Annotated in this window: 173 protein-coding genes and 1 tRNA gene; 108 read left to right on the top strand and 66 right to left on the bottom strand. The window is 72.8% G+C overall.

The window, feature by feature from the left end; genetic code table 11:
- The first annotated feature begins 65 nt into the window (after positions 1-65).
- The 13 genes from L332_RS17280 to L332_RS17220 all read left to right on the top strand — a co-directional run bounded on the left by L332_RS17280 (position 66) and on the right by L332_RS17220 (position 15,342).
- Positions 66-830, top strand: coding sequence for a LamB/YcsF family protein (locus L332_RS17280; protein ID WP_021009487.1), 765 nt, complete (start codon positions 66-68; stop codon positions 828-830).
- Positions 831-839: 9 nt separating this feature from the next.
- Positions 840-2,444: a 5-oxoprolinase subunit B/C family protein gene (locus L332_RS17275; protein WP_021009486.1), complete on the top strand. Its 1,605-nt coding sequence runs from the start codon at positions 840-842 to the stop codon at positions 2,442-2,444.
- Positions 2,429-4,147 carry an acetyl/propionyl/methylcrotonyl-CoA carboxylase subunit alpha gene (locus L332_RS17270; protein WP_021009485.1) on the top strand — a complete coding sequence of 573 codons (1,719 nt, stop codon included), beginning with the start codon at positions 2,429-2,431 and terminating at the stop codon, positions 4,145-4,147. The genes L332_RS17275 and L332_RS17270 overlap by 16 nt, the downstream gene beginning before the upstream one ends.
- Before the next feature lie 53 nt (positions 4,148-4,200).
- Entirely contained in the window at positions 4,201-7,077 is a 2,877-nt protein-coding gene (gene uvrA / locus L332_RS17265) for an excinuclease ABC subunit UvrA (protein WP_021009484.1), read from the top strand.
- Positions 7,074-8,972: an excinuclease ABC subunit UvrC gene (gene uvrC, locus L332_RS17260; RefSeq protein ID WP_021009483.1), complete on the top strand. Its 1,899-nt coding sequence runs from the start codon at positions 7,074-7,076 to the stop codon at positions 8,970-8,972. The genes uvrA and uvrC overlap by 4 nt, the downstream gene beginning before the upstream one ends.
- 13 nt (positions 8,973-8,985) lie before the next feature.
- Complete coding sequence (gene rapZ, locus L332_RS17255; protein WP_021009482.1) at positions 8,986-9,849, top strand: RNase adapter RapZ; 864 nt, start codon at positions 8,986-8,988, stop codon at positions 9,847-9,849.
- 14 nt (positions 9,850-9,863) lie between these two features.
- Positions 9,864-10,844 (top strand): DNA-binding protein WhiA, encoded by a 981-nt coding sequence (gene whiA, locus L332_RS17250; protein ID WP_021009481.1) that lies wholly within the window; start codon positions 9,864-9,866, stop codon positions 10,842-10,844.
- Between the two features lie 92 nt (positions 10,845-10,936).
- Positions 10,937-11,560: a superoxide dismutase gene (locus tag L332_RS17245; RefSeq protein WP_021009480.1), complete on the top strand. Its 624-nt coding sequence runs from the start codon at positions 10,937-10,939 to the stop codon at positions 11,558-11,560.
- A gap of 75 nt (positions 11,561-11,635) precedes the next feature.
- Positions 11,636-12,643, top strand: a complete 1,008-nt coding sequence (gap, locus tag L332_RS17240; RefSeq protein WP_021009479.1) for a type I glyceraldehyde-3-phosphate dehydrogenase — start codon at positions 11,636-11,638, stop codon at positions 12,641-12,643.
- Positions 12,643-13,854: a phosphoglycerate kinase gene (locus L332_RS17235; RefSeq protein ID WP_021009478.1), complete on the top strand. Its 1,212-nt coding sequence runs from the start codon at positions 12,643-12,645 to the stop codon at positions 13,852-13,854. The genes gap and L332_RS17235 overlap by 1 nt, the downstream gene beginning before the upstream one ends.
- Complete coding sequence (tpiA, locus tag L332_RS17230) at positions 13,848-14,633, top strand: triose-phosphate isomerase (RefSeq protein ID WP_021009477.1); 786 nt, start codon at positions 13,848-13,850, stop codon at positions 14,631-14,633. The genes L332_RS17235 and tpiA overlap by 7 nt, the downstream gene beginning before the upstream one ends.
- Positions 14,634-14,737: 104 nt before the next feature.
- Positions 14,738-14,986, top strand: coding sequence for a preprotein translocase subunit SecG (gene secG, locus L332_RS17225; protein ID WP_021009476.1), 249 nt, complete (start codon positions 14,738-14,740; stop codon positions 14,984-14,986).
- Positions 14,986-15,342: an RNA polymerase-binding protein RbpA gene (locus L332_RS17220; protein WP_031223206.1), complete on the top strand. Its 357-nt coding sequence runs from the start codon at positions 14,986-14,988 to the stop codon at positions 15,340-15,342. The genes secG and L332_RS17220 overlap by 1 nt, the downstream gene beginning before the upstream one ends.
- Before the next feature lie 171 nt (positions 15,343-15,513).
- Here L332_RS17220 and pgl read toward each other — a convergent pair whose 3' ends face one another.
- The 6 genes from pgl to tkt are packed head-to-tail and all read right to left on the bottom strand — an operon-like array spanning position 15,514 to position 23,542.
- Positions 15,514-16,209 carry a 6-phosphogluconolactonase gene (pgl, locus tag L332_RS17215; protein ID WP_021009474.1) on the bottom strand — a complete coding sequence of 232 codons (696 nt, stop codon included), beginning with the start codon at positions 16,207-16,209 and terminating at the stop codon, positions 15,514-15,516.
- Entirely contained in the window at positions 16,206-17,144 is a 939-nt protein-coding gene (locus L332_RS17210) for a glucose-6-phosphate dehydrogenase assembly protein OpcA (protein ID WP_021009473.1), read from the bottom strand. Before L332_RS17210 ends, pgl begins: the two co-directional genes overlap by 4 nt.
- Positions 17,141-18,700: a glucose-6-phosphate dehydrogenase gene (gene zwf, locus L332_RS17205; protein ID WP_021009472.1), complete on the bottom strand. Its 1,560-nt coding sequence runs from the start codon at positions 18,698-18,700 to the stop codon at positions 17,141-17,143. Before zwf ends, L332_RS17210 begins: the two co-directional genes overlap by 4 nt.
- Positions 18,697-20,292, bottom strand: coding sequence for a hypothetical protein (locus tag L332_RS17200; RefSeq protein WP_021009471.1), 1,596 nt, complete (start codon positions 20,290-20,292; stop codon positions 18,697-18,699). The genes zwf and L332_RS17200 overlap by 4 nt, the downstream gene beginning before the upstream one ends.
- The gene (gene tal, locus L332_RS17195) at positions 20,289-21,404 is read right to left on the bottom strand and encodes a transaldolase (RefSeq protein WP_021009470.1); all 1,116 of its coding nucleotides are present in this window, start codon (positions 21,402-21,404) and stop codon (positions 20,289-20,291) included. The genes L332_RS17200 and tal overlap by 4 nt, the downstream gene beginning before the upstream one ends.
- 23 nt (positions 21,405-21,427) lie before the next feature.
- Positions 21,428-23,542: a transketolase gene (gene tkt / locus L332_RS17190; protein ID WP_021009469.1), complete on the bottom strand. Its 2,115-nt coding sequence runs from the start codon at positions 23,540-23,542 to the stop codon at positions 21,428-21,430.
- A gap of 176 nt (positions 23,543-23,718) precedes the next feature.
- Here tkt and L332_RS17185 point away from each other — a divergent pair, with 176 nt between their 5' ends.
- Positions 23,719-24,663, top strand: a complete 945-nt coding sequence (locus tag L332_RS17185; RefSeq protein ID WP_021009468.1) for a heme o synthase — start codon at positions 23,719-23,721, stop codon at positions 24,661-24,663.
- A 232-nt stretch (positions 24,664-24,895) separates the two neighbouring features.
- The gene (locus tag L332_RS17180; protein ID WP_021009467.1) at positions 24,896-25,342 is read left to right on the top strand and encodes a hypothetical protein; all 447 of its coding nucleotides are present in this window, start codon (positions 24,896-24,898) and stop codon (positions 25,340-25,342) included.
- A 3-nt stretch (positions 25,343-25,345) separates the two neighbouring features.
- Here the strand turns inward: L332_RS17180 and L332_RS17175 are convergent, their stop codons facing one another.
- Both L332_RS17175 and L332_RS17170 read right to left on the bottom strand, forming a co-directional pair.
- Positions 25,346-26,317: a Ppx/GppA phosphatase family protein gene (locus L332_RS17175; RefSeq protein WP_021009466.1), complete on the bottom strand. Its 972-nt coding sequence runs from the start codon at positions 26,315-26,317 to the stop codon at positions 25,346-25,348.
- Entirely contained in the window at positions 26,314-27,204 is an 891-nt protein-coding gene (locus L332_RS17170; RefSeq protein WP_021009465.1) for a COX15/CtaA family protein, read from the bottom strand. Before L332_RS17170 ends, L332_RS17175 begins: the two co-directional genes overlap by 4 nt.
- Before the next feature lie 208 nt (positions 27,205-27,412).
- On the opposite strand from L332_RS17170, the gene sufB reads away from it, so the two are divergent.
- Genes sufB through L332_RS17145 form a run of 5 tightly spaced genes read left to right on the top strand, consistent with a single transcriptional unit; the run spans position 27,413 to position 31,492 of the window.
- On the top strand, positions 27,413-28,831 hold the full coding sequence (sufB, locus tag L332_RS17165; protein ID WP_021009464.1) for a Fe-S cluster assembly protein SufB: 1,419 nt from the start codon (positions 27,413-27,415) through the stop codon (positions 28,829-28,831).
- 1 nt (position 28,832) lies between these two features.
- Entirely contained in the window at positions 28,833-30,047 is a 1,215-nt protein-coding gene (gene sufD, locus L332_RS17160; RefSeq protein ID WP_021009463.1) for a Fe-S cluster assembly protein SufD, read from the top strand.
- The gene (locus tag L332_RS17155; RefSeq protein ID WP_021009462.1) at positions 30,044-30,370 is read left to right on the top strand and encodes a non-heme iron oxygenase ferredoxin subunit; all 327 of its coding nucleotides are present in this window, start codon (positions 30,044-30,046) and stop codon (positions 30,368-30,370) included. The genes sufD and L332_RS17155 overlap by 4 nt, the downstream gene beginning before the upstream one ends.
- Before the next feature lie 31 nt (positions 30,371-30,401).
- Positions 30,402-31,160, top strand: a complete 759-nt coding sequence (gene sufC / locus L332_RS17150; protein WP_021009461.1) for a Fe-S cluster assembly ATPase SufC — start codon at positions 30,402-30,404, stop codon at positions 31,158-31,160.
- Positions 31,160-31,492 (top strand): metal-sulfur cluster assembly factor, encoded by a 333-nt coding sequence (locus L332_RS17145; RefSeq protein ID WP_021009460.1) that lies wholly within the window; start codon positions 31,160-31,162, stop codon positions 31,490-31,492. The genes sufC and L332_RS17145 overlap by 1 nt, the downstream gene beginning before the upstream one ends.
- Before the next feature lie 270 nt (positions 31,493-31,762).
- On the opposite strand, the gene L332_RS17140 is transcribed toward L332_RS17145, so the two are convergent.
- Together L332_RS17140 and L332_RS17135 are read right to left on the bottom strand one after the other, a co-directional pair.
- A complete protein-coding gene (locus tag L332_RS17140; protein ID WP_021009459.1) occupies positions 31,763-32,119 on the bottom strand; it encodes a hypothetical protein in 357 nt (118 codons plus the stop codon).
- Positions 32,116-33,912 carry a DEAD/DEAH box helicase gene (locus L332_RS17135; protein WP_021009458.1) on the bottom strand — a complete coding sequence of 599 codons (1,797 nt, stop codon included), beginning with the start codon at positions 33,910-33,912 and terminating at the stop codon, positions 32,116-32,118. Before L332_RS17135 ends, L332_RS17140 begins: the two co-directional genes overlap by 4 nt.
- Positions 33,913-33,963: 51 nt before the next feature.
- Here L332_RS17135 and pnuC point away from each other — a divergent pair, with 51 nt between their 5' ends.
- Positions 33,964-34,662 (top strand): nicotinamide riboside transporter PnuC, encoded by a 699-nt coding sequence (gene pnuC, locus L332_RS17130; protein ID WP_021009457.1) that lies wholly within the window; start codon positions 33,964-33,966, stop codon positions 34,660-34,662.
- A gap of 30 nt (positions 34,663-34,692) precedes the next feature.
- On the opposite strand, the gene L332_RS17125 is transcribed toward pnuC, so the two are convergent.
- Complete coding sequence (locus L332_RS17125) at positions 34,693-35,313, bottom strand: biotin transporter BioY (RefSeq protein ID WP_021009456.1); 621 nt, start codon at positions 35,311-35,313, stop codon at positions 34,693-34,695.
- 37 nt (positions 35,314-35,350) lie between these two features.
- Here L332_RS17125 and L332_RS17120 point away from each other — a divergent pair, with 37 nt between their 5' ends.
- The 3 genes from L332_RS17120 (at position 35,351) to L332_RS17110 (ending at position 38,497) form a co-directional block, all read left to right on the top strand.
- The gene (locus tag L332_RS17120; protein ID WP_021009455.1) at positions 35,351-36,106 is read left to right on the top strand and encodes an isocitrate lyase/PEP mutase family protein; all 756 of its coding nucleotides are present in this window, start codon (positions 35,351-35,353) and stop codon (positions 36,104-36,106) included.
- Between the two features lie 88 nt (positions 36,107-36,194).
- Entirely contained in the window at positions 36,195-37,805 is a 1,611-nt protein-coding gene (locus tag L332_RS17115; RefSeq protein WP_021009454.1) for an ABC-F family ATP-binding cassette domain-containing protein, read from the top strand.
- 29 nt (positions 37,806-37,834) lie between these two features.
- Positions 37,835-38,497, top strand: a complete 663-nt coding sequence (locus tag L332_RS17110; protein ID WP_021009453.1) for a trimeric intracellular cation channel family protein — start codon at positions 37,835-37,837, stop codon at positions 38,495-38,497.
- 21 nt (positions 38,498-38,518) lie between these two features.
- Here L332_RS17110 and L332_RS17105 read toward each other — a convergent pair whose 3' ends face one another.
- Genes L332_RS17105 through L332_RS17095 form a run of 3 tightly spaced genes read right to left on the bottom strand, consistent with a single transcriptional unit; the run spans position 38,519 to position 39,935 of the window.
- A complete protein-coding gene (locus tag L332_RS17105; RefSeq protein ID WP_021009452.1) occupies positions 38,519-39,316 on the bottom strand; it encodes an SURF1 family cytochrome oxidase biogenesis protein in 798 nt (265 codons plus the stop codon).
- The gene (locus L332_RS17100) at positions 39,316-39,567 is read right to left on the bottom strand and encodes a hypothetical protein (protein WP_021009451.1); all 252 of its coding nucleotides are present in this window, start codon (positions 39,565-39,567) and stop codon (positions 39,316-39,318) included. Before L332_RS17100 ends, L332_RS17105 begins: the two co-directional genes overlap by 1 nt.
- Entirely contained in the window at positions 39,564-39,935 is a 372-nt protein-coding gene (locus L332_RS17095) for a DUF3099 domain-containing protein (protein ID WP_021009450.1), read from the bottom strand. The genes L332_RS17100 and L332_RS17095 overlap by 4 nt, the downstream gene beginning before the upstream one ends.
- Positions 39,936-40,031: 96 nt before the next feature.
- Between L332_RS17095 and fabG the strand changes: the two genes are divergently transcribed.
- Positions 40,032-40,739 (top strand): 3-oxoacyl-ACP reductase FabG, encoded by a 708-nt coding sequence (gene fabG, locus L332_RS17090; RefSeq protein WP_021009449.1) that lies wholly within the window; start codon positions 40,032-40,034, stop codon positions 40,737-40,739.
- Between the two features lie 16 nt (positions 40,740-40,755).
- Here the strand turns inward: fabG and L332_RS17085 are convergent, their stop codons facing one another.
- The 3 genes from L332_RS17085 to glgC are packed head-to-tail and all read right to left on the bottom strand — an operon-like array spanning position 40,756 to position 43,377.
- The gene (locus L332_RS17085; RefSeq protein WP_021009448.1) at positions 40,756-41,493 is read right to left on the bottom strand and encodes a metallophosphoesterase family protein; all 738 of its coding nucleotides are present in this window, start codon (positions 41,491-41,493) and stop codon (positions 40,756-40,758) included.
- 7 nt (positions 41,494-41,500) lie between these two features.
- Complete coding sequence (serB, locus tag L332_RS17080; protein ID WP_021064844.1) at positions 41,501-42,145, bottom strand: phosphoserine phosphatase SerB; 645 nt, start codon at positions 42,143-42,145, stop codon at positions 41,501-41,503.
- Positions 42,142-43,377, bottom strand: a complete 1,236-nt coding sequence (glgC, locus tag L332_RS17075; protein WP_021009446.1) for a glucose-1-phosphate adenylyltransferase — start codon at positions 43,375-43,377, stop codon at positions 42,142-42,144. Before glgC ends, serB begins: the two co-directional genes overlap by 4 nt.
- An 80-nt stretch (positions 43,378-43,457) precedes the next feature.
- On the opposite strand from glgC, the gene glgA reads away from it, so the two are divergent.
- From glgA to L332_RS17060, 3 genes are all read left to right on the top strand, one after another.
- Positions 43,458-44,657, top strand: a complete 1,200-nt coding sequence (gene glgA, locus L332_RS17070) for a glycogen synthase (protein WP_031223199.1) — start codon at positions 43,458-43,460, stop codon at positions 44,655-44,657.
- 10 nt (positions 44,658-44,667) lie between these two features.
- Entirely contained in the window at positions 44,668-45,453 is a 786-nt protein-coding gene (locus L332_RS17065) for an ABC transporter ATP-binding protein (protein WP_021009444.1), read from the top strand.
- Positions 45,454-45,543: 90 nt separating this feature from the next.
- On the top strand, positions 45,544-45,792 hold the full coding sequence (locus tag L332_RS17060; RefSeq protein WP_021009443.1) for a type B 50S ribosomal protein L31: 249 nt from the start codon (positions 45,544-45,546) through the stop codon (positions 45,790-45,792).
- 261 nt (positions 45,793-46,053) lie between these two features.
- On the opposite strand, the gene L332_RS17055 is transcribed toward L332_RS17060, so the two are convergent.
- Positions 46,054-46,800, bottom strand: a complete 747-nt coding sequence (locus tag L332_RS17055; protein WP_021009442.1) for an exonuclease domain-containing protein — start codon at positions 46,798-46,800, stop codon at positions 46,054-46,056.
- 48 nt (positions 46,801-46,848) lie between these two features.
- Here L332_RS17055 and L332_RS17050 point away from each other — a divergent pair, with 48 nt between their 5' ends.
- Both L332_RS17050 and L332_RS17045 read left to right on the top strand, forming a co-directional pair.
- Positions 46,849-47,745 (top strand): alpha/beta fold hydrolase, encoded by an 897-nt coding sequence (locus tag L332_RS17050; protein ID WP_235045050.1) that lies wholly within the window; start codon positions 46,849-46,851, stop codon positions 47,743-47,745.
- Positions 47,745-48,824 (top strand): glycosyltransferase family 4 protein, encoded by a 1,080-nt coding sequence (locus tag L332_RS17045; protein WP_021009440.1) that lies wholly within the window; start codon positions 47,745-47,747, stop codon positions 48,822-48,824. The genes L332_RS17050 and L332_RS17045 overlap by 1 nt, the downstream gene beginning before the upstream one ends.
- 15 nt (positions 48,825-48,839) lie before the next feature.
- Here L332_RS17045 and L332_RS17040 read toward each other — a convergent pair whose 3' ends face one another.
- Positions 48,840-49,709, bottom strand: coding sequence for a Sir2 family NAD-dependent protein deacetylase (locus L332_RS17040; protein WP_052588556.1), 870 nt, complete (start codon positions 49,707-49,709; stop codon positions 48,840-48,842).
- Here L332_RS17040 and L332_RS17035 point away from each other — a divergent pair.
- Positions 49,708-50,505 (top strand): TrmH family RNA methyltransferase, encoded by a 798-nt coding sequence (locus L332_RS17035; RefSeq protein ID WP_021009438.1) that lies wholly within the window; start codon positions 49,708-49,710, stop codon positions 50,503-50,505. The genes L332_RS17040 and L332_RS17035 overlap by 2 nt on opposite strands.
- Complete coding sequence (locus tag L332_RS17030) at positions 50,502-51,761, top strand: D-alanyl-D-alanine carboxypeptidase family protein (protein ID WP_144060975.1); 1,260 nt, start codon at positions 50,502-50,504, stop codon at positions 51,759-51,761. The genes L332_RS17035 and L332_RS17030 overlap by 4 nt, the downstream gene beginning before the upstream one ends.
- Here the strand turns inward: L332_RS17030 and L332_RS17025 are convergent.
- The gene (locus L332_RS17025) at positions 51,758-52,570 is read right to left on the bottom strand and encodes an SGNH/GDSL hydrolase family protein (protein WP_021009436.1); all 813 of its coding nucleotides are present in this window, start codon (positions 52,568-52,570) and stop codon (positions 51,758-51,760) included. The genes L332_RS17030 and L332_RS17025 overlap by 4 nt on opposite strands.
- Before the next feature lie 83 nt (positions 52,571-52,653).
- On the opposite strand from L332_RS17025, the gene dinB reads away from it, so the two are divergent.
- Entirely contained in the window at positions 52,654-53,898 is a 1,245-nt protein-coding gene (gene dinB / locus L332_RS17020) for a DNA polymerase IV (RefSeq protein WP_021009435.1), read from the top strand.
- Positions 53,899-53,925: 27 nt separating this feature from the next.
- Here dinB and L332_RS17015 read toward each other — a convergent pair whose 3' ends face one another.
- The gene (locus tag L332_RS17015) at positions 53,926-54,168 is read right to left on the bottom strand and encodes a PspC domain-containing protein (RefSeq protein WP_021009434.1); all 243 of its coding nucleotides are present in this window, start codon (positions 54,166-54,168) and stop codon (positions 53,926-53,928) included.
- Positions 54,169-54,262: 94 nt separating this feature from the next.
- Positions 54,263-54,348: transfer RNA gene (locus tag L332_RS17010), tRNA-Leu, on the bottom strand.
- A 113-nt stretch (positions 54,349-54,461) separates the two neighbouring features.
- On the opposite strand from L332_RS17010, the gene L332_RS17005 reads away from it, so the two are divergent.
- Genes L332_RS17005 through L332_RS16995 form a run of 3 tightly spaced genes read left to right on the top strand, consistent with a single transcriptional unit; the run spans position 54,462 to position 57,869 of the window.
- Entirely contained in the window at positions 54,462-55,754 is a 1,293-nt protein-coding gene (locus L332_RS17005; RefSeq protein ID WP_021009433.1) for a M20/M25/M40 family metallo-hydrolase, read from the top strand.
- A gap of 22 nt (positions 55,755-55,776) precedes the next feature.
- Positions 55,777-56,610, top strand: a complete 834-nt coding sequence (locus L332_RS17000; protein ID WP_021009432.1) for an undecaprenyl-diphosphate phosphatase — start codon at positions 55,777-55,779, stop codon at positions 56,608-56,610.
- Positions 56,610-57,869 carry a hypothetical protein gene (locus L332_RS16995; protein ID WP_031223197.1) on the top strand — a complete coding sequence of 420 codons (1,260 nt, stop codon included), beginning with the start codon at positions 56,610-56,612 and terminating at the stop codon, positions 57,867-57,869. The genes L332_RS17000 and L332_RS16995 overlap by 1 nt, the downstream gene beginning before the upstream one ends.
- Positions 57,870-57,872: 3 nt before the next feature.
- Here L332_RS16995 and L332_RS16990 read toward each other — a convergent pair whose 3' ends face one another.
- Positions 57,873-58,808, bottom strand: coding sequence for a PAC2 family protein (locus tag L332_RS16990; protein ID WP_021009430.1), 936 nt, complete (start codon positions 58,806-58,808; stop codon positions 57,873-57,875).
- Between the two features lie 57 nt (positions 58,809-58,865).
- Between L332_RS16990 and L332_RS16985 the strand changes: the two genes are divergently transcribed.
- Genes L332_RS16985 through L332_RS16950 form a run of 10 tightly spaced genes read left to right on the top strand, consistent with a single transcriptional unit; the run spans position 58,866 to position 69,276 of the window.
- Positions 58,866-59,552: an HAD family hydrolase gene (locus tag L332_RS16985; RefSeq protein WP_031223196.1), complete on the top strand. Its 687-nt coding sequence runs from the start codon at positions 58,866-58,868 to the stop codon at positions 59,550-59,552.
- A complete protein-coding gene (locus L332_RS16980; RefSeq protein WP_021009429.1) occupies positions 59,552-60,547 on the top strand; it encodes a tRNA (adenine-N1)-methyltransferase in 996 nt (331 codons plus the stop codon). Before L332_RS16985 ends, L332_RS16980 begins: the two co-directional genes overlap by 1 nt.
- A gap of 36 nt (positions 60,548-60,583) precedes the next feature.
- Positions 60,584-61,558, top strand: coding sequence for an FKBP-type peptidyl-prolyl cis-trans isomerase (locus L332_RS29190; RefSeq protein WP_021009428.1), 975 nt, complete (start codon positions 60,584-60,586; stop codon positions 61,556-61,558).
- A 13-nt stretch (positions 61,559-61,571) separates the two neighbouring features.
- Complete coding sequence (locus tag L332_RS16975; protein ID WP_021009427.1) at positions 61,572-62,594, top strand: helix-turn-helix transcriptional regulator; 1,023 nt, start codon at positions 61,572-61,574, stop codon at positions 62,592-62,594.
- A complete protein-coding gene (locus tag L332_RS0114585) occupies positions 62,591-63,529 on the top strand; it encodes a helix-turn-helix transcriptional regulator (RefSeq protein ID WP_021009426.1) in 939 nt (312 codons plus the stop codon). The genes L332_RS16975 and L332_RS0114585 overlap by 4 nt, the downstream gene beginning before the upstream one ends.
- A gap of 33 nt (positions 63,530-63,562) precedes the next feature.
- A complete protein-coding gene (gene tatA / locus L332_RS16970) occupies positions 63,563-63,772 on the top strand; it encodes a twin-arginine translocase TatA/TatE family subunit (protein WP_021064842.1) in 210 nt (69 codons plus the stop codon).
- 3 nt (positions 63,773-63,775) lie between these two features.
- A complete protein-coding gene (gene tatC, locus L332_RS16965; protein ID WP_021064841.1) occupies positions 63,776-64,567 on the top strand; it encodes a twin-arginine translocase subunit TatC in 792 nt (263 codons plus the stop codon).
- A gap of 29 nt (positions 64,568-64,596) precedes the next feature.
- On the top strand, positions 64,597-66,978 hold the full coding sequence (locus L332_RS16960; protein ID WP_081645965.1) for a DEAD/DEAH box helicase: 2,382 nt from the start codon (positions 64,597-64,599) through the stop codon (positions 66,976-66,978).
- Positions 66,975-68,555 carry an apolipoprotein N-acyltransferase gene (gene lnt / locus L332_RS16955; protein WP_021009423.1) on the top strand — a complete coding sequence of 527 codons (1,581 nt, stop codon included), beginning with the start codon at positions 66,975-66,977 and terminating at the stop codon, positions 68,553-68,555. The genes L332_RS16960 and lnt overlap by 4 nt, the downstream gene beginning before the upstream one ends.
- Complete coding sequence (locus tag L332_RS16950) at positions 68,548-69,276, top strand: glycosyltransferase (protein WP_021009422.1); 729 nt, start codon at positions 68,548-68,550, stop codon at positions 69,274-69,276. Before lnt ends, L332_RS16950 begins: the two co-directional genes overlap by 8 nt.
- A 15-nt stretch (positions 69,277-69,291) precedes the next feature.
- On the opposite strand, the gene L332_RS16945 is transcribed toward L332_RS16950, so the two are convergent.
- The 3 genes from L332_RS16945 to L332_RS16940 are packed head-to-tail and all read right to left on the bottom strand — an operon-like array spanning position 69,292 to position 71,794.
- A complete protein-coding gene (locus L332_RS16945) occupies positions 69,292-70,038 on the bottom strand; it encodes a glycerophosphodiester phosphodiesterase (protein ID WP_021009421.1) in 747 nt (248 codons plus the stop codon).
- Positions 70,039-70,051: 13 nt separating this feature from the next.
- A complete protein-coding gene (locus L332_RS0114580; protein WP_021009420.1) occupies positions 70,052-71,311 on the bottom strand; it encodes an SPFH domain-containing protein in 1,260 nt (419 codons plus the stop codon).
- 24 nt (positions 71,312-71,335) lie between these two features.
- Positions 71,336-71,794: an NfeD family protein gene (locus L332_RS16940; protein ID WP_021064840.1), complete on the bottom strand. Its 459-nt coding sequence runs from the start codon at positions 71,792-71,794 to the stop codon at positions 71,336-71,338.
- Positions 71,795-71,889: 95 nt separating this feature from the next.
- Between L332_RS16940 and L332_RS16935 the strand changes: the two genes are divergently transcribed.
- From L332_RS16935 to L332_RS16925, 3 genes are read left to right on the top strand one after another with little or no spacing between them, the layout of a single operon-like run.
- Entirely contained in the window at positions 71,890-72,711 is an 822-nt protein-coding gene (locus L332_RS16935) for an SDR family oxidoreductase (protein ID WP_021009419.1), read from the top strand.
- A complete protein-coding gene (locus L332_RS16930) occupies positions 72,711-74,720 on the top strand; it encodes a S9 family peptidase (RefSeq protein WP_021009418.1) in 2,010 nt (669 codons plus the stop codon). The genes L332_RS16935 and L332_RS16930 overlap by 1 nt, the downstream gene beginning before the upstream one ends.
- A 1-nt stretch (position 74,721) precedes the next feature.
- Positions 74,722-75,102, top strand: a complete 381-nt coding sequence (locus L332_RS16925; protein ID WP_021009417.1) for a VOC family protein — start codon at positions 74,722-74,724, stop codon at positions 75,100-75,102.
- 34 nt (positions 75,103-75,136) lie between these two features.
- Here L332_RS16925 and L332_RS16920 read toward each other — a convergent pair whose 3' ends face one another.
- From L332_RS16920 to L332_RS16910, 3 genes are read right to left on the bottom strand one after another with little or no spacing between them, the layout of a single operon-like run.
- Complete coding sequence (locus L332_RS16920; protein WP_021009416.1) at positions 75,137-76,192, bottom strand: hypothetical protein; 1,056 nt, start codon at positions 76,190-76,192, stop codon at positions 75,137-75,139.
- Positions 76,189-77,103 (bottom strand): diacylglycerol/lipid kinase family protein, encoded by a 915-nt coding sequence (locus L332_RS16915; RefSeq protein WP_021009415.1) that lies wholly within the window; start codon positions 77,101-77,103, stop codon positions 76,189-76,191. Before L332_RS16915 ends, L332_RS16920 begins: the two co-directional genes overlap by 4 nt.
- A 9-nt stretch (positions 77,104-77,112) precedes the next feature.
- Positions 77,113-78,240: a DNA glycosylase AlkZ-like family protein gene (locus L332_RS16910; protein ID WP_021009414.1), complete on the bottom strand. Its 1,128-nt coding sequence runs from the start codon at positions 78,238-78,240 to the stop codon at positions 77,113-77,115.
- 78 nt (positions 78,241-78,318) lie between these two features.
- Here L332_RS16910 and L332_RS16905 point away from each other — a divergent pair, with 78 nt between their 5' ends.
- Positions 78,319-79,389, top strand: a complete 1,071-nt coding sequence (locus L332_RS16905) for a trans-sulfuration enzyme family protein (protein ID WP_021009413.1) — start codon at positions 78,319-78,321, stop codon at positions 79,387-79,389.
- Positions 79,390-79,398: 9 nt separating this feature from the next.
- Positions 79,399-79,578 carry a hypothetical protein gene (locus L332_RS16900; protein ID WP_021009412.1) on the top strand — a complete coding sequence of 60 codons (180 nt, stop codon included), beginning with the start codon at positions 79,399-79,401 and terminating at the stop codon, positions 79,576-79,578.
- A 39-nt stretch (positions 79,579-79,617) separates the two neighbouring features.
- Here the strand turns inward: L332_RS16900 and L332_RS16895 are convergent, their stop codons facing one another.
- The 3 genes from L332_RS16895 to L332_RS16885 all read right to left on the bottom strand — a co-directional run bounded on the left by L332_RS16895 (position 79,618) and on the right by L332_RS16885 (position 81,422).
- Positions 79,618-80,154: a COG4315 family predicted lipoprotein gene (locus L332_RS16895; protein WP_021009411.1), complete on the bottom strand. Its 537-nt coding sequence runs from the start codon at positions 80,152-80,154 to the stop codon at positions 79,618-79,620.
- Positions 80,155-80,220: 66 nt separating this feature from the next.
- On the bottom strand, positions 80,221-80,922 hold the full coding sequence (locus tag L332_RS16890; protein WP_021009410.1) for a zf-HC2 domain-containing protein: 702 nt from the start codon (positions 80,920-80,922) through the stop codon (positions 80,221-80,223).
- Positions 80,919-81,422 (bottom strand): sigma-70 family RNA polymerase sigma factor, encoded by a 504-nt coding sequence (locus L332_RS16885; protein WP_021009409.1) that lies wholly within the window; start codon positions 81,420-81,422, stop codon positions 80,919-80,921. Before L332_RS16885 ends, L332_RS16890 begins: the two co-directional genes overlap by 4 nt.
- 74 nt (positions 81,423-81,496) lie before the next feature.
- Here L332_RS16885 and L332_RS16880 point away from each other — a divergent pair, with 74 nt between their 5' ends.
- Positions 81,497-82,009: a DUF2231 domain-containing protein gene (locus tag L332_RS16880; RefSeq protein ID WP_235045048.1), complete on the top strand. Its 513-nt coding sequence runs from the start codon at positions 81,497-81,499 to the stop codon at positions 82,007-82,009.
- A gap of 6 nt (positions 82,010-82,015) precedes the next feature.
- On the opposite strand, the gene L332_RS16875 is transcribed toward L332_RS16880, so the two are convergent.
- The gene (locus tag L332_RS16875; protein ID WP_021009407.1) at positions 82,016-82,381 is read right to left on the bottom strand and encodes a hypothetical protein; all 366 of its coding nucleotides are present in this window, start codon (positions 82,379-82,381) and stop codon (positions 82,016-82,018) included.
- 100 nt (positions 82,382-82,481) lie between these two features.
- On the opposite strand from L332_RS16875, the gene L332_RS16870 reads away from it, so the two are divergent.
- Together L332_RS16870 and L332_RS16865 are read left to right on the top strand one after the other, a co-directional pair.
- On the top strand, positions 82,482-83,006 hold the full coding sequence (locus tag L332_RS16870; RefSeq protein WP_021009406.1) for a MarR family winged helix-turn-helix transcriptional regulator: 525 nt from the start codon (positions 82,482-82,484) through the stop codon (positions 83,004-83,006).
- A 127-nt stretch (positions 83,007-83,133) separates the two neighbouring features.
- Entirely contained in the window at positions 83,134-83,559 is a 426-nt protein-coding gene (locus tag L332_RS16865) for a GNAT family N-acetyltransferase (RefSeq protein ID WP_052588561.1), read from the top strand.
- 195 nt (positions 83,560-83,754) lie between these two features.
- Here the strand turns inward: L332_RS16865 and L332_RS29185 are convergent, their stop codons facing one another.
- Positions 83,755-84,186, bottom strand: a complete 432-nt coding sequence (locus tag L332_RS29185) for a type II toxin-antitoxin system Phd/YefM family antitoxin (RefSeq protein ID WP_021064839.1) — start codon at positions 84,184-84,186, stop codon at positions 83,755-83,757.
- Between the two features lie 139 nt (positions 84,187-84,325).
- On the opposite strand from L332_RS29185, the gene L332_RS16860 reads away from it, so the two are divergent.
- A complete protein-coding gene (locus tag L332_RS16860) occupies positions 84,326-86,020 on the top strand; it encodes an HNH endonuclease signature motif containing protein (RefSeq protein WP_021009403.1) in 1,695 nt (564 codons plus the stop codon).
- Between the two features lie 58 nt (positions 86,021-86,078).
- Here L332_RS16860 and L332_RS16855 read toward each other — a convergent pair whose 3' ends face one another.
- The 3 genes from L332_RS16855 to L332_RS16845 form a co-directional block, all read right to left on the bottom strand.
- Entirely contained in the window at positions 86,079-86,279 is a 201-nt protein-coding gene (locus L332_RS16855) for a hypothetical protein (protein ID WP_021009402.1), read from the bottom strand.
- A gap of 83 nt (positions 86,280-86,362) precedes the next feature.
- Complete coding sequence (locus tag L332_RS16850; RefSeq protein ID WP_021009401.1) at positions 86,363-86,767, bottom strand: type II toxin-antitoxin system VapC family toxin; 405 nt, start codon at positions 86,765-86,767, stop codon at positions 86,363-86,365.
- Positions 86,764-87,003 carry a type II toxin-antitoxin system Phd/YefM family antitoxin gene (locus L332_RS16845; protein ID WP_021009400.1) on the bottom strand — a complete coding sequence of 80 codons (240 nt, stop codon included), beginning with the start codon at positions 87,001-87,003 and terminating at the stop codon, positions 86,764-86,766. The genes L332_RS16850 and L332_RS16845 overlap by 4 nt, the downstream gene beginning before the upstream one ends.
- A 65-nt stretch (positions 87,004-87,068) precedes the next feature.
- Here L332_RS16845 and L332_RS30260 point away from each other — a divergent pair, with 65 nt between their 5' ends.
- The 7 genes from L332_RS30260 (at position 87,069) to L332_RS16825 (ending at position 92,020) form a co-directional block, all read left to right on the top strand.
- Positions 87,069-87,230: a hypothetical protein gene (locus L332_RS30260; protein ID WP_021009399.1), complete on the top strand. Its 162-nt coding sequence runs from the start codon at positions 87,069-87,071 to the stop codon at positions 87,228-87,230.
- 46 nt (positions 87,231-87,276) lie between these two features.
- The gene (locus L332_RS16840; RefSeq protein WP_021009398.1) at positions 87,277-88,194 is read left to right on the top strand and encodes an oxygenase MpaB family protein; all 918 of its coding nucleotides are present in this window, start codon (positions 87,277-87,279) and stop codon (positions 88,192-88,194) included.
- Positions 88,191-88,523: a hypothetical protein gene (locus tag L332_RS0114570; protein WP_021009397.1), complete on the top strand. Its 333-nt coding sequence runs from the start codon at positions 88,191-88,193 to the stop codon at positions 88,521-88,523. The genes L332_RS16840 and L332_RS0114570 overlap by 4 nt, the downstream gene beginning before the upstream one ends.
- 7 nt (positions 88,524-88,530) lie before the next feature.
- On the top strand, positions 88,531-89,349 hold the full coding sequence (locus L332_RS16835) for a nitroreductase family protein (RefSeq protein WP_021009396.1): 819 nt from the start codon (positions 88,531-88,533) through the stop codon (positions 89,347-89,349).
- 72 nt (positions 89,350-89,421) lie between these two features.
- Positions 89,422-89,925 carry a cupredoxin domain-containing protein gene (locus tag L332_RS30520; RefSeq protein WP_021009395.1) on the top strand — a complete coding sequence of 168 codons (504 nt, stop codon included), beginning with the start codon at positions 89,422-89,424 and terminating at the stop codon, positions 89,923-89,925.
- 35 nt (positions 89,926-89,960) lie between these two features.
- Complete coding sequence (locus L332_RS16830; RefSeq protein WP_021009394.1) at positions 89,961-90,479, top strand: metallophosphoesterase family protein; 519 nt, start codon at positions 89,961-89,963, stop codon at positions 90,477-90,479.
- 56 nt (positions 90,480-90,535) lie between these two features.
- Positions 90,536-92,020, top strand: a complete 1,485-nt coding sequence (locus L332_RS16825; RefSeq protein WP_021009393.1) for a serine/threonine-protein kinase — start codon at positions 90,536-90,538, stop codon at positions 92,018-92,020.
- Between the two features lie 53 nt (positions 92,021-92,073).
- Here the strand turns inward: L332_RS16825 and L332_RS16820 are convergent, their stop codons facing one another.
- Positions 92,074-92,823, bottom strand: coding sequence for an alpha/beta fold hydrolase (locus tag L332_RS16820; RefSeq protein ID WP_021009392.1), 750 nt, complete (start codon positions 92,821-92,823; stop codon positions 92,074-92,076).
- A complete protein-coding gene (locus tag L332_RS16815) occupies positions 92,820-93,242 on the bottom strand; it encodes a GNAT family N-acetyltransferase (RefSeq protein ID WP_021009391.1) in 423 nt (140 codons plus the stop codon). The genes L332_RS16820 and L332_RS16815 overlap by 4 nt, the downstream gene beginning before the upstream one ends.
- A gap of 66 nt (positions 93,243-93,308) precedes the next feature.
- Between L332_RS16815 and L332_RS16810 the strand changes: the two genes are divergently transcribed.
- Positions 93,309-93,791: a pyridoxamine 5'-phosphate oxidase family protein gene (locus L332_RS16810; protein WP_021009390.1), complete on the top strand. Its 483-nt coding sequence runs from the start codon at positions 93,309-93,311 to the stop codon at positions 93,789-93,791.
- 77 nt (positions 93,792-93,868) lie between these two features.
- Here the strand turns inward: L332_RS16810 and L332_RS16805 are convergent, their stop codons facing one another.
- Complete coding sequence (locus tag L332_RS16805) at positions 93,869-94,438, bottom strand: ASCH domain-containing protein (RefSeq protein ID WP_021009389.1); 570 nt, start codon at positions 94,436-94,438, stop codon at positions 93,869-93,871.
- A 40-nt stretch (positions 94,439-94,478) separates the two neighbouring features.
- Between L332_RS16805 and L332_RS16800 the strand changes: the two genes are divergently transcribed.
- The 3 genes from L332_RS16800 (at position 94,479) to L332_RS16790 (ending at position 97,385) form a co-directional block, all read left to right on the top strand.
- The gene (locus tag L332_RS16800) at positions 94,479-94,997 is read left to right on the top strand and encodes a hypothetical protein (protein WP_021009388.1); all 519 of its coding nucleotides are present in this window, start codon (positions 94,479-94,481) and stop codon (positions 94,995-94,997) included.
- 17 nt (positions 94,998-95,014) lie between these two features.
- A complete protein-coding gene (locus L332_RS16795) occupies positions 95,015-95,809 on the top strand; it encodes a thioesterase family protein (protein WP_021009387.1) in 795 nt (264 codons plus the stop codon).
- A 79-nt stretch (positions 95,810-95,888) separates the two neighbouring features.
- Positions 95,889-97,385: an alanine/glycine:cation symporter family protein gene (locus tag L332_RS16790; protein WP_021009386.1), complete on the top strand. Its 1,497-nt coding sequence runs from the start codon at positions 95,889-95,891 to the stop codon at positions 97,383-97,385.
- Between the two features lie 12 nt (positions 97,386-97,397).
- Here L332_RS16790 and L332_RS16785 read toward each other — a convergent pair whose 3' ends face one another.
- Positions 97,398-98,267 carry a hypothetical protein gene (locus L332_RS16785; protein WP_021009385.1) on the bottom strand — a complete coding sequence of 290 codons (870 nt, stop codon included), beginning with the start codon at positions 98,265-98,267 and terminating at the stop codon, positions 97,398-97,400.
- 34 nt (positions 98,268-98,301) lie between these two features.
- On the opposite strand from L332_RS16785, the gene L332_RS0114560 reads away from it, so the two are divergent.
- Positions 98,302-98,670 carry a DUF2255 family protein gene (locus tag L332_RS0114560; RefSeq protein WP_031223179.1) on the top strand — a complete coding sequence of 123 codons (369 nt, stop codon included), beginning with the start codon at positions 98,302-98,304 and terminating at the stop codon, positions 98,668-98,670.
- Positions 98,671-98,682: 12 nt separating this feature from the next.
- Here L332_RS0114560 and L332_RS16780 read toward each other — a convergent pair whose 3' ends face one another.
- Positions 98,683-99,351 carry a DsbA family protein gene (locus tag L332_RS16780; RefSeq protein WP_021009383.1) on the bottom strand — a complete coding sequence of 223 codons (669 nt, stop codon included), beginning with the start codon at positions 99,349-99,351 and terminating at the stop codon, positions 98,683-98,685.
- 65 nt (positions 99,352-99,416) lie between these two features.
- Between L332_RS16780 and L332_RS16775 the strand changes: the two genes are divergently transcribed.
- Positions 99,417-99,704, top strand: a complete 288-nt coding sequence (locus L332_RS16775) for a DUF1905 domain-containing protein (RefSeq protein ID WP_021009382.1) — start codon at positions 99,417-99,419, stop codon at positions 99,702-99,704.
- A gap of 71 nt (positions 99,705-99,775) precedes the next feature.
- A complete protein-coding gene (locus L332_RS29690; protein ID WP_021009381.1) occupies positions 99,776-101,953 on the top strand; it encodes a protealysin inhibitor emfourin in 2,178 nt (725 codons plus the stop codon).
- 2 nt (positions 101,954-101,955) lie between these two features.
- Here L332_RS29690 and L332_RS16770 read toward each other — a convergent pair whose 3' ends face one another.
- Positions 101,956-103,671, bottom strand: a complete 1,716-nt coding sequence (locus L332_RS16770) for a thiamine pyrophosphate-binding protein (protein WP_021009380.1) — start codon at positions 103,669-103,671, stop codon at positions 101,956-101,958.
- 198 nt (positions 103,672-103,869) lie between these two features.
- Between L332_RS16770 and L332_RS16765 the strand changes: the two genes are divergently transcribed.
- On the top strand, positions 103,870-104,568 hold the full coding sequence (locus tag L332_RS16765) for a lysoplasmalogenase family protein (protein WP_021009379.1): 699 nt from the start codon (positions 103,870-103,872) through the stop codon (positions 104,566-104,568).
- Positions 104,569-104,571: 3 nt separating this feature from the next.
- Here L332_RS16765 and L332_RS16760 read toward each other — a convergent pair whose 3' ends face one another.
- Positions 104,572-105,465 carry a LysR family transcriptional regulator gene (locus L332_RS16760; protein WP_021009378.1) on the bottom strand — a complete coding sequence of 298 codons (894 nt, stop codon included), beginning with the start codon at positions 105,463-105,465 and terminating at the stop codon, positions 104,572-104,574.
- A 64-nt stretch (positions 105,466-105,529) separates the two neighbouring features.
- On the opposite strand from L332_RS16760, the gene L332_RS16755 reads away from it, so the two are divergent.
- A complete protein-coding gene (locus L332_RS16755; RefSeq protein WP_021064837.1) occupies positions 105,530-105,811 on the top strand; it encodes a GNAT family N-acetyltransferase in 282 nt (93 codons plus the stop codon).
- A gap of 3 nt (positions 105,812-105,814) precedes the next feature.
- Here L332_RS16755 and dhaM read toward each other — a convergent pair whose 3' ends face one another.
- From dhaM to dhaK, 3 genes are read right to left on the bottom strand one after another with little or no spacing between them, the layout of a single operon-like run.
- Positions 105,815-106,501 carry a dihydroxyacetone kinase phosphoryl donor subunit DhaM gene (dhaM, locus tag L332_RS16750; protein ID WP_021009376.1) on the bottom strand — a complete coding sequence of 229 codons (687 nt, stop codon included), beginning with the start codon at positions 106,499-106,501 and terminating at the stop codon, positions 105,815-105,817.
- Entirely contained in the window at positions 106,498-107,118 is a 621-nt protein-coding gene (gene dhaL / locus L332_RS16745) for a dihydroxyacetone kinase subunit DhaL (protein ID WP_021064836.1), read from the bottom strand. Before dhaL ends, dhaM begins: the two co-directional genes overlap by 4 nt.
- A complete protein-coding gene (dhaK, locus tag L332_RS16740) occupies positions 107,115-108,119 on the bottom strand; it encodes a dihydroxyacetone kinase subunit DhaK (RefSeq protein ID WP_021009374.1) in 1,005 nt (334 codons plus the stop codon). Before dhaK ends, dhaL begins: the two co-directional genes overlap by 4 nt.
- A gap of 235 nt (positions 108,120-108,354) precedes the next feature.
- Here dhaK and L332_RS16735 point away from each other — a divergent pair, with 235 nt between their 5' ends.
- Together L332_RS16735 and glpK are read left to right on the top strand one after the other, a co-directional pair.
- Complete coding sequence (locus L332_RS16735) at positions 108,355-109,086, top strand: MIP/aquaporin family protein (RefSeq protein ID WP_374222113.1); 732 nt, start codon at positions 108,355-108,357, stop codon at positions 109,084-109,086.
- Between the two features lie 74 nt (positions 109,087-109,160).
- On the top strand, positions 109,161-110,672 hold the full coding sequence (glpK, locus tag L332_RS16730; RefSeq protein WP_021009372.1) for a glycerol kinase GlpK: 1,512 nt from the start codon (positions 109,161-109,163) through the stop codon (positions 110,670-110,672).
- A 57-nt stretch (positions 110,673-110,729) separates the two neighbouring features.
- Here glpK and L332_RS16725 read toward each other — a convergent pair whose 3' ends face one another.
- Positions 110,730-111,674 (bottom strand): hypothetical protein, encoded by a 945-nt coding sequence (locus L332_RS16725; RefSeq protein ID WP_144060974.1) that lies wholly within the window; start codon positions 111,672-111,674, stop codon positions 110,730-110,732.
- A 7-nt stretch (positions 111,675-111,681) separates the two neighbouring features.
- Positions 111,682-112,737, bottom strand: coding sequence for an anthranilate phosphoribosyltransferase (gene trpD / locus L332_RS16720; RefSeq protein WP_021009370.1), 1,056 nt, complete (start codon positions 112,735-112,737; stop codon positions 111,682-111,684).
- A gap of 69 nt (positions 112,738-112,806) precedes the next feature.
- Between trpD and ctaE the strand changes: the two genes are divergently transcribed.
- The 5 genes from ctaE to L332_RS16695 all read left to right on the top strand — a co-directional run bounded on the left by ctaE (position 112,807) and on the right by L332_RS16695 (position 118,103).
- Positions 112,807-113,451, top strand: a complete 645-nt coding sequence (ctaE, locus tag L332_RS16715) for an aa3-type cytochrome oxidase subunit III (RefSeq protein WP_031223175.1) — start codon at positions 112,807-112,809, stop codon at positions 113,449-113,451.
- Between the two features lie 7 nt (positions 113,452-113,458).
- A complete protein-coding gene (qcrC, locus tag L332_RS16710) occupies positions 113,459-114,274 on the top strand; it encodes a cytochrome bc1 complex diheme cytochrome c subunit (protein WP_031223174.1) in 816 nt (271 codons plus the stop codon).
- 27 nt (positions 114,275-114,301) lie between these two features.
- Positions 114,302-115,414 carry a cytochrome bc1 complex Rieske iron-sulfur subunit gene (qcrA, locus tag L332_RS16705; RefSeq protein WP_081645962.1) on the top strand — a complete coding sequence of 371 codons (1,113 nt, stop codon included), beginning with the start codon at positions 114,302-114,304 and terminating at the stop codon, positions 115,412-115,414.
- Complete coding sequence (gene qcrB, locus L332_RS16700) at positions 115,411-117,003, top strand: cytochrome bc1 complex cytochrome b subunit (RefSeq protein WP_021009366.1); 1,593 nt, start codon at positions 115,411-115,413, stop codon at positions 117,001-117,003. Before qcrA ends, qcrB begins: the two co-directional genes overlap by 4 nt.
- A 62-nt stretch (positions 117,004-117,065) precedes the next feature.
- Positions 117,066-118,103, top strand: coding sequence for an LLM class flavin-dependent oxidoreductase (locus L332_RS16695; RefSeq protein WP_021009365.1), 1,038 nt, complete (start codon positions 117,066-117,068; stop codon positions 118,101-118,103).
- On the opposite strand, the gene L332_RS16690 is transcribed toward L332_RS16695, so the two are convergent.
- Entirely contained in the window at positions 118,100-119,281 is a 1,182-nt protein-coding gene (locus L332_RS16690) for a phosphotransferase family protein (protein WP_021009364.1), read from the bottom strand. The genes L332_RS16695 and L332_RS16690 overlap by 4 nt on opposite strands.
- A gap of 59 nt (positions 119,282-119,340) precedes the next feature.
- Here L332_RS16690 and L332_RS16685 point away from each other — a divergent pair, with 59 nt between their 5' ends.
- Positions 119,341-120,393: an FUSC family protein gene (locus L332_RS16685; protein ID WP_021009363.1), complete on the top strand. Its 1,053-nt coding sequence runs from the start codon at positions 119,341-119,343 to the stop codon at positions 120,391-120,393.
- On the opposite strand, the gene L332_RS16680 is transcribed toward L332_RS16685, so the two are convergent.
- Entirely contained in the window at positions 120,351-120,866 is a 516-nt protein-coding gene (locus L332_RS16680; RefSeq protein WP_021009362.1) for a hypothetical protein, read from the bottom strand. The two genes, L332_RS16685 and L332_RS16680, sit on opposite strands and share 43 nt — an antisense overlap.
- Positions 120,867-120,900: 34 nt before the next feature.
- Here L332_RS16680 and L332_RS16675 point away from each other — a divergent pair, with 34 nt between their 5' ends.
- Positions 120,901-121,365, top strand: coding sequence for an HD domain-containing protein (locus L332_RS16675; protein WP_021009361.1), 465 nt, complete (start codon positions 120,901-120,903; stop codon positions 121,363-121,365).
- Positions 121,366-121,380: 15 nt separating this feature from the next.
- On the opposite strand, the gene L332_RS16670 is transcribed toward L332_RS16675, so the two are convergent.
- From L332_RS16670 to L332_RS16655, 4 genes are read right to left on the bottom strand one after another with little or no spacing between them, the layout of a single operon-like run.
- Positions 121,381-122,448, bottom strand: coding sequence for a lipid II:glycine glycyltransferase FemX (locus L332_RS16670; protein WP_235045052.1), 1,068 nt, complete (start codon positions 122,446-122,448; stop codon positions 121,381-121,383).
- A 28-nt stretch (positions 122,449-122,476) separates the two neighbouring features.
- Positions 122,477-123,529 carry a lipid II:glycine glycyltransferase FemX gene (locus tag L332_RS16665; RefSeq protein WP_021009359.1) on the bottom strand — a complete coding sequence of 351 codons (1,053 nt, stop codon included), beginning with the start codon at positions 123,527-123,529 and terminating at the stop codon, positions 122,477-122,479.
- Positions 123,526-124,614 (bottom strand): lipid II:glycine glycyltransferase FemX, encoded by a 1,089-nt coding sequence (locus L332_RS16660; RefSeq protein ID WP_021064833.1) that lies wholly within the window; start codon positions 124,612-124,614, stop codon positions 123,526-123,528. Before L332_RS16660 ends, L332_RS16665 begins: the two co-directional genes overlap by 4 nt.
- 29 nt (positions 124,615-124,643) lie before the next feature.
- Positions 124,644-125,420, bottom strand: coding sequence for an EI24 domain-containing protein (locus L332_RS16655; RefSeq protein ID WP_021009357.1), 777 nt, complete (start codon positions 125,418-125,420; stop codon positions 124,644-124,646).
- Positions 125,421-125,467: 47 nt separating this feature from the next.
- On the opposite strand from L332_RS16655, the gene L332_RS16650 reads away from it, so the two are divergent.
- The 13 genes from L332_RS16650 (at position 125,468) to L332_RS16590 (ending at position 138,383) form a co-directional block, all read left to right on the top strand.
- Positions 125,468-126,406 carry a DMT family transporter gene (locus L332_RS16650; RefSeq protein WP_021009356.1) on the top strand — a complete coding sequence of 313 codons (939 nt, stop codon included), beginning with the start codon at positions 125,468-125,470 and terminating at the stop codon, positions 126,404-126,406.
- A gap of 55 nt (positions 126,407-126,461) precedes the next feature.
- Positions 126,462-126,719, top strand: coding sequence for a DUF7218 family protein (locus L332_RS16645; protein WP_021009355.1), 258 nt, complete (start codon positions 126,462-126,464; stop codon positions 126,717-126,719).
- Positions 126,720-126,746: 27 nt separating this feature from the next.
- A complete protein-coding gene (locus L332_RS16640; RefSeq protein WP_021009354.1) occupies positions 126,747-127,277 on the top strand; it encodes a DUF6328 family protein in 531 nt (176 codons plus the stop codon).
- A gap of 424 nt (positions 127,278-127,701) precedes the next feature.
- A complete protein-coding gene (locus L332_RS16635) occupies positions 127,702-128,883 on the top strand; it encodes a MalY/PatB family protein (RefSeq protein WP_021009352.1) in 1,182 nt (393 codons plus the stop codon).
- Positions 128,880-130,163 (top strand): O-acetylhomoserine aminocarboxypropyltransferase/cysteine synthase family protein, encoded by a 1,284-nt coding sequence (locus L332_RS16630; RefSeq protein ID WP_021009351.1) that lies wholly within the window; start codon positions 128,880-128,882, stop codon positions 130,161-130,163. The genes L332_RS16635 and L332_RS16630 overlap by 4 nt, the downstream gene beginning before the upstream one ends.
- A gap of 93 nt (positions 130,164-130,256) precedes the next feature.
- On the top strand, positions 130,257-131,906 hold the full coding sequence (locus L332_RS16625) for a TIGR04028 family ABC transporter substrate-binding protein (RefSeq protein ID WP_031223168.1): 1,650 nt from the start codon (positions 130,257-130,259) through the stop codon (positions 131,904-131,906).
- Between the two features lie 4 nt (positions 131,907-131,910).
- Entirely contained in the window at positions 131,911-132,846 is a 936-nt protein-coding gene (locus L332_RS16620) for an ABC transporter permease (protein ID WP_021009349.1), read from the top strand.
- Positions 132,843-133,688 (top strand): ABC transporter permease, encoded by an 846-nt coding sequence (locus L332_RS16615; protein WP_031223167.1) that lies wholly within the window; start codon positions 132,843-132,845, stop codon positions 133,686-133,688. Before L332_RS16620 ends, L332_RS16615 begins: the two co-directional genes overlap by 4 nt.
- Entirely contained in the window at positions 133,685-135,346 is a 1,662-nt protein-coding gene (locus tag L332_RS16610) for a dipeptide ABC transporter ATP-binding protein (RefSeq protein WP_021009347.1), read from the top strand. The genes L332_RS16615 and L332_RS16610 overlap by 4 nt, the downstream gene beginning before the upstream one ends.
- Entirely contained in the window at positions 135,346-136,416 is a 1,071-nt protein-coding gene (locus L332_RS16605) for an LLM class flavin-dependent oxidoreductase (protein WP_021009346.1), read from the top strand. The genes L332_RS16610 and L332_RS16605 overlap by 1 nt, the downstream gene beginning before the upstream one ends.
- Positions 136,406-137,065, top strand: a complete 660-nt coding sequence (locus L332_RS16600; protein WP_021064832.1) for a CMD domain protein — start codon at positions 136,406-136,408, stop codon at positions 137,063-137,065. Before L332_RS16605 ends, L332_RS16600 begins: the two co-directional genes overlap by 11 nt.
- Positions 137,062-137,724, top strand: a complete 663-nt coding sequence (locus L332_RS16595) for an alkylhydroperoxidase domain protein (RefSeq protein WP_021064831.1) — start codon at positions 137,062-137,064, stop codon at positions 137,722-137,724. Before L332_RS16600 ends, L332_RS16595 begins: the two co-directional genes overlap by 4 nt.
- Positions 137,724-138,383, top strand: a complete 660-nt coding sequence (locus L332_RS16590; RefSeq protein WP_021009345.1) for a VOC family protein — start codon at positions 137,724-137,726, stop codon at positions 138,381-138,383. Before L332_RS16595 ends, L332_RS16590 begins: the two co-directional genes overlap by 1 nt.
- A gap of 94 nt (positions 138,384-138,477) precedes the next feature.
- Here the strand turns inward: L332_RS16590 and L332_RS16585 are convergent, their stop codons facing one another.
- The 3 genes from L332_RS16585 to L332_RS16575 form a co-directional block, all read right to left on the bottom strand.
- Positions 138,478-139,707 carry a cobalamin-independent methionine synthase II family protein gene (locus tag L332_RS16585; RefSeq protein WP_021009344.1) on the bottom strand — a complete coding sequence of 410 codons (1,230 nt, stop codon included), beginning with the start codon at positions 139,705-139,707 and terminating at the stop codon, positions 138,478-138,480.
- Between the two features lie 80 nt (positions 139,708-139,787).
- Positions 139,788-141,488 (bottom strand): ABC1 kinase family protein, encoded by a 1,701-nt coding sequence (locus L332_RS16580; protein WP_021009343.1) that lies wholly within the window; start codon positions 141,486-141,488, stop codon positions 139,788-139,790.
- A gap of 35 nt (positions 141,489-141,523) precedes the next feature.
- Entirely contained in the window at positions 141,524-142,018 is a 495-nt protein-coding gene (locus L332_RS16575) for a PadR family transcriptional regulator (protein WP_021064830.1), read from the bottom strand.
- A 255-nt stretch (positions 142,019-142,273) separates the two neighbouring features.
- On the opposite strand from L332_RS16575, the gene putP reads away from it, so the two are divergent.
- Positions 142,274-143,833, top strand: coding sequence for a sodium/proline symporter PutP (gene putP / locus L332_RS16570; RefSeq protein ID WP_021009341.1), 1,560 nt, complete (start codon positions 142,274-142,276; stop codon positions 143,831-143,833).
- Positions 143,834-143,984: 151 nt separating this feature from the next.
- Here putP and L332_RS16565 read toward each other — a convergent pair whose 3' ends face one another.
- Positions 143,985-144,560, bottom strand: coding sequence for an NADPH-dependent FMN reductase (locus L332_RS16565; RefSeq protein WP_021009340.1), 576 nt, complete (start codon positions 144,558-144,560; stop codon positions 143,985-143,987).
- Here L332_RS16565 and L332_RS29975 point away from each other — a divergent pair.
- From L332_RS29975 to L332_RS16545, 5 genes are all read left to right on the top strand, one after another.
- A complete protein-coding gene (locus L332_RS29975; protein ID WP_144060971.1) occupies positions 144,544-144,741 on the top strand; it encodes a hypothetical protein in 198 nt (65 codons plus the stop codon). The two genes, L332_RS16565 and L332_RS29975, sit on opposite strands and share 17 nt — an antisense overlap.
- 244 nt (positions 144,742-144,985) lie before the next feature.
- Positions 144,986-145,381 (top strand): methyltransferase domain-containing protein, encoded by a 396-nt coding sequence (locus tag L332_RS16560; RefSeq protein ID WP_021064828.1) that lies wholly within the window; start codon positions 144,986-144,988, stop codon positions 145,379-145,381.
- Positions 145,382-145,453: 72 nt separating this feature from the next.
- Positions 145,454-146,299: an SMP-30/gluconolactonase/LRE family protein gene (locus tag L332_RS16555; RefSeq protein WP_021064827.1), complete on the top strand. Its 846-nt coding sequence runs from the start codon at positions 145,454-145,456 to the stop codon at positions 146,297-146,299.
- 40 nt (positions 146,300-146,339) lie between these two features.
- The gene (locus tag L332_RS16550; protein WP_021009339.1) at positions 146,340-147,053 is read left to right on the top strand and encodes a ZIP family metal transporter; all 714 of its coding nucleotides are present in this window, start codon (positions 146,340-146,342) and stop codon (positions 147,051-147,053) included.
- Between the two features lie 80 nt (positions 147,054-147,133).
- Positions 147,134-148,432 carry an alpha-amylase family protein gene (locus tag L332_RS16545; RefSeq protein ID WP_031223163.1) on the top strand — a complete coding sequence of 433 codons (1,299 nt, stop codon included), beginning with the start codon at positions 147,134-147,136 and terminating at the stop codon, positions 148,430-148,432.
- 8 nt (positions 148,433-148,440) lie between these two features.
- Here L332_RS16545 and L332_RS16540 read toward each other — a convergent pair whose 3' ends face one another.
- Positions 148,441-149,478 carry a zinc-dependent alcohol dehydrogenase family protein gene (locus L332_RS16540; RefSeq protein WP_021009337.1) on the bottom strand — a complete coding sequence of 346 codons (1,038 nt, stop codon included), beginning with the start codon at positions 149,476-149,478 and terminating at the stop codon, positions 148,441-148,443.
- Between the two features lie 53 nt (positions 149,479-149,531).
- Here L332_RS16540 and treS point away from each other — a divergent pair, with 53 nt between their 5' ends.
- On the top strand, positions 149,532-151,754 hold the full coding sequence (treS, locus tag L332_RS16535; protein WP_021009336.1) for a maltose alpha-D-glucosyltransferase: 2,223 nt from the start codon (positions 149,532-149,534) through the stop codon (positions 151,752-151,754).
- Positions 151,755-151,847: 93 nt separating this feature from the next.
- Positions 151,848-152,018: a hypothetical protein gene (locus L332_RS30255; protein ID WP_021009335.1), complete on the top strand. Its 171-nt coding sequence runs from the start codon at positions 151,848-151,850 to the stop codon at positions 152,016-152,018.
- A gap of 14 nt (positions 152,019-152,032) precedes the next feature.
- Here the strand turns inward: L332_RS30255 and L332_RS16530 are convergent, their stop codons facing one another.
- Genes L332_RS16530 through L332_RS16525 form a run of 3 tightly spaced genes read right to left on the bottom strand, consistent with a single transcriptional unit; the run spans position 152,033 to position 154,030 of the window.
- Positions 152,033-152,497, bottom strand: a complete 465-nt coding sequence (locus L332_RS16530) for a MarR family winged helix-turn-helix transcriptional regulator (protein WP_021009334.1) — start codon at positions 152,495-152,497, stop codon at positions 152,033-152,035.
- A 55-nt stretch (positions 152,498-152,552) separates the two neighbouring features.
- Positions 152,553-153,398 (bottom strand): hypothetical protein, encoded by an 846-nt coding sequence (locus L332_RS29175; protein ID WP_021009333.1) that lies wholly within the window; start codon positions 153,396-153,398, stop codon positions 152,553-152,555.
- Positions 153,395-154,030, bottom strand: a complete 636-nt coding sequence (locus L332_RS16525; RefSeq protein WP_031223161.1) for a SatD family protein — start codon at positions 154,028-154,030, stop codon at positions 153,395-153,397. The genes L332_RS29175 and L332_RS16525 overlap by 4 nt, the downstream gene beginning before the upstream one ends.
- Before the next feature lie 160 nt (positions 154,031-154,190).
- Between L332_RS16525 and L332_RS16520 the strand changes: the two genes are divergently transcribed.
- From L332_RS16520 to L332_RS29170, 3 genes are all read left to right on the top strand, one after another.
- A complete protein-coding gene (locus tag L332_RS16520) occupies positions 154,191-155,036 on the top strand; it encodes an alpha/beta fold hydrolase (protein WP_021009331.1) in 846 nt (281 codons plus the stop codon).
- 18 nt (positions 155,037-155,054) lie between these two features.
- Positions 155,055-156,872, top strand: a complete 1,818-nt coding sequence (locus L332_RS16515) for a glycoside hydrolase family 15 protein (RefSeq protein ID WP_021009330.1) — start codon at positions 155,055-155,057, stop codon at positions 156,870-156,872.
- A gap of 101 nt (positions 156,873-156,973) precedes the next feature.
- On the top strand, positions 156,974-157,861 hold the full coding sequence (locus tag L332_RS29170) for a universal stress protein (RefSeq protein ID WP_021009329.1): 888 nt from the start codon (positions 156,974-156,976) through the stop codon (positions 157,859-157,861).
- Positions 157,862-157,941: 80 nt separating this feature from the next.
- On the opposite strand, the gene L332_RS16510 is transcribed toward L332_RS29170, so the two are convergent.
- Positions 157,942-159,117: an adenosylhomocysteinase gene (locus L332_RS16510; protein ID WP_021009328.1), complete on the bottom strand. Its 1,176-nt coding sequence runs from the start codon at positions 159,115-159,117 to the stop codon at positions 157,942-157,944.
- 445 nt (positions 159,118-159,562) lie between these two features.
- On the opposite strand from L332_RS16510, the gene L332_RS30855 reads away from it, so the two are divergent.
- Positions 159,563-159,694 carry a hypothetical protein gene (locus L332_RS30855; RefSeq protein WP_021009327.1) on the top strand — a complete coding sequence of 44 codons (132 nt, stop codon included), beginning with the start codon at positions 159,563-159,565 and terminating at the stop codon, positions 159,692-159,694.
- 316 nt (positions 159,695-160,010) lie between these two features.
- On the opposite strand, the gene L332_RS16505 is transcribed toward L332_RS30855, so the two are convergent.
- Entirely contained in the window at positions 160,011-160,943 is a 933-nt protein-coding gene (locus tag L332_RS16505) for a hypothetical protein (protein WP_021009326.1), read from the bottom strand.
- A 17-nt stretch (positions 160,944-160,960) separates the two neighbouring features.
- Positions 160,961-161,503: a toll/interleukin-1 receptor domain-containing protein gene (locus tag L332_RS16500; RefSeq protein ID WP_021009325.1), complete on the bottom strand. Its 543-nt coding sequence runs from the start codon at positions 161,501-161,503 to the stop codon at positions 160,961-160,963.
- A 574-nt stretch (positions 161,504-162,077) separates the two neighbouring features.
- Between L332_RS16500 and L332_RS16495 the strand changes: the two genes are divergently transcribed.
- The 3 genes from L332_RS16495 to L332_RS0114525 form a co-directional block, all read left to right on the top strand.
- Positions 162,078-163,259 (top strand): SIR2 family protein, encoded by a 1,182-nt coding sequence (locus tag L332_RS16495; RefSeq protein WP_021009324.1) that lies wholly within the window; start codon positions 162,078-162,080, stop codon positions 163,257-163,259.
- Between the two features lie 222 nt (positions 163,260-163,481).
- Positions 163,482-164,810 carry a hypothetical protein gene (locus L332_RS16490; RefSeq protein WP_021009323.1) on the top strand — a complete coding sequence of 443 codons (1,329 nt, stop codon included), beginning with the start codon at positions 163,482-163,484 and terminating at the stop codon, positions 164,808-164,810.
- A 681-nt stretch (positions 164,811-165,491) separates the two neighbouring features.
- On the top strand, positions 165,492-165,959 hold a 468-nt coding region (locus L332_RS0114525; RefSeq protein ID WP_031223158.1), incomplete at its 3' end, for a helix-turn-helix domain-containing protein.

Genomic DNA, 165,959 nt, shown 5'->3' with positions numbered 1-165,959 from the left:
GCTCAAAGAAGCTGAGGCACGTCGCCGAGTCGACGCCCACCCGCCCGATGCCCGAGGATGTCGCCATGCCCACGATCGACCTCAACAGCGACCTGGGGGAGAACGCGCCCGATCGCATCGTCGGGGACGACGCGGCGATGCTGCGCATCGTCTCGAGCGCGAACGTCTCGTGCGGCTTCCACGCCGGCACGCCCGAGGGCATCCGCGCGACCCTCGAGGCGGCCGTCGCGAACGGGGTCACGATCGGCGCGCACCCCGGCTACCGCGACTACGAGGGCTTCGGCCGGCGGCCCGTCGACGTCGAGTCGACGACGCTGCAGGCGCACGTCGAGTACCAGCTGGGCGCGCTGCAGGCGCTCGCGACCGCGGTCGGCGGCCGCGTCGCCTACGTCAAGCCGCACGGTGCGCTCTACAACGCGATCGCGCACGACGAGCGGCAGGCGCGGGACGTCGTCCGCGCCGTCCGAGCCGTCGACCCGTCGCTCGTGCTCCTGTGCCTCGCGGGCGGCGTCGCGCTCCGGGTCGCCGAGCGCGAGGGGCTGCCGACGGCGGCGGAGGCGTTCGCCGATCGCGCGTACGCGCCCGATGGGCTGCTCGTGCCGCGCACCGAGCCGGGCGCCGTCCTGCACGATCCCGCGGCCGTCGCCGCGCGGATGACCCGGCTCGCCCTCGAGGGCGTCGTGCGCGCCGTCGACGGCAGCGACGTCGCGGTCGCGGCCGACTCGATCTGCGTGCACGGCGACAGCGCGGGAGCGGTGGCGATGGCGAGGGCGACCCGATCGGCGCTCGAGGCGGCCGGCGTCGCGATCGCGCCGTTCGCCGGCGCGTGAGGTGACCGGGTGAGGGTGCTGCCCGCGGCCGACACCGCGCTGCTGCTCGAGTCCGCCGACCTCGACGAGTCGATGCGGCTGCTCCCGGCGATCGAGGCGGCGGCGCTCCCTGGCGTGCGCGAGCTCGTGCCCGGTGCGCGCACGATCCTCGTGCGCTTCGACCCGACGCTCATCGCTCCGGTGGTGCTCGCCGAGCGACTGCTCGCGATCGAGCCCACGGCCGCGATCGACGGCGGCGAGCGCTCGGTGACGATCCCGGTGCGCTACGACGGGGACGACCTCGACGAGGTCGCGCGCGTGCTCGGCGCCTCGCCCGAGGAGGTCATCGAGCGCCATCTCGCCGCCGCGTGGAGGGTGGCCTTCACCGGCTTCGCGCCGGGCTTCGGCTACCTCGTCGGGGACGATCCGCGCTTCGACGTGCCTCGCCGGTCCGCGCCGCGCACGCGCATCCCGGCCGGCTCCGTCGCGCTCGCAGGCCGCTACTCCGGCGTGTACCCGAAGGAGAGTCCGGGCGGCTGGCAGCTCATCGGCCGCACCGACGCCGTCCTGTGGGATCTCGAGCGCGAACCGCCGGCGCTGCTCGCGCCCGGCACGGCGGTGCGCTTCGCGCGCGCCGCCCGTGAGCTCGTCGAGGCCGCGCCGGTCGAGCGTCGCCCGCCTCGCGACGCGGAGCGCGCTCGCCATGCGCTCGAGGTCGTGCGGCCCGGGCTGCAGCTGCTCGTGCAGGACCTCGGTCGGCCCGGCCTGGCTGCGCAGGGCGTCTCCGCCTCCGGGGCCGCCGATCGGCGGGCGCTGCGCGAGGCGAACCGCGCGGTGGGCAATCCGCCGCACGACGCGGGCCTCGAGCTCGCGGGCGGCGGCGCGTCGCTGCGCTTCCGCGGTCCCGCGGTCGTGGCCCTCACGGGCGCGCTCGCCGACGCATCCGTCGTCGACACCGAGCGCCCGGATGCCTCCATCCCGGTCGAGCCGGGACGCCCGGTCGCGATCGACGACGGCGACGAGCTGCGCATCGGCGCGGTGCGGGACGGGCTGCGCGTCGTCATCGGCATCCGCGGCGGCATCGCGCTCGACCCGGTGCTCGAGAGCCGCTCGAGCGACACGCTCGCACAGCTCGGCCCCGCCCCGCTCGGGGCGGGCGACGAGCTGCCGCTCCACGGGCCCGCGGCGGGCGCGACGGCCGTCGCGCCGACGGGCGCCCCGCGCGCACCGCTCCCGCGCGCCGGGCAGACCGTCGAGCTGCGCGTCGTGCTCGGCCCGCGCGCCGAGTGGTTCACGGCCGCGGCGCTCGAGACGCTCGAGGCGCAGGAGTGGGAGGTCACGCCGCGCTCCGACCGCGTGGGCCTCCGCCTCGCGGGCGCGATCCCGCTCGAGCGGGCGCGGGACGGGGAGCTCGAGAGCGAGGGCTGCGTGACGGGCGCCATCCAGGTGCCGCCCGACGGCCAGCCGGTGCTCTTCCTGCCTGACCACCCGCTCACGGGCGGGTACCCCGTCATCGGCGCCGTCGTCGACGACGACCTCGACCTCGCGGGGCAGCTGCCGCCGGGCGCCTGCATCCGGTTCCGCGTCGAGCGGCCGCCCACCCACCTCGAGGAGTCGCCATGCAGAAAGTCCTGATCGCCAACCGCGGCGAGATCGCCGTGCGCATCGCGCGCGCGTGCGCCGAGGCGGGCTACCGGTCGGTCGCGGTGTACGCCGACGAGGACGTCGACGCGATGCACGTGCGGCACGCCGACGAGGCGGTCGCGCTCGGCGGCTCGACGGCGGCCGAGACCTACCTCGACGCAGACTCGCTGCTCGCGGCGGCGCGGGCGACCGGCGCCGACGCCGTGCACCCCGGCTACGGCTTCCTCTCCGAGAGCGCCGCGTTCGCCCGGGCCGTCGAGGGCGCGGGGCTCACGTGGATCGGCCCGACCCCCGAGAGCATCGACGCGCTCGGCGACAAGGTCACCGCGCGCTCGATCGCGCGGCGCGTCGGCGCGCCCCTCGTGCCGGGCTCGGACGGGCCGCTCGCCGACGCCGGCGAAGCGGTCGCCTTCGCGCGCGAGCACGGGCTGCCGATCGTGATCAAGGCGGCGTTCGGCGGCGGGGGACGGGGGCTGAGGGTCGCGCGCTCGATCGACGAGGTGGCGGATGCGTTCGAGACGGCCGCGCGGGAGGCCGCCGCGGCCTTCGGTCGCGCCGAGTGCTTCGTCGAGCGCTACCTCGAGCGCCCCCGCCACATCGAGGCGCAAGTGCTCGGCGATGGCCGCGGCGGCGTCGTGGTCGTCGGCGATCGGGACTGCTCGCTCCAGCGCCGCGGCCAGAAGCTCGTCGAGGAGGCGCCCGCGCCCCGCCTCGAGCGCGCGCAGCGCGAGCGCATCCACGAGGCGGCGCGCGCGATCTGCGCCGCGGTCGACTACCGCGGCGCCGGCACGGTCGAGTTCCTGCTCGGCGCCGACGGCACCGCGTCGTTCCTCGAGGTCAACACGAGGCTGCAGGTCGAGCATCCGGTCACCGAGGCCGTCACGGGCGTCGACCTCGTGCGCGAGCAGCTGCGCATCGCGGAGGGCCTCGGCCCCTCGATCGCCGCGACCCCCGAGCCGCTCGGCCACGCGATCGAGCTGCGCATCAACGCGGAGGACCCGGGCCGCGGGTTCCTGCCGAGCCCCGGTCGCATCGCGTCGCTGCGGGTGCCGGGAGGTCCCGGCGTCCACTGGGACGCGGGCGTCGAGGCCGGCGACGCGGTCGAGGCGGCCTTCGACTCGCTCGTCGCGAAGCTCGTCGTGCACGCGCAGGACCGCGACGCGGCGCTCGTGCGGCTCCGCCGCGCGCTCGGCGAGCTCGAGGTGCGGGGCGTCGCGACGATCGCGCCGCTCGCCGAGGCGCTGCTCGACGAGCCGGCCTTCTCGACCGAGGGCCTCGCCGTCTCGACGCAGTGGATCGAGGACGAGCTCATGCCGCGGCTCGAGCCGCAGCTGCGGGCCGCCATCGCGCCCCCGGGCGGGCTCACGCGCGTGCCGATCGAGGTCGACGGTCGCCGCGTCGTGCTCGGGCTCCCGGATGCGCTGCTCGCCGTCGCCGCGCGGGCCGAGCCGGCGTCCTCCCGCGCCGAGCAGCCCGAGGCGGACGGCGCCGTGCGCGCTCCCGTGCCGGGCACCCTCGCGCGCTGGCTCGTCGCCGACGGGGAGCGCGTCGAGGCCGGCCGGGAGGTCGCGGTGCTCGACGCCATGAAGCTCGAGACGCGCGTCGCCGCCGATCGCGCCGGCGCGCTCGAGCGGCTCGTCGCCGAGGGCGCGGTCGTCGCGCTCGACGACCCGATCGCGCGCATCTCCGAGTGAGCCGTCGGCGAACGCCCGGGGCGCGTGTGGGTGGCCGCTCGTAGACTCGTTGGGTGACATCCACCACCACGAGCACTTCAGAGCTGCACGTCCGCGGCGCGCGCGAGCACAACCTCAAGGACGTCGATCTGCGCATCCCGCGCGACTCGCTCGTGGTGTTCACGGGGCTCTCCGGATCGGGCAAGTCGTCGCTCGCGTTCGACACGATCTTCGCCGAGGGGCAGCGCCGCTACGTCGAGTCGCTGTCGGCCTACGCGCGGCAGTTCCTCGGGCAGGTCGACCGGCCCGACGTCGACTTCATCGAGGGCCTGAGCCCCGCCGTCTCGATCGACCAGAAGTCGACGAACCGCAACCCGCGCTCGACGGTCGGCACCATCACCGAGGTGCACGACTACATGCGACTGCTGTGGGCGCGCATCGGCGTGCCGCACTGCCCGATCTGCGGCGAGCGCATCCAGCGGCAGACGGTGCAGCAGATCGCCGACGAGCTCATGGAGCTGCCGGAGCGCACGCGCTTCCAGATCCTCGCGCCGGTCGTGCAGCAGAAGAAGGGCGAGTTCGCCGACCTGCTGCGCAACCTCGTGGCGACCGGCTACTCGCGCGCCGTCATCGACGGCGAGCTCGTGCAGCTCGCCGAGGCGCCCGCGCTCAAGAAGCAGAACAAGCACGACATCGCCGTCGTCGTCGACCGCATGGTCGCCGAGCCCGGCATGCTCTCGCGGCTCACCGACTCGCTCGAGACGGCGCTGCGGCTCGCCGACGGGCTCGCGACGATCGACTACGTCGACCTCGAGGCGAGCGACCCCGCGCGCACGCGCACGTTCAGCGAGAAGCTCTCGTGCCCCAACCGCCACCCCGTCTCGCTCACCGAGATCGAGCCGCGCACGTTCTCGTTCAACGCGCCGTTCGGCGCGTGCCCCGAGTGCACCGGCATCGGCACGAAGATGTCGGCCGACCCCGAGCTCGTGATCGCCGACGAGGCGCTCTCGATCCGCGAGGGCGCGATCCTGCCGTGGACGCAGTCGGGCAAGGGCCTCTACACCTACTTCGAGCGGCTGCTCGCGGGCCTCGCGCGCGAGATGGACTTCTCGCTCGACACCCCGTGGCGCGACCTCGAGCCTGAGGTGCGCCAGGTCGTGCTGCACGGCACCGAGGGCAACGTCATGGTGCAGTGGCGCAACCGCTACGGCCGGCAGCTGAAGTACGCGACGGGCTACGAGGGCGTCATGCCCTACATCCAGCGCAAGCACGAGGAGGCCGACAGCGACTGGGTGCGCGCGAAGCACGGCGAGTTCCTGCGCGAGGTCCCGTGCCCCGAGTGCGGCGGCGCGCGGCTCAAGCCCGAGGTGCTGAGCGTGCTCGTGCACGGCTCGTCGATCGCGACGGTCTCCGACATGAGCCTCGACGACGCCCACGCCTACATGGAGGGCCTCGACCTCGACGAGCGGGAGGCGACGATCGCCGCGGCGGTGCTGCGCGAGATCCGTGCGCGACTCGACTTCCTCATCCGGGTCGGGCTCGGCTACCTCTCGCTCTCGCGCGCGGCCGCGACCCTCTCGGGCGGCGAGGCCCAGCGCATCCGTCTCGCCACCCAGATCGGCGCGGGCCTCACGGGCGTGCTCTACGTGCTCGACGAGCCGTCGATCGGTCTCCACCAGCGCGACAACCGCAAGCTCATCGGCACGCTCGAGGCGCTCCGCGACCTCGGCAACACCCTCATCGTCGTCGAGCACGACGAGGACACCATCCGCACCGCCGACTGGATCGTCGACATCGGCCCCGGCGCGGGGGAGCGGGGCGGCGAGGTCGTGCACTCCGGCGGCTTCGAGGAGCTGCTCGAGCACCCGACGTCGCTCACCGGCAAGTACCTCTCGGGGCGCGAGTCGATCCCGACGCCGACCGAGCGCCGGCCCGTCGACCCCGAGCGGATGCTGCGGGTCGAGGGCGCGCGCGCCAACAACCTCAAGCACATCGACGTCGAGATCCCGCTCGGCGTGTTCGTCGCCGTCACCGGCGTCTCGGGCTCGGGCAAGTCGACGCTCGTGAACGACATCCTCCACAAGGTGCTCGCGAACGCGCTCAACGGCGCCCGGCAGGTGCCGGCGCGGCACACGCGCGTCACGGGCCTCCACCACCTCGACAAGGTCATCCACGTCGACCAGGGCCCGATCGGGCGCACGCCGCGCTCGAACCCCGCGACCTACACGGGCGTGTTCGACAAGATCCGCAACCTCTTCGCCGAGACGGCGGAGGCGAAGGCGCGCGGCTACCTCGCGGGCCGCTTCTCGTTCAACGTCAAGGGCGGCCGCTGCGAGGCGTGCATGGGCGACGGCACGCTCAAGATCGAGATGAACTTCCTGCCCGACGTCTACGTCGAGTGCGAGGTGTGCCACGGGGCGCGCTACAACCGCGACACGCTGTCGGTGCACTACAAGGGCAAGTCGATCGCCGACGTGCTGCAGATGCCGATCGAGGAGGCGGCCGAGTTCTTCGCGCCCATCTCGTCGATCCACCGCTACCTCAAGACGCTCGTCGACGTCGGCCTCGGCTACGTGCGGCTCGGGCAGTCGGCGACGACGCTCTCGGGCGGCGAGGCGCAGCGCGTCAAGCTCGCGACCGAGCTGCAGCGGCGCACGTCGGGCCGCGCGATCTACGTGCTCGACGAGCCGACGACCGGACTCCACTTCGACGACGTGCGCAAGCTCCTCGAGGTGCTCGACGGGCTCGTCGAGAAGGGCAACACCGTGCTGACGATCGAGCACTCGCTCGACGTCATCAAGAGCGCCGACTGGGTCATCGACCTCGGCCCGGAGGGCGGCTCGGGCGGCGGCACGATCGTCGCGACCGGCACGCCCGAGGAGGTCGCCGAGGTCGAGGCGAGCCACACGGGAGCGTTCCTCAAGGAGATCCTGGGCGCGGGAGTGCGATGACCGGGGCACGCGCGCCGCGCACCGTCCCCTACAAGCCGGCGCCCGGGACGATCCCGACCGCACCCGGCGTCTACCGGTTCCGCGACGAGCACGAGCGCGTGCTCTACGTCGGCAAGGCGAAGAACCTGCGCCAGCGGCTCTCGAACTACTTCCAGCCGCTCGAGGCGCTCCACGAGCGCACGCGCCGCATGGTGCTCACGGCCGTGCGCGTCGAGTGGACGATCGTGGCGAGCGAGTTCGAGGCGCTGCAGCTCGAGTTCACCTGGATCAAGGAGTACGAGCCGCCCTTCAACGTGCAGTTCCGGGACGACAAGTCGTACCCGTACCTCGCGGTGACGATGGGCGAGGACGTGCCGCGCGCGCTCATCACCCGCAACCGCGGCATGCGCGGCGCGCGCTACTTCGGCCCGTACACGAAGGTGTGGGCGATCCGCGAGACGCTCGATCTGCTGCTCAAGGCCTTCCCGATGCGCTCCTGCAGCCAGTCGGTGTACGACCGGGCCGAGCGCTCGGGGCGCCCGTGCCTGCTCGGCGACATCGGCAAGTGCTCGGCGCCGTGCGTCGGGCGCGTCACGCACGCCGAGCACCGCGACATCGCGCGCGACCTCGTCGCGTTCATGAACGGCGGCGACCAGGAGTTCGTCGATCGCGTGCGCGAGGAGATGCAGCGCGCGAGCGCGAGGCTCGAGTTCGAGCGCGCCGCGCGGCTGCGCGACCAGCTCGCCGCGCTCGAGTCGGTGCTCGAGCGCACGAGCGTCGTGCTCTCCGACCACGTCGACGCCGACGTGTTCGGCCTCGTGCACGACGAGCTGAGCGCCGCTGTGCACCTGTTCGCGGTGCGCGGCGGCCGCATCCGGGGCACGAAGTCGTGGGTCGTCGACACCGAGATCGACCTCGACGACAGCGAGCTCGCGACGCAGATCCTCCGGATCGCCTACGACGAGGGCGACCCGCCCGCGCGCGAGGTGCTGCTGCCCAAGCAGCCCGATGCCGTCGCCGAGGTCGAGGCGTGGCTCACCGACCGCCGCGTCGACCACGGCTTGAGCGGCCGCGTCGAGGTGCGGGTGCCGCAGCGCGGCGAGAAGCGCAAGCTCGCCGACTCGGCGACCGTCAACGCCGCGCACGCGCTGCAGGTCGCGCGCACGAAGCGCACGAGCGACTACGTCACGCGATCCCAGGCGCTCGCCGACCTGCAGGAGGCGCTCGGCATGGCCGAAGCGCCGCTGCGCATCGAGTGCTTCGACGTCTCGCACCTCGGCGGCCAGGGCGTCGTCGCCTCGATGGTCGTCTTCGAGGACGGCCTGCCGCGCAAGGACCAGTACCGCAGGTTCGCGATCGCCCAGACGACCGACGACACCGACTCGATCCACCAGGTCATCACCCGCCGCGCGAAGTACCTCGTCGAGGGCGACCCCGACGCGGCGTCGACCCGCTTCGCCTACGCCCCGCAGCTGCTGCTCGTCGACGGCGGCCGGCCGCAGGTGCAGGCGGCGAAGCGCGCGCTCGACGAGCAGGGCGTCACGGGCGTCGCGCTCGCCGGCATCGCGAAGCGGCTCGAGGAGCTGTGGCTGCCGGACGACGAGTTCCCGGTCATCCTGCCGCGCTCGAGCGAGGCGCTCTACCTCGTGCAGCGGCTGCGCGACGAGGCGCACCGGGTCGCGATCAGCTACCAGCGGCAGAAGCGCTCGAGCGCGATCCAGTCGCAGCTGAGCGGCATCCCCGGCCTCGGCCCCTCGCGCGTGCGCGCGCTGCTCAAGCACTTCGGCTCCGCGAAGCGCGTGCGCGCCGCGTCCCCCGACGAGCTGCGCGAGGTGCCGGGCGTCGGCCCCGCGCTCGCCGAGGCCATCGCTCGCGCTCTGCGCGCCGATACGATGGAGGCCGACACGCGAGGGTGAGGAACGGCAGGCTGTGAACGCGAGAGAGATCGTCATCATCACCGGCATGTCCGGTGCAGGACGCACGACGGTCGCGAACGCGCTCGAGGACCTCGGCTGGTTCGTCGTCGACAACCTGCCGCCGAGCATGCTGCGCACGCTCGTGCGCACGGCCGCGGCGGGCGACGCGACCGAGGCGAAGCTCGCCATCGTCGTCGACGTGCGCGGCGGCGTGCTCTTCGACGACGCGAAGCGCTTCGTCGAGATGCTGCGCAACGAGCACTCCGTGCGCGTGCTCTTCCTCGAGGCGAGCGACGCCGAGCTCGTGCGCCGCTACGAGCAGGTGCGCAGGCCGCACCCGCTGCAGGGCGACGGGACGATCCTCGACGGCATCCGCATGGAGCGCCACCGGCTCGAGCCGCTGCGCGGCATGGCCGACCAGCTGCTCGACACGACGGGCCTCAACCCGCACCAGCTCACGACGCGCGTGGGGGAGCGCTTCGCTCCCGGCGGCGAGCTCGAGGTCGTGCTCACCGTCATGAGCTTCGGCTTCAAGTACGGCCTTCCGGTCGACGCCGACCTGATCGCCGACATGCGCTTCCTGCCGAACCCCTTCTGGAACCCCGACCTGCGCGGCCACAACGGCACGGAGGAGGTCGTCTCCGACTTCGTGCTCGAGCAGGAGGGCGCGCGCGAGTTCGCCGATCGCTACGTCGAGGCGCTCGAGCCGGTGCTCGCGGGGTTCGCGCGCGAGAACAAGCTGCACGCCGTGCTCGGCGTCGGCTGCACGGGCGGCAAGCACCGCTCGGTCGCGATGGCGCAGTACCTCGCCTCGCGCCTGTCGGGACAGCCCGGCGTGCGCGTCGCGGTCAAGCACAGGGATCTGGGACGCGAATGACGAGAGGAACCGGCGTGACACTGACCGACGACGTCAAGGAGGAGCTCGCGCGCGTGCGCGTGACGCGACCCCAGACGAAGGCGGCGGAGGTCGCGACCCTGCTGCGCTTCGCGGGCGGGCTGCACGTGATCTCGAACCGCGTCGCGGTCGAGAGCGAGCTCGACTCCGCGGCCGCGGCGCGCAGGCTCGCGCGCAGCATCCTCGAGCTCTACGGCGTCAAGGCCGAGATCGCCCGCATCTCGTCGTCGTCGAGCCGCTCGAGCGGCGCGTACCTCGTGCGCGTCATCGCGGAGGGCGAGACGCTCGCGCGGCAGACGGGCCTCATGGATGCGCGGCGCAAGCCCGTCCGCGGGCTCCCGAACAAGGTCACGACCGGCTCGCTCGAGGACCTCGCGGGCGTGTGGCGCGGCGCGTTCCTCGCCCAGGGCTCGCTGTCGGACCCGGGCCGCTCGGCCGCGCTCGAGATCGCGTGCCCCGGCAACGAGGCCGCGATGGCCCTCGTCGGCGCGGCCGGCCGGCTCGGCGTACCGGCGAAGTCGCGCGAGGTGCGCGGCGCGCACCGCGTCGTGATCCGCGAGGGCGAGCCGATCTCGCGGATGCTCACGACCATGGGGGCGCTCGACACCGTGCAGGCGTGGGCGGAGCTGCGGCAGCGCCGCGAGGTGCGCGCGACCGCGAACCGGCTCGTCAACTTCGACGACGCGAACCTGCGCCGCAGCGCCCAGGCCGCCGTCGCCGCGTGCGCGCGCATCGAGCGGGCGCTCGACATCCTCGGCCCCGAGGTGCCCGAGCACCTCGCGTACGCCGGCCGGCTGCGGCTCGAGCACCGCGACGCGAGCCTCGACGAGCTCGGCCACCTCGCCCAGCCGACGATGACGAAGGACGCGGTCGCGGGGCGGATCCGGCGGCTGCTCGCGATGGCGGATCGAGCCGCGCAGGAGCGGGGCATCCCGAGCACCGAGGACGCGGTGCCGGACGACATCGACGACGTCTGAGCGGGTCGCGCGGGCCCTGCTCGCGATCAGGCCGCCGTGGATAGGATCGGGTCGACCCATCGGCGCGCGCAGCGCGCAGAGAGGAGCCAGCCATGGCCGTCTACACCCTGCCGGAGCTGCCGTACGACTACGCGGCGCTCGAGCCCCACATCTCGGCGAAGATCATGGAGCTGCACCACAGCAAGCACCACAAGACCTACGTCGACGGCGCGAACACCGCGCTCGAGAAGCTCGCCGAGGCGCGCGACTCGGGCGACCTCGCGAACGTCAACAAGCTCGAGAAGGACCTCGCCTTCAACCTCGGCGGGCACACGAACCACACCGTCTTCTGGAACAACCTCTCCGGCGACGGCGGCGGCGAGCCCGAGGGCGAGCTGCAGGCCGCGATCGCCGAGTTCTTCGGCGACTTCGCCAAGTTCCAGGCGCACTTCACCGCGAACGCGACGGGCATCCAGGGCTCGGGCTGGTCGGTGCTCGCGTGGGACTCGATCGGCGCGCGCCTCAACGTCTTCCAGCTCTTCGACCAGCAGGGCAACGTGCCGGTCGGCACGCACCCCGTGCTCATGCTCGACATGTGGGAGCACGCCTTCTACCTCGACTACCTCAACGTCAAGGCCGACTACGTCAAGGCGTTCTGGAACATCGTCAACTGGCAGGACGCGCAGGCGCGCTTCGAGGCCGCCCGCACGCAGACCTCCGGTCTGATCCTCCGCTAGCGAATCGTCACCCCGTGACGGGGACCCCGGGCACGCGCCCGGGGTCCTCCACCCGACAGGCAGGAACCCCAACCCATGACACTGAAGGTCGCCATCAACGGCTTCGGCCGGATCGGCCGCAACTTCGTCCGTGCAGCGCTTGCCCAGGGCGCTGACATCGACATCGTCGCGGTCAACGATCTCACCGACAACGAGACCCTCGCCCACCTCCTCAAGTACGACTCGGTCGCCGGACCGATCGACTCGACCGTCACCTTCGACGAGGGCACGATCACGGTCGGCGACGACCAGCTGCGCGTGCTCGAGGAGAAGGACCCGTCGAAGCTCCCGTGGGGCGAGCTCGACATCGACGTCGTCATCGAGTCGACCGGCCGCTTCACGAAGGTCGAGGACGCATCCGCCCACATCGCCGCCGGCGCGAAGAAGGTCATCCTCTCCGCGCCCGCGAAGGGCCCCGCCCCGACGTTCGTGATGGGCATCAACCACGAGGACTACAACCCCGAGACCGACCACGTCATCTCGAACGCCTCGTGCACGACGAACTGCCTCGCCCCGCTCGCGAAGGTCTTCCACGAGTCGTTCGGCATCGAGCGCGGGCTCATGACGACCGTGCACGCCTACACCGCCGACCAGAACCTGCAGGACGGGCCGCACAAGGACCTCCGCCGGGCGCGCGCGGCGGCGCTCTCGATCATCCCGACGAGCACGGGCGCGGCGAAGGCGATCGGCCTCGTCATCCCCGAGCTCAAGGGCATCCTCGACGGCTACGCGCTGCGCGTGCCGACGCCCACCGGCTCGATCACCGACCTCACGGTCACGACGCGCGACGGGCTCACGGTCGACGAGATCAACGCCGCCTACCGCGCGGCCGCCGAGTCGGGCCCGCTCAAGGGCTACCTGCAGTACACCGAGGACCCGATCGTGTCGGCCGACATCATCGGCAACTCGTTCTCGTCGATCTTCGACTCCGGCCTCACGCGCGTGATGGGCGACCAGGTCAAGATCTCCGCGTGGTACGACAACGAGTGGGGCTACTCCTGCCGCCTCGTCGACCTCGCCGAGCACGTGGGCTCGCAGCTCTGATGACCCTGCGCACGCTCGACTCGCTCGGCGACCTCGCCGGCAGGACCGTCCTCATCCGGTGCGACTTCAACGTGCCGCTCGCGGACGGCCGGATCGCCGACGAGGGCCGCATCGTCGCGTCGCTGCCCACCCTTCGCGCCCTGCTCGAGCAGGGCGCGAAGGTGGTGGCGATGTCGCACCTCGGCCGGCCGAAGGGCGAGCCCGACCCGCAGTACTCGCTCGCGCCCGTCGCGGAGCGGCTCGGCGAGCTGCTCGACGCGGAGGTCGCCTTCGCCGCCGACACGGTGGGGGAGGACGCGCAGCGCGTGCGCATCGGGCTCGAGGACGGGCAGCTCGCGCTGCTCGAGAACCTGCGCTTCGACCCGCGCGAGACGAGCAAGGACGCGACCGAGCGGGCGACCTTCGCGGCGGAGCTCGCCGCGGGCGCCGACGCCTTCATCTCGGACGGCTTCGGCGTCGTGCACCGCGAGCAGGCGAGCGTGTTCGAGGTGGCCCAGGCGCTCCCGAGCGCCGCGGGCCTGCTCGTGCAGCGCGAGCTCGAGGTGCTCTCGCGCCTCACCGAGTCGCCCGAGCGGCCGTACGCGGTCGTGCTCGGCGGCTCGAAGGTGAGCGACAAGCTCGGCGTCATCGAGCACCTGCTGCCGCGCGTCGACCGCCTGCTCATCGGCGGCGGCATGCTCTTCACCTTCCTCGCCGCGAAGGGGCTCGGCGTCGCGTCGAGCCTCCTCGAGGAGGACCAGGTCGAGCGCGTGCGCGGCTACATCGCCGACGCCGAGCAGCGGGGCGTCGAGCTGCTGCTGCCGACCGACGTGGTCGTCGCCGAGCGCTTCGCCGCCGACGCCGAGCACGAGACCGTCGCGGCCGACGCCATCGAGTCGTCGCGCTTCGGCGGCGCCGGCATCGGCCTCGACATCGGCCCCGAGACGGCGGCGGCGTTCGCCGAGGCCATCCGCGGCTCGCGCACCGTCTTCTGGAACGGGCCGATGGGCGTGTTCGAGATGGATGCGTTCGCGGCCGGCACGAAGGCGGTCGCGCAGGCGCTCACCGAGACCGACGGCCTCGCGGTCGTCGGCGGCGGCGACTCCGCCGCCGCCGTGCGGCAGCTCGGCTTCGACGACGACGCGTTCGGCCACATCTCCACAGGTGGCGGCGCGAGCCTCGAGTTCCTCGAGGGATCCCGACTGCCCGGACTGGAGGTCCTCGGATGGTGAACCGCACGCCGCTCATCGCTGGCAACTGGAAGCTGCACAACGATCACCTGCAGGCGATCGCGCTCGTGCAGAAGCTCGCGTGGACCCTGCAGGACGCGCGGCACGACCACGCGGCCGTCGAGGTCGCCGTCTTCCCGCCGTTCACCGACCTGCGCAGCGTGCAGACGCTCGTGTCGGCGGAGAAGTTCGAGCTGCGCTTCGGCGCCCAGGACGTCTCCGAGCACGACTCGGGTGCGCACACGGGCGAGGTCGCCGCATCCATGCTCGCGAAGCTCGAGTGCTCCTACGCCATCGTCGGGCACTCCGAGCGCCGGCAGGATCACGGCGAGAGCTCCGCGCTCGTGGGCCGCAAGGCCGCGGCGGCCGTGCGCCACGGCGTGACGCCGATCATCTGCGTCGGCGAGACCGAGGCTGACCTCGAGCAGCACGGCGCCTCGGCGGTGCCGGTCCAGCAGCTGCGCGAGGCGCTCGCCGAGCTGCCGGCCGCGGGCGAGATCGTCGTCGCGTACGAGCCGGTCTGGGCGATCGGCTCCGGCAAGGCTGCGACTGCCGAGCAGGCGCAGCAGGTCGCGCACGCGCTGCGGCAGACGATCGCCGAGGTGCGAGGCGACGAGGCGGCCGCGAGCACGCGCATCCTCTACGGCGGCAGCGTGAAGTCGGGCAACATCGCCGGCTTCATGCGCGAGCCCGACGTCGACGGCGCGCTCGTGGGCGGCGCGAGCCTCGACGCGGCGGAGTTCGCGGCGATCGCGCGCTTCCAGCACCACGTCGGCACCTGACGCCGACGCGTCGGCCGACCGCCGCGGGAATCCCTGCGGTAGGATGCTCGTTGGACTTCTCGTGGGCGGGCGTCGCCCGAGCCACGAAACCGGAAAGAGGGCTAGTGGAGATTCTCCAGATCATCATGCAGGTGATCCTCGGCGTCACATCCGTGCTGCTGACGCTGTTCATCCTGCTGCACAAGGGCCGCGGCGGCGGCCTGTCCGACATGTTCGGGGGCGGCGTCGGCTCGTCGCTCGGCTCGTCGGGCGTGGCGGAGCGCAACCTCAACACCATCACCGTCGCCGTCAGCCTGACGTGGGTCGCATCCATCGTCGTGCTCGGCCTCATCACCAAGTTCGCGGGGATCTGATGGCTTCCGGAGGCAGTGCGATCCGCGGCTCGCGCGTCGGCGCGGGCCCCATGGGCGAGCAGGACCGGGGCTTCCACGCCGAGCGCGTGGCGGTCTCCTACTGGGACGCGATGGGCAACGAGACGGTCCGCTACTTCGCGGCCGACCTGCCCGAGGACGAGATCCCCGAGGTCATCGACTCGCCGTCGACCGGGCTCCCGGCAGGCCGCGACAAGGACAACCCGCCGCAGGTCGCCAAGAACGAGCCGTACAAGACGCACCTCGCGTACGTGAAGGAGCGCCGCACGCCCGAGGAGGCGGCGGAGCTGCTCGAGGAGGCGCTGCAGAAGCTGCGCTCCGCCGAGGGCCGCGGCTGACGCCGAGCACGCACAGCGATCCAGCGGCCGTCCTGCTCAGGCAGGGCGGCCGCTCTCGCGTCTCCGCGCCCGTCTGCGCCGAGTGGCGCCTCCCGCACGTGAGCGCCTCCCGCATCTGAGTGGCGCCTCCCGCATCTGAGTGGCGCCCGCAGGCGCCACTCGGTGGCTGCGCTACAGCTGCGACGCCGCCTCGGCGTCGAGGTGCATGAGCGTCTCGCGCCGCCCCGCGACGCCCACCGCGGGCGCCTCGGCGACGTCGGCACCGCCGAGCACACGAGCCACGGCATCCGCCTTGTCCGCACCGGCGACGACGAGCCACACCCGGTCGGATGCGTTGATCGCGTCGAGCGTGAAGCTCAAGCGCTCGGGCGGGGGCTTGGGGGAGTCGCGCACCGCGATCACAGCCGACCCCGCGGCGTACACCCCGGGCAGTCCGGGGAAGAGCGAGGCGACGTGCGCGTCGGGCCCCATGCCGAGCAGCGTGAGGTCGATCGGGCCGAGCTCGCGCAGCATCGCTGTCGCCGCCTCGGCCGCTCCGTCGAGCGAGCGGCCGTCGGCCGCGGGCAGCTCGCGCACCTGACCGCCCGGGATCGCGATCCGGTCGATGAGCGCCGCGCGCGCCTGCGTCGCGTTGCGCTCGCTCGAGCCGGCCTCGACGAAGCGCTCGTCGCTCCACGTGAGCGTCACGCGCGCCCAGTCGACCGGTCGCTCGGCGAGGGCCCCGAGCAGCTCCGTGCCGACCGATCCGCCCGTGAGGGCGATCGTCGCGCGGCCCTGCCGCTCGACGAGCTCGGCGATGAGCGACTCGAGCGAGTCGGCGACGGCCGCGACGAGCCCTGCGCGGTCCTCGTGCACGACGGGCTTCATGCCGCCTCCTCGAGCGTCGAGGCGAGCACCTGGCGGTACATGTCGTCGGGCGCGAGCTTGCGCAGCTCCTCCGCGAGCTGGTCCTCGAGCCCGCGCGTCGACAGCGCGACGTGGTGCTCGGGCTGCCCGGGCTGGCGCAGGATGCCGACGGAGTCGCGCACGCGCGTGAGCGACGACTCTCCGCTCGAGCGGTGCAGCTCGACGGCGTGCAGGCCGCTCGAGCCGGTCGGCGTATCGCCGGCCTCGACCTTCTCGATCGGCACCCGCAGCCGCAGCTGCAGCCACGCCGCCATGAGGTGCACGCTCGGGTTGCCGAGGTCGCCCGAGACGACCCCGCCGTGCACCGGCTCGAACGGCGGCTGGTCGAGGAGCGCCGCGAGGTGGGCGCGCCAGTTCGTCAGCCGGGTCCACGCGAGGTCGGTGTCGCCGGGCCGGTAGCAGCCCGCGAGCGTGAGGATCGCCGCGTGCGGGTCTGCCTGCTTGCCCGAGTCGGTGATGCGGCGCTGCGAGATCTGCCCGAGCTGCGACGCCGAGGGCGTCTCGGGCATGAAGCTCGGCCACCACGCGACGACGGGGGCGTCGGGCAGCAGCAGCCCCTGCACGATGCCGAGCAGGTGCGAGCCGAGCTCGCCGTAGCACTGCAGCAGCACGACCTCGCTCGCGCCCGCGTCGGCGCCGACGCGCAGCTCGGCGTCGAGCCGCGGCTCCTCGTCGGCGTTCACGTGGTCGGGGTTGCGGGAGACGACGATGACGCGCATCGGGTGCTCGCGCGAGGCCTGGTTGGCGGCGCGGATCGCCTCCTCCTCGCCGCCGATCTGCGTGTGGATGACGAGCGTGAGCACGCGGCCGAGGGCGACGACGCCGCCCTCCTCGCGGATCTCGAGCATCCGCCGCTGCACCTCGGCGGTCGTCGTGCGGGAGAGTCGGATGATCACGGTCGCCTCCAGTGCCGTCCGTCGCGGGCGAGCAGCTCGTGCGCGCTCCGCGGTCCCCACGAGCCCGGCTCGTACTGGTCGACCGGGCCGCCCTGCGCCTCCCAGTGCTCCTCGATCGGGTCGAGGATCCTCCAGGAGAGCTCGACCTCCTCGTGCCGCGGGAAGAGCGGCGGGTCGCCGAGCAGCACGTCGAGGATGAGGCGCTCGTACGCCTCGGGGCTCTCCTCGGTGAAGGCGTGGCCGTAGCCGAAGTCCATCGTCACGTCGCGCACGTGCATCCCGGGCCCCGGCACCTTCGAGCCGAAGCGCATCGAGACGCCCTCGTCGGGCTGCACGCGGATGACGAGCGCGTTCTCGCTCATCGTGCGGATGTCCGACTCCTCGAAGAGGTACTGCGAGGCCCGCTTGAAGACGATCGCGATCTCGGTGACGCGGCGGCCCAGGCGCTTGCCGGCCCGGAGGTAGAACGGCACGCCCGACCAGCGGCGCGTGTCGACCTCGAGCTTGATCGCGGCGTAGGTCTCGGTCGCGGAGTCGGGCCGCATGCCGTCCTCCTCGAGGAAGCCCTTCACGAGCGTGCCGCCGTGCCAGCCGGCGTCGTACTGCCCGCGAGCGCTCGAGTGCTCGAGCGGGAGCGGCACCCGCGCCGCGCGCAGCACCTTCTCCTTCTCGACCCGCAGGTCGGCGGCGTCGAACGAGACCGGCTCCTCCATCGCGGTGAGCGCGAAGAGCTGCAGCAGGTGGTTCTGGATGACGTCGCGCGCCGCGCCGATGCCGTCGTAGTAGCCGGCCCGGCCGCCGACGCCGATGTCCTCCGCCATCGTGATCTGCACGTGGTCGATGTGGTTGGCGTTCCAGATCGGCTCCCACAGCGCGTTCGCGAAGCGCAGCGCGAGGATGTTCTGCACCGTCTCCTTGCCGAGGTAGTGGTCGATGCGGAAGACGCTGTCGGCGGGGAACACCGACTCGACGACCTGGTTGAGCTCGCGCGCCGACGCGAGGTCGTGCCCGAACGGCTTCTCGATCACGACGCGCCGCCAGCGGTCGCCCTCGGCCTCCGCGAGCCCGGAGCGCTTGAGCTGCTGCGTCACGAGCGGGAACGCGTTCGGCGGGATGGAGAGGTAGAAGGCGTGGTTGCCCATCGTGCCGCGCGTGCGATCGAGCTCGGCGAGCACCTCGGCGAGCCGGTCGAACGCCGCGTCGTCGTCGAAGTCGCCCTGCACGAAGCGGATGCCCTCGGCGAGCTGCCGCCACACCGACTCGCGGAAGGCGGTGCGGGCGTGCTGCTGCACCGACTCGCGCACCATGCGCGCGAAGCCCTCGTCGTCCCAGTCGCGACGGCCGAAGCCCACGAGGCCGAATCCCGGCGGCAGCAGGCCGCGGTTGGCGAGGTCGTAGACCGCCGGCAGCAGCTTCTTCCGCGCGAGGTCGCCCGTGACGCCGAAGAACGTCATGGCGTTCGGACCGGGGATGCGCGTGAGGCGCTGGTCGGACGGGTCGCGCAGCGGGTTCCGGCCCGCCGCGATCGTGACGGCGTCGGCCGTCGCGACGGTCATCGGCGAGCGGCGGCGAGGAGCCGGTCGAGCCCCTCGTCGAGGTCGTCGAGCGTGAGGGTCAGCACGGGCCGGCCGTGCTCGGCGAGCACGCTCGCGTCGCCCGAGGCCTGCGCCTGCAGCAGCTGCCCGAAGGTGAACGGGCGGCCGGGGATCTCGAGGTCCTCGTGCGGCTGCCCGAGCAGCTGCAGGAACACCCCGTTGGGCGTGCCGCCCTTGTGGTACTGCCCGGTCGAGTGCAGGAAGCGCGGGCCCCAGCCGAACGTCACCGGCCGGCCCGTGCGCGCCGCGAACGCCGCGCGCAGGCGCTCGAAGCGCGGCTGCCCGATGCGGTCGAGGTAGGCGTGGATCGCGAGGTAGCCCTCGCCCGTGAGCTGGGCGAGCAGGGCGTCGACGGATGCCTCGACCGAGTCGTGCACGACACCGGCGGTGCCGCGCAGCTCGATCCCCGCGTCGACGTGCTCGGCCGCCGCCGGCGGCTCGAGCGCGTCGAGCAGGCCGCGCGCGGCGACCTTCGCCGACTCGACGTCGGGCTGGTCGAACGGGTTGATGCCGAGCAGCCTGCCCGCGACGGCGGTCGCGAACTCCCAGACGAGCAGCTGCGCGCCGAGCGTGCCGGCCACCTCGATCTCGCCGGGCTCGACGTGCTGCGCCTCGCGCGCGGAGCCGACGAGGCGCACGACCTGCACGTCGGCGAGGCCCGCGGAGAGCTCGGGCGCGTCCTTCTCGAGCACGACCGGCAGGATGCCGACGCCGTCCTTGCCCGTCGACTCGGCGATGAGCTGCTCGGCCCAGTCGCCGAGCCCGACGATGTGGGTGCCGTCGGCGACGATCGCGAGCTTGTCGCGGAGCGGTCGCGTGCCGGCGATCGCCGCGGCGAGGCGGAGCCCCGGGTTGTCGTCGGCGTCCTCGCTGATCTCGGGCAGCGCCGCGATCGCCTCGTCGAGCAGCGAGCGCACGTCGACGCCCGCGAGGCCCGAGGGCACGATGCCGAAGGCGGTGAGCGCCGAGTAGCGCCCGCCGACGTTCGGGTCGGCGTTGAACACGCGGTAGCCGGCGCGACGCGCGTCCTGGTCGAGCGGCGAGCCCGGGTCGGTCACGACGATGATCCGCTCGACGGGATCGATCCCCGCGTCGCGGTAGGCCTGCTCGAACGCGCGCCGCTGGCTGTCGGTCTCGAGCGTCGAGCCCGACTTCGACGAGACGACGAGCGCCGTGCGCGCGAGGCCGTCGCGCAGCGCGCGCCGCACCTGGCCCGGCTCGGTCGAGTCGAGCACCGTGAGGTGCACGCCAGCGGTGCGGGTGATGACCTCGGGCGCGAGCGACGAGCCGCCCATGCCGGCGAGCGCGATGCGGTCGACGCCGCGCTGCCGCAGCTGCTTGCGCAGCGCCTCGATGTCGTCGACGAGGCCGGCGCTCGACGCCGCGGCGTCGACCCAGCCGAGCCGCACGGAGGCCTCGGCCTCGGCGGCCTCGCCCCACAGCGTCGCGTCGCCCGAGACGAGCCGGCCCGCGACGCCGTCGACGACGAGCTGCGGCACGACCCGCTCGATCGCCTCCTGCGCCGCGCCGGAGGCCGTGATGATGAAGGTCACGCTCCCGCTCCCGCCTGCTCGAGGTGGCCGCGCACGGTCTCGACGAGCTCGGCCCACGACGCGTCGAACTTCTCGAGGCCCTCGGTCTCGAGCAGCTCGACGACCTCGGTGTAGGAGACGCCGAGGCGCTCGAGCGCGTCGAGCACCGCATCCGCCTCGTCCCCGCGGCCCGAGACCCGGTCGCCCTCGATGCGCCCGTGGTCGGCGACCGCCTCGAGCGTCTTCTCCGGCATCGTGTTGACGGTGTGCGGCGCGACGAGCTCGGTGACGTAGAGCGTGTCGGGGAGCGACGGGTCCTTGACGCCCGTGGACGCCCACAGCGGCCGTTGCGTGTTCGCGCCGGCCTCGAGCAGCGCCTTCGCGCGCTCCGAGTCGAACGACTCCTGCCACACGCGGTAGGCGAGGTGCGCGTTCGCGAGCCCGGCCTTGCCCTTGAGCGCGCGCGCCTCCTCGGTGCCGATCGCGTCGAGCCGCTTGTCGATCTCGCTGTCGACGCGCGAGACGAAGAACGACGCGACGGAGTGGATCTTCGACAGGTCGAGCCCCGCCTGCTGCGCGCGCTCGAGGCCGGTCAGGTAGGCGTTGATGACGTCGCGGTAGCGCTCGAGCGAGAAGATGAGCGTGACGTTGACGCTGATGCCCGCCGCGATCGTCGCCGCGATCGCCTCGAGGCCCTGCTGCGTCGCGGGGATCTTGATGAGCACGTTCTCGCGGTCGACGAGGCGGTGCAGCTCGGCGGCCTGCGCGACGGTGGCCTCGGTGTCGCGCGCGTGGCCCGGGTCGACCTCGATCGACACGCGCCCGTCGAAGCCGTCGGTGGATGCGTAGAGGTCGGCGAAGAGGTCGCACGCGTCGGCGACGTCGCGCGTCGTGAGCGCCGTGATGACCTCGTCGACGCTCGCGCCGTCGGCCGCGAGCTCGTGGATCGCCGCCTCGTACGACTCGCCCTTCGCGATCGCGTTCGCGAAGATCGTCGGGTTGGTCGTGACGCCGACGACGTCGCGCTCGGTGATGAGCGCTGCGAGGGTGCCGCTGTCGATGCGCTCCCGGGAGAGGTCGTCGAGCCAGATGCTGACGCCCGCCTCGGAGAGCGCCCGGGTGTTCTCGTTCATGTCCTTGCCTCCTGCCGGCCCGCTCAGCGGGCCGCTTCGATGGATGCGCGAGCGGCCTCGACCACGGCCTCCGCCGTGATCCCGAACTCGCGGAACAGGGTCTTCCAGTCGGCGCTCGCGCCGAAGTGGTCGATCGCGACCGAGCGGCCGGCGTCGCCGACGATCGGGTGCCACGACAGCGGCGAGCCGGCCTCGACCGAGACGCGCGCGCGCACCGCGGCGGGCAGCACCGACTCGCGGTACTCGGCGGGCTGCTCGGCGAACCACTCGAGCGAGGGCGCCGCGACGACGCGCGCGGCGACGCCGTCGGCCTGCAGCTGCTCGCGCGCCTGGAGCGCGAGCTGCACCTCGGAGCCCGTCGCGATGAGGATGACGTCGGGGGAGCCGCCCGCCGCCTCCACGAGCACGTACGCGCCCTTCGCGACGTTCGAGGCGTGCGCAAGCACCTCCTCGGTCGCGTCGCCGTCGCCGCGCTCGAGCACGGGGATGTTCTGGCGCGTGAGGGCGATGCCGACCGGCTGGTCGCGCCGCTCGAGGATCGTCTTCCACGCCCACGCCGTCTCGTTCGCGTCGGAGGGGCGCACGATCTCGAAGCCCGGGATCGCGCGGAGCGTCGCGAGCTGCTCGATCGGCTGGTGGGTCGGTCCGTCCTCGCCGAGCGCGACGGAGTCGTGCGTCCAGACGTGGATGGGGTGCACGCCCATGAGCGCGGCGAGCCGCAGCGCAGGGCGCTGGTAGTCGCTGAAGATCAGGAACGTGCCGCCGTACGCGCGCGTCGGGCCGTGGAGCGCGATCCCGTTGAGGATCGCCGCCATCGCGTGCTCGCGGATGCCGAAGTGCATCGTGCGGCCGCGCGGCGAGGCCTCGGGCCACGACGTCGTCGACCGCTCGGCGGGCGCGAACGATCCCTTGCCCTCGAGCGTCGTGTTGTTCGACTCGGCGAGGTCGGCGGAGCCGCCCCACAGCTCGGGCAGCACGTCGGCGAGCGCGTTGAGCACCTTGCCCGACGCGGCGCGGGTCGAGACCTCGGTGCCCGCCTCGAACGTCGGGAGCGCATCCTCGACGCCCTCCGGGAGCGTGCCGGCGAGGAGCCGGTCGAGCAGCGCCTTGCGCTCGGGGTTGGCGCTCGCCCACAGGTCGAAGCGGCGCTGCCACGCGTCGCGCGCGTGCTCGGCGCGCTGCGCCGCGTGCTGGCGCGTGTACTCGAGCACCTCGTCGTCGACGTGGAAGGAGCGCTCGGGGTCGAATCCGAGCACCTCCTTGACCGCGGCGATCTCCTCCGCGCCGAGCTTCGCGCCGTGCGCCTTGCCCGTGCCCTGCTTCGTCGGCGCGGGCCAGCCGATGATCGTCTTGAGGATGATGAGCGAGGGCTTCGCGGTCTCGGCCTTCGCCTCCTCGATCGCGGCGTGCAGCGCCTCGACGTCCTCGACGTAGTCCTCCGCGATCGGCGCGTCGCCCTGCCGCCAGGCGACCTCGAGCACCTGCCAGCCGTAGGCCTCGTAGCGGGCCCGCACGTCCTCGCTGAAGGCGATGTCGACGTCGTCCTCGATCGAGATCGCGTTCGAGTCGTAGATCGCGATGAGGCGCCCGAGCTGCTGGTGGCCCGCGAGCGAGCCCGCCTCGCTCGTCACGCCCTCCTGCAGGTCGCCGTCGCCGGCGATGACGTAGGTGTAGTGGTCGAAGGGGCTCTCGCCGTCGGGCGTCTCGGGGTCGAGCAGCTCGCGCTCGAAGCGCTGCGCGTAGGCGAAGCCGACCGCCGAGGCGAGGCCCTGGCCGAGCGGGCCGGTCGTGATCTCGACGCCCTTCGTGTGCCGGTACTCCGGGTGCCCGGGCGTGAGCGAGCCCCACGTGCGGAGCGCCTCGAGGTCGCTCTTCTCGAGCCCCGAGCCCGTGAGGTAGAGCTGCACGTACTGCGTGAGGGAGGAGTGGCCCACCGAGAGGATGAAGCGGTCGCGACCGAGCCAGCGGTCGTCGGCCGGGTCCCGCTCCATGACGTGCTGGTACAGCAGGTGCGCGACCGGCGCGAGGCTCATCGCCGTGCCGGGGTGGCCGTTGCCGACCTTCTCGACGGCGTCGGCCGCCAGCAGGCGGGCGGTGTCGACGGCGCGCTGGTCGTCAGTGGTCCATTCGAATGCCAAAGCGGCTCCTTCTTCCGGCGGCGCGGAGCCGCGGCGATGCGGGCGGTGGGCGTCCTCCTCAGCATAGTGAGCGAGCGCATGCGCGTCCCGGGCGATCCCCCGAGGTGACGCCGCGAGTCAGATAGGATGGCGGTTGGCCATCGCCCGCTCCGATCACTCGAACAGGACCCCGCTGCATGTCGAACGCGACCTCGTCAGGCGTCTCGGCCCCCGCGGCGCCGGAGGCTCCCCGGCGGGCGACCCTGAAGGTCAAGGCGGGCGCCTACGTCGCGCTGACGAAGCCGCGCGTCATCGAGCTGCTGCTCGTGACGGCGCTGCCGACGATGTTCCTCGCCGCGGGCGGCGTGCCGCCGCTCGGCGCCCTCGTCGCGACGCTCGTCGGCGGCTTCCTGAGCGCGGGCAGCGCCAACGCGTTCAACATGATCCTCGATCGCGACATCGACCGCGTCATGCACCGCACGCAGCACCGCCCGCTCGTCACCGGCACGCTCTCGGTGCGCGAGGCGCGCGTCTTCGCGTGGACGCTCGCGGTCGTCTCGACGCTCGTGCTCGGCCTCTTCGCGACCTGGCTCGCCGCCGCGCTCTCGGTCGCCGCGATCGGCTTCTACGTGCTGATCTACACGATGCTGCTCAAGCGCCGGACCGAGCAGAACATCGTCTGGGGCGGCATCGCCGGCTGCTTCCCGGTCGTGATCGGCTGGGCCGGCGTGACGGGCTCGCTCGACTGGCCGGCGTGGATCCTGTTCACGCTCGTCTTCCTCTGGACGCCCGCGCACTACTGGCCGCTGTCGATGAAGTACCGCGACGACTACGAGGCGGCCGACGTGCCGATGCTCGCGGTCGTGCGCGGCCGGCCGATGGTCGGCATCCAGGTCATCCTCTACGCGTGGGCGTCGCTCGCGTGCACACTCCTGCTCATCCCGGTGGGTGGGATGGGCTGGCTCTACACGGGCGTCGCGGTCGTAGCGGGTGCGTGGTTCGTGGGGGAGTCGCACGGCCTCTACCAGCGCGCGATCAAGGGCGAGCGGGAGCTGCGCGCCATGCGCGTCTTCCACGCATCCAACACCTACCTGACGCTCATCTTCCTCGCGGTCGGCGTCGACCCGCTGCTGCCCTTCTGACCCGAGCGCCTCGCGGCGCAGCAGGTTCTGCTCAGTCCCTCCGAGCCGAGCGGAGGTGGCATGCTGCTGATCGTCGTGTGCGGCGCCCTGCTCGCCGCGGGCGCCGCGATCGCCGCCGCGTTGAGCGGCGAGCCGCTCGTCGAGCCCGCGCCGCCGCGCCGCGACGCCGAGCGCCCGCGGCGAGCGGCGCTGGCGCACGACGCCCGGTGGGCGGCGATCCTCACGATCGCGGGTGTCGCGACCGGGGTTCACCGAGGGGCAGGCGAGGGTGGGCGACATCACGCTCGAGGGCACCCTCGCGTACGCGACGTTCGGCGCGCTGCCGATCGCGCTCGTCTCCGCCACCCTCTACCTGCTCGCGGCGCCGTGGCTCCCGCGCGGTCGGCTCGCCGGCCCCGCGTTCGGCCTCGTGCTGCTCGTCGTCGGCTCGCCGTTCGTCGACCCGCTCCGCGCCGACAACGTCGACTTCGACCTGCTCGGCCCCGGTTGGCTCTCGGTCGCGGTGTTCGCGCTCCTCGCGCTGCTGCACGACACGGCGCTGCCGCGCGCCCTGCCCGCGCTCCTCGCCGCGCGGCGCTCGAGGCGCGGCGTGCTGATCGGCCGCGTGCTGCTGGGCGCGGCGACGATCGCGGCGGCGCCGGCCTTCATCGGCGCCGTCGTCTCGATCGCGACCCGCTGAGGGTCAGACGCGGTCGAGCATCTGCAGCAGGCGGCCCTCGCGGAGCGCCCAGGGGCTCACGTCGAGCTCCTTGACCCGGAACGCGCGCATCGCCTCCGACAGCACGATGCCGCCCGCGACGATCTGGAAGGTGCGGTCGCTCGTGATGCCCGGCAGCGCCGTGCGCGACGCCGCGTCCATGCGCGCGATGCGCGGCACCCAGTCGTCGAGCTGCCGGCGCGTCAGCACCGCCCGGTCGCCGTCGCCGATGCCGGGGAGCGCGTTGCCCGCGAGCCGGGCGAGCGAGCGGATCGTCTTCGACGAGCCGATGACGTGGTCGGGGCGGCCGAACGGCTGCACCTGCGCGACGGCGTCGTCGAGCACGGCCTTCGCGTACATGCGCAGCGCCCGCTGGTCGGCGAGCGACGGCGGGTCGGAGCGGAAGAAGCCGACCGTCGACCGGCCCGCGCCGAGCGGCACCGAGAGCGCGATCGCGGGCTCCTCGTCGTCGCCCATCGCGATCTCGAGCGAGCCGCCGCCGATGTCGAGCAGCAGGATGCGGCCGGCCGCCCAGCCGAACCAGCGGCGCACCGCGAGGAACGTGAGCCGCGCCTCATCCGGGCCGGAGAGGATGTCGAGCCGCACCTCGGCCTCGCGCTCGATGCGCGCGACGACCTCCTCGCCGTTCGCCGCTTCGCGCAGCGCGCTCGTCGCCATCACCACGAAGTCGTCGAGCGGCTCGCTGCGGGCGATCGCGACGCACTCGCGGATCGCGGCGAGCAGCGCGGCGACGCCCTCGTCGGTGATCGCGCCGTCCTCGTCGAGGTAGCGCATGAGCCGGAGCGTCAGCCGGTGCGAGCGCGTCGGCACGGGCCGGCCGCCGAGGCGCATGTCGACGAGCAGCAGGTGCACGGTGTTCGAGCCGATGTCGAGCACCCCGAGCCTCGCGCCGTGCGCGACCTCGCCGAGCGCCCCGTCGACCGGCCGGTCGGTCATGCGCGCACGGCCGCGGTCGCGTCCTCGCGCGCCGCCCGCGCGTCGGTCGGCTGCGGCGGCCGCAGCGAGAGCACGACCGCGGCGCCGATCGCGGCGGAGACGACGGAGAGCACCATGTGGATGCCGACGAGCATGATCGGCAGGCCGAGCCGCGACTGGACGATGCCGACCACGACCTGCACGAGGATGACGCCGAGCAGGGCGAGCGACCAGCGCAGGTGCAGCCGCGGCCCGCGCCGCCACGCGACGGCGACGACCGCGACGGTGAGGGCGAGCAGCGCGTAGCCCGGCCACGCGTGCACGTGCTGCATCACCGCGGGATCGAGGCCGTTCCGAGCGGCGCCGCCGTCGCCCGCGTGCGGGCCGGAGCCGGTCGTGAGCACCCCCACGACGACGACCACGACGAGCGCGAGCGTCATCGCGTGCACGAGCGCCGACTGCCAGCGGGGCGCGACGCGCGGGCCGGACGGGCCGACGACGACCTTCCAGACCAGCACTGCCGACAGGGCGACGAGGATGACCGAGAGGAAGAAGTGCACGCCGACCGTGTCGGGCCGCAGCTCCATCCACACCACGACGGCGCCGATGAGCGCTTGCGCGATGCTGAGGCCGAGCACGAGCCCGGCGAGCCAGGCGATCGTGCGGCCGGCCCGGCGCCGGATCGCCATCACGAGCATGACGACGGCGATGGCGACGACGACCGCGCCCCAGACCCGGTTCGTGAACTCGATGACCCCGTGGATGCCCTGCTCGGGCACGGGCACGAACGACTCCGGTTCGCAGTTGGGCCAGGTCGTGCATCCGAGCCCCGATCCCGTCAGGCGCACGGCACCACCCGTGCCGACGATGACGATCTGCGAGACCAGGGTGGCCCAGGCCGCGGCCATCAGGCCGCGTGAGCGCTCCAGCACAGTGCACCTCTCATGCCGTTCGCGGTAGGATCGTGGGGAGCCCATCGGCTCCGAACCCCTGCGCCGGTCTTCGGCGAGGCGTGTGCGACGGCCCTTCAAGTATGGCCGACCGCGGCGGTTCGCGAGTCGCGCGGAATGCCGAGGAGCACCGCTGGGTTGCAATCCGTGGATGGAAGGGGGAGCGATGTCCGATGTCCTGATCGACCGGCCCGAGCTCGAGAGCCTGGGTCAGTACGAGTTCGGCTGGCACGACTCCGACGAGGCTGGAGCCACGGCGAAGCGTGGTCTGAACGAGCAAGTCGTGCGCGAGATCTCCGCGCTCAAGAACGAGTCCGAGTGGATGCTCGAGCGCCGGCTCAAGGGCCTGCAGCTCTTCGAGCGCAAGCCGATGCCGACGTGGGGTGCCGACATCTCGGGCATCGACTTCGACAACATCAAGTACTTCGTGCGCTCGACCGAGCGCCAGGCGCAGACGTGGGAGGACCTCCCCGAGGAGATCCGCAACACCTACGACCGGCTCGGCATCCCCGAGGCCGAGCGCGCGCGGCTCGTCGCCGGCGTCGCGGCGCAGTACGAGTCGGAGGTCGTCTACCACCAGATCCAGGAGGACTTGGAGCGGCAGGGCGTCATCTTCATGGACACCGACACGGCGCTCAAGGAGCACCCGGAGTTCTTCGAGGAGTACTTCGGCACCGTGATCCCGACGGGCGACAACAAGTTCGCCGCGCTCAACACCGCGGTGTGGTCGGGCGGCTCGTTCGTCTACGTCCCGAAGGGCGTGCACGTCGAGATCCCCCTGCAGGCCTACTTCCGCATCAACACGGAGAACATGGGCCAGTTCGAGCGCACGCTCATCATCGCCGACGAGGGCTCGTACGTGCACTACATCGAGGGCTGCACGGCGCCGATCTACTCGAGCGACTCGCTGCACTCGGCGGTCGTCGAGATCATCGTGAAGAAGAACGCCCGCGTGCGCTACACGACGATCCAGAACTGGTCGAACAACGTCTACAACCTCGTGACGAAGCGCGCCATCGCCGAGGAGGGCGCGACGATGGAGTGGATCGACGGCAACATCGGCTCCAAGGTGACGATGAAGTACCCCTCGATCTACCTCGTGGGGGAGCGCGCGAAGGGCGAGACCCTCTCGGTCGCGTTCGCCGGCCCCGGCCAGCACCAGGACGCGGGCGCGAAGATGATCCACATGGCGCCGTACACGACGTCGTCGATCGTCTCGAAGTCGATCGCTCGAGGCGGCGGCCGCTCCGGCTACCGCGGCGAGGTGCGGGTCGACGCGAACGCCCACCACTCCGCGAACAGCGTCGTGTGCGACGCCCTGCTCGTCGACACCATCTCCCGCTCCGACACCTACCCGGCCATCGACATCCGCGTCGACGACGTCGTGCTCGGCCACGAGGCGACGGTGTCGAAGGTGAGCGAGGAGCAGCTGTTCTACCTGATGTCGCGCGGCCTCGAGGAGACCGAGGCGATGGCGATGATCGTGCGCGGCTTCATCGAGCCCATCTCGCGCGAGCTGCCGATGGAGTACGCGCTCGAGCTCAACAAGCTCATCGAGATGAGCATGGAAGGATCCGTCGGCTGACATGACCGCGACCGAGACCACCCCCGCACACCTCGCGACGGAGGACCGCTTCGTCCCGATCCAGACCCGCTCGGAGCGGCCGACGTCGTTCGACCCGGCCGACTTCGGCACGCCGACCGGCCGCGAGGTCAACTGGCGCCTCTCCGACCTGAAGCGGCTCGCGCCGCTGCTCGTCGACGAGGAGACCGAGACCGGTGCCGAGCCCGCGATCGAGTACGGCCTCGCCGAGCTCGAGGCGGCCGGCCTGCTCGTCGAGTCGACGGGCCACGACGCCGCCCCGCGCGGCGAGGTCTTCCGCCCCGAGGACGTCGTGAGCGCGATCGCGTGGAAGCGCTGCCAGAACGCCCTGCACATCCGCCTCCCGGAGGGGCAGGTGCAGGAGCAGCCCGTCATCGCACGCCTCCACGGCACGGGCGCCGACCGCCACGGGAACGCGCACATCGTCGTCGAGGCGATGCCCGGCTCGGTGGGCACGATCGTGCTGCACCACTCGGGCTCGGCGCGCTACGCGCAGAACCTCGAGATCATCGTGCGCGAGGGCGCGCGGCTGACGCTCGTCTCGGTGCAGGACTGGCAGGACGACGCGGTGCACGCCTCGGCCCACCAGGCGGTCGTCGGCGACGGCGCCTACCTCAAGCACATGGTCGTCTCCTTCGGCGGCGGTGTCGTGCGGGTCAACCCGTCGATGCGCCTCGCGGGCCACCGCGCCGAGGGCGAGATGTTCGGCCTGTCGTTCTCCGACAGCGGCCAGCACATCGAGAGCCAGGTCTTCATGTTCCACGAGGGGGTCGAGACCCGCGGCGACGTGCTCTACAAGGGCGCGCTGCAGGGCGAGGGCGCTCGCTCGGTGTGGATCGGCGACGTGCTCATCGGGCAGGACGCGACCGGCACCGACAGCTACGAGAAGAACCAGAACCTCGTGCTGACCGACGGCGCGCGCGCCGACAGCATCCCGAACCTCGAGATCAAGACCGGCGACATCGCCGGTGCCGGGCACGCCTCGGCGACCGGTCGCTTCGACGACGAGCAGCTGTTCTACCTGCAGTCGCGCGGCATCGAGGAGGAGGAGGCCCGCCGCCTCGTCGTGATCGGCTTCCTCATGGAGATCGTGCAGAAGATCGGCGTGCCCGAGATCGAGGAGCGGCTCGCCGAGGCGATCGAGGAGGAGCTGCGTCGCGGCGCCGGCCTCGCTCCCGCCTCGAAGGCGGGGGCATGACCGCCCAGCGGGCATGCGGCGTCGGCGACGTCGCCGTGAGCTCGGCCGTGCGCGTCGAGCTCGACGGCGTCGCGATCGCGATCGTGAAGGACTCCGCCGGCGACATCCACGCGATCGGCGACACCTGCACGCACGGCGAGATCTCGCTCTCCGAGGGCTTCGTCGAGGACGACGCCATCGAGTGCTGGGCGCACGGCTCGCAGTTCGAGCTGCGCACCGGCAAGCCGAAGAACCTGCCCGCCTATGAGCCGGTGCCGGTCTTCCCCGTGACCATCGACGGCGACGACGTGCTCGTCGACGTCCAGAATCCCGTGAAGCTGTAGCGCGGCGGCAGCCGCGAAGGAAGGAAGCGCGATGAGCGTCCTGGACATCAAGGACCTGCGTGTCTCGATCGAGACCGAGCAGGGCAGCAAGGAGATCCTCCGCGGAGTCGATCTCACCATCAACTCCGACGAGATCCACGCGATCATGGGGCCGAACGGCTCCGGCAAGTCGACCCTCGCGTACACGCTCGCGGGCCACCCCCGCTACACCGTCGACGGCGGCTCCATCACGCTCGACGGCGAGGACGTGCTCGAGATGAGCGTCGACGAGCGCGCTCGCGCGGGCCTGTTCCTCGCGATGCAGTACCCGGTCGAGATCCCCGGCGTGACCGTCTCGAACTTCCTCCGCACCGCGAAGACCGCCATCTCCGGCGAGGCCCCGCGCGTGCGCGAGTGGATCGGCGACGTGCGCGGCGCCATGGAGAAGCTGCGCATGGACCCGTCGTTCGGCGAGCGCAACGTCAACGAGGGCTTCTCGGGCGGCGAGAAGAAGCGCCACGAGATCCTCCAGATGGAGCTCCTCCGCCCGCGCTTCGCCGTGCTCGACGAGACCGACTCGGGCCTCGACGTCGACGCGCTGCGCATCGTCTCCGAGGGCGTCAACCGCATCAAGGGCGAGACGGGCCTCGGCGTGCTCCTCATCACGCACTACACGCGCATCCTCCGCTACATCCAGCCCGACCACGTGCACGTGTTCGTGAACGGCCGGATCGCCGAGCAGGGCGGCCGCGAGCTCGCCGACCGGCTCGAGGAGGAGGGCTACGACCGCTACCTCAAGGCTGGCGTCTGATGGCACTCGTCGAGATCGACGCGGCGAAGTTCGACGCGGTCACCGACGCGCTCAAGGACGTCGTCGACCCCGAGCTCGACGTCAACATCGTCGACCTGGGCCTCGTCTACGACCTCGCGTGGGACGACGAGCAGGACGCGCTCGTCATCTCGATGACCCTCACGTCGGCGGGCTGCCCGCTCACCGACGTCATCGAGTCGGAGATCGCCGAGAAGCTCGACGGCATCGTCGAGCAGTTCCGCATCAACTGGGTGTGGATGCCGCCGTGGGGCCCGGAGCGCATCACGGAGGACGGCCGCGAGATGATGAGGGCGCTAGGTTTCACGATCTAGCTCCCGCTGAGGTCGGCCGGAGGCCGAGGCAGCAGGACCCGGACGGTCCAGTGGACCGTCCGGCCTAGCGCCGTCGCGAGCGCGAGCGAGCGAGCTCGGCTTCACATCCGAGCGCCAGCGAGCAGCAGCACGAAGGGGACGACCACGACGGTCGTCCCCTCCGTCTCGCTCCGGGCAGTTGAGCGGTCTTCAACCGGATAGCCGGTAGGGCGAGCCGATATGTGTCGCGCCCGAGCGGCTATCCGGTTGAAGAATCCTCCGGAGGGGCGGTCAGGCGGCGTCGCGCCGCACGCGCGGAGTCCACGCCCGCTCCGGCTCGGCCGGCTCGAGCATCGACCAGACCGTCGGCGCGAGCTGCGGGTAGTCGTCGACGATGCGCCGGAGCACTCGGTCGCTCACCTCGTGATCGGGGCGCACAGCGTGCGGCGGGAGGATCCGCTCAGAACGCAGGAGCAGCACGACGATCTCGTCGACGCTCGGCAGCTGCGACATGAACTCCCACGGGTCCTCACCGGCGCGCAAGCGCTCCTCGACGAGCACCGAGCGCTCGTCCGCAGCCTCGGCGCGCAGCACCTCGAGGCTCGCCCGCCTGCGGGGCGAGGGGTCGGCGGTGGCCTCTCCGATCACCGATCCCGCCCGTGGCGCGGCTTGCGCGGCGTCCGCTCGTCGCGCTCCCGGCGGGGCGCCCGATCGTCGCGGTCGCGACGCGGACCGCGCTCGTCGCGCTCGCGGCGGCCGGTGTCGACGCGGATGTCGATCGGCACGCCGAGGATGCGCGTCTGCGAGAGCCGCTCGAGCTGGCCGGGGGAGAGCTCCGGCAGCTCGACGAGCGTGAAGTCGTAGCGGATCGTGATGCGCCCGAAGTCGTCGCGGCCGAGGCCGCCCTCGTTCGCGAGCGCGCCGACGATCTGCCGCGGCTCCACGCCGCGCTTGCTCCCGACGGCGAGCCGGTAGGTCGTCGCGTCCGACGGGCCGCGGCGGGAGCCGCGCTCGGGACGGTCCCCACCCGCGTCGCGATCGCGGTCGCGGGCGCGCTCCTTGGGTGCCTGGAGCGCGCGGTCCGCCTCCGCGTCGAGCAGCAGCGGCGTCTCGCCCTGCGCGACGACGGCGAGCGCGGCGGCGACGTCCTCCTGCTGCGCGTCGTGGTGCGCCACGTAGTGGGCGATGATCTCGCGGAAGCGCTCGATGCGCTCCGTCTCGCCGAGGGCGGCGGTGATGGCGTCGTCGAAGCGCGTGAGGCGCGTGGCGTTCACCTCGCCCGCGCTCGGCATCGGCATGATCTCGACCGTGCCGCGCGTCGCCTTCTCGATCGCGCTCAGCATCCGCCGCTCGCGCGGCGTGACGAAGCTGATCGCGTCGCCCGTGCGTCCCGCGCGGCCGGTGCGGCCGATCCGGTGCACGTACGACTCGGTGTCGATCGGCAGGTCGTAGTTGATGACGTGGCTGATGCGCTCGACGTCGAGGCCGCGCGCGGCGACGTCGGTCGCGACGAGCACGTCGAGGTCGCCCGAGCGGAGCTGCTCGATCGTCTTCTCGCGCTGCGGCTGGGCCACGTCGCCCGAGATGGCGGTCGCCGCGTAGCCACGCGCGCGCAGTCGCTCCGCGACCGTCTCGGTCTCGTTGCGCGTGCGCGTGAAGACGATCGCCGCCTCGAACGGCTCGACCTCGAGCACGCGCGTGAGCGCCTCGAGCTTCTGCTGGTACGAGACCATGAGCGCTCGCTGCGTGATGCTGGGGGCCGTCGTCGTGCTCGCGCGCACCGTGACCTCGGCGGGCTCGCGGAGGTGCTGCTGCGAGATCGCCCGGATCTGCCGCGGCATCGTCGCCGAGAAGAGCGCCACCTGCTTCTCCGCGGGCGTCTGCTGGAGGATCTCGTCCACGTCCTCGGCGAAGCCCATCCGGAGCATCTCGTCGGCCTCGTCGAGCACGACATGGGTGAGGCCCGAGAGGTCGAGGGTGCCCTTCGCGAGGTGGTCCATGATGCGGCCCGGGGTGCCGACGACCACGTGCACCCCGCGGCGGAGCGCGGAGAGCTGCACGCCGTAGCCCTGGCCGCCGTAGATCGGCAGCACGTGCACGCCGCCGAGATGCGCCGCGTAGCGCTCGAACGCCTCGCACACCTGCACCGCGAGCTCGCGCGTCGGGGTGAGCACGAGCGCCTGCGGCTCGCGCCGCGCGACGTCGATCGCCGAGAGCACCGGCAGCGCGAACGCGGCCGTCTTGCCCGTGCCCGTCTGGGCGAGGCCGATGATGTCGCGGCCCTCGAGCAGGAGCGGGATCGTCTCGGCCTGGATCGCGGAGGGCGTCTCGTAGCCGACGTCGTCGAGGGCGCGCAGGATCTCGGGCGGCAGGCCCAGTGCGGCGAAGGTCGCGCGATCGCCCTCGTCGTCGGTGGCGGGCGCGGTCTGCGTGTCGGTCATGCCTGCAACGCTACGCGCTGCGCGAGCCTCGCGCGGACCTACGCTGGTGGGATGGACCTCGACTGGCTCGCCGCGATCTACGGCGCGACCATCCCCGTCGGCGGAGGGCAGGAGCTGCTGCTGCGCGAGGTCGTGGGCAACGCCTTCGGGCTCGCGAGCGCGGTGGGCGGCATGCTGCGGCGCGTCTGGGCATGGCCCGTGGGCATCGTCGGCAACGTGCTGCTGCTCACGGTCTTCCTCGGCGCGATCCTCGACCCGGCCCACACGCTGCCGACGCTGCTCGGCCAGGCCGGCCGGCAGGTGATGTTCATCGCGGTCGCGGTCTACGGCTGGGTGCGCTGGCGGCAGGCGCGCGCCGCCGACGGGCAGATCGTGCCGCGCTGGGCCACGTGGCGGCAGCGCACGGGACTCGCCGTCGTGCTCGTCGTCGGCACGGTCGCCCTCACGCCGCTCTTCGCGGCGCTCGGCTCCTACGAGCCCGTGTGGGCCGACGCCTGGACCTTCGTCGGCTCTCTGCTCGCGACCTACGGGATGGCACGCGGCTGGACGGAGTTCTGGCTCATCTGGGTGCTCGTCGACCTCGTCGGCGTGCCGCTGCTGCTCTCGGCCGGCTACTGGGCGACCGCGGCGATGTACGCCTTCTACGGCGGGTTCACCGTGTGGGGCTTCGTCGTGTGGGCGCGGGCCCGCCGGAAGCCCTCGGTCGAGGTGCTGCTGCCGGATCCGCGGGTCGAGCGCGCCGACCGCTGACGCCGCGGCGTCGACGCGGGGCGGGCGCCCTCAGTCGATCGAGCGGTCGACGCGGCGCGCGCCGGCCCACGCGGCGGGCATGATCGCCGCGGCGAGCGCCCACTTCACGAGGCCGCCCACGATGAACGGCACGAAGCCGAGCTGCAGCGCGCCGGCGATCCCGACGGGCGTGCCCATCGCGGCGAGCACCGCGGCCATGTAGGGGATGCCGAAGGCGAAGGGGATGAGGCTCGCGAGGCCGAAGAGCGCGATCGCGAGCAGCGGGCGGCGGTCCCAGCGGCGCTCGGCGAGCCAGCCCACGACCGCGGCGGTCGCGATGAAGCCGATCACGAAGCCGAAGCTCGGCTTGCCGACCGCGAGCAGGCCGCCCGTGAAGCCCGCGAAGATCGGTGCGCCGGCGACGCCGAGCGCGAGGTAGCCGACCATCGCGGCGACGCCCCGGCGGAAGCCGAGCGACGCGGCGACGAGCATGACGCCGAGCGTCTGCCCCGTGACGGGCACGGGCCACATCGGGATCTCGACCTGCGCGAGCGCCGCGACGACGGTGATGCCGGCGGCGACGAGCAGGACGTCCTTGATGAGCGAGCGGTGCCCGACGAGCGCGTCGGCGAGCACGGTGCGGCGGGGGAGCGGGAGTGCGACAGCGGTCATGGAGCCACTGTAGGGCCGCTGCTCGTAGGATCCCGGCATGAGCGATCTCGCCGGCAAGGCCACCGCCCTCCTGACGATGCACGACGACTTCGTCGTGCTCCCGACCGCATGGGACGCGTGGTCCGCGCGCACGCTCGTCGACGCCGGCTTCGAGGCGCTCACGGTCGGCAGCCACCCGCTCGCCGAGTCGCGCGGGCAGGGCGACAACGAGGGCATGAGCCTCGACGACGCGCTCGAGGGCATCACGCGCATCACCGCATCCGTCGACGTCCCCGTGAGCGCCGACATGGAGTCGGGCTACGGCGCGGCGCCCGCCGAGCTCATCGAGCGGCTGCTCGAGGCCGGCGCGGTCGGCCTCAACGTCGAGGACACCGTGCACGCCGAGGGCCGCATGCGCGAGCCGCAGGAGCACGCCGACTACATCGCGGGCCTCCGCGCTGCCGCTGACGCGGCGGGCGTCGAGGTCGTCATCAACGCGCGCACGGATGCGTTCGCTCGCCCCCACCTGCACGGTCGCGACCCGCTCGAGGAGGCGATCGCGCGCTGCGAGCTCATGGAGCAGGCCGGCGCGCGCAGCCTCTACCCGGTCGTGCCGCCGAGCAGGGCGGCGATCGGCGCGATCCTCGAGCGCGTCTCGCTGCCCGTCAACGTGACCGCGCACCCCGTGCGCGGATCGATCTTCGGCGACCTCGCGGCGACTCGCGAGGGCGGCGCGCGCCGCGTCAGCTTCGGCCCGCTGCTGCAGGCGGCGCTCACCGACCTCATCGGGGAGCTCGCGCGCCCCTGGCGCTGAGGCCGGCCGCCGGCCGCTGGTAGGCTGGTGGGCTGGTCCGCTCGTCGGGCCGACCACCATCCCCCCATCCAGAGAGGCTCCCGCGCGCATGATCGCCGTGTCAGGCTTCGAGCTCTCGGTGGGCCCCCGCACCCTCATGAGCGACGTCTCGTTCCGCATCGACGCGGGCGACAAGATCGGCCTCGTGGGCCGCAACGGCGCCGGCAAGACCACCATGACGAAGGTGCTCGCGGGCGTGAGCGACGACCGCGACGGCCACACCTTCTCGGGCCGCATCGAGCGCTCGGGCGAGATCGGCTACCTGCCGCAGGACCCGCGCTCGGGCGACCCGAAGCAGACCGCGCGCCGACGCATCCTCGACGCCCGCGGCCTCGGCGAGCTCGTCGAGGGCATGCGCGTCGCGACCGAGCAGATGGGCGAGGGCGGCGCGGTCGCCGACGAGGCGATGCGCCGCTACGGCCGCCTCGAGGACCGCTTCCTCGCGCTCGGCGGCTACGCGGCCGAAGCCGAGGGCGCCGCGATCGCCTCGAACCTGCAGCTGCCCGACCGCATCCTCGACCAGCCGCTCGAGACGCTCTCGGGCGGCCAGCGCCGCCGCATCGAGCTCGCGCGCATCCTCTTCTCGGGCGCCGACACGATGCTGCTCGACGAGCCCACGAACCACCTCGACGCCGACTCGGTCGTGTGGCTCCGCGAGTTCCTCAAGGGCTACTCCGGCGGCCTCATGGTCATCAGCCACGACGTCGAGCTCGTCGAGGAGACCGTCAACCGCGTCTTCTACCTCGACGCGAACCGCCAGGTCATCGACATCTACAACATGTCGTGGAAGCTCTACCTGCGGCAGCGCGAAGCCGACGCCGAGCGCCGCAAGCGCGAGCGAGCGAACGTCGAGAAGCAGGCGAGCCAGCTCGAGCTGCAGGCGGCGAAGATGGGCGCGAAGGCGACGAAGGCCGTCGCGGCCAAGCAGATGGCGCGGCGGGCCGAGCGGATGCGCTCCGGGCTCGAGGAGGAGCGCGCGGTCGACAGGGTGGCGAAGCTGCGCTTCCCGAAGCCGGCCCCGGTGGGGAAGACGCCCATCATGGCGCGCGACCTGTCGAAGTCGTACGGCTCGCTCGAGATCTTCACCGCCGTCGACCTCGCCGTGGACCGCGGCTCGCGGGTTGTCATCCTCGGCCTCAACGGCGCGGGCAAGACGACGCTGCTGCGGATCCTGGCGGGCGTCTCCGAGAGCGACACGGGCGAGATCGAGCGCGGCCACGGCCTGCGCGTCGGCTACTACGCACAGGAGCACGAGACGCTGGACGTCGAGCGCTCCGTGCTGCAGAACATGCTCTCGGCGTCGCCCGACATCACCTCGACCGAGGCGCGCCGCGTGCTCGGCTCGTTCCTGTTCACGGGCGACGACGCCGACAAGCCCGCTCGCGTGCTCTCGGGCGGAGAGAAGACCCGCCTGTCGCTCGCGATGCTCGTGGTCTCGAGCGCCAACCTGCTGCTGCTCGACGAGCCGACGAACAACCTCGACCCCGCGAGCCGCGAGGAGATCCTCGGCGCGCTCAGCGCCTACGAGGGCGCCGTCATCCTCGTGAGCCACGACGAGGGAGCGGTCGAGGCGCTCGACCCCGAGCGAGTGCTCATCATGCCCGACGGCACGGAGGACCTCTGGAGCCCCGAGTACCTCGACCTCATCGGCCTGGCCTAGCCTGACGGCAGGTCGCGAGGGAGGTCCGCATGCTCGATGAGCCGGTCGGCTGGCTGTCGGCGGTCGGCGGCGCGCTCAACGCGATCGGCATCGTCGCGTTCGCGATCTCCGGCGCGCTGCTCGCGGTGCAGAAGCGCATGGACCTCGTCGGCATGGCGGGGCTCGCGGTCGTCACCGCCACCGGCGGCGGCATGCTGCGCGACCTGCTGATCGGCGCGACTCCCGTCGCGGTGCTGCGCGAGTGGTGGATGATCGGCGCCGCGCTGCTCGGCGCGCTCGCCGTCTTCCTGCTGCACCGGTGGATGGACAAGCTCGACCGGCCCGTGCTCATCTTCGACGCGATCGGCCTCGGCATCTTCGTCGTCGCGGGCGCGACGAAGGCCGTCCACCACGGCGTCGACCCGGTCGGCGCGGCGTTCGTCGGCATGCTGACGGGCATCGGCGGCGGCATCCTGCGCGACGCCCTCGCGAACGACATCCCCGCCGTGTTCCGGCGCGACTCGCGGCTCTACCTGCTGCCGGCGCTGCTCGGCTCGAGCGCCGCGGCGACCGCCGAGTGGATGGGCTGGGGGCACTGGGCCGTGCTCACGGGCATCGCGCTCGTCGTCTGCGCGCTGCGCATCGCGAGCGAGCTGCTCGACTGGCGCGTGCCGTCGCTCAAGACGCAGGCGATCCCGACGGTCCGCGACTGACGCGGCGACGATCCGGAGCGCTCAGGCGCGGTCGAGGATGTCGTCCTCGACGTCGGCGTCAGAGCGCCGCTCGCGCTTCGGCTTCGGCGGCGGCGCGTCGCCGCGCAGCTCCTCGCGCATGCCCCACGCGACCGCGGCGTAGCCGAAGAGCGCGAAGACGAACCATTGCAGCGTGTAGGAGAGGTGCGGTCCCTCGTCGAGCACGGGGCGCGTGGCGATCGCGACGTCGTCGGGCGCAGCGCCGTCCTCGCTCACGAGCAGCCCGTAGGCGCCGACGTAGGCATCGCCGTCGATGCCCTCGGCGATCGCAGGCAGGTTGACGGATGCGATCTGGCCCTCGGGAGCGCCCCGGCCGGGGATGTCGCCCTCGTTCGGGCGCAGCCGCGCGACGACGGTCGTCGGCCCAGCCGGCGTCGCGGGGTCGGTGACGGGCCGCTCGGCGCCGGGGGCCTGGTCGATCCAGCCCCGGTCGACGATGAAGACGGTGCCCTCGGTCGTGCGGAACGGCGCGATGACGTCGAAGCCGACCTCGCCGCCGCGCCAGCGGCCGCGCAGCAGCAGCTGCTCGTCGAGCAGGTACTCGCCCTCGAGCACGACAGGCGTCCACTGCTTGGCTGGATCGAACGCTGCTGGATCGGGGATGGCCTCGGCCACCGCGACCGGCGAGCGGTCGTAGTTCGACTCGAGCCGCTCGATCGCGGCGAGCGCCTCCTCCCGGCGGTTCCACTGCCAGACGCCGAAGAGGCAGCACGCGATCGCGAAGATCGTCGCCAGCGCGACGTAGCCGAGCCAGCGGGGCTGGCGGAGGAGGGTGAGCATCAGGCGACTCGCTCGACCGTCTCGCCGAACGCGGTCTCGACGACGGGGAAGCCGCGCGAGCGCAGCCACGCGGCGAGGCTCTCGCGGTGCTCGGCGCACGCCGCCCACGTCTTCACGCGGTCGGCGTCGTGGATGCGCGGGTTGCGCCAGTGCAGGGCGTGCGCAGCCTGGGCCGAGCACCCGGCCGACGAGCACATCGCCGACGGGCTCGGCGCGCCGGCGCCGCCGTCGAGCATGCCGAGGAGACTCATGGCGCCGCTCCGTCGCGACCGCGGTCGTCGCGCGCCGATCCGCCGCCGAGCGGATCGGGCGAGGCGCGCCACGTGCGCTCGTCCGCGGCGAAGCCGCCCGCGGCCGAGGGCCCGGCGGGCAGCGCGTTCTGCGCCTCCCGCACCTCGCCGACCGCGTGCGTCGAGACGTTCGCGACCACGACCGCGAAGTAGGGGATGAGCACGGCGACGAGCGCCGGCGCGAGCTTCCACCAGCCCGGCACGACGAAGAAGAGGCCGAGGCACCCGACCCGCACGAGCATCATGTACAGGTACATGCGGAAGCGCCTCTCACGATCCTCGTCTGGGGAGATCGGGAGGTCGGTGATCGACGCGGACCGTGCTCGCATGGCCCGACCACTCTACAGGCGCGCCCTTTGCGCCAGCCCTGTCTTTCGGGCTCGCCCCGGCCTTCCGGGATGGCCCGGTCTTCTAGGCTGGCTCGCATGACCTCTCGCACCGTGCTCGTCACCGGCGGCAACCGCGGCATCGGCCGCGCGATCGCCCAGTCCTTCCTCGACGCCGGCCACCGCGTCGCGATCACCTCGCGCGACGGCTCCGGCCCCGAGGGCGCGCTCGCGGTCGCGGCGGACGTCACGGACGCCGCCTCGATCGACGCGGCGTTCACTCGCATCGAGCAGGAGCTCGGCCCGGTCGAGGTCGTGGTCGCAAACGCGGGCATCACGCGCGACACGCTCCTCATGCGCATGAGCGAGGAGGACTTCGCCGCGGTCGTCGACACGAACCTCGGCGGCGCGTTCCGCGTCGCGCAGCGCGCCTCGAAGGGCATGCTGCGGGCCAAGTGGGGCCGCGTCATCCTCATCTCGAGCGTCGTCGGCCTCTACGGCGGCCCCGGCCAGGTCAACTACGCCGCCTCGAAGGCCGGCCTCGTCGGCATCGCCCGCTCGATCACGCGCGAGCTCGGCGCCCGCGGCATCACGGCGAACGTCGTCGCGCCGGGCTTCATCGCGACCGACATGACCGCCGAGCTCGACGAGAAGACGCAGGCGGAGTACAAGCAGGCGATCCCCGCGGCGCGCTACGGCAGCGCCGAGGAGGTCGCCGGGGTCGTGCGCTGGCTCGCCGGCGACGAGGCCGCCTACATCTCGGGCGCCGTCATCCCCGTCGACGGCGGCCTCGGCATGGGTCACTAGCCGACGAGGGCGGCGCTCAGGCGCGGCGCTGGTCGACGCCCGAGCGGAGCTCGGCGATCCAGTGCTCGAGGAACGGGATGCCGGCCGCGCGCGCGATCGCGATCTCGGCCTCGACGTCGTAGGGCACGCGCACGAACTGCACCGAGAGCTCGCCGGCGTCGCCCGCCTCGAGCAGCGCGTACGCCGCGGTCGGGTCGCCGTCGAGCTCGTTGCCGGCGCTGCCGACGTTCAGCAGCGACCGGCCCCGGCGGATGTCGAGCCACTGGTCGTGGAGGTCGCCGTACGCGACGACGTCGGCCCGCGCGACCGCACCCGTCGCATCCGTCGGCTCGAACATCGCGTCGAAGGTCGCATCGTCGGCGCCCGAGCGCACGCGGTGGTGGACGGAGTCGGCGGATGCGTGGAAGAGGCGCACGAGGCGGGAGCCGAGCACCGCGTCGTGGTGGAAGGGGATCGAGGCGAGCCACGCGAGCGCCTGGGCGCCGAGCTCGTCGCGGTACCACGCGGGCGCCGTCCACGGCGAGCGCTCGGGCGCCGCGACCGCCTCGTCCCAGTTGCCGCGCACCACGACGTCGCACGCCTCGCGCGCGAGCGCGACGACGGCCCGGCCCCGCGGCCCCTTGCCGACGAGGTCGCCACCGCACCACACCGCATCCGCCCCGCGCCGCCGCGCGTCGGCGAGCACCGCCTCGAGCGCCGTGAGGTTGCCGTGCATGTCGGAGACGATCGCGATGCGCTGCGAGGGAGCGGCCATCGGCGCCTCAGCCGGGCAGGATCGGGATGAGCTCGCGGAAGTCGGGCACGTCGATGGCGTTCGTCGCCGCCTCGCGCACGAGCGGCTTCGCGCAGAACGCGACCGAGATGCCCGCCGCCTCCATCATGAGGACGTCGTTCGCGCCGTCACCGACCGCCATGACGCGCTCGCGCGGCACGCCGAGGTTCAGCCGCAGCGACTCGAGCGTGTCGCGCTTGGCCGCGCCGTCGATGACGGGGCCGATCGAGCGGCCCGTGAGGCGCCCATCCGCGACCTCGAGCCGGTTCGCGCGCGCGTGGTCGATGCCGAGCTCGGCCGCGAGCGGGTCGAGCACCTCGTGGAAGCCGCCCGAGACCGCCGCGATGCGGCCGCCGCGCGCGTGCACCTCGGCGATGAGCTCGGGCACGCCGTCGGTGACCGTCACCTGCTCGCGGGCCGCGTCGAGCACCGAGACCGGCAGCCCCTCGAGCATGAGGAGGCGCTCGGCGAGCGAGGCGGCGAAGTCGAGCTCGCCGCGCATCGCGCGCTCGGTGACCGCCGCGACGTGCCGCTCGGCGTCGGGCCCGACGGCGCGTGCGAGCAGCTCGATGACCTCGTCGCGGATGAGCGTCGAGTCGACGTCGGTGACGACGAGGAGCGATGCCCCCGTCACAGGATCGTCGAGCCCTTCGGCACCGTGACGATGCCGGAGGCCGAGATGGAGAAGCCGCGCGCGAGGTCGGCCTCGTGGTCGACGCCGATCTGCACGCCGGGGCCGATCTCGACCGCCTTGTCGATGATCGCCCGCCGCACGACGGCGCCGGCGCCGACGTGCACCTGGTCGAAGAGGATCGCGTCGGAGACGGTCGCGCCCGCGTCGATCGTGCACCACGGGGAGACGACGCTGCGCACGACGCTCGCCCCCTGCACGACGGAGCCCGCGCCGACGATCGCCTCGTTGACGTCGGCCGCGCGACCCCACGCATCCCTCGTGAACTTCGCCGGGGGCGCGTTCACCGTCTGGGTGTAGATCGGCCACTCGCGGTTGTAGAGGTTGAAGATCGGCAGCGCCGAGATGAGGTCCATGTGCGCGTCGAAGAACGACTCGATCGTGCCGACGTCGCGCCAGTAGTACTTGTCGCGCTCGGTCGCGCCGGGGACGGTGTTGTTCTTGAGGTCGTACATCGCCGCCTCGCCGCGCTCGACGAACCAGGGGATGATGTCGCCGCCCATGTCGTGGTCGGAGTCCTCGAGCCGGTTGTCGGCGATCACGGCCTCGACGAGCGCGTCGGCGTCGAAGACGTAGTTGCCCATCGACGCGAGCACCTCGCCGGGCGCGACGGCGAAGCCGGATGCGTCGGCGGGCTTCTCGTGGAACGCGCGGATGTAGCCGGGCTTGTCGTCGTCCTCCTCGATGACGCCGAACTGGTGCGCGAGCTCGATCGGCTGGCGGATGCCCGCGACAGTCGCGCGCGCTCCCGAGGCGAGGTGGGCGTCGATCATGTCGCGGAAGTCCATCCGGTAGACGTGGTCGGCGCCCACCACGACGACGATGTCGGGCTTCTCGTCGGCGATGAGGTTGAGCGACTGGAAGATCGCGTCGGCGCTGCCGGCGAACCAGTGCTTGCCGGTGCGCTGCTGCGCCGGCACCGACGTGACGTAGGAGTTGAGCATCGACGACATGCGCCACACCTGCGAGATGTGGCGGTCGAGCGAGTGCGACTTGTACTGCGTGAGCACGACGATCTGCCGCAGGCTCGAGTTGATGAGGTTCGAGATCGCGAAGTCGATCAGTCGATAGGCGCCGCCGAACGGCACCGCCGGCTTCGCCCGATCGGCGGTGAGGGGCATGAGCCGCTTGCCCTCGCCGCCTGCGAGCACGATCCCGAAGACCTTCTTGTCCATGGGTTCACCCTACGGTTCTTGTCTGCACGCTGACCAGGAGCCGGACGGCGGGTGCGGATGCGCTGGCGTACTGTGTGGGCATGCGCGTCGACCTGCTGACGAAGGAGTATCCGCCGGAGATCTACGGGGGAGCGGGAGTGCACGTCACCGAGCTCGTGAAGGCGCTCCGCGACTCGACCGAGGTGCGGGTGCGGTGCTTCGGCGCCCCGCGCGACGAGCAGGGCGTGACCGCCTACGACGTGCCCGCCGAGCTCGCCGACGCGAACGGCGCGCTCCAGACGCTCGCGGTCGACCTGCAGATCGCCGACGCGGTCGCCGACGCCGATCTCGTGCACTCGCACACGTGGTACGCGAACGAGGCGGGCCGGCTGGCGCAGGAGCTGCACGGCATCCCGCACATCGTCACCGCGCACTCGCTCGAGCCGCTGCGCCCGTGGAAGGCCGAGCAGCTCGGCGGCGGCTACCGCATCTCGAGCGACATCGAGCGGCGCGCCTACGAGGCAGCCGACCGCGTGATCGCCGTGTCGGACGGCATGCGCGCCGACATCCTGCGCTCCTACCCGTCGCTCGACCCCGAGCGGGTCGTCACGATCCACAACGGCATCGACCTCGAGGCGTGGGCGCCGCTGCCCGACGCGGATCGCGCGCGCGAGCTCGGCATGGACCCCGACCGACCGGCCGTCGTCTTCGTCGGCCGCATCACGCGGCAGAAGGGCCTTCCGCACCTGCTGCGCGCCGCTCGCTCGCTCCCGGAGGACGTGCAGCTCGTGCTCGTCGCCGGGGCGCCCGACACGCCGGAGATCCTCGCGGAGGTCAAGGGCCTCGTCGACGAGCTCCGCTCCGCGCGCGGCGGCGTCGTCTGGATCGACGACGTGCTCGCCCGCGACGACGTGCGGGTGCTGCTGAGCCACGCGACGACGTTCGTGTGCCCGAGCGTCTACGAGCCGCTCGGCATCGTCAACCTCGAGGCGATGGCGTGCGGCGCGCCTGTCGTCGGGAGCGCGACCGGCGGCATCCCCGAGGTCATCGTCGACGGCGAGACGGGCTACATCGTGCCGATCGACCAGGTGCAGGACGGCACGGGCACGCCCACCGACCCCGACCGCTTCGTCGCCGACCTCGCCGACGCGCTCACGCGCATGGTCGCCGACCCCGCCGCCGCCAAGCGGATGGGCGAGGCCGGCCGGGCGCGCGCCGCCGAGCACTTCGACTGGCACCGCATCGCGGCCGAGACGCGCGAGGTCTACGAGCGCGTCATCGACGAGCGCGCCGGTCGATAGGCTCGCTGGCATGGCGAACGTGCTCGAGCTCCGCGATGTCTCCTTCGTCCGAAGCGGCAACCGGATCCTCGATCGTCTCTCCTGGAGCGTCGACGAGGCCGACCGCTGGGTCATCCTCGGCCCGAACGGGGCCGGCAAGTCGACGATCCTGCAGCTCGCGGCAGCCGCGACGCACCCGACGTCCGGCGAGGTGCACGTGCTCGGCGAGCGCATCGGCAAGGTCGACGTCTTCGAGCTGCGCACGCGCATCGGCCTCGCCGCGACGAACCTCGCGCGCCGCATCCCCGCGGCGGAGCGGGTCGGCGACGTCGTGCTCACCGCGGCCTACGCCGTCACCGGCCGGTGGAACGAGCGCTACGAGTCGCTCGACCTCGAGCGCGCCGCCGAGGTCATGGACGCGTGGGACCTCAGCGCCCTCGCGACCCGGCCGTTCGGCACGCTCTCCGACGGCGAGCGCAAGCGCGTGCAGATCGCCCGGGCCGTCATGACGGACCCCGAGCTCATGCTGCTCGACGAGCCGGCCGGGAGCCTCGACCTCGGCGCGCGCGAGTCGCTGCTCGCCTCGCTCGAGGAGTACGCGTCGAGCCCGCTCGCGCCGGCGATCGTCATGGTCACCCACCACGTCGAGGAGATCCCGCCGGGCTTCACGCACGCGATGCTGCTGCGCGAGGGCGGCATCGTCGCGGCTGGGCCGCTCGACGACGTGCTGACGGATGCGCACCTCACCGAGACCTTCGGCATCCCGCTCGCCATCGCCCGCGAGGGCGGCCGCTGGTCGGCGCGCGCGAAGCGCTGAGCCGCACCCGAGCCCTTCCCACCTGATACACTCGTCTGTCGGCCCGCACGCCGACCGAAGACTTCCGCGCCCGAGCGACCAAGGAAACCCATGAAGACCGAGATCCACCCCGACTACCGCCCGATCGTGTTCCGCGACCTCGCCTCGGGCGAGACGTTCCTCACGCGCTCGACGATCACGAGCGACAAGACGATCGAGCTCGACGGCGAGACCTACCCCGTCATCGACGTCGAGATCTCGTCGGCCTCGCACCCGTTCTACACGGGCAAGCAGCGCATCATGGACTCGGCCGGCCGCGTCGAGAAGTTCAAGAACCGCTACAAGGGCTTCGGCGGCTGATCGCAGCAGCACGCAGAGAGGGCGACGGGCTTCGGCTCGTCGCCCTCTCTCGTCACCCCGCGCGCAGAGTGCCGGAACTCTGCGCTGAGGGCAGCCGCGAACCGCAGAGTGCCGGAACTCTGCGCTGAAGGCGGCCGCGAACCGCAGAGTGTCGGCTCTCTGCGCTGAGGGCGCTCGCAGACCGCAGCGTGTCGGCACTCTGCCGCCGAGGCTCGAGACAGGCCTCGGCGCTGAGGTCGGCGACCCGGAGGGGTCTCCGCTCTAGCGCTCGACCGCGCGAAGCGGCCAGCCGCGGCCCGCGCTGAACGTCGGGTCGGAGCGGCGCTTGAACTCCTCGAAGCCCGCCGCCTGCTCGTCTGCCCAGCGCTCGGTGAGCTCGTGGAGCGAGATCGGGTCGATGCGCAGCTCGGGGTAGCGGGCCGTCATCACCTGAGCGAGCCGGCCCGCGGCGATCGCGTCGGCGCTCGCGTCGTGGGCGTCGACGAGCTCGATGCCGTAGACCTCGGCGGCGACCGTGAGGGTGCGCTTGCCGCGGCGGTAGCGGTCGACCTGGCGGTCGATGACCATCGGGTCGATGACCGGCCGCGCGTCGAGCGGCTCGATGCCGTAGCGGCGGCACTCGGCGGCGAGGAGCGAGAAGTCGTAGGCGGCGTTGAACGCGCAGACCGCGAGCCCGCCGGCGAAGTGGCGGGCGAGCTCGTCGCGGATCTCCTGCACCGCGATCGGCGCCTGCACGCCCTCGGCGCGCGCCCGCTCGGTCGTGACGCCGTGCACGGCGGTCGACGCGGCCGGGATCTCGACGCCGGGGTCGACGATCCAGTAGCGGCCCTCGATGACGGCGCCGCTCGCATCGAGCACCCCGACGAACGCGGTGACGATGCGCGACTGCGCGGGATCGATGCCCGTCGTCTCGAGGTCGAAGACGGCGAGCCGATCGATCCAGCGATCGGGCGCCTCGGGGCTCACCTCGAGGATCGGCCTCCGCAGCTGCACGCTCGTCTCCGTCATGCGCCCACGGTAGCCCGCACCTCCCACACCCGCGGGTAGGCTCGACCGGTGCCAGTGGAAAGCGGATCGCCGTCGCCCTACCGAGCGCTGCTCGACGCGCTCCCGCGGCGCGAGCGCACGATCGACGTCGACGGCACCGCCACGGCGGTGTTCGAGTACGGCGAGCCGGATGCGCGCCCGATCGTCTTCGTGCACGGCTTCCGCGGCGACCACCACGGGCTCGAGCCGATCGCCGCGCACCTGCCCGGCATGCGGGTCATCGTGCCCGACCTCCCGGGCTTCGGCGACTCCGAGGCCCTGCCCACCGCATCCATCGACGCCTACGCCGCGTGGCTGCGCGCGCTCGTCGCGAGCGAGGCGCCCGGCGCCGCCGTGCTCGGCCACTCGTTCGGCTCGATCGTCGTCGCGCACGCCGCCGCGAGCGGTCTCGACGCGAGCCGCATCGTGCTCGTCAACCCCATCGCGACGCCCGCCCTCTCGGGCCCCAACCGGCTCGGCTCGGCGCTCGCGCTCGGCTACTACCGCGCGGCGGCCGCCCTGCCCGAGCGCGCGGGCCTCGCGCTGCTCGGCGCGCCGCCGATCGTGCGCGGCATGAGCGCGTTCATGGCGAAGACGCGCGACCGGGGGCTGCGCGCCTGGATCCACGGCCAGCACGACGCCTACTTCTCGAGCTACGCCTCGCGCCGGTCGGTGCTCGAGGCGTTCGACGCCTCCATCCGCCACACGGTCGGCGAGGTCGCGGCCCGCATCGCGCAGCCCGTGCAGCTCATCGCCGCCGATCGCGACGACATCACGCCGCTGCGCGAGCAGCACCGGCTGCGCACTCGCTTCCCCGACGCGCGCCTCGCGGTGCTCCGCGGCACCGGCCACCTCGTGCACTACGAGCAGCCGCGCGAGGCCGCCGCGGTCATCCGGCGCTTCCTCGCCGAGGATGCCGCGCGCTGATGCGCATCCTGTTCGACTGCCGCTACGTGCGCCTCGAGCGGCACGACGGCATCTCGCGCTTCTCGGCCGAGCTCGTCGCCGAGCTCGCCCGCGACCACGACGTCACGATGCTCGTGAGCGACGAGCGGCAGCTCGCGATGCTCCCGCGCCTGCCGCACGTGCTCGGCCCCTCGCCGACCGGCCCGCTCGAGCCGCTCGCGTCGTGGCGGCTGCGGCGCGTGCGCGCCGACGTCGCGTTCTCGCCGATGCAGACGATCGGCTCGATCGGCCGCGCGTGGCCGCTCGTGACGACCGTGCACGACCTCATCTACTACCGCCACCCGACCCCGCCGCCGAGCCTGCCGGCCGCCGTGCGGCTCCTGTGGCGGCTCTACCACCGCTCCTTCGGGCCGCAGCGCATGCTGCTGAACGCCGTCGACGGCGTGGTGACGGTCTCGGAGACGACGCGCGGCCTCATCGAGCGGCACCGGCTCACGCGCCGCCCGGTCGCGGTCGTCCCGAACGCGTTCGCGCCGCTCGGCGAGCCCGTCGCGCACGCCGCCCCGCCCACTCGCCGGCTCGTCTACATGGGCTCGTTCATGCCCTACAAGGACGTCGAGACGCTCGTCGCCGCCGCGCGCCTGCTGCCCGAGCACGAGCTGCACCTGTGCAGCCGCGTCGATCCCGCGACGCGCGAGCGGCTCACGCGGCTCGCGGCAGGCGCATCCGTCGTCTTCCACGACGGCGTCACCGACGCCGAGTACGCCGAGCTGCTGCGGAGCGCGACGGCGCTCGTGCACGCGTCGCGCGACGAGGGCTTCGGCATCCCGCTGCTCGAGGCGATGAGCCTCGGCGTGCCGGCGATCGTCGCCGACACGGCGATCTTCCGCGAGGTCGGGGGCGACGCTGCGCGCTACTTCCCGGTGGGAGACGCGGATGCGCTCGCGCGCGCCGTGCGCGCCCTCGAGGGGGAGTGGGTGGCCGTCTCGCGCGCCTCCCGCGAGCAGGCCGCGCGGTTCAGCTGGCGCGCCTCAGCCGAGCGGCTCGGCGCCTTCCTCGCCCAGGTCGCCGCGGCGTCGCCGCGTCGCCGCGCGCGCTGACGCCGCAGTCGCGGCTCAGGCCGGCGCGCCGAGCGCGTCGGCGATCGCGGAGAGCGACTCGCTCGTGCCACCCTCGACGCGCGCCGCCGCGCGGCCGTCCCACTTCGTCGGCCCGCGGTTGACGATCACGATCGGCACGTCCTCGCGCCGCGCGACCTCGAGCAGCCGCGTGCCGGAGTTCACGACGAGCGAGGAGCCCGCGACGAGCACGACCTCGCCCGCCGCGACGATGTCGCGCGCCGCGGCGAAGACGTCGACGGGCACGAGCTCGCCGAAGAAGACGACGTCGGGCTTGAGGATGCCGCCGCACACCGGGCACGCGGGCACCTCGAAGCGCTGCGACGCGTCGATCTCGACGTCGCCGTCGGGCTGGAGCCGCACTCGCTCGGGCATGCGGATCCACGAGTTCAGCCGCTCGATCTCGTCGGCGATCCGGTGCCGGTCGAAGGTCGTGCCGCAGTCGAGGCACGAGACGGTGTGGAGCTGCCCGTGCACGTGCGTCACGTTCGTCGAGCCGGCGCGCTCGTGCAGGTCGTCGACGTTCTGCGTCGCGATGCCGGTCGTGAGCCCCGCGCGCTCGAGCCGCGCGAGCGCCCGGTGGCCCTCGTTGGGCTGCACGCCGGCGAAGCGCTGCCAGCCGAGGTGGCTGCCCGCCCAGTAGCGGCGTCGCGCGTCAGCGCTCGCGAGGAACGTCTCGAACAGCATGGGGTTGCGCGGCGGCGCGCCGGCACCCCGGTAGTCGGGGATGCCGGAGTCGGTCGAGATGCCCGCGCCGGTCACGACCGCGATGCGGCGACCGCGCAGCAGGTCGATGGCGGTGTCGAGCACGGTCACGACCCTAGCCCCGGTATCCTCGAGCCCGGCGGGGGAAGGCTGGGAGCGCATGCAGATCGTGTCGATCGACTCGCTCGCCGACCCCCGGCTCGAGGACTTCGTCGGGCTCACCGACGTCGCCCTCCGCCGCCGCACCGAGCCCGAGCGCGGCCTCTACATCGCCGAGTCGCAGACGGTGCTCGAGCGCGCGCTGCGCGCGGGCCACGAGCCGCGCTCGGTGCTCGTCGCCCCGCGCTGGCTGCCCGACGTCGAGCGGCTCGTCGGCGGCCTCGACGTACCGGTCTTCGTCGGCGACGAGGGCGTGCTCGAGCAGATCACGGGCTTCCACCTGCACCGAGGCGCGCTCGCCTCGATGCGCCGACCCGTGCTGCCGGATGCGTCGGCGCTGCTCGAGCGCGCCCGTCGCGTCGTCGTGCTCGACGGCCTCGTCGACCACACGAACGTCGGCGCGGCGTTCCGATCGGTCGCCGGCATCGGCGGCGACGCGGTGCTCGTGACCTCGACGTGCGCGGATCCGCTCTACCGGCGGAGCGTGCGCGTCTCGATGGGCACGGTGCTGCAGGTGCCGTGGGCGCGCATCGACTCGCTCGAGGCAGTCGTCCCCGTCTTCCACGACGCGGGCTTCGAGGTCGTCGCGATGGCGCTCCGCGACGACGCCGTCGACCTCGACGAGTACGCGGCGGCGCCCGCGGAGCGCGTCGCGCTCGTCTTCGGCTCGGAGGGACCTGGCCTCTCGGCGCGAGCGATCGCCGCCGCCGACAGCGTCGTGCGCATCCCCATGCACCACGGCGTCGACTCGCTCAACGTCGCGGCCTCGGCCGCCGTCGCGATGTGGGCGCTGCGATGACCGCACGCGCGCCCGCGGCCGCCCGCCGCACGCATCCGCTCGTCGTGCTGCTGCGCTCGCTCCTCGTCGTCGCGCTCGTCGCGGCCGTCGCGCTCGCCGCCGCCGTGCTCGTCGCTCCCGCTCCGGCGGTCGCGGGCGAGCCGGTGGAGGCCGCGCCGGCCGAGCTGCCGGCCGCGCAGGTCGCGTGGCCCGAGGCAGCGCGCGCCGCCGGCTACGGCGTCGTGGGCATCGACGGCGGCCCCGACGTGTGGGAGGCGTGGGGGAGCGAGGACGCGCACCCGATGGCGAGCGTCGCGAAGCTCGTCACCGTGCTCGTCGTGCTCGACGCGCACCCGATCGAGGGCGACTCGCGCGGCGCCGTCATCACGCTCGACGCGGACGACGTCGCGGCGCAAGCGCGAGCGGTGCGCGAGAACGCGCCCATCGCGCCGGTCTTCGACGGCATGCAGGTGACGCAGCGCGACCTCGTGGAGTGGTCGCTCGTCGACTCGGCCGGCAACGCGATCTGGTCGCTCGCCAATTGGGCGTTCGGCGACATGGACGGCTTCGCCGCGGCGGCCGCCGCCTGGACCGATCGGCACGGCTTCGACGACACGGTGCTCGCCGATCCCGCCGGACTCGACGCCCGCTCCGTCTCGAGCGCGCCCGACCTCACGCGCATCGCGCTCATGGCCGTCGCCGACCCCGTCGTGCTCGCGACGATCCAGCTCGAGTCGGTGCGCATCCCCGGCATCGGCATCGCACCCAACACGAACCGCATCCTCGGCCAGCACGACATCGACGGCGGCAAGACCGGCACGCTCAAGGTCTGGGGGCGGAACCTCTTCGTCACGGCCACGCGCGAGGTCGACGGGGAGCAGCGCCGGGTCGTGGGAATCGTGATGGGCACGATCGCGGCCGACGAGACCGACGCCGCGATGATCGGGCTGCTCGAGAGCCTGTGGCCGAGCTTCGCCACGCGCACGATCGTCGAGCCGGGCACCGTCGTCGCCGAGTACCGGGCGCCGTGGGGAGCGTCGACGCGAGCGGTCGCGACCGCCCCGCTCGACGCGCACGTCTTCGCCGACGACGCCCCCGGGTGGAGCGCGACGGTCGAACCGATCGAGGCGGGCGCCGTGCCGCAGCCGGTCGGCGAGGTGCGGCTCGAGCGCGGCGACACGGTCGCTCCCGTGCGCACCGCGAGCCTCCTGGCGCCCCCGGACGCGTGGTGGCGCATCACGAACGCACCGCAGGTGCTCGGCTGGTACTTCGACTAGCCGGCGGCGCCCTCGTCGTCGCGCGGCAGCACGACCGGCGCGGCGGTGGGCCGCTTCGGCGAGATCGTGTCGCCGGAGGACTGGCCGCGCAGCCGTCGCAGCACCCAGGGCGCGAGGTGCTCGCGCGCCCACTGCAGGTCGTCGCGCCGCATGCGCTGCCACGTGCGCACGGGCAGCGGCTCCGGCGCCATCGGCTCGAGCGCGTGGTGCACGCCGAGCGCGTCGAGCACGATGATCGCGATCGCGTGGTGGCCGAGCGCTGAGAAGTGCAGCCGGTCGGCGGCCCACATCTGCGGCTGCTGCAGCTGCCGCGCCGACCACATGTCGGCGATCACCGCGCCGTGCTTCGCCGCGACGCCGTGCAGGTTGGCGTTGTAGATGCCGACCTTCCCGCGGATCGCGCGCAGCACCGGCGTCATCGCGATGTCGGGGCCGTTGAAGAGCACGACCTCGGCGCCCGTCGCGCGCAGCCGCCCGACGACCTCGTCGAGCCGCGCCGCGAGCGCGTCGGGGTCGCCGCCGGGCCGGATGAGGTCGTTGCCGCCCGCCGAGATCGTCACGAGGTCTGGCTGGAGCGCGATCGCCGGCTCGAGCTGCTCGTCGACGATCTGCTGCAGCAGCCGGCCCCGGATCGCGAGGTTCGCGTACTCGAAGTCGGGCCGCGAGCGCGCGAGCTCCTCCGCGACCCGGTCGGCCCACCCGCGCACGCCGTTCGGCAGGTTCGGCTCCTCGTCGCCCACTCCTTCGGTGAAGCTGTCGCCGAGCGCGACGTAGCGGGTGAACGGGTGCTCGAGGCCTGGGTGCTGCATGCCTCCATCCTGCCGTGCGTTCCGCCGTCGTCGATCGAGCGGTGTCTCGGAGCCGTGTCGCCGGTGCGTGGGACGATGGATGCGTGAGCAAGCAGGATGGGTCGAACCGGCTCGTCTCGGGCCCCGACGTCGACGACTCGACCGCGACGATCCTGCACGTCGACCTCGACGCGTTCTTCGCCTCGGCGTCGCTGCTCGCGAGGCCCGACCTCGTCGGGCTCCCGGTCGTGATCGGCCACGACTCGACGCGCTCGGTCGTCACCGCCGCGACCTACGAGGCCCGCAAGTACGGCGTGCACTCCGCGATGCCGATGGGGCGAGCGCTGCGGCTGTGCCCGAACGCGATCGTGCTCGAGCCCGACTTCCACCTCTACTCGCGCCTCTCGAAGCACGTGATGGGCATCCTCGACGACGTCTCGCCCGACGTCGAGCGGCTCGGCATCGACGAGGCCTTCGTCGGCATCGCGGGCCTGCGTCGCCTCTCCGGCGGCGCGAACCGTATCGGACCGGGGCTCCGGCAGCGCATCCGGGCCGAGACGGGTCTCGTCGCCTCCGTCGGCGCGGCGAGCACGAAGCACGTCGCGAAGCTCGCCTCCGGTCGTGCGAAGCCCGACGGGCTGCTCGTCGTGCCCGACGAGCACGTGCTCGACTTCCTCCACCCGCAGCCCGCGAGCGCCATCTGGGGCGTGGGGCCGAAGCAGCAGGAGCGCCTCGCGCGCTACGGGCTCCACACCGTCGGCGACGTCGCCCGCACGTCCCTCGAGCGGCTCGAGGCGTGGTTCGGCGAGGCGACCGGCCGCCACCTGCACGAGCTCTCGTGGGGGCGGGATCCGCGCGAGGTGCGCGAGCGAGGTCACGAGAAGACCTTCGGCCACAACCACACGTTCTCGCACGACGTCGTCGATCGCACGGAGCTCCAGGGCGAGATCCTGCGGCTCGCGACGGGCGTCGGCCGGCGCCTCCGCGACGCAGGCGTGCAGGCGCGCACCGTGACGCTCACCGTGCGGTTCCACGACTTCCGCACCATCACGCGCTCGCGCACGCTGCCGGAGGCGACCGACGTCACGCGCGTGCTCGTCGAGACGGCGTGGTCGCTCCTCGACGCGCTCGGCGAGCCCCCGCCCGTGCGGCTCCTTGGCGTGCGAGCGAGCTCGGTGCAGGACGCTGCCGATCACGGGCTGCTGTGGGACGACACCGAGACGTGGGGGAGCGCGGAGCGCGCGATGGACGCGGTGCACGACCGCTTCGGCGCCGCCGCGGTCGCACCCGCGAGCATGCTGCGGCGCGAGCGGAAGCGCGACGACACGGGACCCTCCGGCGGCGACTGAGCCGCGAGCGATGCGGCGCCTGCCGCGTCAGCCGCGTCCGAGCCAGCGCTCGAGCGGGATCGAGCCGCGGTGGTTCGGCGTCAGCAACCACACGACCGCGTAGAGGCCCCAGCCGACGACCGGCAGCGCGAACAGCAGCAGCGTGACGAGGCGCACGAGCCACACGTTGATGCGCGTCTTCGCGGCGATGCCGCCGCAGATGCCGGCGAGGATCCGCTGCGGGCCGCGGCGGAAGCCCGCCCGGCGGATGGAGTCGAAGATGGAGGCCATGGGCTCACGCTAGCCGCGCCGGCTGGACGGCGGGAGGGGGACTTCCCCCAGGAACGGGAAGAGGCCCGGAGCGAATCGCTCCGGGCCTCTCTCGTGCGCGAGGGGGGACTTGAACCCCCACGCCCTAATACGGGCACTAGCACCTCAAGCTAGCGCGTCTGCCAATTCCGCCACCCGCGCAGAGTGTCGGTTTCCTTTGCAGGACCGAGAAATGACTCTAGCACGCTCCGGAGGGGGTCGATGACCACCCGGTGCGCACGGGGCCGGGAGTGCGGGGCGGCTAGCCTTGAGCGGTGACCGATGGCCTCTCCCGCACCGTGCAGCTCGCCCGGGACCTCATCCGCATCGACACGCAGAACTGGGGCGGTGGGCGATCGTCCGGCGAGGCGGATGCGGCGGCTTACGTGAGCGCGGTGCTCGCGTCGATGGGCGTCGAGAGCGAGACCTTCGAGTCGGCGCCCCGCCGCGCGAGCGTCGTCGCCCGCATCGACGGGGAGGACCCGAGCCTGCCGCGGCTCGTCGTGCACGGCCACCTCGACGTCGTGCCCGCCGACGCGAGCGAGTGGAGCGTCGATCCCTTCGCGGGCGAGATCCGCGACGGCCTGCTGTGGGGCCGCGGCGCGGTCGACATGAAGCAGATGGACGCGATGATCCTCGCGGCACTCGAGCGCATCCTCGCGAGCGGCCGCCGTCCCCGGCGCGGCCTCGTCGTCGCGTTCTTCGCCGACGAGGAGGCGGGCGGCGCCTACGGGGCGCAGTGGCTCGTGCGCAACCACCCGGAGCTCTTCGAGGGCGCGACCGAGGCGATCAGCGAGGTCGGCGGCTACTCGATCGAGGTCGGCGGCCGCCGCGCCTACCTCCTCCAGACGGGCGAGAAGGCGCTGCAGTGGATCCTGCTCCGCGCTCGCGGCACGGCCGCGCACGGCTCGCAGCACATGCGCGACAACGCGGTGACGAAGCTCGCCGCCGCGGTCGCCGCGGTCGGCGCGCACGAGTTCCCCGTCGAGCTCACCGACACGACGCGCGAGCTCATCGCGCGGGTCGCCTCGCTGCTCGGCGTCGACGACGACGACCCCGACGCGGTCGCCGAGCGCACCGGCACCGTCTCGCGCTTCCTGCGCTCGAGCCTCCGCCACACGGCGAACCCGACGATGCTCGACGCGGGCTACAAGCACAACGTCATCCCCTCGGTCGCCGAGGCGCGCATCGACGTGCGCCCGCTGCCCGGCCGCGAGCGGGAGGCGATCGACGCCATCCGAAACCTCATCGGCGAGGGCATCGAGATCGAGCTCGTGCACGGCGACATCGGCATCGAGCACCCGTTCGGCGGCGCGCTCGTCGACGCGATGGCCGCCTCGCTCGGCCGCTTCGACCCCGAGGCGCCCGTGCTGCCGTACATGCTCTCGGGCGGCACCGACAACAAGTCGCTCGCCGAGCTCGGCATCGCGGGCTACGGGTTCGCGCCCCTGCGGCTCACGCCCGACCTCGACTTCGCCGCGATGTTCCACGGCGTCGACGAGCGGGTGCCGCTCGACGCGCTCGACTTCGGCACCGACGTGCTCGAAGACCTGCTGCTGACCTACTGACCCACCTACAGACCAGGGGACCATGGACTGGCTGATCGCGATCGTGCTCGGGGTGCTGCAGGGCGCCACCGAGTTCCTGCCCATCTCGTCGAGCGCCCACCTGCGCATCGCGGGCGAGCTGCTGCCCGGCGCGGAGGACCCCGGTGCGACGTTCACGGCCATCACGCAGATCGGCACGGAGCTCGCGGTCGTCATCTTCTTCTGGCGCGACATCTCGCGCATCATCGCGAAGTGGTTCGGGTCCCTCCGCGGCACGGTCGCGAAGGACGACCCCGACGTCAAGATGGGCTGGCTCGTCATCATCGGCACCGTGCCGATCGTCATCGCCGGCGTGCTCTTCCAGGACCTCATCCGCGACCAGCTGCGCAGCCTCTGGATCACGGCGACGGTGCTCATCGTCTTCGGCGTCATTCTCGGCCTCGCCGACATGCTCGGCAAGCGCGTCAAGACGCTCGAGACGACGACCTACCGCGACGGCCTGCTCATCGGCGTCGCGCAGGTGCTCGCGCTCATCCCCGGCGTCTCGCGCTCGGGCGCGACCGTCACGATGGGCCGCGCGCTCGGCTACGAGCGGCCCGCCGCCGCGAAGTACGCGTTCTTCCTCGCGGTGCCCGCCGTCTTCGGCTCCGGGTTCTACGAGGCGTACCAGGCCTTCACCGAGCCCGCGTCGATCGGCCTCGGCTGGGGACCGACGATCCTCGCGACCGCCGTCGCCTTCCTCGTCGGCCTCGCCGTCATCCGCTGGCTCATGGCGTGGATCTCGCGCCGCAGCTTCGCCCCGTTCGTCATCTACCGCATCGCGCTCGGCGCGGTGCTGCTCGTCGCCCTCTCCGCCGGCTGGATCGAGGCCCTCTGATGCGCTCCTGGCAACGGCCCCCCGTGCCCTCGCTCGCCGAGCTCGGCCACGGCGAGGGAGATAGGCCGAGCGTGCACGACGTGCGGCGCGACGGGAGGGCGGTCGTCCCGGCCGGCCCCACCGCATCCATGTACACGTGCGGCATCACGCCCTACGACGCGACGCACCTCGGGCACGCCTTCACCTACCTCGCCTTCGACACCCTCACGCGCGTGTGGCTCGACGCAGGGCTCGAGGTGCGCACGGCGATGAACTCGACCGACGTCGACGACCCGCTGCTCGAGCGCGCGGCGCGCGACGGGGTCGACTGGCGCGAGCTCGCCGAGGCGCAGCAGCAGCTCTTCCGCGAGGACATGGCGGCCCTGCGCGTCCTGCCGCCCGACTCGTGGGTCGCGGTCACCGAGCGCATCGAGCCGATCGCCGAGGCGGTGCAGCGGATGCTCGAGACGGGCGACGCCTACACGCTCCCGGCGGGCGACGCCCCGGGCGTCGACGTGCTGTTCGACGCGAGCCGCCCGCGGCAGTTCCGCATGGGCGCGGGCAGTCGCACGAGCGAGGCCGAGATGCTCGAGCTCACGCGCGAGTTCGGCGGCGACCCCGACCGCCCGGGCAAGCGCTCGCCGCTCGACCCGCTGCTGTGGCGCGCCGAGCGGCCGGGGGAGCCGGCCTGGGACTCGCCGCTCGGCCGCGGCCGGCCCGGCTGGCACGTCGAGTGCACCGTCATCGCGATGGCCGAGCTCGGCGCGCCCTTCACCGTCGCGGCGGGCGGCCGCGACCTGCGCTTCCCGCACCAGGAGATGCAGGGCCACCACGCGCTCGCGCTCGGCGCCGACCTCTTCAGCGACGTGCGGCTGAGTGCCGGGCTCGTCGCGTTCGAGGGCGAGAAGATGTCGAAGTCGCGCGGCAACCTCGTGCTCGTCTCGCGGCTGCGCGAGCAGGGAGCGCGGCCCGCTGCGATCCGGCTCGCGCTGCTCGACCACCACTGGCGCTCCGACTGGGAGTGGATGCCGGGCGAGCTCGAGGCCGCCGAGGCCCGGCTCGACCGGTGGCTCGAGTGGGCGGCGATCCCTGCCGACGACCCCTCGCGCGACGACAGCGTCGTGCCGTGGCTGCGCGTGACGCTGCAGGACGACCTCAACACGCCGGCGGCGCTGCAGGCGGTCGACGCGTTCGCGCTGCGGGCGCCCGCCGACGAGGGCAGCCTCGCGGCGATCGACGCGCTGCTGGGCATCGACCTCCGCGCCGTCGAGCGGCGCTAGGGCTCAGACGGGCGGCGCGTCGTCCGGCCGGTCGCCGTCGCCCTGCGCGTCGGGCCGCGGGCGGCGGTTCTCGTCGCGCAGGAATCGCTCGAACTCGTGCGCGATCGCCTCGCCCGAGGCCTCGGGGCTCTCGACCGCGTCGCGCTGCTCCTCGAGCTTGCCGATGTAGGCGCGCATGTCGTCGTCGCGCTCGGTGATCTCGTCGATGCCGCGCTCCCACTCGCCCGACTGCTCGATGAGGTCGCCGAGCGGGATGGTCACGTCGATCATCTCGGAGAGCCGGTCGAGCAGCGCGATGACCGCCTTCGGGGCGGGGGCGTTGTGCACGTAGTGCGGCACGGATGCCCAGAGCGAGGCGGTCTGGATGCCCGCGTCCTGCGCGGCGAGCGAGAGCACCGTCATGATGCCCGTCGGCCCCTCGTACTCGCTCTGCAGCACGCCGAGCCGCGACTGCAGCTCGCGGCTGTCGCTCGAGATCGAGGTCGCGATGGGGCGCGTGTGCGGCACGTCGGCGAGCATCGCGCCGACGAAGACGATCGCCTCGACCTCGCAGCCGCGGGCGATCTCGAGGAACTCCGCCGCGTAGGCGGCCCAGTTGCGGCTCGGCTCGGCACCGACGAGCGCGAACACCTCGCCCTCGTTGCCGCTCGAGACGTCGAGGCCCGCGTCGGCGGCGAGCGCCTTCCGCGCCGAGGGGCGCGTGGGGGCGTACGCGATCGTCGAGGGCCACTGCAGCGCTCGCGTGCCGTCGTCGAGCGTGCGCACGACCGGCCGGTGCATCGCGAAGTCGACGTACTCGTCGGGCTCGATCTCGTCGAAGGGCTCGAGCTCGCACGCCTCGACGAGCCGCCGCACAGCGGTGCTCGCCGCATCGCCGGCATCGGTCCAGCCCTCGAACGCGACGACCATGATGCGGCCCTCGATGGGTCCTCGTGCCACGCCCGGCACCTCCTCACGTCGGACGCCCACTCTATGCCGCCCGGCTAGGCTGGCGCGGTGACCCCAGCCCCCTCCAGACCGATCGGTGCCGTGCTGTTCGACCTCGACGGCACGCTCGTCGACACCGAGCCCGCCTGGATGGCCGCCGAGGCGCGGCTCGCCGAGGAGCACGGCGTCGAGTGGACGCCCGCCGATGCCGAGGCGCTCGTCGGCTCCGACCTGTGGGACGGCGCCCGCTACTTCATCGAGCGCGGCGTGCCGATGGGGGAGCAGGAGATCGTCGACCGGCTCGTGGGCGAGGTGCTCGCGTGGATGGATGACGTGCTGCCCGCCCGACCAGGCGCCCTCGAGCTGCTGCGCGCGCTCCGCGACGAGGGCGTGCCGACCGCGCTCGTGACGATGTCGACGCGCTCGATCGTCGACCGCGTCGAAGCGGCGCTCGCCCGCTCGCTCGGCGGAGCGCCGTTCGACGCGACGGTCGCGGGCGACGAGTGCGAGCGCGGCAAGCCCGACCCGGAACCCTACCGGCGGGGGCTCGAGCTGCTCGGCGTCGGCGCGTCCGACGCGGTCGCGATCGAGGACTCGCGCACGGGCGCGGCGAGCGCGCTCGCCGCCGGGCTCGTGACGATCGGCGTGCCGCACGCCGTCGACCTGCAGGGCGTGCCCGGGATCGTGCACTGGCCCTCGCTCGCCGGTCGCACGCCCGCAGACCTCGCCGCCGCGATCGCGGAGGCCCGCTCGTGATGGGCAGGACCGGCCCCTTCCAGTGGGGCGACGTCGTGCAGCTGACCGGCCCGAAGCAGCGGCTCAACACGATCGTGCTCACCGAGGGCAAGCACTTCCACACGCAGCACGGCGCGCTCGCGCACGAGTCGTTCATCGGGCTCGACGACGGCTCGCTCGTGCACGTCGGCGAGGCGCCGTACCTCGCCATCCGGCCCCTCCTGCACGACTACGTCATGTCGATGCCGCGCGGCGCCGCGATCATCTACCCGAAGGACGCCGCCCACATCCTCGGCTTCGCCGACATCCACCCCGACCTCACGGTCGTCGAGGCGGGCGTCGGCTCGGGCGCCCTCTCGCTCTGGCTGCTGCGCGCGCTCCACGGCACGGGCCGGCTCGTCTCCTTCGAGCGCCGCGAGGAGTTCCGCGACGTCGCCGAGGCGAACGTCACCGGCTTCTTCGGCGAGCGGCCCGAGAACTGGACGACCGTGCTCGGCGACCTCGCCGAGGCGCTGCCCGAGCACGTCGCCGACGGCGAGGCCGACCGCGTGCTGCTCGACATGCTCGCGCCGTGGGAGTGCGTCGACGCGACCGCGCAGGCCCTGCGCCCCGGCGGGCTCGTGCTGGCGTACGTCGCGACCGTGACGCAGCTCTCGCGCACCGTCGAGGCGATCCGCGCCGACGGCCGCTTCACGGCACCCGTCTCCTCCGAGACGCTCGTGCGCGGCTGGCACGTCGAGGGCCTCGCCGTGCGGCCCGACCACCGCATGGTCGCGCACACCGGCTTCCTGATGACGGCACGACGCGTCGCGGACGGCGTCGAGCTGCCGTCGTTCCGCCGCCGAGCCGCGAAGGCCGACTTCGCTGAGGCCGACATCGAGGCGTGGACGCCGGGCGCGCTCGGCGATCGCACCCCGAGCGACAAGCGGATGCGTCGTGCCGTACGCGACGCGAAGCGGCAGGCTCAGGCGATCCTCGGCGAGGGCGAGGCCGGGGCGAGCGCCTGCCGCCGCTAGACTGAGCGCGATTCACCCACCTCGAAAGGCTTCGCCGTGCGCACTCGCCCCCTCTCGATCGCCGCGCTGCTCGTCGCAGCTGCCGGCCTCACCGCGTGCCAGGCGCCAGCCGGCGGCCTCGACGGCTGCGAGCCGCTGCTGCAGCCGGGCGCCGCGACCGGCGAGGTCTCGGTCGACACGTCGGGGGACGCTCCGGAGGCGAGCTTCCAGGTGCCGCTCGTGACCGACGGCAACCAGGCGCAGGTGCTCGGCGGCGAGGGCGAGCGCGCCGCCGACGGCGACACGGTCGACACGAACTACGTCGTCTACTCCGGCAAGACGGGCGAGCTCATCTCGACCTCGTACGCCGGCGGCTCCGGCGCCGCGGCGGCGAACCCGCTGCGGCTGAGCGTCGGCGGCGACTCGGTGCTCGCGCAGGCCGTCGCGTGCGCCGCCCCCGGCGGCCACGTCGTGCTCACGACCACGATCGCCGAGCTCTTCGGCCCGGGCGCGGCGTCCGAGTCGATGGACATCACCCCCGCCGACACCGCCGTCGTCGTGCTCGGCGTGAGCGACGTGCGGCCCGGCCGCGCCGAGGGCAACCCGCGCCCCGGCCAGCAGGGCATGCCCGCGATCGCGCTCGCGCCGAACGGGCAGCCCGGCGTGACCTTCCCGGGCTCGCCCCCGCCGGCCGAGCTCACCGTCATGCAGAGCATCGAGGGCACCGGCCCCGAGGTCGCCGAGGGCGACACCGTGCTGCTGCACTACACCGGCATCATCTGGGAGACCGAGGAGGTCTTCGACTCGTCGTGGGAGAAGGGCAGCCCCACCGAGATGACCATCTCCGACGCGAACCTCATCCCCGGCTTCGTCGACGCGGTCGTCGGCCAGCCGGTCGGCAGCCAGGTCGTCGTCTCGATCCCGCAGGAGCTCGGCTACGACGACCCGGCCACACGGCCCGCGTCGATCGGCGAGGGCGAGCACCTGCTGTTCGTCATCGACATCCTCGACCGGGTCGACCCCGCCGAGTGAGGCTCGCGCGCTGATGGCGAGGATCGAGGCTGAGGAGCGGCAGTTCTCCCTGCTGCTCGCGCTCGTCGACGCGCGCGCCGGCTTCACGAAGCACGAGCTCTTCGAGCGCGTCGCCGGCTACCAGGGCCAGGCGCCCGGCGACGCGCTCGAGCGCATGTTCGAACGCGACAAGGACGCGCTGCGCGAGCACGGCATCGTCATCGACGTCGTGCAGCCCCCGGGCGACGACAGCAACCAGCAGGCGCGCTACCGCGTGCTCGACGGCGTGCTCGGCGACCCCGCCGAGCTGCAGTTCGACGCCGACGAGCGCGAGCTGCTCGACCTCGCGCTGCGCGTGTGGCACGAGGGCGGGCTCACCGAGGAGGCGCAGCGCGCGGCCCTCAAGCTGCGCGCCGATCCGGAGTTCCGGGGCGGACTGCCGCTCGAGCGCACGCCCGGCCGCATCGAGGAGCCGGCGGTCGCCGAGGTGCTGCTGCCGCGGCAGCGCCCGCGCGAGCGCGCGTTCCAGGCGCTCAAGCGCGCCGCCGACCGCGGCCGCGAGGTCGTCTTCGACTACCTCAAGCCCGGCGAGCGCGCGCCGCGCACGCGCACGGTGCAGCCGTGGGCGACCGTGCTGTTCCGCGGGCGCTGGATGCTCGTGGGCTTCGACCTCGGCGCCGAGGACTCGCGCACGTTCCTCATGCAGCGCATCGTGTCGCCCGTGAAGGATCGCGCGGCGCGCACGCCGTTCGAGGTGCCGGCGGATGCGGCGAGCGGCGCGATCGCGAAGCTCGAGGAGATCTGGGCGGGGGCATCGGTGGGCGTGCTCGCCGTGCCGGGCAGCGATGCCGACATCCGGCTGCGCCACCGGCCCGGCACGACCGAGGAGGACGGGCTGCTCGTCGTGCACCACGCCGACCGCCACCTGCTCGCCGACGAGCTCGCGGCCTTCGGCGCCGACGTGCAGGTCGTGTGGCCCGAGGAGCAGCGCGCCCTCGTGCGCGCGAGGCTCGAGCGCGTGCGCGATGCGCACGCCGACCCGGAGGAGGCGGCATGAGCGCGTCGCGCGTCGAGCGCGGCATCGGACTGCTGCTCTCCCTCATCCAGTACGTCACCGCATCCGGCTCCGTCACGGTCGCGGAGGCCGCCGCGCACTTCGGCGTCGACGACGAGCGCATCCGCGAGGCCGTGCGGCGCGTGTTCATGTCGGGCGTCCCGGACGGCGCGGGCGACTTCATCCGCTTCGACATCGACTTCGACGCGTTCGAGGAGCAAGACGTCATCTCGGTGACGATGCGGCCAGCCTTCGAGGACGAGACCGTGCGGCTCTCGCCGCGAGAGGCGAGCGCCCTCATCGCGGGGCTCTCGCTCGTCGCCGGCTACACCGACGCGGCCCCCGAGCGCGTCGAGGCGCTGCAGGAGAAGCTGCGCGGCGCTGCCTCGCGCGGCGCCGACACCGTCGCCGTCGACCGGCTCGAGGTGCCGCGGGCCGCGCAGCTCGTGCGCGACGCGATCCGCGCCCGCACGGTGCTGTCGATCGACTACCGCAAGCCCGGCGAGGGATCGCGCCGTCGCACCGTCGCTCCCACGCGCCTCGAGCTGCGCGAGGGCCAGGTGTTCGTCCGCGGCTTCGACCTCGACCGGCAGGATGCGCGCACCTTCCGGCTCGACCGCATCGAGTCGATCGAGCGCACCGAGCTCCCGTGGCCGCATACGATGCCCGCGCTCGAGCGCCCCGTCACGGGCACGGCGCAGATCATCGCGACGCGCGCTGCGGCGGCCCTGCTCGCCGACTACGCCACGAGCGAGCCCGTCTCGGTCGACGGCGATCGCGTGCGGCTCGACATCGAGCTGTGGAGCGAGGCGAGCGTGCTGAGCGCGGTCGCCTCGTGCGGCGGAGACGCCGAGATCATCGCGCCCGCGAGCCTGCGTCGCGCGATGCACAGGTTCACGACGGCTGCGCTGGGGGACGGGCAGTCGACGGCCGGGTAGGATAGGGGAGTCGGACGAGCGCGGAGGACGATCATGCCCGGTTTCTTCAACAATGCGGCTTCGCATTGGTGGATCATCCTCATCATCGTCGTGCTCATCTTCGGCGCCTCGAAGCTCCCGGCGCTCGCGCGCAGCCTCGGCCAGTCGGTCAACATCCTGAAGAAGGAGGTCAAGGGCGACGGCACCGATGCGCCCGCGTCCTCCGAGACCGACGACCAGGCCTCCAGCTCCGACCGGAAGTAGCGCATGGCCCGCAAGGGGCGGCAGTCGAACCCTGAGGCGACCATGCGCCTCGCCGGTCACCTGCGCGAGTTCAAGCGGCGCTTCCTCATCTCGGGCGTCGCCTTCGTCGTCGCCGCGATCGGCGGCTTCTTCCTCGCCGCACCGCTCCTGCAGCTGCTGAGCGCACCGCTCGACGAGCTGCAGGCCTCGGGGCTCCCGGTCGAGCTCAACGTGACGAACATCACGCAGGCGCTCGACGTGCAGATGCGCATCGCCTTCTTCCTCGGCCTCATCCTCTCGAGCCCGATCTGGATCTGGCAGCTGCTCGCCTTCGTGGTGCCGGCGCTGCGCGGCATCGAGCGGCGCTACGTGCTCGGCTTCATCGCCGCGGCGGTGCCGCTCTTCGTCGCCGGCTGCGCGACCGGCTGGTTCGTCCTGCCGCGCATCATCCGGCTGTTCGTCGGCTTCACCCCCGACGGGTTCACCGCCTTCCTCGGCGCATCCGACTACTGGGACTTCTCGCTCAAGCTCGTCTTCGCCGTCGGCGTCTCCTACGTGCTGCCCGTCATCGTCGTCTTCCTCAACCTCGCGGGAGTGCTGAGCGGCGCGGCGATCATCAAGGGCTGGCGCTGGGCGGTGCTCGCCGCGACGCTCTTCGGCGCCTTCGTCACCCCGGCCGGGGAGGTGCTGAGCATGTTCATCATCGCCGTGCCGATGGTCGTGCTGTACTTCGCCGCCGCCGGCATCGCGCTGCTCGTCGACCGGCGGCGCGCGAAGCGCGAGAGCGCGCTCGAGTCGAGCGGAGCGGCCGCGTGAGCGTCGCGACCGAGGCGTTCGCGCGCGCGATGCCGTTCGGGCTCGACCCGTTCCAGCGGGAGGCGTGCGAGGCGATCGAGGCCGGCTCGAGCGTGCTCGTCGCCGCCCCGACCGGCGCGGGCAAGACGGTCGTCGCCGAGTTCGCCATCCGCATCACCATGGAGGCGCCCACCGGCCGCGTCTTCTACACGACGCCCATGAAGGCGCTGTCGAACCAGAAGCACCGAGAGCTCACCGAGGTCTACGGGCACGCATCCGTGGGTCTCCTCACCGGCGACACGTCGATCAACGGCGACGCCCGCATCGTCGTCATGACGACCGAGGTGCTGCGCAACATGCTCTACGAGGGGCGCGACCTCTCGGCGCTCGAGTACGTCGTGATGGATGAGGTGCACTACCTCGCGGACCGGTTCCGGGGGCCCGTGTGGGAAGAGGTCATCATCCACCTCCCGCGCCACGTGCGGCTCGTCTCGCTCTCGGCGACGGTCTCGAACGCCGAGGAGTTCGGCGCGTGGCTCGACGCCGTGCGCGGCGACACCCGCGTGATCGTGAGCGAGCACCGGCCGGTGCCGCTCGACGCGCACGTGCACATCCGCGGGCGCCTCGTCGACCTCTTCGACTCGAAGGCGGGCGAGGAGACGCACCGGCCCGGCCGCGAGCTCGTCGAGCTCGCCCGCGGCACCGACCTCGCCGACTCCGCGGCGCACGGCCATCGCGATCGCGGCGGCCACAACCGCTACCGCTCCCGCCGCCCGCCGAAGGGCGGCCGCCGCCCCGGCCAGGGCGGCGGCTTCCCGGCACGCGTCGACCGGGTCGCGCTCATCGCGATGCTCGACGACCGCGAGATGCTGCCGGCCATCGACTTCATCTTCTCGAGGGCCGGCTGCGACGCGGCGGTGCAGCAGGTCGTCTCGGGCGGCGTGCGGCTCACGACCCCGGAGGACCGCGCCGAGATCCGCGCGATCGTCGACGAGCGCACCCGCCTGCTCGACGACGCCGACCTCGCGGTGCTCGGCTATTGGGACTGGCTCGACGGCCTCGAGCGCGGCGTCGCGGCGCACCACGCGGGGCTGCTGCCGGTGTTCAAGGAGGTCGTCGAGGAGCTCTTCCGCGCCCGCTTGCTCAAGGTCGTCTTCGCCACCGAGACGCTCGCGCTCGGCATCAACATGCCGGCCCGCACCGTCGTGCTCGAGCAGCTCGAGAAGTTCAACGGCGAGGCACGCGTGCGCATCACGCCGGGGGAGTACACGCAGCTCACGGGCCGCGCCGGGCGGCGCGGCATCGACACCGAGGGCCACGCGGTCGTGATCTGGAACGGCAAGCTGCAGCCGGTCGAGGTCGCCTCGCTCGCCTCCCGTCGCACCTACCCGCTCCACTCGAGCTTCCGGCCGACGTACAACATGGCCGTCAACCTCGTCGACCGGCTCGGGGTCGCCGGCACGCGCGAGGTGCTCGAGACCTCGTTCGCGCAGTTCCAGGCCGACCGCTCGGTCGTGCAGCTCGCGCGCCGGGTCGTCGACCAGCGCGCGAGCCTCGCTGGCTACGAGGAGTCGATGCGGTGCCACCTCGGCGACTTCTCGGAGTACGCGGCGCTGCGGCGCGGGGTGAGCGACCTCGAGCGCGACGCCGCGCGCGCGGGGCTGAGCCACGGCGAGCACGAGCGGCTGCAGCGACAGCTGCAGGGCGTGCGGCGGCGGATGCGCGCGCACCCGTGCCACGCGTGCCCCGAGCGGGAGCAGCACGCGCGCTGGGGCGAGCGCTACTGGCGGCTCCGTCGCGACATCGAGAAGGCGGAGCGGCAGATCGACCGCCGCACCGGCCAGATCGCGCAGGCCTTCGACCGCATCACCGAGATCCTCCGCGAGCTCGGCTACATCGAGCACGCCGACGACGGCGAGCGCGTCACGCAGGCCGGCGAGGTGCTGCGCCGCATCTACGGCGAGCGCGACCTGCTGACCGCCGAGAGCCTGCGGCGCGGGCTCTGGGCGCAGCTCGACGCCCCGGCGCTCGCGGCAATGGCGAGCGCGCTCGTCTTCGAGGGCCGTCGCGACGAGGGGATGCTGCCCGAGCGGATGCTGCCGAAGGGTCCGTTCGTCGAGGCGCTCGACGCGACCCAGCGGCTCTGGGCGCAGCTCGACGACCTCGAGCAGTCGCACCGGTTGCCCGGCTCGCTGCCGCTGCAGACGGGGCTCACGCTCGCGATGCATCGCTGGGCGCGCGGCTACCCGCTCGAGGGCGTGCTGCGCGACACCGAGCTCGCGGCGGGCGACTTCGTGCGCTGGACGAAGCAGACGATCGACGTGCTCGAGCAGCTCGCGCAAGTGGCACCGAAGCGCTTGCGCCGCACGGCCGACGAGGCGGTCGACCGCATCCGCCGCGGCGTCGTCGAGGCCTCGGGGTCGGCGCTGTGACGGCGACGAGGGCGGCGACCGCAGCCGCGCGACGCTCGCGCTCGCGCGCGCCGCTGCCGCTCGCGTACGCGTGGGCGGCAGCGATCGCGGCCGGCGCGATCATGCCCTTCGCGTTCCAGCCGTTCGGCTGGTGGCCGCTCATCGTGCCGGCCGTCGGCCTCGCGATCGTCTCGCTGCGCGGGCGATCGCTCGGCGCCGCCTTCGGGCTCGGCTTCACGACCGGCGCGATCTTCTTCCTGCTCCACATCCAGTGGATCACCGTCTACCTCGGCCTCGTGCCGCTCGTCGCGCTCACCGCGTGGATGGCCGCGTGGTGGGGGCTCGGCGGCATGGCGCTCGCGCTCGCGTGGCGGTGGGGCGATCCGCGCATGCAGGGACCGCTCGGCGCGTTCGCCGGCATGCCGCTGCTCCTCGGTGCCGTCTGGACGGCGCGCGAGTCGCTCTCGTCGAGCGTGCCGTGGGGCGGCTTCGCGTGGGGCAGGCTCGCGCACTCCCAGGCCGCGAGCCCGCTCGCCGACACCACGAGCTGGGTGGGCTTCTCGGGCCTCACGTTCCTCCTCGCCGCCGTCTCGGCCCTGCTCGTGCAGCTCGTGCTGCACCACCGCACGATCCTCCGCCGGCGCCTGACGATCGGCGCGGCCGCGCTCATCCTGCTCGTCGCTATCCCGGGGTTCCCCGTCGAGGCGACCGGGAGCATCCGCGTCGGCGCCGTGCAGGGTGACAGCGAGGCGGGGCTGCTCGCGCCGCGCGTGCCCGGTCAGATCCTCGAGCAGCACCTCGAGGCGACGCGCGGGCTCGAGGGCGAGGAGCTCGACCTGCTCGTCTGGCCCGAGAACGCCGCGGAGTGGTACGCCGACGAGACGCCCGCGACCATGGCGGCGCTCGACCGCGTGGCCGAGCGCTTCGACGCGCCGCTCGTGACCGGCACGATCACGCGCGACGGCGACGACACCTACAACGCGCTCATCCAGGTCGAGCCCGGTCGGGGCGCGGTCGCCGAGTACCGCAAGCGCCACCCCGTGCCGTTCGCCGAGTACCTGCCGGCGCGCGGGTTCTTCGAGCCCATCCTCGAGGCGCTCGGGTTCCTGCAGTACATCCCGCGCGACTACTCGATCGACCCCTCGAGCGCGAACGCGTTCGAGGTCGCGGGCACGACCGCGGGCCTCGCGATCTGCTTCGACATCGTCGACGACCACCTCGCGCGCGAGATGGTGCTCGAGCACGGCGCCGAGATCATCCTCGCGCCGACGAACAACGCCGACTTCGGCGAGGGCTCGGCCGAGAACGTGCAGCAGCTCGCGATCGCGCAGCTGCGCGCCGCCGAGGCGGGCCGCGCGCTCGTCAACATCTCGACGGTCGGCACGAGCGCGATCATCGGCCCCGACGGCGCCGAGATCGACCGCTTGCCGCAGTACGAGCCCGGCACGATGGCCGAGGAGCTGCCGCTGTCGACGACCGTCACCCCCGGCATCCGTCTGGGAGCATGGATCGACCTCGCGCTCATCATCGGCGCGGCGCTCGCGCTCGCGGGCCTGGGGGTCGCGAACCGGACAGCAGCGAGGAGGCCGCATGCCTGACGTCATGATCGTCGTGCCCACCTACAACGAGATCGACGGCCTTGAGCGCACGGTCGGTCGCTTGCGGCAATCGGTGCCGCACGCCGAGCTCGTCATCGTCGACGACGGCAGCCCCGACGGCACCGGCGAGCTCGCCGAGAGCCTCTCGAAGCGAGACGCCGGCACGATGGTCGTGCACCGCACCGAGCGCGGCTACCGCTCCGCGGTGATCGAGGGGATGCGCTTCGCGATGTCGCGCGGAGCCACGCGCGTCGTCATCACCGACGCCGACGGCTCCTACGACGCCGACGACCTGCCGGAGCTGCTCGGCGTCTCGGCCGACGGCGTCGACCTCGTGATCGGCTCGCGCTTCGTCGAGGGCAGCGACGTGCGCAACATGGGGCTCCGGCGCCGCCTCGCGGCCCGCATCGGCAACGTCTACGCGCGCAGCATGCTCCAGACCGGCGTGCAGGACCTCACGAGCTCGCTGCGCGTCTACCGAACGCGCATCCTCGAGCGGATCGACCTCGACGCGATCCAGGTGGACGCGTACGCGTTCCAGGTGGCGATGGCGGTGCGCGTCGCGCAGGCCGGCGGCACGATCGCGGAGGTGCCGATCCACTTCATCGAGCGCGCGACCGGCAGCTCGAAGATGCGGCTCGGCGACGAGCTCGGCACGGTCGGCGCCGTCACGAAGTGGTCGCTCTCGGGCGTGCGGGCGCTGCCGAAGCCCCCGCGCTGACGCCCGAGCGCCCGATCAGCGGGGGAGCAGCGGCAGCGCGAGGTCGCAGCGGTCGGTGACGATGCCGTCGGCGCCGAGCTCGAGCAGCTCCCGCATCTCCGACTCGTCGTTGATCGTCCACACGTGCACCTCGACGCCCGCGGCCTGGAAGGCGCGCACGCTGCGCGCGGTGACCAGCTCGACGCCGCGATGCCGCCGCGGCACCTGCAGGGCGACGACGGGGGCGAGGATCCGGCGCAGCCGCCCCGCGAGCCCGAGCCGCTGCGCGACGATCGCCTTCGCGACCATCGACTGCGACGCGCTCGTCGCGACGCCCGGCACGAGCTCCGCCGCCTGGCGGCGCCGGCGCTCGGAGAACGACGTGAGCAGCACGCGATCCGTCGCCTTGGCCTCGACGACCGCGCGCACCGCGGGCACGACCGACGCATCCGTCTTCAGGTCGATGTTCCAGTGCGCGTCGGGCAGCGCGAGCAGCGCCTCGCGCAGTCCCGGCACGTGCTCGCCCTGGCCGAGGTCGATGCGCTGCAGGTCCCGGAACAGCGTCTGCTCGATCTCGACGTCGCGCCCGGCGACGCGGTCGAGCGAGGGGTCGTGCGCGATCACGGCGACCCCGTCGGCCGTCGCGTGCACATCCGTCTCGAGGAACCGCGCCCCCGCGTCGACCGCGGCGATGAACGCCGACATCGTGTTCTCGGGCGCCTCGAGCGCGAGGCCGCGGTGCGCGAGCACGCGCGGCGGTCGCGGGTCGAGGTAGCCGCTCACGGGTGTCGGCGCGTCACGCCTGCGGTGCCCTGCCGTCGTTCGCATCGGTGCCGCCGTGGGCACCGGGCTCCGCATCCGGCACCTCGTTGGCCGCCTGTCGGGCCGCCTCGACCGCCTCGCTGTAGTCGGTGCTCGGCGTCTCGTCGGCGAGCGACGTCGACGAGGAGACGGCATCGGTCGAGCCGGCGCCCTGCGGGTCGATGCCGCTCGCCTGCAGCGTCTCGGCGATCGAGGGGACTTCGACGTCGCTCACGGAGTCGGCCTGGAAGGTCTCGTCGAGGATCGACGGCTCTGCAGCCTCGCCGTCGTGCTTCGACGGGCCCTTCTGGAACGGCACCTGCGCTCGCCCCTCGAAGAATCCGCGCCCGACGCCCTGCAGCGCATCCGTCAGCTCCGACGGGATGATCCAGAGCTTGTTCGCGTCGCCCTCGGCCAGCTTCGGGAGCGTCTGGAGGTACTGGTAGGCGAGCAGCTTGTCGTCGGCGTCGCCCTCGTGGATGGCGGCGAAGACGCGCTCGATCGCCTCGGACTCACCCTTCGCGAGCAGCACCTGCGCCTCGGCGTCACCCTTGGCGCGCAGCACCTGGGCCTTCGCCTGGCCCTCGGCGCGCAGGATCTCGGACTGGCGGAGGCCCTCGGCCTCGAGGATCTGCGACTGCTTCGAGCCCTCGGCGGTGAGGATCGCGGCGCGGCGGTCGCGCTCGGCGCGCATCTGCTTCTCCATCGAGTCCTGGATCGAGTGGGGCGGGTCGATCGCCTTGAGCTCGACGCGGCCGACGCGCAGGCCCCACTTGCCGGTCGCCTGGTCGAGCACGTTGCGCAGCTGGCCGTTGATCGTGTCGCGGCTCGTGAGCGCCTCCTCGAGGTTCATGCCGCCGACGACGTTGCGGAGCGTCGTTGTCGTGAGCTGCTCGACGGCCGAGAGGTAGTCGGCGATCTCGTAGGTCGCGGCGCGCGCGTCGGTCACCTGGAAGTAGACGACGGTGTCGATCGAGACGACGAGGTTGTCCTCGGTGATCACGGGCTGCGGCGGGAAGGAGCGGACCTGCTCACGCATGTCGACCGAGTACGACACCCGGTCGATGAACGGCACGAGGAAGTTGAGGCCCGGCTGCAGCACGCGGTGGAAGCGGCCGAGCCGCTCGACCACGCCCGTGAAGCCCTGCTTGATGATGCGGATCGACCGGAAGAGCGTGACGAGCACGAACAGGACGATGAGCGCGACGAGCACGAGCAGGAAGGCGTTGAGGATGAATCCTCCGTCGATCGGCATGGGGGCTCCTTGGTTGTCGGGCGGTTATCGCTGGGCGGGGACGATGATGGCGGTCGCCCCCTCGATAGCGGTGACGACGATGCGCTCGCCGACGTCGGGATCCCGCGGCTGCACCGCGGGGGAGAGGCGCGCGGTCCACACGTCGCCGTTCGAGAGCGTGACCTCGCCGGCGCCGCGCACGAACGTGCGCGTGACCTCGCCGGCCATGCCCAGGAGGGCGTCGACGCCCTGCAGGTTGAGCTCGCCCGACTCGTGCAGGCGCTGCAGCAGCTTGGGCCGCACGAGCAGCAGCAGCAGCAGCGCCGCGGCGGCGGCGATGAGCACCTGCGCCCAGACGGGCAGCCCGGTGATGCTCGAGACGAGGCCCCCGATCGAGGCCATGCCGATCATGAGGAACGTGAACTCGAGCGTGACCATCTCGATGATGAAGCAGATGAGCGCGACGACGAGCCACACGATCCACGCGTACTGGGCAAGGTCCACGCGCCCAGCATATTGAGCGGGCGCTGGAACCGCTCGAGGCGCGCACGAGCGGGACGGAGTGCGCAGTAGTGTCGACTCGAACGAAGGAGATCCCTGTGCCGAATGCCGACGCGACGAATCCCGATCCCGCCGGAGAGGAGACCGCGCCGCTCGCGCCGGGCTCGCTCACCGGCCGCACGGCCCTCGTCACCGGATCGAGCCGCGGCATCGGCGCCTCGACCGTCCAGCTGCTCGCCGCCGCGGGTGCCGACGTCGTCGTGAACTACCGCGCGAAGGCGCCGCGCGCCGAGAAGGTCGCCGCCGCAGCCGAGGCGCACGGCGTCCAGGCGCTCGTCGTGCAAGCAGACCTCACCGACCCCGCGAGCGTCGCATCGATGTTCGAGGCCGCGCGCGAGCGCTTCGGGGGCCTCGACATCCTCGTCATGAACGCATCCGGGGGCATGGAGAGCGGCATGGGCGAGGACTACGCCATGCGGCTCAACCGCGACGCGCAGGTCGGCCTGCTCGAGGCGGCGCTCCCGGTGCTGCGCGACGGGGCCCGAGTGGTGTTCGTCACGAGCCACCAGGCGCACTTCATCCGCACGACCCCGACGATGCCCGAGTACGAGCCCGTCGCCCGCTCGAAGCGAGCGGGGGAGGACGCGCTGCGCGAGCGGATCCCGTCGCTCGCCGAGCGCGGCATCGAGCTCGTCGTCGTCTCGGGCGACATGATCGAGGGCACGATCACCGCGACGCTCCTCGAGCGCGCGAATCCCGGCGCGATCGCGAGCCGGCGCGAGGAGGCCGGTCGCCTCTACGACGTCGACGAGTTCGCGCGGGAGGTCGCGCTCGCCGCGGTCGAGCCCGTGGCCGCCGACAGCACGAGGCTCGTCGGCGACGTCTCCGGCTTCGGCGACGCCGAGGGGGTGCGGAGCTGATGCGCGCCGAGGACATCGAGCACCTCGTCTCGCTCTCGCGCCCGGCGGTGCACCCGAGCGGCGAGTGGGCGATCGTCGCCGCGAGCCGGCCGAGCGTGCGCGCGAACCGCAACGTCGGGCAGCTCTGGCGCGTCTCGCTCGCCGACGGCGCGCGGCGCCGGCTCACCGGCGGCGTCGCCGACCGCGAGCCGCAGCTGACGCCGGACGGCGCGACCGTGCTCTTCCTCCGCGATGACGCCAAGGACAAGCCGCAGGTCTGGGCGATGCGCGCGGACGGCGGCGAGCCCGTGCAGGCGACCGCGCAGCCGGGCGGCGTGCGGGAGTTCGCGGTCTCGCCGGACGGCGGCCGCATCGCCTTCACCGCGACGGTCGTCGAGCCCGGCCGCTACGGGAGTGTCGAGGGACTCGGCGCCGCGCAGGAGTCGCCGCGCCTCATCACGCGCAACCGCAACCTCGCGAACGGCGTCGGGAGCCTCATCGGCCGCCGCTCGCACGTCTTCGTCGCCGCGCTGCCCGACCTCGACGTCGAGCCGCGCTACGACCGCGCTCCGCACCCGCACGACACGGCCGAGACGCGCGACGACGCGCCGTTCGCGCCCGACGCGACCCAGCTGAGCCACGGCGACTTCGACCACTCGGCGCCGGTCTTCTCCGTCGACGGCGAGCGCGTGCTGTGCGTGACGGCGCGGCACGACTCGCGCGACGACGACCTCGTGAACGCCATCGTGGAGTTCGACGCAGCGACCGCGCACGGCGAGCCCCACACGATCCTCTCCTCGCGCGCCGGGCTCTCGGTCGGCGAGGTGCGCCCGACGCCCGACGGCGGGTTCGTGCTGCTCGCGCAGCACATGGGCGAGACGGGTCGTGACTTCGTCGCTCGCAGCACGCAGCTGTTCGTGCTCGAGCACCCCGGCGCGCACGCCGAGGAGGTCACGGACGGCGAGTCGGTCGACCTCGGCGAGCAGGGGAGCCACGCGACGGTCGTCGACGACGGCGTGCTCGTGCAGGAGCGCGCGCGCGGCCGCAACCGGCTCGTGCACGTCACGGGCGGCGGCTCGCGGGAGCTCATCGGCGGCGACCTCGAGGTCATCGGCCACGGCGTCGGCGACGGCGTCACTGTCGCGACCGTCGTGACGCCGACGTCGGCCGGCGAGGTCGCCGTGCTCGACGAGCACGGCGTGCGCGTCATCACCGACTTCGGCGCGCGGCTCGCCGAGGCGGGCGTCGTGCTGCCGACCGAGCACGACATCACCGGCCGCGACGGCCGCCCGGTGCACGGCTGGGTCTGGGTGCCCGAGGGCGAGGGACCGCATCCCGTGCTCCTCAACATCCACGGCGGGCCCTTCGCGCAGTACGGCGTCGGCGTCTTCGACGAGGCGCAGGTCGCGGTCGCCGCGGGCTACGCCGTCGTGCAGTGCAACCCGCGGGGTTCGGCCGGCTACGGCCGCGAGCACGGCGTCGCGATCAAGCAGGCGATGGGCACCGTCGACCTGACCGACGTGCTCGACTTCTTCGACGGCGCGCTCGACGCGCATCCCGAGCTCGACCGCGAGCGCCTCGGCATCATGGGCGGCTCGTACGGCGGCTACCTCACGGCGTGGACGATCGCGCACGACCACCGCTTCGCGGCGGCGATCGTCGAGCGGGGCTTCCTCGACCCCGAGTCGTTCATGGGCACGAGCGACATCGGCTGGTTCTTCGGCGGCGAGTACACCGGCACCGATCCGGATGCGATGCGTGCGCAGAGCCCGATGGCGCGCGTCGGCGACGTGCGCACCCCGACGCTCGTGGTCCACTCCGAGCAGGACTGGCGCTGCCCGCCCGAGCAGGCGCAGCGGTACTGGGCCGCGCTCAAGCGGCAGGGCGTCGAGACGGCGCTGCTGCTCTTCCCGGGCGAGAACCACGAGCTCACCCGCTCGGGCCAGCCGCGCCACCGCATCGAGCGCTTCGAGCACGTGCTGCGCTGGTGGGGCAAGCACCTGCCCACGGCCGAGAACCACGGCGGCTGACGTGATCGGCGACAGCCCGCTCGTGCAGGTGGCGCAGCGCGCCGTCGACCTCGAGCGGGCTGCCGAGTTCTACGCCGACCTGCTCGGCGTGCCCGTGGTGACGACCTTCGAGCCGTCAGGCCTCGCGTTCCTCGTGCTCGGCGACTCGCGGCTGCTGCTCGAGCGCGGTGCGCCCTCGGCGCTGCTCTACTTCGCCGTCGACGACCTCGACGAGCGGGTGGAGCGCCTCCGCGCAGCCGGGGTCGGCATCGTGAGCGAGCCGCACACGATCTTCGAGCACGACGACGACGCCCTCGGGCCGGCCGGCACGGTCGAGCGGATGGCGTTCGTGCTCGACAGCGAGGGCAACACGATCGCGCTCGTCGAGCACGGCGCGGGCTGAGCGCTCAGATGGTCAGCGCTCAGGTGGTCAGCGCTCAGGTCATCGGCGCGCCGTCGGCGGCGACGGCGAGCAGCACCCGGTCGCGCGAGGGCGCGTCGAGCAGCCCGAGGTCGTGCGCCACGCGCGCGGCCTCGTCGTAGTCGCGGAAGAAGCGGATCCCGCCGGCCTCGAGCTCGGCGCGCGCCTCGCCCTCGACCGGCACGACCTCGTGGATGAGCACCGCGACCCCGTGCACCCCGCCGAGCCGCAGCATCTCGGCCCCCACCTGCGGATCGGCCTGGCCGCTGTCGCCGATGAACATGAAGCGGCACTCGGGGAAGAGCGCGCGCTCGCGCACGAAGTTCTGCAGCTTGCGGGCCTGGATCGACTGCTTCGTGAACAGGTTGAGGAACGAGCCGCCGAGCACGGTGTGCGGCGGGAGGCCGAGGCCGGAGAGCCCGTTCCGCGTGTACTGCTCGATGAGCCCGCGGGGGCCCTCCGGTCGAGCCGTGACGAACGTGAGATCGCCCGGCCGCGAGGGCTGCGAGGCGTGGCCCTCGTCGAGCTCGATGAGCAGCTCGACGACGCCGGGGTAGACCGAGCCGCGCGGGAAGCGGGTCTCGTGCAGCATCGCGCGCACCGTGTCGTCGATGTCGCACAGGATGCGCAGGTCGGGCACGGGGGAGTCGGCGGCCTCAGCCGCGATGTGCGCGAGCACCGCCTCGCGATCGGCTGGCGTGAGTCGCTCGAAGACGACGTGCTCGAGGTCGTGCCGGTCGCCCGTCGAGTTGAGCAGGTACTTCATGTCGCGGAACGGCCCGCCCGTGAGCGAGAGGAGGCACGAGCGGATGCCGCGGGAGATGACCGCGCTCGGCGCGAGCTCGCGCAGCGCGTGCACGACTCGCGCGCGCATCCTCGGGCTCAGCTCGGCCACGCGCTCGACGCACAGGAGCTCGACGAGCTGCCGGCGCTCGGCGCGGCGGAACAGGCCGGTGATGCGGTTGCCGGCGATCGCCGCGACGGTGCGCTCGAGGTCGATCTGAGCGAGCATGGGCTCGAGCCGTCCTGCGGGAGCGCTGCGGAGCCGAGCGAGGGCCTGGTCGGGAGTCACGCCCTCGATCCTGGCATCCGCACGCTGAGCGCGGCGCGGTCGATGCGCGCGTCGAGCCGATCGACGGGCTTCGCCGCGTCGCCGTCGATCTGCACCGGCAGCGGGGCGTCGACCGCACCGAGCGTCACGCGCTCGACGGTGCGGTGGCGCAGCACGCCCTCGGCGCGCGCGATGCCGGCGCCGGCGGCCGCGATGCGCCCCCAGTGCGCGAGATGGCGAGGGCTCACGGTCGCGACGTGGAGCGAGCCGTCGTCGAGCCGCGTGCCCGGCAGCACCGAGAGGCCGGCGGGGATGCGCGCCGCGTTGTGCACGAGCACGCTCCACGCGCGCGTCGACTCGATCGCGCCGCCGTCGAAGCGCCCGCGCACGGCGAAGCTCGGGTGGCCGAGCCTGCCGAGGCCGGCCGCGATGTAGGAGGCCCAGCCGAGCCGCCGCTTCGCGAGCAGCGATGCCGCCTCGACGGCGAGCGCGTCGTGACCGACGCCGACGACGACGAGGAACGGCCGCTCCTCCTCGCGCGCGCCGGCCCGGCTGAGCACGACGCGGCCGAGGTCGACGCGCGAGGTCGGGCCCGAGACCGCCGCTCGCGCGGCCGACTCGACGTCGCGCAGCGGCAGGTCGAGGTTGCGCGCGAAGAGGTTGGCGGTGCCGGCGGGCACGATGCCGAGCGGCACGCCCGAGTGGGCGAGCACGGCCGCGACCTCGCGCACGGTGCCGTCCCCGCCGACCGCGACGACCGCATCCGCCCCCGACCGCAGCGCATCGCGCGCCTGCCGACCGCCGGTCGCATCCGGCTCTGTCGGCAGCACGCGCGCGTCGGCGCCCGATCGCGCCGCCTCGCGCAGCACCGCGTCGACGCCGCGCGCGAAGCCGCGAGCGGTCGGGTTGCCGATCACGGCGATGGCGGGCACCGCGCCAGGCTAGCGAGGCTCGGCCGCGCCGTCGGCGAGCGCGAGCCGGCCGCCGAGCCACGCGGCGAAGCGCTCGAGCTCGTCGAGCACGGCCGAGCGGAGCCGGCCGTCGGGCTCGACGTCCCAGTGGATGCGCGCGACCCGCAGCGCGCCGACGTCGCGGTCGGTGCGCGCGTCGACCTTGCCGACGAGCGCGCCGCCGTCCAGGATCGGCAGCGCGTGCACGCCCCAGCGGCGCTTGGCAGCCGGCGTGTACTGCTCGAGCGCGTACTCGAAGCCCCACAGCTCGCGCATGCGGCGGCGGTCGGCGATGAGGCGGTCGAGGGGCGAGAGCAGCACGACCCGGCCCGTGAAGCCGGCCGGGGTCGCGCCGTCGGCGAGCCGCCACTCGCCGCGTGTGCCCTCCACGCGGACGCGCTCGCCCGCGTCGCCGACGTGGGTGGGCCGCGCGACGCCGAGCGAGCGCAGCCAGCGGCGCTGCCACGTCTCGAGCGCGGCAGCGGCGTCGGGCGCCTCGACGGGCGGCAGCACGCGCTCGGCGAGGTCCCACACGCGCAGCTGCCCGAGCCGCTCGACCACGACGACCTCGCCCCGCACCTGCAGCAGCTCGAGCATCATCGCGACGTCGCGGCCGGTGTTCCACCCGCTCGAGCGGTAGGGCACGTCGGCGGTGTCGGGGATCTCGCCCTGGGGGAGCGGCCCGTCGGCGCGGAGCTGCTCGAGCACCCGCTCGCGGAAGCCGTCGTTCGCCTCGAGCCACGCGCGGCTCCCCTCGCCGATCGCCTCGGGCGCGCGGCCGAGCGCGCGCAGCCACGGCAGGTCGCGCATCGCGCGCAGCCCGATCGCCCATGCCTCCATCGGGTGCCGGTGCGGGCCGAGGTGCTCGAAGAGCGACTGCTCGACCTCGACAGCGCGCCGCACGCCGCCCGGGTCGATCTCGGGCAGCCGCGAGAGCGCGATGTGCTCGGCGGACGGGCACACGATGTCGGTCGGGTTGAGCGGCAGCAGCGTCAGCTGCGCGACGACCTCGGCGAGCTCCTCCGAGCCGTCGACGAGCGCGCGGTCGGCGTCGAGCAGCTGCGCGCGCACCGCGATGCGACGCGCCTCCTCGCGCGAGATGGAGCGGACCGTCGCCACGCGACGACGGTAGCCGAGGCTGCCGACACGAGGCGCCCGCGCGAGGCCGGCGGCCCCTTGCGATGGGAGGATGGCGCAATGCGAGATGAGCGCCTGCGCCCCGAGACCGTCGTCGTGAGCGCGGGCCGCCCGCCCCACGTGCCGGGCGCGCCGTTCAGCGAGCCGGTGACCTTCGCGAGCGCCTTCGTCGCGGGCGGCGACCCCGAGTACGCCCGCTACGGCAACCCGACCTGGACGGCGTTCGAGGATGCGCTCGGCGCGCTCGAGGGCGGGGAGTGCGTCTCGTTCGCGAGCGGCATGGCGGCGGTGAGCGCCGTCGCCGCGCTCGTGCCGCACGGCGGCGCCGTCGTCGTCCCGCGCCACGCCTATCAGCACACGCTCGCGCTGCTCGACGGCGGCGCCGCGGACGGGCGCTTCGAGGTGCGCCGCGTCGACATCGCCGACGTCGACGCGGTCGAGGCGGCGATGCCGGGCGCGGCGATGGTGTGGATCGAGTCGCCGACGAACCCCGCGCTCGAGGTCGCCGACGTCGAGCGGCTCGCCGCGTCCGCGCGCGCTGCGGGTGCGCTGAGCGTCGTCGACAGCACCTTCGCGACCCCACTCCTGCAGCGCCCGCTCGGCCAGGGCGCCGACGTCGTCGTGCACTCGGTCACGAAGCTCATCGCGGGGCACAGCGACATCGTGCTCGGCGCGGTCGTGGCCGACGATCCCGACCTCGCCGCGCGCATCCGCCACCACCGCGGGCTGCACGGCGCCATCCCCGGCCCGATGGAGTCGTTCCTCGCGCTCCGGGGGCTGCGCACGCTCTCGGTGCGACTCGAGCGGGCGGCGACGAACGCGCGCGATCTCGCCGCGCGGCTCGAGAACGTGCCCGGCGTCGTCGAGGTGCGCGACCCGGGCTTCGGCACCGTGCTCGCGATCGTGCTGCGCGACGCCGCGACCGCCGATCGCGCGGTCGATCGCGTGCGGCTCTGGATCCCCGCGACGAGCCTCGGCGGCGTCGAGTCGACGCTCGAGCGGCGGCGCCGCTGGGCGACGGAGGCGCCGACCATCCCCGAGGGCCTCATCCGCCTCTCGGTCGGCATCGAGCACATCGACGACCTCGCCGACGACCTGCTCGGCGCGCTCGCGGGCGACGACGTCGACTAGCCTCTGAGCATGAGCCGCACCGCATGGGCCGTCATCTGCGCCATCCTCGCCGTCATCATCGCGTGGATCGTGGTCGACGTCGTCTTCAGCCTCCTGTGGTTCATCGGCAAGCTCGCGATCGTCGCCGTCGTCGCGGTCGTCGTCTTCTTCGCGCTGCGCTCGCTCATCGGGCGCCGCGCGGAGCGCTGACCGCAGCCCTCGGCAGCGGCTCGGCCTGCTGCCCGGAGGTCACTCCGCCATGCGCTCGCCGGCGGGGGAGAGCACCCACCACACGTCGTTGACGCCCTGGCCCGCGACGTCGCCCGCCGCGGAGTCGCCCGCGAAGTAGTAGAGCGGCCAGCCGTTGAGCGTCACCTGGGTCGCGCCGTCGACGCCGACGATGGTGCCGAGCTCGCCCGTGACGCCCTCCGCATCCGGCACGCCGCCGTCGGTCGTGACCGCCGGCCAGTTCGTGGCGCACTGGCCCTCGCACGTGCTCACGCCGGCGCCCTGCGTGTCGCTGTCGAACATGTAGACCGTCATCCCCTCGCCGTCGACGACGATCTCGCCGAGCGGGCTCTCGGCGACCGCGAGCTCGAACGCCGTCGCGCTCGGCTCCGCCGATCCGGTCGTGTCGGGCTCCGTCGACGGCTCGCTCGACGGCTCGGCGGCCTGCGAGGTCGCGGCAGTCGTCGGCTCCGACTCGGAGGTCGCGCTCGTGCAGCCGGCGAGCGCGACGACGAGCACTCCGGCGGCGAGCGCCGCCGCGGTGGTCCTGGTGGTCATGGCAGTTCCCTCCTCGAGCGGCCGCGGTCGCGGCCGATGGGAACACGAGACGGAGCCCCGCGCGGTTCAGGGCTCGTCGAGCTCGGCGCGCATCAGCACTGCGTCGCCGTCGTCGAGGCGGATCTCGATCGAGGCGATCTCGTCGGCGGCGAGCGCGGTCGCCGCCGCGAGCCGCGCGGTCTGCCCGGGAGCGGCCCGCCAGCTCGACACCTCGCTGGGGCGCCCAGCTCGATCGGTGAGCACGAGCACGTAGGGGAGTCCGTCCGGGGCTGCCGGGTCGGCGTCGCCCTCGTAGCTGCACTCGAGCTCGAGCCGCGTGCCCCACGCGGCCGGCTCGAGCGAGACGCTCGCTTCGAGCGGCGCGTCGACGAGCGCCTCCAGCTCGACCGACAGCGCGCCGCGGTCGTCGAGCGCTCCCGAGAGCGGCACCGCGACGGCGGCTGCGACCGCCCCTGCGGCGACGACCGAGGCCGCCCAGGTCGCGCGGCGGCGTCGCCGCTCGCGGCGGGCGCGCTCGAGCAGCCGGGCCCTGCCTCGCGAGACGCCGGGGACCTCCGCCTCCTCGGGCTCGTCGGCGAGCAGCGCGGCGGCGCGCTCGGGCTCGACCTGCGCGAGCAGCCCGAGCGTCGGCGCGATCTCGGCGATCGCGCGCGCGCAGCGGTCGCAAGCGTCGAGGTGCTCCTCGAAGGCGCGGCGATCGGTGGGGCTCAGCGCCCCGAGCACGTAGGCGGCGTCCCATTCGGCGAACCGCGCGTGGTCCTCGCTCATCGCGTCACGCCCCTCTCCTGCAGCGCGAGCCGGAGGGCGCGCAGCCCGTAGTGCAGTCGCGACTTGACCGTGCCCTCCGGAACGCCGAGCTCCGCCGCGATCTCCGCGACCGAGCGGCCGCCGTAGTAGGCGCGGATGATGACCCCTCGGTGCTCGGCGCTCAGCTCGGCGAGCGCCTGGGCGATCACGAGCGCGTCGAATCGCGCGTCGATCGCATCGTCCGTGACGCGCTCGGGCAGCTCCGCGACCGCGAGCTCGTGCCGGCGGCGGGCGCTCCGCGACTCGTCGATCACGATGTGGCGCGCGACGGTGAGCATCCACGCGCGAGCGGTCTCCGGGTCGGCGAGGATCCTCGGCGTGCGCCACGCGCGCAGCAGTGTCTCCTGCACGACGTCGTCCGCGCCCGCCCGGTCGCCGGTCAGGTGCACGACGTAGCGCCACACCGGCGCGGCGTGCGAGTCGTAGAGCGCTGCCAGGCGCTCGTCGTCATCGATCGGCACGCTGCACCTCCTCGATGGAGACACGAGGCGGCGGCCCCGACGGTTCACCGTTGAACCCTCGCGAGCCTCGCTTCGTGTCACCGAGTATGGACCCGCTCACCCTCGCCGGCCCCCTCGAGGTCGCCGGCCTGCCGCTGCATCCGCTCGTCGTGCACGCCGTCGTCGTGCTCACGCCGCTCACGGCGCTCGCGCTCGTGCTCGGCAGCGTCTGGCCCGCCGCGCGGCGGCGCCTCGGCATCGTGACGCCGCTCGCGGCCCTGCTGCTCGCCGTGCTGGTGCCGGTCACGGTCGCCGCGGGCGAGGCGCTCGCCGTCGTCGTGGGCGCCCAGCCCGCGGTCGTCGCGCATGGCGACTACGGGCGGATGCTGCTGCCGTGGGTGCTCGGGATGCTCGCCGTCGCGACGGCGCAGTGGGCGTGGTTCCGCTGGGGCGAGCCACGCCTGGGTGCACGCTCCGCGGGGCGGGCGCGGCTCGTCTCGATCGTGCTCGCGGTGCTCGCAGTCGCGGTCGCCGCGGGATCGACCACGATGGTCGTGCTCATCGGCGACTCCGGCGCGCGCGCCGTGTGGGGCGGGATCCTCGGATGAAGCGGCTCAGCCGAACCGCAGGCTCGACGGCGCCACGACTCGGGCGCCCGCGTCGACCCAGCGGATCGGTCCCGTCGTCAGGGCGGGGGAGGGGCTGCCGGCCGCGAACGCGGCCTGCGCCTCACGGAGGGCGCTGAAGCGGCCGAACGAGCGACCCGCGCCGTCCACCGCGACGAACTCCTCGAGGGTCTCCTCGACGAAGCCGAGGAACGTCGTGCCCTCGGAGTCCGTCCGGCTGGCGACCCAGAGCCCGCTGCCGGGCGATGCCCACGTGATGCGGCCGGATGCGTCGTCACGACCACCGCCACGGCGCTCGTCGAGCGCGTGGAGACCGGGAGCAGAGACCTCGGGCCGAGTCATCGTGTCGGTCATGTCATGCTCCTTCGTGCGGATCGTTAGTTCGATGATCGAAATGTATCACGGTCGAACGGTAGGGTGTGCGCAGGACGGACAGACCCGATGGAGGAGCGGCATGACCCACATCGACGCGCGCGGCACGGCGAGCTCGGGCTACTGGTACCCGGGGCACGGTCGGCCGACCAGCGTCGACGTGCTGAACCTGCTGCGGCGCTACCGTGCCGCGGAGGCGCAGATGCGGGCACGCACCCGTGCGTCGATGGGCATGGGCGAGACCGATCTGCTCGCGCTGCGACTGCTGCTGCAGGCGGAGCGGCGCGGCGAGGTGCTGCGGCAGCGCGACCTCGCGTCGGCGCTCGGGCTCGCATCGCCCTCGGTGACCGCGCTCGTCGACCGGCTCGTCAAGAGCGGCCACGTGCGCCGCGAGCCGCACCCGGACGACCGGCGGGCGACGATCGTCGTGCCGACGAAGGACACCGATGACGAGGTCCGCGCGACGCTCGGCGCCATGCATCGGCGGATGATCGACGTGATCGACGCGATGGACGACGAGCAGACCGAGGCGGTGGCCGGCTTCCTCGATCGCATGGTCACCGCGGTCGAGCACGTCGACGAGCACCACGAGGCTTCCGGCGCGTAGCATCCGGGGCGCGCGGGAAGTGCCAGCGGCCAGGGCCGCGTAGGCTCGGCGAGTGACGACCAGCAGCCTCTCCGGCGGCGCGCAGCTGCGCCGCGCCCAGCCCGGCGACGAGCCGGGCATCCTCGCGATGATCCACGCGCTCGCGGTCTACGAGCGAGAGCCGGATGCGGTGGAGAACACCGCGGGGATGCTGACGGCGACGCTCTTCGGCGACGAGCCGCGAGCCTTCGCGCATGTCGTCGAGCGCGACGGCGCGATCGTCGGCATCGCGATCTGGTACCTGACGTACTCGACATGGACGGGCACGCACGGCATCTGGCTCGAGGACCTCTACGTCGACGAGGCGCAGCGCGGCCGCGGCTACGGCCGAGCGCTCATGGCGGCGCTCGCCGCGGAGTGCGTCGAGCGCGGCTACCGGCGCTTCGAGTGGACGGTGCTCGACTGGAACGAGCCGTCGATCGGCTTCTACCGCTCGATCGGCGCCGAGCCGCTCGACGAGTGGACGACGCAGCGCCTCACGGGCGATCGGCTCGAGGCGCTCGCGCAGCGCTGACGCGGTGACCCGCTCCTCCCGGCGCCTCCCGTGAAGCGCCGATAATGCACATTATGTCGGATTCGTTGGTTGCGGTAGCGCTGGCGTCTCCCCTCAGCACGCACCTCGAGAGCCGACTCGACTCACTCGCCTGCGCAGGGATCGAACGGCCCATCTCGGAAGCGACCTCGAGCATCCGGGCGTCATGCGAGACGATCACGAGGTCTTCGATGCCGGATCGCAGAGCGGTGCCGAGGTGGATCGCGTGAGCTCCGTCTTGAGCAGCCGGGACGAGACGAGCTCGTCCGACTCCGCCGCCTCCTCGAACCACGAGACCGCGCGGGCGAGAACCGCAGCATCGCGCGACCGGCGACGGACGTGTCGACGTAGAACGTCGTCATCACTCCCCCGCAGGTCGTCCAGCAGCTCGTCGATCGATGCGGCTGTCCGCAGCTCATGCCGAGGCAGGGATGCGAGGTTCGGGCGGCCCGTGCGCTTCGGTGGGATGAGCCGGGTCGACGACGCGACCGGCTCGACGCGGGCGATCGGTCGGTCGTAGGACGCGATCGTGCAGCGCTCCCCCGACTCGACGTCCCGCAGCATCTGCGCGGGATTCTGGCGGAGCTCTCGGACGGAGACGGTCTTCATGGCGCGATTGCAGGTCAATGATCGACAACTCGACCAGCAGGTCGCGGGGCATGTGGGTGGCCTCCCCTACTCTGCTCGCAAGCGAGGTCGGGAGTGGACGTGGGTGGCCCCATCTGCCCTCCTCGCGAGGGAGGCAGCGATGTCGAGCACCGAGCAGGCCAGAGCGGCAGTCGAGGCCGCTCGCGCGCTGCTCGCGGATGCTCCGTCCTTACCCTCCGCGCCGCGCGATGTCGTCATCGAGGTGCTCGGGAGGGTCGCCGAGCTCTCACGCATCGTCGACGCGCTGCAGGTGCGGCTCACGCACGAGGTCGAGGAGCGCTCGCAGGGCCCGACTGACGAGCCGCTGTGCCTCGTGCTGGGCGCGCGGCATCCGAAGGAGGCGGTCGGCAGGGCCTTCGGCGTCCGTCCCGGCCGCGCGCTCGACCTGCTGCTGATGGCGCGCGCGATATCCCCGTCAATCGGGATCACCGGCGCCACTATTCCGGCGAAGTACCCCGCGGTCGCGGGCGCGCTCGCCGAAGGCGAGATCTCGTTCGCGCAAGCGCAGGCGATCGTCACGGGCCTGGAGCCCGCGGCGCCGCGCGCGCACGTCGAGCAGCTCGCCGCCGCGGAGCAGTCGCTCGTCGGCCACGCGACCGATCCGGGCATGCCGCTGCCGCCGGAGCAGCTGACCGTGCTCGCGCGCCGCTGCGTCGCGCTGCTCGACCCCGACGGGGTGCTGCCCAACGATGAGCGGCAGCGGGCGATGCGGTACTTGCGCATCCGGCAGCAGCCCGACGGGTCGTGGCTGACGACCATGCGCTCGCCCGCCGAGGAGGGTTCGAAGCTCAAGGCGATGGCGGATGCGTGGGGCGGCCCGCGCGTGAAGGTCGCCTTCCACGACGACAAGTGCGCCAGCGGCGGCTGCGACGGCAAGGCCTGCGACGGCGAGGCCTCGCTCGACGACCGCACGCCCGAGCAGAAGATGCACGACGCGTTCATCGCCATGGTCACCGCGCACGCCGGCTCCGGCGACGCGCCGGTCGCCGGCGGCGAGCCGCCCGTGCTCACCTTCGTCGGCACCATCGACGCGTACGACGCCCACGTGCTGGGCCTGTCCCACCCCGAGCGGACCCTCACGATCGAGCACACCGGCTGCCCGGTCCCGATCGAGGGCGTCGACCAGCTCCTCTGCCACGCCGCGATCGAGCAGCTGATCGTCGACGAGCACGGCCACCCGCTGTGGCTCGGCCGCACCAAGCGCATCTTCAACCGCGCGCAGCGGCGCGCGCTCGCCAAGCGCGACAAGGGCTGCCGCGTGCCCGGCTGCGGCATGCCGGCCGCCTGGTGCGAAGCGCATCACATCGTGCCCTGGCAGCTCGGCGGCAAGACCGACATCGACAACGGCATCCTCGTCTGCAGCTTCCACCACCACGAGATCCACGCCGGCCGACTGCGAGTCGAGAAGGCCGGACCGGGGCCGGGCCAATGGCGGATCATCGCCGAGCTCCAGCCCGGCCGCACCCGCACCGCCGTCGCAGCATTCGCGGGCCTGCAGACACCGCCCGAGTTGCCGCAGAGCCTCGAAGCAGCCGCGCCGGCATCGCTCGCGGTGAAGCTGCCCGACCTTCCCGTGCGCGGCGGCGAGCCGCGCCACGCGCTCCCCGCCGAGCCTGCCGCCTCGGTCTCGGCAGGGCAGGTCGACCGATGCATCCGGCCACCGCGGCGTCAGCGGCGGTCGAGCATCGTGACCGAGCGGCGGCTCCGCGCACTGCTCGAGCGGCACGGCCGTGCTCGAGAGCACCGCGCCCGCGCCGACGTGCTGCCGAGACCGGGGATCGTGCTGCGCCGCTGATCGCCATCGCATCGCGCACGCGACTGCACGCTCTCCGCGCACCTCGCTCCCGATCCCTCTAGGGCCCGGCGACCTCGGCGGTCGGCTCGAACGGCGTCCAGCTCGGACGCCCGGCGTCGACGAGCGCGTCGCCGGACAGCCCGCGCTTGGCGAGCCCGCCTCCCATGGCGGCCATCTCGTCGATGTGCGATTCGACGAAGGCCCATCCGAAGGCGATCTGCAGGCCGACCGCGGCGACATGGCGGCTGCTGAACGTCACGGAGCACTCCCCGTCACGAGTCACGGCGGGTCTGTGGATGGAACAGCCTCGACGATCCGTGGTTGCCGACTTCGTCCGGCGCGTCACTCCTCGAGCGCTAGGGCGACGCCCGCAGTCGTCGCGGCACGACGCAGCGCCGCGCCCCGAGTCGCGAGCGGCACGGCGCGGACCATCGCCGCGTCCAAGTAGGCAGCGTCGTACGCCGTGAGCTCGAATCGACTCGCGAGGTCCATGAGCCGGTCGGCTGCTCCATCGACGACGTCGAGCGCGAGCCGGTCGAGCGTGCTCAGGAAGCGCTTCGAAGCGGCAGCGCTGATGCGGTCCCGGCGAGCGGCGAGCACCAGCACGTTCGCGACCTCGTAGCGCCAGAGCGTTGGGACCACGCCGCCCCATCGAACGACGCGCGCGAACACGTCGTCGCTCGCGTCGCTCGCCTCGTCCTCGAAGCACCACGACATCGTCACCGAGGCATCGATGACGACCGTCACCGGCGCCCCTCTTCGATCAGGTCTCGCACTCCCCCGCCGCCGAGCGTCCGCCCTGCCCTGGCCTCCCGCATCTCCTGCACCAGCTCTTCGACGCTCTGGGAACCGGCGTTGCTGACGGGGACGAGGCGCGCGACGGGGCGACCGTGCCGCGTGATGGTGACCGTGGCACCGCGCTCGACCTCCGCGAGGATACGCGGCAGATGCGTCTTCGCCTCGTACACGCCGATCGTCGTCATGCAGTCAGACTAGTCGCAGACCTGATCTGCGACCACCTCTCGGTCTGCACGGCTACGATGGCGCCATGCAGCTCCTCGTCGCCGCCTCCGCCGCCGCCCACGACGCGGGCATCCCGCTCGACGACCCGATGAACCTCTTCATCATCGCCTCGAGCCTCGTGACGGCGCTCGCGTTCGTCGGCATCGCGGGCGCGTTCGTCATGACCGCGCTCGGCCGAGCCGACTGAACCCAGAACGCGCGGCTCGCAGAGCGTCGGCTGGCATGCTGACGGCATGGCGATGAGGCTGCGCGCGCGACTGCTCGAAGCGCTCGCCGGCGACCCCGAGGGCTCCCCCGCGTGGATCCGCGAGCTCGCCGAAGGCGACGACGCGGGCCACTTCGCCGAGGACGGCGCAGCCTGGACCGTGCACGGCAGCATGGCGACGCTCGTCGCCGGCATCCGCGCGCTGCTGCTGCAGGCGCTGCACCCGGGCGCGATGGCGGGCGTCCACGACCACTCGACGTACCGGCAGGACCCGCTCGGCCGGCTCTCCGGCACGGTCCGCTGGGTCGTCTGCCTCACCTACGGCTCCACCGCGCAGGCCGAGCGCGAGACCGCGCGCGTCGGCCGCTTCCACTCCCGCGTGCAGGGTGCCTACGTCGATGGCCGCGGCGACGAGCGCTCCTACAGCGCCGCCGACCCCGTGCTCGCCGACTGGGTGCACCTCGCCTTCGCCGACGCCTTCCTCACGTGCCAGGAGACGTGGGGCGAGCGGATGCCTGACGGCGGCCGGATCCCGGGCGGCCCCGATGCGTACGTGGCCGAGTGGGCGACCGCCGGGCGGCTCATGAGCGTCGACGATCCGCCGAGCACGGCCGCCGAGCTGCGCCGCCGCATCGACGGCTACCTCGAGCGCGGCGAGCTCCGCAGCGACGAGCGCGTGCGCGAGGTCGTCTCGTTCCTGCGCCGCCCGCCTGTCGGCGGCATCGCCGGCCTCGGCTACCGGCTGCTGTTCGCCGGCGCGGTCGCGACCCTCCCCCGCCGCTACCGCCAGCTGCTCGGCGTCCGCCGCTCGCCGCTGCCCGTCGTCTCCCTCACGCGCGTCGTGCTCGCGATCGCGGGTCGCGCGCTCGCGAGCGGTGAGGGCCAGCGCGCGCAGGATTGGGCGCGCCTGCGCCTCCGCCGGCTCGAGCGAGAGCGCGCCGCGTGAGCGCCGCCCGCTCGCTCGCGACCGTCGCGGGCGCCGTCTACGGCTCGACCGCGATGCTCGGCGTCGGCCTAGCGACCGGCCTGTGGCGCAACGAGCAGAACCGCTGGGTCCACCACGTCGGCTACGTCGCCGCGGTCGCGCTCACGTCGGCGACCGTCGCGGTGAGCGCCCTGCGCGAGCACGACGGCACGCGCGCCGCGCTCGCGGCCGCGGCGCTCGTGCCGCTCACGGCGCTCCCCCGCGTCTCGACGCGCTCGCGGAGGCATCCGCTCGTCGCGCTCACCGCCGCCCCGTGGCTCATCGCCGCCATCGCCCGCCGACCCCGATAGGAGCATCGTGGAGCTCATCGACGCCATCCGCCGCCGCCGCACGACGAACGGCGCGTTCCTGCCCGAACCGGTGAAGGAGGAGCACCAGCGCCTGCTGATCGAGATGGCCGGCCGCGCGCCCTCGCAGCTCAACAGCCAGCCGTGGCGGTTCGTCATCACGGAGGACCGCGCGACGATCGAGCGCGTGGCTGCGATCAGCGGCGAGAGCATGACCGAGGCGATGTCGAACGGCACGTTCTTCGAGCGCTACAAGCGCTACTTCCGCTTCTCGCAGCGCGAGATGGACGAGCGCCGCGACGGCATGCTCTTCGACAGGCTGCCAGCGCCGCTGCGCCCCTTCACGAGCCAGGTGTTCACCTCCGGCGGTCAGCGGCTCATGAACGCGATGCGCGTGCCGCACACGCTCGGCGAGGAGAACCGCAAGCTCGTCGCCGGCTCCCCGCTCATGCTCGCCGTCATGCTCGACCGCGCCGAGCACCGCCCGGGCGAGCTCTCCTCCTTCTACTCGCTCTTCAGCATGGGCGCGGCGATGGAGAACCTCTGGCTCACGACGGTCGAGCTCGGGATGGGCATCCAGTTCGTCTCGTTCCCGATGGAGGTGCCCGGGCAGTGGGAGCGGCTCGTCGAGCTCTTCCGCGTGCCCGACCACCTCGAGCTCATGGCCGTCTACCGCCTCGGCTACGTGCCCGAGGAGCGCCGCCGCCCCCGCATCGACTGGACGAGCTCCGAGCGCCGCCTGCCCTCGCAGATCGTCTTCCGCGACACGTGCGACACCCCCCAGCTCGGCTGGGACGATGCGCAGGTCACCCCGCGCCACGACGACTGATCGGCCACTTGCCGCCGAGCCCAGGCAGTGCCAGGCTCCTCGCGAGAGAGCGTGCTCGAGGACGGAGATCGGATGCGTCATCCCCGCGGCGTCGTGATCGCACTCACGAGCGCGCTCGCGCTCGCGCTCGCCGGGTGCGCGGGCGGCTCTGCCGAGCCGACGGCCGAGAGCGCCGGCGCGCAGAGCCCCGGCGCGGAGGGCCCGGCCACTGAAGCGCCTGCCGCCTCGACGCCCGCGCCGGGGGCGGAGCCATCGCCCGGGAGCGGGGCGCCCGCGGAGGCGACGCCGCTCACCGGCGTCGTCGGCACCGACGACGACCCCGAGGCCTACGCGATCGCGCTGCTCGACGCATCCGGAGCCCCGGTCGAGTCGCTCCCGGCCGGCACCTACGCGCTCACGTTCGCCGACCGCTCGAGCATGCACAACTTCCGCTTGCGCGGACCCGGCGTCGACGTCGCGACCGAGGTCGCGGGCTCCGACGAGTCGACCGTCGAGGTGACGCTCGAGCCCGGCACCTACGAGATCGTGTGCGACCCGCACGCCGGCACGATGCGCGCCGAGATCGAGGTCACCTGAGCGCTTCCCGCGGGGCGGTGCGCGAGGATGGCGCGGTGACGACCCGCCTGCTGCTCCTCAGCGACACGCACCTGCCGAAGCGCGCGAAGGCGCTGCAGGAGCAGGTGTGGCGGCTCGTCGACGAGGCGGATGCGGTCGTCCACGCGGGCGACTGGGTCGCGGAGTCGTTCCTCGACGAGCTCGAGTCGCGCGCCCGGCGGCTGATCGGCGTCGCGGGCAACAACGACGGGCCGGCGCTGTGGGCGCGGCTCGGCGGCGAGGCGCGCGTGGAGCTCGACGGCGTCCGCATCGCGGTCGTGCACGAGACCGGGGCGGCCGCCGGGCGCGAGCGCCGCTGCGACGAGCGCTTCGGACCGGGTTCCGCCGAGCCGTGCGACGTGCTCGTCTTCGGCCACTCGCACATCCCGTGGGACTCGGTCACGCCCGGAGGCGTGCGGCTGCTCAACCCGGGCTCCCCGACCGACCGGCGCCGCCAGCCGGTCGGCACCGTCATGACCGCGACGGCCGACGACGGGCAGCTGCGCGATGTGCGGCTCGTCGAGACGCCGCGCTGACGTGGAGGGGATGCTCGGGTTGCCCGCGTAGCGTCCCTCGCGGACAGGGGGACGCGATGATCGCGACAGGAGCCGATCCGCTCGCGCCGGGGCGGCTGCTCGCCGAGCGCTACCGCATCGGACCGATGCTGGGCTCGGGCGGCACCGCGGCCGTGCACCGAGCGACCGACGAGCTGCTCGGGCGGACGGTCGCGGTCAAGGCCGTCGTGCGCCCGGTCGGCGACGACGCGGCCGAGCGCCGCGAACGGGCCGAGATCGAGCTGCTCGCCTCGCTGCACCACCGCTCGCTCGTGACGCTCTTCGACGCGGGCACGGCGCTCGTCGACGGGCTGCCTGTCTCGTTCCTCGTGATGGAGCTCGTCGAGGGGCCGAGCCTCGCGCAGCGGCTCGACGAGGGGCCGCTGCCGCCGGCCGACGTCGAGCGGCTCGCGCGCGACCTCGCAGAGGCGCTCGCGGTCGTGCACGCGCACGGCATCGTGCACCGCGACGTCAAGCCCGCGAACGTGCTCCTCTCCCCCGCTCCGCTGCATCGCGGCGCGTTCGACGCGAAGCTCGCCGACTTCGGCATCGCCGCGCTCGTCGGCGGCGAGCGGCTCACGGCGACGGGCACCGTGCTCGGCACCGCGGCGTACCTGAGCCCCGAGCAGGCGACCGGCACGCGCGTCGACGCCGCCTCCGACATCTACTCCCTCGGCCTCGTGCTGCTCGAGGCGCTCACCGGTCGGCGCGAGTACCCCGGCTCGCTCGTCGAGTCGCTCAGCGCGCGCCTCGCGCGCGACCCCGAGATCCCCGGCGAGCTCGGCTACCGCTGGAAGTCGCTGCTGACCGCGATGACGACGCGAGACCCGGCGCAGCGGCCGAGCGCGGCGGCCGTGCTCGAGCGGCTCTCCGCGCCGGAGGCGAGCGCCGACGCGACGGCAGCGACGACCGCTGCCGCGGCTGCCGCGCTCGGCGCGTCGGGCGCGATCGCAGCCGGGGCGACCGCCGCCTCGAGCGCCGCAGCTGCCGATGCGACGCAGCGCTTGACCGCGGAGGCGGCCGTGACGACCGCCCGCACCGCGGTGGCCCCGCCGCGACGACGCAGGCGCAAGCGCGGGCTCGTGCTCGCCGCGGGCCTCGTGGCCGCCGGAGCGCTCGTGGCGATCCCGGTGCTCTCGCAGCAGCCGAGCTCGACGGCGAAGTCCCCTGTCGAGATCGAGCTCGCCGACCTCCCCGGGCTCGTGCCCGATCCCGGCGTCGCCGAGCCCGCGCTCACCGAGCCCGAGCAGGTCGCGGAGCCTGCCCAGGAGCCGGTTGCGGAGCCGGAGCCGGCGGTCGTCGTGACGCCCGTGGACGATGCCCCCGGCAACGGCAACGGCAACGGCAACGGCAACGGCAATGGCAATGGCAATGGCAATGGCAATGGCAATGGGAACGCCGGCAACGGCAACGGCAACGGCAACCCCGGCAACGGCAACAGCGGCAACGGGAACGGGAACGGCAGCGGCGGCAACGGCAGCAGCGGCAACGGCAACGGCAACGGCAACGGCAACCGGCCGTAGCGCCGCGCCCGTCCGCGAGGTCGCGAGGAGCGGAGCGGACGCCCGGGCGCGCGTCAGGCCGTGTGCGCCAGGATCGCCGACGCGACCGCTCGAGGCGCGGTGTGCTGCACGGCATGCGGATGCCCGGGCACGTGCACGAGCCTGGCTCGCGGCGCGCGATCGCGCAGCTCGCGGCTCCAGCGCAGCCCCGCGATCGGGTCGCGCTCGCCTCGCACGACGAGCAGCGGCACCTCGAGCCGCTCGACCGCCCGCTCGAGCGGGTAGCCGATCATGTGCCGCAGCTGCACGAGGTACCACGCGGGCCCCGCGCGCACGTAGTCGCTCAGGATGACGGCGTTGCCGCTCGGCGGCTCGCGGAGCCCGTCGACGAGCAGCGCCCTCGCCTGCGCGGTCGGCGTGCGGTGCCGGTGATCGGCGACGGGGCCGATCGCCACGACGAGCGAGACGAGCTCGGGCCGCTGCAGCGCGAGCTCGACGACCCACTGCGCGCCCATCGAGTGGCCGACGAGCACGATCGGGCCGGTGCCGAGCGAGTCGAGCGCCTCGCCGAGCGCTCCGGCCATCGTCGGCACGTCGACGTCGCGATCGGGCTTCGGCATCCCGCCGAAGCCGGGCAGGTCGACCGACACGACGCGCGCGCGAGCGGCGAGCACGCCGTGCAGCCGCGCGAAGTAGCGCCGCGAGACGCCGATGCCGTGCACGAGCACGACCGTCGGCAGCGTCCGGTCGGGTGCCCACGCATCCGCCGTCAGCCGGAACGCGAGGTCGCCGACGTCGACGCGGTGCGCGCGCCGGCGCCTCACGCGGCGTCCGGGCCGGGCAGGTCGAGCGTCATCCCGAGCGGGTCGCCGGTCGCGGCGGCGAAGCCGAGCTCCTCGTAGACCGACACCGCCTCGGGGCTCGAGAACAGGCCGACGACCGCCTCGGCCGGCGCCTCGGCGCGCACGTGGTCGAGCAGCCGCTCGACGATCCGCGTGCCGATGCCCTGCTCCGACGCATCCGGATCGACCATGACGTCCTGCACGTACCAGTAGCGCACGCCGTCGCCCACGAGCCGGCCGACGCCGACCGGGCGGTCGCCGTCGCGCACGACGACGCCGTGGAGCGAGCGCTCGAGCGAGCGGTCGATCGTCGCCCAGTCGAAGTGGTCGAGCCAGCCGACCGCCTCGGCGACCGCGCGCTGCTCCGCCGCGGTCGGGATGCGGTCCTCGAACGTGATCATGCCGCGACCCTAGGCCACTCAGCCTGAGTCCAGGCCGCGTCCAGGGCCCGATGCGAGCGTGAGGGCATGACCGATCACACCGATGAGCTCAAGACCATCACCGACATCATGCGCTCGACGAAGGTCGCGTCGCTCGCGTACGTCTCGCAGCAGGGCGACCTCGTCTCCGTGCCGATGGGCACGCAGGACTTCGAGCACCCGCACACGGTCTGGTTCCTGACCGAGCGCTCGACCGAGAAGGTCGCCGCGATCGCCGCCGACCCGCGCGTCAACGTGCACTACGCGGGCAAGGGCGGCTGGGTGTCGCTCGCCGGCACGGCGCGCTTCGTCGACGACCGCGAGAAGCTGCGCCAGCTGTGGGATGCGTCGGCGGATGCGTTCATGAGCGGGAAGCCGGAGGACCCCGACAACGGCCTGCTCGAGATCACGGCGTCGAGCGCCGAGTACTGGGACTCCCCCGGCGCGGTCGCCGTCGCGGTGCAGCTCGTGAAGGGCATCGTGAGCGACGAGCAGCCCGACATGGGCGAGTCCGGCGTCGTGCGCCTCTGAGCCCGCCCCTGCTCATCGAGGAGGCCCGGAGGGCCGCATCGAGGTGATCGCTGGTCTCGATGCGCCGGCTGCGCCGGCTACTCGACCAACGGGTGGTGCGCGCGCTGCGCCGGCTGCTCGACCAACGGGGTGGCGTCGGCGAGCTCCGGCGGCCAGACGACCGCGAAGCGCTCGAAGACGATCTCGTCGTCCTCCGACCACGTCGCGCCGCGCGCGGCGGCGGTGCGCGTCCAGTATCGGCGGTGCTCGCGCTGCCACGACTCGAGCGAGCGGTCGTCCTCACCCTCGTCGGCCGCGAAGGCGGCGTCGGCGCTGCCGAACGGCCCGATGCGCAGCTCGACGCTCCGGAGAATCGCGCGTGGCCGGCCGGCACCGTCGCACGCGATCCAGTGGGAGCCGACGCGCGGCAGCTGCTCCCCCGCCGCGACGAACTCAGCGACGAGCTCGGAGGTCGCGCGCTTGCCGCCCTCGAGCACGAGCGCGAGGAGCGCGTCGGCGAGCTCGGCCGAGTCGCCGAAGCCCTCCACGGTGTGATCGGGCGTGCCCGCGACCGCCTCGGGGTACGCGTCGGCGTAGGCGGCCCACATCGCCGCGGCGGCGTCTCGGTCGGGGGCGGCGGCGGGCACCCGGGCGCTCTCGGCGGTCATGCGCTCCATCGTGCCAGACGAGAGCGCATACGATGCCCGCGTGCCGACCGATGCCGACCTCGCCGCCGTGGAGCGCGCTCGCGCGCTGCTGGGCGCGATGGCCGAGCGGCTCGCCGAGGCCGGCGCTCGAGACGAGGCGCTCGCGAAGCACGTCGAGCCGAAGCCGCTGCTCGGCATCCCGCGGCGGCCCACGATGCGCTCGCTCGGCCGCGCGTGGCGGCTCGGCGCGCTGCTCGTCGAGCGCGACGGCTCGGCGTGGCAGACCGGCATCTCGACGCGCGTGGCCGAGCCCGGCCGCCCGCAGTTCCACTCCGCCTCCGTCGAGCAGCGCCGCGCCTACCGCGCGGCCGCGCTCCAGGGCCGCTTCCCGATGGGCGAGACGGTGAACCACGGCGTCCGCCGCATCCCGATCGACGAGTCGCTCATCGGGGACCCCGGACCGCTCTTCGTCGAGGACGGCGAGGCGCTCGTGCGCTGGGGCGCCGACGCGCCCGTGCCGCTCGAGCGCTACCTCGACGACCTCGCCGACCTGCTGCTGCACCCGCCGCAGGGCGCGTAGCGGCTAGCGTCGGAGGCATGCAGCCCAGCGATGCCTACTTCGTCGCGCTCGGCGACGGCCGCTACCGACCCACCGAGCACGCGGTCGGCGCGTGGCAGGAGGGCGAGATCCACTTCGCGCCGCTCGCAGGCCTCCTCACCCACGCGGTCGAGCGCCACCGCGCCGACGTCGGGGCCGCGCCGTTGCGGCTCGGCCGCATCGCCTTCGACATCCTGGGCTTCCTCGCGCTCGAGGACGTCGCGGTGCGGGTCGAGACCCGCCGCCCGGGCCGCACGATCGAGCTCACCGAGGCCACCGCATCCATCGCCGGTCGCGACGTCGCGATCGCCCGCGCGTGGCACAGCGTCGAGGTCGACACGCGCGCGGTCGCGGGCGGCGAGGCCGAGCCGCTCCCCTCGCCCGAGGCGATGCGCCCGTCGGCGTTCGCGGCCGAGTGGGGCGGCGGCTACGTGCGCTCGGTCGAGCTGCGCGTCGCGGGCGACGGCGCGCCCGGCCGCAACCGCGCGTGGAAGCGCACGACGCATCCGCTCGTCGAGGGCGAGGAGGCGAGCGCCCTCGCGCGCTGGATCGGGCTCGTCGACGGCGCGAACGGCATCGCGGTGCGCGAGCGGCCCGACGCGTGGATGTTCCCCAACCTCGACCTGACGATCCACCTCCACCGCGAGCCGGAGGGCCCGTGGGTCGGCTTCGACACACGCGTCGCCTTCGGCCCGACCGGTCAGGGCGAGACGCACACCGCGCTGCACGACGAGCGCGGGCACGTCGGCCATGCGTCGCAGACGCTCACCGTGCGGCCGACCCCGACGCGCTGACGGATGCGCGGGGCACGTCGCGCGCGGCGGTAGGTTTGCACCCTACGCACGACGAGACCCGCGAGGAGACCGACCGACGATGGACCTGACGCCGCTGCAAGCCGTCCTCGACAGCCTGAGCGGCATCATCTGGGGGCCGTTCCTGCTCATCCCGCTGCTCGTCGGCACCGGCCTCTACCTCACGATCCGGCTCGGCGGGCTGCAGTTCCTCAAGCTCGGCGCGGGCCTGCGCCTCGGGCTCCTGCGCCGCAAGGACGACGGCGCCGAGGGCGACATCTCGCAGTTCCAGGCGCTCACGACCGCGCTCGCCGCGACCGTCGGCACCGGCAACATCGTCGGCGTCGCGACCGCGATCGGCATCGGCGGCCCCGGCGCCCTCTTCTGGATGTGGGTCACGGGCCTCGTCGGCATGGCCTCGAAGTACACCGAGGCCTACCTCGCGGTGCGCTTCCGCACGACCGACGAGGCGGGCGAGAAGTCGGGCGGCCCGCAGCACTACCTGCGGCGCGGCATCCCCGGCCCGCTCGGCCGCGTGCTCGCCGTCTCGTTCGCGATCTTCACCGTCGTCGCGTGCTTCGGCATCGGCAACATGACGCAGGGCAACTCGATCGCCTCGAACGTCGAGTTCAGCTGGGGCGTCCCGACGTGGGCGACGGGCATCGTGCTCGCGGCGCTCACGCTCGTCGTGCTCGTCGGCGGCATCAAGTCGATCGGCCGCGTCACGGCCGGCTTCGTGCCGGTCATGATCGTCTTCTACGTGCTCGGCGGCCTCTGGATCCTGGGCGCGAACGTCACGGCGCTGCCCGCCGCGCTCGCGCAGGTGTTCACGGATGCGTTCACCGGCACGGCCGCGATCGGCGGCTTCGCGGGCTCGGCGCTCATCATCGCGGTGCAGATGGGCGTCGCGCGCGGCCTGTTCTCGAACGAGTCGGGCCTCGGCTCGGCCGCGATCGCCGCCGCCGCGGCCCGCACGACGCACCCCGTGCGGCAGGGCCTCGTCTCGATGACGCAGACCTTCATCGACACGCTCATCGTCGTGAGCATCACGGGGCTCACGATCGTCGTGACCGGCGTGTGGGACGACGTCGACGAGGCGGGCGAGCAGATCAGCGCCGCGCTCATGACCGGCGAGGCGTTCTCGACCGGCCTCCCGGGCGACTGGGGCCACTGGGTCGTGACGATCGGGCTCGTGATGTTCGCCTATTCGACGATCCTCGGCTGGTCGTACTACGGCGAGCGCAACGTCGAGCGGCTCTTCGGCCGCCGGCTCGTCATGCCCTTCCGCGTGCTGTTCTCGCTCGTCGTCTTCGTCGGCTGCACGACCGAGCTCTCGCTCGTGTGGACCTTCTCCGACATCGCGAACGGCCTCATGGCGCTGCCCAACCTCATCGGCCTGCTCATCCTCTCGGGGCTCGTCGCGCGCGAGACTCGCCACTACTTGCGGCACGACCCGCGGCTCGAGGCGTCGAAGGACGAGATCGAGGCGTTCATGGCCGATCAGCCGGGCTGGGCCGACTGGAAGGCGGGCGACGAGATCGGCACCTCGCGCATCGACCTGCGCCGCGCGCCCCGCTGACGCGCGGCGGCGTCAGGGCTGCGCGCAGCGCGCGACGACCCACGCGAGCAGCGCGTCGCGCTGCGCGTCGGGGCTCGGCAGCAGCAGCTCGGCCGGCGCGCCGCCGATGCTCACCCGGACGCGGAAGATCGTGCCCTGCTTGTCCTCCGCGATCGCGTGCGCGTCGCAGCGCCCGGGCGTGAGCGGCACCTCGACGACCGACGCCCCGCCGCCCGGCTCGAGCGCGATGCCGACGGGGAGCGACTCGATGCGGTTCCCGGATGCGTCGACGGGCGCGAGCAGGACCGTCGGGCCGACCTCGACGACGGTGCCGCCCGCGGCGCCCTCCCCCGCCACGGGGTCGAGCTCGAGCCGCACGGTGGCCGGGCCCGACCCATCCGCCGGGATCACCGGATCGAGCCAGCGCACGCTCGCGACCTCGCGCTCGAACGCGCGCAGCGCGCACGCGGCGTCGTCGATCGACTCGAGCTGGCCGAGCGGGTCGCCGGGCGCGCCCTCGACCGCCCGGCCGTCGGCGAGCTCGAGCATCGCGCGGTGCTCGAGCGGCCCCTCGTCGCACGTCGGCTCGGGCAGCTGCAGCCGCAGGTTGCGCGAGGCGCCGGGCGGCACCGCGTCGCTCTCGGCGCGCTCCATCGGCGCGCTCCACCGGCTCGACTCGTAGACGGCGCGCGCGACCTCGAGCGCGGCCTCCCCCTCGTTCGTCACGCGCAGCTCGATGTGGCCGCTCGCGACGTCGCCGCGCAGCTGCACGACCTCGAGCACGACGCTCGCGTCGGCCGCCGGCACCGGGCTCGGCGCCGGCCCCGGCGTGCCCGCGCAGCCCGCGACCGCGACCAGCGCGACGAGGCCCGCGACCGCCGCTGCGCCTCGCCGCTCGAGCATGGCGCTCATCCTGCCACTGCGCGAGGATGGCGGCATGAGCGCGCCGTGGGACCCGGAGGACCTCGCCGCGATCGGCATGACCGAGGAGCTGCACCTCTCCTCCCGGCGCGCCGACGGCAGCCTGAGCCCCGCGATCACGATCTGGGCGGTCGCGATCGGCGGCGAGGTGGTCGTGCGCTCCGCCTACGGCGCGCAGAACGGCTGGTACCGCCGGGCGCTCGAGCGCGGCGCGGGCCGCATCCGCTGCGGCGACGTGGAGCAGGACGTCGAGATCGACGACGGCTCGGGCCTCGACCAGCGCGCGATCGACGACGAGTACCGGCGCAAGTACGCGCGCTTCGAGCCGCCGATCGTCGCGACGGTCGTGGGGCACGCGCACACCCTGCGGCTGCGGCCCGCCTGAGCCGCGGGCGGGCTACTCGGCGAGCGCCGCCTCGATCGCGGCCTCGAGGTCGCCGTAGTCGCGCAGCTGCAGCTGCTCGCCGTCGACGTAGAAGGTGGGCGTCGACGGCACGCCGAGCGCGATGCCGGCGTTCGCGTCGAGCGCGACGCGGTCGAGCGTCGCGTCGGCCGCGACCGCCTCGTCGAACGCCTCGAGGTCGAGTCCGAGCTCCTCCGCGTAGCCGCGGAACGTCGCCTCAGCGCCGTCGGCGCCCGCCCACTCCGACTGGCGCTCGAACAGCAGCGCGTGCATCTCGGCGAACGCGCCCTGCTGCGCGGCCGCCTCGGCGGCGACGGCCGCTGGGATCGCGTTCGGGTGGCTCGGGAGCGGGAAGTAGCGCACCGCGAACGTCACCTCGTCGCCGTGGCGCTCGACGAGGTCGTCGACGATCGGCGCGAACTGCCCGCACGCGGGGCACTCGTAGTCGAAGAACTCGACCACGACCGGCGCGCCCTCGCCCGCGTCCGAGAGCAGGTGGGTCGAGTCGTCGACGAGCTCGGCGGATGCGGCGCTCGAGCCGGGCGCGGGCGCGGGCGCGGCGGTCGGCGACTCCCACGGCCGCACGACGAGCAGGGCGACGCCGACGATGAGCACGAGGGCCCCGACGACGGCGGCGATGGAGACGGCGGCGCTTCTGGGCATGGGGTCCAGGCTACCGGCCGGGCTCGGCCCTCCCCCGCGTCGGCGTGCGGCGCTAGCGTGCCCGCATGGAGCTCGAGTTCTCGGCGACCGCGATCGAGTGGCGCGGTCCCGCGCCCTTCGTCTTCGTGCCCGTCCCGCCCGACGAGTCGGAGCTCATCCACGACAGCGCGCGCGAGCTCACCTACGGCTGGGGCGCGATCCCGGTCGAGGCCACGGTCGGCGGCACGACGTTCACGACCTCGCTCTTCCCGCGCGAGGGCCGCTACCTGCTGCCGCTCAAGGTCGCCGTGCAGCGGGCCGAGGGCGTCGGGCTCGGCGACGAGGTGGCGGTGCGGATGCGCTTGGGCCGCTAGGCGGGCGCGAAGCGGTCGGCGGGCCGGCGGTCAGCGGCCCGGAGTAGCATCGCCGCGATCGAGGGGGCGCCATGGGAATCGACGGACGGGGCTTCGCGGAGCGGGTCGGCGCGCTCGGCGCGACGACGGTCCGCCGCGCCGAGCGCGGCATCCACCGGCTCGCGCGGCCGGCGACCTTCGCGCTCGCGCCGCTGCTGCTGCGGCAGGCCAAGCAGCTGCAGTCGGCGCTCGTGTGGCTGCCGGAGCCGCAGGGCCGGCGCTGGGGCACGGTCGGCGAGGCGCGCGGCGGCGAGCCGCTGCGGCTGCTGCTCGTCGGCGACTCGACCGCGACCGGCGTCGGCGCCGGCCGGCTCGAGGACGCGCTCGCCGTGCGGCTCGCCGAGCAGCTCGCGGCACTCGCCGACCGCAGCGTCGAGTGGCGCATCGAGGGGCAGGAGGGCTCGACCTCCGCCGCGGTGCTCGAGCGGCACCTCGCCGTGCTCGACCGGCAGGCGCATGAGCCGTGGGACGTCATCCTCGTGCTCGTCGGCGCGAACGACGCGCTCCAGCTCGTGAGCCGTCGCGCCTTCACCGCGACCGTGCGCACGCTCCTCGAGGGGCTCCGCCGCCACCTCCGGCCCGGCGGGCTCATCGGCGTCGCCGGCGCCCCGCAGATCGACACCTTCGCGTGGCTCCCGCAGCCGATCCGCTCGCTGCTCGGCGGGCACGCGCGCAGCCTCGACGACGCGCTGCAGCGCCTCGCCGCCGCGGCGCCCGACGTCGTGCACCTCCCCACGCCCGCGATCCTCGAGCCGCAGTGGCACGCATCCGACGGCTTCCATCCCTCCGGGGCGGGCTACGCGCTGTGGGCGGGCCTCATCGCGCCGGGGCTACACGAGGCGCTCGGGGCGCGCTCGCCGTCGCCGCTCGCGGGCCGCCGCGGCATCGTGCCGCCCTACCTGCTCGAGCGCCTCGCGGCGGCCGACCTCCCCGCGGCGCGCGTCGCCGCGCAGACGCTCGGCGTCGACCGCGAGGTGCGCGTCGAGCGCGCCGTCGGTCCCCGGCGGCGGGGGCTCGGCGCTCCCGCGCCGGCGCGCGTCCCGGGCGAGCCCTCCCCCGACCGCATCATCAGCGACGCGCGCGGCACGACGACGCTGCCGGGCGACGAGGTGCGCACGGAGGGCGCGCCGCCGACGGGCGACGCGGCCGCCGACGAGGCCTACGACGGCCTCGGGGCGTCGTGGCGCTTGCTGCTCGAGGCCTTCGGCCGCGACTCGCTCGACGGGCGCGGCATGCCGCTGCGCGCGACCGTGCACTACGGCGAGCGCTACGACAACGCGTTCTGGGACGGCGAGCGCATGGTCTTCGGCGACGGCGACGGCGAGGTGTTCGCGGGCTTCACCGGCGCGATCGACGTCATCGGGCACGAGCTCGGGCACGGCGTCATCGCGGCGACCGCCGACCTCGTCTACCGCGACCAGCCGGGGGCGCTCAACGAGTCGATCGCCGACGTGCTCGGCTCGCTCGTCAAGCAGCACTCGCTCGGCCAGGACGCCGACGAGGCCGATTGGCTCATCGGCGCGGGCGTCTTCACCGACCGCGTGCAGGGCGTCGCGCTGCGCTCGATGGCGGCGCCCGGCACGGCCTTCGACGACCCCGTGCTCGGCGAGGACCCGCAGCCGGGTCACATGCGCGACTTCGTCGTCACGCGCGACGACCTCGGCGGGGTGCACATCAACTCCGGCATCCCCAACCGCGCCTTCCACCTCGTCGCGACGACGATCGGCGGACCGGCGTGGGAGGCGCCGGGGCAGATCTGGTTCGACGCCCTCACCGGCGGCCTCGACCGCGAGGCCGACTTCGCCGCCTTCGCGCGCGCGACGGAAGCGGCTGCCGAGGCGAGGTTCGGTGCGGATGCGCGCGAGACCGAGGCGGTGCGCTCGGCGTGGCGCGCGGTCGGCGTGACGGGCGACGCGGAGCCGGGCGCCCCCGTCGAGGACGCCGTGCGCGTCGCCCGCACGGGCGGCATGCTCGGCCGCACGCGCGCGGCGACGCTCGAGCTCGAGATCATCCCGGGCGACGACCGCGAGCGGCTCGACACGCTCGTCGCCTCGGGCGTGCTCGCCGAGCTCGACGGGCGAGTGCTGCCCGACGCGCCGCTGTGGCGCGTGACGATCGAGACGCGCTGCGACGTCACCGTCGCCGAGCCGCTGCTGCCCGACGAGGTGCTCGCGCTCTTCCGCCGGCTGCTCGAGCTCGACGAGCGCTGACGTCAGCCGCGCGACGCGCGCTTCGCGGCCTCGACGACCTCGAGCATGTAGGGCGCGACGACCTCCCGGCTCACGCGGCAGTCGGCGAGGAAGACGCCGTCGGCACCGCTCGCGAGCCACGCCTCGAGGTGGCGGAGGTCGTCGAGCGACTCGATGACCGCGCCCTCGGCGCCGAAGCCGCGCGCGACCGCGGCGAAGTCGACCTGCTCGATGAGCATGGGCTCCTCGGCGACGCCGCGCACCGCGTACTGGTGGATCTCGGCGCCGTAGGCGGCGTCGTTCACCAGCACGATCACGCCGTGGCGCACCGAGCGCACGACCGAGTCGAGGTCGGCGATCCCCATGAGCGCGCCGCCGTCGCCCGAGACGAGCACGATCGTCGACTCGGGCCGCGCGACGCCCGCGCCGACCGCGCTCGGGAAGCCGAGGCCGATCGTCTGGAACGCGGTGCCGACGAGCAGCAGCCGCTCGGGGTCGGCGACCGAGAGGTGGGTGGGCGCCCAGCCGATGAAGTGGCCGCCGTCCGAGACGATCACGCGGTCCTCGGGCAGGATGCGCTCGAGCGCGTGGAAGAGGCTGCGCGGGTCGAGCCGGCCGTCGGGCGCGATCGCGTCGCCGGGCTCCCGGTCCCGCTGCGCGCCCGTGACGTCGCCGAAGCCGGCCTCCGTCCAGCCCGCGTCGCCGTGCGCATCCGCGCCCTCCGTGCCGACGAGCGCGACGAGCGCGTCGGCGACGAGCCGCGCGTCGCCGCGCACGTGCTCGTCGACGCGCGGGTTCGTCGGGCCCTCGAGCACGTCGACCTGCACGATGCGCGCGTCGGGCGCGAAGGCGTCGCCGAAGCGCGTCTGGAACTGGTTGAGGCTCGCTCCCACGACGAGCACGACGTCGGCGCGCTCGATCGCCGCGGCCGCGCGCTCGGACGCGAAGCCGCCCGAGATGCCGAGGTGCCGGTGGTCGTCGGCGAAGATGCCGCTGCCGAGCACGCTCGAGGCGGTGCGGGCGCCGAGCGCCGCGGCGAGGGCGCGCAGCGGCTCGGCTGCGCCGGCGAGGTGGGCGCCGCGGCCCGCGAGCACGAGCGGCCGCCGCGCCTCGAGCAGCTGCTCGGCGACGCCCGCGAGCTGCTCGGCGTCGATCGAGAGGAAGGGCTCGGCTACGGCATCGGCGGCGGGCTCGAGCGCTGCCTCCTCGACCTCGAGGTGCGCGATGTCGTACGGGATGGCGAGCACGACCGGGCGCCGCTCGACGAGCGCGGTCTCGACCGCCCGGCGCGCGGCACCGGCGGCGTCGGCGCGCGTCGCGACGATCGTCGGCGCGCCGACCGCGGTCGCGACCGCGCGCTGGTCGATGTCCCACGGCCGCGGCCCGGCCGTCGGCTGGTCGCCCACGACGAGCACGAGCGGCACGCGCGCGATCGCCGCCTCGGCGAGCGGCGTGATGGCGTTCGTGTAGCCGGGGCCGTAGGTCGTCGTCGCGATCGCGAGCGCGCCGCTCGCCCGGTGGTGCGCGTCGGCCGCGGCCACGGTCGCCGCCTCGTGGCGCACGGTCGTGACGGCCATCGCGCCGCGGCGCACGACGGCGTCGAGGAACCAGGCGTTGCCGTTGCCCATGAGCGCGAACACGACGGATGCGTGGCGCTCGAGCTCGGCGGCGATGGCGGCGGAGACGGTGGTCACCGCGGTCGCGGCGCGGTCGGCGGTCGAGGGGGCGGTGTCGGGCACGGTGCACTCCAGGGGGTCCGGAGGCTCTCGCGGCACGCACGGAGCCTCGAGTCGAGGATCCATGTGTGTCGCGCGCGGAGCGCGTGGTCGCCTTTGTCGTGACCGGCGCCGGGGCGCCTGACGAGTCGATGCTAGCCGAGTCCCCGACACGCGCTCGCGGGCGCGGCCGAGCGCGAGGCCCGTGGTTGCATGGCTGGCATGCCGCAGCTGCCCCGAGCCCTCCGCGCGGGGTTCGCGGTCTCCGGCACGGCGCTCGCGATCAACCTCGTGGCGGCGCTGCTGCTCGACCTCGAGGTCGGCGAGCCGGCGCTGCTGACGCTCGCTCGCGACCTGACCATGTGGCTGCTCGCGCTGCCGATCGCGGTCGCGCTGCTCGTGCTCGGCGCGTGGCGGAGCGCTCCCGGCGCCTGCCACGTCGCGGCCGTGCTGCTGTGCTGGCTCGGCGACGGGCTCGGCTCCGTCACCGGTGAGACGGTCGTGCTGCTCGGCATGTTCCTGCTCGCCGCCGTCGCCTTCCTCGCGGCCCTGTGGCCCTCGCGCCGACGCTCGCTCGCGTGGGGCTGGGCGGCGATCGGCTACGGCCTCGTCGGCGCGATCTCCGGCGGCGTCATCGCGCTCGGCGCCGGCCCGCTCGCGGTCCCGGTGCTGCTCTACGCGCTCCTCATCGCCGCCGTCGCCGCCTTCGCGGCGATCGACACCGCGGGCCTGCTCGGCGGCCTGCTGCTGCTCTCGAGCGTGCTCGTGCTCGGCATCGGCCTCTTCCTCATCGAGATCCCGGATGCGCTCCGCGCCTTCGCGGTGCTCGTCATGTACGTGCTCGGCCAGGCCCTGCTCGCCGTGAGCCTGCAGCAGCGGCTCGGCCTGGGCCGGGCGGTCGCGGCGCCCGACCGCGCCTGACGCTCAGCGGCCCTCGGCCCAGAGCCGCTGCATCGCCTCGAGCACCGTCAGCACCGCCGGCACCCGCTCGGCGCCGTGCCGGTGCCGCAGCGACACCGTGCGGCCCGAGCCGTCGGAGAGCGGCGCGACGACCACGTCGTCGCGAGTGAGCACGCGCAGCGCCATGTCGGGCAGCAGGGTGACGGAGCCCGTCGCGGCGACGAACGACTGCGCGGCGACGAAGTCGTCGGTCTCGAAGTGGATGCGCGGGGCGAAGCCCGCCTCGGTCGCGAGCGCCTCGAGGTGGGAGCGGCACCGCTCGCAGCCGCCGACCCACTCGGCGCCGGCGAGCGACGCGATGTCGACCGGGGCGCCGCTCGCGAGCTCGTGCGATGCGGGCAGCACGATGCGCGAGGGATCGGGCCCGAGCTCGATGCGCGCGAGCTGCACGTCGTCGTGGAGCTCGTCGTACTCGAAGGCGACCGCGACGTCGGCGTCGCCTGCGAGCACCGCGTCGATCGCCTCGGGCGGCTCGAGCTCGATGACGCGCGCGGTGAGCCCCGGCACGGCGAGCCGCGCTGCGGCGATCGAGCGCGGCACGAAGTCGGCGAGCGCGGAGGGGAACGCCGCGATCGTGACGCTCCCGGCGCCCTCGGCGAGCGACGCGAGCTCGGCCTCGGCCGAGCCGAGCAGCCCGGCGATGCCGTCGGCGTGGCGCAGCAGCCGCTCCCCCGCCTCGGTGAGCGTCACCCCGGTCGAGGAGCGCAGGAGCAGCGCTTGGCCGACCTCCTCCTCGAGCAGCCGGATGTGCTGGCTCACGGCAGGCTGCGTCCACCCGAGCACCCTGGCGCCGCCGGAGACGGACCCCTCGCGCGCGACGGTGCGGAAGATCAGGATGCGTCGCGGATCGAGCTGCATGGCTCCAGCATGCCGCACGCTCCCGCCCACGGGGCTCACAGCGCGCGTGGCTAGGCTCGCGGGCATGAGCGAGCAGATCGAGATCGTCGACAACCCCGCGGCGCAGCGCTTCGAGGCGCGCGTCGACGGCGCGCTCGCCGGCATCGCCGACTACCGCGACGCCGACGACGTGCGCGCCTTCCCGCACACCGAGGTCGACCCGTCCTTCGGCGGGCGCGGCATCGGCTCCCGGCTCGTCGACGAGGCGCTCCGCGCGACGATCGCCGAGGGCAAGCGCATCCGGCCGCAGTGCTCGTTCGTCGTCGCGCGCGCGGCGCTCGACGAGTTCGCCGCGCACCGCGCGTAGCCGCTAGCCCTCGCCGAACCCGCTCTCGGCGAGCTCGCGGATCGCCGCGATCGCCTCGTCGGCCTGCGGTCCCGTCGCCTCGAAGCGCGCGGTCGCACCGCGGTCGAGGCCGAGCGCGAGCACGCGCAGCAGGCTCGAAGCGTCGACGCCGTTCACCGTCACCTCCGCCTCGAAGCCGCTCGCGGCGCGCACGAGCAGCGCCGCGGGCCTCGCGTGCAGCCCGTGCTCGTTCTCGAGCTCGAGCTCGAGCACCGCCGCGCCGTCCTCCGGCTCGACGACCGCGCCCTCGCCGGCGGTCGGCTCCGGTCGCGCCGCCCCCTGCAGCCCCGACTCGGCGGCCGCCACGACCTGCTCGAGGCCCGCGCCGCCCTCGGCGGCGACGGCGGCGGCGACCGCGCCCTCGACGAGGGGCGCGTCGGCGATGCGGATGCGCTCGGGCGCCTCGGCGAAGTCGAGGGCGGTCTGGGCGGTCAGCACCGCCGAGCCGAGGTCGCACAGCACGACGACGCCGTCGCCCGAGTCGGCCTCGGCGATCGCGGCCTGCACGCGGTCGAAGCTCGTGCCGAGGCCGCCGTCGTCGGTGCCGCCGGCCGCGACGATCGCGACGCTCGGCGCCATCTGGGCCGCGAGCTCGACGACCCCCTCGGCGATGCGAACCGAGTGCGAGACGATCGCGAGCCCGACGGTCACGTCGTCTCCGCCGCCGCGGCGAGGATGAGCGCGGTCGACTCCGCGCCCGGGTCGCGGTGGCCCACGGCCCGCTCGCCGAGGTAGGAGGCCCGGCCCTTGTGGGCGACGAGCGGCTCCGTCGCGACCGCGCCCTCCGCGGCGGCCGCCGCCGCAGCGGCGAGCGCCGCGCGCACGTCGTCGCCGGCCGCCGACGCCGCCTCGACCGCCGGCGTCCACGCATCCACCATCGTCTTGTCGCCCGACTCCGCCTTGCCGCGCGCGACGATGCCGTCGCGCGCCGCCGTGAGCACCTCGACGAGCGCGGGCGCGTCGAGCTCGTCGCGATCGCCAGCCGCCATCGACGCCTTGAGGAACGCCGTGCCGTAGAGCGGCCCCGCCGCGCCGCCGACGGTCGAGATGAGCGTCGTCGCGACGAGCCGGAGCACAGCGGCGGGCGTCGCGCCGTCGTCGAGCGCGTCGAGCTTGCCGAGCACCGCCTGGAAGCCGCGGTCGAGGTTCTCGCCGTGGTCGGCGTCGCCGATCGCGCGGTCGAGCGCGGTGAGCTCGGCCTTGCGGCGCGAGACCTCGGCCGCGACCGCCTCGACCCAGCGCCGCGTCCACGCGCCGTCGAGCGTCACCGGCCCCACCGGAGCGCCGCCGTCTGCACCGGGGCGTCGTAGAGCTCGAGCAGGTCGTCGTCGACCTGCAGGAGCGTGATCGAGACGCCTTGCATCTCGAGGCTCGTGACGTACGAGCCGACGAGCGAGCGGGCGAGCACGATGCCGCGGTCGGCGAGCACCTCGGCCGCGCGGCGGAACACGATGTAGAGCTCGGACTGCGGGGTGCCGCCCATGCCGTTGACGAGCAGCACGACGCGATCGCCCTGCTGGAACGGCAGGTCCTCGAGGATCGGCTCGATCAGCCGGTCGACGATGCGATCGGCGGGTTCGAGCGCGATGCGCTCCCGCCCGGGCTCGCCGTGGATGCCGATGCCGATCTCGACCTCGTCCTCCCCGAGCTCGAAGCTCGGCTCGCCCGCGTGCGGCACCGTGCACGGCGCGAGCGCCATGCCCATCGAGCGCACCCGGCTGTTGACGGTGCGCGCGACCTCGGCGACCTGATCGAGGCTGTCGCCGCGCTCGGCCGCGGCGCCCGCGAGCTTCTCGACGAGCATCGTGCCGGCGACGCCGCGGCGCCCGGCAGTGTAGAGCGAGTCCTTCACCGCGACGTCGTCGTCGACGATGACCGACTGCACCTCGATGCCCTCCGCGAGCGCGAGCTCCGCGGCGGTCTCGAAGTTGAGCACGTCGCCCGTGTAGTTCTTCACGATGTGGAGCACCCCGGCGCCGGCGTTCACGTGCCGCGTCGCCTCGAGGATCGGGTCGGGCGTCGGCGAGGTGAACATCGCGCCCGGCACGGCGGCGTCGAGCATCCCGTGGCCGACGAAGCCGGCGTGCAGCGGCTCGTGGCCCGAGCCGCCGCCCGAGACGAGGCCGACCTTGCCGTTGAGCGGCGCATCGGCGCGCACGACCGCGAACGGCGGGTCGACGATGAGGCGCACGAGGTCGGGGTGCGCCGCGGCGAAGCCCGCGAGCCCCTCGTCGACCGTCTTGCCGGGATCGTTGATGAGCTTCTTCACGACGTCGGTCCTCTCCCTCGGGGTGTCGGTGGCTCACACCGTACGCCCAGGATGCTGATCCCGCGATGGATCTGAGGAAATCGCAACCGGTTCCGCAAAATCGGGCGGTGCGCGGTTAGAGTGTGGCCACCGCTCGAGGGAGCGGTACGGGCAAGGACGCCCGTGGAAGAGAAAGCAGGGACCTGTGGATCTGAACCCCGGCCTGGTATTCCTCTCTGAGCTCGTCGGCACGGCGATGCTCGTGCTGCTCGGCTGCGGGGTCGTCGCGAACGTCGTGCTCAAGGGCACGAAGGGCTTCGGCGGCGGCTTCCTCATGATCAACTTCGGCTGGGGTCTCGCGGTCTTCGCGGGCGTCATCGTGTCGATCTACTCCGGCGCCCACATCAACCCCGCCGTCACGCTCGGCCTGCTCGCGCAGGACCTCGCGACCGGCGCCGACTACGACTGGGCGCTGCTGCCGATCTACCTCGGCGCGCAGTTCCTCGGCGCGTTCCTCGGCGCGGTGCTGTGCTGGCTCGCCTACAAGCAGCACTTCGACGTCGAGGAGGACCCGGGCGCCAAGCTCGGCACCTTCTCGACCGGCCCCGCGCTGCGCTCGACCGGCTGGAACCTCATCACCGAGATCATCGGCACCTTCGTGCTCGTCTTCGTCGTCATCGCGTTCGGGGCGCAGAACGGCGACGCGGATGCGTCGGTGCCGGCCGGCCTCGCGTCGCTCGGCGCGCTCCCGGTCGCGCTCCTCGTCGTCGGCATCGGCGCGTCGCTCGGTGGCCCCACCGGCTACGCGATCAACCCGGCGCGCGACCTCGGTCCGCGCATCGCCCACGCGGTGCTGCCCATCAAGGGCAAGGGCTCGAGCGACTGGGGCTACTCGTGGATCCCGATCGTGGGCCCGATCGTCGGCGGCGTGCTCGCCGGTCTGCTCGCACCCACGATGATCGCCGGCGTCGCCGGCTTCGCCGCCTGAGCGCCGGAGGGGGACCGTCGGGTCCCCCTCCGCCGTCTCCCCCACCGCATCCGCAACCGAACCAAGGAGCACAGATGACCGACTACGTCATCGCGATCGACCAAGGCACGACCTCGACGCGAGCCATCCTCTTCGACCACGCCGGCAGCATCGTCTCGACCGGACAGCTCGAGCACGAGCAGATCTTCCCCCACGCCGGCTGGGTCGAGCACGACCCGATGGAGATCTGGAACAACACGCGCGAGGTGATCGGCCAAGCGCTCTCGAAGGCGAACGTCACCCGCCACAACGTCAAGGCGATCGGCATCACCAACCAGCGCGAGACCTCCGTGGTGTGGAACAAGACCACCGGCGAGCCCGTCTACAACGCGATCGTCTGGCAGGACACCCGCACGCAGAAGATCGTCGACCGGCTCGCCGACGGCGACACCGACCGCTACAAGAAGAAGGTCGGCCTGCCGCTCGCGACCTACTTCTCGGGGACGAAGATCGTCTGGATCCTCGAGAACGTCGAGGGCGCGCGCGAGGCCGCCGAGGCCGGCGACCTGCTCTTCGGCACGACCGACTCGTGGGTGCTGTGGAACCTCACGGGCGGCGTCAACGGCGGCGTGCACGCGACCGACGTCACGAACGCCTCCCGCACGCTCTTCATGGACCTCGAGTCGCTCGAGTGGGACGACGAGATCCTCGCCGACTTCGGCGTGCCGCGCTCGATGCTCCCCGAGATCCGGCCGTCGTCGGGCGAGTTCGGCATCGCGGCGTCGGAGTCGCTCCTGCGCGAGACGCCCATCACGGGCATCCTCGGCGACCAGCAGGCGGCGACGTTCGGCCAGGCGGCGTTCGACACCGGCGAGGCGAAGAACACCTACGGCACCGGCAACTTCCTCATCTTCAACACGGGCGAGGAGATCGTCCACTCGAAGAACGGGCTCATCACGACCGTCGGCTACAAGATCGGCGACCAGCCGACCCACTACGCGCTCGAGGGCTCGATCGCCGTCACGGGCTCGCTCATCCAGTGGCTGCGCGACAACCTCGGGATCATCCCGAACGCCCCCGCGGTCGAGGAGCTCGCGAAGAGCGTCGACGACAACGGCGGCGCCTACTTCGTGCCGGCGTTCTCGGGCCTGTTCGCGCCGTACTGGCGGTCGGATGCGCGCGGTGCGCTCGTGGGGCTCACGCGCTACGTCAACAAGGGCCACATCGCCCGAGCGGCGCTCGAGGCGACGGCGTTCCAGACCGCAGAGGTCGTCGACGCGGTCAACGCCGACTCGGGCGTCGACCTCACGGAGCTCAAGGTCGACGGCGGCATGATCGCGAACGACACGCTCATGCAGTTCCAGGCCGACCTGCTGCGCGTGCCGGTCGTGCGACCCGTCGTCGCCGAGACGACCGCGCTCGGCGCGGCCTACGCCGCGGGCCTCGCGGTCGGCTTCTGGGGCTCGCTCGACGAGCTGCGCCAGAACTGGCAGGAGGACCGGCGCTGGGAGCCGCAGATGGATCAGGAGGCGCGCGACCGCACGTACCGCAACTGGAAGAAGGCGGTGCAGAAGACGCTCGACTGGGTCGACGAGGACGTCGAGTGATCGCTGCACCTCAGGGTGCGAAGGGGGCCGCCGCGAGCGGCCCCCTTCCGCGTTCCCTCAGACCGCGCGCTGCACGGGGTCGGAGAGCCAGATGACGGCGGCCGCGATCGCGATGACCACCATCGCCGTCCGCGCGGTCGAGACGGCGATCACGACCGAGCACCACCAGTCATCCGCCTCCGAGAGCCGACCGCGCGAGGTCGGCTGCTTCGCGGAGATCGCGACGGCGAGCGCGAGCAGGTCGAGGCAGCAGAGCATCGCGACGACCGCGACCCGCACGCGCGGGCGCTCGCCCGTGCGATGCGCGCGGCCCGAGCCGTGCGGCTCGGCGACGTTCGCGACCGGGAGGAGCGCCCGCATCCACCCGTCGAGCCACCACGCGAGCAGCACGAGGCTCAGCACGAGCAGCAGCGCGGCGCTGCGACCGATCAGCTCGTCGATCGCTGTCCCCTCCTCCTGCCACGGGTTGTCGAACAGCCGTGCGCGGACGGCGGGGAGCGCGCGGGCGAAGAAGGCGGCGCCTGCCATCGCGTAGCCCGTCACGACGACGAGGATCGTGAGCGGGTGCCGCATCCGCACGAGCATCCACGCGACCACGAGCGTGCCGAAGGAGACGAAGTTGATCGCGTCGAGCGCGCCGTAGGTCGAGGCGCCGATGAGCGGCGTCGACTGCAGCAGCAGCACGGCCGCTTGCGTGCACGCGAAGAGCACGATGCAGTAGAAGGCGCCGAAGCGGTAGCTCCGCGAGGCCGGCGCGACGATCGCCGCGAGCACGAGCAGGAGCGCGCCGATGCCGCGCAGGGTGAGCGACGGGGCGAGGTCGGGCGGTCGGTGCAGCAGCAGCGTGAGGCCGTAGCACGACAGCAGCCCGGCGACGGCGAGCGCGACGAGCAGCAGCGATCGCGAGGTGCGGTCGGCCCACGCGAGCGGCCACGAGTGCCACACCTCGGCGCGCGACCACGTCGACTGGCGGTCGGCGCGCTCGATGGTCCGGCTGCTCACCTCGGCATCATGCCGCAGCGGCGGCGCGCCACGCATCGAGCGTGCGCGTCGCGGCCCCGGAGTCGATCGCGGTGCCGGCGACCTCGAGCTCCTCCCGCATGCGCTCGACGAGCGGGCGGTCCTTCTGCCGCGGATCGCCGTCGAGCCGCCACGCGACGAGCGCGGCAGCCGCGTTGAGCAGCACGATGTCGCGCACCGGCCCCGGCTCCCCCGCGAGCGTGCGGCGCAGCACGTCGGCGTTGTGCTCCGCGGAGCCGCCGCGCAGGTCGTCGAGCGACGCGCGGCGGATGCCGAGCTCGCGCGGGTCGATGTCGTGCTCGACGACGTCGCCGCGCGCGACCTCCCAGAGCTCGGAGTGGCCGGTCGTCGTGAGCTCGTCGAGGCCGTCCTCGCCGCGCACGACGAGCGCGGTCGCGCCGCGGGTCGCGAACACGCCGACGAACTGCTCGATGATGTGCTTGTCGGCGACGCCCACGAGCGAGACCTCCGGCCGCGCCGGGTTGACGAGCGGGCCGAGGTAGTTGAAGACGGTCGGCACCCCGAGCGCGGCGCGCACCGGTCCCGCGTGCCGGAACCCGGGGTGGAAGCGCGTCGCCCACGCGAACGAGATCCCGGCGCGCTCGAGGATGCGCCGCACGGCGGCGGGGTCGTCGTCGGCGGGCACGAGCCCGAGCGCCTCGAGCACGTCCGACGCGCCCGAGGACGAGGAGACGGCGCGATTGCCGTGCTTGAGCACCGGCACGCCCGAGGCGGCGACGACGATGCTCGCGGTCGTCGAGATGTTGACGGTGTGCTGGCGATCGCCGCCCGTGCCGACGATGTCGACGACCCGCGTGTCGCCGGGCAGCGGCACCGCTGCCTCGAGCACCGCGTCGCGGAAGCCGACGAGCTCCTCCGCCACGACCCCCTTCGCCCGCAGGGCGATGAGGAAGCCCGCGATCTGCGCCTCGGAGGCGCGCCCGGCGACCACCTCGGCCATCGCCCACTCGGCCTGCCGGATCGCCAGGTCGTCGCCCTCGAGCAGGGTCTCGAGCACGCATGGCCAGGTCAAGAGGCGATCCATGGCTCGAGCCTATCTTTTTGCGGTCGAGTGGCCCGTCGGGTCACTACGGCCCGTAGAACTGTCACTAGGATGGGCTTCGTGTCCACTACTGCGCTCTCCTCGTCGCCCTCAGCGCCGATGATCCGCCGGCCGAACACCGTGGCGGTCGGCACCATCGTCTGGCTGGGCAGCGAAGTCATGTTCTTCGCCGGCCTCTTCGCGATCTACTTCACGCTCCGATCCATGTCGGGCGACCTGTTCGCGACCGAGGCCGAGAAGCTCAACGTGCTCTTCGCCACGATCAACACGACGATCCTGCTGCTCTCGAGCTTCACGTGCCAGGCGGGTGCGAACGCCGCCGAGCACCACCAGGTCTTCCGCACCGGTCGAGCGCTGCAGTTCTCGAAGTGGGGCATGGTCGAGTGGTTCTACCTGACCTACGCCATGGGCGCGATCTTCATCATGCTGCAGGTCTACGAGTACGTGGTGCTCGTGCAGGAAGGCATCGCGATCCAGGCGAACTCCTACGCGTCGGCGTTCTACCTCACGACCGGCTTCCACGGCCTGCACGTGACCGCCGGGCTCTTCGCCTTCCTCTTCGTGATCGGCCGCGCCTATGCGGTCAAGCGCTTCGGGCACAAGGAGGCGACGAGCGCGCACGTCATCTCCTACTACTGGCACTTCGTCGACGTGGTCTGGATCGGCCTGTACCTCGTCATCTACTGGCTCAAGTAACGGTTGGGTGAGGACCTTGACAGCACGCAAGAAGACCGGACGCAGGCACCCGCTCGCCAGCGCCGCCCTGCTCATGATCGGGCTCGTCGTGGCCGGCGGCGCCTCAGTCGCGGTGGGCAGCGTCGCGAGTGCCGAGCCCTCCAGCGCGCCGTACGCGCAGCAGCTGACCGCCGAGGACGGCGAGCTGCTCTTCCGCGCGAACTGCGCCTCGTGCCACGGCCTCCAGGCCCAGGGCACCGAGAACGGGCCGAGCCTCATCGGCGTGGGCGCCGCCTCCGTCGACTTCCAGGTCATGACCGGCCGCATGCCGATGGCCTTCCAGGGCCCGCAGGCGGAGAAGCGCGACCCGCAGTTCACGCAGGAGCAGACCGACGCGATGTCGGCGTACATCGCCGCCCTCGCGCCCGGACCCGGCGTGCCCGACGACGAGTGGCTCGACGCCAGCCAGGTCGACGACGAGGGCATCGCCCGGGGCGGCGCGCTCTTCCGCATCAACTGCGCGATGTGCCACAACGTCGCTGGCGCCGGCGGCGCGCTCACCGAGGGCAAGTGGGCGCCGGCCCTGCGCGACATCGAGCCGGTGCACGTCTACGAGGCGATGCTCACCGGTCCGCAGAACATGCCCGTCTTCAACGACGCGAACATCAGCCCGGAGGAGAAGCGCGAGATCATCGCGTACCTCGCCTACCTGGACGAGAACCCGTCGGTCGGCGGCTTCGACCTCGGCAGCCTCGGCCCGGTGTCGGAGGGCCTGTTCATCTGGATCTTCGGCCTCGGCGGCATCGTCGCCGTCTCGGTGTGGCTCACCTCGAGACCGAACTGATCCATGGACGACAACGAGAGGAAGAGCATGTCGGCTGAAGACCAGTCGGCTCCCAGCGAGCAGAGCATCGTCGCCTACGACCGGGGCGCGGCGATCGAGCAGTCGGACGGGTTCTCGAATCCCGGGCTGCCGCCGCATCGTCCGCGCCAGACCGACCTCCACCCCGCGAAGGAGCGCCGCGCCGAGCGGCAGGTCGTCGCGTGGTTCCTGCTCTCGATGCTCGGGTCGGTGCTCGCGATCGTCGCGTACATCGCGGTGCCCATCGAGCCGGGCAACATGGGGAGCGTCCGCGCGAACAACCTCTTCCTCGGCCTCGCGATCGCGCTCGCGCTCCTCGGGGTCGGCATCGGCGGCATGCACTGGGCGCGCCAGCTCATGAGCAGCCACGAGGTCGTCGAGGAGCGCCACCTCTCGCGTGGCTCTGAGAAGAGCCGCGCCCGCGCCGTCGAGATCTTCGAGCTCGGCGACCAGGAGTCGGGCTTCTCGCGCCGCACGCTCATCCGCAACACGCTCATCGGCGCTGTCGCGATCATGCCGCTGCCCGCGATCGTGCTGTTCCGCGATCTCGCCCCCGCTGCGGACGCCGTGGACTCGATCGCGCACACGATGTGGACAGAGGGCGAGCGCCTCGCGCTCGACCCGACCGGCACCCCGATCCGAGCGGACGACGTCACGATCGGCTCAGCGTTCCACGTCATCCCGGAGTCGCTCAAGGACCTCGGCCACGACGAGGGCTATCTCGACCAGAAGGCGCTCGCGGCGGTGCTGCTCATGCGGCTCCCCGTCGACCGCCTCAAGGAGGCCCCCGGGCGTGAGGGCTGGTCGTACGACGGCATCGTCGCCTACTCCAAGATCTGCACGCACGTCGGCTGCCCCGTGGCGCTCTACGAGCAGCAGACGCACCACCTCCTGTGCCCGTGCCACCAGTCGACGTTCGACGTCACCGAGCACGCGAAGGTCGTCTTCGGGCCCGCGAAGCGGCCGCTCCCGCAGCTGCCGATCACGGTCGACGCCGAGGGCTACCTCATCGCCCAGCGCGACTTCACCGAGCCCATCGGCCCGTCGTTCTGGGAGCGACTGAACCACATCGACCCCGACCACGTGCCGGTGTCGGCCGCTGAGACGGAGACCCGCGCATGACCGCGACCACCGCGCGCCCCAGCCTGACCGCGAAGGCGTCGAACTACCTCGACGAGCGCACGAGCATGTCGACCCTCGTCGCGACGCTCGGCCGGAAGGTCTTCCCCGACCACTGGTCGTTCATGCTCGGCGAGATCATCCTGTACTCGTTCGTCGCGATCCTGCTCTCGGGCACCTTCCTGACGTTCTTCTTCGAGCCCTCGATGACCGAGGTGTTCTACGACGGCTCCTACGCGCCGCTCAAGGGCCTCGCGATGTCGGCGGCCTACGCCTCGGCGCTCGACATCTCGTTCGACATCCGCGGCGGCCTGCTCATGCGCCAGCTGCACCACTGGTCGGCGCTGCTGTTCATCGCCGCGATCGGCCTGCACATGCTCCGCGTGTTCTTCACCGGCGCGTTCCGCAAGCCCCGCGAGATCAACTGGGTCGTCGGCTTCATCCTGTTCATCCTCGCGCTCGCCGAGGGCTTCACCGGCTACTCGCTCCCCGACGACCTGCTCTCGGGCAACGGCCTCGCGATCATCAACGGCATGGTCAAGGGCATCCCGATCGTCGGCACCTGGATCTCGTACCTGCTCTTCGGAGGGGTGTTCCCGGGCGACGACATCGTGCCGAGGCTCTTCGTGCTGCACATCATGCTGCTGCCGGCGCTCGTGATCGCCTTCATCGGCATCCACCTCGTCCTGATGGTCATCAACAAGCACACGCAGTTCGCCGGCCCCGGCAAGACCAACGACAACGTCGTGGGCGCGCCGATCATGCCGCTGTTCGCGGCGAAGGCCGGGTCGTTCTTCTTCATCGTGTTCGGCGCGCTCGTCGCGATCGCCTCGACCTTCACGATCCTGCCGCTGTGGGAGTACGGGCCGTACGACCCGTCACCCGTCTCGGCAGGCACGCAGCCCGACTGGTACATCGGCTTCGCCGACGGCGCCCTGCGCCTCATGCCGGGCTGGGAGTCGGAGATCCTCGGCTGGACGGTGTCGTGGAACATCCTCATCCCGATCGCGGTGCTGGGCCTGTTCATCGTGCTCGCGATGGTCTACCCGTTCATCGAGCAGTGGATCACGGGCGACAAGCGCGAGCACCACATCGCCGAGCGTCCCCGCAACAACCCGACGCGCACGGCGATCGGCGCCGCCGGCGTCTGGTTCTACGCGATCATGTGGGCCGCGGCCTCGTCCGACCTCATCGCGACGCACTTCCGCCTCAACGTGTTCCACGTCACCTACGCGCTGCAGGCGATGCTCATCGTCGGCACGGTCATCGTGTACTGGCTCACGAAGCGCATCGCGATCGGCCTGCAGAAGAAGGATCGCGAGATCCTGCTGCACGGCTACGAGAGCGGCCGCATCGTGCGCCGGCCCGGCGGCGAGTTCGTCGAGGTGCACCAGCCCCTCGACGAGTACGAGGCGTGGAAGCTCAAGGCCTACGAGTCGTACGCGCCGGTCATGGTGCGCCCGAACGCGAAGGGCAAGATCACGCCGGCAACGCACCTCCGGGCAGCGCTCACGCGCTGGTTCTTCGAGGACCGCGTGAGCCCCGTGACGCCGCGCGAGCTCGAGGTCGCGAAGCAGCACGACGACCACTAGGTCGACGCGATCACGACGGAGGGCCCGGGATGATTCCCGGGCCCTCCGTCGTTGTCCAGGGCATGCCCCTCGAGTTCGGAGTCCACACGTTCGCCGCCGTCCCGGAGGAGGGCGGTGTGCCGCTCCCCCATTCCCGCGTCCTCCGCGACGTCGTCGCGGAGGGCATCGCCGCCGATCGCGCGGGCCTGTCGTTCTTCGGCGTCGGCGAGCACCACCGCGCCGACTTCGCGGCGAGCGCGCCCGAGATCGTGCTGGGCGCGCTCTCGAGCGTGACCGAGCGCATCCGCCTCGGCACCGCGGTCACGGTGCTCTCCTCCAACGATCCCGTGCGCGTGTTCGAGCAGTTCTCGACCCTCGACGGCATCTCGAGCGGCCGCGCCGAGATGATCGTCGGCCGGGGCTCGTTCGTGGAGTCGTTCCCGCTGTTCGGGTACCGGCTCGAGGACTACGAGGCGCTCTTCGACGAGCGGCTCGAGCTGCTCGCGGAGCTCGTGAAGGAGGAGCCCGTCACGTGGTCGGGCCGGCTGCGCTCCTCGCTCACCGACCAGCGCGTGCACCCGCGCTCGCACGCGGCCGAGCACGGCGGGCGCATCCCCGTCTGGGTCGGGGTCGGCGGCACCCCCGACTCGGTCATCCGCACCGCGCGCCACGGCTTCGACATGATGCTCGCGATCATCGGCGGCAGCCCCGCGCAGTTCGCGCCGTTCTCGGGGCTGTACCGCCGCGCGATGGAGCAGTTCGGGCACTCGGGCGGTCGCGTGGGCATGCACTCTCCCGGGCTCATCGCCGAGACGGACGCGGAGGCGAAGCGCATCCTCATGCCCCAGTGGATGGTCTACCGCAACCGCATCGGGCGCGAGCGCGGCTGGGGCGATGCCACCGAGCGCGAGTTCGACGCGAGCGCGGCCGAGCACGGGGCGATCTTCGTCGGGAGCCCCGAGACGGTCGCGCAGAAGATCGTCTGGGCGGTCGAGACGCTCGGCGTCGAGCGCTTCGACCTCAAGTACGACTCCGGCACGTCGCACGAGGACAACCTCCGCTCGATCGAGCTGCTCGGCACCGAGGTCGTGCCTCGCGTGCGCGCGCTGCTCGGCGGCTAGAGGGAGGCGGGCGCCGCGCCGAGCACGGACGCGGCGCGCTCGAGCAGCCGCTGCGCCGCGGCCGCGCCGCGGTCGTCGCCGCGCCCCGCGTTGGCGAGCGCGTGCCCGAGCAGGTGCGTCGCGGCGATCGCCGTCACGCGCTCGTCGCCGTGCCAGCCCGCCTGCAGCTCGTCGGCGAAGGCGGCGAGCGCGGCCACCGCGGGCGTGCCGGACTCCCGCTCGACCGACGACACGACGACGTGCCCGAAGAGCGCGCCGCGGTCGTCCGCGGGGTCGCCGAGGCCCGCCGTGTCGATGTCGAGGATGCCCGTGATGCGCGACGGGTCGTCCTCGGCCACGAAGATCTGACCGAGGTGCAGGTCGCCGTGGATCGTGACGGGACGGGGGACGCTCGTGGCGGCGTAGCGCTCGGCGACGATCGCGGCGAGCCGGGAGGTCTGGCGCGCGAACACCGGCGCCGTCTCCTCCATGCGCTCGGCGTACCAGTCGACGCGCCGCGCGAGCGACTCGCGCGCGCCGACCGTCACCGGCACCCGCGCGATGTGCTGCGTGAGCTCGTCGAGGCCGCGGGCGAAGCGGGCGCGATCGATGCGCTCGAACACGTCGATCGCCGGCACCCCGGGCAGCTCGCCGAGCAGCACGAGCCCGGCGTCGGAGAAGCCGATCGATCGGGGCACGGGCACGCCCGCGGCGCGGAAGCGCTCGTGCAGGTCGTGGATCGTGGCGGCGAGCGAAGGGTGCACGACCTTCGCGAACCAGCGCTCGGTCGCGGTCGCGACCTGCAGCACCGCGCGCTTGCCGGGCCGGTACGCCTCCATCCGCAGCGTCGCGCCCTCCGCCGCGATGCCGAACTTCGCGAGCACGACGCCCGCGGCCTCGGGATACGAGACGGCGGGCAGCGAGGGCAGCGAGGGATCCTGCGGGTAGACCCACGCGGTGAGCCGGCGGCCCGCGGCGTCGAGCAGCTCGACGGTGTGCTCGTCGACGGGCGCGCTCGGCGAGGTGTTGACGTAGATCGTCAGCCGCTCGATCGCATCCTCGCGCGTGCGGACGCCGCACGCGTAGCCGACGACGAAGCCCTCGCTGACCGGCTCGACGTCCTTCTGCTGGAAGTCGACGAGCTCCCTGCCGCTCTCGGCGACGAGCCTCGAGAGCACTCCGGCGGGGTTGTCGAGCATGAGCCCCATCCAACACCCCGACGGCCTGGCGTGCGCCGAGAGATGCGTATCGTGGAGCCATGCGGTGGCTCGAGCGGTTCACGACCGGCGAGCAGGACTCGTGGCTGCAGGTGCTCAAGGTCGCCGTCGCGATCATCATCGCCTGGGCTGCCAGCCGGCTGCTGCTCGGCATGGAGCTGCCGATCTTCGCCGCGATCGCCGCGCTGCTCGTCGTCGCGCCGAGCGTCAACCAGTCGCTCGGCAAGGGCATCGGGCGCTCGGTCGGCGTCATCGGCGGCGTGCTGCTCGCGTGGCTCGCGACGCTCGTGCTCCCGACCACGGGCCTCGTCGTGCTCTCGGTCACGCTCATCGGGGTCGTGCTCGCGCGCCTCCTGCGGCTCGCGCCGATGGCCGCGAACCAGCTGCCGATCAGCGCCATGGTGCTGCTCGCGCTCGGCGCCGGCACCGGGCCGCTCTTCGGCTTCGAGCGCGTCGTCGAGACGATCATCGGCGCCGTCGTCGCGCTCGTCATCAACCTCGTCGTCGTCGCGCCCGTGCACCACGAGCCGGCGGAGCGCTCCATGCGGGAGCTCGCCCACAGCGTCGCGGACGCCTTCGAGCGGATCGCCGGCGCCCTCACCGCGGCTGACGCCGATCGCGGCGAGGCGCTGCTCGCCGAGGCGCGCGAGCTGCGCGCCGGCATCAAGCGCACGCGCGCGGCCATGGACGCGCTCGAGGAGTCGACGCGCCTGAACCCCCGGGCGAGGCGGCTCAGCGACCGCATCGAGCGCGACGAGCGGCTGCTGCTGACCCTCACGGTGCTCGTCAACCGCGCGATCGGGATGTCGCGCACGATCGTCGACCGCTTCGACGCATCCCTCGTCGACGACGCGAGCGTGCGCCGCATCGCCCGCGAGTCCCGCCGCATCGCCCGCGAGGTGCGCGTGCTCGTCGACCGGCAGGCGCTCGAGGACGGGCGCACGACGACCCTGCCCGCGATCGAGGGGCCGGGCTTCACCGCACCCATCGCCGTGCCCCGGCCGCACCCGCGCCACTGGGTGCTGATCGGCGCGCTGCTCGAGGACGTGCGTCAGGCGCGGGAGTCGCTCGAGGCGGGCGCCGAGGGCGCGTAGGGCGTCAACCACTGGAGGCGCCAGAACTCCTCGGCGGTGAGCTCGAACGAGTGCGTGTCGATCGCGACCGCGCGGCGCACCGCGTCAGGGTCGAGGTGGGCGCGCGCGAGGATCGAGACCGCGCTCTGCCCGAGCAGCGACGACTTGCCGTAGTGGATCGCGACGATGTCGGGCGTCGCGGGCGTGTCCGAGACGACGTAGGCGCTCGAGAGCAGCCGGGAGCGGCCGAGCATGCGCCACGAGAAGTGCCGGCCGGCCCAGAGCGCCTCGGCGATCACCTCGCGGTCGCCCTTGTCGGGCCGGTGGTACTCGTAGACCTCGCGCAGCTGGAGCGGCGAGCTCTGCACGAGCTCGAACGTCACCCGCGGGTTCTTGCGCTGCGCGTGCGTCCAGTACGGGAAGGTCGTCGCGCGGATCGCCCACGTGCCTCGCAGCAGGCGAGCGAGCTCTGCGGGGTCGGCGACGCGTGACATGCGATCAGGATAGCCGCCGGATACCCTCGGAGGCATGGTGGACGGTGACCTGCTGCACGCGATCTCGGTCGCCGCGCGCGCCTACGACGGTCGCACCGACCGTCAGGGCGAGCCCTACGTCGCCCACGCGATGCGCGTGATGCTCGACGTCGAGGGCGACGAGGCGCGCACGGTCGCGATCCTCCACGACGTGCTCGAGTGGGGGTCGATCACCGTGCAGGAGCTCGTCGGGGAGCGGTTCCCGCCCCACATCATGCGCGCGATCGACGCGATGACGCGGCGCGACGACGAGCCGATGCGCGAGTGGATGGCGCGCATCCTCGAGGACGAGCTCGCGCTCGAGGTCAAGCGCGCCGACCTCCGCGACAACGCGCAGCAGTGGCGGCTCGACGCGATGCCCGACGCCGCGACGCGCGAGAAGATGCTGCGGAAGTACCGCCGCTCGGCCGAGCTGCTCGGCACGAGCCTCGACGCCATCTGCGGCCGCGAGGTCAGCTGAGCCGAGCCGCTCGCGCTACCAGATGCCCCACGGGCGGCGCCGCACCCGGCGCTCGATCGGCAGCAGCAGGCGCAGGAAGAGGCGGTAGCGGCGCGCGTCGAGCACGAGGTCGTGCGTCGGCAGGTGGTCGACGATCGGTCCGAAGACGCGCTTGAAGACGCCCGGTCCGTGCAGGCGGTGCGAGGTGTCGTCCGCCTGCCACGACGGCGGGGTCGCGTAGGCGTCGTAGACCTCCGCGCCCTGCTCCTTGAACCACTGCATCGCTCTCCAGCGGATGAGGTGCGCGCCGCCGCGGATCGCGCGGTCGGGCACCGAGCCGCCGTCCTTCGCGAGGGCGTAGCGACCGAAGCGGATCATGAAGGCGGATGCCTGGGGCCCGTCGTGCGCGCCGTCGTACCCGAACCAGAAGTGGCCGCTCCCCTGCGCGACGGCGGCGCCCCACAGGGTGCGGTAGTACTCGTAGGGCTTCATGCCCTCGACGCCCTTGCCGCCCGAGACGGTCTGCATGAGCGCGTACATCGTGCGGTACGTCTCCTCGCCCGGCTCGACCTTCTCGACCCGGTAGCCGTTGCGCTCGGCGTAGCGGATGTGGTTGCGCAGGCTCTTCTTGAAGCCGGCGAAGATCTCGTCGACCGGCCGCGTGAGGTCGACGAGCACCGTGTAGGTGTTCTGCTGCACGGGGTTCGCCGCGCGGTAGCCGGCGGCCGCGAGCGCTCGGCGGCGCTCGGGGGTGTCGACCTCGAACGGCTCGACCTTGACGGCGTAGACGCCCTTCGCCGCGCCGTCGCGTGCTGCGCGGATGGCGTCGGCGATCGCGCCGAAGTGCTCGAAGGAGGCGCCGGGCCCCGTCGCGAAGTACCAGAACCTGCCGGCGAGCGAGCGGTGCTCGAGCGCGAGCGCGTAGACCGTCTCGGGCCCCTCGAGCACGAGGTGCCGCGGGTGCAGGCGCTCGGTGCGCTTGACGGTCGCGTAGGCGCTCGACTGCGTCCACTGCCCGCCGTCGGGGTTCGTCAGGACGAGCGCGTCCCACTCGGCGATCTCCGCCGCGGTCGCATCGCGGAGCGCGAAGCCCGATCGCCGCATGCTCACCACTCCCCCGTCTCCCGCTGCCTCACCAGACACCCGTGTACCGCTTCTTCACTCGCCACTCGACCGGCCGCACGTACTTCCGCCACACCTGCTGCGCACCCGGCCGCAGCACGAGGTCGTGGCTCGGCGCGAAGTCGACGACCTCGCCGAACTGCTGCTTGAAGCGGCTGAGCCCCGCCATCCAGTGCTCGGGGTCGTCCTTCGCCCAGGTCGGCGGCGCGCCCATCATGTCGAGCCCCGCGAAGCCCTGCTCGCGGTAGTGCTTGACGCGCGTCCAGCGGCCGAGGTGCGCGCCGCCCTCGATCAGGCGATCGGGCCGCGAGCCCTCGTCCTTGTCGATCGCGATGCGGCCGAACGGGATCGTGAACGTCACGGTCTGCGGCCCGTCGCCGCCGTCGCGGCCGAGCCACCAGTCCGCTTGCCCGCGCTTCGTGAAGGCGCGCCAGATCGTCTTGTAGTAGTCCTCGCCGCGCATGCCCTCGAGCCCCTGCCCGCCGCGGATCGTCTGCATGCGCTGCCACGCGAGCTCGAAGAGCGCCTCGTCGCCCTCGACGCGCTCGACCGTGAAGCCGTCGCGCTCCGCGCGGCGGATGAGCTTCCGCGCCGTCTTCGAGAACGACGCGAAGATCTCCTCCTCGGTGCGCTCGAGGTCGATGATCACGGTGTGCGTGTGGAGCTGCACGTCCTCCGCCTGCGCGAGTCCGGCATCCGCGAGCATCGAGAGCGACGCCGCGTCGCGCGGGAGCCTCGGCTCGAGCTTGACCGAGATGAGCCGCGGGTGCTCGCGCTCGACGAACGCGCGCACGGCGCGCACGACCGCGGCCATGTCGGGGTGGAAGGGCGCGCACGGGAAGTACCAGAAGCGGCCGATCCAGGCGTTCCGCTCGAGCGCGAGCGCGTACACGGGCCGCTCGGCGTCGAAGACGAGGTGGTGGGTCTCGAAGCCGTCCCAGCGCTTGAGCTCGGCGAACGCGAGCGTCTGGGTGAACTGGCCGCCGTCGGGGTTCGAGAGCACGAGCTCGTCCCAGTCGCGCAGCTCGGCCTCGGTCGCCCGTCGCAGTCGCATGTCGGTCATCGCAGCGTGTCCGGGCCCTTCTTGATGCGCCACTCGATGCGCCGCACGACCTGCTCCCACAGCCGGTGGCGCACGGGATGGAGCACGAGGTCGAACGACGGCAGGAAGCTCGAGATCGGCCCGAAGCGCAGCTTGAACTGCGCGAGGCCGTGGAACGGATGCGTCGGGTCGTCGGCGCGGTCGGGCGGCGGCGTGCCCGCGAGGTCGAAGGCGAGCTTGCCCTCGGCGATCGCGTCCTGCATCGCCGTCCACAGCAGCAGCGCCGAGCCGCCGTTGATCTTGCGGTCGGGGCGGGAGCCGCCGTCCTTGTAGACCGCCGTGCGCCCGGCGGTCGTGACGAAGATGCCCGCTTGCGGGTCGTCGGAGTCGTCGTCGTAGCCGAAGTAGAAGCGGCCGGTGCCCGCTTTCGCGAACTCGCTCCAGAAGCGGTCGTAGTAGGCGCGCTCGCGCATGCCCGCCATGCCCTTGCCGCCCGCGACGGTGAGCATCATCGCGTGCATGCGGTCGAAGGTCTCCTGCGTCGGCTCGGGCCGCTCGACGCGGTAGCCCTTCTTGACCGCACCGCGCACCTGCCGCCGGATCATCTGCGAGAACGACGCGAAGAGCGCCTCCTCGCCCTGCGAGAGGTCGAGCACGACCGTGTGCGTCATGACCTGCATGTCGCGGCTCTGCTCGAGGCCGAGCGCGACGAGCTCGTTGATGCGCTCGGGGCTGCGCTCGAGGTGCGGCTCGACCTTCACGACGAGCAGTCCCGGCTCGGACTTCGCGAACTCGCGCAGCGCCGCGACGACGGGCGCCATGTCGGTCGCGGTCGGTCCCATCGGCAGGTACCAGTAGCGGCCGAGCGACACCTTGCCCTCGAGCGCGAGGGCGTGGATGCGCTCGGTCGACGCCCCGCTCGCGGTGCCCGCGGGCAGCGGGGCGTCGATCACGAGGTGCACGGGCTCGAGCCCGTCGAAGCGCTTCGTCGCGGCGAACGCGCTCGACTGCACCATGTGCCCGCCGTCCGGGTTCGCCTCGATGAGCGCATCCCAGTCGGCGATCTCGCCGGGGGTCGCGCGGCGCACGGAAGCTGCAGCGGGCATGGAACCTCTCGGTCGGGGGATCCCCCAGCCTACGACGAGGGAGCGGGCGCGGTCGTCGGCTCGCCGCGCAGGTCGCGCAGGAGCAGGGTCGCGCCGACGACCGCGACGGGGGTCGCGACGACCGCGACGACCGGCACGAGCAGCAGCACGTAGGCGACCATGCCGAAGCCGGTCGAGCGCCACCGATGGGCGGCGAGCAGGGCGCGGCGCTCGTCGAGGCTCAGCCCGCGCGCATCGCCCGCGTAGCCCGTGAGCTCGCGCGCGAGCGCCCGGCCGCCGAGCAGCGCGCCGACGACGAGGCCGAGCACCGTGCCGACGAGCGGCACGAGCCCGATGACGAACACGACGGCGGCCGTGCCGACCGCCATGGCGATGAGCTTGACCGCGTCGCGCACGCCCTTCGCGGCCGAGCGCCAGAACCCGAGCTCGGGCGGCTCCCCGGCGCCGCCGAGGCGCTCGTCGACCGCGCGCGAGATGCGCTCGTAGAAGGGGTCGCCGACGGCCAGCGTGATGGCGGCGAACGTCAGCACGCACAGCACGACCACGCCGACCATGAGCCCGAGCGCGAGCGCGACGCGCAGCGCGCCCGCCCAGCCCGGGTCCCAGCCGTCGGCGAACGGCGTGAGCCACGTCGCCCATCCGCCCACCTGGAAGCTCACGACGACCACGACGGCGAGCATGAGCGTGCCGACGATGAGCGCGGGCACGGCGCCGAGCAGCATGAGCCGCGGGTCGCGCGCCCAGGTGCCGAAGCCGCGCAGCATGAGGCCCGCGCCGGCGAGCAGCTCGGAGATGCGGTTGCCCATGCGGCCATGCTCGCACGCCGCGACGCCGCTCGTGCTTAGGATCGAGCGTGCCCGCCCCCGTCGCCCCGCCGCGTGCGATCGGCGTGCCGGGCGCATCGCACGCGATCGCCGTGCTGCTCGCCGCGGTGCTGTGGGGCACGACCGGCACGGTCGCGCACTTCGCGCCGGCCGGCTCGTCGCCGCTCGCGATCGGCCTCGCGACCTTCGGCATCGGCGGCGTCGTGCTCGCGCTCGTCTCGGCGCGCCGCGTGCTCGGCGTGCTGCGGCAGCGCGCGCACCTCGGCTGGGTGCTCGCGGGCGCCGCCGGCGTCGTGCTCTACCCGACCGCCTACTACCCGTCGATGGCGCTCGCCGGGGTCGCGGTGGGCAACGTCGTGGCGCTCGGCTCCGGACCGATCTTCGCGGCGCTGCTCGAGTGGGCCATCGACCGCCGCCGGCCCGACCGCCGCTGGAGCCTCGCGACCGCGCTCGCGCTCGTCGGCATCGTGCTGCTCGCGATCGGCGGGCACGGCGGCGTCGAGGCGGCGGATGCGCAGGCCGCGCTCTCGGGGGTCGGTCTCGCGCTCGCTGCCGGCTTCGGCTACGCGCTCTACGCCTTCGCGGGGGCGCGCATCATCGGTCACGGCGAGCCGGCGAGCGGCGCGATGGGCGCGCTCTTCCTCGTCGGCGGCGCCGCGTGCCTCGGCTGGCTCGCGATCGTCGGGCTCGGCCCGCTCGCCGCGCCCGCGGGGCTCGCGACGATCGCCTACCTCGCCCTGGTGCCGATGGCGCTCGCCTACCTGCTCTTCGGCTACGCGCTGCGAGCGCTCACCTCCTCGAGCGCGACGACGCTCGCGCTCGCCGAGCCCGTCGTCGCGACGCTGCTCGCGGTGCTCGTCGTGGGCGAGCGGCCGAGCGCCGTGGGCTGGACGGGGCTCGCGATCGTCGCGGCGGGCATCGCGCTGCTCGCGCTCCCCTCCCGAGGCGCTTCCAGCCGACCGGCGTAGCATCGCCGCCCACCGGGCGCCCGGATCCGTCGGGCGCGGAGGCGAGGAGGATCGGATGCCGAACCCGAGCATCAAGGACGAGGAGCTCTACCGGAAGCTCAAGGACGAGGGGAACTCATCCGAGAAGGCGGCCAGGATCGCCAATGCGGCGGCGCGCGACGGGCGCGAGAAGCTCGGCGAGCGCGGCGGCGACGCGGAGCGCTACGAGGACCGCACCGTCGACGAGCTGCGCGACCGCGCGAAGGAGCTCGGCATCGAGGGCACGTCGAAGCTCAAGAAGGCCGAGCTCATCGACAGGCTCCGCAACCACTGACGCATAGCCGGTGGCAGGATGCCGATCATGGAGGACGGTGGCGCTGACGCCCCCGCGAGAGACGGCCGGCGCGGGCGCGATGAGACGCGCGAGGAGCGCGCCGACCGCAACTTCGCCGACATCCTGCAGGAGCTGCGCGTCGTCATGACCGGCACGCAGCTCATCTCCGGCTTCCTCCTCGCGGTCGCGTTCCAGTCGGGCTTCCGCGACCTCGACGCCACCGAGGTGCAGCACTACCTCGTGCTCGTCGCGCTCGCCGGGCTCGCGACGCTGCTCGGGCTCACTCCCGTGCTCGTGCACCGCCTGCACTTCCGGCAGCGCATGAAGGAGCAGATCGTCCGCTTCGGCAACGTGCTGCTCATCATCACGCTCGTCTTCGTGTCGCTGCTCGTCGTGGCGGTGACGAGCTTCATCTTCGAAGTGGTCGTCTCGCCGACGGCCGGACTGTGGGCGTCGATGCTCAGCGGCGTCGTCGTCGTGGCGCTCTGGATCCTCGCGTGGGCGGTGCGGCGCGAGTCGGCGCGCAGCGGCGCCGACGGATCGGCGGCCGACGGGTGATCGGGCCCGCCGCGAGTGGCGTACCGCGGGAGGTCGAGCGACGACCCTGCGCGGCGAAGAGCAGCCGACTACCTCGACCCGCCGTCGGGCGAGGGCATGACGACGGCGGCCGCGGGCGAGTCGGTCGTGTGGACGATGTTCCACTACGGGATCGCCACCGACGCGGCCTCGGTGCTCACGCCGCGCATCCCGCCCGCGACGGTCGCGCCGCGCGAGCTGCCCCGGCATCCTCCGACGACGCGGACGACGACGGCGACACGCGCGTCTGACGGCGTCCGGCGCTGCCGCCCGTTCACCTCGGGGTGCTGCCCGCCGGGATCGAGCGAGCGATCGACGAGTGCGTTTCGCCGTGTTACTCGGCGGAGTGGTCGGCGCGGCTCGGCCACTGCGAGGGTGGCGTCCATTCGGCACGGAGGAGGCGGCGATGGGCGCGCAGGCATGGGACGGGATCAGCAGGGCGGCGCTCGAGCGGCCCTCGAGCCGCAAGTGGAGCCTGCACCCGGGCACGATCGGCGCGTGGGTGGCGGAGATGGACTTCGGCACGGCGCCGCCCGTGCGCGCCGCGCTCGAGCGCGCGGTGCGCGACGACGTGCTCGGCTACCTCGCGCCGGCGACGGCAGCGGAGCTCGGCGAGGCGACGGCGGCGTTCCAGGCGCGCGAGCACGGTTGGAGGGTCGACCCCGAGCGCGTGCACGCGGTCTCCGACGTCATGGCGGCGCTCGGCGTCGCCGTGACCGAGTACTCCGCGGAGGGTTCCCCCGTCATCGTGCCGACGCCCTCGTACATGCCGTTCCACACCTACCTCGCGACGCTCGGCCGCGAGGTGCTCCAGGTGCCCGGCGTCGTCGATCGCGGCCGCTGGCGCCATGACCTCGAGGGGATCGATCGCGCGTTCGCCGCCGGCGCCGGAACGCTCGTGCTCTGCAACCCGCACAACCCGACCGGCACCGTCGTCCCGCGCGACGAGCTCGAGGCGATCGCGCGCATCGTCGAGCGTCACGGCGGGCGCGTGTTCGCCGACGAGATCCACGCGCCCATCCGCTACGACGGGCGCGCGCACGTGCCCTACGCATCCGTGTGCGCCGCGGCCGCGGCGCACACGATCACGGGCACGAGCGCGTCGAAGGCGTGGAACATCGCCGGGCTCAAGGCGGCTCAGCTCATCACCTCGAACGACGCCGACGAGGAGCGCTACCGCCGCTTCGGGTTCGCCGTCGCGCACGGCGCGTCGACGCTCGGCGTCATCGCCTCGACGGCCGCCTACCGCGACGGCTCGGCGTGGCTCGCGGAGGCGAACGCCTACCTGCAGCGCAATCGCGACCTCCTCGCGCAGCTGCTCGCCGAGCGGTTGCCCGAGGTGCGCTGGAGCCCTCCGGAGGCGACGTACCTCGCGTGGCTCGACGTCAGCGCGCTCGGCCTGCCGGGCTCGCCGGCAGCAGCACTCCGCGAGCGCGCGAGCGTGACCCTCACCGACGGCGCGCTGTGCGGCTCGGGCTTCGACGACCACGTGCGGCTCGTCTTCGCGACCCCCGCGCCGGTGCTCGAAGAGGCCGTCGACCGCATCGCGGCAGCGGTGCGGCCGGTCGCCGCGGTGCGCGCGCGATGAGCGCGGGCTGGGGCTTCGAGACCAGGCAGGTGCACGCCGGCGCGGTGATCGACAGCGAGGCCGGCGCGCGGGTCACGCCGATCTACCAGAGCGCGGGCTACGTGTTCGAGAGCTTCGACGACGGCGCCCTCCGCTTCGCCGGCCAGAGCGCGCAGCGCGCGTACTCGCGCAACGACAACCCCACGAACGTCGTCGCGGCACGGCGCATCGCCGACCTCGAGGGCGGCGTCGACGGCGTGCTCGTCGCGAGCGGCCAAGCAGCGATCGCCGCGGCGCTGCAGGCGCTCGCCCGCGCGGGTGACCACGTGCTGACGACCGATCGGCTCTACGAGGGGACGCGCGAGATGGTGCGCGGCTCGCTCGCTCGCGCGGGGCTCGAGTTCGAGGCGCTGCCGATCGACGCCGATGAGGAGCGCTGGGTCGCGGCCGTGCGGCCGACCACCCGCGCGATCTACGCCGAGTCGATCGCGAACCCGCTCGGCGAAGTGGCCGACCTCGCGCTCCTCGGTCGCGTCGCCGCGCGCACCGGGGTGCCGCTCGTCGTCGACAACACCGTCGCGACCCCCTACTTGTGCCGCCCCCTCGAGCATGGCGCGGCCGTGGTCATCCACTCGACCTCGAAGTGGCTCGGCGGCCACGGCTCCGTCATCGGCGGCGCGATCGTCTGGGGCGACGGCTTCGCCTGGTCGCCCGAGCGCTTCCCGCACCTGCACGAGCCGCGACCGCACGGTGCGCCCTCCTTCGCGGCGCGATTCGGGGGCTCCGCCTATGGCGCTCACCTGCGCGCCGTGACGGTGCTCGAGCACGGTCCGACGTTCCCGCCCACGAGCGCGTTCCTGCTGCTCCACGGCATCGAGACGCTGTCGCTGCGCATGGAGCGGCACGTCGCGAACGCGCACGCGGTGCTCGCCGCGCTCGAGCCGCATCCCGCCGTCGCGCGCGTGCACTACCCGGGCGCGGTGGGCGATGCGCGCGCCGACGTCGCGCAGCGGATGCTCCCCCGCGGGGCCGGCTCGATCGTCTCGATCGAGCTCCACGGCGGGCGCGACGCCGCGCGCGCGTTCCTCGACCGGCTCCGGCTCGTGAGCCAGATGACGCACATCGGCGACGTGCGCTCGCTCGCGATCCACACGGGCAGCACCATCCACGGGAAGCTCGAGGAGCACGAGCGGCTCGCGCTCGGCATCACCCCGGGGCTCGTGCGGATCTCGGTCGGCATCGAGCGCGCGGACGACATCGTCGCGGATCTGCAGCAGGCGCTCGGGGGGCTCGAGCCCTGATTGTGACGGCGTGTGTCGTCGCGCCGTGCGTCGGGAGCGGTGATCGGCTCTACTTTGATCACACCCAAGCACCGCTTATGGAGGTCATCCGTGATCCGCACCCGCTCCCGCGCCGGCGCCGTCGTCGCCGTCACCACCGCGTCCGCCATCGCACTCAGCGCGTGCTCCGCGAGCGCCGCCTCGCCCGATGCATCCGACGGCGGCGCCGCGACGGGCGGCACGCTGACCTATCTCGAGCACCAGGCGTACACCTCGCTCTACCCGCCGGCGGCCGGCTTCTACCCCAACGGCGCGCTCGTCAACAACGTGACCGCTCGCCTGCTGCACCAGGACCCCGCGACGCTCGAGCTCGAGCCCTGGGTCGCCGCAGCGCTGCCCGAGGTGAACGAGGACGCGACCGAGTACACCTTCGACCTGCGCACCGACGTCACCTACTCCGACGGCACCCCCGTCACGGCCGAGAACGTGGTCGCCAACTTCGACCTGTTCGGCCTCGGCGACCCCTCGCGGGCGCTCATCGTCTCGGAGGCGATCAACAACTACGAGCGCGGCGAGGTCGTCGACGACGACACCGTGCGCTTCCACTTCAGCGCCCCCGCCCCCGGGTTCGCGCAAGCGGTGTCGACGATCAACTCCGGACTGCTGGCGGATGCGACGCTCGAGCGGGACTCGGAGGGCTTCGGCCCGGGGAACGCGGCCGAGATCATCGGCGCGGGCCCGTTCGCGGTCGAGTCCGAGCAGGTCGGCACCTCGATCCGCCTCGCCGCGCGCGAGGACTACGCGTGGGCGCCGCCGTCGGCGGCCGTGCAGGGGCGCCCGCACCTCGACGCCGTCGACATCGTGATCGCCCCCGAGGACAGCGTGCGCATCGGCTCGCTCGTCGCCGGCCAGGCCGACATCGCGCGGCAGGTCGAGCCGCAGCACGAGGCGCAGGTCGCCGCCGCGGGTCTCGAGATCGTCGCGGCGCAGACGAACGGCGTCAACAACGGCTTGAGCTTCCGCTTCGGCCACCCGCTGCTCGCCGACATCGCGGTGCGGCGGGCGCTCATCGCCGGCATCGACCGCGAGGAGCTCGTCTCGTCGATCTTCTCCGAGGGCTACCCGCTCGCGACCTCGTCGCTCAGCCGCACGGCGCTCGGGTACGCCGAGCAGGCCGACGCGTACGCGCACGACCCGGCGCTCGCCAACCGCCTGCTCGACGAGGCCGGGTGGCAGGTCGGCGCCGACGGCATCCGCACGCGGGATGGGGAGCGGCTGCGCCTGGTCGTGAACGAGGCGCTCCCCCAGCCGCGCTCCCGCGACGTCATCACCCTCATCGCGCAGCAACTGCGCGAGATCGGCGTCGAGCTCGAGCTCTTCCAGGGCGACCAGGCGGCGCAGACCGCGGCGTCCGCCGACATCGACCAGATCCAGATCTACCACTCGATGGTCGGGCGAGCCGACTTCGACGTCATCAAGAGCCAGTTCTCGATCGCCAACCGCAACACCCTGCAGAACGACGACGAGAGCGGCGCGCCGATCGACGCAGAGCTCGAGGCGCTGCTGCAGCGCGTCGCATCGGAGCCGACGACCGAGGGGCGCGCCGCGGCATCCGCAGCCGTGCAGGCGCACCTCACGGAGCAGGCCTACGTGCTGCCGTTCTTCGAGGAGCCGCAGGTCTACGGCGTGCGGCCGGGCGTCGACGGCTTCGCGACCGAGTCGGTCGGGCGCCCCGACTTCTCGGACGTCTCGCTCGAGGGCTGAGCCGATGCCGTACGCCCTCCGACGCACCGCACAGGCCGGGCTCGTGGTGATCGCGACGTTCGTCGTCGCGTTCCTCCTCCTGCAGGCGCTGCCGGGCGACGCGATCGTCGCCCGGTACGCGAGCCCCGAGCTCGGCCTCACCGACGCGCAGCTCGACGAGCTCCGCACGGTCTACGGCACCGACCGGCCGGTGTGGGAGCAGCTGTGGGCCTCCGCCACCGGCTTCCTCACCGGCGACCTCGGCACGTCGCTGCAGAGCGGCGCGGCGGTCGAGACGCTGCTCGCGGCCGCGCTGCCGTCGACGCTCACGCTCGCCGCGCTCGGCTTCCTCGCCGCGGTCGCGCTCGCGGTCGCGATCGCCGCGGTCGCGACCTTCGGCCGAGCCGAGTGGCTGCGCCGCGCGTTCCGCTCGCTGCCGCCCCTGTTCGTCTCGATCCCGGTCTTCTGGCTCGGCATCGTGCTGCTGCAGGTGCTCTCCTTCCAGCTCGGGCTCATCCCCGTCATCAACGCGAGCCCCGCCCAGGCGCTCGTGCTGCCGGTGCTCACGATCGCGGTGCCCATCGCCGCGCCGCTCGCGCAAGTGCTCATCCGCGCGATCGACGACACGGTCGCCGAGCCGTTCATCGCCGTCGCGCGCGCACGCGGAGCCGGCACGCGGTGGCTGCTCGGGCGCGAGGTCGCCCGCAACGCGGCGCTGCCGACGCTCACGATCGCCGGCGTCCTGTTCGGCGAGCTCGTCGCCGGGGCGGTCGTCACCGAGACGGTCTTCGCGCGCACCGGCGTCGGCCGGCTCACCCAGGAGGCGGTCGCGAACCGCGACATCCCCGTGCTGCAAGCGGTCGTCGTCATCTCGGCGATCGGCTTCGTGCTCATCAACCTCGCCGTCGACCTCGCCGCCCCGGCGATCGACCCGCGGCTGCGCCGAGCGGTGCACGCATGAGCGCTGTGATCGGCGCGCTCCCGAGCCCGCGCGTGGGCAGGGCCCGTCCGCGCCCCCGCGCGACGCTCGTGCTCGCGATCGGCATCCTCGCGATCGCGCTCGCGTGGGCCTTCGTGCCGGGGCTCTTCACCGCTCACGACCCGCTCGCGGGCGTCGCGGCCGAGGCGCTGCAGCCGCCGAGCCCCGCGCATCCGTTCGGCACCGACGCGACCGGCCGCGACCTGCTCGCGCGCGTCGTCTTCGGAGCCGGCAACTCCCTCGCCGGCGCGGCGCTCGCGGTGCTCGTGGGGCTCATCGCCGGCACCGCGATCGGCGTGCTCGCCGGCTCGAGCGGCGGCTTCGTCGAGGAGGCGCTCATGCGCGTCGTCGACGTGCTGCTCGCGATCCCCGGACTCCTGCTCGCGCTCAGCGTCATCGTGCTGCTCGGCTTCGGCGTCACGAACGCCGCGATCGCCGTCGGCATCACGTCGATCGCGGTGTTCGCGCGACTCGCCCGCTCGCAGGTCGTGCGGGTGCGCCGCACCGACTACGTCGAGGCGGCGTTCGGCTCGGGCGGCACGTTCCTCGCGGTGCTGCGGCGGCACGTGCTGCCCAACTCGCTCGGCGCCGTCGTCGCCCTCGCCGCGCTGCAGTTCGGCAGCGCCATCCTGCAGATCTCGACCCTCGGGTTCCTCGGCTACGGCGCTCCGCCGCCCATCCCGGAGTGGGGCCTGCTCATCGCCGAGAGCCGCGACTACGTCGCGACCGCCTGGTGGCTCACGACGCTGCCCGGGCTCGTCGTCGCCGCCGTCGTGCTCGCCGCCAACCGCATCGCCGCAGCCATCAGGGAGAGTTCCGCATGACCGAGCCCCTGCTCACCATCGATGACCTCGCCGTCTCGTATCGCGCCCGCCGGGAGCGTCGCACCGCGCTCGAAGGGCTCAGCCTCGAGCTCGGCCGAGGAGAGGTGCTCGCGCTCGTCGGCGAATCCGGCTCGGGCAAGAGCACGACCGCGCAATCGATCGTCGGCCTGCTGCCCGAGGGCGGCCGCATCGATCGCGGCTCGATCGCCCTGCGCCTCGCGGGCGGCCCGATCGACCTCGCTCGCCTCGAGGGGCGCGCGCTCGAGGACATCCGCGGCCGCCGCGTCGCGCTCGTCCCGCAGGACCCGGGCACCTCCCTCAACCCCGTGCAGACCATCGGCGCCTCGGTCGCCGCGCCCTTGCGGATCCATCGCTGGGGCAGGCCCGAGGCGATCCGCCGACGCGTCGTCGAGCTGCTCGACCGCGTCGGCCTCGACGATCCCGAGCGTCGGGCCCGGCAGCACCCGCACGAGCTCTCCGGCGGCATGCGCCAGCGCGCGCTCATCGCCGCGGCGATCGCGCTCGAGCCCGAGCTCATCATCGCCGACGAGCCGACGAGCGCGCTCGACGTGACCGTGCAGCGGCGCATCCTCGATCTGCTCGACGACCTGCGCGGCGAGCTCGGCTCGAGCGTGCTGCTCATCACGCACGACCTCGCGGTCGCCGCCGAGCGTGCCGACGCGATCGCGGTGCTGCGCGGCGGGCGGCTCGAGGAGGCCGGACCGACGCGCGCGGTGCTCGAGCAGCCCGCGAGCCGCTACACCGCGACGCTGCTCGCCGACGCGCCCGCGCTCGCCGACGAGTCGCCGCGGGCACCCCGCCCGCCCGCAGAGCCCTTCGTCGTCGTCGAGCGGCTCGCGCACGAGTACGGGCGAGGGGCGGATGCGCACCGCGCCGTCGACGACGTCGGCTTCGGCATCGAGCGCGGCACGACCCATGCGCTCGTCGGCGAGTCGGGCTCGGGCAAGACGACGATCGGGCGCGCGGTCGCAGGCTTCCACGCGCCGAGTGCCGGAGGCATCCGCATCGGGGACCGCGACGTGGTCGCCGCGCGTCGGGACCGGTCCTTGCGCCGCGTGGTGCAGCTCGTCTCGCAGAACCCGTTCGCCTCGCTCGACCCGCGCCGCACCGTCGCGCAGTCCATCGGCGAACCGCTGCAGAACCTCGGCGCGCCCGATGGCCGCCGCCTCGACCGCCGGGAGCTCGCGAGCCGCGTGTCTGCGGCGATCGCGCACGTGGCGCTGCCGCCCGACGCCGGCGACCGGCTCCCGCGAGAGCTGTCGGGCGGTCAGCGGCAGCGCGTCGCGATCGCGCGCGCGCTCATCATCGAGCCCGCGGTCGTCGTGCTCGACGAGGCGGTGTCGGCGCTCGACGTCACCGTGCAGGCGCAGATCCTGGCGCTGCTCGAGCGGCTGCAGGGCGAGCTCGGCCTCACCTACCTCTTCATCACCCACGATCTCGCGGTCGTGCGCCGCATCGCCGACACCGTCACGGTGCTGCGCCAGGGGCGGGCGGTCGAGACCGGCACCGCCGAGCAGGTGCTCCTGCGGCCCCGACACGGCTACACCCGGGCGCTGCTCGACGCCGTGCCCTCCCCCGACTGGCTGCGGACCTCGAGCGCGGCCGGCATCGACCCGACACCCCTGGAGGTGGCCTGATGGCTCCCACGATCGGCTTCTTCACCCGCGTCCTCGACGACGCCGACACGCCCGCGCGGTACGCGATCGCGCTCGAGCACATCGCGCTCGCGGAGCGGCTCGGCTTCGCGAGCGCGTGGGTGGCGCAGCACCACTTCGACCGCGCCGAGGGCGGCCTGCCGTCGCCGTTCGTACTGCTCGCCGCAGCTGCGGCGCGCACGAGCAGCATCCGGCTCGGCACCGCCATCCTGACGCTCGCCCACGAGCAGCCGACGCGCGCCGCGGAGGACGCGGCCGTGCTCGACGCGCTCTCAGGCGGACGGCTCGAGCTCGGCCTCGGCACCGGCGGCAGCCCCGCGACGCTCAGCGCGTTCGGCGAGGACCCCGCCCACCGGCGGGCGATCTACGACGCGAAGCTCGTGCGCGTGCGCTCCCTGCTCGACGGCACCGCCGACGTCGCCCTGCAGCCGAGCGCGGAGACCCTCGCCGGCCGGCTGTGGCAAGCGACGTTCTCGGCCGAGGGCGCGAGCCTCATCGGCGCCCACGGCGACGGCCTCATGCTCTCCCGCGTCCAGCCCCCGCCAGCCGGGCTCGCCGGCGCCGAGCTCCCGCCGCGCGTCTGGGACGTGCAGCGCCCCGTCGTCGACGCCTACCTCGACGCGCTGCCTGCGGGAGCCGCCCCGCGCATCCTCGCCTCTCGCTCGGTCGTCGTGGTCGACGCCGCGGAGCGCGCCGCGGTGCGCGCGCACGCAGAGGCCGGCCTCACCCGCCAGCTGCAGCAGCTGCACGGCGTCACGCCCGGCTCGCTGAGCCTCGACGAGCTGCTCGAGCGCAGCGAGACCCACCTCGGCACGCCCGACGAGGTCGCCGAGTCGCTCTCGGCCGACACCGCCGCCGCGAGCGCGACGGCGGTGTCGATCCAGGTGCACTCCGTCGACCCCCGCTCCGAGCTCACCGCCCGCTCGCTCGAGCTGTTCGCGACCGAGGTCGCGCCGGCGCTCGGCTGGCGGGTCGGTCGCGCGGACCGCGCCGACCTCGACCGCTCCACCCTCACCCACGACGCCCCCCAGGAGGATCGCCATGTCGCATGACGACGTCATCGACCACCTCGCGGGGATCCGGCCAGGATCACCGCTCGCCCGCATCCGTCTCCAGCGGCCCGACGCGCGCGAGCACGCGCAGCGCAGCTTCCTCGCGCTGCTCGAGCCCGACGAGCCGGGCCAGCTGCGGCTCGTCGACCGCTATGCCGTGGCCGCGTTCGTGGCGCTGCTGCACGACGCGTCGACCGAGCGCTCCCGTGCCTCGGCGTTCTACCTCGAGCTGCTGGCCGACGAGGCCGAGCCCGCCCTCGTCGACGCCGTGGCCCGCGCGGCCGACTCCGCGCGCGCAACCGGCCCCTACGGCGGCTACCGCGAACCCGCGCTGCACGGCGAGAGCGTCGCGGGCCCGCTGGCCGCGCTCGACCGAGCCGCGCTCGGCGCTCCGCTCGCCGCCGCGCTCGAGCACGCGCACCTGCTGACGCTGCACCCCCGCGATGCGCGGCCCGAGGCGCTGCGGGCGCTCGAAGCCGCCGGCTGGAGCGCCGACGCAGTGGTCTCGCTCAGCCAGCTGGTCGCGTTCCTCGCGTTCCAGCTGCGGCTCGTGCACGGCCTCCGGGTGCTCGCCGCCCACGGGGCTGCAGCGCCTGCCCCCGATGCCGCCGACCCAGCCTCGACCACCCTCCAGGAGATCCGCGCATGACCGAGATCATCGACCACCCGACGCTGCGGCGTCCCGACCGCTTCACGCAGGGCCCGCTCGGCTGGGTGCCGTGGGCGCCGCCGGTGCCCGAGGACGAGCTGACCGCCGTGCAGCGAGAGGCGCTCATCGAGGCGTCGCGCTCGTCGAGCCCCTACTTCCGGCTGCTCGCGCGCGACCCAGCGGCGCTCCGCGCGCGCACGCTCACCGACCTCGACATCTTCGGCAACGAGCAGGGCGGGCTGCCCCGCTGGGAGCGCGAGCTCGCGGCCGCCGCCGTGTCGCGCGTCAACGGCTGCGTCTTCTGCGCGTCGGTGCACGCGCGCGCCGCATCACGCCTCTCGGGCCGCGAGAGCGACGTGCAGCGGCTGCTCGACGAGGGCATCGGCGCGCGGGTCGACGACCGCTGGGATGCGATCGCGGATGCGTCGGCGGCGCTCACGGCGACGCCGTCGGCCTTCGACGGCGGGCACGTCGAGCGCCTCCGCTCGGCCGGCATCGACGACGCGGGCATCGTCGACCAGCTCAGCGGTGCGGCGTTCTTCAACTGGGCGAACCGCCTCATGCTCTCGCTCGGCGAGCCCGAGGTCGTCGGTGCGCCCGCGACCGCGGAGGGACCGACCGCTGCATCGTCGTCGGCCGCGGGCACGGGGGCGGGCTGATGGGCGTGCCAGCGCTGCTCGATCACGTCGTGCTCGCCGGTCCCGACCTCGCCGAGGCGATCGCCGCGGTCGAGCGGGCCACGGGCGTGCGCGCCTCGCCGGGGGGCGCGCACCCGACCGGCACGGCCAACGCGCTCATCGCCTTCACGCGCCGCGGCGAGCGCGTGCGGCAGTACCTCGAGGTGATCGGCCCGGATGCCGCGGCGGGCCGCTCGGCATCGGAGATCTCGACGTTCGGTCTCGACCGGTTGAGCGCACCCGCCGTGGCGAGCTGGGCCATCCGCCCCGACGACCTCGACGCGACCGTCGCGCGAGCGCGCACCGCCGGCGTCGGACTCCGGGGCATCGAGCCGCTCTCGCGGCGCACGCCCGACGGCGGCGAGCTCGCGTGGCGGCTCGCTCGCCCCGAGGACGAGCGCCGACCGCCGTTCCTCATCGACTGGGGCGCGACCGCGCACCCGGGCCTCGCCGACCTGCCGCTGCTCGAGCTCGTCGCGCTGCGGCGGCGCACGACCGACGTCGAGTCCGAGGGGCGCCGCCTGCGAGCCCTGGGCGTCGCGGTCGGCTCCGGCGACGACGAGCTCGAGCTCGTGCCCGCCGCGACCGACGGCCTCGAGGTCGAGATCGCGCTCGACGGGCGCTCCGTCGTGCTGCGCTGACGCCGACCGCACGACTCACCAGGGGGATCGATCGTACGCGCGGGAGCGCACGATGGGGCGGCGACCGCTACGGCCGCCGCCCCCGCGCGATCCCTCAGACGATCGTGACGGCTGCCCCGAGCCGCTGCTCCGCGAGACGCGCGCCCTGCCCGAGCGACTCGAGCTTCGCCGCCGCGATCGACGGGTGGATGCGGCCCCCGAGACCGCAGTCGGTCGACGCGATGACCCGCTCGGGCCCGACGATGCGAGCGAATCGCTCGATGCGGTCGGCGACGAGCTCGGGGTGCTCGACGACGTTGGTCGCGTGACCGACGACGCCGGGCGCGATGCGCTTGTGCGCCGGCAGCTCGACGTGCTCCCACACGCGCCACTCGTGCTCGTGGCGGGCGTTGGCGGCCTCGAAGGAATAGCTGCCGGCGTTCACCTCGAGCACGAGCTCGGCGATGTCGGCGAACGGGATGTCGGTCGTGTGCGGGCCGTGCCAGGAGCCCCAGCACAAGTGCAGGCGCACGAGCTCCTCTGGCAGGCCGCGGATGGCGTGGTTGAGCGCCTCGACGCGGATGCGCGTGAAGGCGAGGTAGTCCTCGAGCGACGGCTCGGGGCTGATCTGATCCCAGTTCTCGGCGAGCGACGGGTCGTCGATCTGCACGATGAAGCCGGCTTGGGTGATGGCGGTGTACTCCTCGCGCAGCACTTCGGCCCAGGCCCAGATGTGCTCCTCCTCGCTCGCGTAGTGGCGGTTCGCGATGCGCGCCGCCGAGCCGGGCGACAGGGCCGTCAGGAACCCCTGCTCGGCCCCGGTCGACGCGACGCCGCGACGGAGGTTCGCGATGTCGGTCGCGAGCGCCTCCTGGCCCGTGTACCGGAGGGGGCCGGTCGTGGCGGGGAACGCCGTCGCCGGGCTCTGCTCGAGCACCGGGTGCTCGGGGTCGAGGTAGGCATCGGCGAAGCGCACCCAGTCGCGCCGGTCGGGGAACGACGTGAGGCGCACGTCACCGGGCGCCGAGCGCTGCGGCGGCTCGGTGAAGATGTCCTCGCCCGTGATCTCGAGCCCCTCGACGCGCTGGAACACGTACGTCCACCAAGCGGCGTAGTCGAGCGAGCTCGACATCGCCTTGCCGTACTCGCCGTCGCCGACGATCGTGATGCCGAGGTCGCGCTGGCGGCGGACGAGGTCGGCGACGGCGTCGGCGAGCAGCGTCTCGAACTCGGGGGTGCGCTGGAGCGTCAGGCCGTCGTCGGCGAACGTCCGTGCGGCGTTCGCGGCGATGAGCTCGGGCGTGCGCGGCAGGCTGCCGGCGTGGGTGACGTCGATGCGAGTCATGGCGGTTCTCCTCCGGGTCGGGTGCTCGGCACGCTATCCGCGCGGCCGAGTGGCCCGGTAGCCGTGCCGGTCACGCTTCGTCACAGTCGACGACTGACGAGGCTCGACACGACGACGTGCGCGAGCGGCAGCGCCGAGAGCAGCATGAGCGCCGTGCCGAGCACGCCGTCCTGCGGCAGCAGCACCGCGCCGGCCACGAGCAGGCCCGCGAAGAGGATCGCCGAGACGAGCCGCCGGAGCGTCCGCTCGACGCGCGCGATCCGCCGCTCGAGCGCGGGAGCGGCGACGGCGAGCCGCCCCTCCTCGAGCCGCGTGACCACGCGGTCGATGCGGCCGGGCAGCCGCGCCGCGACCGCGGCCGCGTCGAGCCCCTCCTGCGCGATCGAGCGCACGAGCCCGCCCCGCTGCTCGCGCAGCAGCCGCGCGGCGTAGGGCTCCACCGCATCCCACAGGTTGAAGCCCGGGTCGAGCGACGAGCACATGCCCGAGGTGAGCGACATCGCGCGCACGATGAGCAGGAAGTCCTCGGGCAGCTGGAACGGCATCGTGCGCAGCAGGTCGCCGAACTCGATCGCGAAGTCGCGGAACTCCCGCGGGTCGACCTCGCGCAGCTCGGCGAACCCCATGCCCCCGAAGCGCGCGAACGCGTGCGACATCGCCCGCTCGAGCTCGTCGGCGTCGGCGGTCGGCAGCAGCGCGCCGAGGTCCTGCATCGCTTCGACGAGCCCTCGGCCGTCGCGGCCGGCGGCCGCGATGAGCATGCGCCGCAGCCCCGCGCGCGTGCCGGGCGGCACCTCCCCCATCATCCCGAAGTCGACGAAGGTGATGCGCCATGCCCGGTTCGCCCCACCGGGTCCCGACGCATCCTGCCCCGTCGGGGTCACGAAGAGGTTGCCGGGGTGCGGATCGGCGTGGAAGAAGCCGTGCGAGAAGAGCTGGTCGAACATGACCGCGGCGAAGGTCGCGGCGACCTCGGCGGGATCGATGCCCGCGGCGAGGAGCGCCTCGCGGTCGTTGATCTTGATCGCCGCGACATCGCGGAGCACGAGCACGCGGCGACTCGACCGCTCCCACACGACGTCGGGCACGCCGACGCGCGCGTCGCCCGCGAACGACTCGGCGAAGCGCTCGGCGCTCGCGGCCTCGTGCAGGTAGTCGATCTCCTCGAGGCTCGTGATCGCGAACTCCTCGATGAGCGCGGGCACGTCGACGCGGGTCGCGACGACGCGCACGCGGCTGAGCCACCGCGCGATGCGGCGGAGCGCCGCGAGATCGACGTCGACGATCGCGTCGATGCCGGGCCGCTGCACCTTGACGATCGCGGCGTCGATGCCGGTGGCGGATGCGTCGGCCTCGGTGAGGCGCGCCCGGTGCGCCTGGCCGAGCGAGGCTGCCGCGAGCGGCTCGGGCTCGACCCACGCGAGTGCGCGCTCGAGCGGCATCCCGAGCTCCGCCTCGGCGAGCGCCCGGATCGCCTCGAACGGCACGGCGGGCGCCTCGTCCTGCAGACCCTCGAGCTCGCGCGTGATCTCCGGCGGGAGCACGTCGAGGCGCGACGACATGAACTGGCCCACCTTGATCATGAGCCCGCCGAGGTCGACGGCGAGCACGTGGAAGCGGCGGGCGAGCCGCCGCAGCCGCGCGCTGCGGCCCCGGGTGGCGAGCGCGCCGAGGCCGAGGCGCGGCAGCAGCAGCTCGAACCACCACATGACCGAGAGGTGCCGGGCGGCGAAGCGCAGGATGCGCCGGTAGCGCGCTCGCGTACTGCCGGCGTCGGGCATGGCCACTCCTTGCGCCCGCCGCGGCGGGATCCGGGTCAGTCCTGGGCGAGGATGGCGTAGAGCCTACGCCGTGCTTCGTCGAGCACCTCCACCGCTCGCTGCACCTGCTCGGGGCTGCCGGAGCGATGCACCTGGGCGGCCGCTTGCGCGAGATCCATGCCCGCGCGCGGGAGCGCGCCGTGACCGCCGGGCCCGCGCTCGGTCGCGAGCCACGGGGCCGGCCGGTCGGCGGCCTCGTCGGCCTCCGCGCGCCCCGCCTCCGTGAGCGAGTAGGTCTTCCGCCCGTTCGCCTCCTCGGCCGCGATGAGGCCCTCGTCGGCGAGCAGCTGCAGCGTCGGGTAGACGGAGCCGGCGCTCGGGCGCCACGCGCCGCCGCTGCGCTCCTCGATCTCGCGGATGATCTGGTAGCCGTGCATCGGCCGCTCGGCGAGCAGCGCGATGACCGCTGCCCGCACGTCGCCGCGCCCCATGCGCGTCGGTCCCCCGCGCTTCTCGAAGGCCGAGCGCAGCTGCTCCATCGCCTCCCACATGCCCGCCCCGGGCGGGCCGAACCCGAACCCCCGTGGGCCGTAGCCGTCCCGACCGGGCCCGAAGCCGTCCCGGCCGTGCCCGTAGCCGTCTCTCGGCGGCCCGTAGCCGCCCCTTGCACCGTGCACGATGACCTCCTCGTCGTCGCGTGAGCGATAGCCAACGATATATCGCCGAGACGCCGAGCGGAAGAGGGTGGACACCGTGGGAACGGTGTCCGGATAGGCTGATCACCGCACCGACAGAGGGAGACGACGATGTCTGACGTGACCTTCCAGCTGCTCGCCATCGGGCTCTACTTCGCCGCGATGATCGCCATCGGCGTCTACGCCGCGCGGAAGACGAAGAGCCACGAGGACTACATGCTCGCGGGCCGCGAGCTGAGCCCCGTCACCGCGGCGCTCTCGGCAGGCGCGTCCGACATGTCGGGCTGGCTGCTCATGGGCCTCCCCGGCGCGATCTACGCGGCAGGGCTCATCGAGGCGTGGATCGCGATCGGCCTGACGATCGGCGCCTACCTCAACTGGAAGTTCGTCGCACCGCGACTGCGCGCCTACACCGAGGTGGCGAAGAACTCCATCACGATCCCGAGCTTCTTCGAGAACCGGCTGCGCGACCGCTCCCGCTCGCTCCGCATCGTGTCGGGCCTCATCATCCTCGTGTTCTTCACGTTCTACGTCTCCTCCGGCATGGTGGCCGGCGGCGTCTTCTTCGAGTCGTCGTTCGGCGCCGAGTACGTCTGGGGCATGCTGCTCGTGAGCGGCGTCACGCTCCTCTACACGCTCTTCGGCGGCTTCCTCGGCGCATCGCTCACCGACGTCGTGCAGGGCCTCATGATGTTCCTCGCGCTCATCATCATCCCCGTCATCGCGTTCTTCACGGTCGGCGGGCTCGCGGGCGTGCAGGAGGGAATCGCCGACTCCGGCGCCGAGCTGCAGGGCCTCATCCCCGCCGACCTCGACGGCCTCGCGGTGCTCGGCATCGTCTCCTCGCTCGCGTGGGGGCTCGGCTACGTCGGCCAGCCGCACATCATCGTGCGCTTCATGGCGCTCAAGTCGGTGCCCGACGCCCGTCCCGCGCGCCGCATCGGCATCTCCTGGATGATCATCTCGCTCGTCGGCGCCGTCATCTCCGGCTTCATCGGCATCGCCTACGTGCAGCAGTCGGGCGTCGGCCTCGACAACCCCGAGACGGTCGTGCTCGCGATGTCGCAAGCGCTGCTGCACCCCTTCGTCGCGGGCCTCGTGCTCGCGGCGGTGCTCGCGGCGATCATGTCGACGCTCTCGAGCCAGCTCATCGTCTGCTCCTCGGCGCTCGTCGAGGACCTCTTCCAGGTCTTCGTGAAGCGTCAGCCCTCGCAGCGCACGCTCGTGCTGCTCGGCCGCGCGTGCGTGCTCGCGGTCGCCACGATCGCCGCGGTGCTCGCGATCAGCCCGTCCGACACGATCCTCGGCCTCGTCGGATTCGCGTGGGCGGGATTCGGCGCCGCGTTCGGCCCGATCGTGCTGCTGAGCCTGTTCTGGCGCCGCCTGACGAACTGGGGCGCGCTCGCCGGCATGATCGTCGGCGCCGCGACCGTGTTCATCTGGGACGCGATCGAGCAGGCGACCGACATCGCCGTCTTCACGCTCTACGAGATCGTGCCCGGCTTCGCGCTCAACCTGCTCGTCGCGATGCTCGTGAGCCTCGCGACGCAGCGCCACGACGACGACGTGCAGGAGGAGTTCACCCGCACGGGCCGCATCGTCGCGATCAAGCGCAACGAGCCGGCCGACGTGAGCCCGGCGGCCGCGGCCGATCACAACGTCCTCCCTTGACGCCACGGCGACCCGACCGCTTCCCGCGGATCCGTTCCGACGGCGCGGACCCGAGATGCGGGATCCGCCCCACCGGATTGGGTCCGCGTAGGTCCGCGTGACGCGACGAAGCGGGCCTCCCGACCGGGAGGCCCGCCTCGTGCTGGATGCGTCAGGCGTCGACGAGCGCGCCCTCGCGCACCGACTCCATCGCCTTCGTCCAGACGATGAGCTGGTCGAGCATCGGCGGCACGGACTCGGCCTGCAGCTCGGTCGGCTTGAAGGTGGAGAAGTTCTCGAAGTCGGTGAAGAGCGAGAACATGCCCGTCTTCTGCACGTGTGCGACCTGGAGCTCCGAGAGGATGCCGCGGAGGTGCTCGATCGCGCGGACGCCCATGGCGGAGCCGTAGCCGACGATGCCGGCGGCCTTGTCGTTCCACTCGGCGTTGAGGAAGGAGATCGCGTTGGCGAGCGCCGGAGTCACGGAGTGGTTGTACTCGCCCGTGACGAAGACGTAGCCGTCGAACTCGGCGATCTTCGCCGCCCAGCGCTTGGTGTGGTCCTTCGAGTACTGCTGATACGCAGCCGGCAGCGGCTCGTCGTAGAGCGGCAGGTCGTAGTCGGCGATGTCGACCAGCTCGTACTCCGCGTCGCCGCGCTGCTGCGCGAGCTCGAGGACCCAGTCCGCGACGCCGCGGTTGATGCGGCCGGGGCGGGTGCTGCCGGTGATGATGGCGATCTTCGACATGAATCGTCTCCTTGAGGGTGATCGGCGCCGCGTCGTGCGGCGCTTCGAGCTGCTGTCGAGCGAGATCCGATCCCGCACGGTCAATGCAACCACTTCAAATCCGAACTATTCCCGAAGGCTCGACCGGTGGTGCGGCTGCCGTCTTGACGAGCCCATCGCGGGCGACGAGCATCGCCGGTGAGGAGGGATGGCGATGGCGAGGCGCGAGGATGCGACGGCGCGGCAGCGCCGGTTGTGGGATGAGGCCGCGCCCCGCTACGACCGCGGTATGCGCCCGCTCGAGCGGTGCTGGTTCGCGGGCGGCCACGAGTGGCTCGGCGCGAGGGCGCACGGCCGCGTGCTCGACGTCGCCGTCGGCACGGGGGGCGAACCTCCCGCACTACCCGCTCGACGCATCCGTCACCGGCATCGACCTGAGCCCGCGCATGCTCGCCGAGGCGCGTCGGCGCGCGGCACGGCTGGGCCGCGCCGTCGAGCTCGTCGAGGGCGACGCGGAGCGGCTGCCGTTCCCCGACGCGTCGTTCGACACCGCCGTCTGCGCGCTCGGCCTGTGCAGCATCCCCCGCCCCGAGGCCGCGATCGCCGAGATGCACCGCGTGCTCGCGCCCGGCGGCACACTGCTGCTGCTCGATCACGTCGCGAGCACCGCGTGGCCGCTGCGGGCGGCGCAGCGGCTGGTCGAGCAGCTGACGATCCGCGTTGCGGGCGAGCACTTCACCCGCCGCCAGCGGCCGCTCGTCGAGGCAGCCGGATTCGCGGTCGTCGAGGCGGAGCGGCGGAAGGCGGGCACGATCGAGCGCATCGCGGCGCTCAAGCGCTGAGCGCGCGTCGCTCCCCCGCGGTTCCCAGGTCGGCGCGCTTGGCTGGCCCCAGTCCCGAGCGAAGGAGAGCCGATGCGCGCCGAGCAGATCACCGACCCGATCGCCTACCACGGCGAAGGGCCCGTCTGGTCGGAGTGGTGGGGCGGGCTGCGCTGGCTCGACATGCTCGCCGGCGACATCCTGACCCTCACCGAGACCGGCATCGAGCGGCGGCACGTCGACTCGATCGTCGCGTGCGTGCGGCCGCGGCGCGGCGGCGGGGCGGTGATCGGCATCGAGCGCGGCTTCGCGCTCGAGGATCTCGACGGCACGCTCCACCGCCTCCCCGAGCTCTGGTCGTCGAGCGACATCCGCATGAACGAGGGCGGCTGCGACCCCGACGGCCGCTTCTACTGCGGCTCGATGGCCTACGACCAGTCGCCCGGCGCCGCATCCCTCTACCGCCTCGACCCCGACGGCTCGACGAGCACGGTGCTGAGCGGCGTGACGGTCTCGAACGGCCTCGAGTGGAGCCCCGACGGCTCGCTCGCCTACTACGACGACACCCCGACGGGCGCGGTCGCCGTCTTCGACTACGCGCGCGAGACGGGGCTCACGAACCGGCGCGAGCTCGCCTCGCTCCCCGACGACGGCCACCCCGACGGGCTCACGGTCGATGCCGACGGATGCGTGTGGGTCGCGGCCGTGAACCAGGGCGCGGTGCTGCGGTTCCGTCCCGACGGCACGCTCGACGGCCGCGTCGAGGTGCCCGGCGTGACGAAGGTGACCGCGTGCGCGTTCGGCGGCGAGCGCCTGGACCGGCTCTTCATCACCACGTCGCGCGAGGGCCTCCCCGATGACGAGGAGCCGACCGCCGGTGCGCTCTTCGCCGTCGACCCCGGCGTCACCGGTCTGCCGGTGCGGGAGTTCGCGGGCTGACGAGCGCATCGCGCAGGTCTGGCCTCCGATGGGAGAAGCGATGCTCGAGGCACTGCTGTGGGGCGGGATCGCCGCCGGCTCGCTGCTCGTGGGCGCGCTGCTCGCGGTCGCCCGGCCGTGGTCGGATCGCACGGTCGGCGTCGTGCTCGCCTTCGGTGCCGGAGCGCTCATCGCCTCGGTCGCGTTCGAGCTCGCTGAGGCCGGCGTCGAGGAGGGCGGCCCGGTCGGGGTCGGCATCGGCCTCGCCGTCGGCGCGCTCGCCTACTTCGCCGCCGACCGCGCCGTCGAGCGGTGGTCGGGCCGGCGCGGCGGCGGGGCCGCGGGCTTCCCGCTCGCGGTCGGCGCGCTGCTCGACGGCATCCCCGAGCAAGCGGTGCTCGGCATCGGCCTCGCGGCCGGCGGCGGCGTGAGCGTGGCGTTGCTCGTCTCGATCTTCGTCTCCAACCTGCCCGAGTCGATCGGCGCATCCGCCGACATGCTGCGCGACGGTCGCTCGAGGCGCTTCGCGCTCGGGCTCTGGACCGCCGTCGCGGTCGTCTGCGCGCTCGCGGCCGTCGCCGGCCGACTGGTCGCCGACGCTGCATCCCCGGCGGTCGTCGGCACGATCGACGGCATCGCGGCCGGCGCGCTGCTCGTCATGCTCATCGACGCGATGATCCCCGAGGCGCGCGAGAAGGCGAAGTCGCTCGCGGGCCTCGCGACGGTCGTCGGCTTCGCGGTCGCGGCGGGCCTGTCGCTGCTCGGAGAGGCTTGACATCGGGTTCGGTGCAGGATGGAGCGGTGACCGATCCTGCACCGCGACCGCACGCCGAGCCCGACTGGGTCCAGCACGTCATGTGGTGGCACGTCTACCCGCTCGGCTTCGTCGGCGCGCCCATCCGCCCCGACGCGCCGCCGGCCGAGACCGCGGTCGAGCATCGGCTCGGCCACCTCGAGGCGTGGCTCGACCACCTCGTCGCGCTCGGGCTCAACGGCCTGCAGCTCGGGCCGGTCTTCGCCTCCGCGACGCACGGCTACGACACGATCGACCACTTCCGCATCGATCCGCGGCTCGGCGACGAGGGCGACTTCGACCGGCTCGTCGCCGCGTGCCGCGAGCGCGGCATCCGCGTGCTGCTCGACGGCGTCTTCAATCACGTCGGCCGAGCGCATCCCGCCTTCCTCGCACTCGAGGAGCAGGGGCGGGCGGCTGAGACCGCCGGGCTCTTCCGCGTCCACTGGGACAGCTGGTCGCCCGGCGAGCCGGTCCCCGCCGACGTGTTCGAGGGCCACGACCAGCTCGTCGCGCTCGACCACGACGCGGATGCGGTGGCCGACCTCGTCGTCGACGTCATGACCCACTGGCTCCAGCGCGGCATCGACGGCTGGCGGCTCGACGCGGCATACGCCGTGCCGCCCGCGTTCTGGGCGCGAGTGCTGCCGCGCGTGCGAGAGCGGTTCCCCGACGCCTACTTCACCGGGGAGGTCATCCACGGCGACGCCGCGGCGATCGTGCGCGAGTCGACGTTGGACTCGTTGACGCAGTACGAGCTGTGGCAGGGCATCTGGCACGGCCTCGCCGATCGCAACTGCTTCGAGCTCGCGCACGCGATCGAGCGCCACAACGCCCTCGTGCGCGACTTCGTGCCCTCGACGTTCATCGGCAACCACGACGTGACGCGCATCGCGACCGCGGTCGGTCCGGAGCTCGTGCCGCATGCGATGGCCGTGCTCGCGACCGTCGCCGGCACCCCCTCCGTCTACGCGGGCGACGAGCTGGGCTTCGAGGCGCGCAAAGAGGAGCGGCTCGGCGGCGACGACGCCGTGCGGCCGGAGTTTCCCGCGGAGCCGCCGTCGCCCGACGCGCTCGAGCCGGCAGCCGCCGACGCGTACGGCGTGCACGCGTCGCTGCTCGCCCTCCGCCGTCGCCACGCGTGGCTGCACCGCGCGCAGACGGATGTCGTGCACCTCGCCAACGAAGCGATCGTGCTGCGCACGGCGACCGACGCCGACCGCGTCATCACCGCGCTCAACCTCGCCGACGAGCCTGTCGAGCTGCCGGCCGCCGACGCCTCGAGCGTCGAGGCGGGCGTCGCCGAGCTCGCCGACGGCGTCGTGCGACTCGGTGCGCGCGGCTGGGCAGTGCTCTCCTAGCGAGTCGCTCAGCGGCGCGGGTCGATCATCGTCACGCCGGCCGCGCTCGAGCGGTCGAAGCCGGGCAGGACGGTCGCGGCCTCCTCGAGCGAGACCGTGCGCTCGATGAGCCGCTGCGGCTCGAGCACGCCGCGCTCGATGAGGGCGAGCATGCCCGGGTAGTCGGCCGCCGCCATGCCGTGGCTGCCGAGCACGTCGAGCTCCCACGCGATCACGCGGTCCATCGGCACTCGGGGGTGCCCGTCGACGGGCGGCAGGAGGCCGATCTGCACGTGGCGGCCGCGACGACGCAGGCCCAGCACCGCATCCGACGCCGTCTGCTCGCTCCCGACAGCGTCGACCGCCACGTGCGCGCCGCCGTCCGTGATCGCCGCGACCTCGGTCGGCACGTCGCGCCCGTCGGCGAGCACGGTCGCCTCGGCGCCGAGCGAGGCGGCGAGCTCGAGCGCCGCCGGGTTGCGGTCGACCGCCACGACGCGGGCGCCGAGCGCGCGGGCGATCATGACGGCGCTGAGGCCCACGCCGCCGGCACCGACGACCGCGACCCACTCCCCCGACCGCACGCGGGCACGCGCGACGAGTGCGCGGTAGGCGGTCGCGAAGCGGCAGCCGAGCGCCGCCGCCGTCGCGGCGTCGACGCCGTCGGGGACCCGGACGAGGTTCGCGTCGGCAGCGTGCAGCGCGACGCGCTCGGCGAAGGAACCCCAGTGGGTGAAGCCCGGCTGCTGCTGCGCCGGGCACACCTGCGCGTCGCCCGCGAGGCACCATTCGCAGCGCCCGCAGCCGCACACGAACGGCACCGTCACGCGGTCGCCGACGCGCCACCGCTCGACGCCCTCGCCCACCTCGGCGACGATGCCCGCGAGCTCGTGGCCCGGCACGTGCGGGAAGGCGATGTCGTCGTGGCCGGCCCACGCGTGCCAGTCGCTGCGGCACAGGCCCGTCGCGTGCACCTCGACCACGACGCCTCGCGCAGGAGCGACCGGCGACGGCACGTCGCGCACGGCGGGAGTCGAGCGGACGGCGTCGATCAGGAGGGCACGCATGCCTCGATCCTGGCAGGACGGCACGCCCAACCGAGAGTGATAGACATGCAGGCGTGGATGAGCCCGACGAGCACGGCACCGAGATCACCTACGACGAGCAGCGATACCCCGCTCGTCCCCGCCGCCTGCGCCCGCGCGACCAGTTCCGCAGCGGCAGCGTGCGGCGGTTCCGCACCGACCCGCGCACCGCGAACGCATCCAACCCCTCCTACGTCGAGTGGCTCGTGCGCCAGTCGATGCTCAAGGACGCCGACGTGCTCAGCCGGCAGCTCTCGGGCCAGCCGTCGATGTGGCGCAACCCCTACGCCCGCCCCGACGCGCGGCGCGCGATCGGCGTCGCCGACGTGTGGTTCACCGCCTACCCGATCTCGCTCATCACCCGGCCGGGCCAGTCGTTCCTCGACGCGCTCGGCGAGGAGGCGCTCTGGGCGGCGTTCGAGCACATCGGCATCAACGGCCTGCACACGGGCCCCGTGAAGCGCGCCGGCGGCATCACCGACTGGATGGAGACGCCGAGCGTCGACGGCCACTTCGACCGCATCAGCACGCAGATCGATCCCGCCTTCGGCGACGAGGATGCGTTCCGTCGGCTCTCCGACGTGGCTGAGGAGCACAGCGGCTCGATCATCGACGACATCGTGCCCGGCCACACGGGCAAGGGCGCCGACTTCCGGCTCGCCGAGATGGCGTTCAAGGACTACCCCGGGATCTACCACATGGTCGAGATCCCGCCGGAGGACTGGCACCTGCTGCCCGAGGTGCCGGAAGGCCGCGACGCGGCGAACCTGGACGCGACCGCCGAGCGCGAGCTGAGCGACCGCGGCTACATCATCGGCGAGCTGCAGCGCGTCATCTTCTACATGCCCGGCGTGAAGGAGACGAACTGGAGCGCGACCCCGCCGGTGCTCGGCGTCGACGGCGTCGAGCGCCGCTGGGTCTACCTCCACTACTTCAAGCAGGGGCAGCCGTCGATCAACTGGCTCGACCCGACCTTCGCGGGCATGCGGCTCGTGATCGGCGACGCGCTCCACTCGCTCGGCGACCTCGGCACGAGCGCGCTGCGCCTCGACGCGAACGGCTTCCTCGGGGTCGAGAAGAGCGCGGAGGGCCTGCCCGCCTGGTCGGAGGGGCATCCGCTCTCCCACGCCGCAAACCACATCATCGCCGGCATGGTGCGGAAGGTGGGCGGCTTCACGTTCCAGGAGCTCAACCTCACGATCGAGGACATCCGCGACACGAGCGCGGTCGGCGCCGACCTCTCCTACGACTTCGTCAGCCGGCCCGGCTACCACCACGCGCTCGCGACCGGCGACACCGAGTTCCTGCGGCTCACGCTCATGTCGTCGCTCGAGCTCGGCGTCGAGCCGGTCGGGCTCGTGCACGGCCTGCAGAACCACGACGAGCTCACCTACGAGCTCGTGCACTGGGCGACGCGGCACCGCGACGAGGTCTACCCCTTCCGGCACAAGGAGATCACCGGCGGCGAGCTCGCCGAGCTCATCCGCGCCGAGCTCACCGAGACGCTGACCGAGCAGGCCGACTACAACCGCGTCTTCACGCAGAACGGCATCGCGTGCACGAGCGCCTCGCTCATCGCGGCGACGCAGGGCTTCGCGACGCTCGACGACATCACCGAGGAGGCGGTGCCCGCGATCCGCGACGCGCACATCCTGCTCGCGAAGTACAACGCGTGGCAGCCGGGCGTCTTCGCGCTCTCGGGCTGGGACCTCACGGGCATGCTCACGCTCCCCGCCGACGACGTGCGCGACCTCATCGACACGGGCGACACGCGCTGGATCGAGCGCGGCGCGCACGACCTGATCGACGCCGCGCCCGACGCGATGACGTCGTCGGCAGGCATGCCGCGCGGCCGCTCGCTCTACGGCTCGCTCCCCTCGCAGATCGAGGAGCCGGGATCGTTCGTGAACCGGCTCGCCGAGGTGCTGCAGATCCGCCGCGACCACGGCGTCGCGACCGCGACGCAGCTCGACGTGCCGCACGTCGCGCACCCCGCGATGCTCGTCCTCGTGCACCGGCTCGACGACGGCAAGCCCGACGCCGATGACGCGCCGATCCAGGTGACGGTGCTGAACTTCTCGGGCGAGGGCGTCGACGGCACGGTGCACTCCGAGGCGCTGCCGACCCAGCACGCGGTGATCGATGCCGCGACCGGCGAGGGCATCGGCCACGTCGACGACCTCCAGAGCTTCAGCGTGAGGCTGCCACCCTACGGCGGGCTGTTCCTGACGCTCGAGCCCGTCGGGCAGGAGGACTGAGCCGCCGCTCGCGCGGCTCGGTCCGGCGACGGCCGGATCGCCGATATGCTTAGTGCGCTAAGTATTCGGCGATCCGAGGAGACCGGTCCGATCATGCAAGAGCCGACCGCCACCACCCAGGGCTGGCCCCACGACCGCGACCCGCAGAGCTTCACGCGCGGCGACATCATGGCCTGGCGCGTCGTCGGCTACTGCGCGGCGGCCGTCACGGTCGTCGGCACGACCGCTGCGGTCATCGCCTTCGTAGTGCTCGCGAACGCCTGAGCAGGCGTCGGGCGTCAGGCCTCAGCGTCGTCGACCGCGGCGATGAGCCGCGTCATGAGGCGGTGCAGCTGCTCGAGCTCCTCGCGGTCGAGCCCGAGGCGCTGCATCATCTCCTCCGGCACGGCGAGCGCCTGCTCGCGCAGCTGCGCTCCGCGCTCGGTGAGCGTGATGTCGAGCGTGCGCACGTCGTCGGCGCGCCTCGCGCGAGCGACGAGCCCCGCGGCTTCGAGCCGCTTGACGAGCGGCGAGAGCGTCGCCGGCTCGAGGCGCAGCTGCTCGGCCAGCTGGCGCAGCGAGAGCGAGCGCGAGCCCCAGAGCGCGAGCATCACGAGGTATTGCGGGTGCGAGAGGCCGAGCGGCTCGAGCACGGGCCGGTAGGCGCCGACGACGCTGCGGGATGCCACCGACAGCGCGAAGCACACCTGGCGCTCGAGCGCCAGGTCGTCCCGCTCCTGCACGGGCAGCTCGTCGTGCGCCACGCGTCGATTCTAGGCGCGGCGCCGCCCTGCGCCGCCCTCGACGGCTGACTCGCGGCTACTGCGGCCGAGCGACGACCGTCAGCACCGCGAGGCTCGCGAGCAGGAAGCTGCACAGCGTGCCGACGAGGAACTCCTCCGCCTTCGTGCCGCCCGAGCGGTCGGCCGAGATCTCCGGGAAGCGCACGACGCCCTTCGCCGCGACGAGCCCGGCGATGACGACCGGCATCCCCGCGAGCAGCGATGCGAACACGAGCACGCGCTCGAGCGGGCCCACGATGCGCCCGCCCCGGAAGCCGCTCACGGTCGTCGCGGGCTCGGCCTTGCGCACCACCGCGATCTCCTTGTCGCGGCGCAGCACGCGCCACGCGGTGCTCGGGCTGGGCGGCGGGTCGCTCGGCTCGTCCGTCCGGCGGGCAGCGGCGACCACCGCGCGCACGAGCGCATTGCTCGTCGGCCCGAGGAAGACCAGTGCTGCGATCGCGACGACGACGGCGCTCGGCGCGAGGGCGTCGGCTTGGGCGCTGCCGGCGAGCGCGCGAGCGAGTGGCGCGTCCGCGTCCACCGCGGAGCCGTCGAGCAGCACCGCGAGCGCGATCGCGGCAGCGGTCAGCACGAAGCCCGAGATCGCGGCGAGGCGCGCTCGAGCAGCGAGCAGCACGGTCGCCACGGTCGAGACGACCAGCGCGACGACGGCAGCCATCCACGCCAGACCCGTCGCGAGGATGAGCGCGGCGATCGCGATCATCCAGCCGGCTCCTGCCCAGATGAGGTCGGCGCCGCGCAGTGCGATGCGGCTCGCTCGCGGACGCGCATCGGCGCTCCGATGGCCGCTCGCGAGCGATCCCGCGCTCAGCGCGAGATGGCCGAGACCCATCACGATCATGATCGCTGCCGCGGTCACGACCTGCCTCCCTCGAGCTGACGCAGCATCTCGACGACCGCTGCGGCGCCAGACCGGTGCCAGCTCTGCGAGACCGCCGACTGGCGGATGCCCTCGGCCTCGGCGGTGCGCGCTTGGGGCACCTCCTCCAGTCCGGCGAGCGCGATCCGCTTGTCGCGCGGCCGCATGTCGCCGACGATGTGGTCGCGCAGCAGCAGGAGACCTCGGATGGCCCTCTCCTCGGCGCCGCCGTCATGCAGGAACGCGCTCGTGGCGCGGCTGCGCCCCGAGCGCTGCGCTTGCTTGACGTGGTCGATCGCCTCCCGGGCACGCCACCAGGCGCTGCCGTCCCTGATCGGCACGCTGCCGCTCGCGTCGACGATGCGGTCCTCCCCCGCGCCGATGCCGAAGCGCAGCTCGAGCCCTTCTGGCAGCGAGAGCGCCACGATCGTCGTCGAGAGCACGGCTCGCTCCGCGCTCTCGTAGACGGCCTGGAACTCGTCGCCCACCGCCGCATACGCGGGCACCTCGGCGCCGGCGTGCTCCTCAGCGCGAGCGAAGGCGCGCAGCACCTCCTCCTGCCCGGCCTGCCGGTCGGGCAGCTCGCGCGAGCCGATGATGTCGGCGATCACGGCCACTGCGTTCCGTCCCATGCCGATAAGTGTACGGCTGATATCAACCAGCGATCACCTACTGGCTTATAAGATCTCGATATCAGGCGTGCGACCGCCGCACACCGCGCATCCGGCCGACGTCCAGTGCCGACCCATGCCGCGCCGTCACACTGTCGACTTCGGCAACGAGGAGGACAGCATGGCAGAGATCAGCGTGAACAAGCGGATGCTCGGGCTCAAGGACGTGCACGTCCACGTCGAGGAGCACGGCACGGGCCGACCGATCGTGCTCATCCATGGCTGGCCCCTCTCGGGCGCGTCGTGGGAGGCGCAGGTGCCCGCACTCGTCGATGCCGGCTACCGCGTCATCACCTACGACCGCCGCGGCTTCGGGCAGAGCGACAAGCCGAAGACCGGCTACGACTACGACACGCTCGCCGACGACCTCGCCGGACTGCTCGACGCGCTCGACCTGCGCGACGCGACGCTCGTCGGCTTCTCGATGGGTGGCGGCGAGGTGGCCCGCTACATCGCCCGCCACGGCGAGGAGCGGCTGCGCAGCGTCGTCTTCGCCGCCGCCGTGCCGCCGCGCATGATGCAGACGCCCGACAATCCCGAGGGGCCGCTCACGGCCGCGAAGGCGGGCGAGATGACGGCGCAGCTGACCGCCGATCGCGAAGCCTTCCTCGACGACTTCACGAAGCAGTTCTTCTCCCCGAACGCCGATGACGACGTGCTCGTGAGCGAGCCGCAGCGGCAACGGGCGATCTCGCTCGGGCTGCAGGCCGACAAGCTCGCGATGCTCGAGGCGATGCAGTCGTTCGGGCTCGCCGACTTCCGCGAGGACATCACGAAGGTGACCGTGCCGACGCTCGTGCTGCACGGCGACGCCGACGGCATCGTGCCGTTCGAAGGCTCCGGCGCGCGCACGCTCGAGGCGATCCCCGGCAGCGAGCTCGAGCTCATCGCAGGTGCACCGCACGGGCTCAACGTGAGCCACGCATCCGAGTTCAACGCCGCCCTGCTGCGCTTCCTGCAGCACTGACCGCGGCCGAGAGCGACGATGAGCACCCACCTCGAGGACTACGCGCTGCTGTCGGATCTCCGCACCGGCCCGCTGGTCTCGCGGAACGGCAGCATCGACTGGCTGTGCCTGCCGCGGCACGACTCCGCCGCGTTCTTCACCGCGCTGCTGGGCGATGAGGACGACGGCCGGTGGCTGCTGCACGTGCCCGACGGCGAGGTGCTCGAACGCCGCTACCTGCCCGACACCTTCGTGCTCGAGACGACCTGGCGCTCGCCCACCGGCGTCGCACGGGTCACCGACTTCCTGCCGCCGAGCAGCGACCACGCCGACCTCGTGCGGCACGTCGAGTGCATCGAGGGCACGGTGACGGTCGAGCACGACCTGCGCATCCGCTTCGACTACGCGAGAGCGACGCCGTGGACGCGCCGCATCGAGCACCTGGGGGCCGAGGCGCTGGTCTCGATCGCCGGCCCCGACGGGCTGCTGGTGAGCGGTCCGCTGCTGAGCCGCACCGACGGCGAAGCGGATGCGGTGCCCGGCGGCGAGCGCTGCTCGCGGCTCGAGGGCACCTTCGAGCTCGCCGCAGGTGAGACCCAGGACTGGCACCTCTCGTGGTTCCGCTCGCACGAGGATCCGCCCGAGCCGGCCGAGCCGCAGCGCGCGCTCGACGAGGCGGTCGCGTTCTGGGCCGACTGGTCGAAGGACATCGCAGTTGAGGGCGAGCACGCCGATCTCGTGCGCCGGTCGCTGCTCGTGCTCCGCGCCCTCACGCACTCGCAGACGGGCGGCATCGTCGCCGCACCCACCGCATCCCTGCCCGAGGAGCTCGGCGGCGAGCGCAACTGGGACTACCGCTACACCTGGCTGCGCGACGCGGCGTTCGCGATCGAGGCGGTCGTCGACCACGGCCTCACGCACGGGGCGCGGCAGTGGCGCGACTGGCTGCTGCGCGCGATCGGCGGCGACATCGACGACGTGCGCATCATGTACGGGCTCGCGGGCGAGCGCGACCTGCGCGAGACCGAGCTCGACCACCTCGCCGGCTACGAGGGCTCCCGGCCCGTGCGGGTCGGCAACGGCGCGGCGAGCCAGTTCCAGGCCGACGTCGTCGGCGAGGTGATGGTGGCGCTCTCGCAGCTTCGCGCCGCGGGCGAGGAGGAGGATGCCTACAGCTGGGCGATGCAGAAGGGTCTGCTCGACTACGCGGAGGCGAACCTCGATCGGCAGGACCACGGCATCTGGGAGATGCGCGGCGACCTCCACTGGTTCACGCACGGCCGGGCGATGCTGTGGGCCGGGTTCGACTGCGGCGTGCGCGCGATCGAGGAGGACGGCCTCGACGGGCCGGTCGAGCGCTGGCGCGAGCTGCGCGAGCGGCTGCGTGACGAGATCGACGACCGCGGCTTCGATGCAGAGCTCGACAGCTTCACGCAGGTCTACGGCGGCGACGAGGTGGATGCGTCACTGCTGCAGCTGCCCCACTTCGGCTTCTGTGCGTACGACGACCCACGGATGCTCGGCACCGTCGCGCGCATCGAGCGCGACCTCATGGACGAGCACGGACTCATCCTCCGCTACCGCACCGAGGCCGGCATGGACGGGCTCAAGGGCGACGAGCACCCCTTCCTGCTGTGCAACTTCTGGCTCGTCGAGCAGTACGCCCACACCGGCCGCCGCGACGACGCCGAGCGGCTCATGGCGCAGCTCGTCGGCTACGCGAACGACCTCGGGCTCATGAGCGAGGAGTACGACCCGGATGCGAAGCGCCTGATCGGCAACTTCCCGCAGGCATTCAGCCACCTCGCGCTCATCAGGGCGGCGGATGCGCTGCGGGCGACCGCGGGCGGCGACTGACGGGCGACTCTCGGCAGTGCGGATGCCGCACGCGACCTTTCGCGGCGCGGCCCTCCCGTTGCAGGATGGAGCTGTCCGACCCGGGAGCGAGGAGTGCGCCGATGCCCTACAACGTCGTGGTCGCAGTCGATGGCGGCACCGCGAGCGCAGCCGCGCTCGACTGGGTGGTCGACCGAGCGCGGAGCGTCGCCATGCATGTCGAGGTCACCACGGTGGTCGACATCGACTGGATCCCACAGGTCAACACGGATCCGATGCTGCTCGAGCACGAGCGCATCGTCGATGAGGCCGGCAAGCGGATCAGGTTCAGCGGCGTCTCCGCCGAGGTCTCGACGACCGTGCAGCACGCGCGCCGGCTGCCCGGACTCGAGGCGGCCTCGCGTCGAGCGGACCTGCTCGTGATCGGCTCCCACAAGACCCGCGGGGCGGTCGGGCTCATCTACGGCACGCTGCCGCTCGCCGTCGCGGCGAGGACGCACTGCCCGCTCGTCGTCGTGCCCGTCGACTGGCAGCCGGGCGGCGAGCGAGTGATCGTCGGCGTCGACGACGAGACCGGCGCCGCGGCCATGGCGTTCGCGGCTCGCGAGGCCGAGCGCGAGGACGACACGCTCGTCGCGGTCCGTGCCTGGGACGTGCCTCCGCTCGTCAGCGGCGCGTGGGAGGCGATGGAGTCCCCCATCGAGGCGTTCGAGTCGAGCGAGCGGGCCGTGCTCGACGCCGAGGTGGCACGCGTCCACGCGGCACACCCGGACCTCCCGGTCGAGGCGGTGCTCGAGTACGGCCGCGCATCCGTCGTCCTCGCGCAGCGCGCGGAAGGCGCGCGGCTCGCGGTGGTCGGCACGCACGGCCGCGGCAGGCTCGCCGGACTCCTGCTCGGCTCGGTCAGCCACGATCTCCTGATGAACATGCCGTGCCCGGTCGCGGTCGTGCCGACCACCGGGGAGGCCGGGCAGATCGAGCCGACCGAGCCGGGCGCCGCGGAGCCCTGACGCTCCTCACAGCGAACGGCACCCTCGCCGCGCCTCGGGGCAGGTCCGCGAACTGCGCGCCGAGTGCAGCGTCGGCGCGCTCAGCGCACGGCGCCCATCGACGCGAGCATCGCCCGCGCGACGCCGTGCTCGATGTCGACCGGCACGCCCTGCGGGCCGGCCGCTAGCCCGCGGTCGGTCGCCACTCGCTCGAGCGAGCGCGCCTGCAGGAAGAAGCCGAGATCCATCGACTGGATGGAGTTGCCCTTGGGCCCCGGCCCGGCGAGGTTGAACATGCGCCCCTCCGCGAGCAGCACGACGTGGCGGCCGTCGCGCTCGATGCGCTCGATCGCCGGCGCGACCTGTCGGGTCGTGGCGCCCTCGCGCAGCGCATCCACGTCGATCTCCCACGGGAAGTGGCCGATGTTCGCGAGCACTGCGCCATCCGCGAGCATCGGCAGCGCAGCGGCCGGCAGCGCGTCCGGACGTCCGGTGGCGGTCACGACCACTTCAGCCCAGGGCAGCAGCTCCTCGAGGGAGCCGACGCGGTGCCCGTCGAAGGCGGCCTCGAGCGCGGTCACGGGGTCGCGCTCGACGACGCCGACCTTGCCGCCCAGCGCCGCGAGGTATTGCGCCACGCCGCGGCCGCACCAGCCGTAGCCGATCACGACGAAGCGACTCCCCGGCAGCTGCAGGTTGGTGATGCGCATGAGCGACTCGACGGCGCTCTGCCCGACGGCGTGCCGATTCTCGCCGATCGCCTTGATGCGCGAGTCGTTGATCACGATCACGGGGAACGGCACGTCGGTGCCCTCCTCGCGCAGCCGGAAGCCGCCCGACGTGGTCTCCTCGGTGCCGCCGATGACCTCGTGCGCGAAGCCGTGCTCGACCGTGCCGAGCGCGAGGTCCGCGCCGTTGTCGAGCAGCACGTCGGGTCGCGCCTCGAGGGTGCGGCGGAGGTTCGCGCGGTGGTCTTCGAGCGTGTCATCGCGGCGCCCGAAGAGGTGCAGGCCGGATGCCTGCAGCGCGGCGACGATGTCGTCCTGCGTCGACCCGTGGTTGCCGGTGCCGACGAGCCGCGCCCCGCCAGTGGCGAGCGTCTCGATCAACACAGCGGTCTTCGGGTCGAGGTGCAGGGAGACACCGATCGTGCGGCCGGCCAGAGGCCGGGTCTCGGCGAACTCCTCGCGCAGCGCCGCCAGCAGCGGCATGCGCGAGCGGATCCATTCGATGCGGGCAGCGCCCTCGGCAGCGAGCTGCTCAACTGTGTCGATCATGATGGGACTCTTCCGCTGCGGATCGCAGCGCTCGGGACATCGCGCTCATCGAGGCGACGGATGCACGTCGTCGCATCCCGTAGGCGCGGATGCCCCGCGCCTGCCTCCATCCTGACATGGCGCCTGAGCGACCGGCACGCGCAGGGGCCTGCGCGCTGCCCCGCGAGGCCGACGGCCGCGGTCGCTCGGCGGCACTCGGCGTTGGCAGCGCCCCCGTCGGCGACGCTGAGCATCACGCAGTCATCGCGATCGACAGCCGCTCCGCGAGAGAGCCCCCGGCCGATGGCCAGAGGCTCTCTCGTCGTGACCTGTGTCTCGACTCATCACATTGGTGGATCTGGGGGTGTCTGGTTTCAGGACATCGTGAACGCATGTCTCGGGACATCGTGAACGGCCGACTGGCCCGTCTCGGGATGTCTCGGGATGTCTCGGGACATCGTGAACGGTGAGCGAGAACGAGCTGCTGATCAAGGCCGTCACCGTCGCCGGCCACGCCACCGTCATCGCCCACGACGGCGAAGTCCTCGGCGACTACACCCTCAACCCCGACAAGAGCTACCAACCCAGAAACGACTGAACCCCCGCAAGCGGGGGTTCAGTCGTTCACGATGTCCTGAGACATCACATTGGTGGATCTGGGGGACTCGAACCCCCGACCCCCTGCCGACTGTTCGACCGCCATTTTCCGCTGCTTTCCGCCCATTTCGGGCCCGTTTGTCCTCCCGCATGCCTACACGATCCCGTCCGATCCCGCTCAATGTGGACACGTTCTTGGACACTCCGACCGTTGGCGCGTATTCAGGACGGGGCACGGGTGCGATGAACCGTTGCGCCGGCGGGTTGGCCGTTGGCGCGACCTGACTGCCCACTATCGGCGACAGTCCAGCTGAGCTTTACCACCGGGGGGAGCGAATCCGGGTAGCGAGGCTCGCTACCTCTTCCAACGCCCGGACGGAGCGTTCGGGCACTCCGCCGAACAAACCACCTAACAGCGGCGTCCATCCAGCGCCCTGGCCCTGCGCCTCAGCGAGCATCTCTGCCTCCGGCCCTTTCGCCGTGTCCCGATGCCTCCAGGTGTAGCGGCCATAGCCCCCGTGCGGCCCATAGAACCGTTCACCTTGCGCCCGAGCATCTTCGGACACCGCGTCTAGCAATACTTCCGCGCGATCGAAGGCGTCGGCGTAGTCGTGATCACTCGCGAACTGCTGCCGGAACAGAGGCGCAAGAACAGTGAAGAGGTGGTCGGAGATCGACGTGCGTCGGCGGCCCCGCCGACCGGTCAGCAGCATCTCAATTTCCGCATCCGTCTGCTGTTCGCCTTGATCCTCATTACACAGCACGGTGCCGAGGGCCTGCCACTGGTCAAGTCCCACCACGCTCTGGCTCCCGCTTGTAAGAATGAACGGCATGCTCTCCGACCCCAGAGGTGCCACCTGGACGTCCGCGGTTACCGCTCGCAGCATGGAGTAATTCTGTTTGGCGATCGCGCCGAGCGCCGCTGTGTACGTAAGAAGCAGCGCCGGATACTCTCGAAGCGCGGTGAGGATGTCGAGGCCGGTGCGTTTCGTCGACTCATGCGCCACCATCTGAAGTGTGCGGGTGAGCTCTTGCTCGTGGGGACGAGACCCGTACATCGAAATTAGCTTCATCGGGACCAGCGCGGGGGCCAAGAGATCGTCGTACCGCCGGACCCGGCTGACCCATTCCCGCACGAACTCGGGACTCAGCCGTCGACTCGACGTCAAGTCCGGAGGAAAGTCGTCCCGCAGACCGAGCGCGTCTTGGATCGGCGCACGCAACTCCGCGAGGTACTCGTCGTAGTCCATGATGCGCCCTGGGTTCCTCAGTAGACCGCGCAAGCGCTCCGCGACGTCATTCTCGGCACGTCCCGCCTCCGCAGCGGCCCGTGAGACTGACGGGGGCGGCGGGGCCGGAGCACTTCCCATGGCCCGCTGGATTGCCACAAAACGAGGCGGCTAATCTGTGCGTACTTCTGCAGTCCGAATAGGTCGGCGCGGTGGATAGAACTGCCGAGCGTTCGCCCCATGCCGAGGTCGATTTCCGGAACCTCACACTCATCAAGCCGCGCGGTCATAAGCCAAGACGCTCCCGGCGGACGTCGCCGATACTCCTCCGCCGCGAGAATCAACTCCTCGAATTGATAGGACTTCTCCCGCTTCGCCAGATTGGAGGAGAAGCACGCGAGGAACACGAAAGAGCCACCACGGATGGCGTTCTGGATCTCACGTTGCCAGTCGTCGCCAGGCCACAGGTTGTCCTTATCGCGCCAGACGATGAACTCGGCTGCCTCGAGCGCTGCCTGCAATTCGTCGATCACATCAGAGTCTTCGGTGATGTACGAGATGAATACGTGATCGCCTGACACAGCTCCAACCTACCGCGGTCCGGTACAACATGCGCCGAACGAGAGTCCTTGCCCGATCCTCTCCGCGCCGGGGCCGAAATGGCAGACATCGCCGCTAGTAGAGGGCGGACCATCAGCGGGAAGTAGCGCACCCGACGTGTCCATGTCTTCACTGCCCAGTGTGGTTCCCTCAACGGTCGGCGTCTTGGGAGCGGAGAGTCACAGACCGAAGTCTCGCCGCCATTCGCGGGTCTGGTGTGCTTCGAAGAGGAATGTCACACACTTTACCTCGGTAGCGAACGGCTCGTCCCGGTAGCGATCGTCGAAGTACTCGTCGATCGGCGGTCGGCCTGTCGAAGTCGTGCGGGCATGAGCGCGTGATCGTAGAGTTTCGCCAACCGAGCTCATCCACTAGCGGCTTCCCTCTTGGGGCGCCGCCACACTCAAGGGCCGTCCCGACATCCGACAGCTCCCCGCCGCTTACGTAGCGCCGGCATCGGTACAGATTCACTCCGAAAGTCACGGGCGGGGGATGCCCGGGCAAGCCGGCTACATCGAAGTGATTCTGGAAGATGGACGACCATAGGATGCAAACGTGTCGATCTCGCCGTCGTTTCACAACCTGACGCTCCTTCTATCCGCCACCGCCCCGTCGATCGCAGTGCCGACCACTGCGGCCCAACTCGTATTGGCTAGACACTGGCTCGCGACGTCGGACCATCTCCTCTTGATGGGAGCCGGCGCGTCGGTCGATGCCGGAGCGCCCACCGCGGTTGGCCTGACCGACAAGGTTGTTGAGGCAGTCAACGTGGAGCGATGGTGGGACCCGGCCGCCCCCGCCTTTGTCGTGCGGCTTCGGGACGCGCTCCGCGACCGCACGGGCAAACCGATCGACATCGAGCGCTTCTACAGCACACTGCTTCTACTCTCAGGGCGGGATGCCAACGCGCTTCATGGTCTGGTGGACCGCTTCTCGGTCGATCTCACGCACCTGCCGTCCGACAGGCCCGCAACCATGTCGCTCGACTTGCTAGCGCGCGCGACGTTGAGACATATCAACGAGATCCTGAGCGCGCTCGACCCCGCCGCCAGCGACTATCTGGCGGCGCCGCTGGACTCCGCCCATGCGCCCCGCACGATCGCAACGCTGAACTACGACCGACTGCTGGAGGGCGCAGCGGATCGAGCTGGAAAACGCCTCGACTCAGGCGCCGCGGCATGGGACGGTGGCAGAGAATGGCCCCAGCCTGATCGAAGCAGCACCCCGTTGCTCAAGCTCCACGGCTCTATCGGCTGGTACAAGCGGCTTTTGCAGCCACCGTTGCTTCCTCACACGCCTCCCGTCGCGTTCGGCCGCTTCGCGCTCCTGGATGAACCTAATCCAGACGCGGTTCCTCTCGGCACCGACCTGACGCAAGTTCAGATTTTCGGTGAGGGGGATAAGGTCCGGGTGCACGGTCCGACTCTGCCCCTCCTGCGGGCGTTCGAAGCCGCGCTGAACGATGTCGCTCTGCTCGTCGTCGCGGGCTACTCCTTCCGCGACTCGCACATCAACGCCATCATCGTCGATTGGGTCGCGGCTGCTCCTAACGCTCGCGTGATCGTGATCGATCCGGGCCTGGAGGTCGGAATCGGTGGGCTGGAGTGGAAGAGGCTCAGCGCGCAACTCGCCCCCGGTGATGCGGACCCAGCTTCGCTCGGCAACCACCACCTCAGGATGACCATCCTGAGCTACGGTGCCGCCGAAGGCCTGTCTGCCATCTATGCTTCTGTCTAGCGGCCGTTCGATTGCCGCGTCGCGTGCCCCCTCCCATACGTCTCGCGCCCCACTCGCGAGTGCTGCTCGCAGAGCCGCCCACACGTCGGGGCTTGACTTTCCCGCGCATTGATGCCGCCAGCGCACGTACCGCTTCGAGCGCCTCACGCGTCGAGTTCTTGACGAGTGGGTTCGGTTCCCAAATGCTTCGGGCACACTGGTCCTGTGCGGACTCGTAATCCCATGCTCTCGGACCTCCTAGCGGATGCGCTGGCGAATCCGCCGTTCACCCGGTTCATCGCAGACCATCGCCCGCTCGGCCCAACGTTGGCGCAGTTCGGGCAACTAGCGATCTCATCGATCCACGCCACCAAGACTCTCGTCGACCTGAAGCGCTTTGAGGGTTCGCTGCACGTTCTCTTGGCGTCAATCCGCCCCGATCCTCCAGAACTGGCGGGCGGCGGGCACGGGAGTGTGCAAGAGGGCGAGTTGTGGGGCCCCGCACAAGACGACGGCTCGAGGCCCGCGCTTACTCGATTCTGGTTCAGACGCCAGATCCTCGGGGCGGCCGGTTTGCTCAGCAGGTGGCCGTCGGAGTGCTCCGTACCAGTCATCGACCGCGACTCCGAGCACCCTTACTTGGCAGCGGGTGAGGCGGTGTGGATCATACGCCCGGTTGACGGAGACGATGACTGGGCGCTCTATACGCCCATCGACCTCACGCATGAAGAACTCGAGCGGGTGCATGCCGGCAAGCTCTCGGTACAGAAGATCTACGATGACCGCGAAGCGCTCATGCTTCCCATAATTGATGCAATCCGAGCGGAAACCGCCGATTACTTTGACGTAAAGCTGCCGGAGCTGGCCCAAGAGGCACTCGAATTCAGACGCCGGAAACTGGCCGCGTTCTCCAGCGTGACCACTGGCGTCGCGTTCCCTGAGAAGTGGAAACTCAAGGCGCCGGAGGTGACCCCAACAGCCGAACCGATCGACTTAGATACGAATCGCAGTGTCACGACTCCGTTGTTTCGTGACCGCCTGGCTGAAGCGAGCTTCGAGGAACTTCAGCGAGCCATACGGGTTTGGGCCAACGCAGTCGAGCGCTATCCCGCGGCGTTCAGCGCTCTTGATGAAGAGCGTGTGAGCGATCTCCTTGCCGCAACGCTTCACGCATCCCTCCCGGGAGCAGACCGCGAGGTCTTCTCGAGGCGTGGCAAAACCGACATTCAAGTGAGGGCAAAAGCCCTCGATGATGGGTCGAGCGAGGCGCGCGTCTTCATCGCCGAAACGAAGTGGGCCACTGGCTCGAAAGTCGTTCGTGAGGCGCTGGACCCGCAACTTTTCAGCTACCTCAACTCCGCTAATACCGCGGCTGTTCTGCTCCTGCTTTTCCGACAGAAGAATGCGGTTGCCGCCTATAGTCGTCATCTGCCGGTGTTGAAGGCGGTCCAGGGCTTCGAGGCCGAGGAGGCTTCGGCCGTTCAAGGTTGGAAGATCAATCGATACCGACGCGATGGTAAGGAACTTCGGCTCCTTATTGCCACGGTGCACATACCGCCTGTGAAGCCATGACAAGTCTCGGGCTAGCGCACTGACGATTCAGTCGCTGCCCGAAGAGAATCGAGCCGCGGTCCTCCGCGTCGCACCCCGAGGAGACCATGTGCCAGCACGCGTGAACTCATCGAAAGTCCGGGCAGGAGCGACGCTCGTTGCGGCACTTTAGTTACTTCTCCAATGGCACACACTGCGCACGTGCTGAGTCGGCAAGCGTAACGTCGCCCACGGGACTTTGACCCATCAACCCGAACAACCCGCTATCAGGACGTCCGTCGCGATCGTTGAGTCACAGAGCGGGAACACGAACGCGACGCAGGTCGCCCCGACCGTCCGCGTCTCCCGCAGCCCCATTTCGGCCGGCCGGAGGCCCAGCGAGACGGTCGGCGATCTCGCGCACCGCGGGCAGCTGCTTGTAGCGGCGTGCCGTGAAGACGGTCATCGGCCCGGCTCGCGCGCGGCTGCGGCGCCGCAGCGACCGAGCACTGTGAGCTCCTTCAGGTGCCATATCGCCCCTCGTCCCAGGCCATGGCGACATCATGGCGCCTCGACCTTCCGGACCAATCGGCGCTCACCCTCTCGACCGCTCCCGGCTAGGTGTACCCGGTCATGACCTTGGTGCAGTGGGTGGTGGCGTGAGGAGGACCTCCGCGGGTTGAGTGGAGTTGTTCAACGCTTCACCGACCAACGGAGGTCCTCGTGTCCCACGCTAACGCTCGTCTGACGCCTCGGGGCAGGGAGATCGCGGTGCTGCGCGTGCAAGCGGGCTGGTCGCGCTCGCACGTCGCGGCCGCGATGGGCTGCTCGCGCAACTGCGTCGGCCGCTGGGTCGAACGGTTCGAGGCCGAGGGCATCGACGGTCTCCAGGACCGCTCTTCCCGGCCCGGCTCGTCGCCGACGCGAACACCGGAGGAGACGGAGCTGGAGATCGTGCGGCTTCGGGTCGAGGAGCGCCTGGGCCGGGAGGCGATCGCGCAGCTCGTCGGCGTCTCGCCGCGCACGGTCTCGCGCGTGCTCGCCCGTCGAGGCGCGCCGGCGCTGGCGGCGCTGGATCCGATGACCGGGGAGCTGATCCGCACCTCGAAGCAGACCGCGATCCGCTACGAGCGCCAGCGGCCGGGCGAGCTGGTCCACATGGACGTGAAGAAGCTCGGCCGCATCCCCGAC

The organism is Agrococcus pavilionensis RW1, assembly GCF_000400485.1.
Lineage (GTDB): Bacteria > Actinomycetota > Actinomycetes > Actinomycetales > Microbacteriaceae > Agrococcus > Agrococcus pavilionensis.
Note: the sequence above shows the minus strand (reverse complement) of the source record. Positions and strands in the feature narration are given on the sequence as shown.

Coding starts and splice junctions, on each gene's coding strand:
- L332_RS17280 (WP_021009487.1), top strand. CDS start 66: ATGCCCACGATCGACCTCAACAGCGACCTGGGGGAGAACGCGCCCGAT.
- L332_RS17270 (WP_021009485.1), top strand. CDS start 2,429: ATGCAGAAAGTCCTGATCGCCAACCGCGGCGAGATCGCCGTGCGCATC.
- uvrC (WP_021009483.1), top strand. CDS start 7,074: ATGACCGGGGCACGCGCGCCGCGCACCGTCCCCTACAAGCCGGCGCCC.
- L332_RS17245 (WP_021009480.1), top strand. CDS start 10,937: ATGGCCGTCTACACCCTGCCGGAGCTGCCGTACGACTACGCGGCGCTC.
- gap (WP_021009479.1), top strand. CDS start 11,636: ATGACACTGAAGGTCGCCATCAACGGCTTCGGCCGGATCGGCCGCAAC.
- L332_RS17235 (WP_021009478.1), top strand. CDS start 12,643: ATGACCCTGCGCACGCTCGACTCGCTCGGCGACCTCGCCGGCAGGACC.
- tpiA (WP_021009477.1), top strand. CDS start 13,848: ATGGTGAACCGCACGCCGCTCATCGCTGGCAACTGGAAGCTGCACAAC.
- L332_RS17220 (WP_031223206.1), top strand. CDS start 14,986: ATGGCTTCCGGAGGCAGTGCGATCCGCGGCTCGCGCGTCGGCGCGGGC.
- pgl (WP_021009474.1), bottom strand. CDS start 16,209: ATGAAGCCCGTCGTGCACGAGGACCGCGCAGGGCTCGTCGCGGCCGTC.
- zwf (WP_021009472.1), bottom strand. CDS start 18,700: ATGACCGTCGCGACGGCCGACGCCGTCACGATCGCGGCGGGCCGGAAC.
- tal (WP_021009470.1), bottom strand. CDS start 21,404: ATGAACGAGAACACCCGGGCGCTCTCCGAGGCGGGCGTCAGCATCTGG.
- L332_RS17185 (WP_021009468.1), top strand. CDS start 23,719: ATGTCGAACGCGACCTCGTCAGGCGTCTCGGCCCCCGCGGCGCCGGAG.
- L332_RS17175 (WP_021009466.1), bottom strand. CDS start 26,317: ATGACCGACCGGCCGGTCGACGGGGCGCTCGGCGAGGTCGCGCACGGC.
- L332_RS17170 (WP_021009465.1), bottom strand. CDS start 27,204: ATGGCCGCGGCCTGGGCCACCCTGGTCTCGCAGATCGTCATCGTCGGC.
- sufB (WP_021009464.1), top strand. CDS start 27,413: ATGTCCGATGTCCTGATCGACCGGCCCGAGCTCGAGAGCCTGGGTCAG.
- sufD (WP_021009463.1), top strand. CDS start 28,833: ATGACCGCGACCGAGACCACCCCCGCACACCTCGCGACGGAGGACCGC.
- L332_RS17155 (WP_021009462.1), top strand. CDS start 30,044: ATGACCGCCCAGCGGGCATGCGGCGTCGGCGACGTCGCCGTGAGCTCG.
- sufC (WP_021009461.1), top strand. CDS start 30,402: ATGAGCGTCCTGGACATCAAGGACCTGCGTGTCTCGATCGAGACCGAG.
- L332_RS17145 (WP_021009460.1), top strand. CDS start 31,160: ATGGCACTCGTCGAGATCGACGCGGCGAAGTTCGACGCGGTCACCGAC.
- L332_RS17135 (WP_021009458.1), bottom strand. CDS start 33,912: ATGACCGACACGCAGACCGCGCCCGCCACCGACGACGAGGGCGATCGC.
- pnuC (WP_021009457.1), top strand. CDS start 33,964: ATGGACCTCGACTGGCTCGCCGCGATCTACGGCGCGACCATCCCCGTC.
- L332_RS17125 (WP_021009456.1), bottom strand. CDS start 35,313: ATGACCGCTGTCGCACTCCCGCTCCCCCGCCGCACCGTGCTCGCCGAC.
- L332_RS17120 (WP_021009455.1), top strand. CDS start 35,351: ATGAGCGATCTCGCCGGCAAGGCCACCGCCCTCCTGACGATGCACGAC.
- L332_RS17115 (WP_021009454.1), top strand. CDS start 36,195: ATGATCGCCGTGTCAGGCTTCGAGCTCTCGGTGGGCCCCCGCACCCTC.
- L332_RS17110 (WP_021009453.1), top strand. CDS start 37,835: ATGCTCGATGAGCCGGTCGGCTGGCTGTCGGCGGTCGGCGGCGCGCTC.
- L332_RS17105 (WP_021009452.1), bottom strand. CDS start 39,316: ATGCTCACCCTCCTCCGCCAGCCCCGCTGGCTCGGCTACGTCGCGCTG.
- L332_RS17100 (WP_021009451.1), bottom strand. CDS start 39,567: ATGAGTCTCCTCGGCATGCTCGACGGCGGCGCCGGCGCGCCGAGCCCG.
- L332_RS17095 (WP_021009450.1), bottom strand. CDS start 39,935: ATGCGAGCACGGTCCGCGTCGATCACCGACCTCCCGATCTCCCCAGAC.
- fabG (WP_021009449.1), top strand. CDS start 40,032: ATGACCTCTCGCACCGTGCTCGTCACCGGCGGCAACCGCGGCATCGGC.
- L332_RS17085 (WP_021009448.1), bottom strand. CDS start 41,493: ATGGCCGCTCCCTCGCAGCGCATCGCGATCGTCTCCGACATGCACGGC.
- glgC (WP_021009446.1), bottom strand. CDS start 43,377: ATGGACAAGAAGGTCTTCGGGATCGTGCTCGCAGGCGGCGAGGGCAAG.
- glgA (WP_031223199.1), top strand. CDS start 43,458: ATGCGCGTCGACCTGCTGACGAAGGAGTATCCGCCGGAGATCTACGGG.
- L332_RS17065 (WP_021009444.1), top strand. CDS start 44,668: ATGGCGAACGTGCTCGAGCTCCGCGATGTCTCCTTCGTCCGAAGCGGC.
- L332_RS17060 (WP_021009443.1), top strand. CDS start 45,544: ATGAAGACCGAGATCCACCCCGACTACCGCCCGATCGTGTTCCGCGAC.
- L332_RS17055 (WP_021009442.1), bottom strand. CDS start 46,800: ATGACGGAGACGAGCGTGCAGCTGCGGAGGCCGATCCTCGAGGTGAGC.
- L332_RS17045 (WP_021009440.1), top strand. CDS start 47,745: ATGCGCATCCTGTTCGACTGCCGCTACGTGCGCCTCGAGCGGCACGAC.
- L332_RS17035 (WP_021009438.1), top strand. CDS start 49,708: ATGCAGATCGTGTCGATCGACTCGCTCGCCGACCCCCGGCTCGAGGAC.
- L332_RS17040 (WP_052588556.1), bottom strand. CDS start 49,709: ATGCGCTCCCAGCCTTCCCCCGCCGGGCTCGAGGATACCGGGGCTAGG.
- L332_RS17030 (WP_144060975.1), top strand. CDS start 50,502: ATGACCGCACGCGCGCCCGCGGCCGCCCGCCGCACGCATCCGCTCGTC.
- L332_RS17025 (WP_021009436.1), bottom strand. CDS start 52,570: ATGCAGCACCCAGGCCTCGAGCACCCGTTCACCCGCTACGTCGCGCTC.
- L332_RS17015 (WP_021009434.1), bottom strand. CDS start 54,168: ATGGCCTCCATCTTCGACTCCATCCGCCGGGCGGGCTTCCGCCGCGGC.
- L332_RS17000 (WP_021009432.1), top strand. CDS start 55,777: ATGGACTGGCTGATCGCGATCGTGCTCGGGGTGCTGCAGGGCGCCACC.
- L332_RS16995 (WP_031223197.1), top strand. CDS start 56,610: ATGCGCTCCTGGCAACGGCCCCCCGTGCCCTCGCTCGCCGAGCTCGGC.
- L332_RS16980 (WP_021009429.1), top strand. CDS start 59,552: ATGGGCAGGACCGGCCCCTTCCAGTGGGGCGACGTCGTGCAGCTGACC.
- L332_RS16975 (WP_021009427.1), top strand. CDS start 61,572: ATGGCGAGGATCGAGGCTGAGGAGCGGCAGTTCTCCCTGCTGCTCGCG.
- L332_RS0114585 (WP_021009426.1), top strand. CDS start 62,591: ATGAGCGCGTCGCGCGTCGAGCGCGGCATCGGACTGCTGCTCTCCCTC.
- tatA (WP_021064842.1), top strand. CDS start 63,563: ATGCCCGGTTTCTTCAACAATGCGGCTTCGCATTGGTGGATCATCCTC.
- tatC (WP_021064841.1), top strand. CDS start 63,776: ATGGCCCGCAAGGGGCGGCAGTCGAACCCTGAGGCGACCATGCGCCTC.
- L332_RS16960 (WP_081645965.1), top strand. CDS start 64,597: ATGCCGTTCGGGCTCGACCCGTTCCAGCGGGAGGCGTGCGAGGCGATC.
- L332_RS16950 (WP_021009422.1), top strand. CDS start 68,548: ATGCCTGACGTCATGATCGTCGTGCCCACCTACAACGAGATCGACGGC.
- L332_RS0114580 (WP_021009420.1), bottom strand. CDS start 71,311: ATGCCGATCGACGGAGGATTCATCCTCAACGCCTTCCTGCTCGTGCTC.
- L332_RS16930 (WP_021009418.1), top strand. CDS start 72,711: ATGCGCGCCGAGGACATCGAGCACCTCGTCTCGCTCTCGCGCCCGGCG.
- L332_RS16905 (WP_021009413.1), top strand. CDS start 78,319: ATGCGAGATGAGCGCCTGCGCCCCGAGACCGTCGTCGTGAGCGCGGGC.
- L332_RS16900 (WP_021009412.1), top strand. CDS start 79,399: ATGAGCCGCACCGCATGGGCCGTCATCTGCGCCATCCTCGCCGTCATC.
- L332_RS16895 (WP_021009411.1), bottom strand. CDS start 80,154: ATGACCACCAGGACCACCGCGGCGGCGCTCGCCGCCGGAGTGCTCGTC.
- L332_RS16890 (WP_021009410.1), bottom strand. CDS start 80,922: ATGAGCGAGGACCACGCGCGGTTCGCCGAATGGGACGCCGCCTACGTG.
- L332_RS16875 (WP_021009407.1), bottom strand. CDS start 82,381: ATGACCGACACGATGACTCGGCCCGAGGTCTCTGCTCCCGGTCTCCAC.
- L332_RS16870 (WP_021009406.1), top strand. CDS start 82,482: ATGACCCACATCGACGCGCGCGGCACGGCGAGCTCGGGCTACTGGTAC.
- L332_RS16865 (WP_052588561.1), top strand. CDS start 83,134: ATGATCCACGCGCTCGCGGTCTACGAGCGAGAGCCGGATGCGGTGGAG.
- L332_RS29185 (WP_021064839.1), bottom strand. CDS start 84,186: ATGAAGACCGTCTCCGTCCGAGAGCTCCGCCAGAATCCCGCGCAGATG.
- L332_RS16860 (WP_021009403.1), top strand. CDS start 84,326: ATGTCGAGCACCGAGCAGGCCAGAGCGGCAGTCGAGGCCGCTCGCGCG.
- L332_RS16845 (WP_021009400.1), bottom strand. CDS start 87,003: ATGACGACGATCGGCGTGTACGAGGCGAAGACGCATCTGCCGCGTATC.
- L332_RS30260 (WP_021009399.1), top strand. CDS start 87,069: ATGCAGCTCCTCGTCGCCGCCTCCGCCGCCGCCCACGACGCGGGCATC.
- L332_RS16840 (WP_021009398.1), top strand. CDS start 87,277: ATGGCGATGAGGCTGCGCGCGCGACTGCTCGAAGCGCTCGCCGGCGAC.
- L332_RS30520 (WP_021009395.1), top strand. CDS start 89,422: ATGCGTCATCCCCGCGGCGTCGTGATCGCACTCACGAGCGCGCTCGCG.
- L332_RS16825 (WP_021009393.1), top strand. CDS start 90,536: ATGATCGCGACAGGAGCCGATCCGCTCGCGCCGGGGCGGCTGCTCGCC.
- L332_RS16815 (WP_021009391.1), bottom strand. CDS start 93,242: ATGATCACGTTCGAGGACCGCATCCCGACCGCGGCGGAGCAGCGCGCG.
- L332_RS16810 (WP_021009390.1), top strand. CDS start 93,309: ATGACCGATCACACCGATGAGCTCAAGACCATCACCGACATCATGCGC.
- L332_RS16805 (WP_021009389.1), bottom strand. CDS start 94,438: ATGACCGCCGAGAGCGCCCGGGTGCCCGCCGCCGCCCCCGACCGAGAC.
- L332_RS16795 (WP_021009387.1), top strand. CDS start 95,015: ATGCAGCCCAGCGATGCCTACTTCGTCGCGCTCGGCGACGGCCGCTAC.
- L332_RS16790 (WP_021009386.1), top strand. CDS start 95,889: ATGGACCTGACGCCGCTGCAAGCCGTCCTCGACAGCCTGAGCGGCATC.
- L332_RS16785 (WP_021009385.1), bottom strand. CDS start 98,267: ATGCTCGAGCGGCGAGGCGCAGCGGCGGTCGCGGGCCTCGTCGCGCTG.
- L332_RS0114560 (WP_031223179.1), top strand. CDS start 98,302: ATGAGCGCGCCGTGGGACCCGGAGGACCTCGCCGCGATCGGCATGACC.
- L332_RS16780 (WP_021009383.1), bottom strand. CDS start 99,351: ATGCCCAGAAGCGCCGCCGTCTCCATCGCCGCCGTCGTCGGGGCCCTC.
- L332_RS16775 (WP_021009382.1), top strand. CDS start 99,417: ATGGAGCTCGAGTTCTCGGCGACCGCGATCGAGTGGCGCGGTCCCGCG.
- L332_RS29690 (WP_021009381.1), top strand. CDS start 99,776: ATGGGAATCGACGGACGGGGCTTCGCGGAGCGGGTCGGCGCGCTCGGC.
- L332_RS16765 (WP_021009379.1), top strand. CDS start 103,870: ATGCCGCAGCTGCCCCGAGCCCTCCGCGCGGGGTTCGCGGTCTCCGGC.
- L332_RS16760 (WP_021009378.1), bottom strand. CDS start 105,465: ATGCAGCTCGATCCGCGACGCATCCTGATCTTCCGCACCGTCGCGCGC.
- L332_RS16755 (WP_021064837.1), top strand. CDS start 105,530: ATGAGCGAGCAGATCGAGATCGTCGACAACCCCGCGGCGCAGCGCTTC.
- L332_RS16735 (WP_374222113.1), top strand. CDS start 108,355: ATGCTCGTGCTGCTCGGCTGCGGGGTCGTCGCGAACGTCGTGCTCAAG.
- glpK (WP_021009372.1), top strand. CDS start 109,161: ATGACCGACTACGTCATCGCGATCGACCAAGGCACGACCTCGACGCGA.
- trpD (WP_021009370.1), bottom strand. CDS start 112,737: ATGGATCGCCTCTTGACCTGGCCATGCGTGCTCGAGACCCTGCTCGAG.
- ctaE (WP_031223175.1), top strand. CDS start 112,807: ATGGGCTTCGTGTCCACTACTGCGCTCTCCTCGTCGCCCTCAGCGCCG.
- qcrA (WP_081645962.1), top strand. CDS start 114,302: ATGTCGGCTGAAGACCAGTCGGCTCCCAGCGAGCAGAGCATCGTCGCC.
- qcrB (WP_021009366.1), top strand. CDS start 115,411: ATGACCGCGACCACCGCGCGCCCCAGCCTGACCGCGAAGGCGTCGAAC.
- L332_RS16695 (WP_021009365.1), top strand. CDS start 117,066: ATGCCCCTCGAGTTCGGAGTCCACACGTTCGCCGCCGTCCCGGAGGAG.
- L332_RS16690 (WP_021009364.1), bottom strand. CDS start 119,281: ATGCTCGACAACCCCGCCGGAGTGCTCTCGAGGCTCGTCGCCGAGAGC.
- L332_RS16685 (WP_021009363.1), top strand. CDS start 119,341: ATGCGGTGGCTCGAGCGGTTCACGACCGGCGAGCAGGACTCGTGGCTG.
- L332_RS16680 (WP_021009362.1), bottom strand. CDS start 120,866: ATGTCACGCGTCGCCGACCCCGCAGAGCTCGCTCGCCTGCTGCGAGGC.
- L332_RS16675 (WP_021009361.1), top strand. CDS start 120,901: ATGGTGGACGGTGACCTGCTGCACGCGATCTCGGTCGCCGCGCGCGCC.
- L332_RS16670 (WP_235045052.1), bottom strand. CDS start 122,448: ATGCGGCGATCGGGCTTCGCGCTCCGCGATGCGACCGCGGCGGAGATC.
- L332_RS16665 (WP_021009359.1), bottom strand. CDS start 123,529: ATGACCGACATGCGACTGCGACGGGCGACCGAGGCCGAGCTGCGCGAC.
- L332_RS16660 (WP_021064833.1), bottom strand. CDS start 124,614: ATGCCCGCTGCAGCTTCCGTGCGCCGCGCGACCCCCGGCGAGATCGCC.
- L332_RS16655 (WP_021009357.1), bottom strand. CDS start 125,420: ATGGGCAACCGCATCTCCGAGCTGCTCGCCGGCGCGGGCCTCATGCTG.
- L332_RS16645 (WP_021009355.1), top strand. CDS start 126,462: ATGCCGAACCCGAGCATCAAGGACGAGGAGCTCTACCGGAAGCTCAAG.
- L332_RS16640 (WP_021009354.1), top strand. CDS start 126,747: ATGGAGGACGGTGGCGCTGACGCCCCCGCGAGAGACGGCCGGCGCGGG.
- L332_RS16635 (WP_021009352.1), top strand. CDS start 127,702: ATGGGCGCGCAGGCATGGGACGGGATCAGCAGGGCGGCGCTCGAGCGG.
- L332_RS16630 (WP_021009351.1), top strand. CDS start 128,880: ATGAGCGCGGGCTGGGGCTTCGAGACCAGGCAGGTGCACGCCGGCGCG.
- L332_RS16620 (WP_021009349.1), top strand. CDS start 131,911: ATGCCGTACGCCCTCCGACGCACCGCACAGGCCGGGCTCGTGGTGATC.
- L332_RS16615 (WP_031223167.1), top strand. CDS start 132,843: ATGAGCGCTGTGATCGGCGCGCTCCCGAGCCCGCGCGTGGGCAGGGCC.
- L332_RS16610 (WP_021009347.1), top strand. CDS start 133,685: ATGACCGAGCCCCTGCTCACCATCGATGACCTCGCCGTCTCGTATCGC.
- L332_RS16605 (WP_021009346.1), top strand. CDS start 135,346: ATGGCTCCCACGATCGGCTTCTTCACCCGCGTCCTCGACGACGCCGAC.
- L332_RS16600 (WP_021064832.1), top strand. CDS start 136,406: ATGTCGCATGACGACGTCATCGACCACCTCGCGGGGATCCGGCCAGGA.
- L332_RS16595 (WP_021064831.1), top strand. CDS start 137,062: ATGACCGAGATCATCGACCACCCGACGCTGCGGCGTCCCGACCGCTTC.
- L332_RS16590 (WP_021009345.1), top strand. CDS start 137,724: ATGGGCGTGCCAGCGCTGCTCGATCACGTCGTGCTCGCCGGTCCCGAC.
- L332_RS16585 (WP_021009344.1), bottom strand. CDS start 139,707: ATGACTCGCATCGACGTCACCCACGCCGGCAGCCTGCCGCGCACGCCC.
- L332_RS16580 (WP_021009343.1), bottom strand. CDS start 141,488: ATGCCCGACGCCGGCAGTACGCGAGCGCGCTACCGGCGCATCCTGCGC.
- L332_RS16575 (WP_021064830.1), bottom strand. CDS start 142,018: ATGTGGGAGGCGATGGAGCAGCTGCGCTCGGCCTTCGAGAAGCGCGGG.
- putP (WP_021009341.1), top strand. CDS start 142,274: ATGTCTGACGTGACCTTCCAGCTGCTCGCCATCGGGCTCTACTTCGCC.
- L332_RS29975 (WP_144060971.1), top strand. CDS start 144,544: ATGGCGATCTTCGACATGAATCGTCTCCTTGAGGGTGATCGGCGCCGC.
- L332_RS16565 (WP_021009340.1), bottom strand. CDS start 144,560: ATGTCGAAGATCGCCATCATCACCGGCAGCACCCGCCCCGGCCGCATC.
- L332_RS16560 (WP_021064828.1), top strand. CDS start 144,986: ATGCTCGCCGAGGCGCGTCGGCGCGCGGCACGGCTGGGCCGCGCCGTC.
- L332_RS16555 (WP_021064827.1), top strand. CDS start 145,454: ATGCGCGCCGAGCAGATCACCGACCCGATCGCCTACCACGGCGAAGGG.
- L332_RS16550 (WP_021009339.1), top strand. CDS start 146,340: ATGCTCGAGGCACTGCTGTGGGGCGGGATCGCCGCCGGCTCGCTGCTC.
- L332_RS16545 (WP_031223163.1), top strand. CDS start 147,134: ATGTGGTGGCACGTCTACCCGCTCGGCTTCGTCGGCGCGCCCATCCGC.
- L332_RS16540 (WP_021009337.1), bottom strand. CDS start 149,478: ATGCGTGCCCTCCTGATCGACGCCGTCCGCTCGACTCCCGCCGTGCGC.
- L332_RS30255 (WP_021009335.1), top strand. CDS start 151,848: ATGCAAGAGCCGACCGCCACCACCCAGGGCTGGCCCCACGACCGCGAC.
- L332_RS16525 (WP_031223161.1), bottom strand. CDS start 154,030: ATGGGACGGAACGCAGTGGCCGTGATCGCCGACATCATCGGCTCGCGC.
- L332_RS16520 (WP_021009331.1), top strand. CDS start 154,191: ATGGCAGAGATCAGCGTGAACAAGCGGATGCTCGGGCTCAAGGACGTG.
- L332_RS16515 (WP_021009330.1), top strand. CDS start 155,055: ATGAGCACCCACCTCGAGGACTACGCGCTGCTGTCGGATCTCCGCACC.
- L332_RS29170 (WP_021009329.1), top strand. CDS start 156,974: ATGCCCTACAACGTCGTGGTCGCAGTCGATGGCGGCACCGCGAGCGCA.
- L332_RS16510 (WP_021009328.1), bottom strand. CDS start 159,117: ATGATCGACACAGTTGAGCAGCTCGCTGCCGAGGGCGCTGCCCGCATC.
- L332_RS16505 (WP_021009326.1), bottom strand. CDS start 160,943: ATGGACTACGACGAGTACCTCGCGGAGTTGCGTGCGCCGATCCAAGAC.
- L332_RS16490 (WP_021009323.1), top strand. CDS start 163,482: ATGCTCTCGGACCTCCTAGCGGATGCGCTGGCGAATCCGCCGTTCACC.